This window comes from Clostridium gasigenes (assembly GCF_900104115.1).
Taxonomy (GTDB): domain Bacteria; phylum Bacillota; class Clostridia; order Clostridiales; family Clostridiaceae; genus Clostridium; species Clostridium gasigenes.
The window spans coordinates 1-230,686 of record NZ_FNJM01000005.1 but is presented as its reverse complement, the minus strand read 5'-3'; the positions used below and the strand labels follow the sequence as shown (position 1 = coordinate 230,686).

225 protein-coding genes, 19 tRNA genes, 3 riboswitches and 2 other annotated features (1 of these 249 cut by a window edge) are annotated in these 230,686 nt (G+C 29.9%); of the genes, 24 read left to right on the top strand and 220 right to left on the bottom strand.

The features are described from left to right. From BLS77_RS11110 to rph, 18 genes are all read right to left on the bottom strand, one after another. Window positions 1-24: transfer RNA gene (locus BLS77_RS11110), tRNA-His, on the bottom strand; it reaches 52 nt to the left of the window's first position. A gap of 4 nt (window positions 25-28) precedes the next feature. Then, a tRNA-Lys gene (locus BLS77_RS11105) sits at window positions 29-104 on the bottom strand. A gap of 5 nt (window positions 105-109) precedes the next feature. Continuing rightward, window positions 110-186 (bottom strand) — tRNA-Arg (locus BLS77_RS11100). Window positions 187-215: 29 nt separating this feature from the next. Then, a tRNA-Gly gene (locus tag BLS77_RS11095) sits at window positions 216-289 on the bottom strand. 34 nt (window positions 290-323) lie between these two features. Further along, window positions 324-398, bottom strand: a tRNA-Gly gene (locus tag BLS77_RS11090). A 73-nt stretch (window positions 399-471) separates the two neighbouring features. Then, a tRNA-Leu gene (locus tag BLS77_RS11085) sits at window positions 472-556 on the bottom strand. Between the two features lie 9 nt (window positions 557-565). Continuing rightward, window positions 566-641, bottom strand: a tRNA-Lys gene (locus BLS77_RS11080). Window positions 642-646: 5 nt separating this feature from the next. Then, window positions 647-721 (bottom strand) — tRNA-Gln (locus BLS77_RS11075). Window positions 722-725: 4 nt separating this feature from the next. Beyond that, window positions 726-801: transfer RNA gene (locus tag BLS77_RS11070), tRNA-His, on the bottom strand. Between the two features lie 4 nt (window positions 802-805). Further along, window positions 806-882: transfer RNA gene (locus BLS77_RS11065), tRNA-Arg, on the bottom strand. Window positions 883-919: 37 nt separating this feature from the next. Then, window positions 920-993, bottom strand: a tRNA-Gly gene (locus BLS77_RS11060). A gap of 22 nt (window positions 994-1,015) precedes the next feature. Further along, window positions 1,016-1,091 (bottom strand) — tRNA-Pro (locus BLS77_RS11055). A gap of 3 nt (window positions 1,092-1,094) precedes the next feature. After that, window positions 1,095-1,171, bottom strand: a tRNA-Arg gene (locus tag BLS77_RS11050). A 77-nt stretch (window positions 1,172-1,248) separates the two neighbouring features. Beyond that, a tRNA-Gly gene (locus BLS77_RS11045) sits at window positions 1,249-1,322 on the bottom strand. Window positions 1,323-1,343: 21 nt separating this feature from the next. Next, window positions 1,344-1,419 (bottom strand) — tRNA-Pro (locus tag BLS77_RS11040). Between the two features lie 178 nt (window positions 1,420-1,597). Further along, window positions 1,598-2,077: a YfcE family phosphodiesterase gene (locus tag BLS77_RS11035; protein ID WP_089969531.1), complete on the bottom strand. Its 480-nt coding sequence runs from the start codon at window positions 2,075-2,077 to the stop codon at window positions 1,598-1,600. A gap of 10 nt (window positions 2,078-2,087) precedes the next feature. Further along, a complete protein-coding gene (rdgB, locus tag BLS77_RS11030) occupies window positions 2,088-2,699 on the bottom strand; it encodes an RdgB/HAM1 family non-canonical purine NTP pyrophosphatase (RefSeq protein ID WP_089969528.1) in 612 nt (203 codons plus the stop codon). Next, window positions 2,699-3,451, bottom strand: a complete 753-nt coding sequence (rph, locus tag BLS77_RS11025) for a ribonuclease PH (RefSeq protein ID WP_089969525.1) — start codon at window positions 3,449-3,451, stop codon at window positions 2,699-2,701. The genes rdgB and rph overlap by 1 nt, the downstream gene beginning before the upstream one ends. Window positions 3,452-3,645: 194 nt before the next feature. Between rph and BLS77_RS11020 the strand changes: the two genes are divergently transcribed. Next, window positions 3,646-5,268: a hypothetical protein gene (locus BLS77_RS11020; protein WP_242873971.1), complete on the top strand. Its 1,623-nt coding sequence runs from the start codon at window positions 3,646-3,648 to the stop codon at window positions 5,266-5,268. Between the two features lie 131 nt (window positions 5,269-5,399). Here BLS77_RS11020 and BLS77_RS11015 read toward each other — a convergent pair whose 3' ends face one another. Then, complete coding sequence (locus BLS77_RS11015; RefSeq protein ID WP_089969522.1) at window positions 5,400-6,899, bottom strand: ABC transporter substrate-binding protein; 1,500 nt, start codon at window positions 6,897-6,899, stop codon at window positions 5,400-5,402. Between the two features lie 167 nt (window positions 6,900-7,066). Here BLS77_RS11015 and BLS77_RS11010 point away from each other — a divergent pair, with 167 nt between their 5' ends. Continuing rightward, complete coding sequence (locus BLS77_RS11010; RefSeq protein ID WP_089969520.1) at window positions 7,067-7,369, top strand: hypothetical protein; 303 nt, start codon at window positions 7,067-7,069, stop codon at window positions 7,367-7,369. Window positions 7,370-7,433: 64 nt separating this feature from the next. Here the strand turns inward: BLS77_RS11010 and BLS77_RS11005 are convergent, their stop codons facing one another. From BLS77_RS11005 to BLS77_RS10780, 46 genes are all read right to left on the bottom strand, one after another. Continuing rightward, window positions 7,434-7,721, bottom strand: coding sequence for a hypothetical protein (locus BLS77_RS11005; RefSeq protein ID WP_175490836.1), 288 nt, complete (start codon window positions 7,719-7,721; stop codon window positions 7,434-7,436). A 5-nt stretch (window positions 7,722-7,726) separates the two neighbouring features. Beyond that, a complete protein-coding gene (ligA, locus tag BLS77_RS11000) occupies window positions 7,727-9,718 on the bottom strand; it encodes an NAD-dependent DNA ligase LigA (protein ID WP_089969517.1) in 1,992 nt (663 codons plus the stop codon). A 73-nt stretch (window positions 9,719-9,791) separates the two neighbouring features. Continuing rightward, window positions 9,792-12,056, bottom strand: coding sequence for a DNA helicase PcrA (pcrA, locus tag BLS77_RS10995; RefSeq protein WP_089969515.1), 2,265 nt, complete (start codon window positions 12,054-12,056; stop codon window positions 9,792-9,794). A 592-nt stretch (window positions 12,057-12,648) separates the two neighbouring features. Beyond that, window positions 12,649-13,365, bottom strand: coding sequence for a pseudouridine synthase (locus BLS77_RS10990; RefSeq protein WP_089969513.1), 717 nt, complete (start codon window positions 13,363-13,365; stop codon window positions 12,649-12,651). Window positions 13,366-13,587: 222 nt separating this feature from the next. Then, the gene (locus BLS77_RS10985; protein WP_089969510.1) at window positions 13,588-14,325 is read right to left on the bottom strand and encodes a lytic transglycosylase domain-containing protein; all 738 of its coding nucleotides are present in this window, start codon (window positions 14,323-14,325) and stop codon (window positions 13,588-13,590) included. Between the two features lie 161 nt (window positions 14,326-14,486). Continuing rightward, window positions 14,487-16,514 (bottom strand): triple tyrosine motif-containing protein, encoded by a 2,028-nt coding sequence (locus BLS77_RS10980; RefSeq protein WP_089969507.1) that lies wholly within the window; start codon window positions 16,512-16,514, stop codon window positions 14,487-14,489. Between the two features lie 204 nt (window positions 16,515-16,718). Continuing rightward, entirely contained in the window at window positions 16,719-17,162 is a 444-nt protein-coding gene (locus tag BLS77_RS10975) for a YaiI/YqxD family protein (RefSeq protein ID WP_089969504.1), read from the bottom strand. Next, entirely contained in the window at window positions 17,163-18,515 is a 1,353-nt protein-coding gene (locus tag BLS77_RS10970) for a glucose-6-phosphate isomerase (protein ID WP_089969501.1), read from the bottom strand. A 278-nt stretch (window positions 18,516-18,793) separates the two neighbouring features. After that, window positions 18,794-20,326, bottom strand: coding sequence for a glutamine-hydrolyzing GMP synthase (gene guaA, locus BLS77_RS10965; protein ID WP_089969498.1), 1,533 nt, complete (start codon window positions 20,324-20,326; stop codon window positions 18,794-18,796). 135 nt (window positions 20,327-20,461) lie between these two features. Next, a complete protein-coding gene (gene guaB / locus BLS77_RS10960) occupies window positions 20,462-21,913 on the bottom strand; it encodes an IMP dehydrogenase (RefSeq protein WP_089969496.1) in 1,452 nt (483 codons plus the stop codon). A gap of 175 nt (window positions 21,914-22,088) precedes the next feature. Next, window positions 22,089-22,186, bottom strand: a riboswitch (purine riboswitch). Between the two features lie 155 nt (window positions 22,187-22,341). After that, a complete protein-coding gene (locus BLS77_RS10955; protein ID WP_089969492.1) occupies window positions 22,342-25,761 on the bottom strand; it encodes a vWA domain-containing protein in 3,420 nt (1,139 codons plus the stop codon). Between the two features lie 49 nt (window positions 25,762-25,810). Further along, window positions 25,811-26,401 carry a PilW family protein gene (locus BLS77_RS10950; RefSeq protein ID WP_089969488.1) on the bottom strand — a complete coding sequence of 197 codons (591 nt, stop codon included), beginning with the start codon at window positions 26,399-26,401 and terminating at the stop codon, window positions 25,811-25,813. 13 nt (window positions 26,402-26,414) lie between these two features. Then, window positions 26,415-28,502 (bottom strand): hypothetical protein, encoded by a 2,088-nt coding sequence (locus tag BLS77_RS10945; protein ID WP_089969485.1) that lies wholly within the window; start codon window positions 28,500-28,502, stop codon window positions 26,415-26,417. Window positions 28,503-28,535: 33 nt separating this feature from the next. After that, entirely contained in the window at window positions 28,536-29,399 is an 864-nt protein-coding gene (locus BLS77_RS10940; protein ID WP_089969482.1) for a type IV pilus modification PilV family protein, read from the bottom strand. Between the two features lie 9 nt (window positions 29,400-29,408). Beyond that, on the bottom strand, window positions 29,409-30,662 hold the full coding sequence (locus BLS77_RS10935) for a hypothetical protein (RefSeq protein ID WP_089969479.1): 1,254 nt from the start codon (window positions 30,660-30,662) through the stop codon (window positions 29,409-29,411). Between the two features lies 1 nt (window position 30,663). Beyond that, the gene (locus BLS77_RS10930; protein WP_089969475.1) at window positions 30,664-31,212 is read right to left on the bottom strand and encodes a PilN domain-containing protein; all 549 of its coding nucleotides are present in this window, start codon (window positions 31,210-31,212) and stop codon (window positions 30,664-30,666) included. 12 nt (window positions 31,213-31,224) lie between these two features. Beyond that, window positions 31,225-32,424 carry a type IV pilus assembly protein PilM gene (gene pilM, locus BLS77_RS10925; RefSeq protein ID WP_089969472.1) on the bottom strand — a complete coding sequence of 400 codons (1,200 nt, stop codon included), beginning with the start codon at window positions 32,422-32,424 and terminating at the stop codon, window positions 31,225-31,227. A gap of 88 nt (window positions 32,425-32,512) precedes the next feature. Then, window positions 32,513-32,962, bottom strand: a complete 450-nt coding sequence (locus BLS77_RS20570) for a prepilin-type N-terminal cleavage/methylation domain-containing protein (RefSeq protein WP_089969469.1) — start codon at window positions 32,960-32,962, stop codon at window positions 32,513-32,515. Window positions 32,963-33,013: 51 nt separating this feature from the next. Continuing rightward, window positions 33,014-34,216: a type II secretion system F family protein gene (locus BLS77_RS10915; protein WP_089969466.1), complete on the bottom strand. Its 1,203-nt coding sequence runs from the start codon at window positions 34,214-34,216 to the stop codon at window positions 33,014-33,016. Between the two features lie 14 nt (window positions 34,217-34,230). Beyond that, window positions 34,231-35,922 carry a GspE/PulE family protein gene (locus BLS77_RS10910; RefSeq protein ID WP_089969464.1) on the bottom strand — a complete coding sequence of 564 codons (1,692 nt, stop codon included), beginning with the start codon at window positions 35,920-35,922 and terminating at the stop codon, window positions 34,231-34,233. A gap of 139 nt (window positions 35,923-36,061) precedes the next feature. Then, on the bottom strand, window positions 36,062-36,811 hold the full coding sequence (locus BLS77_RS10905) for a prepilin peptidase (RefSeq protein WP_089969459.1): 750 nt from the start codon (window positions 36,809-36,811) through the stop codon (window positions 36,062-36,064). 125 nt (window positions 36,812-36,936) lie between these two features. Next, a complete protein-coding gene (locus BLS77_RS10900) occupies window positions 36,937-37,332 on the bottom strand; it encodes a type II secretion system protein (RefSeq protein WP_089969455.1) in 396 nt (131 codons plus the stop codon). A gap of 223 nt (window positions 37,333-37,555) precedes the next feature. Then, the gene (groL, locus tag BLS77_RS10895) at window positions 37,556-39,184 is read right to left on the bottom strand and encodes a chaperonin GroEL (RefSeq protein WP_089969452.1); all 1,629 of its coding nucleotides are present in this window, start codon (window positions 39,182-39,184) and stop codon (window positions 37,556-37,558) included. Window positions 39,185-39,199: 15 nt separating this feature from the next. Beyond that, entirely contained in the window at window positions 39,200-39,484 is a 285-nt protein-coding gene (gene groES, locus BLS77_RS10890) for a co-chaperone GroES (protein WP_089969449.1), read from the bottom strand. Between the two features lie 85 nt (window positions 39,485-39,569). Beyond that, on the bottom strand, window positions 39,570-40,250 hold the full coding sequence (locus BLS77_RS10885; RefSeq protein WP_167866941.1) for a TVP38/TMEM64 family protein: 681 nt from the start codon (window positions 40,248-40,250) through the stop codon (window positions 39,570-39,572). Between the two features lie 121 nt (window positions 40,251-40,371). Continuing rightward, the gene (locus BLS77_RS10880) at window positions 40,372-41,865 is read right to left on the bottom strand and encodes a 4Fe-4S dicluster domain-containing protein (protein ID WP_089969443.1); all 1,494 of its coding nucleotides are present in this window, start codon (window positions 41,863-41,865) and stop codon (window positions 40,372-40,374) included. A 162-nt stretch (window positions 41,866-42,027) separates the two neighbouring features. Continuing rightward, window positions 42,028-43,344 carry a class II D-tagatose-bisphosphate aldolase, non-catalytic subunit gene (locus BLS77_RS10875; protein ID WP_175490835.1) on the bottom strand — a complete coding sequence of 439 codons (1,317 nt, stop codon included), beginning with the start codon at window positions 43,342-43,344 and terminating at the stop codon, window positions 42,028-42,030. Between the two features lie 60 nt (window positions 43,345-43,404). Beyond that, a complete protein-coding gene (locus BLS77_RS10870) occupies window positions 43,405-44,262 on the bottom strand; it encodes a tagatose bisphosphate family class II aldolase (RefSeq protein WP_089969440.1) in 858 nt (285 codons plus the stop codon). A 28-nt stretch (window positions 44,263-44,290) separates the two neighbouring features. Then, entirely contained in the window at window positions 44,291-44,719 is a 429-nt protein-coding gene (agaF, locus tag BLS77_RS10865) for a PTS galactosamine/N-acetylgalactosamine transporter subunit IIA (RefSeq protein ID WP_089969437.1), read from the bottom strand. Between the two features lie 37 nt (window positions 44,720-44,756). Beyond that, on the bottom strand, window positions 44,757-45,929 hold the full coding sequence (locus tag BLS77_RS10860) for an SIS domain-containing protein (RefSeq protein ID WP_089969434.1): 1,173 nt from the start codon (window positions 45,927-45,929) through the stop codon (window positions 44,757-44,759). A gap of 86 nt (window positions 45,930-46,015) precedes the next feature. Then, entirely contained in the window at window positions 46,016-46,747 is a 732-nt protein-coding gene (locus BLS77_RS10855; protein ID WP_089969431.1) for a GntR family transcriptional regulator, read from the bottom strand. A 207-nt stretch (window positions 46,748-46,954) separates the two neighbouring features. After that, window positions 46,955-47,794, bottom strand: coding sequence for a PTS system mannose/fructose/sorbose family transporter subunit IID (locus BLS77_RS10850; protein ID WP_089969428.1), 840 nt, complete (start codon window positions 47,792-47,794; stop codon window positions 46,955-46,957). Next, window positions 47,784-48,548 carry a PTS N-acetylgalactosamine transporter subunit IIC gene (gene agaW, locus BLS77_RS10845; RefSeq protein WP_089969425.1) on the bottom strand — a complete coding sequence of 255 codons (765 nt, stop codon included), beginning with the start codon at window positions 48,546-48,548 and terminating at the stop codon, window positions 47,784-47,786. The genes BLS77_RS10850 and agaW overlap by 11 nt, the downstream gene beginning before the upstream one ends. 93 nt (window positions 48,549-48,641) lie before the next feature. Then, the gene (gene agaB, locus BLS77_RS10840) at window positions 48,642-49,118 is read right to left on the bottom strand and encodes a PTS galactosamine transporter subunit IIB (protein WP_089969422.1); all 477 of its coding nucleotides are present in this window, start codon (window positions 49,116-49,118) and stop codon (window positions 48,642-48,644) included. 251 nt (window positions 49,119-49,369) lie between these two features. Beyond that, the gene (locus BLS77_RS10835; protein ID WP_089969420.1) at window positions 49,370-49,930 is read right to left on the bottom strand and encodes a hypothetical protein; all 561 of its coding nucleotides are present in this window, start codon (window positions 49,928-49,930) and stop codon (window positions 49,370-49,372) included. A gap of 112 nt (window positions 49,931-50,042) precedes the next feature. Continuing rightward, window positions 50,043-50,996: a DNA-3-methyladenine glycosylase family protein gene (locus BLS77_RS10830; RefSeq protein WP_089969417.1), complete on the bottom strand. Its 954-nt coding sequence runs from the start codon at window positions 50,994-50,996 to the stop codon at window positions 50,043-50,045. A gap of 168 nt (window positions 50,997-51,164) precedes the next feature. Further along, a complete protein-coding gene (locus BLS77_RS10825; RefSeq protein WP_089969415.1) occupies window positions 51,165-52,013 on the bottom strand; it encodes a 3-hydroxybutyryl-CoA dehydrogenase in 849 nt (282 codons plus the stop codon). Between the two features lie 233 nt (window positions 52,014-52,246). Next, window positions 52,247-53,254 (bottom strand): electron transfer flavoprotein subunit alpha/FixB family protein, encoded by a 1,008-nt coding sequence (locus tag BLS77_RS10820; protein ID WP_089969412.1) that lies wholly within the window; start codon window positions 53,252-53,254, stop codon window positions 52,247-52,249. A gap of 21 nt (window positions 53,255-53,275) precedes the next feature. Continuing rightward, window positions 53,276-54,055: an electron transfer flavoprotein subunit beta/FixA family protein gene (locus tag BLS77_RS10815; RefSeq protein WP_089969410.1), complete on the bottom strand. Its 780-nt coding sequence runs from the start codon at window positions 54,053-54,055 to the stop codon at window positions 53,276-53,278. A 13-nt stretch (window positions 54,056-54,068) separates the two neighbouring features. Continuing rightward, window positions 54,069-55,208, bottom strand: a complete 1,140-nt coding sequence (locus tag BLS77_RS10810; RefSeq protein WP_089969407.1) for an acyl-CoA dehydrogenase — start codon at window positions 55,206-55,208, stop codon at window positions 54,069-54,071. A 121-nt stretch (window positions 55,209-55,329) separates the two neighbouring features. Continuing rightward, the gene (locus BLS77_RS10805; protein ID WP_089969404.1) at window positions 55,330-56,112 is read right to left on the bottom strand and encodes a short-chain-enoyl-CoA hydratase; all 783 of its coding nucleotides are present in this window, start codon (window positions 56,110-56,112) and stop codon (window positions 55,330-55,332) included. 278 nt (window positions 56,113-56,390) lie between these two features. After that, the gene (locus BLS77_RS10800) at window positions 56,391-57,020 is read right to left on the bottom strand and encodes a redox-sensing transcriptional repressor Rex (protein ID WP_089969401.1); all 630 of its coding nucleotides are present in this window, start codon (window positions 57,018-57,020) and stop codon (window positions 56,391-56,393) included. A 433-nt stretch (window positions 57,021-57,453) separates the two neighbouring features. Then, window positions 57,454-59,736 carry a heavy metal translocating P-type ATPase gene (locus tag BLS77_RS10795; protein ID WP_089969398.1) on the bottom strand — a complete coding sequence of 761 codons (2,283 nt, stop codon included), beginning with the start codon at window positions 59,734-59,736 and terminating at the stop codon, window positions 57,454-57,456. Between the two features lie 37 nt (window positions 59,737-59,773). Further along, window positions 59,774-60,136 (bottom strand): ArsR/SmtB family transcription factor, encoded by a 363-nt coding sequence (locus BLS77_RS10790; RefSeq protein WP_089969396.1) that lies wholly within the window; start codon window positions 60,134-60,136, stop codon window positions 59,774-59,776. 229 nt (window positions 60,137-60,365) lie between these two features. Beyond that, a complete protein-coding gene (locus tag BLS77_RS10785; RefSeq protein ID WP_089969393.1) occupies window positions 60,366-60,956 on the bottom strand; it encodes a zinc dependent phospholipase C family protein in 591 nt (196 codons plus the stop codon). 288 nt (window positions 60,957-61,244) lie between these two features. After that, a complete protein-coding gene (locus BLS77_RS10780; protein ID WP_089969390.1) occupies window positions 61,245-62,312 on the bottom strand; it encodes a mannose-1-phosphate guanylyltransferase in 1,068 nt (355 codons plus the stop codon). 422 nt (window positions 62,313-62,734) lie between these two features. Here BLS77_RS10780 and BLS77_RS10775 point away from each other — a divergent pair, with 422 nt between their 5' ends. Continuing rightward, window positions 62,735-65,401: a cation-translocating P-type ATPase gene (locus BLS77_RS10775; RefSeq protein ID WP_089969387.1), complete on the top strand. Its 2,667-nt coding sequence runs from the start codon at window positions 62,735-62,737 to the stop codon at window positions 65,399-65,401. Between the two features lie 56 nt (window positions 65,402-65,457). On the opposite strand, the gene BLS77_RS10770 is transcribed toward BLS77_RS10775, so the two are convergent. The 5 genes from BLS77_RS10770 to BLS77_RS10750 form a co-directional block, all read right to left on the bottom strand. Further along, window positions 65,458-66,834, bottom strand: a complete 1,377-nt coding sequence (locus BLS77_RS10770; protein ID WP_089969384.1) for an aldehyde dehydrogenase — start codon at window positions 66,832-66,834, stop codon at window positions 65,458-65,460. Between the two features lie 40 nt (window positions 66,835-66,874). Further along, a complete protein-coding gene (locus BLS77_RS10765) occupies window positions 66,875-67,600 on the bottom strand; it encodes a DUF3298 and DUF4163 domain-containing protein (protein ID WP_089969381.1) in 726 nt (241 codons plus the stop codon). A 356-nt stretch (window positions 67,601-67,956) separates the two neighbouring features. Beyond that, window positions 67,957-68,799, bottom strand: a complete 843-nt coding sequence (gene rluF / locus BLS77_RS10760; RefSeq protein WP_089969378.1) for a 23S rRNA pseudouridine(2604) synthase RluF — start codon at window positions 68,797-68,799, stop codon at window positions 67,957-67,959. A 22-nt stretch (window positions 68,800-68,821) separates the two neighbouring features. Next, a complete protein-coding gene (locus BLS77_RS10755) occupies window positions 68,822-69,817 on the bottom strand; it encodes an anti-sigma factor domain-containing protein (protein ID WP_089969375.1) in 996 nt (331 codons plus the stop codon). A gap of 21 nt (window positions 69,818-69,838) precedes the next feature. Then, entirely contained in the window at window positions 69,839-70,432 is a 594-nt protein-coding gene (locus BLS77_RS10750; RefSeq protein ID WP_089969372.1) for a class D sortase, read from the bottom strand. 462 nt (window positions 70,433-70,894) lie between these two features. Between BLS77_RS10750 and ispF the strand changes: the two genes are divergently transcribed. Continuing rightward, window positions 70,895-71,368 (top strand): 2-C-methyl-D-erythritol 2,4-cyclodiphosphate synthase, encoded by a 474-nt coding sequence (ispF, locus tag BLS77_RS10745; protein ID WP_089969369.1) that lies wholly within the window; start codon window positions 70,895-70,897, stop codon window positions 71,366-71,368. Window positions 71,369-71,461: 93 nt separating this feature from the next. Here ispF and BLS77_RS10740 read toward each other — a convergent pair whose 3' ends face one another. Further along, window positions 71,462-72,811, bottom strand: coding sequence for a Na+/H+ antiporter NhaC family protein (locus BLS77_RS10740; RefSeq protein ID WP_278336663.1), 1,350 nt, complete (start codon window positions 72,809-72,811; stop codon window positions 71,462-71,464). 340 nt (window positions 72,812-73,151) lie between these two features. Continuing rightward, window positions 73,152-73,748, bottom strand: a complete 597-nt coding sequence (locus BLS77_RS10735; RefSeq protein WP_242873970.1) for a hypothetical protein — start codon at window positions 73,746-73,748, stop codon at window positions 73,152-73,154. A gap of 377 nt (window positions 73,749-74,125) precedes the next feature. Here BLS77_RS10735 and BLS77_RS10730 point away from each other — a divergent pair, with 377 nt between their 5' ends. Beyond that, window positions 74,126-74,494, top strand: a complete 369-nt coding sequence (locus BLS77_RS10730) for an HNH endonuclease (protein WP_089969360.1) — start codon at window positions 74,126-74,128, stop codon at window positions 74,492-74,494. Between the two features lie 306 nt (window positions 74,495-74,800). On the opposite strand, the gene BLS77_RS10725 is transcribed toward BLS77_RS10730, so the two are convergent. Then, window positions 74,801-74,885: transfer RNA gene (locus BLS77_RS10725), tRNA-Leu, on the bottom strand. Window positions 74,886-75,098: 213 nt separating this feature from the next. Next, window positions 75,099-75,371, top strand: a binding site (T-box leader). A 151-nt stretch (window positions 75,372-75,522) separates the two neighbouring features. Here BLS77_RS10725 and thrS point away from each other — a divergent pair. Next, on the top strand, window positions 75,523-77,460 hold the full coding sequence (thrS, locus tag BLS77_RS10720) for a threonine--tRNA ligase (protein WP_089969357.1): 1,938 nt from the start codon (window positions 75,523-75,525) through the stop codon (window positions 77,458-77,460). A 92-nt stretch (window positions 77,461-77,552) separates the two neighbouring features. Here the strand turns inward: thrS and BLS77_RS10715 are convergent, their stop codons facing one another. The 5 genes from BLS77_RS10715 to BLS77_RS10695 all read right to left on the bottom strand — a co-directional run bounded on the left by BLS77_RS10715 (window position 77,553) and on the right by BLS77_RS10695 (window position 82,775). Then, window positions 77,553-78,779, bottom strand: coding sequence for a homoserine dehydrogenase (locus tag BLS77_RS10715; protein WP_089969354.1), 1,227 nt, complete (start codon window positions 78,777-78,779; stop codon window positions 77,553-77,555). A gap of 109 nt (window positions 78,780-78,888) precedes the next feature. Continuing rightward, on the bottom strand, window positions 78,889-80,166 hold the full coding sequence (locus tag BLS77_RS10710) for an O-acetylhomoserine aminocarboxypropyltransferase/cysteine synthase family protein (protein WP_089969352.1): 1,278 nt from the start codon (window positions 80,164-80,166) through the stop codon (window positions 78,889-78,891). A 114-nt stretch (window positions 80,167-80,280) separates the two neighbouring features. Then, window positions 80,281-80,388: riboswitch (SAM riboswitch) on the bottom strand. Window positions 80,389-80,519: 131 nt separating this feature from the next. Then, window positions 80,520-81,086, bottom strand: coding sequence for a 5-formyltetrahydrofolate cyclo-ligase (locus BLS77_RS10705; protein ID WP_089969349.1), 567 nt, complete (start codon window positions 81,084-81,086; stop codon window positions 80,520-80,522). 63 nt (window positions 81,087-81,149) lie between these two features. Further along, complete coding sequence (locus BLS77_RS10700; protein WP_089969346.1) at window positions 81,150-82,166, bottom strand: homoserine dehydrogenase; 1,017 nt, start codon at window positions 82,164-82,166, stop codon at window positions 81,150-81,152. Between the two features lie 195 nt (window positions 82,167-82,361). Continuing rightward, window positions 82,362-82,775, bottom strand: coding sequence for a hypothetical protein (locus BLS77_RS10695; protein WP_089969343.1), 414 nt, complete (start codon window positions 82,773-82,775; stop codon window positions 82,362-82,364). A 242-nt stretch (window positions 82,776-83,017) separates the two neighbouring features. On the opposite strand from BLS77_RS10695, the gene BLS77_RS10690 reads away from it, so the two are divergent. The 3 genes from BLS77_RS10690 to BLS77_RS10680 all read left to right on the top strand — a co-directional run bounded on the left by BLS77_RS10690 (window position 83,018) and on the right by BLS77_RS10680 (window position 88,164). Further along, entirely contained in the window at window positions 83,018-83,665 is a 648-nt protein-coding gene (locus BLS77_RS10690; protein ID WP_423231032.1) for a hypothetical protein, read from the top strand. Between the two features lie 1,668 nt (window positions 83,666-85,333). Continuing rightward, window positions 85,334-86,422 (top strand): HD-GYP domain-containing protein, encoded by a 1,089-nt coding sequence (locus BLS77_RS10685; RefSeq protein WP_175490834.1) that lies wholly within the window; start codon window positions 85,334-85,336, stop codon window positions 86,420-86,422. Window positions 86,423-86,958: 536 nt separating this feature from the next. Then, window positions 86,959-88,164, top strand: a complete 1,206-nt coding sequence (locus BLS77_RS10680; RefSeq protein WP_341423449.1) for an alanyl-tRNA editing protein — start codon at window positions 86,959-86,961, stop codon at window positions 88,162-88,164. A 107-nt stretch (window positions 88,165-88,271) separates the two neighbouring features. On the opposite strand, the gene BLS77_RS10675 is transcribed toward BLS77_RS10680, so the two are convergent. Both BLS77_RS10675 and BLS77_RS10670 read right to left on the bottom strand, forming a co-directional pair. Continuing rightward, complete coding sequence (locus tag BLS77_RS10675) at window positions 88,272-90,125, bottom strand: ABC transporter ATP-binding protein (protein WP_207648689.1); 1,854 nt, start codon at window positions 90,123-90,125, stop codon at window positions 88,272-88,274. Beyond that, window positions 90,118-92,373 (bottom strand): ABC transporter ATP-binding protein, encoded by a 2,256-nt coding sequence (locus tag BLS77_RS10670; protein ID WP_089969331.1) that lies wholly within the window; start codon window positions 92,371-92,373, stop codon window positions 90,118-90,120. Before BLS77_RS10670 ends, BLS77_RS10675 begins: the two co-directional genes overlap by 8 nt. A gap of 229 nt (window positions 92,374-92,602) precedes the next feature. Between BLS77_RS10670 and BLS77_RS10665 the strand changes: the two genes are divergently transcribed. Next, on the top strand, window positions 92,603-93,046 hold the full coding sequence (locus BLS77_RS10665; protein WP_089969328.1) for a MarR family winged helix-turn-helix transcriptional regulator: 444 nt from the start codon (window positions 92,603-92,605) through the stop codon (window positions 93,044-93,046). Window positions 93,047-93,188: 142 nt separating this feature from the next. Here the strand turns inward: BLS77_RS10665 and BLS77_RS19905 are convergent, their stop codons facing one another. From BLS77_RS19905 to BLS77_RS19900, 18 genes are all read right to left on the bottom strand, one after another. After that, window positions 93,189-93,344: a hypothetical protein gene (locus BLS77_RS19905; RefSeq protein WP_089969325.1), complete on the bottom strand. Its 156-nt coding sequence runs from the start codon at window positions 93,342-93,344 to the stop codon at window positions 93,189-93,191. Window positions 93,345-93,527: 183 nt separating this feature from the next. Then, window positions 93,528-93,914: a HEPN domain-containing protein gene (locus tag BLS77_RS10655; RefSeq protein ID WP_089969323.1), complete on the bottom strand. Its 387-nt coding sequence runs from the start codon at window positions 93,912-93,914 to the stop codon at window positions 93,528-93,530. 3 nt (window positions 93,915-93,917) lie between these two features. Then, entirely contained in the window at window positions 93,918-94,274 is a 357-nt protein-coding gene (locus BLS77_RS10650) for a nucleotidyltransferase domain-containing protein (RefSeq protein ID WP_089969320.1), read from the bottom strand. A gap of 271 nt (window positions 94,275-94,545) precedes the next feature. Then, window positions 94,546-94,977, bottom strand: a complete 432-nt coding sequence (locus tag BLS77_RS10645) for an MOSC domain-containing protein (protein ID WP_089969317.1) — start codon at window positions 94,975-94,977, stop codon at window positions 94,546-94,548. Between the two features lie 4 nt (window positions 94,978-94,981). Continuing rightward, on the bottom strand, window positions 94,982-95,953 hold the full coding sequence (gene moaA / locus BLS77_RS10640) for a GTP 3',8-cyclase MoaA (RefSeq protein WP_089969314.1): 972 nt from the start codon (window positions 95,951-95,953) through the stop codon (window positions 94,982-94,984). 83 nt (window positions 95,954-96,036) lie between these two features. After that, entirely contained in the window at window positions 96,037-96,513 is a 477-nt protein-coding gene (moaC, locus tag BLS77_RS10635; protein WP_089969311.1) for a cyclic pyranopterin monophosphate synthase MoaC, read from the bottom strand. Between the two features lie 58 nt (window positions 96,514-96,571). Next, window positions 96,572-97,588 (bottom strand): molybdopterin-binding protein, encoded by a 1,017-nt coding sequence (locus BLS77_RS10630; protein WP_089969308.1) that lies wholly within the window; start codon window positions 97,586-97,588, stop codon window positions 96,572-96,574. Window positions 97,589-97,601: 13 nt separating this feature from the next. After that, window positions 97,602-98,258, bottom strand: a complete 657-nt coding sequence (gene modB, locus BLS77_RS10625; RefSeq protein ID WP_089969306.1) for a molybdate ABC transporter permease subunit — start codon at window positions 98,256-98,258, stop codon at window positions 97,602-97,604. After that, window positions 98,258-99,034: a molybdate ABC transporter substrate-binding protein gene (gene modA, locus BLS77_RS10620; protein ID WP_089969303.1), complete on the bottom strand. Its 777-nt coding sequence runs from the start codon at window positions 99,032-99,034 to the stop codon at window positions 98,258-98,260. Before modA ends, modB begins: the two co-directional genes overlap by 1 nt. Then, on the bottom strand, window positions 99,019-99,510 hold the full coding sequence (locus BLS77_RS10615; RefSeq protein ID WP_089969299.1) for a MogA/MoaB family molybdenum cofactor biosynthesis protein: 492 nt from the start codon (window positions 99,508-99,510) through the stop codon (window positions 99,019-99,021). The genes modA and BLS77_RS10615 overlap by 16 nt, the downstream gene beginning before the upstream one ends. 619 nt (window positions 99,511-100,129) lie before the next feature. Beyond that, a complete protein-coding gene (locus tag BLS77_RS10605; RefSeq protein ID WP_089969293.1) occupies window positions 100,130-102,001 on the bottom strand; it encodes a PTS fructose transporter subunit IIABC in 1,872 nt (623 codons plus the stop codon). An 18-nt stretch (window positions 102,002-102,019) separates the two neighbouring features. Further along, entirely contained in the window at window positions 102,020-102,925 is a 906-nt protein-coding gene (pfkB, locus tag BLS77_RS10600) for a 1-phosphofructokinase (protein ID WP_089969291.1), read from the bottom strand. Beyond that, a complete protein-coding gene (locus tag BLS77_RS10595) occupies window positions 102,922-103,674 on the bottom strand; it encodes a DeoR/GlpR family DNA-binding transcription regulator (RefSeq protein WP_089969288.1) in 753 nt (250 codons plus the stop codon). Before BLS77_RS10595 ends, pfkB begins: the two co-directional genes overlap by 4 nt. A gap of 334 nt (window positions 103,675-104,008) precedes the next feature. Beyond that, on the bottom strand, window positions 104,009-104,860 hold the full coding sequence (locus tag BLS77_RS10590) for a DegV family protein (RefSeq protein ID WP_089969285.1): 852 nt from the start codon (window positions 104,858-104,860) through the stop codon (window positions 104,009-104,011). 209 nt (window positions 104,861-105,069) lie between these two features. Continuing rightward, the gene (locus BLS77_RS10585) at window positions 105,070-105,687 is read right to left on the bottom strand and encodes a DUF3793 family protein (protein ID WP_089969282.1); all 618 of its coding nucleotides are present in this window, start codon (window positions 105,685-105,687) and stop codon (window positions 105,070-105,072) included. Between the two features lie 326 nt (window positions 105,688-106,013). Beyond that, window positions 106,014-106,352: a P-II family nitrogen regulator gene (locus tag BLS77_RS10580; protein ID WP_089969279.1), complete on the bottom strand. Its 339-nt coding sequence runs from the start codon at window positions 106,350-106,352 to the stop codon at window positions 106,014-106,016. 10 nt (window positions 106,353-106,362) lie between these two features. Further along, entirely contained in the window at window positions 106,363-107,610 is a 1,248-nt protein-coding gene (locus BLS77_RS10575) for an ammonium transporter (protein WP_089969276.1), read from the bottom strand. A gap of 302 nt (window positions 107,611-107,912) precedes the next feature. Further along, window positions 107,913-108,065 carry a hypothetical protein gene (locus BLS77_RS19900; protein WP_175490833.1) on the bottom strand — a complete coding sequence of 51 codons (153 nt, stop codon included), beginning with the start codon at window positions 108,063-108,065 and terminating at the stop codon, window positions 107,913-107,915. 145 nt (window positions 108,066-108,210) lie between these two features. Between BLS77_RS19900 and BLS77_RS10570 the strand changes: the two genes are divergently transcribed. After that, window positions 108,211-108,942 carry an NAD-dependent protein deacylase gene (locus BLS77_RS10570; RefSeq protein WP_089969273.1) on the top strand — a complete coding sequence of 244 codons (732 nt, stop codon included), beginning with the start codon at window positions 108,211-108,213 and terminating at the stop codon, window positions 108,940-108,942. A gap of 83 nt (window positions 108,943-109,025) precedes the next feature. Here BLS77_RS10570 and BLS77_RS10565 read toward each other — a convergent pair whose 3' ends face one another. The 8 genes from BLS77_RS10565 to BLS77_RS10535 form a co-directional block, all read right to left on the bottom strand. Then, entirely contained in the window at window positions 109,026-111,440 is a 2,415-nt protein-coding gene (locus BLS77_RS10565; RefSeq protein ID WP_175490832.1) for a PAS domain-containing sensor histidine kinase, read from the bottom strand. Window positions 111,441-111,806: 366 nt separating this feature from the next. Beyond that, window positions 111,807-111,968: a hypothetical protein gene (locus BLS77_RS19895; protein WP_167866903.1), complete on the bottom strand. Its 162-nt coding sequence runs from the start codon at window positions 111,966-111,968 to the stop codon at window positions 111,807-111,809. 125 nt (window positions 111,969-112,093) lie between these two features. Further along, window positions 112,094-113,920, bottom strand: a complete 1,827-nt coding sequence (glmS, locus tag BLS77_RS10560; protein ID WP_089969267.1) for a glutamine--fructose-6-phosphate transaminase (isomerizing) — start codon at window positions 113,918-113,920, stop codon at window positions 112,094-112,096. 513 nt (window positions 113,921-114,433) lie between these two features. Next, on the bottom strand, window positions 114,434-114,799 hold the full coding sequence (locus BLS77_RS10555) for a DUF1540 domain-containing protein (RefSeq protein ID WP_175490831.1): 366 nt from the start codon (window positions 114,797-114,799) through the stop codon (window positions 114,434-114,436). After that, window positions 114,756-115,067, bottom strand: a complete 312-nt coding sequence (locus tag BLS77_RS10550; protein WP_089969262.1) for a DUF1540 domain-containing protein — start codon at window positions 115,065-115,067, stop codon at window positions 114,756-114,758. The genes BLS77_RS10555 and BLS77_RS10550 overlap by 44 nt, the downstream gene beginning before the upstream one ends. A gap of 172 nt (window positions 115,068-115,239) precedes the next feature. After that, the gene (locus tag BLS77_RS10545) at window positions 115,240-116,376 is read right to left on the bottom strand and encodes a trans-sulfuration enzyme family protein (RefSeq protein WP_089969259.1); all 1,137 of its coding nucleotides are present in this window, start codon (window positions 116,374-116,376) and stop codon (window positions 115,240-115,242) included. A 2-nt stretch (window positions 116,377-116,378) separates the two neighbouring features. After that, a complete protein-coding gene (locus BLS77_RS10540; protein WP_089969256.1) occupies window positions 116,379-117,533 on the bottom strand; it encodes a trans-sulfuration enzyme family protein in 1,155 nt (384 codons plus the stop codon). A 104-nt stretch (window positions 117,534-117,637) separates the two neighbouring features. Next, window positions 117,638-117,766: riboswitch (SAM riboswitch) on the bottom strand. 12 nt (window positions 117,767-117,778) lie between these two features. Then, window positions 117,779-118,072: a GIY-YIG nuclease family protein gene (locus BLS77_RS10535; RefSeq protein ID WP_089969253.1), complete on the bottom strand. Its 294-nt coding sequence runs from the start codon at window positions 118,070-118,072 to the stop codon at window positions 117,779-117,781. A gap of 277 nt (window positions 118,073-118,349) precedes the next feature. Between BLS77_RS10535 and BLS77_RS10530 the strand changes: the two genes are divergently transcribed. Then, entirely contained in the window at window positions 118,350-118,973 is a 624-nt protein-coding gene (locus BLS77_RS10530; RefSeq protein ID WP_089969250.1) for a thioester domain-containing protein, read from the top strand. Between the two features lie 189 nt (window positions 118,974-119,162). On the opposite strand, the gene ilvC is transcribed toward BLS77_RS10530, so the two are convergent. The 19 genes from ilvC to cdaA form a co-directional block, all read right to left on the bottom strand. Further along, entirely contained in the window at window positions 119,163-120,167 is a 1,005-nt protein-coding gene (gene ilvC, locus BLS77_RS10525) for a ketol-acid reductoisomerase (protein WP_089969247.1), read from the bottom strand. 16 nt (window positions 120,168-120,183) lie between these two features. After that, entirely contained in the window at window positions 120,184-121,857 is a 1,674-nt protein-coding gene (gene ilvB, locus BLS77_RS10520; RefSeq protein ID WP_089969244.1) for a biosynthetic-type acetolactate synthase large subunit, read from the bottom strand. Window positions 121,858-121,934: 77 nt separating this feature from the next. Next, window positions 121,935-123,593 carry a dihydroxy-acid dehydratase gene (gene ilvD, locus BLS77_RS10515; RefSeq protein WP_089969242.1) on the bottom strand — a complete coding sequence of 553 codons (1,659 nt, stop codon included), beginning with the start codon at window positions 123,591-123,593 and terminating at the stop codon, window positions 121,935-121,937. A gap of 109 nt (window positions 123,594-123,702) precedes the next feature. Further along, a complete protein-coding gene (leuB, locus tag BLS77_RS10510; protein WP_089969239.1) occupies window positions 123,703-124,779 on the bottom strand; it encodes a 3-isopropylmalate dehydrogenase in 1,077 nt (358 codons plus the stop codon). A 53-nt stretch (window positions 124,780-124,832) separates the two neighbouring features. Next, on the bottom strand, window positions 124,833-125,321 hold the full coding sequence (gene leuD, locus BLS77_RS10505) for a 3-isopropylmalate dehydratase small subunit (RefSeq protein WP_089969237.1): 489 nt from the start codon (window positions 125,319-125,321) through the stop codon (window positions 124,833-124,835). Window positions 125,322-125,336: 15 nt separating this feature from the next. Then, a complete protein-coding gene (leuC, locus tag BLS77_RS10500; RefSeq protein WP_089969234.1) occupies window positions 125,337-126,596 on the bottom strand; it encodes a 3-isopropylmalate dehydratase large subunit in 1,260 nt (419 codons plus the stop codon). 13 nt (window positions 126,597-126,609) lie between these two features. Next, on the bottom strand, window positions 126,610-128,205 hold the full coding sequence (cimA, locus tag BLS77_RS10495) for a citramalate synthase (RefSeq protein ID WP_089969231.1): 1,596 nt from the start codon (window positions 128,203-128,205) through the stop codon (window positions 126,610-126,612). A 93-nt stretch (window positions 128,206-128,298) separates the two neighbouring features. After that, window positions 128,299-128,811, bottom strand: coding sequence for an acetolactate synthase small subunit (ilvN, locus tag BLS77_RS10490; RefSeq protein ID WP_089969228.1), 513 nt, complete (start codon window positions 128,809-128,811; stop codon window positions 128,299-128,301). A 782-nt stretch (window positions 128,812-129,593) separates the two neighbouring features. Continuing rightward, a complete protein-coding gene (gene glmM / locus BLS77_RS10485) occupies window positions 129,594-130,937 on the bottom strand; it encodes a phosphoglucosamine mutase (RefSeq protein ID WP_089969225.1) in 1,344 nt (447 codons plus the stop codon). Between the two features lie 150 nt (window positions 130,938-131,087). Further along, the gene (locus tag BLS77_RS10480; protein WP_089969222.1) at window positions 131,088-131,390 is read right to left on the bottom strand and encodes a YerC/YecD family TrpR-related protein; all 303 of its coding nucleotides are present in this window, start codon (window positions 131,388-131,390) and stop codon (window positions 131,088-131,090) included. A gap of 86 nt (window positions 131,391-131,476) precedes the next feature. After that, a complete protein-coding gene (locus BLS77_RS10475; protein ID WP_089969219.1) occupies window positions 131,477-132,310 on the bottom strand; it encodes an AIM24 family protein in 834 nt (277 codons plus the stop codon). Between the two features lie 117 nt (window positions 132,311-132,427). Then, window positions 132,428-133,072: a hypothetical protein gene (locus tag BLS77_RS10470; RefSeq protein WP_175490830.1), complete on the bottom strand. Its 645-nt coding sequence runs from the start codon at window positions 133,070-133,072 to the stop codon at window positions 132,428-132,430. Between the two features lie 220 nt (window positions 133,073-133,292). Then, the gene (locus BLS77_RS10465) at window positions 133,293-134,534 is read right to left on the bottom strand and encodes an ABC transporter permease subunit (RefSeq protein WP_089969217.1); all 1,242 of its coding nucleotides are present in this window, start codon (window positions 134,532-134,534) and stop codon (window positions 133,293-133,295) included. Beyond that, a complete protein-coding gene (locus BLS77_RS10460; RefSeq protein ID WP_089969214.1) occupies window positions 134,535-135,449 on the bottom strand; it encodes an ABC transporter ATP-binding protein in 915 nt (304 codons plus the stop codon). It abuts the gene before it with no gap. Between the two features lie 230 nt (window positions 135,450-135,679). Continuing rightward, window positions 135,680-136,747 (bottom strand): butyrate kinase, encoded by a 1,068-nt coding sequence (gene buk / locus BLS77_RS10455; protein ID WP_089969211.1) that lies wholly within the window; start codon window positions 136,745-136,747, stop codon window positions 135,680-135,682. Window positions 136,748-136,807: 60 nt separating this feature from the next. Then, window positions 136,808-137,713: a phosphate butyryltransferase gene (gene ptb / locus BLS77_RS10450; RefSeq protein WP_089969208.1), complete on the bottom strand. Its 906-nt coding sequence runs from the start codon at window positions 137,711-137,713 to the stop codon at window positions 136,808-136,810. Window positions 137,714-137,899: 186 nt separating this feature from the next. After that, the gene (locus BLS77_RS10445; protein ID WP_089969205.1) at window positions 137,900-139,507 is read right to left on the bottom strand and encodes an NAD(P)/FAD-dependent oxidoreductase; all 1,608 of its coding nucleotides are present in this window, start codon (window positions 139,505-139,507) and stop codon (window positions 137,900-137,902) included. A gap of 256 nt (window positions 139,508-139,763) precedes the next feature. Next, window positions 139,764-141,020: a CdaR family protein gene (locus BLS77_RS10440; RefSeq protein ID WP_089969202.1), complete on the bottom strand. Its 1,257-nt coding sequence runs from the start codon at window positions 141,018-141,020 to the stop codon at window positions 139,764-139,766. Beyond that, window positions 140,990-141,844, bottom strand: a complete 855-nt coding sequence (cdaA, locus tag BLS77_RS10435) for a diadenylate cyclase CdaA (protein ID WP_089969199.1) — start codon at window positions 141,842-141,844, stop codon at window positions 140,990-140,992. Before cdaA ends, BLS77_RS10440 begins: the two co-directional genes overlap by 31 nt. Before the next feature lie 252 nt (window positions 141,845-142,096). Here cdaA and BLS77_RS10430 point away from each other — a divergent pair, with 252 nt between their 5' ends. Both BLS77_RS10430 and BLS77_RS10425 read left to right on the top strand, forming a co-directional pair. After that, window positions 142,097-143,092, top strand: a complete 996-nt coding sequence (locus BLS77_RS10430) for a hypothetical protein (protein WP_089969196.1) — start codon at window positions 142,097-142,099, stop codon at window positions 143,090-143,092. Between the two features lie 32 nt (window positions 143,093-143,124). After that, on the top strand, window positions 143,125-143,736 hold the full coding sequence (locus BLS77_RS10425) for a cell wall hydrolase (protein ID WP_423231031.1): 612 nt from the start codon (window positions 143,125-143,127) through the stop codon (window positions 143,734-143,736). 113 nt (window positions 143,737-143,849) lie between these two features. Here the strand turns inward: BLS77_RS10425 and iadA are convergent, their stop codons facing one another. From iadA to ptsP, 5 genes are all read right to left on the bottom strand, one after another. Next, window positions 143,850-145,022, bottom strand: coding sequence for a beta-aspartyl-peptidase (gene iadA / locus BLS77_RS10420; protein ID WP_089969191.1), 1,173 nt, complete (start codon window positions 145,020-145,022; stop codon window positions 143,850-143,852). 97 nt (window positions 145,023-145,119) lie between these two features. Further along, window positions 145,120-146,244, bottom strand: coding sequence for a tetratricopeptide repeat protein (locus BLS77_RS10415; protein ID WP_089969188.1), 1,125 nt, complete (start codon window positions 146,242-146,244; stop codon window positions 145,120-145,122). A 182-nt stretch (window positions 146,245-146,426) separates the two neighbouring features. Further along, entirely contained in the window at window positions 146,427-146,951 is a 525-nt protein-coding gene (locus BLS77_RS10410) for a chromate transporter (RefSeq protein WP_089969186.1), read from the bottom strand. Continuing rightward, a complete protein-coding gene (locus tag BLS77_RS10405; RefSeq protein WP_089969183.1) occupies window positions 146,952-147,488 on the bottom strand; it encodes a chromate transporter in 537 nt (178 codons plus the stop codon). It lies immediately after the preceding gene. 233 nt (window positions 147,489-147,721) lie between these two features. Next, a complete protein-coding gene (gene ptsP, locus BLS77_RS10400; protein ID WP_089969180.1) occupies window positions 147,722-149,341 on the bottom strand; it encodes a phosphoenolpyruvate--protein phosphotransferase in 1,620 nt (539 codons plus the stop codon). A gap of 280 nt (window positions 149,342-149,621) precedes the next feature. On the opposite strand from ptsP, the gene BLS77_RS10395 reads away from it, so the two are divergent. Continuing rightward, on the top strand, window positions 149,622-149,921 hold the full coding sequence (locus BLS77_RS10395; RefSeq protein ID WP_089969177.1) for a hypothetical protein: 300 nt from the start codon (window positions 149,622-149,624) through the stop codon (window positions 149,919-149,921). Window positions 149,922-150,055: 134 nt separating this feature from the next. Here BLS77_RS10395 and BLS77_RS10390 read toward each other — a convergent pair whose 3' ends face one another. The 5 genes from BLS77_RS10390 to BLS77_RS10370 form a co-directional block, all read right to left on the bottom strand. Beyond that, window positions 150,056-151,090: a ribonucleotide-diphosphate reductase subunit beta gene (locus tag BLS77_RS10390; RefSeq protein WP_089969174.1), complete on the bottom strand. Its 1,035-nt coding sequence runs from the start codon at window positions 151,088-151,090 to the stop codon at window positions 150,056-150,058. Between the two features lie 35 nt (window positions 151,091-151,125). Continuing rightward, complete coding sequence (locus BLS77_RS10385) at window positions 151,126-153,357, bottom strand: ribonucleoside-diphosphate reductase subunit alpha (RefSeq protein WP_089969171.1); 2,232 nt, start codon at window positions 153,355-153,357, stop codon at window positions 151,126-151,128. A gap of 242 nt (window positions 153,358-153,599) precedes the next feature. Next, window positions 153,600-153,956 carry an arsenate reductase family protein gene (locus BLS77_RS10380; RefSeq protein ID WP_089969168.1) on the bottom strand — a complete coding sequence of 119 codons (357 nt, stop codon included), beginning with the start codon at window positions 153,954-153,956 and terminating at the stop codon, window positions 153,600-153,602. 122 nt (window positions 153,957-154,078) lie between these two features. Next, window positions 154,079-155,857: a sensor histidine kinase gene (locus BLS77_RS10375; protein ID WP_242873969.1), complete on the bottom strand. Its 1,779-nt coding sequence runs from the start codon at window positions 155,855-155,857 to the stop codon at window positions 154,079-154,081. Further along, window positions 155,826-156,518, bottom strand: coding sequence for a response regulator transcription factor (locus BLS77_RS10370; protein WP_089969163.1), 693 nt, complete (start codon window positions 156,516-156,518; stop codon window positions 155,826-155,828). The genes BLS77_RS10375 and BLS77_RS10370 overlap by 32 nt, the downstream gene beginning before the upstream one ends. A gap of 200 nt (window positions 156,519-156,718) precedes the next feature. Here BLS77_RS10370 and BLS77_RS10365 point away from each other — a divergent pair, with 200 nt between their 5' ends. Further along, the gene (locus BLS77_RS10365) at window positions 156,719-157,579 is read left to right on the top strand and encodes a YitT family protein (RefSeq protein WP_089969161.1); all 861 of its coding nucleotides are present in this window, start codon (window positions 156,719-156,721) and stop codon (window positions 157,577-157,579) included. 157 nt (window positions 157,580-157,736) lie between these two features. On the opposite strand, the gene BLS77_RS10360 is transcribed toward BLS77_RS10365, so the two are convergent. Then, entirely contained in the window at window positions 157,737-158,294 is a 558-nt protein-coding gene (locus BLS77_RS10360) for a Fe-S-containing hydro-lyase (protein ID WP_089969158.1), read from the bottom strand. A 12-nt stretch (window positions 158,295-158,306) separates the two neighbouring features. Next, window positions 158,307-159,149, bottom strand: coding sequence for a fumarate hydratase (locus tag BLS77_RS10355; RefSeq protein WP_089969155.1), 843 nt, complete (start codon window positions 159,147-159,149; stop codon window positions 158,307-158,309). Between the two features lie 190 nt (window positions 159,150-159,339). Here BLS77_RS10355 and BLS77_RS10350 point away from each other — a divergent pair, with 190 nt between their 5' ends. Beyond that, on the top strand, window positions 159,340-159,531 hold the full coding sequence (locus tag BLS77_RS10350) for a hypothetical protein (RefSeq protein WP_089969150.1): 192 nt from the start codon (window positions 159,340-159,342) through the stop codon (window positions 159,529-159,531). A 396-nt stretch (window positions 159,532-159,927) separates the two neighbouring features. On the opposite strand, the gene cwlD is transcribed toward BLS77_RS10350, so the two are convergent. The 64 genes from cwlD to BLS77_RS10025 form a co-directional block, all read right to left on the bottom strand. Next, window positions 159,928-160,623: an N-acetylmuramoyl-L-alanine amidase CwlD gene (gene cwlD, locus BLS77_RS10345; RefSeq protein ID WP_089969146.1), complete on the bottom strand. Its 696-nt coding sequence runs from the start codon at window positions 160,621-160,623 to the stop codon at window positions 159,928-159,930. 294 nt (window positions 160,624-160,917) lie between these two features. Beyond that, window positions 160,918-162,534 (bottom strand): Na/Pi cotransporter family protein, encoded by a 1,617-nt coding sequence (locus tag BLS77_RS10340; protein WP_089969142.1) that lies wholly within the window; start codon window positions 162,532-162,534, stop codon window positions 160,918-160,920. A 389-nt stretch (window positions 162,535-162,923) separates the two neighbouring features. Further along, window positions 162,924-163,316, bottom strand: a complete 393-nt coding sequence (rpsI, locus tag BLS77_RS10330) for a 30S ribosomal protein S9 (protein WP_089969136.1) — start codon at window positions 163,314-163,316, stop codon at window positions 162,924-162,926. 26 nt (window positions 163,317-163,342) lie between these two features. Continuing rightward, window positions 163,343-163,777: a 50S ribosomal protein L13 gene (gene rplM, locus BLS77_RS10325; protein ID WP_089969132.1), complete on the bottom strand. Its 435-nt coding sequence runs from the start codon at window positions 163,775-163,777 to the stop codon at window positions 163,343-163,345. Window positions 163,778-163,938: 161 nt separating this feature from the next. Then, the gene (gene truA, locus BLS77_RS10320) at window positions 163,939-164,673 is read right to left on the bottom strand and encodes a tRNA pseudouridine(38-40) synthase TruA (protein WP_089969129.1); all 735 of its coding nucleotides are present in this window, start codon (window positions 164,671-164,673) and stop codon (window positions 163,939-163,941) included. A 28-nt stretch (window positions 164,674-164,701) separates the two neighbouring features. Next, window positions 164,702-165,499: an energy-coupling factor transporter transmembrane component T family protein gene (locus BLS77_RS10315; RefSeq protein WP_089969126.1), complete on the bottom strand. Its 798-nt coding sequence runs from the start codon at window positions 165,497-165,499 to the stop codon at window positions 164,702-164,704. 18 nt (window positions 165,500-165,517) lie between these two features. Next, window positions 165,518-166,378, bottom strand: a complete 861-nt coding sequence (locus BLS77_RS10310) for an energy-coupling factor transporter ATPase (protein ID WP_089969123.1) — start codon at window positions 166,376-166,378, stop codon at window positions 165,518-165,520. Then, window positions 166,363-167,208 (bottom strand): energy-coupling factor transporter ATPase, encoded by an 846-nt coding sequence (locus tag BLS77_RS10305; protein WP_089969120.1) that lies wholly within the window; start codon window positions 167,206-167,208, stop codon window positions 166,363-166,365. The genes BLS77_RS10310 and BLS77_RS10305 overlap by 16 nt, the downstream gene beginning before the upstream one ends. A gap of 199 nt (window positions 167,209-167,407) precedes the next feature. Next, a complete protein-coding gene (rplQ, locus tag BLS77_RS10300; RefSeq protein WP_089969117.1) occupies window positions 167,408-167,749 on the bottom strand; it encodes a 50S ribosomal protein L17 in 342 nt (113 codons plus the stop codon). A 14-nt stretch (window positions 167,750-167,763) separates the two neighbouring features. Beyond that, a complete protein-coding gene (locus BLS77_RS10295) occupies window positions 167,764-168,711 on the bottom strand; it encodes a DNA-directed RNA polymerase subunit alpha (RefSeq protein WP_089969114.1) in 948 nt (315 codons plus the stop codon). 102 nt (window positions 168,712-168,813) lie between these two features. Next, window positions 168,814-169,434 (bottom strand): 30S ribosomal protein S4, encoded by a 621-nt coding sequence (gene rpsD / locus BLS77_RS10290; protein WP_089969111.1) that lies wholly within the window; start codon window positions 169,432-169,434, stop codon window positions 168,814-168,816. Between the two features lie 12 nt (window positions 169,435-169,446). Beyond that, complete coding sequence (gene rpsK, locus BLS77_RS10285; protein WP_089969108.1) at window positions 169,447-169,842, bottom strand: 30S ribosomal protein S11; 396 nt, start codon at window positions 169,840-169,842, stop codon at window positions 169,447-169,449. Between the two features lie 15 nt (window positions 169,843-169,857). Then, on the bottom strand, window positions 169,858-170,226 hold the full coding sequence (rpsM, locus tag BLS77_RS10280; protein ID WP_089969105.1) for a 30S ribosomal protein S13: 369 nt from the start codon (window positions 170,224-170,226) through the stop codon (window positions 169,858-169,860). A 223-nt stretch (window positions 170,227-170,449) separates the two neighbouring features. Next, a complete protein-coding gene (rpmJ, locus tag BLS77_RS10275; RefSeq protein ID WP_039312872.1) occupies window positions 170,450-170,563 on the bottom strand; it encodes a 50S ribosomal protein L36 in 114 nt (37 codons plus the stop codon). Window positions 170,564-170,610: 47 nt separating this feature from the next. Continuing rightward, the gene (infA, locus tag BLS77_RS10270) at window positions 170,611-170,829 is read right to left on the bottom strand and encodes a translation initiation factor IF-1 (protein WP_089969102.1); all 219 of its coding nucleotides are present in this window, start codon (window positions 170,827-170,829) and stop codon (window positions 170,611-170,613) included. Window positions 170,830-170,836: 7 nt separating this feature from the next. Next, window positions 170,837-171,118: a KOW domain-containing RNA-binding protein gene (locus BLS77_RS10265; RefSeq protein WP_089969099.1), complete on the bottom strand. Its 282-nt coding sequence runs from the start codon at window positions 171,116-171,118 to the stop codon at window positions 170,837-170,839. A gap of 86 nt (window positions 171,119-171,204) precedes the next feature. Further along, a complete protein-coding gene (gene map / locus BLS77_RS10260; protein WP_089969096.1) occupies window positions 171,205-171,951 on the bottom strand; it encodes a type I methionyl aminopeptidase in 747 nt (248 codons plus the stop codon). Next, window positions 171,951-172,601 carry an adenylate kinase gene (locus BLS77_RS10255; protein WP_089969093.1) on the bottom strand — a complete coding sequence of 217 codons (651 nt, stop codon included), beginning with the start codon at window positions 172,599-172,601 and terminating at the stop codon, window positions 171,951-171,953. The genes map and BLS77_RS10255 overlap by 1 nt, the downstream gene beginning before the upstream one ends. 22 nt (window positions 172,602-172,623) lie before the next feature. After that, window positions 172,624-173,901, bottom strand: a complete 1,278-nt coding sequence (gene secY / locus BLS77_RS10250; RefSeq protein WP_089969091.1) for a preprotein translocase subunit SecY — start codon at window positions 173,899-173,901, stop codon at window positions 172,624-172,626. 1 nt (window position 173,902) lies between these two features. Next, window positions 173,903-174,343, bottom strand: a complete 441-nt coding sequence (gene rplO / locus BLS77_RS10245) for a 50S ribosomal protein L15 (RefSeq protein ID WP_089969090.1) — start codon at window positions 174,341-174,343, stop codon at window positions 173,903-173,905. Window positions 174,344-174,365: 22 nt separating this feature from the next. After that, on the bottom strand, window positions 174,366-174,545 hold the full coding sequence (gene rpmD / locus BLS77_RS10240) for a 50S ribosomal protein L30 (protein WP_089969089.1): 180 nt from the start codon (window positions 174,543-174,545) through the stop codon (window positions 174,366-174,368). A gap of 12 nt (window positions 174,546-174,557) precedes the next feature. Further along, window positions 174,558-175,055: a 30S ribosomal protein S5 gene (gene rpsE / locus BLS77_RS10235; protein ID WP_089969088.1), complete on the bottom strand. Its 498-nt coding sequence runs from the start codon at window positions 175,053-175,055 to the stop codon at window positions 174,558-174,560. A gap of 19 nt (window positions 175,056-175,074) precedes the next feature. Further along, window positions 175,075-175,434 (bottom strand): 50S ribosomal protein L18, encoded by a 360-nt coding sequence (gene rplR, locus BLS77_RS10230; RefSeq protein ID WP_089969086.1) that lies wholly within the window; start codon window positions 175,432-175,434, stop codon window positions 175,075-175,077. Window positions 175,435-175,453: 19 nt separating this feature from the next. Then, window positions 175,454-175,996, bottom strand: coding sequence for a 50S ribosomal protein L6 (gene rplF / locus BLS77_RS10225; RefSeq protein ID WP_089969084.1), 543 nt, complete (start codon window positions 175,994-175,996; stop codon window positions 175,454-175,456). A 64-nt stretch (window positions 175,997-176,060) separates the two neighbouring features. Next, window positions 176,061-176,459, bottom strand: a complete 399-nt coding sequence (gene rpsH / locus BLS77_RS10220; protein ID WP_089969083.1) for a 30S ribosomal protein S8 — start codon at window positions 176,457-176,459, stop codon at window positions 176,061-176,063. Between the two features lie 31 nt (window positions 176,460-176,490). After that, window positions 176,491-176,676, bottom strand: a complete 186-nt coding sequence (locus BLS77_RS10215) for a type Z 30S ribosomal protein S14 (protein WP_089969081.1) — start codon at window positions 176,674-176,676, stop codon at window positions 176,491-176,493. 15 nt (window positions 176,677-176,691) lie between these two features. Next, window positions 176,692-177,234, bottom strand: coding sequence for a 50S ribosomal protein L5 (gene rplE, locus BLS77_RS10210; RefSeq protein WP_089969079.1), 543 nt, complete (start codon window positions 177,232-177,234; stop codon window positions 176,692-176,694). Between the two features lie 22 nt (window positions 177,235-177,256). Next, window positions 177,257-177,571, bottom strand: coding sequence for a 50S ribosomal protein L24 (gene rplX, locus BLS77_RS10205; RefSeq protein ID WP_089969077.1), 315 nt, complete (start codon window positions 177,569-177,571; stop codon window positions 177,257-177,259). A 17-nt stretch (window positions 177,572-177,588) separates the two neighbouring features. Next, window positions 177,589-177,957, bottom strand: coding sequence for a 50S ribosomal protein L14 (gene rplN / locus BLS77_RS10200; RefSeq protein ID WP_089969076.1), 369 nt, complete (start codon window positions 177,955-177,957; stop codon window positions 177,589-177,591). A gap of 28 nt (window positions 177,958-177,985) precedes the next feature. Further along, window positions 177,986-178,240 carry a 30S ribosomal protein S17 gene (gene rpsQ, locus BLS77_RS10195; protein ID WP_089969074.1) on the bottom strand — a complete coding sequence of 85 codons (255 nt, stop codon included), beginning with the start codon at window positions 178,238-178,240 and terminating at the stop codon, window positions 177,986-177,988. 22 nt (window positions 178,241-178,262) lie between these two features. Then, window positions 178,263-178,475 carry a 50S ribosomal protein L29 gene (gene rpmC / locus BLS77_RS10190; RefSeq protein WP_089969073.1) on the bottom strand — a complete coding sequence of 71 codons (213 nt, stop codon included), beginning with the start codon at window positions 178,473-178,475 and terminating at the stop codon, window positions 178,263-178,265. Then, window positions 178,475-178,909 carry a 50S ribosomal protein L16 gene (gene rplP, locus BLS77_RS10185; protein ID WP_089969071.1) on the bottom strand — a complete coding sequence of 145 codons (435 nt, stop codon included), beginning with the start codon at window positions 178,907-178,909 and terminating at the stop codon, window positions 178,475-178,477. Before rplP ends, rpmC begins: the two co-directional genes overlap by 1 nt. Window positions 178,910-178,926: 17 nt before the next feature. Further along, window positions 178,927-179,577, bottom strand: coding sequence for a 30S ribosomal protein S3 (gene rpsC / locus BLS77_RS10180; protein WP_089969070.1), 651 nt, complete (start codon window positions 179,575-179,577; stop codon window positions 178,927-178,929). Between the two features lie 18 nt (window positions 179,578-179,595). After that, window positions 179,596-179,931: a 50S ribosomal protein L22 gene (rplV, locus tag BLS77_RS10175; protein ID WP_089969068.1), complete on the bottom strand. Its 336-nt coding sequence runs from the start codon at window positions 179,929-179,931 to the stop codon at window positions 179,596-179,598. Between the two features lie 21 nt (window positions 179,932-179,952). Continuing rightward, entirely contained in the window at window positions 179,953-180,237 is a 285-nt protein-coding gene (gene rpsS, locus BLS77_RS10170) for a 30S ribosomal protein S19 (protein WP_089969066.1), read from the bottom strand. Window positions 180,238-180,304: 67 nt separating this feature from the next. After that, window positions 180,305-181,138: a 50S ribosomal protein L2 gene (rplB, locus tag BLS77_RS10165; protein WP_089969065.1), complete on the bottom strand. Its 834-nt coding sequence runs from the start codon at window positions 181,136-181,138 to the stop codon at window positions 180,305-180,307. A gap of 61 nt (window positions 181,139-181,199) precedes the next feature. Then, complete coding sequence (gene rplW, locus BLS77_RS10160; protein ID WP_089969063.1) at window positions 181,200-181,496, bottom strand: 50S ribosomal protein L23; 297 nt, start codon at window positions 181,494-181,496, stop codon at window positions 181,200-181,202. Beyond that, window positions 181,496-182,116, bottom strand: coding sequence for a 50S ribosomal protein L4 (gene rplD, locus BLS77_RS10155; RefSeq protein ID WP_089969062.1), 621 nt, complete (start codon window positions 182,114-182,116; stop codon window positions 181,496-181,498). Before rplD ends, rplW begins: the two co-directional genes overlap by 1 nt. Window positions 182,117-182,140: 24 nt before the next feature. Continuing rightward, window positions 182,141-182,770: a 50S ribosomal protein L3 gene (rplC, locus tag BLS77_RS10150; protein WP_089969060.1), complete on the bottom strand. Its 630-nt coding sequence runs from the start codon at window positions 182,768-182,770 to the stop codon at window positions 182,141-182,143. 76 nt (window positions 182,771-182,846) lie between these two features. Further along, a complete protein-coding gene (gene rpsJ, locus BLS77_RS10145; RefSeq protein WP_089969058.1) occupies window positions 182,847-183,155 on the bottom strand; it encodes a 30S ribosomal protein S10 in 309 nt (102 codons plus the stop codon). A gap of 700 nt (window positions 183,156-183,855) precedes the next feature. Continuing rightward, window positions 183,856-185,049 carry an elongation factor Tu gene (gene tuf, locus BLS77_RS10140; protein WP_089969057.1) on the bottom strand — a complete coding sequence of 398 codons (1,194 nt, stop codon included), beginning with the start codon at window positions 185,047-185,049 and terminating at the stop codon, window positions 183,856-183,858. A 194-nt stretch (window positions 185,050-185,243) separates the two neighbouring features. Beyond that, a complete protein-coding gene (fusA, locus tag BLS77_RS10135) occupies window positions 185,244-187,304 on the bottom strand; it encodes an elongation factor G (RefSeq protein ID WP_089969055.1) in 2,061 nt (686 codons plus the stop codon). 75 nt (window positions 187,305-187,379) lie between these two features. Then, a complete protein-coding gene (rpsG, locus tag BLS77_RS10130) occupies window positions 187,380-187,850 on the bottom strand; it encodes a 30S ribosomal protein S7 (RefSeq protein ID WP_089969054.1) in 471 nt (156 codons plus the stop codon). A 147-nt stretch (window positions 187,851-187,997) separates the two neighbouring features. Further along, window positions 187,998-188,375 carry a 30S ribosomal protein S12 gene (rpsL, locus tag BLS77_RS10125; protein ID WP_089969053.1) on the bottom strand — a complete coding sequence of 126 codons (378 nt, stop codon included), beginning with the start codon at window positions 188,373-188,375 and terminating at the stop codon, window positions 187,998-188,000. 54 nt (window positions 188,376-188,429) lie between these two features. Beyond that, the gene (locus BLS77_RS10120) at window positions 188,430-188,669 is read right to left on the bottom strand and encodes a ribosomal L7Ae/L30e/S12e/Gadd45 family protein (protein ID WP_089969052.1); all 240 of its coding nucleotides are present in this window, start codon (window positions 188,667-188,669) and stop codon (window positions 188,430-188,432) included. Window positions 188,670-188,820: 151 nt separating this feature from the next. After that, entirely contained in the window at window positions 188,821-192,354 is a 3,534-nt protein-coding gene (rpoC, locus tag BLS77_RS10115; protein ID WP_089969051.1) for a DNA-directed RNA polymerase subunit beta', read from the bottom strand. 21 nt (window positions 192,355-192,375) lie between these two features. Then, window positions 192,376-196,098, bottom strand: coding sequence for a DNA-directed RNA polymerase subunit beta (gene rpoB, locus BLS77_RS10110; RefSeq protein WP_089969049.1), 3,723 nt, complete (start codon window positions 196,096-196,098; stop codon window positions 192,376-192,378). A 386-nt stretch (window positions 196,099-196,484) separates the two neighbouring features. Continuing rightward, a complete protein-coding gene (gene rplL, locus BLS77_RS10105) occupies window positions 196,485-196,847 on the bottom strand; it encodes a 50S ribosomal protein L7/L12 (protein ID WP_089969048.1) in 363 nt (120 codons plus the stop codon). Between the two features lie 43 nt (window positions 196,848-196,890). Then, entirely contained in the window at window positions 196,891-197,394 is a 504-nt protein-coding gene (rplJ, locus tag BLS77_RS10100) for a 50S ribosomal protein L10 (protein ID WP_089969046.1), read from the bottom strand. A 34-nt stretch (window positions 197,395-197,428) separates the two neighbouring features. Then, window positions 197,429-197,559, bottom strand: a sequence feature (ribosomal protein L10 leader region). Window positions 197,560-197,601: 42 nt separating this feature from the next. After that, entirely contained in the window at window positions 197,602-198,291 is a 690-nt protein-coding gene (rplA, locus tag BLS77_RS10095) for a 50S ribosomal protein L1 (RefSeq protein WP_089969044.1), read from the bottom strand. Window positions 198,292-198,345: 54 nt separating this feature from the next. Further along, on the bottom strand, window positions 198,346-198,771 hold the full coding sequence (rplK, locus tag BLS77_RS10090) for a 50S ribosomal protein L11 (protein ID WP_089969043.1): 426 nt from the start codon (window positions 198,769-198,771) through the stop codon (window positions 198,346-198,348). 76 nt (window positions 198,772-198,847) lie between these two features. Continuing rightward, window positions 198,848-199,369 carry a transcription termination/antitermination protein NusG gene (gene nusG, locus BLS77_RS10085; protein WP_089969041.1) on the bottom strand — a complete coding sequence of 174 codons (522 nt, stop codon included), beginning with the start codon at window positions 199,367-199,369 and terminating at the stop codon, window positions 198,848-198,850. Window positions 199,370-199,385: 16 nt separating this feature from the next. Then, window positions 199,386-199,619, bottom strand: a complete 234-nt coding sequence (gene secE / locus BLS77_RS10080; RefSeq protein ID WP_089969039.1) for a preprotein translocase subunit SecE — start codon at window positions 199,617-199,619, stop codon at window positions 199,386-199,388. Window positions 199,620-199,668: 49 nt separating this feature from the next. Continuing rightward, window positions 199,669-199,818 (bottom strand): 50S ribosomal protein L33, encoded by a 150-nt coding sequence (gene rpmG, locus BLS77_RS10075; protein WP_089969037.1) that lies wholly within the window; start codon window positions 199,816-199,818, stop codon window positions 199,669-199,671. A gap of 173 nt (window positions 199,819-199,991) precedes the next feature. Beyond that, complete coding sequence (gene tuf / locus BLS77_RS10070; protein WP_089969034.1) at window positions 199,992-201,185, bottom strand: elongation factor Tu; 1,194 nt, start codon at window positions 201,183-201,185, stop codon at window positions 199,992-199,994. A gap of 63 nt (window positions 201,186-201,248) precedes the next feature. Next, a tRNA-Thr gene (locus BLS77_RS10065) sits at window positions 201,249-201,324 on the bottom strand. An 82-nt stretch (window positions 201,325-201,406) separates the two neighbouring features. After that, window positions 201,407-202,051 (bottom strand): RNA polymerase sporulation sigma factor SigH, encoded by a 645-nt coding sequence (gene sigH, locus BLS77_RS10060; RefSeq protein ID WP_089969031.1) that lies wholly within the window; start codon window positions 202,049-202,051, stop codon window positions 201,407-201,409. A gap of 67 nt (window positions 202,052-202,118) precedes the next feature. After that, window positions 202,119-202,631, bottom strand: coding sequence for an NYN domain-containing protein (locus BLS77_RS10055; protein WP_089969028.1), 513 nt, complete (start codon window positions 202,629-202,631; stop codon window positions 202,119-202,121). Between the two features lie 26 nt (window positions 202,632-202,657). After that, window positions 202,658-203,635: a 23S rRNA (guanosine(2251)-2'-O)-methyltransferase RlmB gene (rlmB, locus tag BLS77_RS10050; protein WP_089969025.1), complete on the bottom strand. Its 978-nt coding sequence runs from the start codon at window positions 203,633-203,635 to the stop codon at window positions 202,658-202,660. 52 nt (window positions 203,636-203,687) lie between these two features. Beyond that, window positions 203,688-204,104, bottom strand: a complete 417-nt coding sequence (locus tag BLS77_RS10045; protein ID WP_089969023.1) for a Mini-ribonuclease 3 — start codon at window positions 204,102-204,104, stop codon at window positions 203,688-203,690. A gap of 47 nt (window positions 204,105-204,151) precedes the next feature. Beyond that, window positions 204,152-205,552 carry a cysteine--tRNA ligase gene (gene cysS, locus BLS77_RS10040; RefSeq protein WP_089969020.1) on the bottom strand — a complete coding sequence of 467 codons (1,401 nt, stop codon included), beginning with the start codon at window positions 205,550-205,552 and terminating at the stop codon, window positions 204,152-204,154. A gap of 17 nt (window positions 205,553-205,569) precedes the next feature. Continuing rightward, on the bottom strand, window positions 205,570-207,279 hold the full coding sequence (locus BLS77_RS10035; protein WP_089969018.1) for a proline--tRNA ligase: 1,710 nt from the start codon (window positions 207,277-207,279) through the stop codon (window positions 205,570-205,572). Window positions 207,280-207,692: 413 nt separating this feature from the next. Continuing rightward, a complete protein-coding gene (gene ispD, locus BLS77_RS10030) occupies window positions 207,693-208,361 on the bottom strand; it encodes a 2-C-methyl-D-erythritol 4-phosphate cytidylyltransferase (protein WP_089969015.1) in 669 nt (222 codons plus the stop codon). A 15-nt stretch (window positions 208,362-208,376) separates the two neighbouring features. Beyond that, a complete protein-coding gene (locus BLS77_RS10025) occupies window positions 208,377-209,489 on the bottom strand; it encodes a PIN/TRAM domain-containing protein (RefSeq protein WP_089969012.1) in 1,113 nt (370 codons plus the stop codon). Window positions 209,490-209,778: 289 nt separating this feature from the next. On the opposite strand from BLS77_RS10025, the gene BLS77_RS10020 reads away from it, so the two are divergent. Beyond that, window positions 209,779-210,177, top strand: a complete 399-nt coding sequence (locus BLS77_RS10020; RefSeq protein WP_089969009.1) for a nucleoside triphosphate pyrophosphohydrolase family protein — start codon at window positions 209,779-209,781, stop codon at window positions 210,175-210,177. Between the two features lie 60 nt (window positions 210,178-210,237). Here the strand turns inward: BLS77_RS10020 and disA are convergent, their stop codons facing one another. The 4 genes from disA to BLS77_RS10000 form a co-directional block, all read right to left on the bottom strand. Beyond that, the gene (gene disA / locus BLS77_RS10015) at window positions 210,238-211,302 is read right to left on the bottom strand and encodes a DNA integrity scanning diadenylate cyclase DisA (protein WP_089969007.1); all 1,065 of its coding nucleotides are present in this window, start codon (window positions 211,300-211,302) and stop codon (window positions 210,238-210,240) included. A 137-nt stretch (window positions 211,303-211,439) separates the two neighbouring features. Further along, window positions 211,440-212,825, bottom strand: coding sequence for a DNA repair protein RadA (radA, locus tag BLS77_RS10010; protein ID WP_089969004.1), 1,386 nt, complete (start codon window positions 212,823-212,825; stop codon window positions 211,440-211,442). A 216-nt stretch (window positions 212,826-213,041) separates the two neighbouring features. Continuing rightward, window positions 213,042-213,773: a glucosamine-6-phosphate deaminase gene (gene nagB, locus BLS77_RS10005; RefSeq protein ID WP_089969001.1), complete on the bottom strand. Its 732-nt coding sequence runs from the start codon at window positions 213,771-213,773 to the stop codon at window positions 213,042-213,044. Further along, window positions 213,770-214,492: a GntR family transcriptional regulator gene (locus BLS77_RS10000; protein ID WP_089968999.1), complete on the bottom strand. Its 723-nt coding sequence runs from the start codon at window positions 214,490-214,492 to the stop codon at window positions 213,770-213,772. Before BLS77_RS10000 ends, nagB begins: the two co-directional genes overlap by 4 nt. A 459-nt stretch (window positions 214,493-214,951) precedes the next feature. Here BLS77_RS10000 and BLS77_RS09995 point away from each other — a divergent pair, with 459 nt between their 5' ends. Next, on the top strand, window positions 214,952-215,179 hold the full coding sequence (locus BLS77_RS09995) for a glutaredoxin domain-containing protein (protein ID WP_089968996.1): 228 nt from the start codon (window positions 214,952-214,954) through the stop codon (window positions 215,177-215,179). Between the two features lie 133 nt (window positions 215,180-215,312). Here the strand turns inward: BLS77_RS09995 and BLS77_RS09990 are convergent, their stop codons facing one another. The 3 genes from BLS77_RS09990 to BLS77_RS09980 all read right to left on the bottom strand — a co-directional run bounded on the left by BLS77_RS09990 (window position 215,313) and on the right by BLS77_RS09980 (window position 219,089). Beyond that, window positions 215,313-215,540 (bottom strand): glutaredoxin family protein, encoded by a 228-nt coding sequence (locus BLS77_RS09990; protein WP_089968995.1) that lies wholly within the window; start codon window positions 215,538-215,540, stop codon window positions 215,313-215,315. Next, window positions 215,540-216,481, bottom strand: a complete 942-nt coding sequence (gene trxB / locus BLS77_RS09985; protein WP_089968992.1) for a thioredoxin-disulfide reductase — start codon at window positions 216,479-216,481, stop codon at window positions 215,540-215,542. The genes BLS77_RS09990 and trxB overlap by 1 nt, the downstream gene beginning before the upstream one ends. A 166-nt stretch (window positions 216,482-216,647) precedes the next feature. Continuing rightward, window positions 216,648-219,089, bottom strand: coding sequence for an ATP-dependent Clp protease ATP-binding subunit (locus BLS77_RS09980; protein WP_089968990.1), 2,442 nt, complete (start codon window positions 219,087-219,089; stop codon window positions 216,648-216,650). A gap of 360 nt (window positions 219,090-219,449) precedes the next feature. On the opposite strand from BLS77_RS09980, the gene BLS77_RS09975 reads away from it, so the two are divergent. Continuing rightward, window positions 219,450-220,085 carry an MBL fold metallo-hydrolase gene (locus BLS77_RS09975; protein ID WP_089968987.1) on the top strand — a complete coding sequence of 212 codons (636 nt, stop codon included), beginning with the start codon at window positions 219,450-219,452 and terminating at the stop codon, window positions 220,083-220,085. A gap of 251 nt (window positions 220,086-220,336) precedes the next feature. Here the strand turns inward: BLS77_RS09975 and BLS77_RS09970 are convergent, their stop codons facing one another. From BLS77_RS09970 to BLS77_RS09940, 7 genes are all read right to left on the bottom strand, one after another. Next, window positions 220,337-220,507: a DUF362 domain-containing protein gene (locus tag BLS77_RS09970; protein ID WP_089968984.1), complete on the bottom strand. Its 171-nt coding sequence runs from the start codon at window positions 220,505-220,507 to the stop codon at window positions 220,337-220,339. Between the two features lie 112 nt (window positions 220,508-220,619). Continuing rightward, the gene (locus BLS77_RS09965; RefSeq protein WP_089968982.1) at window positions 220,620-220,823 is read right to left on the bottom strand and encodes a heavy-metal-associated domain-containing protein; all 204 of its coding nucleotides are present in this window, start codon (window positions 220,821-220,823) and stop codon (window positions 220,620-220,622) included. Between the two features lie 13 nt (window positions 220,824-220,836). After that, window positions 220,837-221,742, bottom strand: coding sequence for a PSP1 domain-containing protein (locus BLS77_RS09960; RefSeq protein WP_089968979.1), 906 nt, complete (start codon window positions 221,740-221,742; stop codon window positions 220,837-220,839). Window positions 221,743-221,744: 2 nt separating this feature from the next. After that, window positions 221,745-222,677 carry a DNA polymerase III subunit delta' gene (locus tag BLS77_RS09955; RefSeq protein ID WP_089968977.1) on the bottom strand — a complete coding sequence of 311 codons (933 nt, stop codon included), beginning with the start codon at window positions 222,675-222,677 and terminating at the stop codon, window positions 221,745-221,747. Between the two features lie 20 nt (window positions 222,678-222,697). Next, the gene (locus BLS77_RS09950) at window positions 222,698-223,027 is read right to left on the bottom strand and encodes a cyclic-di-AMP receptor (protein WP_089968975.1); all 330 of its coding nucleotides are present in this window, start codon (window positions 223,025-223,027) and stop codon (window positions 222,698-222,700) included. 74 nt (window positions 223,028-223,101) lie between these two features. Next, window positions 223,102-223,782, bottom strand: a complete 681-nt coding sequence (locus BLS77_RS09945) for a dTMP kinase (RefSeq protein WP_089968973.1) — start codon at window positions 223,780-223,782, stop codon at window positions 223,102-223,104. Between the two features lie 15 nt (window positions 223,783-223,797). Then, complete coding sequence (locus BLS77_RS09940) at window positions 223,798-224,007, bottom strand: sigma factor G inhibitor Gin (protein WP_089968971.1); 210 nt, start codon at window positions 224,005-224,007, stop codon at window positions 223,798-223,800. A 144-nt stretch (window positions 224,008-224,151) separates the two neighbouring features. On the opposite strand from BLS77_RS09940, the gene BLS77_RS09935 reads away from it, so the two are divergent. Further along, complete coding sequence (locus BLS77_RS09935) at window positions 224,152-225,303, top strand: zinc-binding metallopeptidase family protein (RefSeq protein WP_089968968.1); 1,152 nt, start codon at window positions 224,152-224,154, stop codon at window positions 225,301-225,303. 35 nt (window positions 225,304-225,338) lie between these two features. Here the strand turns inward: BLS77_RS09935 and BLS77_RS09930 are convergent, their stop codons facing one another. Further along, window positions 225,339-225,836: a hypothetical protein gene (locus BLS77_RS09930; protein WP_089968966.1), complete on the bottom strand. Its 498-nt coding sequence runs from the start codon at window positions 225,834-225,836 to the stop codon at window positions 225,339-225,341. Between the two features lie 293 nt (window positions 225,837-226,129). Here BLS77_RS09930 and BLS77_RS09925 point away from each other — a divergent pair, with 293 nt between their 5' ends. Together BLS77_RS09925 and BLS77_RS09920 are read left to right on the top strand one after the other, a co-directional pair. After that, the gene (locus BLS77_RS09925) at window positions 226,130-227,080 is read left to right on the top strand and encodes a magnesium transporter CorA family protein (RefSeq protein ID WP_089968963.1); all 951 of its coding nucleotides are present in this window, start codon (window positions 226,130-226,132) and stop codon (window positions 227,078-227,080) included. 143 nt (window positions 227,081-227,223) lie between these two features. Then, on the top strand, window positions 227,224-228,144 hold the full coding sequence (locus BLS77_RS09920; protein WP_242873968.1) for a S66 peptidase family protein: 921 nt from the start codon (window positions 227,224-227,226) through the stop codon (window positions 228,142-228,144). Window positions 228,145-228,283: 139 nt separating this feature from the next. Here BLS77_RS09920 and BLS77_RS09915 read toward each other — a convergent pair whose 3' ends face one another. Continuing rightward, complete coding sequence (locus tag BLS77_RS09915; protein WP_089968961.1) at window positions 228,284-228,784, bottom strand: cupin domain-containing protein; 501 nt, start codon at window positions 228,782-228,784, stop codon at window positions 228,284-228,286. Window positions 228,785-228,979: 195 nt separating this feature from the next. Beyond that, window positions 228,980-229,669, bottom strand: a complete 690-nt coding sequence (locus tag BLS77_RS09910; RefSeq protein ID WP_089968958.1) for a SanA/YdcF family protein — start codon at window positions 229,667-229,669, stop codon at window positions 228,980-228,982. Window positions 229,670-230,009: 340 nt separating this feature from the next. Between BLS77_RS09910 and BLS77_RS09905 the strand changes: the two genes are divergently transcribed. Next, entirely contained in the window at window positions 230,010-230,477 is a 468-nt protein-coding gene (locus BLS77_RS09905; protein ID WP_089968955.1) for a VanZ family protein, read from the top strand. 52 nt (window positions 230,478-230,529) lie between these two features. On the opposite strand, the gene BLS77_RS09900 is transcribed toward BLS77_RS09905, so the two are convergent. Both BLS77_RS09900 and BLS77_RS09895 read right to left on the bottom strand, forming a co-directional pair. Beyond that, window positions 230,530-230,603, bottom strand: a tRNA-Cys gene (locus BLS77_RS09900). A gap of 5 nt (window positions 230,604-230,608) precedes the next feature. Beyond that, window positions 230,609-230,684: transfer RNA gene (locus tag BLS77_RS09895), tRNA-Phe, on the bottom strand. Window positions 230,685-230,686 lie beyond the last annotated feature (2 nt).

The window sequence follows — 230,686 nt, the reverse complement described above, 5'->3', positions numbered from 1 at the left end:
CTCTACCAACTGAACTACGTCCACCATATGGTGCATTATCAGGGGATCGAACCCGGGACACCCTGATTAAGAGTCAGGTGCTCTACCAACTGAGCTAATAATGCATATTTGGTGCGGCTTAAGAGATTTGAACTCCTGGCCCATGCCTTAGAAGGGCATTGCTCTATCCAGCTGAGCTAAAGCCGCACGTTATTTTTTAAAACAATATGTTTTAATGGAGCGGATGGCGGGAATCGGACCCGCACTATCAGCTTGGAAGGCTGAAGCACTACCACTATGCAACATCCGCATGTTGCAATTAAAGTATTAACTTTAATTGAGATTGGAGCGAAAGACGAGACTCGAACTCGCAACATTCACCTTGGCAAGGTGACGCTCTACCATTGAGCCACTTCCGCGCAAATAAAATTCTTTTTTCACTTATTAAATTGAATTTACTCATTTATAATGAGTTTCCTTATAATTTATATATGGTGCAGATGAAGGGAGTTGAACCCATACACCCGAAGGCGCTAGATCCTAAGTCTAGTGCGTCTGCCAATTCCGCCACATCTGCATATATAAATGGTGGCTCACCCGGGAATCGAACCCGGGACACCTTGATTAAAAGTCAAGTGCTCTACCAACTGAGCTAGTGAACCAAAATTGGCTGGGATAGCAGGATTTGAACCTACGCATATCGCAGTCAAAGTGCGATGCCTTACCGCTTGGCGATATCCCATTAATGGGGTGAACGATGGGGGTCGAACCCACGACAACCAGAACCACAAACTGGCGCTCTACCAACTGAACTACGTCCACCATATGGTGCGTCTTAAGAGATTTGAACTCCTGGCCCATGCCTTAGAAGGGCATTGCTCTATCCAGCTGAGCTAAAAACGCATATTGTTAAAACAATATATTTGATATTATGTTTTAATGGAGCGGATGGCGGGAATCGGACCCGCACTATCAGCTTGGAAGGCTGAAGCACTACCACTATGCAACATCCGCATATTAAGTGTTTTTTAAAAATTGGTCGGGGTGACAGGGATTGAACCTGCGGCCTCATGGTCCCAAACCACGCACGCTCCCATCTGCGCCACACCCCGAATTGGTGCGTCTTAAGAGATTTGAACTCCTGGCCCATGCCTTAGAAGGGCATTGCTCTATCCAGCTGAGCTAAAAACGCATATTTTTTTCAGAACTTTTATTATTATAATTTATTTATCTCCAATTGTCAACAAATTTTCAAAACTTGTTTTAAAATGGAGCGGATGGCGGGAATCGGACCCGCACTATCAGCTTGGAAGGCTGAAGCACTACCACTATGCAACATCCGCATATTAAGTGTTTTTTAAAATTGGTCGGGGTGACAGGGATTGAACCTGCGGCCTCATGGTCCCAAACCACGCACGCTCCCATCTGCGCCACACCCCGGAGAGTCTTTATGTTTTTTATTAACTAGCTGTTTCTCACAGCGACAAGATTTATTCTACAATATGAAAGCAAATTCGTCAACACCTTTTTTGAATTTTAATATATATCATGTCATAAATCAAAGCTATATTAAGCTAATTTAATTATTTGTCGGTTTTTAATAGGTGTATGTATTTATCTACTTTATTTCCTTTATATAAGATACTACCTCTTTCCCCTCTTCAATTTCTAAATAACCTAAACTTCTACGAATAATACCAGCACCCCTAAATATACTTCCAGGATTCATAAGTAATAATCCATCTTGTTTTTCTATAATACATAAATGAGAATGCCCAAATAAAATTATATCTACGCCCAATTCTTTTCCTCTACACATTATAGTATTCAGTTCCATTTTAACATTATAAATATGTCCATGACACATTAATATCTTTTTATCTAGAACTTTTATTATCTTCTCATTTGGATATCCTTCACAGAAATCACAATTTCCTTTAACCCCATAAACTTCGCCCTTAAAACCCATTGTAATCTCCTTTATATCAGCCGCACCATCTCCTAGATGCAAAACTATATCTACATCACTTATATAAGGTTTTACAGCCTGTATTGCACTATTAACATTATGCGAATCACTTATTACTGCTATTTTCATAATTTTCCTCCTACAAAAACTCTCTAATTAAAATTTTAAATTTTACTAAAGCTCTTCCTCTATGAGATACTAAATTTTTTTCACTTGATTTAGCTTCTCCAAAAGAGGTCTTTAATTCATCACAATAAAATAATGGATCATATCCAAATCCATCACTTCCATTAATCTCTTCCATTATATGACCTTCTACATATCCAGTCACACTTTTATACATTTTCTTGTCATCTACTACTGCTAATTGACATACAAACCTAGCACCTCTGTTTTCCCAACGGACGCCTTTAAGATTTGCTAATAATTTCTCATTGTTCTTATCGTCATCACCATGTTCACCCGCATATCTTGCAGAATAAACACCTGGTGCCCCATTTAAATGATCCACCTCTATACCTGAATCATCTGCCATTACAAGAAAATCTTTATCACCTCTATTTAAAAGGTAATCATAAATTTCCATAGCCTTCTTCTTAGCATTCTCAGCAAATGTTATGCCATCTTCAACTACATCTATATTAATATTCTCATCATTTAATGAAACTACCTCCAAAGGTAATCCAACTAATATTTCTTTAATTTCTTTAATTTTGCCTTTATTATTGCTTGCTATAATTAATTTTTTCATTATTTTTTACTCTCCCCCGTTCCAATCCAAAGTGCATCCATTTTTAGAGAATCTTTTTGCAGTTGTACCATTTGTTTTATTCCCTTTTCGGCTAAATCTAATAATTCATTAAGCTCACTTCTTTTAAAGGGACATTCTTCACCTGTTCCTTGCACTTCTATAAATTCACCCTCATCCGTACCTACAACATTCATATCTACCTTAGCCTTAGAATCTTCTTCATAACATAGATCTATGACCTTTTGGTCTCCAACTATACCAACACTTGTTGCACTTACAAAATTTCTTACAGGATAAACTTTAAATGGTTTTTTCTTATGCAGCTTATTAACAGCATCAATAAGCGCCACAAAAGCTCCTGTAACAGATGCCGTTCTTGTTCCACCATCAGCTTGTATAACATCACAATCTATCCATATAGTTCTTTCCCCTAGTGCTTTTAAATCAATTACAGATCTTAATGATCTTCCTATTAATCTTTGTATTTCCATTGTTCTACCATCTAACTTTAACCTTGATATATCTCTTGGTTTTCTATTTCCAGTTGCCCTTGGCAACATATTGTATTCAGCAGTTATCCACCCTTCTCCTAACCCTTTTAAAAATGGTGGAACTTTATTTTCTATTGATGCAGTACAAATTACCTTTGTATCTCCAACTTCAATCAAAACTGATCCTTCTGCATATTTTGTATAGTTTCTAGTTATTTTAGTACTTCTTACTTGCTCATTTTTTCTTCCATCTATCCTCATTATATTTCCTCCATTTTACTTTAGGCATTAAAATAAATACTGTATATAGTATTAAAATGTATTTATTCTAATTCTTTTATTGAAAATATCTTATTATTAAATTTCATGCACTATTTCATCTATTAAATCATATTATTAATATACGGATTATTTAAGAGGTGAATAAATTGCGATATATTGGACCATTTTTTAGAATGAATAGTTTATCCCAAAAAGAAATTAACGGTCAACTTTTTCATTTATCAAAAGAAGCTGTAAGGACATTGGTCCTTGAATCAAAATGCGGATTAGTTTCTTCAATAAAATCATATAAGAAACTTTCTCCCTCCATTGATGTTACCACAATTGGAAATTTTTCTCCACTATTATGTATGTATAAGAAATCATCACCAAACTATATCCACAACAAAAATTCCAACGGTTTTGATGAAGATACTTTTAGGAAAGAAATATGCCCAACAACTAATGCCATGATGACATTATGTATTTTAGAATTAATTGATTACTATGATAGTTTTAAAGATATAGATTCTAATTTTTATTGTCTATCAGAAGTTTATAGAAAGCTATCTCGCGATCAGCTAAAATTCTATTCTGTTAACTTAAGAAATCCTGAAGGTGTATTTATAGACAAGAAAAACCTTTTAGAAAATAATTATAAAGGTTTTAACCTAGTAGATAAAAGCAAAAAATTCAAATTTTCTGACCAAGCCTTTATGATGGTTTCTTATTACTTATATTCAAAAAAGTTTCCTGATGAGGACATAGCTGAAGAATATAACAAGTTTTCTTTAGAAATTCTTGAAATGTTTTTAAATTTCAAAGAAAAAATTTATGAATGTTCTTTCGAAGAAATTTGTAAAACCTTATTAGCTATTAACCTCTTCTACAAATACTCTAAAGATAGCAAAACTCAAACTCTTATTATTGATTTAACTGATTTCTTAATTAACAAATTTGATGAAAAAGATTATTATGTTGATTCCTTAGATTTTACTTCTTTATTTGTAATCAACTTAGTCTTATCTTATAAACATACTAAAATGATTAGTTTCAATGAAAAATCTAAAGAAATAATAAATAAACTTACTACTCTTTATGATGAAGATACGGAAATATTCATTAAATTATCTGGTAAGAAAGATATAAAATACTCTTGCCTTGATGTAAATTTTTATTTTTTATCATTTATAATATTCGCTAATGAAAATAATTGTTATAACGATTATAAAAATATGATCTCTTCTTTATATAGAAAATATTATATAGGTTCCGGACTTGTTCCTAGTTGGCCAGATGCACCCACACTAGATGACTGTGAACGATATAGAGGCTTAACTCTAAATTCCACTGATATGTTAGATGAGAGCTATTTTAGAATGCCTAATTTCTCTTCACCTATCAGTTCCGGTGTGGCTCCTATATTTAATAAAACCATTACCTATTCAAAAAAGAAGAATTCTTTCGATATAAATAGTTCTTCTTTCGATAGTTATAGAAATATGTTTAGTTTTTATTTATTTATTCTTTTATTTAAAGATGATTTTATTTCAGAAACCTCTTTAAGCATATTAGATAATAGTAGCTTAGACTCTAACCTTCAACCAACTTTCACTAATCCTAGTAATATAGATACCTCAGAACCTGAGTTGCCTTATATTCCATCGGATTGCGAAACAGGTTGCGAGGACACAGTTGAACCACCAACACTAGTTATAAACGCATCTGTTTATGATACTGTTAACTTACCATCAACAGATACAACTGATACAACTGATACAACTGATACAACTGAAATAACTGAAATAAAAATTTAACATTTTTAAGATTCATAATTTAAGTTAAATATTAAAAAGACCGGAGTTTCACTTCCGGTCTTTCACTATAAGCAACATTTTTTTTAATAAGTATAATCATTTTTATATTTTCTAAAAAATATTTGCCTATATTATTTCTCTAGTCTATCAAAATATATATTCCCATTTCCATCCAAAGCTACATTTTTTATCTTTTCACTTATAGCTATGTTTTCATTATAAAATAATAATGGCAATACTGAATATGTATTAAACAGGTTCTCTTCCATACTTGTAAACATAGTATTCTTCTCTTCTTCTTTTTTAACATCTTCTAAATTTTTGCTATAATCCTTTGGTAAAAAGTTTATTACCTTATCATATAATATTTTTTTATTATTTAAGGATGCTTCACATTGTATTAATGCAACATTATAATAATTCTCATTATGCAAATTACCTAGTTCAGACTTATTTATTAACTTATAAGTTAATGAAATTTCAGAGTTATCTATAAACCACTGAGTTAAAAAGTTACATAGCTCCTTGTTCCCAGCACTTTCTTCTGCAATTAACACAATTTCTTCAACTTTTTTCCATTTTGTTTCTGTATTGCTCATTACCTTTCTTGCCTGCAACTTTGCAAGGTCATCTTTATCATCCCTAAAATAACTTCCTTCTGCGAGTTCTAATAAAATGTTATTTTGAAGTTGATATTCTCCTATTGCTTTATTTATCAATGAGTATATTTCCTTTTTCCCCTCCATTGGCAATGAACTTCCGTTAGGGTTAAAGGCTAAATACATTGCTAAATCCGAATTTGTAGTTACTAATCTACCCTCCTCCTCTAACCTTGTCAGCTGGCTTTTAGGAGGCCCTACTACTATATCTCTATTTCCAACCTCAAAAGCAGCCATAGCAAGTTCTTCGCCTTCATCCTCTATTATATGTATAGCCTCTACTATATTTAAATCTGCTTTACTATTTCTTGTTAAAACTATTTCGCTCATGTCCATTGAATTTATACTATACTCCCCTGAATATACAACGTTTTTAAAATTCTCACTAATATCTTCCCACAAAACAAGATCTTTTCTTACTCTGTATTGAGGTTTACTTAATTCATTTAAAAAGTTTGTGTTCTTGCTATTAAGTCTTATAGTAATTCTATCTTCAGCTGTTTGTATCCCTACATCTTTAGTAAATATTCCTTCTCCACTTCTAAAAGTTTTTGCCCCATAAACATCTAATAAAGCTGTGATATTTTCTTCCTTCTCTTCTGCTAATACTTCTCTAAAAAAATTAGCTATATCTTTTGCGGTTATTTTTTCTCCATTGCTCCAATAAATATTATCTCTTATTTTAAAATCATATTCTATTCCATCTTCTTTTACATCAACACTTTCAGCTAATGAAGGTACTATTTTACTATCTTTATCAAGTTCTACTAGCCCTCTACTAGTAGCACATACTATATCTTGTTCTCTCTTATTTAAAGAACCTACTGCTTTCAGTTCTCTAGGAATTGTAGTTATTGAATATGTAAATACTTCTTTGTTTTGGGTTGGAACTTCATTCGCTATATCAACAAAGCCTAATAAGAATATTACTACTAATATACCTGATAACACTGCAATTAATATTTTTTTCATATACTCTCTCCTTTGCTTTTATCCTCTTAATTATATCCATCAAACTTTTTAACTAATCACTTTATTCTTAATTAAGTTTATTAATTTTTCTAAATAGTTTTTACTTTTTATTTATAACAACTATTTATATGATATAATTACCCTATATTTACATTGGAGGTTATATCATGGTATTGGCAGTTCAAGTTTTTCAAATTATATTCTATTCAATAGCAATAATTTTTATGGGAACTCTTATTTTTGTAAGCATATGGGGATTCATAACTTTTAATAAAATGTATAAAAACCAAAGAATACAAAATCTTTTACTTGATAAAATTTATCAAAGTATTTCACAATTAAATTTTAAATATACATCTTCACATAAAAGTACAGAAGATGCATTTGACGTAGATGATCTTATTAACGAAGATGAACTTTTTAATAATCACTCATCTGATGATGAATCAGATGATATTATCTCTTTTTAATTATAAAATGACCAACTAAAAAGGCTCCATGTTTATAACATGGAGCCTTTCTTAGTTAAATATTTTAATTAACTAAATTGATAATAAAAAATATTAATGAAACAGATATTGTAATACAAATAAGAAAGTATATATATCTCTCTTTACCTTTATGATATAAAAGAAACCTGATTCCCCAAAGTATCATAGTTATACATACTCCCATTTGTAACATATAATACGAATTAAATATTTGTCCTACATAAAAAAATTGATATGTAGTCAAAAAAGTACATATTATTATAACGCTAGTTATCATTGCTGCTGTCATACATATGGCTGTCACTATATCTTTTGATTTTAACTCTCCCATAATTTTTATCCCCTTACTATAGTTTCGAACTCCTCTTCTGTTAAAACTCTAACACCAAGATCATTTGCCTTTATCAATTTAGAGCCCGCTTCTTCTCCAGCTACCACATAATCTGTTTTCTTACTTACACTTCCAGATACTTTAGCTCCTAACATCTCAAGCTTACTCTTTATTTCTCCTCTTGAATAGCTCTTAAGAGTACCTGTTACTACTACTGTTTTCCCTTCAAATGGACTTGAAATTATCTTTTTTTCTTCATACTTTGGATTCACTCCTAATGATAATAGCTCATCAATAGTATTAACTACCTTTTCCTCTTTTAAAAATTCAATTACACCTTTTGCAACTATATCTCCAACTTCTGGAACAGCTACCAATTCATCAAATGTAGCATTTTTCAATCCCTCTAGGGATTTAAATGTATTAACTAAATCTTTAGCTGTTTTAACACCTACATTTGGAATACCAAGTGCATAAATAAATCTATACAACTCACATTCTTTACTTTTTTCAACTGCCTCTAAAATATTCTTAGCCTTTTTTTCTTTAAATTTTTCTAATTGCAATAAATCTTCGGTTTGCAACCTATATAAATTTGAAATAGATTTTATATCAAGTTTTTCAAAAAGTTGTTCTGCTGTTTTTTCTGAAAACCCTACTATATTCATAGCTTCTCTTGATGCGAAATGTACTATACTTTTAACCATTTGCGGCTTACAAGATAATGTGTTTTCGCAAAAATAATGAACTCCATCTTGAACAACATGACTTCCACAAGCAGGACAAATTTTAGGGACATTTATTTCAACTGTATCTTCTAAACTATCTTTAACTACTCCCATTATTTCAGGAATAACATCGTTAGATCTACGTATATGAACCTCTGCGCCAATCCTTACTCCCTTTCTTCTAATATCATCAATATTATTCAAAGTTGCACGCCTCACCGTTACTCCTGCAAGCTCAACAGGTTCTAGTATTGCTGTTGGTCCAACTCTACCGCTTCTACCAACATTCCACTCTACGTCTAAAAGCGTAGTTGTAGCTTCTTGAGCTTCAAACTTAAAGGCAATTGCCCATTTAGGGAACTTAACTGTGTATCCTAAAAGTTCTCTTGTTTTAATGTCATCTATAGCTATAACTACTCCATCTATATCATAATTCAAATCAAACCTTATATCATTAATATAGTTTATTTCTTTTTCTACTTCTTCTAAAGTTGTGCAATATTTTATATAGTCATCCATAGGGAATCCCTTTCGTTTAATAAATCCTAGCATTTCTTCATAAGTTTTAAATGCATTACCTTCTTTGTATCCTACATCATAAAAAAATGCTGATAGATTTCTCTTTGCAGTTTCTTTTAAATTAAGATTTCTTAAAGCTCCTGCCGCACCATTTCTTAGATTTTTAAGAGGTGATTCCGATGATTTATTATAATTTTCAAAGGCTTCTGTTGTCATAATAGCTTCACCATGAATCTCAAATAAATCTCCACTTGCTATTTTAAGGGGTATTGCTTTTATGGTTTGTACTTGTGCTGTAACATTTTCTCCAGTTTCACCATTCCCTCTAGTTGCTGCTGTAACTAGAATTCCATTCTCATCATATGTAAGATTTACCGTAAGCCCATCAAATTTTTTAGTTAAAACATATTTCAAAGATGGAAGTTCTTCTCCTCTTAAATTCATTTCATTAACAAATTTGATATTCCTATTATGCCAATCTTCTATTTCCTGTATTGTTTGTGCTTTATCCAAACTCCAAAGCCTAGCTTTATGAGTATATTTATTAAAACCTTCTAAAATCCTATCACCAACTCTTAATGTTGGTGAGTACGGAAGTACATATTCATTTTCTTTTTCTAAAGCTTTAAGTTCATCATATTTTTCATCATATTCTTTATCTGTTACTGTAGGATTATCTAAAGAATAATATTCATATGCATATTTATTTAATTCTTCCACTAGAAGTTCTATCTTCGCTTTCTCATCCACTAAAATCCACCCCTATATAATTAAAGCCCTCCTTTACGGAGGACTCTCATTATTTATATTCTTTTTAAGGTACCTAAATCAATTCTAAGTTTGCTAAAGATAATAACAATATTTTTACCCCTTGTCTATCAAAGGCTATTGTTAATTTTTTATCTCTACTAACATCTTCGATTGATACTATAGTTCCAATACCAAATCTTTCATGGCTAACTTTTCTACCAATAGTGGTTTCTTCTTTAGTTAACATATTTTCATTTTCAGCTACTGCTGCTTCATCTTCTATAACATCTTGAGGATTTGCTGATGCATAAGTTCTGTTATCTCCAAAGTTTTTTCTTAAACTATGTGGATTGTATGCAGGAGCGCTTGGTTTAAACACCTTAGCTCTTGAAGGTGTACCTGCCGCTTTTCCGTTTATATATTCCTTTAAATCAGTTTTTATTTCAGCAATAAAATCAGATTGAGGATATGCTACAGTTCTCCCAAATACTCTTCTTACTTCAGCTGATGTAATATATAAAGTTTCCTTTGCCCTTGTTACTGCAACATAACAAAGCCTTCTTGACTCTTCCATTTCTGATTGTTTTTCAAAAGATGAGTTTCCTGGGAATATACCATTCTCCATTCCAACTAAGAATACTACTGGGAACTCAAGCCCCTTAGCACTATGCACAGTCATTAAGACTATACCATCATCTTCATCACCCATTTTATCAGTATCTTGAACTAATGATATTTTTTCTAAATATGCACTTAAGCTCTTATCTTCACTATTTTTTTCAAAATCCACAGCATCAGACACTAATTCTTTAAGATTTTCTATTCTACTCTTATCTTCAATTTCTTTTGATTTTTCAAGTTCCTCTATATATCCAGTTTCTTTTAATATAGTTTCAATTAATAATGAAGGAGGTACAGTCTCATTTAAAACCATGAAATTATCCATAAGCTCCATGAACTTTCCTATTCCGCCTGAGTTTCTAGCTGTTAAAGTAGGTATGTTACCAGCTTCCGACAGCGCATCCCACAATGCAACTTCATAACCTTGAGCAAAATCTGCTACTTTTTGAATTGTTGCATCACCTATTCCTCTTTTAGGAACATTTATAATTCTCTTTAAACTTATGCTATCTTCTGGATTAACCATAACCTTAAGATATGCTACCATATCCTTAATTTCTTTTCTGTCGTAGAATCTTGTTCCACCAACAATTTTATAAGGAATATCTTTTCTTCTTAAACATTCTTCAAATATACGTGATTGTGCATTTGTTCTATAAAGAATAGCAAAATCTTTATAATCTCTATCTTCTGCTTCTTTTATTTCTTTTATGTTAGTCGCTACAAAGTCACCTTCATCACTATCTGAATATGCTCTGTAAACTTTTATCTTATCTCCTGCTTCTTGCTCTGTTCTAAGTTCTTTACCCTTTCTGTTAGAGTTATTTACTATAAGAACATTAGCCGCTTCAAGTATATTTCCCTTTGAACGATAATTTTGCTCAAGTTTTATAACTTTAGCCTCTGGATAATCTTTTTCAAAGTCTAAAATATTTCTAATATCTGCGCCTCTCCATTGATATATACATTGGTCATCATCTCCAACCACGCATATATTTTTATGCTTAGCTGATAATAATTTTATGAACTCATATTGAACTCCATTAGTATCTTGATATTCATCTACCATAATATATTGGAACTTTCTTTGGTAAAACTCTAATGTTTCTTCATCTTTTTTAAATATCTCAACAGTTTTACCTATTAAATCATCAAAATCTAAAGCATTATTTTCTTTAAGTCTTTTTTGATACATAGCGTAAACATCTGCAATTTTCTTTTCTCTAAAATTATCTTCATGTTCTCTCATAAAGCTTTCTGGGCTTTGCATGCTATCTTTAGCTCTACTTATTTTTCCTATTATCTCTTGTTCTGTTAGATCTTTATCATTTATACCAATAGCCTTCATACATTCTTTTACAAGTACTTTTTGGTCAGAACTATCATATATGCTAAAGCTCTTTTTATAGCCTATTTTCTCTATTTCTCTTCTTAGTATTCTTACACAAGTTGAGTGGAAAGTTGAGATCCACATATCATCAGCTTTCTCGCCTATTATTCTTTTAACTCTTTCCTGCATTTCTTTTGATGCTTTATTAGTAAAAGTAATAGCTAATATTTTATATGGTGCTATACCTAAATCCTCTATCATATGTGCCATTCTATATGTCAGTACTCTTGTTTTACCAGTCCCTGCCCCTGCTAAAATTAGCACTTGGCCTTCTATAGTTGTGGCACCTTCATACTGCTCTTTGTTAAGTAATGTCTTTAAATCCATAAAAACACCCTCCTTTCTACTACTAACTTATATTATACCATACATATCTTTTATATTGTTGCCAAAAAAGTATTAAAATAAAAGAAGTAAACCATTAAATTTACTTCTTTTTAAAAATAAATACAATATTTAATTTCTTAACATTCAATTTTATACTTAAAAGACTTTTTTCCTGCACTATTTTTTTCCTAAGAATATTTTCTTTCATTATTCAGAGTATAATATTTCATTTTTAGTGCCAATGTGACTTTTCTAAAATAACTCTTATTCTATATATATTTTTTTACTTAAATTTGTCACAATAATTATTAAATAAAAATATCTAATTTAAATGCTTTTATTTAAATTAGATATTTTTATTTAAATTAGCCAATGTTAAAGATTACATTTTTACGCAAAAAAACGCAACCCTTGGGGCCAGGTTGCGTTTTAGCAATAAGCAATAAATAAAAAGGGGGCTATTTATATCCTTTTATTTATCCTTGCCCAAATATTATATTTCATACATTTAAAAAATGCAAGATATTTAATTAATTTCATTATAATTTTATGCATAAATGAATGTTTTCAACTCATTTATTTTTAACGTTCGTTAGAAGTTCTTTAAAATAGCTAATTCTTCATCTGTCAGCTCTCTATATTCGCCTTCTACAAGTGTTTCATCTAACTTTATTGTTCCAAATTCTATTCTTTTAAGATATGTAACTTCTTTCCCTACAGCTTGGAACATCCTTTTAACTTGATGAAACTTACCTTCTTGTATTGTAACTAGTATATCTGATTCTTCTTCTGACGCTGATAGTATTTCAAGTTTGGCTTCTTTACATAAATACTCATCATCTAGTGTTATTCCATTTTTGAAAGCTACTATATCGCTTTCTGTAACTTCTTTATTAATTTTAGCACTATATACCTTATCTACATGCCATTTAGGTGCTATTAATCTATGGTTTAATTCACCATCATTAGTTAAGAATAATAATCCTACTGTATCCTTATCTAATCTTCCCACTGGGAATGGATCGAAAATTTGATGGTTCATTTCTAATAAATCAATTACTGTTTCATCTCTATTATCACGAGTAGCCGAAATAACTCCATTTGGCTTGTTCATCATTAAGTATATAAATTTTCTATAAAATATTTGTTCTTCACCAAAAAATATTTCATCACTTTCAGGTTCAACCTTAGCTCCACTATCTTTGATTACTACTCCATTAACTTTAACTAAGCCCTTTCTGCAAATACCTTTAAGCTCTTTTCTTGTTCCATAACCTAAGTTAGATAATACTTTATCTAATCTTTCCATTAAAACACCTCTTCCTTTCCTATCGACATCTATGTTTATTTTTTTCAATTAACATCTATTCTATTATTAAAAGTTTAAAAGCACAATATAAATTTTACTTATTGACTAGGATGTTTGACTTATTAGTTTCTTTCCAATCCCTTTTAGTCTAATTAATCTACTACATAACAAAAGGAACATCCTAATCAGGAAGTTCCTTACGCTTCTTTCTTTTAATATGACTTAAGCACTAATTCCATTTTTATAATAATTCATAACCTTTGGAACATAATTTTGAGTTTCTGAAGGCATTTTATAAAGATCATTTGATGACTTAACACCCCGTCTCTCCATTGTTCCCTGGCCCCCATTATATGCCATAAGAGCCATTTCTACATTACCATTAAACATATTTAAATATTCTTTTATATGTTTAACTCCCCCTTCTACATTTTGTTCAATATTAAGAGGATCTGTTATTCCATACGCTTCACAATTAAAATCCATAAGTTGCATAACACCCATTGCACCTGATCCTGAAACAGCATTCGCATCAAAATTAGATTCTTGTTTTATAATTCCTAAAACTAAGTTTTTATCTATTCCATATTGAGTTGCATATTTATCTACAGCTGTATATATTCTGCTTTTATCACTATCTACTTCATTCACATCTACTTTCAACCCTTTATTAACAGTTGAATTTTGATTTTCTTTACCTTCTGTGCTATTGTATATACCGTCTACTGATTCCGTCCTAACTTTCATAGGCAAATTATCTAATTTTTGCCCTACAGCAGTTGGCAAATAATTAGATTCTTCATCTTTATTTGTATTCACTAAAGCAGTTTCTTTATTCTTTGAATTTTGAATTAAAGCCTCATAAACGATATCAAACTCAGGAGAATCTCCCATAGTCTTTTTCAAAGCATCCTTAGCTATAGTTGTTCCCATAAACTCTTCTATATTTGTAATTTTCATTTTATGCCCTCCATAATTTAAGCCTAGTCCATAGTATATATATCGTTTATTCTTTCTTATTCTTAAGCGAAAAAAGAGAATCCCCTTGAATTTCTCTTTTCCCACCTACCTAAGGAATATTAATTTATTATCATTTAATACGTCTAAGGTCTCTACCTAAGTTAACACACTTTAAAGCTCACTTTATCATAATCTTCATAATTAACCTTTTTATAATAACTTTTACTTAATACTAAAACCCTATATTCTCCAGGTGAGAAAGGTAAAAATGTATAATAATTTTTTCTACTATATTCTTGAGCTCTCACCCATTGACCCTTTTCCATAATATAAAATTCATAACAAACTTCTTTTCCACCTATGCTACTCACTTGGAATGTTACTTCTTCATTAACTTTTATATTATCCTTTAACGCTTCAATTTTTGTAGAATTTATAGGTACTGCTTCGTGAACATAAATACTTATTTCTTTTTTATTATCATATCCATCTTCACATTTTATATTTTTAGCAAATATTTCAAAAGTATATTTTCCTGGACATTTTGGTTTTATTTTTAATTTCCTCGCATTAATATAGCCAGTATCTTCAACTTCATGACCATTAATTTTAGTAACATATTTAAGCTTTACACTTCTTGTATTTTGAACTATAGCTTCAATATCTATTGTATCCAAAACTAAGTAAGTTTCCTTAGACTCCACTAATATATAATCAATTTCTGCTGGTATATACTCCTTAACCTTTAAATATACAAAGCTATGACTATCATATTCCTTTAAAGAATATTTATCTAAAACTCTTACTTCAACTTCATATTCACCCTTTTCTTCTGGGGTGAAGTTTACCCAATTACTAGTTCCATACTCCACCCTCTCCATTTCTTTTCCATCTTTAAATACTATGAATGAATATTTTAATACAGTTCCACCTTCAGCCTTAATCTTAATATTTACAGGTTGTAAAATAACAGAATTTTTATTTTTACTAGTTATTATATCTACTATTTTTACTGGTTTCTCACTTTTTTTATCTATTTCAAAGTCTAAAATTTTTATATCCTCATAATCTTCTTCATAAGATATATCCTTAACTTTAACAATAATTTTATATTCACCTTCAGCTTTGCTAACCCAAAGCAAGGTATTATCTCTTATATAACCTGTATCTTCAGCATTTGGTCCTTCTATTATATATCTATAAAGAAGTTCCCGTCCCCCTTTTGCATCAACTTTGAACATCACTTCTGTTCCACATACTTGTGGAGAATTTAAATTACTAGAAAAATTCTTTATATATACTTCTTCATAAGGTTTAACTTCATAAGTAATTATAGCTCTATCATCAAACTCTTTATTCGAAAACATATCGCGAGTTAAACATAAAAGTCTATATTCTCCCCATTCTTTTTCCTTAAATGAAATAATTGTTCTTGATGAATATTCTTGAATACAAGTTGTTTTTCCATCTTTATCTATTTTTAAAAATTTATATAATAAATTTCTATTACTATCACAATTTGTTATAACTTTAAATATTAACTCTTCATTCACAAGTATACTTTCAGTTAAACACTCAAAATCTATAATTTCTATTTTTTTCCCCTCAACAACTTTAAACCTAATAGTTGTAAATTCGTCTACATTGTTTTCCGATTCTGGCATTTTACTCTCTATTAATATTTCAACAGTGCCAACTTCACTAGCTGTATATACTAATTTATTTTCTCTGCTGTAATCACGGAGTGCTTCCCATCCTTGTTTTCCCTTTATCCAAAATCTATATAGAGCTAATTCGTAATTGCCCTTTACTGCAACACGAATCTTTTCTCCAATATTAAACGATGTCTTATCTAAACTAATATCTTCTATAATTTTAGTTTTCATATTTTTTTCTTCCTCTTCATTTTTTACTATAAATTCAACTTTTCCTAAATGATCAAAAGGTTTACTAGATTTTTCATTTTTAGCTTGTACCATAATTATATGTTTACCTTTTGTCTGCGGTTTCCACAAACAAATATTTTTACTTGAAAAATCTTGTATTGGATTCCATATTCCATCTGTACCTTCAATAAACTTATATTGCAACCCAATTCCCTGATCTTCCCCTACAATTGCCTTTATATTTATTTCCTCTTCTATACACCCTTCATAATTCTTATCAAATGTTATTAAAACCTCGCTCATAAATGCCCACCCCTCTGTACTAAGTCATCCTCAAAAGCAACACTTCATTATACCTATATATTTCTTTTCAGATGCCTAACACAATTACATACTTATTTAACATAATATTGTAATTATATTATACATTTTAAATTTTAAAATATATACTGAATTTTGTCGGCTAAATAAAAAAATAAGAGCAAACTATAGCTTTATTTCTACAGTTTACTCTTTTATATTACATTCTACAACTCTTTTTAAACTCTTCTCAAGCCTTAAATCATCTTCTGCGGTCCTCTTTTTTGCATTTTGAGTTCTTCCACCACCACGTCTAATTTTTTGTGATAAATGTCTCTCTTCTAGCATCTTATCTATGTTGTCATTAGTATACAGATATCCCTTTGGATTAATTACATTTGCTTTTTTACCTAAACATATGGCTGCAACTCCATAGTCTTGGCTTATTACAACATCATTCGACTTGCAAAGATTTACTACATACATATCCACACTTTGAAAACCACTTTCTACAACCTTAACTTCCCCATATTCTAAGTTAATAATATGATGTATATCACAATATACAATTAATTCTAAATTATTTTCTTTTGCTATTCTTTGAATGATGGAGATGCCCGGACAGGCATCTCCATCTACTATAATTTTCACTTACTTAAGTCTTCCTTCAAGTTCTGCTTTTAACTCTTCATATCCTGGTTTTCCAAGTAAAGCAAACATATTCTTTTTGTACATTTCAACTCCTGGTTGATCAAATGGATTAACTCCTAGTAAGTATCCACTCATTGCACATGCTTTTTCAAAGAAGTAAACCATATATCCAAAGTAATATGGGCTTATTTCCGGAACATTTAGTATCATATTAGGTACTCCACCATCATTATGAGCTAATAAAGTTCCTTTGAATGCTTGCTTATTAACAAAATCCATAGTTTTTCCAGCTAAGAAGTTTAATCCATCAGTATCTCCTGGAGTTGTTCCTATAACAACTTCTTTTTTAGCCTTTCCTATGTTTATAACAGTTTCGAATAAGTTTCTTGAACCATCTTGGATAAATTGTCCCATTGAGTGTAAATCAGTTGAAAAGTCCACTGCTGCTGGGAATATTCCCTTTTGATCTTTACCTTCTGATTCTCCGTATAATTGTTTCCACCATTCATTAAAGAAATGAACTGAAGGTTCATAGTTTACTAAAACTTCAATTTTTTTACCTTTATTATATAAAACATTTCTCATTGCAGCATATTTATAACAATCATTTTCTTTTAATGAAGGTTTTGAATATTCTTCTCTTGCATCTGCTGCTCCACTCATCATTTCATCTATGTTAATTCCAGCTACTGCTATTGGTAATAAACCAACCGCTGTTAACACTGAGAATCTTCCACCAACATCATCAGGAATTCCAAAAGTTTCATATCCTGTTTCATTACATAATGATTTTAATGCGCCTCTGCTGTTATCAGTTGTTGCAAATATTCTTGTCTTCGCTCCATCAACACCATATTTCTTTTCCATGTAGTCTTTAAATATTCTAAATGCTATTGCAGGTTCTGTAGTTGTACCTGACTTTGATATAACATTAACACTAATGTCCATGCCTTCTATAGCTTCTAACAAATCAGTAATATATGTTGAACTTATGTTATTTCCTACAAAGAATACCTTTGGAGTTTTTCTGTGCTTACTTCCTAATGAATTATAGAAATTGTTAGTTAACATTTCTATAGCAGCTCTTGCCCCAAGGTAAGATCCACCAATTCCTATAACTATTAACACTTCTGAATTTTTTTTAATTCTTTCAGCAGCATTTTTTATTCTGTCAAATTCATTTTTATCATAATTAACAGGTAGATCAAGCCACCCTAAAAATTCATTTCCTGCTCCAGTTTTATTGTGTAAAACTTCATGAGTAGCATTAACCATCGCTTCCATATAATTTAATTCAGTTTCTTGTGCATAGGGTGCTACCTTAGATAAATCTAATACTAAACCTTTCTTCATAACTATACCTCCGTCTATTATTGAATTTCTTTTACTCAATAATTATTATATCACAATTCTTAGCTTCACCATAATAATCCATTACATATTTTGCTCTTATTTCACCCAGATTATACTATAGTTATTTGTATTTACTACTATTTAATTCATACCTGTATATTTTTTTGTTTAAAAATTATAAAATTAGTAACAAAAATATTAATAAAAAAGAGAGATTAAATATTTTATTAATCTATTTAATCTCTTCTTTTTATTTTAATATGATATTTTATTTATTTTTATTCCCATTCGATAGTTGCTGGTGGTTTAGAAGTTACGTCATAAACAATTCTGTTTACTCCTGGAACTTCATTTACTATACGACGAGATACTATGTCTAATAATTCATAAGGTAATCTTGCCCATTCTGAAGTCATCGCATCACTTGATGTTACTGCTCTTATTGCTACAGTGTGACAATATGTTCTTTCATCTCCCATTACTCCTACTGATTTTATGTTTGGAAGACAAGTGAAGTATTGCCATATGCTTTCATCAAGACCAGCTTTTGCAACTTCATCTCTGAATATTGAATCCGATTCTCTAACTATTTCTAGCTTTTCATCAGTTATTTCACCAAGAACTCTTATTGCAAGTCCAGGTCCTGGGAACGGTTGTCTCCACACTAATTTATGAGGAATTCCAAGTTCTTCTCCAACTGCTCTTACTTCATCTTTAAATAATTCTCTTAAAGGTTCTACAAGAGAGAATTTCATATCCTCTGGAAGCCCCCCAACATTATGATGTGATTTAATAGTTGCTGAAGTTTCAGTTCCACTTTCAACTACATCTGGATAAATTGTTCCTTGAACTAAGTAATCTATCTCTCCAAGCTTATTAGCTTCTTCTTCAAATACTCTTATAAACTCTTCTCCAATTATCTTTCTCTTCTTTTCAGGATCAGATACTCCGTATAATTTTCCAAGGAATCTATCTTGAACATTAACTCTTATAATGTTCATATCAAATTCTTTCTTAAATACTCTTTCAACATCATCACCTTCATTTTTTCTTAAAAGACCATGATCAACAAATATACAAGTTAAGTTATGACCTATAGCTTTATGAACTATCATAGCTGCTACTGATGAATCAACACCACCTGATAATGCGCAAAGCACTTTTTTATCTCCACAAAGTTTCTTTATTTCATCAACTTTTTCTTGTGCAAAGGAAGCCATTGTCCATGATTTTCCAAGGTTACATATATCATGTAAGAAGTTTGAAAGCATTTTTTGACCAAATGGAGTATGTTCAACTTCTGGATGGAATTGAACTCCATATAGATTTTTTTCTTCATTTTCCATTGCTGCCACTGGACATACATCTGTAAATCCTGTTATTTTGAAACCTTCTGGTGCCTTTGAAATATAATCTGTATGACTCATAAAGCAAGTTTCAGCTTTTTCTATTCCAGCAAATAATCTTGAAGAATTATCTAAGTTTACATTAGTTTTTCCATATTCTCTAACTGGAGCTGTCTCAACTTTCCCACCTAACCTATGAGCCATTAATTGATCTCCATAACATATTCCAAGTACAGGAATTCCAAGTGAGAATATTCCATCTGCTACCTTAGGTGTATTTTCGCCATAAACACTATTTGGTCCACCAGTAAATATTATACCCTTAGGATTTTTAGCTTTTATTTTATCTAAAGTCCATTTATAAGGTATTATTTCACAATAAACCCCACATTCTCTTACTCTTCTTGCTATTAATTGATTATATTGTCCACCGAAATCTACTATTAAAACTATTTCTCTTTGCATTCGTATCCTCCAAAAAAGTATTTTTTATTTCATCTTATATATTGTCTACTATTATATATGTAAGTTTTCAACCTTTAACTATGTTTAAAACTAACAATGGACAAAATTTAACCATTGTTATTTTTTATATCTTAATTAATTAACGCTATAATTTGGAGCCTCATTTGTAATATTTATATCATGTGGATGTGATTCTCTAAGTCCTGATGCTGTTTGAACAACAAAAGTAGCTGTTTCGTACAATGTTTCAAAATCCTTTGATCCAAGGTATCCCATACCTGATCTTATTCCACCAACTAGTTGGAATACAGTATCTATTACAGACCCTTTATAAGCTGTCCTTCCTTCAACACCTTCTGGTACAAGCTTTTTGTTTCCATCTTGGAAGTATCTATCTTTTGAACCACATTTCATAGCTCCAAGAGATCCCATTCCTCTATAAACTTTATAGCTTCTTCCTTGATAAATTTCCATAGCTCCTGGAGCTTCATCGCAACCTGCAAGTAATGATCCCATCATTGCAACGCATGCGCCTGCTGCTAATGCCTTAACTATATCTCCTGAATATTTAATTCCACCATCTGCAATTATTGGTGTTCCAGTTTTTCTTCCTTCTTCAACACAATCCATAACTGCTGTTAATTGAGGTACCCCAACTCCTGCAACTACTCTTGTAGTACAAATTGATCCAGGTCCTATTCCAACCTTAACACAATCTGCTCCAGCTTCAATTAAATCTCTAGTAGCTTCTGCTGTAGCTACATTTCCTGCTATAATTTGAATTTCTGGATATACTGATTTAATGCTTTTAACTGCATCTAATACGCCTCTTGAATGTCCATGAGCTGTATCTATAGTTATAACATCTACTTGAGCCTTAACTAAAGCTTCAACTCTTTCAAGCATGTCTCCAGTTACTCCAACCGCTGCCCCACATAAAAGTCTTCCTCTTTCATCCTTAGCTGCATTTGGAAATTCCTTAGTTTTTTCAATATCTTTTATAGTTATTAAACCTTTTAAGTATCCATCTTTATCTACTAAAGGTAATTTTTCAATTTTATGCTTCTTTAATATCTCTTTAGCTTCTTCTACTGAAGTATGCTCATTTCCAGTAATTAAGTTTTCCTTAGTCATAACTTCACTTATCTTTCTTTCAAAATTTGTTTCAAAAGTTACATCTCTATTTGTTAATATTCCAACTAATTTACCATCAACAGTTATCGGAACACCAGATATTCTATATTGTGACATTAAGTTTTCAGCTTCTTGAAGAGTGTTATCAGGTCCTAAGAATATCGGATCAGTTATAACTCCATTTTCTTGTCTCTTAACTCTATCTACTTCTTTAGCTTGAGCTTCTATTGACATATTTTTATGTATAATTCCAATACCGCCCTCACGCGCCATTGATATTGCCATTTTAGATTCTGTTACTGTATCCATTCCTGCACTTATAAGTGGGATGTTTAAAGTAATTTTCTTAGTTAACTTTGTTTTTAAAGTTACATCCTTAGGTAATATCTCTGACTTATTTGGAACTAATAACACGTCATCGAAAGTATAAGCTGTTTTAATAATTTTAGCCATATATGTATTTCCCCCTATTTTAGGCATCTTTAAATTTTAAAATGCCTTATTGAAATTTTTAATTCATTTTTCGATTTTTATGCAAGTTTTAATTCTTGTCTTTCCGTTTTTTGTATATAAAAAAAAGCACATTAAACCTCTAAGTGAAGTTAATATGCCTATTATCCCTATGGGTATAGCAATTAAATTCACTCATAGTCGGAAATTTAAGGTTTCCGGTAGATACGCCCTGCCATATTCAGGGGATATACAAGCAATAAAATGTGCAACTATTATTAATTTAAAATTATTATATAACTAGGGTGTATAGTTGTCAATAAGTTTGCAACTAATATTGCAATTTTTTTCAATTGGTTTTCAAATAATGTTGGAAAAAAATTAAAGGAAGACCTATTTATATAAATCTTCCTTTATTATAATATTATCTTTTAAAATAAATCTGGCAACCTATCTTTCTCATCAGTATCTGTAGTAGTTACCGTTGCATTTTTTAGGGATGATCCTACCTTAATACTGTTTATATATTCTATTTTTTTACTATTAGGTAATTTAGCTGAATATCTTATTAATATTTTAGTGCCAGTCGATATTCCTTTAGGCAATACTATTTTGTATGATTTTTCATTAGTGGTGTCAGTACCTTGTACTATCTCGCTACCTAATTCCACTAATTTACCCTCAACTAATTTATACACTTTAATATTTTTTATATTCTCATAGTTTTTATCAATATCTAGCTTTATTGTTGGAATAGTCGATTTTATTGTAAACTCAGCTCCAAAATTTACATTAGTTCCACCAGCAATAGTTACATTTTCTTCACTAATATATATTTGATTATCTTTAACCCCCTCATACAATCCGTGCTTAATTTCATAAATGCTATCACTAATATTTATTTTATGATTTGGAATCTTTTTAGAAATTTTTTCATTCTTAAAATTCGTGTACTCCATTAAATTTTCATTAGTTTCATTAAATACATAATGTTCTCCTGGCTTATTGGCTTTTATTTTAAATGTTTTTGGTATCTTCTTTGCTTCATACTGCTGATTTTTTTCATTTTTTTCATAAATTATTTCCGGAATTTTTATTGTATGTGCTTTATTATTACCTTCTCCAAAACCATCTACTTCATCAAATGCATCTCCAGTCCTAACTTTCAACTCTAAATTATTAACTCTATAGTATTTTTGTAATGACTCTTTACTATTCATTTTTTCAATTATATTGCCTATAACTTCAGTTCCACTTTTAAAAAATGTTTTGTCTGTTCCTCCCATAGAAGAATGTATCTCTTTCATTTTCTTTTCTTTATCCTTATTACCTAACCCATATCCTATAGTGAACACATTATAACCTTTATCTTTAATTACACTACCCATTTTCATATCATATTCAGTTGGTAGTTCTGACATTAATATCACTGTCTTATTTGCATTTACACTGGACTTCTCAGGATGTGTTAATATATATTCTGCTTTTTTTAACCCTTCTCCTATATTTTCACCTTTTGATGGTTCTATCCCATTAATAAATTTTTCAAACCCACCATCATCTTTATCTATCAATATTTCACTACTATTCGTTTCATATATATTAGCTCCAGAAGAATAAACTACAATTCCGATCTTAACATTATATAAAATCCCTTCTGGATGCCAACCATTCATAAATGTCTTGAGATTCTGTATAAATTTATTAGCATCAACTTTTAATTTATTCACATTTGATCCATCTAAAACTAATACAATCTCTTCGCGCTCAGATTTGCTCAACTTAAATGATTCTGGTACTATTTCATAATCTACATCAATATTTTCTCCAACTGTCGGATTTTCTGGAATAGATCTTTTGTAATTTATATTTATATTTGGATTTACACTTATACTACTAATATCATTTAACACAAATGTATATTTAGCTATATTATTTTCATAATTAACACTAACAATAGCTTCTTTTCCATTTTTAAATTCATATCCCGCTGGAATATTTGTTAATGTCATCTTATAATTACCTGTTGGTATAGTATTAAATTTTACAATACCATTAGTAATCTCATTTGATTCTCTAGTTGAAAAAGTGCTATTTGTTGATGTATCCTGTAGAGATACCTTTATTCCGCTATTAATTTTCTCCCCATTTATATCAACTATTTCAGCTAAAACGGAACCTCTTTTTATATTAATAGCAGCATCTTTACTGCCTGATATCTCAGCTGTACTACCATCTTGTTTAACTATATACGAATATTTGCCATTTATTATATGGCTAGTTGTTTCATTTGTACTTTCTGTTATATTATCTTTAATATTAAAACTATATTGTTGTGTAGGGACTCCGTCATTTATTGTCCCAAAATCTAAACCTGGCTTTCCTTCTTTTAGTTCAATAGCTATAGGTATTCCATTAGTTATATCAAATTTAGCATTATTAAAATTAAATTCATCGCCCTCTGGTTTAGTAAAACCAGCAACTACCTTTGCTGAATCACCCATTAAATATCCACTTTTTTCAGGATAAAAATCAACCTGCAATTTTTTTGAATCCTCAATAGCAAACTTTTTTATTACTATTGAATCATCTGTAATTGGTATAGATATTTTTTTCCCATCTACAGCTGTATATTCAAGTTTACTATTAGAATCAAATATATGATACTTCCCCGCTTCATTAGCTTTAATTTTAAATGTTATTATTATAGGTTTAGCAGTGTACCAATCTTCTCCGTTAATTTTAGTTAACTCATAAACTATTGGCGGTACACTTATTACATCTTTATTATTACCATTAACTTCAAACCCGTCTACAGCAGTAAGCCCGCTCCCTAAATACCCATTTACCTTAACATCGTTAATACTATACGACTTCAATAATTTATCTGCAATTTTTCCGAATATACTTTCTATAGCCCCTTCATCACTTGCAAAGAATGTATTATTAATATCACTTGGATCTTTATTAACTACACCACCCATAGAAGTATGTATTTTTTGCATCTTAATATTACTAGAACTATTAGCATAACCTAACCCATATCCAATAGAAAATATATTATGATTTTTTTTCTTAATTATATCGCCTATTGTTGTAGCATATTCTAATCCCGATTTACCTCTATATGCATAATCATCTACCCTAATATCTATCTCGTTAGAATTTTCCAAATAATTGAAACCATCTATTTTTTCATAATATTGACCTGTTTTTTTTATCGAATAACATGTTGGTTCTCCATCTGACATTAATATTAACGTCTTATCTGCATTAGGATCACCTTTTTGTAATAAGAATTCTCCCACTCTTAATCCATCGCCTGTACCCGTTTGACTATAAGGTTTTATATTATTAATAACAGCTTTTAACCTAGGGTCTCTAACATCTAATAAATATTCATTTTCATTAATACTTTTATTTTCAGTCGGATTTATTTTAGCTATATAATTGTAAACTACTATTCCAATCTTTAAATTCTCTACTGGCTTAAGTTTATCAATAAATGCATTAGCTGCAGCCTTTAAATTCCCTATTTTATTATTGTCATTCATACTCCCTGATCCATCTAAAACTAGTACAATCTCTTTTGGTTTTACTATCTTATATTGAAATGGCTGTGGTGTTACTTGATACCTAACTTCAATATCTTGACCGGTCATTGGTTCTTGTGGCTTACTTCCTAAATAGGTTACATCTATTTTTGGCTTTATCTCATCTGCACTAACAGGTTCACTTTTAGGTATAACTATTAAGCCTAAAATAAATATGCACAATAATAAACTACTACTTATCTTTAAAAAACCTTTTTTATTATAATTTTCTTTACTTCCCTTCCACTGAAATCTCATAAGGTCTTATCCCCCTCCCTATTTTTTTAAACTCTTTTTAAATTTCTACCTACTCTTTATTTCTAAACTTAGCTATTGCACGTGCAGTGTATTCAACTTTTGAATAGCCCTTTACTGTTTCTAAATCTACAGTAAACTCTAGCCCTGGCGAATCTTTAAAATTAGCTTTTTCCTTATCTAGCACACTACTACCTACCATATTAATGTCTAATGGTCTAATTTTAAATGCCTTAACATTTTTTGATAATGTTTTTATATCATTTCCATTTTTATCTTGAATTTTAAGTTCCTTATTTACCAATTTTAAATTATATAAAACATCACTACTTGATGCATCATCATATGATTTAATTTGCAAGCTAGTTATATCTAATTTACCTTCAGTATTTAATGCCTTATAATTTATGCTTTCACTTTTACTTGTATTAATTAGTACTATTTCCGTCGCCTGTGTTGAAAGTTCTATTAATTCTTTTTGAATAACTTCTGCTTCTGATTGTAATTCTAAACTCAACTCGGTAGTAGATATTGTTTTATTACTTGAGAAGAAGAATGTATAAATTACCCCTAGGGTTAATATTGTAAGTGCTAATGTTATAATTAGCTCAATTATTGTAAATCCCGTCGATTTCTTTGCCATTCTCCTCACCTCTTTACTTTACTATTTTCCAGTTACTAGTTTTTAGTAATCCTTTCAGATTATATCCGTCTGTTGTTATATCTATATTTACCTTATCTCCTATAGCTATATTAGCTTCCTGACCAATTGATGTCCCAGTCTTTAAAATATCCTTAAGAACATCATAATTAGCTGCTATAACTTTTCTTGTTATATTTGAGTCATATGTTAATTTATTATTATTATTACTAATCTCAATATTCCCCTTTGCTATTATATTGCCAGTAAAATCTACTTCACCCGTAACTATAACATCTCCATTAGTTATTATTACAGCTTTCAAAGCTTTACTACCATCAATTACAATGTATTTACTATTGTCATAAGTTTCTATATCATCTTTTCCTTTGATAACAACAGTTTTACTATAGTCATTATTTAATTTAAGTTTACCATAGGTTTCATTTATACTAGTTGTAGAAAGCGCCCTAGTAAAATCTATCTCACTTTCTACTGTTTTCGAAACTTTTCCAGCCTCATAAAGATATGTTTCATCCTTATTTGTGTTCCCCATTGAAAATACATTTTTAGCAAACTCTTTTCTTTTTTCCGTTACATTAGCAATATTAATAGCCTTATTACCCACACTGCTACTACCATCTTTATTTTTTGTAACGTATGCTCCTGTTGAGTATACATTTTCTTTATTTAAATAAACTCCACCATTTCTAAGCCTATTCTTATTTTCTTCATAATACTTTTTGAAATAACTAGCTTTAGTCTCTCCTCCATCTATAGTTTCAATTAACTGTAGTGGATTATAATATTTTAAAGTTACTTTATCTTCATATCCTGGCAATACATCAGAATATGCTATATAGTTTCCCTTTATAGCTACCGATTCACCAGTTTGATATTTATCTTCTAATGTATTTATATAAGCAACTCCCATTATATAAGTATCATTAGTAACTGTTAATGTTGATGTATCGCTAGTATCATTAACAATAATACTACTTGATTTCATTGCTTTACTTATATTTGTAAGTGAATCATCAGTTTTATCATTTATTCCATAAAAATTATTCATACTAACATTACTATTTATTGCATTTAGAGATAAATCATTATTTACTATAAGATTTCCGCCTATATTATCTTCCTTTTCTATTTGTAATTTATTATCTTTTGAACTTCCTGTTTTATCAGACTTTCCAACATAAGCGTTTAACGCATAAACATCCCCTGTTACAATAGCCTTAGATTCATTCTTTAAATGTAATGTTCTATTTGTAATTATATTTCCTTTTAAACTCAATTCACCATTTTCGACAGATATACCACCCCTATACTTATCAAAAGCATAGGCTGGATTTTCACCTAATTCACTATCTCCTTTTACCCATATATCGCCTTTTACTTCAGCCTTACCTTTTAATGTTAAATTTCCATCAGCCGTTATAACTTTTGCATCAAATACTGGATATATGTCTATTAATACACTGTCACTTGATATAGGTTCTTTATAATCAGGGATACCTACGGTGTACTTAGTTGTAAGAATTTTTTTATTTTTAATTTCTCTATCCATAGTCTCAAAAGTAGATTTAATCTTAATTATTATATTACCTTTATCCTCAGCATACTTATATTCAATTATTTCAATTTCAGATTTTTTATCAATATCCTCTTTCCAAATAAATTCATCCCCAACTGCATTTAACACCTTATACTTTCCATCTATAATTCCTTGAGCAAGTATTGCATCTGAACTATTTGCCCCATTACCCGACGCTTCTTTACCTAGAAAATTAATAAATTCAGCCTTAAAATCTATATTTATCTTTTCATATAAAGCCTTAGTCATTTCTTGACCATCATATTTTTCTTTAATCTTCTTATTAGCATAAATAATAGCTGCTTCAGAGTTTTTAAGTATTACATTCTCAACAATATCAAGACCTGAATCTGCAGCATAAAGATTTTCTAGCTTCTTACTTGCATTTGTTCTCATTTTATAATCACTTGCTGTTAATGTAAGAATTGCTGATCCAGTAGTAAATAAAATAGCCATAATTATAATAACAATAATTAAACTTGATCCTCTTCTCTTCTTCTTCATTACCTAATCACCACCCCATAAATAAATGAAATATTATTTAAAAACTATATTTTTAGTTGTTTTTCCAGTAAATAAAACATCACTATTTTTTTTGACATCAACTTGTATATTATATAAATCGCCCATTTCGCCCCTAGGAATATCTACTATATTTTCATAAACTTTAACTTTACCTTTTGTACCAGTAACATTCAGTTTATCTGTGACATCTTTTGAACTTTTTATATATACTTCTAAAACTTCCTTATTACCAGTTACATTTTTCTTTTCATTTTCTACATCTATATTTATTTCCTTATTACTAAAAGTCTTATCTAAATATATTGAAATTTTATTATTAGATACTTTAGGTTTTTCAACTACAATTTTGTTTGGAGTATTATCATTCAAAGTCATCCTTCCAGACTCATCTATCTTTAGTATTGAATCATTAGGCATTTCCTCAATTTTATTACCACATTTAACTTCAGTTTTACCTGATATAACATTTTTTGATAGCGTTAATATATAATCCATTTTGCTATCATCACTATCTGCATCACTACTAAGTTTATATTCAAAATTACTATCTTTATTCAATGTTACTTCAACATTAAAACCATCTCTAATGATGTTTCCTTTATCCTTGTACAAATTTTTGCTGTCCTCATAAATTTCACCACCATCTAGAAATTTAAATTTCCCATCTTTTATAGTAATTTCATCATAAATATTCATTTCCTCTAATATTCCCTGACCTATATATGATGCTTCTTGCTTTGCTTCTGCCTTTTCACTTGTTTTCATAGCAGTCATAACCAGACCTGATATAGGTATTATTAAAATGCTGAAAAGGGCAACACTAATGATTGCCTCTATTAATGTCATCCCTTTTTTTCTTGTATATTTATTTGTCATTTTTAGCACCTACTTTTTAGTAACATTAACTGTATTTCCTTCGCTCACTACAGAAACTCTCGGATTACTATTGTCGTCACTTTTAATAATTAGATTAACATTTTTCTTTGTGTTATTAATTACCTTTAATTTCACTGTTGAATTATCATTAGTTGAAGTTCTTGCTTCACTTGTTATTTCCATAACTATATCCTTAGAAATAGTTGTAATTTCTTTACCTACACTTGTATTACTTTTAGGATAAAAATCTTTTGTTGTTTTGTATTTATAATATATTTTTTCATTTTCTTCATTAAACTCAATCTCAACATCTTCAATTTTTGCATTATCAGAATATAAATAAGTTTCTCTTGAAGAATCTTTTGCCTTACCAATAGTTAATACAGGTAATTCTGAACTAGTTGGTCTTAACATCATAACAAAATCATTTATATCTACTTTTGTTCCTTGTTCTTCTACTGTTGAATTATAAGCTCCACTTGCAGCCCCTGTACTAAAAAGTATATCTTTTCCATGTACACTTTCCATAGTCCACTTTAAATAAGCTGCATCATCATCACCTAATTTAGGCACTGCATAGAACTCAATATTCATAGTTCCAGTAACTTGAGCTTCAGATTTTGGAGTAATTGCAACATTAGTAATTACAACTTTTCTCTTATATTCTTGAACTGATAAAATAAATTTTTTCAAAGTATCATAACTTCCTGTAAAATTAATAGCTACTTTTAATTGCTCCGCAGTTGCAACACCTGTTTGCGATTCTACTTTTTCACCACTTTTTTCATCTTTACCTGCATTTGGCGTTTCTTGTTTCTTTGCTTCTTCTTCTGATTTATAGCTACCGTTATATTCATCAGCAATTATTTTCATTGAACTTTCAGCCTTTGCCACTTCAGGCGCTACCATTGTTTCTACTGAAGCTACTTCAATTGGACTAAAAGCAATATTTCCATTTAGTCCACTATCAGTTAAAAGCTTATCTATTTCTAATATAATCTTTTCCTGTAATATAGTTGGATAAAAATCAGATGATTTTTCTAATATACTTGAATTTAGAATTTTTAAATTTTCTTTTCTGCTTTCTAATGTTTTTATAGATTGTAAAACCTCATCATGTCTAGTTTCTATTTCAACCTTCTCTTTTTTCTTTACATCAAGCTTCTTAACTTGATTAATATAAATAAATTGATAATATAATATACTAATTAAAACTGTACCTAAAATACCTAATAAATACTTTTCTTTTTTACTCATCTTCATATTATTCAACATCCTTTAAAACACATTTTATATCAAAGGTATATTTTTCTTCCCCTGATATTCCACCAATATAGACATCTTGAACATTATCTAATTGTTTTAAATTATATTCTATTTCACCTATAGCAGTTCTTTTTGTAGATTCTGCTTGTATATTAATATCTGTATTTGTGATATTAACACTATTAAAAGTTACTTCACTTGGAAGCGTTGAACTTATCTTATCTAATATATTTGTTGTTACAATTTCTCTGCTATATAAGCTCTTAGATATTGTAACTAGCTCTTTATCATAATTTTTCAATATAGATAACTTGCTATTTACTTCATCTGACTCTGTTATTTTTTCTTGTATTTCTGGCTCCTCTAGTTTAGCTTGATATTCCTTTATTTTCTTATTTGTTAAAAGTAGACTAGTACTATTCCATAACAATGATCCTATTATAAGTACCCCTAAGAAACCTAGTAAGGAGTATATATAAATATCTTGATTTTTTTTCTCTTTCTTTTTACCTTGATATTGGCTAAAGAAATTTATATCTCTTCTCATATATTTCTCCTCCTATAATCTTATAATAGCTCCTATTGCATTTATAAACTCACCAATCGGTTCTTCTAATAGCTCCTTTGAAGAAAAATCAACATTATTTAATTTTGTTATTTTTTCTACATTAATCTTTAACTTTTCTTCCATATATAAATCTATACCTTCGGTATTAGCTACCCCACCATATATATAAATCTTACTTATTTCTATACCTGATGATTTATTTACATAGAACTGTAGTATTCTTTCAAGTTCTTCTAAACCTTCATCTATAACTTGTCTTATTGTTGTATTTACAATGTCATCTTCTCTTATATCTAATAGGTTTCCCTTTTCAATTTTCGTAGATTCTGTTGATTTTATTGACATATCTAAACTTTGACTTAAGGCATAATTTATATTATCTCCGCCAGTCTTTATTATTCTAGTAAAATCTAATTTACCATTTTTCAATATAGTCACATTAATAGAGGTTGCTCCCATATCAACAAAAGCAACAGCACCACCTAAAATTTCTCCATTATCTTCGTTAAGGTTTGAGTAATTAACAATTTTATTTAAAGAATTATATGCAATATCTAAACTATATGGGTTTAATTCTAATGAATTTAATAAATCATAATATGCATATACCATTGTTTCTGGATAAGAGATAACACTAACTTTTAATTTAGCACCATCATCATCTATAATTTCATCTAAAACTACAAATTGAATTATATAATCGTTTAGATTTATAGGTAGATATTGTTTTATTTCATATCTTATTACAGTTTCCATTTCTTCTTCTTCTACCTTAGGTATTACTATTTCTCTATTTATTACTAAAGATGAATTTGTAGTACATATTACATCCTTAATCTTTATTCTATTTTCTTTTAATGCAAATTGTATCATATCAGCTAAAGCTTGCTTACCTAATATTTTTCCATCACCTACTGTTCCCTCTGGAGTTGGTATGTCTATTAACTTATTTATTGTAAGCTTATTTTTAAAATACTTTCCAGTTACCATTTTTATAGAACTTGAACCAATGTCAAAAGCTAAAATATTCTTTGGTTTTTCCATACTAGCTTTAACCATCTTTTTAAATTTACTATTCGATGTAGCTTTGCTTGAACTACTATTTTTTGAAAATATCTTATTTAAATCTTTTATATCCATTTCCCCTAACTTTTTAAGCTTAGAAAAATCTATTTTCTTCTTTTCTGACATCTTTTCACCTCTTCTATATGTTACTTCTTATTTCAAATTATATGTTAAAGTGTAAAGCTAAATAGCTTTACACTTTAATTTTATATACCTAATCTACTAATGCAGTTGCCTGTTTTGGGAACAATTGATTAGTTACATTTGCAAGATAAACAGTAATGTCTCCTTTCTCACTTATCGCCACTGTATAATCTGTAATTTCAGTTCCTGCTGGTAGCTTTGATTTAGGCGCTGAAACTGATTGAAGGTAGTCTTCTATTAATGGCGCCGCCTTATCACCTGCTGCATTAGCTGTAGGCCCTACTTGCGAAATAATCCCTCCTGTAATTGGAACTATCTTATCATCTGAAATTAATGATGAAACGGAATTAGCTATTGACTTAGCATTAGCTATATCAGCTTTCAAATTAGCATTCTTTTTAACTTCCCCAAATTTAGGAATAGCTATAGCCGCTAATATTGCTATAATAGCAATAACGATGATTAACTCTATAAGAGTAAATCCTTTACTTTTCTTTTTTTTGTTTAAATTTTTAATCATTAATTATTCCCCCTTGAATTTTACTTATTTATTTAAATTTTAAATTTAAATCTACATTCCGCTATACATATCAAACATTGGTAACATTATAGAAATAACTATAAATCCTATAGCTACTCCCATTACTACTATTAGTAGTGGCTCTATAAGTGCTGTAGTTGTTTGTATAGTCTGTTCTACTTCTTCATCATAGAAATCTGCTGTTTTGTTTAATATATCATCTAGAGATCCCGATTCTTCTCCTATACTAACCATCGAGGCTAGCATTTCTGGGAATATATCACATTCTCTTATTGGCTCGCTTAAGCCATCTCCCCTTACTACTCTTTCTGTAATTTTAAAAATCTCACCTTCTGCTATTTTATTTCCTAAAACACCCGCAACTATTGGAAGTGCCTGTACTAAAGAAACTCCTGATGATAATAAAGTAGATAAAGTTCTTGTAAATCTTGAAACTATTATCTTTTTAGTTAAATTACCGATAATAGGAAGTTTTAATTTTATTTTACTTAATCTTATTAGACCATTCTCTGTTTTCTTATAAAAATTAAATGCAATAACTATTAATATTATTGCAATTATAATAAGCATAATATTATTACTTAAAAACCCGCTTATACCCATTAATATCTTTGTTGCTAGTGGTAATTGTATATCTTCTGTTTCAAACATTTCAATAAATGTTGGCATAACAAAGGTCATAATAAACATTACAGCACTTACTGCAACTATACTTAAAATAGTAGGATATGTCATCGCTGCCTTAATTTTATTATTCATTTTAGTTTCTTTTTCAAAATGAACTGACATTCTAAGCATCATTTCATCTAAATTACCACTAACCTCACCTGATTCAATCATGCTAATTAGAAGTTTAGGAAATACAGTGCTATGTTTTCCCATTGATTGTGAAAGCATTTCACCTTTTTTAACTGCTTCTTCAACTTCTGCTAAAGTAGTTTTTAACTTTTTATTTGAAACTTGATTTGAAAGCATATTAAGTGCGTTATTTATAGATACACCGGCATCAAGCATTGTGTACATTTGTCTACAAAAAATAGACATATCCTTAGAGGTTACTTTTTCACGAAATTTAAATTCAATTTTAGCACTTTCAATAACTTCTTCAATTTTCAGTGGATAATATCCATTAGATGTTATCATTGAAATAACATCTTCTTCACAATTGGCTTCATAGTCCCCATCTATTTTCCCACCATCTTTTTTCATAGCTCTATATTTAAACTTCTTCAAGATTTATTCACCTCCTATATATCTGTTAATAATGTTATATTCGCTAGTTCATTAACTGTTGTTACCCCTTGCAGAACTAACTTTTCGCATTCTTTTCCAAGTGTACTCATTCCATTTTTTATTGAAATATCCATAAGTACATTAGGATCTCTAGTTGTGTTTATAGCATCTCTATGTTCCCTTGTTATCTCCATTATTTCATAAACACCACTTCTACCTAAATACCCCGTATTATTGCAGTATCCACATCCATTTCCTTTATAAAGAGTTAAAAGCTTGTCCTTCTCAATTTTAAGTATATTTCTCTCATATTCTGATGCCTCATATGATTCTTTACAATGGTAACATATGTTTTTGACTAATCTTTGAGAAATAACTCCTGCAATAGATGTTGCTACTAAATAAGGTTCTATCCCCATATCTATAAGTCTTGTTACTGATGACGGAGCATCGTTAGTATGTAATGTAGTTAAAACTAAATGCCCTGTAATAGCTGCTTTAGTTGCTATTTTAGCAGTTTCATCATCTCTAACTTCTCCAATCATTACTATATCTGGATCTTGTCTTAATATACTTCTAAGCCCACTTGCAAAACTCATACCAGCTTTTGTATTCACATTTACTTGGTTTATTCCATTTAGGGTATATTCTACTGGATCTTCTATTGTAACAATATTAACTCCATCTGAATTCAATTCACTTAATAGAGTGTATAAAGTTGTCGATTTTCCACTACCTGTAGGCCCTGTAACTAGAACTATTCCATGAGGGCTTACAATTATATTTTCTATTTTTTTAAGATTTTCCTTAGTAAGTCCAAGTCTTTCTTTTCCGACTTTATAACTACTTCTATTTAATATTCTTATAACTACTTTTTCTCCATTTACTACTGGTAAAATTGATACTCTTAAATCTACATCATTATTACCCACTTTAGTAATTATTCTTCCATCTTGTGGCACTCTCTTTTCTGCTATATTTAATCCCGCTAATATTTTTATTCTAGTCACTAATGGAGCTAAACTTTCTTTCCCTAATATATTAACTGTTTGAAGCTCTCCATCTATCCTGTATCTAATTCTTATTTCATGTTCATAAGGCTCTATATGTATATCAGATGCTCTCATTTCTACCGAATTTTTAAATAGATGCTCAATCATTTTAACAACTGGAGCATTCTTAATATCATTCATTTCTTCAATATTTTCTACTATATTTTTAGAATGTATAGTTTCTTTTAGCAATTGTTCTGCTGCTATACTTACTTCCTGACTACTATAGTTAACTTCAATAAACTTTTGTATCTCACACTTTTTAGCAATAAAAGATTCGACAATTAATCCAGTAGATATCGATACATCATCTATTGCAAAAATATTTAATGGATCTGCTAATGCAACTTTTATTTTAGTCCCTTCGAATCCAAAAGGAATTAGCACATATTTGTTACATAAATTTTGTGATACAAGCTTTATAGCTTTTTTATCATATTTAACATTATTTAAATCTATTCTTTTAATTCCTGTTTGACCCTCAATTGCCTGTATTATATCGTCTTCAGATACTATGTTACTTTCAATTAACACCTCTCCAAGTTTTTTCCCTAACATTTTTTGAGTTTTTAAAGCATTTTGTAATTGAAATGGATTAATTTTACCTGCATCTACAAGTATATTACCAAGTCTTTTTTTTTCACTAATTACCATAAAACTCACTCCTTGTCCACATTTCTTTTTCATTATTTTTCCAAGATTACTATTTATTATATAATAACTTTTTTTGAAATTCAATGAATTTTTGGTAAAATATACTATTAAATTTTATTAAATAGTATTAAATTAATTATTAAAAAACTGCTTTGATATATATATCGAAAATTGCAGATCCCCACATCATAGTGATAATTGAGCCAATCGCTAAGCAAGGTCCAAATGCCATTTCGCTTTTTCCAGTTTTATTCTTTAAGCAAAGAATAATTACACCTGTTATTCCGCCTATTAAAACTGATAAAAACAATGTTATACCTATTCCTTTTACGCCTAGAAACAATCCACAAACCGTTGCTATCTCTATATCACCCTCACCCATGCCCCTTGTTAAAATCACGATTAAGAATATAATACCAAAGCCTATAAGCGCACCTATTAAACTATCTACTACACCATTCTTGTGCATAACCCAAGTTATTATTACAAAAACAAATCCAGTAACTAATGCAAATATTGTCGTTGATCTATATACAAACTTAGTATCGTAATCTATCATCCCTATAACTATTAAAATTGATGCTAGAACACAATATTTAATAAATACAATTGTAATTCCGAATTTTAAAAATAACATACAATATATAATTCCATTTACAAGTTCAACTATAGGGTATCTTATGGAAATTTTCTCTTTACACATTCTACATTTACCTTTTATAAATAAATAACTTATTACCGGAACTAAATCTTTCCATTTAAGCTCATACCCACAGCTTGTACAATGCGATGGCGGATATGAAATAGATTCCTCTCTAGCTATCCTATAAATACATACATTTAAAAAACTACCTATAATTAATCCTATTAACAACACAAATAATATCATTTTAACTCCTCCAATTTTCATAATATTCTGTTTAATGTAATTATAAGCAAAGATTCAAAAAAATCTTTGCTTATAATTACATTAAACCTATTTTATTAAAATACTCATTACACTTTGTTCATCTATTATTTAATTGAGTTTATATTAACTACTTCATTACTATCACCTATAGTAAATGTATAGTTTTCAGAATCTATTACGTTATAACAATCTTGAACCGTTTTATTAGATGGATCTAATAAATTTATATCTTCATCTGTTATAAGTCCTCCTAATTTTGTTTTTATTTCATTTATTTTTTTACTTTTTTCAATTAAGTTAGGTGATTTTGTATTAACTGCTTCTACTGATATTACAACCTTCCTTGCTTGTTCAATAACTCTAACTTTTTTTGATTCTTTTATGTACGAGGTTAAATTGGGAGTTACTATAGTTGCTAGTATACCTATAATTGCTAGTACAACTACTATTTCTACCAGCGTAAACCCCTTACTTTTACCGCTTTCACTATTTTTAAACACAGCTTCATCCTCCAATGATTTTCATATAAAAATCTCTTAAAGTAATACTTGCGACCTTTATTATATTTTAATCTTACTAATATTAACTTTCTACATACTTTCCTAACTTTCTTCTTTTATTCACACATTCTATTTTATAATAAATTAATTATAAATTCTACTTTTTTAATTTATTATACGTTAAAAGAGCCTATAAACTAATATAGGCTCTTTTAAATTACTTTTAGTACATTCCATCCATTCCCATTCCTGGTGCTCCACCTGGTATAGCAGATTCTTTTTGTGGAATATCTACTACTGCGGCTTCTGTAGTTAAGAATGTTGATGCTACTGATGCTGCATTTTGAAGTGCTGATCTTGTAACCTTAGTTGGATCAACAATTCCTGCTTTAATCATATTTACATAAGTTCCATTTAATGCATCGTATCCCATTCCTACTTCACTATGCTTTATCTTTTCTATAATAACAGAACCTTCAACGCCTGCATTAGTTGCTATTTGTCTCATTGGTTCTTCTAAGGATCTTACTATTATATTAATTCCTACTTGAATATCTGCAACTTCTGAAGTTAACTTTGAAACTTCATTAATTACATTTACATAAGCTGTTCCACCACCTGGAACTATACCTTCTTCAACTGCTGCCTTAGTTGCATTAAGGGCATCTTCTATTCTTAGCTTTCTTTCCTTAAGCTCAGTTTCTGTAGCTGCTCCAACTTTTATAACAGCAACTCCACCAGCAAGTTTAGCTAACCTTTCTGTTAACTTTTCTTTATCAAATTCTGAAGTTGTTTCTTCTATTTGAGATTTTATTTGGTTAACTCTATCTTTAATTAGGTTCTTATCACCTCTACCATTAACTATAGTAGTACTTTCCTTAGTGATTTTCATACTTTCACATTGCCCAAGCATATTTAAAGTTACTTCTTTAATATCTATTCCAAGCTCTTCTGCAATAACTTGACCGCCAGTTAAAATAGCTATATCTTGTAGCATTTCTTTTCTTCTATCTCCAAAACCTGGTGCCTTAACAGCAACACAAGTAAATGTCCCTCTTAGCTTATTAACCACTAAAGTAGCCATAGCTTCACCTTCAATATCTTCTGCTATAAGCACAAGCTTTCTCCCAGCTTGAACTATTTGTTCTAATATAGGAAGTATTTCTTGTATGTTTGCAATTTTCTTATCAGTTATAAGAATTAATGGATTATCTAAAACAGCTTCCATCTTTTCTGTATCTGTAACCATATATGCGGACACATATCCTCTATCAAATTGCATACCTTCAACAACTTCAAGCTCTGTTCCCATTGATTTAGATTCTTCAATAGTTATAACACCTTCGCTGCCTACTTTCTCCATAGCATTAGCTATTAATTCACCTATTTCTTCATCTGATGCTGAAATAGCTGCAACTCTTGCAATATCATTTTTTCCTGATATAGGTTTAGAAATATTTTTAATTTCTAAAACAGCAGTATCAACAGCCATTTTTATACCATTTCTAATTAACATTGGATTTGCTCCAGCTGTTACATTTTTAAGACCTTCTCTTATAATTGCTTGAGCTAAAAGAGTTGCTGTAGTTGTACCATCCCCTGCAACATCGTTAGTTTTAGTTGCAACTTCCTTTACAAGTTGAGCTCCCATATTTTCATAAGGATCTTCAAGTTCTATTTCTCTTGCTATTGTAACTCCATCATTAGTTATAAGTGGCGAACCAAACTTCTTATCTAAAACTACATTCCTACCTTTTGGTCCAAGAGTTACCTTTACTGTATCCGCTAATTGATCTACACCTCTTTGCATAGCTCTTCTAGCTTCTTCTCCAAACATAATAATTTTAGCCATAAAATTTATCCCCCTCTATTCTACTATCGCTAGTATATCTTCTTGTTTTAATATAGTATATTCTTCTCCAGTTACCTTTACTTCTGATCCTGCATATTTTGAGTATAAAACTTTATCTCCAACTTTAACTTCCATTTCTACTCTTTTCCCATCAACTATAGCTCCAAGCCCTACTGCAACAACTTCTGCTTCTTGTGGTCTTTCTTTTGCAGCTCCAGTTAGAACTATACCGCTTTTTGTTGTCTCCTCTGCTTGTAACTTTTTAATTACTACTCTGTCTCCAAGTGGTTTAATGTTCATAAAAACCCCTCCTTATAATATATATTATTCTTTTCTTACTAATAATATTAGCACTCTTTGCTCAAGAGTGCCAACAATATTATAATTATTTTTTGCCAAAATTAGCTATAAACCGCTTTCCTTTTACCACGCTAAATATAAATATTACTCCACATACTATTCCTATTAGTGCTAACATCACCAAATTATCCTTAGCTATATTACCTCCAAAGAAACAAGATATAAACAATCCTGGTGTTCTCCCTATCATTGATATTATTAAAAAGTCTTTTAGGCTTATATCTGTCACGCCACATATGTATCCTAATATATCTTTTGGGATTCCTGGTATTAAGTACAATATAAACACTAATTTTTTAAATTTCCCTGGATGTTTTTTAATTTCTTCTATTTTTCTAAATATCCATTTATCTTCGCTAAATACTATTTTCTCCACAAATTTTTTCCCAAGTATTCTTGCTAATATAAAACTAAAAGCACTTCCTATTAAAATTCCTACAAATGATAATATATACCCATTAAAAGACCCAAATATATATCCACCAGCTATTTGAACTAATTCTCCTGGAATAAAGAAAATTATAATTTGTGCAATTTGTATAACTATATATGCTAAAAATGAATAGTTACCAAAACTTAAAATTAATGATTTAAGTTCCTCTGGGTTTCTAAAGTAATGAGCATACTCTGTCAAATACTTTCTAAATGCTAATATTAATATTAAAATTATAACTAATCCTACAATTTTATTTTTTTGTTTTTTCATAAAGTTAATTTGTTTTTCCAAGTATACTCACCCATCCTTTTGTAATCTTCAAAGAAATAGCAAGCCAATATGCTAGTGCATTTTTTATCTTGGCTTGTTATTTTTTATATGCCTTATATCTCTATTCTCTCTCTAAATTTATATTCTTATACTCTTCTATCTTTTTATTATCTAAAACAGCCTTTATTGTTGTACCTAAATTTATTTTTGTAAATGGTGCTTTCGCCTTCATTGCTGTTGCTAATGTTCCAGCTCCGTTTATGCATCCGCCTTCACACATCATTCCCTCTATAAAATTTCCTTGAAGCTTTCCTATTTTCCCCATAGTCATTGCTTTCTTAATTTCAGCTCCGCCACTTACCTTTACAGGTTTAAAGTCTATTTCTAATTTTTCACCCTTAACATAGTTTTCTATAGCTGCTGTTAAACCTCCATGGACCCCAAAGCCCCTTCCAAATATAGACGCATCATCAACTATTTCATCAGTACATTCTGCTACCTCAATTTCAAAAGCTGAGAATAGTGCCTGTAACTCTTCAAAAGTTAAAACGTAATCTACTGCATCTTTTATACTTTCTCGTACTGCTTCACTTTTTTTAGCTGTACAAGGCCCTATAAATACAACTTTCGCCTCTGGATCTTGTGATTTTATATATCTTCCTGTTGCTACCATTGGAGATACTGTTCCTGAAACTTTATTAAGCTCTCCTGGAAACATTTTTTCTACATATGTTAAGAAGCCTGGACAGCAGGAGTTTGTCATATATTTATCTCCATTTTCCATTCTTTCTATAAATTCATTACTTTCATGAATAGTTACTGCATCAGCACCGCAAGCAGCTTCTACCATATCTTTAAACCCTAATTTTTTAATTGCATTTTTTATTTGGCCATAAGTTGTTTTCATTCCAAACTGACCTGTAATAGCTGGTGCAACAACTGCATACAGATTTTTACCCTTAGCTAATCCTTTAGCTACTGGCACAATTAAACTTTTATCTGATATAGCTCCAAAAGGACAGGCAGACATACAAGAACCACAGTTTACACAAGTCTCTTCCTTTATCATAGCTTTTCTATCTTCTGGATCTATTTCTAAAGCTCCTGTTGGACAAGAACCCTTGCAAGGTCTCATAACATCCGATATAGCATCATAAGGACAGGCTTTTTTACACATACCACATTCCTTACATAACTCTTGATTTATATACGCTCTTCCATTAATATAGCTTATTGCACCAAAATTACAAGTCTCCTTACATTTATGTGCCAAGCAATTTCTACAAGAATCTGTTACGTTATATCTATTTATTGGACATTTATCACAAGCTGCTTCTATTACATATATTATTTGATCATCTGGACTAATATCTATAAATTCATCATTAACATTATCACCATTAGCTAAGTACCCAGCTGCTAATTTTGATCTTTCTAAAACTATAGCTCGTTCCTTATAAACACAACATCTATATTGAGGCTTGTCCCCTTTAATTATCTCATAAGGAATTTTTTCTATTTCCAAAGGGGTTAATTTATCTTCTTTTGCAAGTTTTGCAACTTCTGTTAACACCTCATGTTTTAATTTTTTAAGTTGATTTTCAAATTGTATCATAATTTCTATTCTCCCCTCTTAAATTTCTATATTTATTATACCATTTTTTTCCCTATATTTTAATTTGTTTTTTTCAATTTAGTCATCTTAAAATATAAATGGTCTAAGTATTTGGTATTTCCAAATACTTAGACCATAGTTTTATTATTTACTAATTATTTTTTAAAGTTCACTTACAGCGTATATATAATCATCTATATATTCGCCTATTCTATCCTTTAATAGATTTATAGCTGTAAGCTCCATTTCTCCATCTCTAATCTTTTTATATTGATTATGCATAAATTGGCTTACTACCGTTATAGGAATTTCTACTGAATTTAAATTCTCTATCATTTTTTCTAATGCATAATTAACTTCTTCTCTTGGCATATAGTATCTACATCTATCTGACAGGCTATATCTTCTCTCTAATTTCACCTTTTCGCTCTTTCCTGAATAATGTTTTTCCCAATCCTTGGGGTATTTAGCCATATTAAAATCTAATATATCTATGAATTTAGATAATTCAACGGATGAATTATATTTTAACAATTCATTTTCTATATTATTAAGGGCAAATGCCCCTTCTCTAAATCCAAAAGTTAACGCTGGACCTACTTTTAATATACTAAATCCATCTTCAACCATTTCCCTTAATGCCTTTGGTGATTGATAATCTGTTGAATGTGCTTCAAAAACTAATTCTGGGTAATCTTCTAAAGCTTCCGTCAATACCTTTGCCTTATCTCTTTTATATCCCCATACATAATCACTGCTAAATTCTACACCTGGTTGAACAACAATCCCAACTATATAATCCCAAGCACTTTCCATTCCAATTTTTTTAAATTCTTTCTTAAAGGTTTCTATTGTAGTTTTAAAATTTTCAACCTTAGTAACAGCTATGCCTTCTTCTTCCTCATCTGAAGCTTGAGCTCCACCTGGAATTGGAACTTCACTTCCTATTATATAAACAGGATGAATTGCAGCAGGTTCTTCCTTTGACAATTTACTATATGCCTCTTCTGATACTTTACACAGGAAAGCTGCTCTTTTAGCTATTAATTCATCATTATATATTCCGTTTTCCTGATCTCCTTTTAGGGGCATACTTGTATCTATGTGTATTTTAGTAAATCCAGCTAAGACATATGCTTTAACTAATTCTTTAGCGTTTTCCATGGCTTCTTGTGGTTCTATGTTTGTCCAAGTTAATGGTCCTAAATGATCTCCACCTAAAATTATACGTTCTCTTGGAAATTCATTATTTTTAGCAAGTTCGTATATATAGCTTACAAAATCTTTTGGTTTCATTCCTGTATAACCACCAAACTGATCAACTTGATTAGCCGTAGATTCTATTAGTAGATATAACTTACTATTTCTTAATCTATCCATGGAGGCCTCAATAACATATTTATTTGAACTACATACCGAAAAAACCCCTTCTTTTTCTCCATTTTTGTATTTACTCACAATTTCTTTAATTGGATGCATCTATATCTCCCCTTTTCTAATATGCCTTTAACATACTAAATATTTTTGTAATTAAATATTTTAAGCTTTTCCATTACTTCCGCATACCATTATTTTATGTTTAACTATTTCTCTCATAGCTTCTTTACCTGGAGTCATATATTTTCTTGGATCATTTGCTTCTGGATTTTCTATAAAGTATTTTTTTACTTCATTTGAAAATGGTATTTTTAAATCTGTAGCTACATTAACTTTACATATTCCTAACGATATAGCTTTCTTAACTAATTCATCTGGAACATCTGAAGCTCCATGTAAAACTAAAGGAACATTTACCTTTGATCTTATTTCTTTTAATCTTTCAAAATCAAGCTTTGCTTTACCTTTATATAATCCATGAGCTGTACCTATAGCAATTGCTAAAGAATCTATACCAGTCTTTTCTACAAATTCTTTTGCTTGATCTGCATTAGTGTACATTGAATCTTTTTCATCTACTATTAAATCATCTTCTTGTCCACCAAGTCTTCCAAGCTCCGCCTCAACTGTCGCATCAAATCTATGTGCATATTCAACAACATCTTGTACCGCTTTGATATTGTTTATAAAATCCTCATGTGAAGCATCTATCATAGTTGATTTAAATCCCAAATCAACATAATGTTTTATTTCTTCAATATTTTCATAATGATCTAAATGTATTGCTATTGGTATATTATATTTTTCAGCTGCTACTTCAGCCATCCCTACAATATACTCCCCACCAGCATATACAATTGTTGACGGTGTTCCTGCTAATATAACTGGTGAATTTAATTCTGCTGCTGTTTCAACAACAACTTGTAGCGTCTCTAAATTGTGAATATTAAATGCGGGCACAGCATATCCACCTTTTTGTGCTTTTAATAACATTTCTCTTGTAGATAATATTTTTTTCATTTAAATCTCCCCCTATTTCATATTTTTTCTATATCCCATCGATTTCTTCTACCGCTTCTTCTCTTTTCTTTATTTTAAATATTTTTATTGCACTTTTTCCTGCATCTACTGCCATTCTCAATAAATCCAAACTGCACATTCCTGTTCTGCATAATGAAACTTCAAGCAGCATTCCTAAATTAGTTCCAGCGATTACTTCTATATTTTTTTCTTTTATTTTTTGACTTAACCCAGCCGCTGCTCTAAAAGGCGAAGCCCCTGCTAAATCTGATAAAACCAACACTTCATCACCTAATTTATTAATAGCTTCTTCTATCATTTTTTCTAATGATTCCGTAGTGTCCTCTTCAAGGAAATCTACTCCTATAACATTTTCTTGTGCCCCTGCAATAAGTTCCATAGAACTTATAAGACCTGTTGCAAACTTACCATGCCCCGTTACTATTATTCCAACCATAATAAAGCCTCCATATCATTATTGTTTCATTTTTTATTTATCTTAATTTTTTATCATATTTGTGTATTGTTACACCTTGTACAACTCTATTAACTGTTCCATCAGGTCTTGGATTATCTGGAGATATTCCAAGTTTCAATGAGCTAAATAACCCAAACATTTGACCAAGTAGCATATAATTAAATACAGTATATATTTCAGGAATATCTTTTCCATCTATATTTATATATTTAGTACACAATCCATTTAATTCTTCATTATTCTTATAACTCATAACACATAACTTATGATTTCCTAAATCATTGTGTATTTCTCTTATTAAATCCATGTCATAAAGATTTGTATGCTCATCTGTAGAATTCATTATAATCACTAATGTATTATCATTTATTATTGATTTAGGTCCATGTCTAAACCCTAATACCGATTCACAAACTGTAATTGTCTTTCCACTAGTTAACTCTAGATTTTTAAGAGCCATTTCTTGACATAATCCTTTTAATGGGCCAGAGCCTAGGTAAACTACTCTTTCGCAGTTGTAATCAACTAATTGTTTTACGTCTTTCCAATTATTATCTAAAATATTGCTTCCTTTAGCAGTTACAATATCAACATACTCTTTATTTTTTTCTAAATTTTTAATATCAAACACTAATAATGACGCAAGTAGCATACAGCTAAATGAGCTTGTCATTGCAAAGCTTTTATCATTTGATTCCTTTGGCATTAACAAACATAAATTATTACTGCTTCCTGCTGCCTTCTTTGCTAGTTGTCCATTTTCATTGCAGGTAATTACCAGTTGTGCTATATCATTAACATTATCTTTAAATATATCATAGGCTCCTACACTTTCAGGACTATTTCCAGATCTTGCATATGATACTAATATAGTAGGTGTTTTGTCTTCTATATATTTTTCTGGATTCGATACTAAATCTGTTGTAGCAATAGCCTCCACTCTTACATTTAGTTGTTTTGCTAAATGAAGTGCTATTGTATCTCCTACATAATCTGATGTACCTGCACCAGTTAATATTATTCTAGTATTTTCAGTTAACTTCTTGCCTATAAATTCTTGAATTTTTTCTTTACTTTCATTTACTATAGAATATACTTTTTTCCACATTTCAGGCTGTTGATTAATTTCTGTTGCTGTATATATAGCACCTGAATCATCCACACTTTTTTTTGACATTCCAAATAACATATTTACTCCTCCATACTGTTAATGTCATCATTACCAGTTGTTATAAATTTTTTTATTTCTTTTTTTCTATATTTTTTTTTAGCATTTTATTTTGTATTACTTAATTGAACTCTATACTTAAATTTGTCCCCTCTTGCTATTCCTACAGTATACTCTATTATTTTACTGCCTTCACAGGTGAACCTCTCTATTTTCAAACTTGGCGAACCCTCTTTAATTCCTAAATAGACACTTTCTAATTTATTTGTAAGAATAGGCTCAAAAACTTCCTCTGCTGATGTTATCCTAGCATTATATTCTGATAAAAATACTTCATACATTGGATTTTTTTCTAATTTTTCTTTTGTTAATTCCTCGAACCTTCCAAAAGGTAAGTATGTTACTTCATACATCATAGGAATTTCATCTGCTTTTCTTATTCTAGTTATTTTATAAACAAGATCATCTTTATTTTGTTTGAATATATTAGCTAGCTTTTCTCCTGATTCTCTTAGCTCAAACCCTATAACCTCTGACTTTGGTTTCCTACCTGCTTTTTTCATTTCTTCTGTAAACGAGTAAAAAGATATTAAATCTTGATTATATCTCTTTGGTGATATAAATGTACCTTTCCCATGAATCTTATATATATAATTTTCCTTTTCTAGCTCATCTAATGCTTGCCTCACTGTTGTTCTGCTTAAATCATAAGTTTCACAAATTTCTCTTTCTGAAGGCAATTGATCATTATCATCCATTGTTTTTTCTATTTTACCTATTAATACTTCCATTAATTGTGAATATAATGGTGTTCTAGAACTCTTATCAATGATTTCCATGTTCTTATCTCCTTATACTTTTTCATATAAACTATATTTATACAAAAATTAAAAACTAATTTATATTAATTGTTTATAATGGTAATTACCACTTGTATTTATTCTAAATCTTTCATTATATATTGTCAATTACTTTTTAAGACATTTTTTAAAAATAGCAAGGACTACGCCTTTTATCCTTGGCATAGTCCAATTTTTTTTAAATTTCTATAATATATTCACTCCAACAAAGAACACTCCGATATACTTAGCTACTACACCTAGTATAACTGTAAAGAATATTAACTTAATTGGTGAATATCCTTTCTTTAATAATTTGTATATTAATAAAGTATATAAAAGAGGTAATAAGTTTGGCATAAGTTTATCAAGAACATCTGCTTGAATTGCAACTACCGCTTTTCCTGCTGTTAAAACTAAAGGAGTTTTTAAGGTAACCATTGAAGCTATAAGTCCACCAACTACTGTTAACCCTAATATTGAAGCTGCATGTGAAATTTTCTTAGTTTGTTCTTTTAATGTTGCAATAGCGCTAACACCAGTGTTGTAACCATACTTCATCAAACCAAATCTTAAAGAAAAATGTATTACATTAAATAATACCAAAAAGACTATAGGTCCTGCTGGGTTACCTTCTTGAGCTAATGATATTCCAATACCAGCACAAATTGGTAGCGCTGTTAACCAGAATAATGCATCTCCGATTCCACCTAAAGGTCCCATTGTCGCAATCTTTATTGCTCTAATTGTATTTCTATCTTCTTTATTTTCTTCCATGGCTACTACAAGTCCCATTATAAATGTAATTAAGAACGGATGAGTGTTAAAGAACTCCATATAATCGGTCATCGCTGACCCTAAATCCTCTTTATTTTTATGAATTTTCTTTAAACCTGGAATCAATGAATATACAAGTCCACAAGCTTGCATTCTTTCAAAGTTAAAAGAAGCTTGTAACAAACATGAACGCCATGCCATTTTATTTAAATCTTTTTTAGTAATTACTTTTGGTGTACTAGTATCCTTGTATTGATAATTAGATTCCATCTTCAAACTCCTCCTTCACTATTTGTGTTCCTCTACTCTCACTTGCATAATAATCATACATGGCTATAGCTAATCCTACTAAAGCAAGTCCTATTATTGATATTTTGAACCATGTAACAAGTACAAACCCACCTATTAAGAAGCAAACATACTCTTTCTTTAACATTATTTTTAATAACATTGCAAACCCAATAGCTGGCATCATTCCACCTGCTACTGATAATCCTTCAATAAAAGGTGTTGGTATCATTCCAACAATTGTAGCTGCTTTATCTGCACCAAAGAATATTGGTAAAAATCCACATATGAAGTAAGATATAAATAATATTGCCATTCCCATGTAATTAATTCTTTCTATTCCCCCTGTATCCGCATCAGCCGCATATTTATCTGCTTTATGCATTACTGGAGAAAATGCTGTAAATAATAAAGTTATACCAGCTTGTGCTGCTACTGCAAAAGGAACTGCAATACCAACCGCTGCTGCCGGTTCTAATTTAGCAAGTATAGCTATACTTGTACCAATTATACCCCCTATAACCACATTTGGTGGTTGTGCACCTGCCAAAGGTACCATACCCATCCATACTAATTCTAATGTAGCTCCTACTATAAGTCCTGTTCTCATGTCTCCTAAAATAAGTCCAATTACTAGCCCAGTTACTAGTGGTCTATGAATGTGAGTTAACCCATCAAACATATCAATACCAGCAATACCAGCCCAGATACCGATTAATAACGCCTGTACAAACATAAAATTTTCCTCCCCTTTTATTAATTGTTTTTTTTAAATATATTAATTTAAAATAAACACAATTTAAACTAGAAATATTTTATTAATGATATTTTAAATATGTTTTAATAAATCTACTTCCACCCTTTCATCTGGAACTCTTCTTTGTTCTATTTTCACTCCTAATTCATGTAATTTTCTTAAAGTCTTCTTATCATCTTCATCTAATGAAACTGTTGATGATATTTGTTCTTTCCCTTCACTAAAATGCATATTACCAATATTGATTTCCGTTATTTTCACGCCACCTTCTACTAGTCTTAACGCATCTTGTGGTGTTTTACATACTAAAAATATTTTTTGTTTAGGTGATGCTTTTTCAATTACGTTAATAGTCTTTTCTATTGAAAAAAATCTTGTTGCTATACAGTCTGGAACTACCATTTCCATTAAACTTTGTTGTATTGTATCTTTTGATACCTCATCATTAGCAACTAATATTAAATTAGCGCCTAAATGATTTACCCAAGTTACTCCAACTTGTCCGTGAATTAATCTATTATCTACTCTTGTCAATAATATATTTGCCATGTTGCACCTCCATAAAATTAAAAGTTAACTTTCAATACCAGTTAGACTTATTCGTTATTGGTAATTACCACTTGTCTCTATTGTAAAAGTTTTCACTTATCTTGTCAATACTTTTTTTCAATTTATAATACACTTTTTCTTTTATTTTAAGGCATAATATTAATTTATGCCTTAAAAACAAATAGAACTACGATTTTCATAAAAAATCGTAGTTCTATTTGTTTTTATTATTACAGTTTATTTTTAAGCAGTTAATTACCAGTAGTTATATTTTTTCTAAATAATACCTTATAAGTAAATAAACTTATCATAGAAATAATAATTAAAAATGTAGCAGTGTAATCAACCGATGTAGCAATCATAACCATAAAGTATATAATCATATTAATACAAAACATTATTACTAAACTATATATATTAAATGTCTTTTGCTTATTTTCTAAGATTATCATCATTTCTTTTTCTGTTAATTCCTTATTTTTATATTTGCTAGCAAAATATTTAGTACTTATTCCAATCATTATTTTTTTAGTTATAAAGTCACATATAAATATACTAACCTCTCCAGCTATTGCAACTATAAATATTGCAAAAGTAGAGGCTTGTAGTTTCATTATAACTGCGATTAACTTAAATATCAGAAATAATATGCCTCCAACTAATGATATTATAGGTAATGTTACAACCATAAATACGGATGAGGCTTTAAAATTATCCTTTAATTTATCATCTTTATTTATTAAAGACATTGTAACTAAAATTGATATAAAAGAAATTACTATTAATAAGACTATAGCTATTAAATATTTCATAATTACCCTACTCCCCCTTTTCTAATTATCCTCTCATACATTTTTTTATAATTAACATTCTACTTTATTAATATGACTTAAATTATAAATTATTAACATTTTTATTTAAACACTAAACCTTAATATTATTTTCTCTTGCATAGTAAAATAAATATTGTTGTGCAAGACCTGAAAGTGATCCAAATTTATTTCTTGCAAATATTCTCATTTTAGGTAAAGTGACATCTGGTGCCACGTAAAAGTGAATCATTGCTCTTTTTATCCAAACATCTACTGGAAATGATGAATGTTTCCCCATTGAGAATAACATTATACAATCTGCAACCTTTGCTCCTACGCCCATAAATTTTTGCAAAGCTATATGACACGAATCATCATTTAAATTCTTTATATATTCTAAATCATAATCTAATATTTCTGGTCTAGTTTCTTCTGTAAAATTATATTTATCTGGATTAAGAACCATATCTTCTTTTAATTCTATAGCTCCATTTACTCTTTCTATTGTGCTTATTATATATTTACTTCTAAACGAAGCACCTGTACCTTGAATTTCTTCTAGGCTAGCTTCTTTAATAGCATTTGGAGTTGGAAATGTATGATATTTTTTTCCTTTATACTCAATTTCATTTCCCCATTGCTCTGACATCTTCTTAATAGTTTTCATAATTGAAGGAATACTATTTCTTGCTGAAACTATAAAACTTATTAACATTTCAAAGGAATCTTGATTTAATATTCTAATTCCATATCCATACTGAACACTTTTCTTAAGAATTTCATCTTTTGCGAGTTCTAATTTTATAGTGCTATAATCTGTTTCTAAATCAAAATACTTAATCCAAATTTTTTTAAAATCCTCCTCATTAGTATTTAGTATTGTAACTTCATCGTCATTTTGCACCACTTCTATTACCTTACTATAGGCAACTATTATGTAATTTGTATCACTTATCTTTTCCCATCTGAAACATTGCCCACACTCTAATATTTGTTTTATGTTAAAATTCTTTACTTCTTTTATTATAACTTTATCTGCTTTAAAAATAACCTCTTTAAAGTCCATAAGTTTCCCTCCTTCTAATTGATATATCTTATCGAAGATTATATCATATAAATTTGAATTTTCTAAATATTTTTTTACTACAATAACTTTATATTATAAATTACCAACTAAAAAGAGCCATATTTCAATAAACTAATTGAAATATGGCTCTTATTTATATTTATGATCTTATTTTGAATAATCGTAGAAACCTCTACCTGATTTTCTACCAAGCCATCCAGCTCTAACATACTTTCTTAAAAGACTAGTAGCTCTATACTTAGTATCTCCTGTTTCACTGTATAAAACATCCATGATTGCTAAGCAAACATCTAATCCTATTAAATCTCCAAGTGCTAAAGGTCCCATTGGGTGATTAGCACCATATTTCATTGCAGTGTCAATATCTTCTACTGAAGCTATTCCTTCTGCTAATATAGCTGTTGCTTCGTTTATCATAGGAATAAGTATTCTGTTAACAACAAACCCTGGAGCTTCTGCAACTTCTACTGGCTCTTTTCCAATAGCTATTGATAAAATTTTAACTGTATCAAAAGTTTCTTGTGATGTAGCCATTCCCTTAATAATTTCAACTAATTTCATAACTGGAGCTGGATTAAAGAAATGCATTCCTATAACCTTATCTGCTCTTTTTGTAGCTGATGCTACTTCAGTTATTGATAAAGATGAAGTATTTGAAGCTAAGATAGTTTCTGGTTTACAGATAAGGTCTAATTCAGCAAATATTTCTCTTTTAATCTTCATATTTTCAACTGCTGCTTCAACAACTAAGTCACAATCTGCAGCTAAATTCAAATCTGTAGTTCCTGATATTCTTGAAAGTATTTCTTCTTTAGCTTCTTCAGTCATCTTGCCCTTAGCAACTTGTCTGCTTAAACCTTTATTTATTCCAGCTATTCCTCTTTCAACGAATTCTTCTTTTATATCTCTAACTATAACTTCATGTCCTTTTTGTGCAAAAGCTTGAACTATTCCAGCTCCCATTGTTCCAGCACCAAGTACAAATATTTTTTCCATAATATATACCCTCCTAAATTTTAAATTTATCTACATCTATCCCTAGTTGAGGAAGTAGTACTTAAGGAACTTCAAAAAATAATTAGTCAGATTTCAGTTTATTTTCTTTCCGCTCCCTTACCCTAAATCCTACTTCCTCATCCTATAATTTAACCATATATACAGAGTATTTCTAATCGAATATCCCTATTAATTCTCATAAATTAATATGTGCAATAATTAACTATAACTGCTTATTCAGCGTCTTTCATAGCCTTTGCTTGAGATATCATCTCTGGTAATACCTTAGCTACATCTCCAACAATTGCATAATCTGCAATTTTCATAATTGGAGCTCCTGCATCTTTGTTTATAGCTATTATCATATCTGCATCTTGCATACCAGCAACATGTTGTATAGCTCCTGATATTCCACACGCTATATAGATGTTTGGTCTTACAGTTTTACCAGTTTGACCAACTTGGTAAGCCTTATCGATCCAACCATTATCTATAGCTGCTCTTGAACCTGCGACAGTTCCACCTAAAACTTCAGCTAACTCATCTAATAGTTCGAAGTTTTCTTTTGTTGAAACACCTCTACCACCTGATACTATTATATTAGCTTCACCAATATCAACTATATCCTTGTTTTCCTTAACTATTTCAATAATCTTAGTTCTTATATCACTATCTACTAAGTTTACTTCAACTATTTCAGTAACAAATTCTGCTTCTGATTTTGGAAGTTTTGTGAAAACTCCTGGTCTTATTGTAGCCATTTGTGGTCTATGATCTGGGCAAGCAATTGTAGCCATTAAGTTACCACCAAAAGCTGGTCTTGTAGCTAAAAGATCCCCATGTTCACCTTCTACATCTAATCCAGTACAGTCAGCCGTTAAACCAGTTGATAATCTAGCTGCGACTCTTGGTCCTAAATCTCTACCAATGAAAGTAGCTCCAATAAATAATATTCCTGGTTTTCTTTCTCTAGCTAAGTCACAGATAACCTTAGTATATCCATCAGTTGTATAATTTTTTAATAATTCACTTTCAACAACTAGTACTTCGTCAGCACCATGTGTTCCAAGATCTTCTATTAAAGCCTTAACATTATCACCAAGTAAAAGAGCAGTTAATTTAACTCCTAATTTATCAGCAATTTTTCTACCTTCGCCAAGTATTTCAAGAGAAACTTTTTGAAGTTCTCCGCCTCTTTGCTCAGCAAATACCCAAACGCCATTATAATCTGCTATATTCATCTTTTTCCCCTCCTATAATTACTAGATATAGTGTCTTTCCTTTAATTTTGCTAAAACATATTTAGCAGCTTCCATAGGTGTTTCTTGAACTAATTCTCCAACACCCTTTAATTCTTTAGTCATTGATTTTTTAACCTTAGTTGGTGATCCCTTAAGACCAAGTTCTGCTTTATCTACTTCTATATCATCTGCTGACCATATAGTAATCTTTTTATCAGCTTTATCAAATATATATTGAACATTCATATATCTTGGCTCATTTAATTCTTTAATTGCAGTTAAAAGTACTGGAGTTTGAACTTTTATTAGTTCATATCCATCTTCTAATGCTCTATTTATTAACAAACCATCTTCTTCAATTTTAACATTTTGAACATAAGTTACTTGAGGAATATCTAAATGTTCAGCTATTTCTGGTCCAACTTGCGCTGTATCTCCATCAATTGCTTGTCTTCCTGCAAATATTATGTCATATTTAACTTTCTTTAAAGCTCCTGCTAGTGCCTTTGAAGTTGCTAATGTATCAGCTCCTGCAAATGCTCTATCAGTTATAAGTATTGCTTCATCAGCACCCATACATAATGCTTCTCTTAAAGCGTTTTGTGCTTGAGGAGGTCCCATACTTATTACTGTAACTGTAGCTCCTGTAGCTTCCTTTATGTTTAAAGCCTCTTCTAATGCATGTTTATCTTCTGGATTTATAATTGAAGGAACACCCTCTCTAATAAGAGTTCCTGTTTTTGGATCAATTTTAACTGCTGCAGTATCTGGAACTTGTTTTAAACAAACTACTATATTCATCTATAATTCCTCCTTATCTTAATGCGCTACCTGCAATAACCATTTTTTGAACTTCTGAAGTACCTTCATAAATTTCAGTTATCTTAGCGTCTCTCATCATTCTTTCTACTGGGTATTCTTTAGTGTAACCATATCCACCAAAGATTTGAACTGCCTTAGTTGTAACTTCCATAGCTACTTCTGATGCTACAAGTTTTGCTCTTGCTGCATCAACTGCATATGGAAGACCTGCATCCTTTAAGAAGGCTGCTTTATAAACTAAAAGTCTAGCTGATTCAACTCTAACATCCATATCCGCTATCATCCATTGTAAACCTTGGAATGCTGATAATGGTTTACCGAATTGTTTTCTTTCCTTCATATATGTGCAAGCTTCTTCTAAAGCTCCTTCTGCAATTCCTAGTGCTTGAGCTGCTATACCAATTCTACCACCATCAAGTGTTTTCATTGCTACTCCAAATCCTCTACCTTCTTGTCCAATTAAGTTTTCCTTTGGAACTATACAGTTTTGCATAACTAATTCTGTAGTTGAAGATGCTCTAATTCCTAGCTTATCTTCATGCTTTCCTATTGAGAAACCTGGGAAGTCTTTTTCAACTATAAATGTTGATATTCCTTTTGTTCCCTTGCTTCTATCTGTCATTGCAAATATTATGAAAGTCTCCGCAACTCCACCATTTGTTATAAATATTTTTGAACCATTTAAGATATAGTTGTCCCCATCTAAAACAGCAGTTGTTTGTTGTCCGGATGCATCTGTACCTGCTCCTGGTTCAGTTAACCCAAAGGCTCCAAGCTTTTCACCTTTTGCAAGTGGAGTTAAATATTTAACTTTTTGATCTGCGTTACCAAATTGGTTTATTAATGATGCACAAAGTGAAGTATGAGCAGATACTATAACACCAGTTGTACCACAAACCTTTGATAATTCTTCTACTGTTAGGATATATGAAAGAGTATCTCCGCCAGCTCCACCATATTCTTTAGAAAATGGAATCCCAAGCATACCTAGCTTAGCCATTTTTTCAACGTTTTCCATTGGAAATCTTTCAGTTTGATCTATTTCAGCAGCAATTGGTTTAACTTCGTTTATAGCGAACTCTCTAACCATTTGTCTTACTAATTCTTGTTCTCTAGTTAATGTAAAATTCATTCAAGTTACCTCCTTATAATTAGGCTTTTTTTAGAAAATAATTAATTACTTTCTAAAAACCTCCTTACACTTTTTATTTGTTTGAATATTTATATTATTTTTTATTTATTTAATATTGCGACTATTTATTTTGGAAGTTTTTGGTTCTTCTTTCTATGAAAGCACCCATTCCCTCTACTTGATCTTCTGTCGCAAAACATTTTCCAAAATCTTCAGCTTCAATTACTATTGCACTATCTATGCCTACTTGCATTCCTCTATTAATTGCATCCTTACATAATTTAACTGCAATTGGAGCGTTAGCAATTATCATGTTTGCCATAGCTTTAGCTTCTTCCATTAGACTTTCTAAAGTAACAACTTTATTTACAAGACCTATTCTTAACGCTTCATCAGCCTTAATTATTGCTCCTGTATAAATTAATTCTTTAGCTTTTCCAATTCCAACAATTCTTGGCAGTCTTTGAGTTCCACCAAAACCTGGAGTTATTCCAAGCCCTGCTTCAGGTTGCCCAAATCTAGCTCTTTCCGATGCTATTCTTATGTCACATGACATTGCAAGTTCACATCCACCACCAAGTGCAAAACCTGATATTGCAGCTATTACTGGCTTTCCTAAGTTTTCTAATCTTCTGAACACTTTGTTTCCAAGAATACCAAATTCTTTTCCTTGCTTCTCATTAAGGTCTTTCATTTCAGCAATGTCAGCTCCTGCAACAAAAGCTTTTTCTCCTGATCCTGTAAGGATTACGCAGTAAATATCATTATCATTTTCTAAATCTGTTATAACAATATCTAGATCTGCTAATGTTTCTGAGTTTAAAGCATTTAAAGCCTTTGGTCTATTGATTGTAACAATAGCTAAATTACCTTCTTTTTCAAGAAGTACATTTTTTAATTCCATGCTTAAAGTCCTCCCCTTTTATATCTGCTTAATTTATTAAATTTATAAACTTAGCATAGTTAAAATTTACCCATTTAAATTTCTCATAAGTTGACTTGCTTTTTATTGAAGCCCATAAAAAAACCAATCGTTTTCACTAATCTTTGTTAATATTCTAACAAGTATAGGTAAAAAATAATCGAAGTTTTTAAACTTCAACTATTATTATAATCGTACTATTTAATTATTTCAATATTTATTTCAATTTTTCGATAATTTTAACAATTTAGTTTTTATTATTAACTCTTATGCAATAAATATATTAGCGTTAGTAAACTCTCTGACAGATGTACATTTTCTACAGTAACATCCTCTGGAACTACTAAATCTACTGGTGCAAAATTCCATATACCTTTTACTCCACCTGCAACTAAGGTATCGCATACTTTTTGAGCATTAATTCTTGGTACACATATCATAGCAATATCTATATCATTAACCTGAAGAAAAGGTTCCATATTATCTATATCTTGAATTTCTGTACCCATCATTCTTAAACCTGTAAGTTTCGGGTTAGCATCAAATATACCTTGCAGAAACAAACCTAATTCTGCAAACCTACTGTAATTTGCAATCGCTTGACCAATATTTCCAGCACCTACTATTACTGTTTTATAATCTTTATTTAATCCAAGTATTAAACTTATTTGCTTATATAAGTCCTTAACATTATAACCATAGCCTTGTTGACCAAAATCACCAAAGCAATTCAAATCTTGACGTATTTGCGAAGCTGTAAATCCGATTTTTTCCCCAAGTTCTTTTGAAGAAATTCTATCAACATCATTTTTCATTAGCTCTTGTAAATATCTATGATATTTAGGTAATCGCTTAATTACAGCCATAGAAATATTCTTTTTCTTTTCCATACTGTACACTTCTCCTTAACATTTTAGTTATTTTAATTTAATATATATAATAATATCATATCCTACTTATTTAATCTATATTTAAACTTTTTCTATTTTTAACTTTTAGCAGTTATCCATTTAACAAAGTTGTAAATTTTATTATTAAGGCATCTTCAAAAAATAACTAGATACATACTAGTCTTTTTTTGAAGATTCCTAATATAAAAATATTTTTTCATACTTTTAAATTTTATTATAATAACATCTGAAAATAATAATTTTTATAAAAAAAAGAGACTTATGTATAACGTAGCAGATGCGTTATACATAAGTCTCACAATTTAATACAGAGCCAAGCTCTGTAACAAGATTCACGATCTTGTATGCTATCCCTACGCCTGAAATTTTTAACCTCACTAATTATATTTAAAATGATGAAATTTGTCAATGGCTATTTTAGGCATCTTGTCGAATTTAGGACTGCAATTATTGTTACACCTACATCTGCAAAAACTGCTGCCCACATACTAGCCATTCCTAAAGCTACAAGTATAAGAACGAATGCTTTAATTCCTAATGAAAATATTATATTTTGCCATAAAATCTTATTAGTTTTTCTAGCTATTTTTATAGCTTCAACTAAAGATTCTGGATTATCCTTCATCAATACAACATCAGCAGCTTCAATTGCTGCATCTGATCCAATTCCCCCCATTGCAATTCCTATATCGGCTCTTGCAAGTACTGGCGCATCATTTATTCCATCTCCTACAAACGCTATTTTACTCTTAGAATTCTTAGCCTTAAGCAATGTTTCTATTTTTTCAACCTTATCTATTGGTAATAATTCTGAGAATACTTTATCTATTCCTATAATTTTTCCAACTCTTTCTGCCACTGATTTTCTATCTCCTGTCAGCATAACAGTTGTATGCACCCCAATTTTCTTTAACTCTTTTATAGCATTTGCTGCATCTTCTTTTATCTCATCTGAAATAATTATATTTCCTTTATATTCTTTATTTATTGCTACATGAATTATTGTTCCTATAGATTCTACTTCATTGTATTTTATATTGAACATATTCATTAATTTATAATTACCAAGAAGTATATCTTCTTCATTAATTTTAACACTAATTCCATGGCCAGATACTTCTTCATAATTTTTAATTTGATCCTTATTAATTTCTTTCCCGTAAGCTTTAACTATTGATTGAGCAATTGGATGATTTGATAGTGACTCACCTAAAGCTGCAATTTCCAATAACTTATCTTTTTCTATATCTACTGCATTTATTTCTGTTACTTTAAATACACCTTTAGTTAATGTTCCTGTCTTATCAAAAACTACAGTATCAATATCTTTTAAAGCTTCAAGGTAATTTCCACCCTTAATTAATATTCCTTTTTTAGAAGCTCCACCAATTCCTGCAAATAATCCTAAAGGAATTGAAACAACTAACGCACAAGGACATGATACAACTAAAAATGATAAAGCTCTATATATCCAAATATTAAATGTTTGCCCTGGTATTAAAAGCGGTGGTAATATAGCTAATGCCAATGCTGAAAATACTACTATTGGAGTATATATCTTTGCAAATTTTGTTATAAATTTCTCTGTTGGAGCTTTTTTATTTGATGCATTTTCAACTAATTCTAATATTCTAGCTACAGTTGATTCACCAAATTCTTTAGTTACCTTAACTTTTAAAACTCCATTTGTATTTATACATCCTGCTAATATTTCATTATCTACTGTTATTTCTCTTGGAACTGATTCCCCTGTTAAAGCACTAGTATCAACAAAACTTTTTCCTTCTATAACTATTCCATCTAAAGGAACTCTTTCTCCTGGTTTAACAATAATTATTTCCTCAACCCCCACCTCTTCAGGTGACACTCTTCTTTCATCATTCCCATTTAATATATTTGCATAATCTGCTCTTATATCCATCAATGATGTTATTGATTTTCTTGAATGGTTAACTGCATAACTTTGGAACAGTTCTCCAACTTCATAAAATAACATAACTGCAACGGCTTCTGGATATTCTCCTATTATAAATGCGCCTAAAGTTGCAACTGTCATTAAGAAGTTTTCATCAAAAATTTCACCTCTTAATATATTTCTAATAGCTGTTAAAACAACTTTTCCACCTATTAACCCGTAACTTATTGCAAATAATATTATTGAAAGCAGTCCATTACCATTAGTTATAATTGCTATAATGTATATTATAGCTCCAATTATTAAAGTTAAATTATCTTTTATTTTAAAACTTTGTCCATCATGTGAATGGTCGTGACCATGTTCTTCTTTATGCTTATCTTCATGGTGCAATTCATGATTACCTTCTACATTGTTAACATTAGTTTTCTTTGTATGATTATGACCTTTATCCAAACATCCTGAATCATCACTTGAGTGTTCATGTTTATGATCACTAATTGAACATTTTGCACTTTCACATTTTTTAATATTTCGATTAGCTACTACCTTTCCAATTTTCTCCGTAACCTTAACACCTGGTTCTAATTTTTTAATTATATTTTTTACTTGATTAATTATATCTTCTTTTTCATAACCATCTTTTATTTCTAAAATTAAAGTAGCAGTTGAAAAATTTACAGTGGCTTCTTTAATGCTTTCTAGCTTATTAATCCTATCTTCTATTTTATTTGCGCAATTAGCACAATCTAATCCATTTAACAAAAACTTTTTTTCCATTATTATTCCCCCTTTAAACTTTAATTTAAGAATTATATTATTCTGTTATATGACTAAGTCCTGCGTCAAAAATATGCTTTATATGATCATCATCTAATGAATAGTATATTACTTTCCCATCTCTTCTGTATTTAACTAATCTATTAGACTTTAAAACTCTTAATTGATGGGAAATAGCTGATTGAGTCATATTTAAAAGATTCGCTATATCACATACACACATTTCTGCTTCAAATAAAGCACATAATATTTTTATTCTAGTTGAATCACCAAAAACCTTAAATAACTCTGCTAAATCATATAGTGTTTCTTCCTTAGGAATAGATAATCTAACTTTTTCTACTACATCTTTATGAATTACGTTACAACTACACTTTTCTATTTTATTATTATCCTCCATAAATTGCTCCTTACAACACATGAATATATGCTCATATGTTTCTCTTAATTCATTATATGCTTTCCCTAGTAAAATTGTCAACTATACTTTTAGTTATATTCACGCAACAAAAATAGAACTTACTATTTATAAATAGTAAGTTCTATTTTAAATTACAATTTGAAAACAAATAATACTCAACCGTCTAAAATAGCTTATTCAACTTGTTATTATCTTTATGCTCCCTAACTTAATGATTAACCTTATATTCTTTTATCTTTTCATTTATAAGTACTTCATCTAAAATCATATTAATAACGCTTTGACATACATAATATGCAAAATCTAAATCATTATTATATTCCATTACTTTTTCATATTCTTGTTGAAGGTCCATAATATAACTTCTAATTTCTTTGGAGTTTATACTTCTTTCTATATCTTTTCTTATTTTGAATTCTTTAGCTACTCTAGATAAATCTCTCTCATACATAACATGTTCTTTCATTACATTTGCACTTTTAAATTCCCATCTCTTATTATGGGGAACACAGAAAAAGTCACATAAAAAATGGCAAACAACACCCAATTCTTGACTAAATCTATTTTCATAATGGTTCTTATATATATCCTCCAAACTTAATGATGATAGAAATTGGATCTTATTCACAACCATATCTAAGCTTTCATCAAGATAATGCTTCTTAAATTTATAGGTAGAAACACAATCCGGTTTTATATTTCCCCAAATGAAATGATTTTCATTAATCAACTCTTTTTTATTACTATCCATATTATATATAAAATCTTTAGCTAACATTGTATGAGTATTCATTAACATCTTTTATTTCACCTACTTTTATAATATATTTTTCAAAATCATCAACATTTAAATTATATTATTTTTATATTATTTTTATATTATTATCATAGTCCTATATGTTTATATAAACAATGAGTTATTAATTACACAAACGGTACTTTTTATCTACTACTATATATATTACCTCTTGTGCTATTAAATATAGATTAAAATAGTTAATCTTTTTTTGAATGCCTATTTTTTTTAAATTAAAATAAAAAAAAGATTTATCCTTAAATTTATTAGGATAAATCTCTTTTTTATTATTCAAACATATTTATCATATTCTTCTTTTTCATTTAACTTACTTAATAGATGCTTTATTTCTTGATCTCTATTTTTATCCATAATCAATATTACGTCCCCTGCATCTACTATCACTAAATCTTTAACACCAAGACCTATAATTAAATTTTTTTCTCCGAATATAGAACAATTAGTACATTCTTCTAAATAAACATTGTTACTAACACTATTAGTGTTAACGGTATTTAAATACCTACTTAACGCTGAAAAACTTCCAATATCATCCCATTCGAAATCACTTTTTATTACAAATGCTCTTCTCGTCTTTTGCATTACTCCAAAGTCAATAGATATTCCATCAATTATTTTATATTGCTCTTTTATTACTTCCTCTTCATTTTCTTCTCCTATCGATCTATAAATTTCCATTAATGATTTATAGAGCCTTGGAAGATATTTTTCTATTTCTCTTAGAATTACATCTGCTCTAAAAATAAAGATACCTGAGTTCCATAAATAAGTTCCTTTTTCCAAAAAATCCTTTGCCACTTCAGTGTTAGGTTTTTCGGTAAATCTTTCAACTTTGTATGATGCTCTTTCGCCTAATATTCTCTCTCCCATTTCGATATATCCATATCCGGTTTCCGGCCTTGTTGGTTCTATTCCTAAGGTTACTACACCTTTTCTTTTATTAGCAATATCTACAGCTTGAGATAATGTTTCTATATAATCCTTCTCCCCTTTTATGTGATGATCAGAAGGTAGAACTACCATTACAGCATCTTTGTCTTTTTTTAATAATTTAACTGCTGATAACCCTATACAAGTTGCCGTTTCTTTGTTCTCTGGCTCTGTAAAAATATTTTCTTTTTGAACGTCTTCTAATTCTTCCCTTATTTTTTCTTCATACTCTTGGTTTGTAACTACATAAATATTATCCTTTTTAATTAAAGGAATTATCCTATCTACAGTATTTGCTAAAAAACTTTTATTGTTTATAACCTTTAAGAATTGCTTTGGCCTTTCTGATCTTGATAAAGGATAAAGCCTAGTTCCTTTTCCTCCAGCTAATATAAGCCCGTATATCACTAATTTTCAACTCCATGTAATGCTATTACAGTATTATATGCTCTATATATTTTTTTGTGAAATTATTAATCCTAATATTTTTTATATTATCTTGTAATATTTTATATTAAAATTGACAAAGAAATTTACGACAAATAATTATATTTATTGACTTTTAAAGTTATTAAGTATAAAATTTTATTATCATATTAATTCTCTGTATTAAAAGGGAGTAGTAATAAATATAACATCAACAATCGCGGCCTTAAAAGCCTGGTGTTATATACCAATTTGGTTACGAGACTTTTAATATAATTCTTATTTTAGGTAAGAATTATATTAAAGGTCTCTTTCTTTTTTATGCATCTTTACTCTATATTAATTTTAGATGTAATGAACAAAAGATTTTAGTACCTATTAAAAACCTTGAAGGAGGCATTTTTATGCAAAATTATTTCTCTAAATCCGCTGAGGAAACTTTAAATGATTTTAAAGTAACTAAGGAAGGATTATCTGATAATCAATTTAAATCTAATTTAGAAACCTATGGACACAATGAATTAAGTGAAAAAAAGAAAGCCACTGTACTGCAAGTATTTTTAAGTCAATTTAAAGATTTACTGGTTTGTATCTTAATTGTTGCAGCCATTATTTCTATGGCCACAGGCAACGTGGAAAGTACTTTGGTTATATTTGCAGTTATTATTCTTAATGCAATACTTGGAACTGTTCAACATTTTAAAGCTGAACAATCCTTAGACAGCCTTAAAGCGCTATCCTCTCCTACCACTAAAGTTTTTAGAAACGGTATAAAGCTTGAAGTAAATTCAAAAGATGTTGTACCTGGCGATATTTTAGTTTTAGAATCTGGCGATCTAGTTGTAGCCGATGGTAGAATTATTGAAAACTATTCACTTCAAGTTAATGAAAGTTCTTTAACTGGAGAATCTGAAAGTGTTAATAAAACTATCGAAACTATTAAAGAGGAAGAAATCGCTTTAGGAGATCAAAAGAATATGGTATTTTCCGGTTCTTTAGTTACCTATGGTAGAGCCTTAGTTATAATTACCGGTACAGGTATGTCTACTGAACTAGGTAAAATAGCCACTTTAATGGATCAAACTCAAGAAAAGAAAACACCTCTGCAAGCTAACTTAGATGATTTTAGTAAAAAGCTTGCTATGGCAATACTTGCTATATGTATTTTAGTATTCATACTTAGTATATATAGAGAAGTACCAATTCTTGATTCACTAATGTTTGCTGTTGCTTTAGCAGTTGCTGCTATTCCAGAAGCATTAAGCTCAATTGTTACTATTGTTTTAGCTGTTGGAACTCAAAAAATGGCTAAAGAACATGCTATTATAAAGAAACTTAAAGCGGTTGAAGGTTTAGGTTCTGTATCTATAATATGTTCTGATAAAACTGGTACTTTAACTCAAAATAAAATGACAGTTAACAAAGTTTATGTTGATAATAAACTTATTGATGGAACTACTCTTAACCTAGAGAACTCCGTTGAGAACTATTTATTAAAAAGTGCTATACTTTGTAATGATTCCACTTCAAAAGATGGAAAAGAAATCGGAGATCCAACTGAAGTTGCATTAGTAAATCTATCTCACAAATTTACTATTGATGAATTATCAGTTAGAAATGATTTTAAACGATTAGCTGAATTGCCTTTTGATTCGGATAGAAAATTAATGAGTACTCTTCATCACTTTGATGATAAATATTTAATATTTACCAAAGGTGCTTTTGATGTTTTATTAGATAGAATTAAGTTCATTAAAACTTCTGAAGGAGTTAGAAAAATTTCTTATGAAGATAAGCAAAATATAATTAATACAAATAAACAATTATCCCAAAACGGACTTAGAGTTTTAGCTTTTGCTTATAAGGAAGTAGCTGAGCCAACTGAATTAACTCTTGAAGATGAACATAACTATACTTTCATTGGATTAATATCAATGATTGATCCTCCAAGAGAAGAATCAGCAATTGCTGTTGCAGATTGTATAACTGCTGGTATAAAACCAATTATGATTACTGGCGATCATAAAATAACTGCTTCTGCTATTGCTAAACAAATTGGTATTTTAAGAGATGGCGACAGAGCTATAGAAGGTCTAGAACTTGATAAAATGTCTGACGAGGAGCTTAATGCAAATATAGAATTTATTTCTGTTTATGCTAGAGTATCTCCTGAACATAAAATTAGAATAGTTAGAACTTGGCAAGAAAAAGGGCAAGTAGTTGCTATGACAGGTGATGGTGTAAATGATGCTCCTGCATTAAAACAAGCCGATATCGGAATTGCAATGGGTATTACAGGAACTGAAGTTTCTAAAGATGCTGCATCAGTTATTTTAACAGATGATAACTTTGCGACTATTGTTAAAGCAGTGGCTAATGGTAGAAATATTTATAACAATATTAAAAATGCCATTAAGTTCTTATTATCAGGTAATGCTTCAGGTATAATCTCAGTATTATACGCTTCATTAATGGCATTACCAATGATTTTTGCTCCAGTTCATTTACTATTTATAAATCTTTTAACAGATAGTCTGCCAGCAATTGCAATTGGTACTGAGCGTTCTCGTAAAGATTTATTAAAAGATAAACCTAGAAACACTAACGCATCAATACTATCGAAAGATTTTATTTTAGAAATAGCTGTTGAAGGTTTCATTATAGCTATCTTTACTATTATAGCATTTACCATTGGTTTAAAATATGATAATGCTATAGGCTCAACAATGGCATTTTCAACATTATGCTTAGCTAGATTATTCCACGGTTTTAACTGTAGAGGAAATAGATCAATATTTAAACTTGGATTATTTACTAACAGATATAGTTGGATGGCTTTTGGAACAGGTGTACTATTCTTAAACTTAGTATTATTTGTGCCATTCCTTAAAAAATTATTTGAAGTAGCTACTTTAAATTCTTATCAAATTGGAATGATATACTTACTAGCATTTATTCCAACTGTTATAATTCAAATAATAAAAATTATACAAGATCTTATTGGAGGCAATAAAGAAACTTCTTCACCTCAAGATATTAAAATAGAAGAAGATAAAAGAAATATAGCTTAAAAAAAATATCTGAGTTAGATATCTAACTCAGATATTTTTTTTATTTTTATACAATATTACTTCATTAATTTCTTTATTATACTTATTTTATCATTGTACGGGGCATATCTTATTGGAATATCTATAAATGTCCCCCTTTTAATTACTGATTTCCTATGAGTAAATGTATCGAAGCTTGCCTCACCATGATACGACCCCATACCGCTACTACCTACTCCTCCAAATGGCAAATAAGCACTTGCTACATGTATAATAGTATCATTTATAGTTACTCCTCCAGCAGTAGTATTATTTAAAACATGTTCTATATTATCCTTGTTTTCAGAGAAGTAATATAGTGCTAATGGCTTATCTTTATCATTAACATATCTAATTACTTCATTTATATCTTCAAATTCTAAAACAGGTAATATTGGTCCAAATATTTCTTCTTCCATTATTTTAGAACTATTCTTTATATTAGTTATTACTGTTGGTTCAAAATACAATTCTTTTTCATCATATCCTCCACCAAAAAATATATCCCCATCATTCATATACGACTTTAATCTATCTAATGTTTTTAAGTTTATTAATCTAGTGAAATCTATACTTTCTTTTATATTTTCTCCAAATTGATTTCTTATTTCCTTTACCACAGCTTTCAAAAATTCTTCTTTTATATCCTTATGAACATATAAATAATCCGGAGCTACACAAGTCTGACCTGCATTTAAAAATTTCCCCCAAACTAATCTTTTCGCACTAAGCTCTAGTTTTGCATCCTTGTCCACAATACAAGGACTTTTACCACCAAGTTCTAAAGTTACAGGTATTAAATTTTCAGCAGCTTTTTTCATAACTATTTTGCCAACACCTACACTACCTGTAAAGAATATATAATCAAATCTTAAATCTAATAAATATGAAACTATCTCTTTTCCACCTAAAGGATTCACCACTTTTACATAGCTTTCATCAAAATTATCATTTATTATCTTTTCTAATAAAATAGATGTGTTTATAGTATTTTCTGAAGGTTTTAATATTACACAATTACCCGCAGCTATAGCTGCAACTAATGGTGCTAATATTAGCTGAATTGGATAATTAAAGGGTCCTATTATTAACGCTACCCCATAAGGTTCCTTATAAATATAACTCTTCGCTGGGAAATGAACTAATGGGCTTCTTTTCTTTTCTCTCTTAGCCCATTTTCTAGTATTTTTAATATGAATATTTAGTTCATCATAAACCAATCCAATCTCTGTTGCATAACTTTCAAAAGGTGATTTTCCAAGGTCCTTTTTAAGAGCTTCAATTATCAACTCTTCATTATTCTTTATTATTTTTCTTAACTTTTTTAAATTACTAATTCTAAAATCTATATTTTTAGTTTTCCCTGTATCATAAAACTCTTTTTGTTTTTCAAAGGTTTCTTTTATTTTAATCATATTTTTCCCCCCACTATTCTACCAATGCATTTTTATCTGTCTAAATATATTTAAATGATTCTCCAAACAATTTAATAGGAATTTTAAATTCCGGTATTCCTGTTACATATGGTGCAATCTCATACAGTCCAAAATACACTACCAAATTATTTCCATCTATAAAATATTGCTGATTTTTATTAATTCCATTAAACCCATCCTTACCAGGAAAATAAATATCAGGATTTTTAGCTATTTGTTTTTTTATTTCGTTATTAATTACTTTTTCATATTCATACTCATCTACAAATAAATCATTTAACAATAGTTCTCGTCCAGTATTAATATCTATGTTATAAGATACTCTATTTGTTATTTCATGAGCACCTCCAGTATATTGATAATAATCAATATAAAAACTTAATATCTTATTTTGGCTTTTCATAGTGTATTTTGCTATTAATTGATATGGGAATATAGGATATACATTATTAGGACCTCCATAATATTCCTGTGCGATTTCTTTAGCATCCTTTATCCACATATTGGTAAAATCTAAAATCTTGTTGTTGATAACTTTTTCTGCCTCTTTATTATTTAATCCATTAATTTGAGGTATTTTTACATCAATAGTCAAATAATCATTTTTTTCTTTTATAATTTTATCCACAACTAACGATGATTCAACAAATTGACTGTTTAAATTTATCAACACCCCTTGTGGACAAGTATTAGTAATAGCAATTAATATGATTAAAATACTTACACACCTATTTAATAGCTTCATTATATAGTTCCTCCTTATATGATAAAATAATATAAAAACCTTATATTTATTCTTATTATTTACATAAACAGAGTAAATTATCAACATAGCTATAAAAAAAATTCAACAAGTTATCCACAGGCTATTGTGGATTATGTGTATAACATACATTAATTGTCTACTATTCCAATAACATTATTATAATATATTTTTTTACATGAATACATTATTAATTCAAATTATATTATATTAATAATTTAATATAAAAATGACCCTTAAATTTTATTCAAGGGTCATTTTAGTCACTTTTTTTAAAATAGATCAATTTGCTAATCTATTTTTTGAAAGCACCTTATCTAATGTATCTTCAAAAACACTTAAAGTGTCTTTGCCGATTCTGATATTAGTTCATTTAATTTTATAAGTTCTCTTGATGTAAGATCTCTCCACTGTCCCATTCTAAGTTTAGATATATTTATATTCATAATTCGTATTCTTTCTAACTTTACTACCTTGTAACCTAAGGCTTCTGTCATCCGTCTAATTTGTCTGTTCATACCTTCTGTTAAATTTATTTTAAACATGAATTTTCCTTGTCTCTCAACCAAACATTCTTTAGTAACTGTTCCAAGAATCTCGACCCCACTACCCATTTTATTTATAAAATCATGAGTCATCATTTTATCAACAGTAACCACATATTCCTTTTCATGATTGTTTCCAGCTCTTAATATTTTATTAACTATATCACCATCATTAGTTAATAAAATTAGTCCTTGTGAATCTTTATCCAACCTTCCAATTGGAAATATTCTTTCTCTATGTTTAACGAAATCAATTATATTACCCTTAACATTTTTTTCAGTTGTACAGGTTATCCCCACTGGTTTATTTAAAACTATATAAACTAAATTTTCAACCTTATTTATAGATTTTCCATCAACTTTAACAACTTGACCTTTTGTAACCTTGATTCCCATTGTCGCTTTAACATCATCAACGGTAACCCTTCCCATTTCTACTAAGTTATCAGCCTGACGTCTTGAGCATATTCCAGTTTCACTTATATATTTATTTAACCTTATTTCTTCATTTCTATCAGTATGAACTATTATTGGTTCTTTATCTACATCACTTTTTTTATTATACTTTTTATTAGTAAAATTTTTATTTCCTGGTTTATTTTTAGATTTATTTTTATCACTATTTTTTTGTTGCATATTATTCACCTATTCACTCTCTCTATTGATTTATGTAATGTTCATTTCCCGAATTATTAAATTTAACCATTATATCATTATCTTCTAAAAACTTTTTTGTTTCTTCTAAGGTTTCGAAATCAATCATTTCTCCACTTACAGTTATTAAAACATCATTAGTTGGAATCATTTCATTTTTTAAGGAGTATTTTAATATTTCATATAAAGATTCATCCATACCTTTATCTTCAATTTGGATTTCCTTTAACATTTCTACACCTTTAGTTGTGGGACTTTGCGTATTTACAACTTTATTAAAGCTGTTAACTTCAATTTTAATTGCAGATGTTGTGTTAATTACTATAGTTTTTGTTATTGTTGTATATCTATTTATCGCAATAGATACCATTATAATAATTAATATTCCTATTATTGATATATGTAATTTATAACTTCTCAAACCCTTACTTTCAGATCCAGTTACTTCTTCGCCAATATCTATATTATCTCTCTTGTCTATTTTCTTGAATTCACCTTTAGATGTTAATATAGTTGCTCTTTTTTTTGATTTAGAAATTACTATTCCTGTAAATACTTCTTTTGATTTATCTAATTTTAAGCCCTTAACTTCTAATCCTACTACACTTTCTTCTATTTTTAAATAGTCCTGAATATATTTATAATTTGGATTTCCTAAAATCACTACATATGCTATTATATAGTCTTGCCATAATTCCAAAAAAGATCTCGCTACTTGTATTTTTCCTTTAATCTTAATTATTGGTAAGGCTCTATCTTTAATTGTTTTTTCATAGCATTCTAAATCAGATACTATGTAATATGCAATATTTAAAATTTGGTTTCTTATATCATCACTTGGACATTGATTAACTAAATCTTTTATTAACACATTATATAGTTCTATTTCATTCCCCATTAAAACTATTTGATTTCCTCTTTGTTTAACAATTGTTGCACCAGCTAAACTAAGTTGGTGCAACGAAGAAAATCTGAATTTGTAATTATCAAAACCACTCATTTTTTCACCTCTTTGAAACTACTATATCACCTTCGTATCTATTAACTTCCCCTTAATAATCACTCTTTGTTTTGCTCCTACTGTACATGTTATTAATGTTATTGTTGCATCTTCTGTTTGGTCTAAAACCTCAACATTTTCAGGATCTACTATGAAATTTTTATCTATTTGATATATAAACTCTTTTCCTCTACTTTTAACACTTACTAAATCTCCAGGTTTTAATTTATATAAATTTATGAACGCTTCTGAGTAATTCGATACTCTATGACCTGCAACAGCAAAATTTCCTTTTTCCCCTGGCTTTACAGAACTTTCAAAGTGTCCTATATAATACTGAAGTATTTCATCCGTTACCCCTTCTACTAATCCTTGTGATAATTCTATGCTTGGTATTTCAATTAATCCGATCGGTGTATATCCTAAATTATCCAACTCTTTATTTTCAGTTGTTTTTTCACTAGTTGAATCTTCTTTTATAACATCTTGAAGAACTTCTTTTAACTCATTTTGCTTTTTATTTGTCTCAATTCTATTATATATTACTGAGCCAATTAAACCTATACCTACAATTACCAAAATTAATCCTACTATCCTTCTAAACTTTTCTATCAAAGCTAATCCTCCAATAACATTTATTACTTTTTTACATATATTATACCATAAACAATGTGTATTTTTTATTATTTCTAATTTAAACCTAGTATTTTACGAGGTGATTTTTATGAAAGGAAATGTTATTTATGTTGACTTTAAATTTACTCACAAAAGAATTGTTTCAAAAAAGCTCTATCTATTCTGCCGAGTTAATTATTTTTTAAAAAAGTTTTTCATTTTTTTTGTAAAAGATACTTCTAAGCCTTCAAAAATCTATGCGTTCAAAAAAATTTTATGAGTCTTATAGCTAACTATCCATATTTACTAATAATATTTTATGATTATAATTGATAGGTTTTAATTTTACCAATTATCTTCTTCATAATATAAAATAGTATAATTGGATAGTTATTTTTCGAAGCTTTTTTATTCATTGTGATATAATAAAATTATTATTTTATTATATAGGAGGATTTCAAATTGAGAATTGGAATGGGATACGATGTACATAGATTAGTCGAAAATAGAGATTTAATTTTAGGTGGGGTTACTATACCTTATAAAAAAGGACTACTAGGGCATTCAGATGCAGATGTATTAGTGCATGCAGTTATTGATTCTTTGCTTGGTGCTACCGCTTTAGGAGATATAGGAACACATTTTCCTGACACCGATCCAAAATATAAAAACATATCTAGCATAGATCTTTTAAAAGAAGTGGGTATACTAATCCATACTAATGGATATTCGATAAGCAATATAGATTCAACCATAATTGCACAGGCTCCCAAAATGTCCCCTCATATTCAAACTATGAGAGAAAACATTTCAAAAGCCCTTAATATTACTCTTGATAAAATAAATATTAAGGCAACTACGGAAGAAGGCCTTGGATTTACTGGTACTGGTGAAGGTATATCCTCTCAAAGCATTTGCTTAGTAACTAATTTATAAACATTAGAAATAGGACGCGAAAAATAACTAGTCAATATTAAATGTATATTGACTAGTTATTTTTTTAAAATTCCTAAATCTATAGCTAAAATACTAGATTTCTATTCTAGTTATTCTATTATCCTCTCTTGTTCTCCAATGTAACCAGATTGCTACAACTGCACTTATTCCCATTAAATATGGATAGAATAAATATTTCATTATTGCAAAGGGTGAAAGTGCTGCAAGTCCTGCTGCCGAAATCAATTGTGCTCCATAAGGTATAATCCCTTGGAATGCACATGAGAACATGTCTATAATTCCTGCTATTCTCTTTGGCTCTAATTCGAATTCATTTGATATATCCTTAGCTATTGGTCCTACCGTAACTATTGCTACTGTATTATTTGCAGTACATATATCTACTAAACTTACTAACGCTGCAATTCCATATTCTGCGCCTCTTTTTGTTTTGAATCCTTTTAATCCTTTATTTAATATAAAATCTATTCCACCATTAACTTTAATTATTTCTATTGTACCTGCTATTAAAATAGATATTATAATTAATTCACTCATTCCTTCAATACCTGTTGATATTGCTCCAAATAACCCTAATAAATTAAAGCTTCCATAAATTAATCCTATACTTCCTGCTACTAATATCCCAGAGAATAAAACTAAAATTACATTTATTCCTGCAAGTGATGATAATATTACAGCTATATATGGAACTATTTTTATAATATTAAATTCTAAAGCTTCTATATTTGTCGCTACATATCCTCTACTTATAAATACAAATATAAGAGCTGTAACAATTGCTGCTGGTAAAACTATTTTAAAGTTCATCTTAAACTTATCTTTCATTTCACAACCTTGAGTTCTTGTTGCTGCAATAGTTGTATCTGAAATTATAGATAAGTTATCCCCAAACATTGCGCCACTTACTACCGCTGCAACCGCTATAGCCGTTAAAATTCCTGTTTTTTCTGCAACTACTACAGCAATTGGTACAAGGGATACTATTGTTCCAACTGATGTTCCAACTGACAATGCTATAAAACATGCTATAATAAAAAGTCCTGCTATTAATACATTACTTGGAAGCAATGATAGACCTAAATTAACAGTAGCATCAACTGCCCCCATAGTTTTAGCTACTTCTGCAAATGCACCTGCTAATATAAATATTATAACCATTAATATAATATTATTATCGCCTGCCCCCTTGCAAAAAATCTCCAACTTACTATCAAAAGTACTTTTTCTATTCATGATTAAAGCTACTAATGCAGCGGCTAAAAATGGTACTACTATCGATACTGAATAAAAATCTTTAGCTACTATTGATGAGCCTAAATATACTAGTATAAATACCCCTAAAGGTAACAACGCCCATCCACTTCCTTGTTTTTTCATCTTCTTTTCTCCTTTGTTTTTATTTTCCCATTGGCAAAAGATATTTTATATACTATATATTAATAATTATTAAGTCAACCTTTAAATTATTTACATATTAAATTTTATATTTAATGTATGTATTTTGAAAATATAGTCAATAATATAAATAGGATTCCCAAGTCCCATTCCCCAATGGCACCTGATCCTAATGGTCAAACAAAAAAGAATTAGCATTTGCTAATTCTTTTTTTATTTCAACATTAATATTTTTTTCCTCATTAATAGTCCCCTACCTAAGGGATCTTTAAATAAATAACAAGTCAGGATTCTAGTTTATTTTCATGTTTCTAAGGTATATTCAAGAAAATAACTAGTTATATTATAGGTTATTTTCATCGACCTAAATAACTTCTGTTAATGATTTTAATAGTATATCTCTAAATTCAGATCCTCTACTTCTATCTATAACTGCATCTCTACAAATTTCTCTCCATTCTTCTACGCTTACTCCAACTCTATTTTCGAATTCTGATTCTGTAGCTGTAATATAATTTGAAGTAACTACAAATTCACCAAGATCCTTTGTTGTTTTAAATACTTTTAAATATAAAAATTCTGTACTATCTCCATACCATGTTCTATTGAAGTCTCTTACAAATCTAGTTATTTCTAAAACTATTTTTTCTCTTGGTAATGACCAACACTTTATGATCATTTGAAGATGTCTTTTCATGTTTTCTGATTCTTCTTTTGAAATTAACTTATTTCTTTCACCGTCAGCGATAATTTTTTCTACACTTACATTTGGTATTTTAGTAACTAATCTATTTTTACCATAAATCCATTTATAAAAGGCTTCTTGTAAAAATGAATATTGTATATATCCTACTAGTGCCCTTTCATCAGGGAAATAACCCCATATATTATTAAGTCCGTTGTTTTTACAATAAACTAAAGTATGAACGTAAAGGCTTTTATTAGTTGGAGCTTTATCCATAAACATGTGTCCTCTGATAGTTTTATTTTCACTAATTAAACCTTCCCAATAGTCAAATGAATTATAATTTTGCCTCACCTTTATCACCTTTCCTTCTTTTATTTTATATATTATACTATAATATATTATATATTATATCATACCATATCCTTCAATTATATAATCATTTTTCATATATCTTTTTATTTTTTAATATATATATTTCATGTAACCACTATATATAGAATAATTTTTTTACTTTTACCTCCGGATTTTTACAGATTCTAAAGGTAAATAAGGGGGTTCAAAGAAAATAATAAGTCAAAGATTATGACTAGTTATTTTTTTAATATCCCTAAGGCACATTAAAATAAGTTCTTATTAGGAGGGGGATTGCATTGTGCCATTGTGAAATTTGCGGTGCAAGTGCCGATATCCATCATATTATCCATAAACATGAGGGTGGCTTTGATTTTGACCTTAACTATAAATATCTTTGCCCTTTGCATCATAGAGGAAAATCTGGTCCTCATCATTGCCTAAACACTGACATTCAATATAAACTTGAATTACAAAGAGAATTATATAATATTTTACCAAATATTTATTATACACCAAAAGAACTTTTAGGTATCTTGAAAATTCGTAGTGGCTCCTTACGAAGATTATTAAAAAATCTTATTCTTCATAAGGAAGGCTATTTAAACAACGATATTATTAAAGCTCTTATGGGAGGGAAAATTTATACTAACGCTACTGTAGTATAACTGAAGTTATACGGCCTCTTCAAAAAATTCTAAGGGAACTGAAAAATAATAATAAGTTAAATCATCTGACTGGTTATTTTTTCGACGCTCCCTAATGTCTTTTTAATAATACTAATATTAACTAAAATATCATTAAATATTCAATAAAGTATTTAATTTCACTTTGTTCTTATTTTATATTCAAAAATTTCTGCGTTTGTTACTTCTAATATAAATATATCTCTTTTTAAGCCTTTTAAAAAATAGCCAAAAATAAAAACTGTCGTGATATTCATATGAATATCACGACAGTTTTTGGAAAATATTTGGTGCAGGTGAAGGGAGTTGAACCCATACACCCAAGGGCGCTAGATCCTAAGTCTAGTGCGTCTGCCAATTCCGCCACACCTGCATGTTCTGTTTACTATTATATATGTTATTTTAAAAAAAATCAATAAGTTTATTACTTTTTTTTCAAATTCTCATATTAATAATACAAATTAATAATTTAGAGAATTTATTTTTTAAATTTCTATTTTTTCAGTCATTTTTTTTAAATAGCAAATAAAGATATTTTGTATGTTGACATTGATATCTAAAATTATTATAATTAAGAACAAATAAAGAAAATACGTTGAAGAGGACAGTAAGCATTAACTTCATTTTCAGAGAGAGAATACACTGGTGTGAGTATTTTTAAATGAACAAAGCTGAAAACCACCTCTGAGTGACTCTAATAAAGTCCGTTATATCACGTTACGATATTTACTTAAGCGGCTTATTTTTTTACTTCCCTACTATTAAAATGTAGGTGTGTAATTTGAAAATCTAATTTTAGATTTTTATTTATAAGCAACTAAGGGTGGAACCGCGGGATTTTTATGCTCCCGTCCCTTTTTCTATATGAAAATTGGACGGGAGCTTTTTTGTTTAGTTTTTTAAGCAATTTATACTTCCCACACTCTCAATAGTATTTTCTAATTTTACATTGCCTTATTAAAATATACTAATTAAAATAAATTAATTAAGAAACGAAAGGAGAAATTAAAATGTTAAAAATAACTTTAAAAGATGGTTCAGTTAAAGAATTCGAATCTGAAATCTCAGTTCTTGATATTACTAAGTCAATTAGTGAAGGATTAGCTAGAAATGCTTGTTGCGGTATAGTAAATGGTGAGGTTGTTGACTTACGTTATGTTGTAACTACTGATTCAGAGCTAAGCATTTGTACTTTTGATTCTAAAGAAGGACGCGATGCTGTTCGCCATAGTATTTCTCATGTTTTAGCTTATGCAGTTAAAAGATTATTCCCTTCTGCTAAATTAGCTATAGGACCTGCAATAGAAAATGGTTTCTATTACGATTTTGATATTGAAAAAGCATTCACAGCAGAAGATTTAGTTAAGATTGAAGATGAAATGAAAAAAATAATAAAAGAAAATCCTTCAATTGAAAGATTTACTCTTCCAAGAGCTGAAGCTATAAAACTTATGGAAGAAGCAAATGAATTATACAAAGTTGAATTAATAACAGACCTTCCTGAAGATGAAATAATTTCATTCTACAAAATGGGTGATTTCGTTGACTTATGTGCAGGTCCTCACCTTATGTCATTAAAAGCTGTTAAGGCACCAAAACTTTTAAGAAGTGCTGGTGCATATTGGAGAGGTGACGAAAAGAATAAAATGCTTTCAAGAATATATGGAACTGCTTTCCTAAAGAAAGCTGATTTAGATGCTCATTTAGAAGCTTTAGAAGAGGCTATAAAAAGAGATCATAATAAATTAGGTAGAGAGCTTCAATTATTCACAACTGATGAAAATGTTGGGCAAGGTCTTCCTCTATTCATGCCTAAAGGTGCTAAAATACTTCAAACTCTACAAAGATGGGTTGAAGATGAAGAAGAAAAAAGAGGTTATTTATTAACTAAAACTCCTAATATGGCTAAAAATAATTTATATAAAGTTTCAGGTCACTGGGATCATTATAAAGATGGTATGTTTATTTTAGGTGATGAAGATAAGGATGAAGAAGTTATTGCATTAAGACCAATGACTTGTCCATTCCAATTCTCTATCTATAATGCAGGTCAACATAGTTACAGAGATTTGCCTATAAGATATGCTGAAACTTCTACTTTATGTAGAAAAGAAGCTTCAGGCGAAATGCATGGTTTAATCCGTATGAGACAATTTACTCTTTCAGATGGTCATATAGTTTGCGCTCCCGATCAATTAGAAGAAGAATTCAGAGGATGTGTTGATTTAATCAACTATATTATGACTACTCTTGGTATTGATGGTGATATAACTTACAGATTCTCTAAGTGGGATCCAAATAATACAGAAAAATATATCGGAAGCCCTGAATCTTGGAATTCAACTCAATCATTAATGAAAGAAATTTTAGATCATCTTAAAATAGATTATGTTGAAGCTGAAGGCGAAGCTGCATTCTATGGTCCAAAACTTGATATTCAATTTAAGAATGTTCATGGTAAGGAAGATACAATAATAACTGTTCAAATTGATTTCGCTTTAGCTGAAAGATTTGGAATGAGCTATATTGATAAAAATGGAGATAAAAAGATTCCATTTGTTATCCATAGATCATCAATTGGTTGTTACGAAAGAACTTTAGCAATGCTTATAGAAAAATATGCTGGTGCTTTCCCAACTTGGCTTGCTCCAAATCAAGTTATAGTTCTACCAATATCAGATAAGTATAATGATTATGCTGAATCAATAGTTAAGGATTTCAAAAACAGTGGTATTAAAGCAACTGCAGATTATAGAGCTGAAAAAATCGGTTATAAAATCAGAGAAGCTAGACTTGAGAGAACACCTTATATCTTAGTTGTTGGTGAAAAAGAATTAGAGAGCAACGAAGCTTCTGTAAGAAGCAGAAAAAATGGAGAAGAAGGTCCACTAGCTGTTAATGTAGTAAAAGCTAGAATATTAGAAGAAATAGCTACTAGATCACTTTAGTATTTATTAATAAAAAATTAGAGAGTATGAAACTTTGTTTCATACTCTCTTTAATCTATTCTATCTCTAACTTTATTTTATATATTTTTCCTTTAATCAATTTTAATAATTTTCTTTATAGATTTCACGTAACTATTTGCCAATAGACCATCTATAAACCTATCAATTTCTATTTCTGAATTTGCTTTTACTAAAACTCCAGTTTCACCTTCTATTTGGGTCTGTAAAACTTGAATAAATGTAAATTCATTAGCACATTTCTTTATAATATCCTGTTCTTTTGAATTTTCAATTCTTAAAACAGCACTACATTCACCTTGTAAATTTTCTATAATTTTAGCCTCTTCTCTTTTAAATGCAGTTATTTTTGTAAATCTCTTATTTACAATATCTAGTACATCCGCATAAACAGCTGAACCCGTTGGCATTTTTCCTGCACCCTTACCAATTAGTATAATTTCTCCTATAGAATCTCCATTAAATATTACTATATTAACCTCATTATTTATTTGTGCTAATACACTTTCATTTTCTACAAGAACAGGTTTTACTGTAGCATAAACACCCTCGTCTGAATTATTGCTAATACAAAGTAATTTCACCTTACAATTAATCTTATCTGCATAATCAAAATCTACACTTTCAACTTCTGTTATTCCTTGTATATTAATATTTTTCCACGATACCTTTTTTCTGAAAGCCAGAGTTGAAAGTAATGATAGCTTTCTTGCTGCATCATAACCCATAACATCTGCTTCTGGGTTAGCTTCTGCAAACCCTAATTCTTGAGCTTCCTTCAATGCTTCTTCATAGCTAAGCTTTTCCTTATCCATTTTAGTTAGAATGAAGTTTGTTGTTCCATTTAAAATTGCCTTAATACTATTAATATTATTTCCTTCTAAGGATTCAATCAATGATTTAATTACTGGAATTCCTCCACCAATAGATGCCTCAAACTTTAATGCTACTCCATTTTCATTTGCTAGTTCAAATAATTCTTCTCCATATTCAGCTAATAAATCCTTATTTGCTGTAACTACATGTTTTTTTAAATTCAGTGCTCTTTTAACATATATTAATGATTTTGTTATTTCACCCATTACCTCAACAACAATATCACTTTCCTTAGAAAAGAACTCTTCTATATCTGTAGTTAACACTTCACTATGATTTTTATTTTTATGTTTTTCTTTATTTCTTACTAAAATACTTGTTATAACTATCTCTTCATTGCATTTCTTCGCTTCTCTATTTTCATCTATTAACTCAACTAATCCACTTCCCACTACTCCATATCCCATTATAGCTATTTTAATCATTAGATAATCCCCCTTTTTATTTACGCATCTTCAAAAAACAACTAGTCTATATCTATTATATTTTGCACCTTAACTGTTATTTTTTAGATACCTTATTTCCCCAAATTGCTTATATAGATTTAAATCCTTCTTCAAAATCTTTAATTATATCTCTAATATCTTCTACTCCTACAGATACTCTAAGTAAATCAGGAGTTACCCCACTAGTTCTTTGTTCTTGTTCTGATAATTGATTATGAGTTGTTGTTGCTGGATGTAATATGGAGCTTCTTGTATCACCTAATGTAACTACAAGCGCTACTAATTTTAAAGCTTTTGTAAAGTTTTTAGCCTCCTCTATTCCACCTTTAATACCAAAAGTTAATAATCCACTTGAACCTTTTTTAAGGTATTTTTGTGATCTATCATATTGTGGATCCCCTTCTAATCCAGGATAATTAACCCAATTAACCTTTGGATGATTGCTTAACCACTTTGCAAGTTGCAAAGCATTTTCACAATGTCTATCCATTCTTAAATGTAATGTTTCAAGACCTAAATTAGTTAGATATGCATTAAATGGGCTTTGACATGCACCTAAGTCTCTTAATAATGTAACTCTTAACTTTGTTATATAAGCCGCATCCTTAAATTCTTCTACATATTTAATTCCATGATAGCTAGGATCTGGTTCTACTAATTCTAAATTTTTTCCATTATCCCAATTAAAGTTTCCACCATCTACTATTATTCCTCCGATAGCCTGTGCATGACCATCTGAATATTTAGTAGTTGAATGTACCGATATATTAACTCCATGTTCAAATACATTGCATAAATATGGTGTTCCAACTGTATTATCTACAATAAAAGGTACATCTAACTTCTTTGCTACAGTACTAAATTTATCAAAATCCAATACATTCAATCCTGGATTTCCGATTGTTTCTCCATATATTAGTTTTGTATTTTCTTTAGCCTTTGAAAGAATTTCTTCTACGCTAGCCTCTGGATCTACAAAATCTACTTCTATTCCCATTTTCTTTAAATTAACAGTAAATAAGTTAATAGTTCCTCCATAAAGTGTTGATGCTGATATTATATGGTCCCCAACACTACATAAATTTAATATTGAATATAGAACCGCAGATTGGCCTGATGCTGTTGCAACTGCTCCAACTCCACCTTCAAGCATTGCAAATTTCTCCTCAAGTGCAGCTACAGTAGGATTTGATATTCTACTATATAAATGTCCTGCTGCCTTTAAATTAAATACTTCTTCTAAATAATCTGGATCATCATATTTATAAGTTGTACTTTGAAATATTGGCAATACCCTAGGCTCCCCAGCCTTTGGTGTATATCCTCCTTGAATACATATAGTTCCCGGGTTCCATTCTTTATTCATTTTAAAAGCCCCCTTTTATTTTTTATATATAATAAAAAAGGTTGTTTCTTAAAAATAAGAAACAACCTTTTAATCACACTAATATAAAAATAACTTTTCAAAGCTATTTTAATTCCTTCATTTTTCAGGACGAACCTGCAGGATTTAGCACAATTCTAATAAATGATTATTAGTTGTTGCTCGGCTTCACAGGGCCAGTCCCTCCACCATTCTTAATAAAATTTCTAAACGTTATATTTATTCCATTATACACCAACAATTGTTTTTTGCAACAATTATTCAAATAATATTTATTTAATTTAGAAATATACATATAACTATAACTGTTATTTTTTTCTATATACCTTGTAGCTCTATTTTATTTCTGTTATTTCTTTTTCTGTAATTATAAAATCTATAGTTACATCGTGTTTTTCAGTTACTAAAGATTCAACTATTTGCAAGTCATAGGCTAATACTACTTTTTTTATTCTAGAGTTTAATCCGCTAAAGTACCTATCATAATATCCGCCACCATATCCAATACGATTTCCATCTTTATCAAATGCAACTCCCGGAACTATAATTAAATCTAAACATTGTTTATCTATTTCACCTTTAAAAGTTTTTGGTTCTAAAATTCCCCAATTATCTGGCTTTAGATTATCTAATGAACTTATTTCTACCGCTTTCATTTCTCTAGTTCCACTAACTGTCTTAGGAATAAAAATCCTTTTCTCATCTTCTAATGCTTTAATAATGAAACTTTTAGTATTTACTTCACTTCCATAATTAATAAAAGTAAATATATTAGTACTTTCTTTGTACATTTTACTTTCCAATAAAGCTTCTAATATTAATTTATCATTAATATTTCTTTCAACTAATCTTAAACTATCTCTATTTTTTATAATTATATTTCTAAATTCTTTTTTCTCCATAAAAATACCTCATTATATTCATTTTTTTAATTTACCCTATTATTGCACCTTTTATTTATGTTATCAAACAAATTTTACACCATTTTTTATATTAATTATGTCTCTTAAAATAGATGCAGCAGAATTTATTGTTCCTGATGCTCCTCCAACTATACTAATATCGCCTAATGTATCTGTTTTATAATATACCCCTTTATTTTTTCCGTCCACAAAATATAACGGATGAGTGCTTTTCAATGATTTAGGCTCAACCTTACACTTTATACAATTGTCTTCTTTATAAACCATTCCTATAAGTTTAATTTTTTCACCTTTTGATATACTTAAATTAACTTCATCTGCTGTTATTTCTGATATTCCTTTAATATAAATATCAGAAATAGATTTCCTATAGCCCATTAAAACATTAGCTAAAATTAATATTTTACTTGCAGTATCAAATCCATCTACATCTAACTTTGGATTTGCTTCTGCTATTCCCATTTTTTGAGCTTCTTCTAAAGCAACACTATATTCTATTTTCTTATCATACATTTCTTTAAGAATATAATTACTAGTTCCATTAAGGACCCCTTCTATAGATAATATTTCTGCTCCTGCAGTATCTAATAGTCCTCCATTTATTGAAGGTAACGCTCCACCAGTTGTGCATCCTATTCCTAATTGAACATTATTGTTATATGCTATATCCTTTAACTCATTATAATATAGTAATATAGGTCCTTTATTTCCAGTAACAACGTTAATTCCATTCTCTAATGCTAATTTAATATGAGTGTACCCAGGTTCACCATCTTCTATATTAGTACCAGTTAATTCAACTAAAGTATCCACATCTCTATTTTTAATTATTGTATTTATAGTTATATCCTTCTCTGTCCACTTACTATATTCACAAATAGATTTGCCACTATTCACAAAATCAATAAGTTCTTCTATGTTAATTCCATTACTATTATAAATACCACCGTTGCTCTTTATTATATATTTAACCTTTATATCTATTTTATCTTTCTTCATAATTAATAATTCTATAAAAGCTTTTCCAACGCCTCCAAATCCTATTACCCCAATATCCATATAAATCTCCTCTTATATTTATTACTGTTGCACTTAATTATCCAATCTAAAATTTAAAATAATATTTATATTTAATATTATCACACTAAGAATAACTTGGTTATATATAACACGATTTTTTTATAAAATCTTTAAAATAAAAAAACAGATGTTATTATCTCAAAATAATAACATCTGTTATATGTAATAAACATATTATTGACGAACTCCAAAACCAGTTATAACTAACACAGCCCAATCTGTTCCATCATTTTCAACCCATTCAAATTCCATAGCTAATTCTTTAAGCCAAGCGTTAAGTCCGTTACTTTGCTTAGTTATGTTAGGTGCTTGTCTTCCGAACTTTTCTTTTATCATATAAAGTAAATCTCTTTGCTCTTCTTCACTTAACTCTTTATTAAGCATATCTGCTATAACATTACAACACTCTTCATAATGTTGGTTATCAGTTAAGTATAGTGCATCTGCTAAAACTTGTCTTTTCTTATTTAAAGTGTCTTTTACTTCGTTAATTTCATCTTTATTTGACAAATACTTTGAAGCAACCTTTAAAGCTAGTATTTCTTTATCTAACTTCTTTATTGATTTCTCTAATTTTTCATTTCTCATTTTATAATCTCACTTTACTTTTTTATTTAGCCATTAGCTAATGGCAATGAATTCATTATATCATTAAGGCACATTAAAATAAATACTAGTACAATATTATAGGTCATTTATTTCTTTTAAAACCAGTGTACAGGCTATATCTAATACTTTTATCTATTTTAATATCTTTTATTATGTTAATTTGTTATAATAACTAAATGATATAAAATTTATTTAAATTTTAAAGAAAGAGGTGTCCAATTATAAATACTAATTATAAAAACGCTAAAAATGAAGTTGAAATTAAAGGTGACATTGCTTTAATAACTATATTAAAGAAAAATGGTGATTCACTTATTGCTAAGATAGACTCTGTTGATTTAGAAAAAGTGCAAAACGTTGGAACTTGGTTTGCAGAATGGCATAGAGATTTTAATAATTACTTAGTTCAAAACATAAGTTTAACTAAGGTTAATAAAAAATCTAAGCCTTTAAAACAAAGTTTACAAACAGTAGTTATGGATATTACTGCAACTACGCCAGTTAAACATATTAATGGAGATCCTCTAGATAACAGAAAATGTAATTTAGAAGTATTCAGAAGAACTGACTTAAATGAAATTGAAGAAATTGATGAAGATACAATTGCTATAATCCTAAGAGATAAATATGGTAATGTTAATTCAAAAGCTTTAATTTCTATTGAAGATTTAAACAACGTTATAACTGATGAATATATTTGGGTTAACTACAAAGTAAATGGAGATACTTGCGTTATAGCTAATACTCCAAATGGTAGAATTCATTTAGACAGAATTCTTATGAATCCTGGTGAAAACAAAACAATTCATCACATAAACCTTAATCCTTTAGATAACAGAAGACATAACTTAGAATTAACTGATATTTAATTATATCTAAACTTAAACAAAAGGTATTATTTCGCTTTAAGCTATGCGAAATAATACCTTTTATTGGTTAATAATTTTAAGTTATTATAAATTGTTTATTTCCGGTTTAATTTTAGATTAATTTGAATATACTATAATTAACTTTAAACTTTAAACTTTAAACTTTAATAATAATATAATTTAATTATACTTTATGAAATCCCTTGCCTGTTTGACTACACAATTGGCAACATTAAATCGAATGGTCTGTCGCAAAATGACTTTTATAAATCACTTTAAGCAACAACCCCTTTATCTATTATGCATACTCAAAATCTTTTTTATAACTATCCAATTCTTTTAATTCCATACTTTCCGGAACCGATTTTTTTTCTTTCTTGTTAAAACTCTTCTTCATTAAAAGGTCCATGTACTATTTCTTTTTCAACCTCTATAATCCAAAACTCATGATCTTTTCAGGAATCGATTCTATATATTTTTTTTGTTTCATCATAATTGGAAAAATTCATCTCCACCGCTTTATACTTAGGTATTGCCCTTGCAATAATGTATTCATCATTAAAATCAAGTTTTATAACTTTTCCTACCACATATCTTTTTATAATTATATCACTTTCTTTGTTTGTTTTGTATATTATGTATTATTTTGGATTATTTTTTCATTGACTCCTTTTAGTTTTTATATAAAGTAAACTACAAATACATAAGTGTTGATGTCTTAGCTTCATATACAACTACCAATATACTTTATATGATATATATTGACTCTAAAATTAATATTAAAAAAAGAAGAACAAAACAATAGATACTGAAATAAAATCTAGTAAAGAAGATCATACTGGTTCTAAAAACTTATATAAAAATCAAAATTAAAAAAATATATATAAAAATGAATTATAAAACAATAAAATTTTATAGCGAATCTAAGATACTTAAATATATTTATAAATATGTATGCAAAACTTTGTTAGCATTACTTTTTAACAAATTGCGCTCGGTACCCCTAACAGGAACGTCTATGGTCACTGGTTATTCTAATTTTTTGTATAAAAAAACCTAGGCTAACACCTAGAGGATAAGTAACTTTTTAGCCAAATTCCATCTTTCGCTTGAAATTTTCCATATTTTGAAGTATACTTTGAGTATACTTTGAGTATAATTTTATATAAATCTTTGGTTGCTTTAGTTCTTAGCTTCTTGCGGGCATTCCACGTTTAAGTTACTTCAAATCGCTTGAGAAACGATTTTAACAACCGAAGTTCGTAAAAGCACTACTTTAAATAGTTGTGCTTTTTTTCATATTTAGTTTTAAATATATCTTTACTTTCGATATATAATTTACAATTTTTGACTCTTGTTTTATATAATTCAAGTTTTTTTATCATACATTTTTTACATTGTTATTATACCTTGTTGTCAATCCCCTAATTAAGCATACACCCAGCACACTTACTTATAGAATCTAAGATCTATAAGTAAATATTGGAAATCAACATATATATAAGTTGCATTATTAAATCTAATTAAATTTCTACACCTTAAAGACTAAGTTGTAATAAAGTGTAGAAATTTAATCAGAACTTATCATAGATAGTATTATGAAATATCTATGTGTTATGTTGAGATCTGTATTTCACAACAAAAATATATTATTAAAGGATGGTAAATATGAGATTGGTCCCGGTAAAGTATTTGAAAAATGATTCAGTTTTAGCAAAGAGTATATATAACTCCGATGGAGAAGTACTCTTTTTAAAACACCTAGTTCTAAATGATACTACAATAGAAAACTTAAGAAAATTAGGAATATTATCAGTATATATTATAGATAAATATTGTGAAACTACTAAAGACATTACTGATGATATATTAGGAGAATATTTAAGAATTGAATCTATTCGATCCCTTAAAAGAATAACGTTAGCATTTACTAGTTTAGATGTTGATAAAAGGTATACTACTGTTGAAATGGGAAGCCTTAGCGAAATTATAAAAATAGCTAATAGTATAGTCGATAAAATCTTAAAAACATATAATTCAGTTATATCTACAACAGATATAAGAGCTCATGAAAATTATCATTATGCACATGCTTTAAATGTAGCAATAATATCAACTCTATTAGGTAAACAGCTTAATTATAGTAAAGACAGATTAGTTAAATTATGCTTAGCTGCACTTATGCATGATATGGGGAAAGCATTCTTAGAAAATGAAATATTACATCAATATGAGTCATCTACAAAATATGAATGTGAAGAACTAAAATCTCACCCAACCCTAGCATATAACTATTTAAAAAATAACTATATGCTAGATCAAGAAATTTTATTAGGAATATTAGACCATCATGAAAGTGTTGATGGAAGTGGATATCCAAATAAAATTAAAGGTATCCAAATAAATGAATTTGCAAAAATAATAAGTATTGTAAACTTTTATGATGGATTATTACATAACGTTACTGACGTCGTATTAACATCAGATTCTATAGAATCAATAATGACATATGTAGATAAAACTTTTGATTATAATGTAACAGTAAAATTTTTTAATATTATAGAACCATTCCCAAAAAACACTTTAGTAAAATTAAATAATGGAGATATAGCTAGAGTGGAAGAAACACTAAGAGGTTTACCACTTAGACCGAAGGTAAAGGTATTAAAAAGTAAAATAAATAGTAATGTTGGCTACAATATAGATTTAAGTAAAGCTTTAACTTTATCAATAGATAAAGTAGTTTATTATGTATAATAGATTTTGTAAGAAACATTGTATTATTTATAACAATAGGGTGAAAAAACTTTATGTATCTAATCTTCTTCCTAGATCTAACAAAGCTTAGCATCTCTATTTGTGATTATATTAAAATTTATTTAAGTATCTAAAAACTCAATAGTAAGATATATGCTAGACCATAAAATTTATTTTGAGGGCTTTATACAGAACTTTGATACAACAATTTTAAGCCCTTTATAAGCTATGAATTTAAAAAATTCATAGCTTATGGTTTATCTCTACTAAACTTTTTTAAAAAAAAGTCTTATTTCGCATATCTCTACAGGAAACAAGCCCCTCTATTTATTTGAATCTTAGGTTTTCAATCTAACAATAAAGAAATTATTCTATTTCTTTATTCTCTAAATTAACAAGAAAAATCTCCATACTTATTTTTAAAATAGATATTATTCTCTTATAATAGTACAATGTAAAGTAATGAATATAAAATTTAATAAATATGTACATATTAATTTTATTATTTGCTAATCTTAACTAATAAGGAGATTATGATGACAGAAAAACTTTATTATGAAAATCAATATGAAAAATCTTTTACTGCTGAAATAATTAACATAGTTGAAAAAGATAATGAATTCCATATAGTTTTAGACAAAACTAACTTTTACCCTGAAGGAGGAGGTCAACCTTCTGATATTGGAACTATAGAATCTATCCCTGTATCATCCGTTTATGAAAATGATGGATTAATATATCACATTACTAATAAGAAACCTATAAAAATTCATAAAGTAAAATGTTCTATTAACTGGGAAAATAGATTTGATTTTATGCAACAACATTTAGGTCAGCATATAATATCTGCCTGTTTATTAGAAAAATTTAATGCATCTACAGTTGCAGCTCATTTAGGTTTAACTTCTTGCACTATAGATGTTGATAAGCTTCTTAATATTACTCAAATAGAAGAAGCTATATCTTATGCAAATGATATAATATTTGAAAATATCCCTGTCGATATTTTATACCCTACTAAATCAGAACTAAAAAAATTATCTATTAAAAAGACATCCATTAAAATAGGTGAACAAATAAGAATAGTGAAAATTTCTGATTTAGACATAAACCCTTGTTGTGGTGTTCATCCTAAATCAACTTTAGAAGTTCAAATTATTAAAGTTGTTAAGTTTGAAAAACATAAAACTGGCACAAGAATAGAATTCTTATGTGGAAAAAGAGGAATACAAAATTCCTTTATTAATGATAAGTTTGCTTCAACCGTTTGCAGTAATCTACATTGCAACCCAGAAGACGCAATACTTCAAATTGAAAAATTAACACAAGATTTCAGTAAGCTATCCGCTGAAAACAGAGCTATAAAATCTGAAATAGCTGATTATGAAATAAAAGAAATCATTGAAAACTGTGATAAGATAGGCGGTATTAGCATAATTAAATTAATTCATTCTGATATGGATTTAAAACATGTTAATCTACTTGCTTCAAAACTTGTAGCTTATGACAATGTTATAGTTTTATTTGGGGTTAAAGCTGATGATAGAGCAACACTTATATTTATGTGTTCAAAAGATTTAAATATCGTAAGCATGAATACTTTATTAAAAGATGCTATAACTCTAATAGATGGAAAAGGTGGCGGAAGTAATTTTTCTGCTCAAGGTGGTGGAAAAAGCACTAATAATATTTCATCAGCCTTAGATTATGCTTATATGAAAGTTCAAAATGCTATAAACTAATTTCAATAAATAATCCCCCAGCTAATAATTTTATTAACTGGGGGATTTAATCTATTTAGACATATTCAAAATATACATCTATTCTGAAGCTATTATTTTTTCATGCCTTATGCTTCCATTTGTTCAAATTGACTATTATATAATGATGCATAGAATCCATTTGCTTCTAATAATTCAACATGGTTTCCTTGTTCTATTATATCCCCATCTTTCATTACTAGTATTAAATCTGCATCTCTTATTGTTGATAATCTATGTGCTATTATAAAACTTGTTCTGTTAGCCATAAGATTTTCCATAGCCTTTTGTATTAAAACTTCTGTACGAGTGTCTACTGAACTTGTAGCTTCATCAAGTATAAGAAGTCTTGGATCTGCTAAAATAGCACGGGCTATTGTTAACAATTGCTTTTGTCCTTGTGATACATTGCTAGCCTCTTCATTTAGAACCATATTATATCCATCTGGAAGTGTTTTAATAAAATGATGAGCATGTGCAGCCTTAGCAGCATTTATAACTTCCTCATCGGTTGCATCTAATCTTCCATATCTTATATTTTCCATAATAGTTCCATTGAATAACCAAGTCTCTTGAAGAACCATTCCAAATAATTCTCTTAAATCATCACGATTAAAATCTTGTATATTGTGACCATCTATTAATATTTCACCAGTGTTTACATCATAAAAACGCATAAGCAGTTTTACCATTGTAGTTTTTCCAGCCCCAGTTGGACCAACTATTGCAACCTTTTTACCTGGTTTAACATTAGCTGAGAAATTATTTATAATTGTTTTTTCTGGATTGTATCCAAAATGAACATTCTTAAATGTAACTTCTCCATTTATACCCTCTATGCTAACTGGGTTTTTAGCAAATTGAACTTCCTCTTCTTCATCTAAGAACTCAAATACTCTTTCTGCTGCTGCGGCTGTTGATTGCATTAAGTTTGCAACTTGAGCTGTTTGAGCTATTGGCTGATTAAAACTTCTTACATATTGTATAAATGAAAGGATATCTCCAACTTCAATAGTTTTCTTAATTGCAAGCCATCCACCAAGAATAGACACCATTACATATCCTAAGTTTCCTACGAATGTCATTATAGGCATCATCATTCCTGATAAGAATTGTGACTTCCAAGAGGATTCGTATAACTTAGTGTTTAATTTATCAAATTCCTCAATTGCATCCTCTTCTCCATTAAATGCTTTTACTATATTGTGTCCACCATATACTTCTTCAACCTGACCATTTACATGACCTAAATATTCTTGTTGGTCTTTAAAGTATTTTTGTGATTTTTTTACAACTAAAGTAATTAATAGTCCTGATATAGGTAATATTAATAATGCTATAATTGTCATCATCCAACTTATTGATAACATCATTATTAGTATACCTATTATAGTTGTAATTGCAGTAATAACTTGGGTCATACTTTGATTTAAATTTTGACTTATACTATCAACATCATTTGTAACTCTAGATAATACTTCCCCATGAGTTTTAGTATCAAAATATTTAAGTGGCATACGATTAATTTTTTCTGAAATTTCTTTTCTCATATTATAAGAAACTTTTTGAGAAACTCCCGACATAACAAATCCTTGTATAAATGAAAATGCTGCACTTATTAAATATAATCCTAGTAATAATATTAAAATCCTACCTATATATTCAAAATCAATACCTGCATCTGCCGTTCCCTGTACCTTTCCAATAAGTCCATTAAAAATTTTCGTAGTTGCTTTCCCTAACATTTTTGGTCCAACTATTGAAAACGCTGCACTTCCTATTGCAAAAATAACTACTAATATTATCGCTATTCTATATGGTTTTAAATATTTAAGTAGTTCTTTCATTGTACCTTTAAAGTTCTTCGCTTTTTCTCCAGCGCCCATGCCGCCCATAGGACCTCCGCCAAAGCCTTTTCCAGTTCCACCTTTTTCTTTACTCATGATCTAGCTCCTCCTTTGAAAGTTGTGATGAAGCTATTTGTTTATATACCTCACAGTTTTCTAGAAGCTCATTATGTGTACCTACACCTACAACCTTACCTTCATCAATTACTATAATTTGTTCTGCATGTAATATAGTACTTATTCTTTGAGCAACTATTAATACAGTACTCTCTGTTGTTTCAGCTTTTAGAGCCTTTCTTAATTGTACATCTGTTTTAAAATCAAGTGCTGAGAAACTATCATCAAAAATATATATATCAGGTTTTTTAGCTATTGCTCTTGCAATTGAAAGTCTTTGTTTTTGACCTCCAGATACATTTGTACCACCTTGAGATATTTCTGAATTAAAGCCTTCTTCCTTTTCATTTATAAACTCCATAGCTTGTGCTATTTGTGCTGCTTTTTCTAATTCTTTTTCACTAGTGTTCTTTCTACCATACTTTAAGTTACTTTCAATAGTTCCTGAGAATAAAACTCCCTTTTGAGGAACATATCCTATTTTATCTCTTAATTCATGTTGTTTTACATTTCTTATATCTACTCCATCAATTAATATCTCACCCTCTGTTACATCATAAAAACGAGGTATTAAATTAATAAGTGTAGATTTACCACCGCCTGTACTTCCTATAAAAGCAGTAATTTTCCCAGGGTTTGCTGTAAATGATATTTTACTTAATACATCTTCTGCAGCATTTGGATATCTAAAAGAAACATTCTTAAACTCTATAATTCCCTTTTTATTTTTATTGAAAGATTTAACTTCCTTTGGGTCTTCTATTATAAATCCTGTTTTTAAAACCTCATCAACACGCCCAGCTGCAACACTTGCACGTGGAAGCATAATTGATACCATTGATATCATTAAGAATGACATTATTATTTGCATTGTATATTGTATAAATGCCATCATATCTCCAACTTGCATTGTTCCAGAATCAACTGCATGTGATCCACTCCAAACTATTAATATAGTAATTGCATTCATTATTAGCATCATAAGTGGCATCATTGTTGCCATTGTACGATTAACAAAAAGATTAGTTTTTGTTAAATCCATATTTGCCTTATCAAATCTTTTCTCTTCATGCTTTTGAGTACTAAACGCACGAATTACAAGCATTCCTGATAATATTTCACGTGTTACAAGATTAACCTTATCTATAAGATTTTGAACCGCTTTAAACTTTGGCATAGCAAGGGCAAATAAAACTATTATTAGTGATAACATAGCAATTAATGCAACTGCTATTATCCATGCCATTGAACTATCAGTTTGAATAACTTTTAATACTCCTCCAAGCCCAAGTATAGGAGCATAAAATACTACTCTTAAAAGCATTACCATAAGTATTTGTATTTGTTGTATATCATTAGTGCTTCTTGTAATAAGTGAAGCTGTAGAGAATTTATCTAATTCTGTATTTGAGAATGATACAACTTTTTTAAACACTTGACCTCTAAGATTTTTTCCAAGATCTGCAGCAACTTTTGCACCTATATAAGCTACAATTACTGTTGCTACCATACTAATAAGAGCTATTAGCACCATTATTCCACCAGAATACAAAATAAAATTACTTTGAAGTTTGCTTGTGTTTACTCCTATAGCTTTATATTCATTTTGAATGTATGGAATTGCGATTTGAGATACCATACTATCTGATAAATCTTTTAATTTTTCGCCCATTTGTTTATTTACTTCTTCAACTATTTCTTTAGGCATATTTTTAAGAAGGGTTATTGTATCCATATTTTCTGGAACAACCATATTATTTGGAATATTACTAATTAATCCTTCTTTAATTTCATTTCCATTTGACCCATCCTTTTCAATTGCTGATAAAATAGCAATTGGCTGTGATATTATATTATTTAATTTTTCTATTAACTTTTTATCCTTAGTGTTAAGTTTATATAATTTTTCATTTTCAAGTTGTGGATATTTCTTAACATATTTACTAAACTCATCTTGGCTAAGATCCTGTTTATCTAATAATATATAGTTATCCATAACCTGAGATTTATTATTATCATCCATAAATACCATAATATTTTCTAGCTGTTCTTTTCTAATTATTTCTGGAACAGCGTTTTTTACTCCACCTTGTTGTATCCCAACATTTACTATATCAGATGTATAGTCTGGCAACGAAAGATCACAGACCGCCTGTACTATAAGTAATCCAATAATAATTATGATTGGCAACGTAGATTTTTTTAAATACTTAATTAATTTAAACACTTTATACATTTCTCCTCTCGTCTACTAGTTCTTTATTTAGGTAGCTTCAAAAATAACTAGTCCTATTCTGCTGTATCTTTTTAGCACCATTACCTTTTAATTTATTTATGATTATATATCAATTATATTTTCATAACTATTATAAGTCAATAACTTTTTATTTGAATTCACAATTATTTTAGTTTATAATTAATTAGACGTTTACTAATATATGCGAAGGAGAATTACTATGGATACTATAAATTTAAATAAAATTTCTGATGATTTAGTTAACATGTTGTTAGAATTACGTAAGAAAACTTTCAATAAAGATCATTTTATTAAAGGGGCTTGTATGCCACCATCACATTTTAAAGTTATCTTTTCCCTTTCACATTCTGGTCCGGTATCACTTTCTCATTTAGCAAATACTATTGGTGTATCTAAACCTAATATGACCCCTATTATAGATAAATTAATCCAAGATGGATTTATTAATAGATATGAAGACCCCAATGATAGAAGAATTCTTAGAGTGGAGTTAACAGAAAAAGCAAATGAATTACTTAATTCTCAAACTCAAAAATTTAAAGATATTCTCTGCGTAAAATTATCAGACCTTGCTGACGATGATTTAAATTCATTAGAAGGTTTGTTAGAGAAGCTTACACCTATCCTATCTAAACTAAATTAATAGTGGTAACTATTAATTTACTTTCATACTAGAACCTTAGAAATGTATTTAATTAAGATATCATTGAAAACTTTTAACCCAAAATAAGCTAAGCTCAACACTTAGCTTATTAATTTTTCATAATTATAAATTTATTTATTTGCTAAAACCCTTTTTTCTTTGCTTCAATTCCACTTTCATTTAAAGCAGGACTTTGAATAGTACTTACAAAACTATTTTTAGACATAGGTTCCTTTGTCCTAACCTCATTTTTAAGATAATTTTCTTTTTTCATTTCTCTTTTATTTTTTGAATCCATCTGTAATATCACTCCTTTTAAAATTATTATTCTAAATTAGTTTCTCTCAAATAATCTTAACTATACTTCTCTAAGCCATATAAGAGAATAAAAAAAATCCATATATCATAATTTGATATACAGATTATATTTTTATAAACTTATTCTTAGTTTCCGATAGAGTCTACTCTTTATTGCGTACAATTACTCTAATTCTTTTCTTATTACTTTAAGAGCCTCTAATAATTCATAAAAATTATGGATATACTCACAATATTCTTCATGTGTTAATAGTTCATAATCATCTGAAGCATATCTTCTGCTAAAATAAAAATCCTTTAAATCTCTACATAATCCTTTGAATTCTTTCAAATATTTATAATCATTTAAATATAAAACTTCTAAAAGCTTAACTAAATTATGCTCCCTGGATATAATGCCGTATTTTTTTTCTGTGATTCCCTTTAAATTTTTTTCTATACACTGTTGACAATGAACTAATACTCCATCTTCTAACCCAACACTATTTTTTGTCCCATCTATAAATTTTTCATCTATATCAGCAAAATAAAACATGTCTCTTTTTACCACAGATCACCAGCTCCTTATATCTATCAAATCATTTTGTATTTCCTGTTCAAAACTAGTATTATTAGCCAAATTAATATATCTATTTCTATTATAAAGTTTAATATCTACGCTACGGGATAACTTTAAGATATCTATCTTATCTTCTAATTTATGCCTTAATAATCTTAATTCCTTAATAGATTTATCATCTGGAATTAAAATTAGTATATCTATATCACTATCTTTTTTATATTTTCCTTTTGCAATTGAACCAAAAAGAAATATTTCTATTTCACTTACTTCACTTTTAACAAAATCTTTTATAATAATTATTTCATTTCTTACATTTTCATCAAGACAATACTCTACATCAGCTTTCATTTTAAACCTACCTTTAGACATCTTTAAAAAATAATAAATAAATATGCTAATATATTTTTTTAAATTCCTTATTACTCTATCTTTATTATATCTAATTATCCTATTTAAAACAACTGTAGAAAGCAGGTGTTTTCCACCTTCGTTAACTCAGATGGACGAAAGTACCGACCAATTTTATTTTTTTACTAAGCACAAGTAAAATAGCAATACAATTCATTTTGCAATGAATTGTATTGCTATCTTTCATAACTTTTGCTCAATCATAAGCGATTTAATCTATAAGTTCGCACCTGTCACCAACTTTTACTTTCCCACCTACTAATACCTTTGTGAATATCCCATTAGTAGGCATTATGCATTTTCCTACCTGATAGAATATTGCACATTTGTCATGACATTTCTTACCTATTTGTGTTAATTCTAAAAGTGTTTCTCCAACTTGTATTTTTTGTCCTATTGGTAATTTATTTAACTCAAATCCTTCTACAACTAAGTTTTCTCCAAATGCGCCAAATTCTACATTTGCACCACTACTTCTAAAGTCTTCTATTTTATCTAATGCTAACAAACTTACTTGCCTATGCCATTTACCTGCATGGGCATCTCCTTCTATTCCAAAATCATATATTAGATTAGCCTCATCTACCATTACCTTAGCTGTGCCCTTTTGCTTGCTTGTACATATTGCTATAACTTTATTCATTGCATTAGCCTCCAATTTCATTCATAAATCTTATTTCTTCATTTTTGTTTTGTTCATTAAATAAATGTTTTTCTGGCTTATTATATATATTATTTTTAATGATATTATTTAGCTCTTCGTTTGAAATACCATTTCTAAGTAATGTTCTTAAATCTACTCCATAATTCCAATGTAAACACTGCTTTAAAAATCCATCTGGTGTAATTCTTATTCTATTGCAATAATCACAAAAACAATTACTTATTGCACTTATAAATCCAACTCTTCCTAATGAATTATTTACTCTAATATATTTAGCTGGTCCTTCTGATATATTTCTATTAATTTCAGCTAGTTCTTTATATTCCGATTTTATTATTTCTAAAATCTTAGTATTTTTAACTGGTTTAAATAATTTACCTTGTCCAATTGGCATAAGTTCTATAAACCTTACATCTATAGCCTTCTGTTTTGTAAGCTCAACAAAATCTAATATTTCATCTTGATTTATGTCTCCTATAATAACAGTATTTAACTTAACTTTTATATTATGTTCTATACATTTATCAATAACTTCTAAAACTTTCTTTAATTCACCTCTTCTAGTTAATGTTTTAAACCTATCTGGCTTTAATGAATCTAGGCTAATATTTACACCTTTAACTCCATTTGCAGCTAAATTTTCAACTTGATCTAATAATAATATTCCGTTAGTAGTTAAATATATTTCCTCTATTCCTTCTATCTTATTAATTCTTCCTATTAGGTTCATAATATCTTTTCTAACTAAAGGCTCTCCGCCAGTGAATCTTATTTTCTTTATTCCAAGCTTTGCACTTTCAAGTACTATTCTATATATTTCATTATCTGTAAGCTTTTTATCAGAAGATAAAAAATCATTATGATTTTCTTTCATACAATAAATGCATCTTAGATTACAATTATCTGTTACTGATATTCTTAGATAATCTATCTTTCTTCCATATTTATCTTCCATATTTTTTTTAATGGATCTACTATTTTTTAATAATAGTAGTGTCTAAATCTAAGTTTTACTAAATAAAATATTTAGATTTTTACTTAAAAATTAAACTCACCACTTTTTCCTCCTGTTTTTTTTAATAAATGTGTATCTTCAATAACCATTCTTTTATCTAAAGCTTTACACATATCATAAATTGTTAATGCAGCAATTGTTACTGCCATTAAAGCTTCCATTTCCACACCTGTTTTTTCAACTAATTTAACTATAGATTTTATGTTAATTTCGCTTTTTTCCTTATCTATTTCAAACTCAATATCACAGCTAGATATCATTATTGGATGACACATAGGTATTAAATTTGAAGTCTGTTTACTTGCCATTATACCCGCTACCCTTGCAACTCCAAGAACATCGCCTTTACCTATTTTACCTTCCTCTATAAGTTTTAAAGTTTCAGGGTTTACTCTTATTTTCGATACTGCTATAGCTACCCTTTTACTTTTATCTTTTTCAGAAACATCAACCATTCTTGCATTTCCACTTTCATCAAAGTGTGTAAGCTTTTTATCCATAGTTTTCTCCTCCTATATATATGTTAACTATTATTATTACTTATAAATATTATTTTCTTTATTTTCCAAATGAACAATGTGGAAAATTACATATATTACAATCTAAACATAACCCACCATGTCCATAAGCTACTATATCATTTAATGTTAGTTTTTCATCTGCAAGTAACCTTGGAAGTACTAGATCTAAAACTGTTCTTTTTGAGTACATAGCGCAACTTGGCACCCCTAGTATTGGCATATCTTCATGATAAGCTAATAAAAACATTGCTCCCGGTAACACAGGTGAACCATACACAACTAATTTTGCTCCACATTCTTTTATTGCATTTGGCGTAACATCATCAGGATCTACAGACATTCCTCCCGTGCAAATAATCATATCTGCGCCTTCTTCTATAGCCTTCTTAATTTCTAAATTTATTCTATCTTTATCATCTGGAAGTATAATTTTATTTAAAACTGAACTTCCATATTCATTAAGTTTCTTTTCTATTATCGGTAAAAATGCATCTTTAATTCTTCCGTAATATAATTCATTTCCAGTTGTTATAACTACAACTTTTTTAGGAGTTATTTCTTTTACGGAAATAATACTATTTTTTATTACCTCCTCAGCTTCTATAATTTTATTTTCATCTATTATTAATGGAATAACTCTAGTTGCTCCAATTTTTTCACCTTTTTTAATAGGGGTATTATTATGCAAAGTTGAAACTATTATTTCCCCTAATGAATTAAGCTTAAACAAGTTCTCTTTATCTATTTTAAGCAACCCATCTCTAGCTGCAAAAAAATCTATTTTCCCCTCCTTAATCTCTTCTGCAGTATCCACACCTTCCCCTACAACTAAATCTGAAATCCTTTTAGCTGCATCATTTTCATGAAGTTCACCTTCCTTAGGTTCCCATACATAAACATTATCTTTTCCAATTGATAATAACTTTTCTATGTCCTCCGCTCTTATTATATGTCCTTTTTTAAAGGCTCTTCCCTTAAATTTACCTGGGATTATCTGTGTTACATCATGAGATAACATTGTTCCTATTGCATCTTCAACTTTTATCATTTTCATTTCAAATCACATCCTAATCTTCTTTATTAATTAGATAACTATATAAACTCATTAAAAAAACTGCTATTATAAACACTATTATTAATATAGTTACAGCTTCTTTATTATTGTTGTTCTCTATTGCGTAATACATTGACATTGGCAATGTTTGTGTTTTTCCTGGTATGTTTCCAGCCACTAATATAGTTGCTCCAAACTCTCCAAATGCTCTTGCAAAACTCAAAAGTATTCCTGTTAATATTCCTCTTCTTGAAAGTGGTAAAATTATTTTAATAAATACTTGAAACTCACTTGCTCCCCCTGCTCTAGCTGCATCCTTAACATCTTTATCTACTGATAAAACTGCCACCTTTATACTTTGATACATTATTGGTAGTGTAACAATAACTGCTGCTATAACTGCTGCTGATAATGTAAATATAATAGAAGTATTGAAATTTTCATTTAATATTTTACCTATAGGCCCATTTTTTCCACAAATTATTAATATTAAATATCCAATAGCAGATGGGGGGATAAACATAGGCAAAATTATGAATGTCTCTATAATTTTTTTAAACTTAGTAGTTTTTCTAGTTAAAATTTTTATCGCCACTATAGATATTCCTAATGTTATTATTAATGAAATTAATACAACTTTTATGGAAGTATAAACTGCATCTATTATCACTACTTGTCCCCCATGTTAAATCCATATTCCTCAAATATTTCTTTTCCTCTATTAGAAGTTATAAATTCAATTATTTTAATATTTTCTTTATGATTTTTACTTGATTTTATAGGTGCTAATACATATATTATCTCTTTATGATTTTTACTTGGAACCTCTAAAACTATTTGCGAGTCTTTTAAATCTTTAGCATCACTTTTATATATAAACCCAAAATCAGCATCACCACTTTCTACATATGTTTTAACAGCTTTAACATCTTTTCCATATACAACATTAGTCTCAATACCTTTCCATAAATTCATATTACTCAGCGCCTCTTTCGCATATTCTCCTGCTGGAACTGTTTCTATTTCTCCAAGTGCTATCTTTTTATTTAATCCTATTAAATCATCAAACTTATTTATTTTTTCACTAACCGCATTATTTTCAACTAATACCAGTGAATTTCTTAATGGAGAGCATACCTCTTCCTTCAAAACTAACTCTTCATTTATTAAATCATTCATAAATTTTTCATTAGCTGAAAAAAATATATCAACATCTGCGCCTTCACTTATTTGTCTTTTTAAAGTTCCAGACCCACCTGTATTAACATTAATTTTCACATTATTAGCACTTTCGTACTCCTCTTTGATTTTATTAATTGGCTCTGTTAAGCTTGCTGCTACACTAATTGTAATCTCATCTTTCTTTCCATTAATTTCTTTATTTGCACATCCACTTATTGACGACAATAAACCAATCATCAATATAATTACTACTTTCTTGCGCATTCAATTGCCTCCCCAAGTAAAATATCTATTCCATGCTTAATATCCTCTAATACAAAATCTAAAGCTTCCTTGCAAGCTTTAGGGCTTCCTGGCAAATTAACAATTAATGTCTTACCCCTAATCCCCGATACTGCTCTTGAGAGCATAGCTCTTTTAGTTATTTGCAAGCTATACCATCTTATAGCTTCACATATTCCTGGTGCATCTCTTTCTATTATCATTTTAGTTGCTTCCGGAGTTATGTCTCTAACTGAAAATCCTGTTCCACCTGTGCTTAGTATAAGGTTTACACCTAGTTCATCGCTCATATATTTAAACTCACTAGCTAGCATTTCCTTGTCATCTGGAAGAACAATATATTTTTTAACTTTAAATCCATTTGCTTCTACAATATCCTTCATAACTTGTCCACTTTTATCTTCTCGTTCTCCTGCATATCCTTTATCACTACTTGTTATAATCCCAACTGTATACATTTACTTAGCCTCCCAATTTTTATAGTCTTCCATCCTATGAACCCTAGAAAACCTTCTATATGTGTCAGTTATTTTTTCTGTAAAACCTGTATTTAGTGTCTTTATATGTCAATATTATACCATATTTTTGTATTAAAAGGTAGTAACTTCATACTTGTTATAAGAATATTCATCCCTTAAATAATTTATTTTTATTTGTTTTTTCTCTATCATATTATAAATGTTGCTATAATTTATAATGAATGGGGGTATATATTATTATGGAACATTTTATTTCTTATCTTTTTATTCTATTAGGAGTTATCTATTTTATATTAGCTATACTAAGTAACCATACCTTAACAAAAAAAACATTACGGACTACATTTATAGATAAAAATAAATATCTTACTTCTATGAATATTTTATTTTTAGTTACAGGAGCTATTTATATTATTTTAGGTTTATTCCCTATTTTCAAACTCCTATCTACACAGCTAGCTACAACATTTTTTTCTTGTATATTAACATCATATCTAATTATTATGTTGAATATACAAAAGAAATATGGCCCCTCAAAAGAAAATTAAAATCAAAAAAATCCGTATAGCATAATTTGCTATACGGATTCTTAATTATATTAATTTATTTTTTTCTTTAATGTTGCAAGTATTATCATTCCAACTAACGAACCTACTACTAATGCTATAAAGTATCCTAATGGATTGGTTATAACTGGTAGTACGAAGATTCCTCCATGAGGTGCTCTAAGTGATGACTCGAAGAACATTGATAATGCTCCTGCAGTTGCTGAACCTGCAACACATGCTGGTATAACTCTTAATGGATCTGCTGCTGCAAATGGAATAGCTCCTTCTGTTATAAATGATAATCCCATTATATAGTTTGTTAATCCTGATTGTCTTTCTCTTTCTGTAAATCTGCTTTTAAAGAATGTTGTGCATAATGCAATTGCAAGTGGTGGTACCATTCCCCCTGCCATAACTGCTGCCATAATATCAAATTGACCTGTTGCAAGTGAAGCTGTACCAAATACGTAAGCTGCCTTATTAAAAGGACCACCCATATCTATTGCCATCATTCCACCTAAAATTGCTCCAAGTAATATTTTACTAGTGCCACTCATACTGTTTAAAACATTATTAATACCGTTATTTAATGCTGAAGCTGGAGGATTAACAACAAATGTAATAATTAATCCAATTAGTAATATTCCTAGAACCGGGTAAATCAATACTGGTTTTATACCTTCAAGGCTAGTTGGTAACTTATCAAATAATTTTTTCAACCCAACTACTACATATCCTGCTATGAAACCTGCAATTAACGCTCCAAGGAATCCAGATCCTCCGGCACTTGCAATTGCTCCACCTACAAACCCTACCGCAAGCCCTGGTCTATCAGCAATACTCATTGCAATATATCCTGCCAATATTGGTAACATAAAGTTAAATGCAGTTCCACCTACTGTTTTAAAGAATGCTGCAAATGGTGTATTACTACCAAAGTTTGCTGGGTTAATAGCATAGTCATCCACTAAGAATGCTATAGCTATTAATATACCTCCACCTATAACAAATGGTAACATATGAGAAACTCCATTCATTAAGTGTTTATATATTGTACGTCCTACACTTTCTTTTTCCTCTGACTCTGATGAGGACTCATTTGAGCCTTCATGTCTATACACTGGTGCATCTCCATTTTGTGCTTTAGTTATTAATTCTTCTGCTTTATGAATTCCATTAGCAACTTTAGTTTGAATTACTTTTTTGCCATTGAATCTTGCCATATCTACTTTTTTATCAGCAGCTACAATTATACAATTAGCATTTTCTATTTCCTTTTTAGTTAAAACATTTTTAGCTCCACCCGATCCATTTGTTTCAACTTTTATTGTAACACCCATTTCTTTTGCTTTATTTTCTAAGCTTTCAGCAGCCATAAATGTATGAGCTATCCCTGTAGGACATGCTGTAACTGCTAATACTGTATATCCATCTTTGCTTTCTTTATTTTTATCCTTATTTAATTTATCATTTTCTTTTTCATCAATTAATCTAAGGAACTCTTCTACTGATTTAGCCTTAATTAATGTATTTTTAAATTCTTCATCCATCAAAATTGTTGAAAGTCTTGCTAAAACATCTAAATGAACATTATTTTCACCTTCTGGTGCTGCTATCATAAAGAATAACTTTGTAGGTTGTCCATCTAACGAATCATAATCAATTCCATCAGTTATAATCATAGCGCTTAAACCAGCATTTTTAACTGCTTTAGTTTTAGCATGAGGAATACCAATTCCATCACCTATTCCAGTTGTGCTTAGTTCTTCTCTAGCTAATACAGCTTTTTTATATTCTTCCTTATTACTAAGTTTTCCTGTAGCATCCATTAAGTTTACTAATTTATCTATAGCCTCTGCTTTATTTTTCACATTAGGATTTATTGCTATACCGTTCTTTTTTAACAAATCTGTTATTCTCATAATTTTCCCCTCCGTTATTTAAATTATTTCTAATAATAATTCTTCTACTTTATCTTTTGTAGCAAGACCATCTGAAAATGCACTTGCACTACCAGTTGCAACTCCCATTTTAAAAGCTTCTTCTAATTTATTATGTTTTAAATAGCCGGCTATAAAACCTCCAACCATGGAGTCTCCTGCACCTACTGAGTTTCTTACTTTTCCTTTAGGCACAGCGCTTTTTAAAACTTCACCCGTTTCCGTAACAAATATTGCGCCATCTCCAGCCATTGAAATAAGAACATTTCTTGCTCCCATTTCTTTTAACTTTTTAGCATAATGAATTATTTCATCTTCATTTTTAATTTCCACATTAAACAATTCTGCTAATTCATGATGATTTGGTTTTATTAAAAATGGTTTATAGTTTAATACGTTTAATAAAAGATCTCCTGTTGCATCAACTACAAATTTTATTTTTCTTCCATCTAATCTTTTCATTATAGATTCATATATATCTTTAGGCAGTGTTGATGGAATACTTCCTGCTAAAACAAGTATGTCGTCTTCTTTTAAAAAATCTAATTTTTTATAAAGTTCTTCTAATGATTCATTATTAACTTGTGGTCCTTGACCATTGATTTCTGACTCTTCACTAGATTTTAGCTTTACATTTATTCTAGACATTCCATTATGTAATTTTATAAAATCTGAATCACATCCAAATTCCTTAACTTTTCTTTCTATTTCATCTCCTGTAAAACCTGCTATATATCCAAGTACTTTACTCTCAACTCCTAAGTTATTTAATACAATAGAAACATTTATTCCTTTTCCACCAGCATAAATTTCTTCGTATGATGTTCTATTTACACTTCCTAGTTTAAAGTCATCTACTCTTACTATATAATCTAAAGCAGGGTTAAAAGTTATTGTATAAATCATTTTTTTGCCACCTCTATTATTTCTATAAACTCTTTATAAGTATTATCTTTAACTGTTGTTGTAATTATCGTTGCATCTTCTAATTGTCCAAATGTTACACAACTTATTTCATCAAATTTTGAATTATCTGCCATAATATAAGCTTCTCTTGTTCTTCTTAAAGCCTCTTGTTTCACTAATGCCTCACTAATATCAGGCGTTGTATATCCTCTGTCTTTTGAAATACCATTAGTTCCAAAGAAACCCTTATTAAAGTTATATCTCTTTAAAGTGTTTATGGCTTCTACTCCTATTATTGCTTCTGTAGACTCCTTAATTTCGCCACCTAATATATAAGTTTTTAGCCCTTTATTTATTAATTTTTTAGCTTGGTTTATACCATTTGTTATATATACTGCTTCTTTTTCATTAATAAATTCAATCATTAAATCTGTAGTCGTACCTGCATCTATATATACAAAATCATTTTCTTTTATAAGATTTGCTGCATATTTTGCTATTTCTAATTTTTCATCTATATTCAAACTTTCTCTAGTAGAAAGCAAATCATCTTTAGTATTTATAAACTTATCTAAAGCTGTTGCCCCACCATGAACTTTTTTTAATTTTCCTTGTTTATGAAGAAAATTTAAATCCCTTCTTATTGTTGATTCTGATGTATCTAGGTCTTTAACTAATTCACTAACATAAACAAGTGACTTTCTATCAATTTCATTCAAAATAATTTGATATCTTTGTTCTGTTAACATTTACATCACTTCCTTATATTCATAATAACTCTTTTGTAAGTAATTTTCAAGCATTTTAAGTCAAAAACATTTAAATTAATTCAAAATCATTCACGATTTATTTATACTTTCTGTTATTGTAGGAATTTTCAATAAAATAGCTAATAAATATATACTTTACCCTGTCTTATTACCTCTTATATCCTTTAAATAATTCTTAGTGATTATAAAATAAAAAAATCCCAATTTGTAATTAAATATAAATTACAAATTAGGATTCATATAGTTATCTCTGTATTACTTAAATATTTTCAAATTCTATGAATATATTTATAGCCTTAATCTATTTCTACTATTATCTTTCTGTATTATAAGCTATCCCAATTGCTCCTGGTCCCACATGAACTCCAATTACAGGTCCTATAGATATAACTTCTACCTTTTCATTTATATGTGCACTTATCTTTTCTGCAAGTTTTTGACCTTCTTTTTTACAATTTATATGATGAATAACTACTTTCCCTAATCCTTTTTCTTTAATATCATTCATAAATACAGATAATATTTTTTCTATAGCCTTATTATTTGTTCTAACTTTTTCAACAACTGACGTTTTTCCATCTTCAACAGTTAATATCGGTACTATTTTAAGTACTTTACCAAACAAAGCTCCTGCTGATCCTATTCTGCCACCCATTTTTAAATAGTCTAAAGTTTGTGGAGCAAATAAGAATTTACTCTTTCGCTTTACACTTTCACAAGCTTCAACTACCTCTTCTAAACTTGCTCCATTTATTGCCTTTTCTGCTGCAGCTAAAACCGCAAGTCCCATTTGCATACAATTAGAGCGTGAATCTATAAGTGTTATTTTCCTATTTGGATATTTTTCTAAAAGCATTTCTTTTATTATATGTGTACTTGAAAAAGTACCACTCATTTCTGAAGAAATAAATATTCCAACAATATCATCACCATTAGATAAGTGTTTTTCAAAAGCATTACTTGTTTCATCTAATGACGGTTGTGATGATTTTGGAAATTCTTTAACTTCATCCATTAATTTGTAAAATTCTTCATTAGTTATATCCACTTCTCTTATACTCTTATTATTTAATGTAACATTTAAAGATACTACTGAAATATCATATTTATTTATCATTTCTCCAGATAGGTATGAAGTACTATCTGTTATTACTTTAACCCCCATAATTATCCTCCTATTTCTCTGATAAAGAACATTATAACATTATTAATTATTAATTTCTATGATTCCTCTTTATTATTAGATATCTTCAAGAAAATAACTAGTTAAAATAATATCTTCTATATCCAAATGAAAAAAAGCACACCGATGTACTAGTGTGCTCTTTCTTATCTATAAATTATAGATTTATATAAAGTTTATGGATGTACTAATTAGGGAATAAAAAAATTTTTCAAGTTGAATGCCAGGTCAATAGAGGTATTGCCCTTTAGCATGTGTTGTACAGTATGCTCTTTTATACAATCATAGTGGTTAAATATGATTTGAGCTTTTTTGTGGTCATTGTAAACTTTCCAATAACCACACATTAAACATTTTTTATTTGTACATTCCATAAAATCTTTAACATCTTTAACTGGTATCCCTAAGAATAAACCTAACTCATGTGGACAATTATATAAATCATATCTAGTCTCCAACATTGTTAAATAATCCCATAGTTCTCCATTTTTTAAGTAACCTAACGCTGCTAAGAACTCTATGTGACTTTCTTTAAATAGATTTTCTTTTAAAGATACCTCACTAAATATCATAACTATTACAGCATCATCACAATCTCTCAATTCTATAAAATCTAAATCAATTTTTCTTATAAAATCTCTTCCATAGGTGATCCACTTATCATATAGATTTTCACCCTTCTTTTTGAAGGTTACTGTAGCTGCTGGCTTTGATCCTGCAATTACAAGTGAAAGACTATAAACTAAAAAGTTTTCTATGTAGTCTTTTCCTTCAAATGAATTTAATTTTTTATAAAAATCTATACACAAAGTTCTCACCCCTTTAATCGTTGTTGAAATTCATTCTCAACTACATCTTATAATAAACTAATCTCTCTGTCAATAGTATAACCATAAAATATATTTAATATTTATCTTTTAATTTTTTATTTCAATAGGTTATAACTACATGCTCTATAGAAAAATATATAATAAGTTCTATTACTATAACTACCCTTTAACCCTTAATTTATAATTATTAACATTCGAATAAAAAAATACTGCAAATTCATTTATGAATAATGCAGTATTAATGTCAATTCTAAATTTAGTTCATAAAGACTAAGTCCTATTACAACTACGTCTGATTTTATTTCCTATAAAGCTTCTTTTCCAGTCTCTCCAGTTCTTATCCTTATAACTTCAGAAATATCACTTATAAATATCTTTCCATCTCCAGCTTCTCCAGTTCTAGTTACATCTATTATAAGTTTTACTACCTCATTTACTTTGTAGTCTTCAACAACAATTTTTATTTCTACCTTAGGAAGGAAATGTATTAAAACCTCATTTCCTCTATAATACTCTGACCAACCTAATTGTTGTCCGCATCCCATTACTTGAGATATAGTTATTCCATTAATTTGACCTTCCTTTAAAGCTTCTTTAAGTTCCTCTAGTTTTGTTGGCCTAATAATAGCTTCAATTTTTTTCATACAATACCCCCTAATCTAGTCCAATATATGCTGGATAAGCAGATTCATCATGTTCTGATAAATCTAGTCCATTAGCTTCATCAAATTTAGATACTCTTACATCCATAAATAGTTTTATAATACTCATAATAATAAAGCTCATACTTGCAGTTATTGCAATTGTGATAACAATACTAATTATTTGAGCAACAAACAATTTCGTATCACCATAAAACAATCCATTTCCTTGCAATGATGGATTTATTGAAGTATTAGCAAATAAACCAGTTGCTATACCTCCCCAAATTCCGCCAATACCATGACAACCAAAAGCATCTAAAGCATCATCATAACCAAATTTCTTTTTTACAGTTGTCATAAAAAAGAAACATATAGGACTAACTAAAGCACCAATTATTAAAGATGCCCAAATTGGAACAAATCCAGCAGCAGGTGTTATCGCTACTAATCCTACTACAGCTCCAGTAGCTGCTCCTAATAATGTTGGTTTACCATTTTTAATTTTTTCTATTAATATCCAGGATAATAGCCCTGCAGCAGCAGAGGTATTAGTTGTTAAAAATGCAGTAATAGCTAAAGTTCCTGACCCTAATGCACTCCCTGAATTAAAACCAAACCATCCAAACCAAAGTAATCCCGCCCCTAGAACTACAAATGGTATATTATGTGGTTTATAACTTACCATTCCATGACCTCTTCTTTTGCCTATCATAATACAAACTACTAATCCTGTTATTCCTGAACTAATATGCACTACATTTCCTCCAGCAAAATCTACTGCACCTAACGCTCTAATTAACCCGCCATCTCCCCATACCATATGTGTAAGTGGGTAATATACTAAGAAAAGCCATGATGTTATAAACATTAGCAATGAAGAAAATTTCATTCTACCCACTAACGCTCCTGTTATGAGTGCAGGTGCAACTATTGAAAACATCATTTGAAAAGTAGCAAATAATGTTTCTGGTATAGTTGATGCATAAATAACATTCGGATCTACGCTTACATTGTTAAAAAACAAGTAATTAAATCCTCCAATTATACCATGAATATCTTTACCAAAAGATAATGAATATCCAATAACAATCCATAGAACCGATGAGATTCCACACATTATAAAAGATGTGAAGATTGTGTTTAATACATTTTTACGTGCGCTCATTCCCCCATAGAAAAAAGCTAAAGCAGGTGTCATTAAAAATACTAGTGCTGCACTTATTAACATAAATGCGCTATCTCCTGAATTAATTCCCATTTACTACGCCCCCTTTTTATAAAAAAAAAGAGATAATGTATATAGCCGTAGGCAAATACATTATCTCCATTGATATTAATATTATCTTATCCGTTTTCACTAAAAAAGTCAATGATAGAATATAATTTTTGACACTAAATTTTTTTTATTAAAAAGCTTCTACTTTTACTATAATTCCTTTTTCAAAAAGATTAATACTCCGTTAAATAAAAAAGAAGTATCTCTTTCTAATAAAGATATTTCTTATTTTTTTAGATTAATCAAAAAGCAGCATAACTATTTGTTATACTGCTTTTATATTATTAAACTCTTCCTACAACATCTAATATTTCTGTATTTTCCCTATTTTTAATAAACCATTTACCAAAATCACTATATTTATAAAACAAAATATTATCATATCCATTCTTATTATTTTTTTCATAGTATTTTACCTTAATTAAAAAATTTATCATTTACTATTCCCCCTATCCTATATATTATATTATCACCACTTTTTCCACTTCTTAATCACGACTTAATTTTTTACATTAAAATCATTGTTTTTCCCATTAATTATGTAATAATAAAAGTAATAAATATAGTTTGGAGTTGTTTATAATGAGTATAGAAAAGTTATCACAAATAATAGATAATAGTAATAACATAGTTTTCTTTGGTGGTGCTGGCGTAAGCACTGAATCTAATATACCCGATTTTAGAAGTGCTACTGGTTTATTTAATGAAAATCTAAATAGAAATTTTACTCCTGAGCAATTAGTTTCTCATAGCTTTTTCTTTAAACATACAGAAGAATTTTTTAAATTTTATAAAGATAAGTTAATTTATAAAAATGCAAAACCAAACAATGCACATATTTCTCTAGCTAAACTTGAGGAAAAAGGTAAATTAAGAGGTGTTATAACTCAAAATATTGATGGCCTTCATCAAATGGCAGGAAGTAAAAATGTATTAGAACTTCATGGATCTATCCACAGGAACAACTGCATTAGCTGTGGACAATTCTATGATCTATGTGGATTACTTTCACTTGAAGGCATTATTCCACATTGCAAGGAATGTGACGGTTTAGTAAAACCTGATGTTGTTCTTTATGAAGAAGGACTAGATGAAGATATAATTAATAAATCTATAGATCTTATCTCTAATGCTGAGGTGTTAATAATAGGTGGAACCTCTCTTATGGTATATCCAGCTGCTGGATTTATTAAATATTTTAAAGGAAAACATTTAATCCTTATAAATAAATCCGAGACCCAATATGATAACATAGCAGAAATAGTAATAAATGAACCAATAGGAAGAGTACTTGAGTATTGTGTTCTGAAATAAAAAAATCACTAAGAGGTTATAGGAATTTTATAAAAGCAAAGTTTCTATAACCTCTTAATGGTTTTTATACTTATAATATTAATTTATAATAAATCATAAATATCTGATAATTCTATAGATATTTTTTCTTCTGTAGGCTTAGAATTATTTCCACTTATATTTTTAACTTCTTCCTGAATGTTCTCACAAATAATATTAGGTAATCTAACTATAAACTCACTACCTTTACCTTCATTATCATTTAAGTAAACCTCTCCATTATGCAGTTCCACTAAAGACTTAACTAATGCCAGTCCAATTCCACTACCTTCCTTTTTTCTGTTTAAAGATTTATCACTTTGTATAAACCGTTCAAATATGTATTCTCTTAACTCCTTTGACACTCCAATTCCAGTATCTTTAACACTAATTTCTACCCAAGTTTCATTAACTGATATATTTACAAATATATTTCCACCGACATCATTAAACTTTATAGCATTTGATATAATATTTAACATAACCCTCTCTATTTCATCTGGATCACACTTTATTTCTAATTCTTCCACTTCTGTATCAAACATTATATTTATTTTTTTAGCTTCTACATAGGGTACTATTGATAAAGTTATATCTTCTACTAAATTTATTATATTATGATTCCCAAATTTCATTTTTATGAATCCTGAATCTATTTTACTAATATCTATTAAATTATTTACGAGCCTTAACATTCTAAAGCAATTTTGTTTAATTGTTCCCTCATATTTATTATAATAGATAGCTAATGATTCAGCTCCGTTTTCCTTCTGAATACTCAATAATTGAAAACAAGAATAAATTATATTTATAGGTGTCCTTATTTCATGAGATAAATTAGCAAAAAATTCATTTCTTATCTTGTCATAAGCTTTCATTTCATTATATTTTAATTTTAAATATTCAAATTCATTTCTATAACTAATATCTCTTGAAACTATAACATGTCCAACTAATTCGTTGTTGTCAGTATAAATTCTACTAACAACCGATTCCATAACAATTATACTCTTATCTTTACACACAACATCGTGCTCCATAAATGCACTATCTTTATAATTGTTTTTCAGGAAATTATATGTACTCTCCTGGATCTCATCTAAAAGAATATTGTATTTTTCGCCTATTAATTCTTCCTTAGAGTATCCGACAACTTGCTCAACCATAGTATTTACATAAGTAATGTTGCCATCTAAATCTAGAGTATATATTATATCTTTAATACTTTCAGTCATAGTTATAAATTTGTTTTCATTTATTTTTATTTCTCTATTCCTTTTATAATCTTCCGTAATATCTCTAAAAGATACTACTCTTCTTGATTTAGTCTTATTAATTTCAACTTGTCTAATATCTAATTTAACTATACTACCACTCTTTAAAAATATTATATCTTTAAAATAAACATTTTTACTATTCTTTTGATTATTTATATTAATCTGATTAATTTCTTTAATATCTATATTATTATTTAATATATTTATATTTTTATATGTATTATTTTTATCATTCCCTTCACTATATCCATTATCTCTCATTAATTTATTGGCATATATAACTTCATTTTTTTCATTATACATAATTACATTATTTATAGGATTCTGATCAGTTAAATTATAAAACACTTGAAGTTCTTCCTTTAGAGCCTCATTTTCCTTAACTCTACTTACTATTTCAATAAATAATCCTATTATTAATATAAAAAAACCACACGCTGTAAATATTTTGCACCAAGAATATAAATTAACATTAACATTGAAATTAAAATTATACACACCCATTATTGAATATATTTTTCTTAGTATGAACATATTTATACTAGCTATTATTATTCCCCATATAAAATCACTTTTCTTGATAATTTTAATAGCTAATATAGTCATAACAATACTGTAATAAACTATTATTCCTAAGTTCAAAATTATAATTACGTTTCTACTACTAATAATTAACTTACTATATTTAAAATGTATTTCTAATAATATTAAAGCAACAGTCACTACTACTGATATTATTACCGATAGTTCTCTTCTTTTATTTAACCATTTAGTTAATTTATTATCTTCTTTTATAATAAGTGTAATTAATATCATTCTAAATATTGAAGTAAATATTAATAGACCTATCATTTTAGATACTTGTTCTGATTTTATCATAAAAATAGTTTCGCATAAATATTCACTAACAATGCTTATATAAAGTAATGTTATTACGAAAAACTCATCTTTCTTATACATGTAGTAATATAACCAACATGTAATTACAGCCATAAATGCAAGAACATAATTTATGCTTATGATACTACTACACATTTCATTTGAAAATATATTCACTTTATCTATATTTATTAAATTGATAATAAATATAGATATTGTAATTATAGATAACAATAATACTATTTTAATTTTTCTATTTATTAACTTTTTATCCTTAGTATTTATTAAACTCATTTCCATTCCTATATCCATTCCCCTCTTCACTCATTAGCAATTTAAACATAATGTTACTATTTCATAATACCATTGTCTCTTTTCATTAGTATACATTTTTTAGCAAAATTTACAAAAAAACTACACTTTTCTTTATTTTTAGCATAGTTTTTTTGTAAATAATATAATTTTTCCTAATAGTATCCTTGTATACAATATAATTATTTATCCATATACTGTCAAGATATTTGTTTTAAACTCAATATTTACTATATTTTTCAATAATATTATACACATTATTTTATTACCTTTTAAAATAAAAAAAGCTACACACTCATACAATAAATGTATGAGTGTGTAGCTATATATATTTGAGTATTTTAATATTGAGGTATCTTCAAAAAATAAATAGTTAGATTAAACTTCCTTAGTTAATTTTTCTAAATCAGCTATTATTACTTTCACTAAATCTAGTTTCCCTTTTGCATAATCTTTTTCTATTAACCAATCCATCCCTAAGCCCAAAGCTTCTTCTGTTTCTTTATATTCATTTAATAATTTTACTAATTCATTTTCCATAATATTTCACCCCATAGATTATAAATTTATGATTACACAACATACTTATAATTATAGTATAACCATATAATGCATTTAGATTCATTTTTTATAAACCTATACTCTTACCTATTAAAATAAATTCTCTATTCTACAGTAACTGATTTTGCTAAGTTACGTGGTTTATCCACGTCACAACCCTTTTCTTTCGCCATATAATAAGCTATTAATTGAAGTGGTACTACTGATAATACTGGTGTTAATATTGGATTTGTATTTGGTATATAAATAACTCCATCAACTACACCTTCTATATCTTTATCGCCTTCATTTGCAATAGCTAAAACCTTAGCTCCTCTTGTTATAACTTCTCTTATATTACTTATCATCTTATCTTTAAGTTTATCTTGAGTTAACAATGCAATAACTACTGTTCCTTTTTCTATTAAAGCTATTGGTCCATGCTTTAATTCTCCACCTGCATAGGCTTCTGAATGAATATATGATATTTCCTTTAATTTTAATGATCCTTCTAATGCTATTGCATAATCAAGACCTCTTCCTAAGAAAAACACATCCTTATCCATATAATTCTTGGCAGCAAATTTTTGTAGCTCTTCTTTCTGAGTTAATATCATTTCTACCTTACTTGGTAAATTAGCTATTTCTTCTTTTATAATACTAGATTCTTCTTTAGATATTGTTTCTTTAACCTCACCTAAATATAATCCTAGTATATACATTGCTATTAATTGTGTTTCATAAGCTTTTGTTGATGCAACTGCAATTTCTGGACCTGCCCATGTATATAAAACATGGTGAGCTTCTCTTGAAACTGAACTTCCAACTACATTTGTTACTGCTAAAACTGTTGCTCCTAGCTTTTTAGAATCTCTTAAAACTGCTAATGTATCTGCTGTTTCTCCAGATTGACTTATTACTATTAATAGTGAATTTTTAGTAATTAACGGTTGTCTATATCTAAACTCTGATGCAATATCTACTTCCACAGGAATCTTAGCTAAATTTTCAATTACTGTTTTCCCAACTAATCCTGCATGATACGCTGTTCCACAAGCTACTATAAACACTCTATCAAACTTATCTAATTCTTCTTTTGTAAACTTTATATTTTCTAATGATACTTTTGCATCACCTGCTATTCTTGATGTTAATGTATCTCTTATAGCTTTAGGTTGTTCGTAAACTTCTTTAAGCATGAAATCTTCAAATCCACCTTTTTCTGCTGCATCTATATCCCAAGTAACATGAAAAATTTCTTTATCTATTACTTCTCCATCTTCTGTTTTAAGTGTTACTCCATCATTTGTAATTATTACAAATTCTTTATCTTCTAGTAAATAAACTTCTCTTGTATATTCAAGTACTGCTGGTATATCTGACGCTATGAAGAATTCGTCTTTTCCAAGTCCAACTATTAATGGGCTGTCTTTTCTAACCGCTATAAGCTTATCTGGTTCATTTTTGCAAATTACACCTATTGCATAGCTTCCTTCCATTTTAGTTATAGCTTTTGTTAACGCTTCAAATAAGTCACCTTTATAATAATAATCTATTAGATTTGGAATTACCTCTGTATCTGTTTCTGAATAAAACTTATATCCTTTACTACCTAACCATTCTCTAAGTTTTATATAATTCTCTATTATTCCATTATGAACAACACTGATTGTTCCTTCAGCATTACTATGAGGATGTGAATTACTATCTGAAGGCTCTCCATGAGTTGCCCATCTAGTATGTCCTATTCCTATAGTCCCTTTTACTGGTTTCTTTTGTAAGTTGTTCTCTAAATTCTTTAAACGACCTTTACATCTTTTAACTGTAAGATCTCCATTTTCTATTATTGCAACTCCTGCTGAATCATATCCTCTGTATTCAAGTTTTGATAATCCTTCAACTAAAATAGGCGATGCCTCTCTATTTCCTACATATCCAACTATTCCGCACATATTATTTCTTCCTTCCTTCTCGTAAGTTTTTAACACCTAGCTAATGTTGTGCTACAAATTACTTCGTAGTTTTATTAACCTTTTACGGTAGTGCATACCGTGGGGCACCCGCCGAAGAATCGATACTCCCCATCCTCGTCAACTAAATTGAAATTCATATTAGTTCTGGCGCTTTTATTTTTAATAATTAATAATTAATTTTTAGCTTTAATTTCACCTCCATTATTCTTTATATAGTTTATTCTATGCAAAACTTTTTTAAACTCTTACTAATTTTAACACTTTTTTTCTTAAAATCAACTGTTTTTTATTAAATTTATTCATTTACCATTATATATAGCAATTATTCTTATATTACTCCTACTTTCTCTTGTTTACTCAACTTAACAACTATACATATAGATGTCTAGACCTTTATACAAAACTTAACTATTAATTTGCTTTGACTTTAGGAGTTCTAAAATAAACTTATAAATAACAATAGGTAGCTTAGTTGAGCTACCTATAAATTTTCTATTTAATAATTGATACCTCAAAACTTCCACACATTGTATCATTGTATTCATTGATATTTTCACTACTTATAATAATATTTTCTGCACTACATTCTCCATCTTTATTATGAATACAGTTTTCAGCTTCACATTCTATATATACACTATTTTTGCCATTTTCATTTAAACTTACTAAAAATTTTGCTTCTTGAAAGCTTGAGCAATACGTGTTACTAGATTGCGATGCTAATTTTCCACCAACACAAATAGAATTATTGCAACATTTGTTTTCTTTATTGAAAGCACAGCTAGTCACACTGCACATTAATCCTGTCATATTATTATTTGCAAGAGAAACTTGAACATTTTGTTTCTCCACATTCATAAGCCCAAGCGCCATTAATATCTACATAATCAGCCTCACAAGTGCAATTAGAATTGTGATTACAATTTGTTGCCTCACAATTAATACTTAAATTTATATTTGGTGTTTGAATATTATTAGTAAAAGCGTCCTCAGATTCTTGAAAATTTTCGCAACAAGTTGCTTCTGAAGCACTTGCTTGTGCTCCAACTACTTTTATTTCATTTATACAACAATAACTATCATAATTATTAGTACAATTTTTAACTGAACAATTTAATTTAGCCATACTAAAATCCTCCTTAAACTTACATATCTTCAAAAACAACTATAAATTATATAGTTGTTTTTCAGACTTTCTTATTTCATTTAGTATTTTGTGTAATATAAATGTTTTTATACAATGTAATTTTATATGTATCTATAACTCACTTTTACTAATATTAATTATTTATATTTTCTTATTTAACTAAGGCATCTTCAAAAGATTTTATTATATCTTCAATATCTTCAATCCCTAACGAAACTCTTATTAAAGTGTCTGTTACTCCTAATTTTTCTCTTTCTTCTTTTGGTATTGACGCATGACTCATTTTTACAGGATAAGAAACTATTGTTTCCACTGCCCCTAGGCTTACTGCCACTGCAACATTTGTTACTTTATTTAAAAATTCTGTTGTTTTTTCTAAATTCTTTAATTTGAAAGATAATACTGCACCACCACCATATGCTTGACTAAAGTGAATATCCTTTCCCTTATGTGAATCTAATCCAGGATAATATACAGCTTCTACTTCTTCTCTATCTTCTAACCAGGAAGCTAACTCTTCTGCATTTTTTTGTGATTCTTTCATTCTCACTTTTAATGTCTTTAGCCCTCTTAGAATTAACCAACAATCTTGTGGCCCAAGTATTGCTCCAAATGTATTTTGGATTTGATATATTCTTTTGCCAATAGCCTCATCCCTTGTAACTGCAAGCCCTGCAATTACATCACTATGCCCCCCAATAAATTTTGTTGCACTATGCACAACTATATCCGCCCCTAATTCCAATGGCCTTTGTAAATATGGTGACATAAAAGTATTATCTACAATAACAACTGCACCACACTCTTTTGCTAACTTAATTGAAGCTTTTAAATCTATAATTTTTAACAATGGATTTGATGGTGTTTCTAAATATATCGCTTTTGTATTTTCCTTTATTGCATTTTTTATATTTAGATTCTCCGATGCATCTACAAAAGTAAATTCTATATTAAATCTTGAAAATAATTGTGTTACAGCTCTATAAGTTCCTCCATAGACATCTCCACAAACTATAATGTGATCTCCTGCTGAAAAAATACTTAAAACTGATGATATTGCAGCCATCCCAGACGAAAATGCATATCCATATTTTCCACCTTCTAATTCTGCTATAGAATTTTCTAAAACCTCTCTAGTTGGGTTTGCAGATCTTGAATAGTCATATTTCCCAAAATTTTCTATATCAAATTGATGATATGTTGATGTTTGGTATATAGGCGTACTTAATGCGCCTGTATTTTTATCTATACTTCCCTCTCCATGTAAAATTTTTGTTCCAAATTTCATAATTATTCCTCCAATACATTTTCTAAATCTTTTATTAAATCATCTATCTTCTCTATTCCAATAGAAAGTCTTAATAGATATTCATCTACCCCTAATTTTTCTTTAATTTCTAGCGGAATTTCTGCATGGGTTTGTGTATAAGGATATGTTACTAATGTCTCAACTCCACCTAAGCTTTCTGCAAAAGAAATAACTCTTACTCCTGATAATATTTTAGGAATTATATTTTTATCTTTTACCCTAAATGAAATCATGGCTCCAAATCCCCTGCTTTGAAGTTGATTTACGTCATATCCTTTATGTTCTTTTAGCCCTACATAAAAAACCTTATCTATATTTTTATTTTCTTTTAACCAGTTAGCTATTTTAATAGCATTCTCTTGGCATCTATCCATTCTAATATGAAGTGTTTTCAATCCTCTTAATACTAGCCAAGAATCAAAAGGTGAAAGAGTAGCTCCCGTGGATTTTTGAATTATTCTAAGCTTACTAATTAACTCCTCGTTATTAGCTACTATAAATCCTGCGAGCACATCATTATGTCCACCTAAATATTTAGTGCCACTATGAACTACTAAATCAATTCCGAGATTTAAAGGTTTTTGGTAATATGGTGTCAAAAATGTATTATCTACTATAGATATAAAGTTATACTTCTTACATATATCTACTATCATATTTATATCTGTTATCCTCATTAATGGATTTGATGGTGTTTCTACAAATATAACTTTTGTATTATTTTTTATAGCCTTTATAATTTCATCTTCTTTTGATGTATCAACAAATGTTGCTTCAATATGATATATTCTGTATATATCATTGAATAATCTAAATGTTCCTCCATATAAATCCTCTGATAAAATCACATGATCTCCAGATTCCAATAGATTTATACAAGCTGTTATAGCTGCTACTCCTGTTGAAAACCCTAATGATTCTTTTCCACATTCTAATAATGCTATAGTTTTTTCTAGTTCTTCTCTTGTCGGATTTTGAAGTCTTGAATAATCATATCCGGTGCTTTCATGTAATCCATTATGCTTAAATGTAGCTGCTTGGTATATTGGAAAACTTATTGCCCCAGTTTTCTCATCTCCACCACTAGCACCCCTAACTGCACTTGTTTCAAAATGGCATGCATTAAAATTGCTCATAAAATTGCCCCCTTTTATTTTTAGATAAAAAAAAGTCACTTCTCATAAAATGAAAAGCGACTTAGAATAATCTAGTCTAATAGTAATACTGAATATTACTTTTCTTCTTATTTTTCAGGATAACCCTGCAGGAATTAGCACCACATTCATTTAAATATCAATTAAAATTGTTATTTAATCAAATAGGTTGCTGGGTTTCAAAGGGCCAGTCCCTCCACCACTCTTAATAAGATCTAATATTAAATTTATAACTCTATTATATTGCTTTCACTTTTTTTGTCAATCTTTTTTTTATATCCATTCTCTATAATTAATTTTTGTTTTTCTTTTCTGGTTAGTTGTTTAACTTCATATTCTCTTTTCATAGCCTCAATTTTATTGTCAAATTCTTCAAAATAAACTAACTCTACAGGTAATCTTCCTTTAGTATATTTTGCTCCCTTTCCTTGTGAATGAACTTTAAATCTCTTATCTAAATCATTAGTCCACCCTGTATATAATGAACTATCTGAACATTTTAATATATACATGTAATTCATTTTTATCTCCTATAATATATCTTTCACTTGTTTTCCATGCTCTTATTATACACTATTCTATACCTCTTATTTGAGCTATTTCCCCCTTTTGTTCAATATATTATCTCGATATTTTTCAAACTATCTATAACCTATTTTATTAAACAGGTTATATTCCGACTTGAAAATCTAATTATTATATTAATATAATTTAAAAAATAATTGTTTATATTTACATATTTTCTTTAATAAATACTAACACTATTACCAACAAAATTAATTAGGAGGAAATATTTATATGAAAATTTCTAATAAACCAAGATTTCTACTTATAACTTTAATATTAAGTTTATTTTTATTTACAAGCTTTGCAACTTTTTCTTCACAGGCTAGTCCTAATGGATTAGTTATTGATACCAGTAATATTATTTTAGGAAAAGTCTATTATGACAATTTTTCTATGGTAGCTAAAAAATTAACCTCTGCTAACGGAATTGGTTATTGTTTGCAAATAAATAAAGATTATCCTCATAGTGAAATTTTTACTAATCAAGGCACTGTGAACTATGATATTGAAAATATTTTAGCTTGTGGTTACCCAAATAGATCACCCAAGGATTTAAACTTGCCCTCTGAAGAGGACGCTTACTTTGCAACCCAAATTGCTATTTGGAGCTATATAGAGGGTTATGACACTTCTAAAATAACTGGAGATAGACCTGAAATAATAACAGCTATAAATACTATATATAATAATTCTTTAACTCTAAAAAATGTTAAATTGAATTATGATACAAACTTATTTTTCACTGCAGATAGCATTCAACATGTGGTTATATTATCAATAAATATATCTGAAAGTCTTCCTATTTCAGATATTTCTCCAATAATTGATGAGTCTAATATTATCCAGGGTAAATAATATTAGACATTGTAAAATAAAAATGCTAGACCTAATATTCTATCTTGAACGTTTAATCTTATGTTTAAAGAAAAAAGAGAGTTCTAATTTAGTATAAAATTTTATAAAAGAGGGTCATTCATAATTATTTTAATAATAATTTATGAATGACCCCCTTTTTTTATAATTAACTTATGTTTTTTTAAATGCCTAATCTAATTTCTTGCTATCTATCCAGCTCATCATTCCTCTTAACTCTTTACCTACAGTTTCGATTTGATGCTCTGATTCCATTCTTCTTGTTGCATTGAAATTTGGTCTTCCTACCATGTTTTCAACTAACCAGTTTTTAGCGAAAGTACCATCTTGAATTTCAGTTAATATTTTCTTCATTTCTTTCTTAGTTTCATCTGTTACTATTCTGTTTCCAACTACATAATCACCATATTCAGCAGTATCTGAAATTGAATATCTCATCATACTCATACCACCTTGATACATTAGATCTACTATTAATTTCATTTCATGTAGACATTCAAAGTACGCATTTTCTGGTGCATATCCAGCTTCTACTAAAGTTTCAAACCCAGCTTTTATAAGAGCTGTACATCCACCACAAAGAACTGCTTGTTCTCCAAATAAATCTGTTTCCGTTTCATCTTTAAAAGTGGTTTCTAATATACCAGCTCTTGCTCCACCTATTCCATTTGCATAAGCTAAAGCATAATCTTTAGCCTTGCCGCTGTAATCTTGATGAACCGCTATTAAACATGGAACTCCTGATCCTTCTGTATATGTTCTTCTTACCATATGTCCTGGCCCCTTTGGTGCAACCATATATACATCTACATTTGCAGGTGGAACTATTTGAGTGTAATGAATATTGAATCCATGTGCAAATACTAAAGCATTACCCTCTTCTAAATAAGGTGCAATTCCAGCTTCATATATAGCTCTTTGCTTTTCATCTGGAACTAATATCATTATTACATCTGCTGCCTTAGAAGCCTCTTCAACTGTTGCAACTTTAAGCCCCGCTTCTTTTGCTCTATTCCACGATTTACTGCCTTCATAAAGACCAACTACTACATCAATTCCACTTTCATGTAAATTTAATGCATGAGCATGACCTTGGCTACCATAACCAATTACTGCTACCTTCTTATTTTTTAATAATTCTAAATTTGTGTCCTTTGCATAATACATCTTTGCCATTTTTTTAGCCCCCTAATTATTTTAAATCTTCTTCCATTATGATCTGATCGATCGGTTCACCTGGTGCAACCATTGGAAATACTTTTTTGTCACTGTGTATTATATAATCAATAACAACTGGTCCATTAGTATTTAAAGCATCTTTTAAAACTTCTTCTAAATTTTCTTTCATTGATACTCTTAACCCTTTCGCCCCAAAAGCCTCTGCTAATTTTACAAAGTCAGTAGATCTATTAAGAGTAGTTTCTGAATATCTTTCTTCATAGAATAAGCTTTGCCATTGCCTTACCATCCCTAACGAATTATTGTTCATAATTATCACTATAATTGGTAGATTATTTTTAACTGCTGTAACTAATTCATTACAATTCATACCAAAGCTACCATCTCCAGCAATGTTAAAGACTCTCTTATCCTTTTTCGCCATTTGAGCACCTATAGATGCTCCAAGTCCAAACCCCATAGTTCCAAGCCCACCAGATGATATAAATGTTCTTGGTGTTTTATAATTAAAATATTGCGCAGCCCACATTTGATGTTGACCAACTTCTGTTGTAATTATAAAATCCCCTTTATCAAATTTATCTAATTTCTCAAATAAAAACTTTGGTGTTAAAGGTCCTTCTTCTGGCATTTCTAACTTTTTAATAGTTTTAAGATTATTTATATTATTAAGCCATTCTTCATTTTTCTTATTGTTAATTAACGGCATTAGACTCTCTAAACTTACTTTTAAATCACCTATTATAAATGCATCAACCTTTACATTTTTATTTACTTCAGCTGGATCAACTTCAAGTTGAACAATCTTTGCATTTTTAATATGATCTGGGCTACTAATTACTCTATCGCTAAATCTAGCTCCAAGTGTTATTAATAAATCACATTTCGTTGCAGCAACGTTTGATGCTTTAGTTCCATGCATTCCTATCATTCCTGTATAAAGTCTATGATTGCAAGGAATAGCCGATGTACTCATTAATGTAGTTGCTAGTGGCGCATTTATTTTTTCTGCAAATCTAATTACTTCCTCGCTAGCTCCTGCTATGTTAACCCCACCACCTGCATATATAAAAGGTCTATTACATTCATTTATAAGCAGTGCTACTTCTTCTAAGGATTTTGCTGTTATGTGTTTTTCTTTCTTTTCTACATTCTTTGGTATTAACTTTTCATATATAGCTTTATTTGCTGTAATATCCTTTGGAATATCTATAAGAACTGGCCCTGGCCTTCCTTCTTGTGCTATATAAAATGCTTCTCTTATTATATTTTGTAATTCATTAACATCTTTAACTATATAATTGTGTTTAGTTATTGGTATTGTAATACCCGTTATATCTACTTCTTGAAAACTATCTTTTCCAAGTAGTGCTTTTGGTACATTTCCAGTTATAGCTACCATAGGAACTGAATCCATATAAGCAGTTGCAATTCCTGTTACTAAGTTTGTTGCTCCCGGCCCTGATGTTGCAAGACAAACTCCTACTCTGCCAGTTGCTCTTGAATATCCATCTGCTGCATGAGCTGCCCCTTGCTCATGACTTGTTAAAATATGATTTATTTCCTTACTATATTTATATAGTTCATCATAAATATTTAAAACAGATCCCCCTGGATATCCAAATATAGTTTTAACACCTTCATCTATCAAAGATTTTATTAGTATTTCTGCCCCAGTTAATAACACATTGCCCCCTCCTTATTTTAGGCACCTTCAAAAAATAATATTCCTATATACAGTTTATTATTTCTTGTATATGCCTCTTACTTATATACAGCCCCCGCACTAGCCGAACTTACAAGTTTAGCATAACGAGCTAAATATCCTTCTTTTATTTTAGGTTCTTGAATTTTTAATTTTTTTCTTCTTTCTTCTAAAACTTCATCAGAAACTAAAAGTTCAAGCTTTCCTTCATTTATATCAATTGAAATTATATCCCCTTCTTCTACTAGTGCAATAACTCCACCTTCTGCAGCTTCTGGTGATACATGTCCTATGGCAGCCCCTTTAGTTGCTCCACTAAATCTACCATCTGTTATTAATGCTACACTTTTATCCAGTCCCATTCCTGCAATTGCTGAAGTTGGTGATAACATTTCTCTCATTCCAGGGCCACCCTTAGGTCCTTCATATCTAATTACTACTACATCTCCTGATACAATCTTCTTAGAACGTATTGCGTCTATTGTTTCTTCTTCAGAATTAAATACTCTTGCTGGCCCCTCATGTTTTAGCATCTCTAAAACCACTGCAGATCTTTTAACTACAGCCCCATCCTTTGCTAAATTACCTCTAAGCACTGCAATTCCACCAGTTTCACTATATGGATTATCTATATTTTTTATTACTGTATTATCTAAGACCTCTACTTTCTCTATGTTTTCAGCATGAGTTTTTGATGTTGCTGTAATACAATCTAAGTTCAATAAATTCTTCTTAGATAATTCTTTAATTACTGCTTGTATTCCACCTGCCCAATATAAATCCTCAATATGAGTTTCGGATGCCGGTGCTAATTTGCAAAGGTTTGGCGTTTTTGATGATACTTCATTTATAATATCTAAATTCATTTCAATCTTAGCTTCATTTGCTATAGCTGTTAAATGAAGTACACTATTAGTTGAACATCCAAGCGCCATATCTACAGTTAATGCATTCCTTATTGCTTTTTCATTTACTATATCTCTTGGCTTAATATCCTTCTCCAATAAATTCATCACTGCCATACCCGCATATTTAGCAAGTCTTATTCTTTCTGAATAAACTGCCGGTATTGTTCCATTTCCTGGTAATGCAAGCCCTAATGCTTCTGCTAAGCAATTCATAGAATTTGCAGTAAACATACCAGAACAAGAGCCACAAGTTGGACATGCTTTATTTTCTAAATCACATAAATCACCTTCTAGCATTGCACCATTTTCAAAAGCACCTACTGCTTCAAACACAGTTGAAAGCGATACTGGTTTATCTTTAAACTTACCTGCAAGCATTGGCCCACCACTTACAACAACTGCTGGAATATTTAATCTAAGTGCTGCCATTATCATCCCTGGTACAATTTTGTCACAGTTTGGAATTAAAACTAATGCATCAAACCCATGAGCCATTGTCATACACTCAATTGTATCTGCTATAAGTTCTCTTGTTGCTAGAGAATATCTCATTCCCACGTGTCCCATCGCAATACCATCACATACTCCTATAGTTGGGAATACTAAAGGTGTTCCTCCGGATAATAAAATCCCTTTTTTAACACCTTCAACAATCTTATCTAAATTTATATGACCTGGAATTATATCATTTTGCGATGTAACTACTCCTATTAAAGGCTTTTTTATTTCTTCATCTGTTAACCCTGTAGCCTTAAATAGAGCTCTATGCGGGGCTCTTGATGGCCCCTTTTTAACTATATCACTTCTCATAATTTCCACCTCTTCCAGCTTAAAATATCTTTGTTTATTAATTTTCTAAGATACTTTAAATATCTTAGAAAAAAAATATATATCGCACCTTACTCGTTATTTTTTCAGGTTACTTAACTATTTTATTTAAAACTAATCTTCCAATTTCTTTAGTTCCAATAAGTTTCATTCCTAAGCTCATTATGTCTCCAGTTCTATAGCCTTCTTCTAATACTTCAATTACTGATTTTTCTATTAACATAGCTTCTTCTTCTAATCCAAAGCTATGTCTAAGCATCATTGCTGCTGAAAGTATTGTAGCTAAAGGATTTGCTATTCCTTTCCCTGCAATATCTGGAGCACTTCCATGAATTGGCTCATATATTCCAAGTTTCCCATCTCCAAGTGATGCTGATGGTAACATTCCTATAGAACCTGTTATCATACTTGCTTCATCAGATAAAATATCTCCAAACATGTTTGAAGTAACTATTACATCAAACTGCTTAGGATCTTTTACAAGTTGCATTGCCGCATTATCAATATAAAGATGATTAACTTTAACTTCAGGGTAATCTTTAGACATTTCATCCACAACTCTTCTCCAAAGCCTTGAGCTTTCTAATATATTAGCTTTATCTACACTTGTAAGGTTCTTATCTCTTTTCATTGCAGTTTCGAAACCTATTTTAGCTATTCTTTTAACTTCATTAACATTATATATTTCTGTATCATAAGCACTTTCAACACCATTTACTTCTTCTTTTCCTCTTTCTCCAAAGTAAATTCCACCTGTTAACTCTCTTACTACAAGAATATCAATTCCATCTCCAATTACGCTTTCCTTTAATGGTGATGCATCCTTCAATGGTTCATATAAAAGAGCTGGTCTTAAGTTGCAATAAAGATTTAATCCACCTCTTAATCCTAAAAGAGCTTGCTCTGGTCTTACTTTTGCATTTGGTATATCCCATTTTGGTCCACCTACTGCTCCAAGTAATATTGAATCACTATTTTTGCAAGCTTCTAAAGTTTCTTGTGGTAGTGGTGTTCCTTTTTCATCTATTGCACATCCACCTGCTAATAAATATTCATACTTAAAACTATGACCAAAATCAACACCTATTTTATCTAATATTTTTACTGTTTCTTCTATCACTTCTGGCCCTATTCCGTCACCAGGTATAACCGCTATTTTATAATTCATTTTAAAACCCCCATTTAAATTGCTTACTGCTTATCGCTTACTTATTTCACTAATTATTTTCCACTTTTTATATATCCAATTAGCCCATTGTTATTTATTATTTTTTGCATGAACTCTGGGAAACCTTCCCCTTTATAAGTCTCATTTTTTGTTAGATTTTTTATAACCCCTGTTGAAAATTCTACTTCTAACTCATCTCCAGCATCTATAGCCTTAACTGCTGCCTCACATTCTATTATTGGTAAACCTATATTAATTGCATTTCTATAGAAAATTCTTGCGAAAGTTGAAGCTATTACACAACTTACTCCACTTTCTTTAATTGCTATTGGAGCATGCTCTCTTGAAGAACCACATCCAAAATTCTTATTTGCAACTATAATATCCCCTTTTTCTACCTTTTTAACAAAATCTGCATCTATATCTTCCATACAATGCGCAGCTAATTCCTTTGGATCTGATGTGTTTAAATATCTTGCAGGCATTATTACATCTGTATCTACATTGTCTCCATATTTGAAAACTTTACCTCTTGCATTCATACTCTTATCCCCCTATTAAACTAATTCTGGATCTGTTATTTTACCTGTAAGTGCTGATGCTGCTGCAACTGCGGGGTTTGAAAGATAAACTTCAGATTCAACATGCCCCATTCTTCCTACAAAATTTCTATTTGTAGTTGATATTGCTCTTTCACCCTTAGCTAAAATACCCATATGTCCACCTAAACACGGTCCACATGTAGGCGTTGAAACTATTGCTCCCGCTTCAACTAAATCTGTTAATATTCCTTCTTTTATAGCCTGAAGATATATTTTTTGAGTTCCTGGGAAAACAATACATCTAATTCCTTTTTTAACTTGCTTACCTTTAAGTATATCTCTTGCAATTCTTAGATCTGAAATTCTTCCATTTGTACATGAACCTATAACAACTTGATCAACCTCTACATCTCCAACTTCATCAATTGTTCTTGTGTTATCAGGTAAATGTGGAAATGCTATTGTTGGTCTTAATGTACTTAAATCTATTTCATAAACTTCATCATACTGGGCATCTGCATCTGCTTCATACACTTTCCATTCTTTAGCTGCATGATCTTTTAAATATCCTATAGTCTCTTTATCTACAGGGAATATTCCATTTTTAGCACCAGCTTCAATAGCCATATTAGCCATTGTAAATCTATCATCTATTAATAAATATTCTAACCCATCACCAACAAATTCCATTGATTTATATAAGGCTCCATCTACACCTATCATTCCAATTATGTGCAGTATTACATCTTTACCACTAACCCATTTAGCTGGCTTGTTTTTCAAAACAAACTTGATTGCTGATGGCACTTTAAACCAACATTTTCCTGTAGCCATTCCAGCTGCCATATCTGTTGAACCTATCCCTGTTGAAAAAGCTCCAAGTGCTCCATATGTGCAAGTATGTGAATCAGCTCCTATAACTACATCGCCAGCTACTGCTAACCCTTTTTCAGGGATTAGACAATGTTCAATTCCCATTTGTCCAACTTCAAAGAAATTAGTTATTTCTTTATCTTTAGCAAATTCTCTTATGAACTTGCACTGCTCTGCTGCTTTTATATCCTTATTTGGTGTAAAGTGATCTGGTACTATTGCAATTTTTTCTTTGTTAAACACCTTATCTACTTTAAATTTTTCAAATTCCTTTATAGCTACTGGTGTAGTAATATCATTTCCTAATACTAAATCTAAGTCTGCCTCAATTAATTGTCCAGCCTTTACAGTTTCAAGCCCCGCGTGAGCTGCTAATATTTTTTGTGTCATTGTCATTCCCATTTTTTTTGCCCCCTTAAAAATACATTTTCATTTTTCTTTCCATATCTTTTATTAACTTATACTCTATAGAATCTACCAATGCTACCCAACTTGCTTGGATAACATCTCTAGATACCCCAACTGTACTCCAATTTTCTTCTCCATCTGTTGATTCAATTAATACTCTAACTTTCGCTCCTGTTGCACTTTCAGAATCTAAAACTCTTACTTTATAGTCAACTAATCTAACATCCTTAAGCTCCGGATAAAACACTTCTAACGCCTTTCTTAAAGCCTTATCTAAAGCATTAACTGGTCCATCACCTTCTGCTGCTGTCATTTCTGTTTTTCCATCTACAGTTATATTAATTAATGCGGTAGAACTAAAATCAGCATTACACGCCGGTTGTTCTCCTATAATTTTAAAATGATTTAATTCAAAGAATGGTTTATATTTACCTATTATCTTTCTAATCACAAGCTCTATAGTACCTTCAGCCCCTTCAAACTTATAACCTTCACACTCTAATTTTTTCAGTCTATTCGTAATATTCTGAATTTCTTTGCTATCTTTAGTTATTAGCGGAAATATCTTTTGCACTTCTCTTAAAATTGTGCTTTTCCCACTAACTTCTGATACTAAAAATCTTCTATTGTTTCCTATTGATTCTGGTTTTATATGTTCATAAGAGTCCGATGATTTACATACCGCATCTACATGCATTCCACCTTTATGTGCAAATGCTGAATTTCCTACATACGGCATTTCATCTGTAAGTGGTATATTAGAAACTTCTGCTATATATCTGGCTTTAGAAGTTAACTCCTCTATTATCTTATCTGAAATAATATCATAATTCATTTTGAACTTTAAAGTTGGAATAATAGTACTTAAATTTGAATTACCACACCGTTCTCCTACACCAATAAATGTTCCTTGTATGTGACAAACTCCTGCTTGTACTGCGCATATAGAATTTGCTACAGCCATTCCAATATCATTGTGACAATGAATCCCTATTTTACCTCCAATTAATTCAACTACATCTTTTGTAATGTCATTAATTTCACTTGGTAACGTGCCTCCATTTGTATCACATAATACAATTACATCTGCTCCAGATTCTTTTGCTGCAATTAATGTCTTTATTGAATATTCCTTATTATTTTTATATCCATCAAAGAAATGTTCTGAATCAAATATAACTTCTTTATTTTTAGATTTTAAAAATTTTATTGAATCCTTTATCATTTTTAAATTTTCTTCTAGTGTAGTTTTTAAAATGTCTGTTACTTGAGTATCCCATGACTTCCCAAAAATTACTGTTACCTCTGTTTCTGCTTCCAATAGACTTTTTAAATTATTATCCTCTTCTACTTTTATATTAGGTTTTCTAGTAGATCCAAATGCTGCTAGCTTTGAATTCTTTAACTTAACATTTTTAATTTTTTTGAAAAACTCCATATCTTTTGGATTTGACCCTGGATTTCCAGCTTCTATATAAGCTACCCCTATTTCATCTAAAACTGTTACTATCTTTAATTTATCTTCTAAAGAAAAGCATATCCCTTGTCCTTGTGCCCCATCTCTTAATGTAGAATCAAGAATATCTATTTTACATTTACTCACAAAATAACGCCCCCTTAATCTTAGTTAGCTTAATGCATATTTAAAAAAATAATAAGCCAATACGCTAGTCTATTTTTTTCAAATGCCTAAATGCTAATTAAAATATTCTCCATAGTTTGTTATGTCAGTGTCTCCCCTTTCTAAACCTGATAGCCCTGTTCTTACTAGTTCTTGAATTCCATATTCTTGCATCAGTTTAATTAATGCATTAATTTTGCTTTCATCCCCTGTTAATTCAATAGTTACTGCATTTACTGATACATCTATAATTTTACTTCTAAATATTTTTACCACTTCATTTATCGCTGCTCTGTTTTCTGCTGTTGCACGAACTTTAATTAGAACTAATTCTCTATAAACTGATTGCTGCGGGTATAATTCTACTACCCTTTGTACATCTTCTAACTTGTTTAATTGCTTTATAACTTGTTCTAATATATCTTCATCCCCCATTAAAGCAATTGTCATTCTAGATATTTTAGCATCTTCTGTTCTACCAACAGTTAAACTGTCAATATTGAATCCCCTTCTTGCAAAAAGACCTGCTACTCTAGTTAATACCCCAGATGAATTTTTAACTAATACTGATAAAACATGCCTATCCATTTTTCGCCCCCCTTAAAAAAGTATGAAAAAAACCCACCTTTAATGATATAGATCAATATTGGTGGGAATAACATTCCGCCTTAATATAAACATCACCAGATTCAAACAAATCCTTGCCTCTAACGGAGCATACCGGTTATGGTTTACTTGCATTTTTTCTCTTTCAACCATACTGCTTAGGAGTGATACTTAATTAGTTAAAGTATTCGCTTGCACCAACCGCGAACTCTCTACAACTTTTTTCCCTAATTAACCTTCTCCATCAACGCATTTTCAAAATTTTAAGGTCCTATTAAATTTTGGTATTGTAAATATATTACTACTTTGTTTTTCCAACGTCAACTATTTATATAAATATTTACCAATATGATTTTTATATTGTTTTCATAATACATTTAATTATCTTTTTATTATTAAAACCCTGTATTTTTTATTAATATAATAACATATTTATCTTTTTGTTATTTATATATTATTATATTAAGGTTTTTATTGCTATATACTTCATTATTCATTTTTAATTATCTTACCAGCAACTATTTTATATTCATAGAAATAGTTTTCAACAGGAAAAGGGAATTTTTTATTCCTTCTGAGTTCATTTTCACACTGCCTTTTACTTTGTATTATATATCTATTACTAACTATTGATAACAAATTTGAAGTAAATCTTTTAAAATTCCAAGTGAATAACTACTATAATATTTTCACCCAATACAAAAAAGAGCATTCATATATAAGTATTAAACAACTTATATATGAACACTCTTCACATCTAATTCTTATATTTTACTTAATATAAGATCAGCTAAATCATGAGCCATTTTATTTATTTCTACTTGATTTTCTCCTTCAAGCATAACTCTTACTAATGGTTCTGTTCCTGAAGGTCTTATTAAAACTCTTCCAACCCCATTTAATTTTTTTTCTATATTCTTAATAGATTCAATTATTTCTGCATCTTCTAAGTATATATTTTTCTTATCATTTGGAACTGTAGCATTAACTAAAACTTGTGGTAATTCTTTCATTATTCCAGCTAATTCACTTAAAGTTTTTCCACTTCTCTTTTTTATTGATGCAACTTGAAGTGCAGTAACAAGACCATCACCAGTTGTGTTGTAATCTAAGAATATTACGTGTCCTGATTGTTCTCCACCAAGTACATAACCATTCTTAACCATCTCTTCTAGAACATATCTGTCCCCAACCTTAGTTTTTATAGTGTTAATGCCCTCTCTTTTACATGCAATATCCATACCTAAGTTACTCATTACAGTAACTACTAAAGTATTATCTTTAAGCTTTCCTAAGTCTTTAAGGTATTTAGCACATAATGTAAGAACAATGTCTCCATTAATAAGGTTTCCTTTTTCATCTACTGCTAAACATCTATCCGCATCTCCATCAAAAGCAAATCCTAAATCACATTTCTTTCTTACAACATAATCCATTAATTCTTCTGGATGAGTTGATCCACAATTTTCATTTATATTTGTACCATCTGGGTTATCATTTATTACATAAACATCTGCGCCAAGTTCTCTAAACGCTTTAACTGCAGCTTCGTAACATGCTCCATTAGCACAATCTAAAGCTACTTTTAAGCCTTTTAAATCTACTGGTATAGTTGATTTTGCAAATTCTATATATTCATCTAAGCCACCAACATCTATTGTTGATTTTCCAATATCATGACCTGTAGGACTTGGAACACCTTCAAAATTTGTTTCTATTATTCTTTGAATTTCATCTTCTAATTCATCCGGTAATTTATATCCTTTGTTATCAAAGAACTTTATACCATTATACTCAACTGGATTATGCGATGCAGATATCATTATTCCAGCATCAGCATTATATTCTCTAGTTAAATGTGGTACTGTAGGTGTTGGTACAACCCCTAGTATAACAGCTTCTGCACCCACTGATAATATACCCGCAACTAATGCAGCTTCTAACATATCACCTGATATTCTTGTATCTTTTGCTACTAATATTTTAGGTTTATGTGTACCCTCTGTTAAAACATAAGCCCCTGCTCTGCCTAAGTTATATGCTGTTATTGATGTTAAATCAGTATTAGCAATCCCTCTAACTCCATCTGTTCCGAACATTCTACCCATTATTTTACCTCACTTTTCCATCGTTTATACTTTTAATTTAGTATAGTAACCTTCTATAAATAAATATTAAATATAATAATTATTTGTAAAAAGGTTTCTTACTCCATATATTATATATTTTTTTGATTTTTTTTACAACTAATATACCTTTTACTTTTTCCCATCTAGTCTATCTAGTATAAGATTATAGCCGCCAGTACCATAGTTTACGCATTTATTTACTCTACTTATAGTAGCCGTACTAGCTCCAGTTTCTTCAACAATTTCTGTATATACTTTCTTTTCTTTTAGCATACCAGCTACGTGTATTCTTTGTGCTAATGCTTTTAATTCGTTTATTGTTGCAACATCTTCAAAAAATTTATAACACTCATCTACACTTTGAAGTTTTAATACTGCTTCAAAAAACAAATCTAATTCTTTGCTTTTAAGCCTGCTATCTACTGTACTCAAAACATCACATCCCCTTAATTTTCATTAACATAATTATAACTATTTCTTCATCAATTTACAACTTTATTATAATAAAGTAGTATTAGCTATATTTGTGTATTACTACTTCCTGAAGGATTTGTTAATGGATTTAATCCTGTATCAGATAATTCATTATAAATAGCTTTAGTTGGAACAATCCAAACTTCTCCAGTCCCTCTGTACACGTTAAGTAACCCTTCTCCATTTAACGTTGTTCCAATTAAGCTTGTTCCAGATTTTTCTACTGTGAAATCTATATTTCCAGTTCGAAGCAATACAAAGTTTCCATCTACCTTTAAAGTATCTTTATACAACTTACATCTTAATATTTCTTTTTCTGGAACTGGTATTTCTAAAAGTACAATTCCACTACCTTTTAACTTTGTTTGATATAGACCCTCATTTCCAAATACCATTGATGATATACTTTTTTGCATAGCTACTCCAACTTCTATTTCTTCCTCACAAGCATAAAACATTCCATCATCAACTACAATTTCTTCATCCTCTAACTCAATAAGTGCATAGTGTCCAAACGTTGGCTCTAAAAATATTTCTCCGGTTCCTTCGAAAACAGGTTTAAACATAGATTCTCCTGTAACCTTACTTGCAAACAATTTTTTACCTAGCCCTAATACCCCACCAGTTTTGTTTTTTATTTTTATATCACCCTTCATATAACTAAGTGCTCCTGCTTCAATTTTAACTGCAGTATCATCAAGTATTATTCTCACTTGCTTTAATTTCACTTGTGATTCTTTCATAAAACTCAATTGCATTAATGTACTTAAATCATTAGCACCTTCTAAATTATCATATTCTAAAACTTGAAATATGGTGTCATTGCGCATTTCTGATACCATTGTAAGCTTATTATTTATATTTAATGAAGTTCTCATCTTCTAACCACTCCCTCTTCATTATTCTACCATATTTAATATATTTTAAACAAAAGTAGCCAATAACACTAAACAATTTATGAACTTAGTGTTATTGGCTCTTTGCAAATAATGATTTTATTTTGATGCTTTCATAACTTTAAATCCATCTTTAAAAGGTACTACCTTTATTTGTAAAATATTAAGTAACTTTGAAAGACTCTTAACTTGATTTGTATATTTAAGTCTATTTTTACTTACTAATAATTCTACCATTTCTACAATATCTTGAGTTTGACTTCTATGGAGTCTGTTACAATCTTGTAAACACCATCCATTAATATATGCAAGTGTAGTCCAAATTTGATCTTCTGTTATTTTACTAGGGTCCATAATTACCCACATATATCCTTTTCTTCTATCATTCCTAGGATACGCTTCTTTAAAGAATTCTATAAAATGATTAATTTCTTTCGGATCTCTATTCTCAACATGTTTACCTAATTGTGCTTTAAGTTGATTTTTTAAATGCATAATTGTATTAGGCTTAATTATAGTATTCATTTTATCAATACTTGTATAAATTAATGTATATGTATCTTGTATCTGGCTTGATTTAACATCATCACTTTTAAGAACTTTTGTAATTTCTATGTATTCTAATATGTTCTTTTTACAGTTTAACTCTTTATTATATAACCCTTGCCAAATTTCATTGGCGTTTAATCCTTCAAAATTTATAACCTTTTTTTCTTCTATGTTGTTATTAGTTTCTATGCTCATATAGTACCTACCTTTTTTATTTTTTAATATTTACTTCGCTCTTTTTATTCAATAGTATATACTACGTTCTTGAGTATATACCCTTTGAGTATAAGTTCTTCTCTACATATTATTTTACCACACTTATATAAGTCTTAAACAAAAAACTGTGATAAAAGTATATTCTATCACAGTTTTATTTTTTATATAATTTACAATCTCATATATATTAATACCTATATTATATTAATATATCCCTTTTAGTAAACACTACATGTGCTATTACATAACTTACTACTGTAGTTATTATCATAACTATTATACCCATTTTAATAGTCATGTTAACATTATTATACATAAATACTGAATCTCCTGTTAATAGTCCAATAGGATTACCATAGTTTACAAATAATAAGTGTGCTATTTTTTTCACTGAACTTAACGCTACGCTTAATATTGTTGCAAATACTAATAATATAACTGATAACCCCATAGTTACCATACTGCTTTTTATTATTGATGAAATTAAGAATATTACTGCACAAGTTGTTATTATGAATAATGCTTGTAATATAAGTGCTTTAATAAACATTTCGTTGTTGGTTACCATATTTCCAGTGCCAATTTTTTCACTTATCTCTGCTAATCCTCCTACGTTAATTTTGCTTTCATATATCTTCCCTATAATAACTGGATATGATCCGCCCTCTATTTTACTTAAAACATTCATTACCCCAAAGCCTGTTAACTCTAATCCTAAAATCATAGCTAATACCATTATTACCACTGATATGAATTTAGAAAGTAAAACAGTTCCTCTTTTTATTGGTTGAACTAATAAGAATTTTAAAGTTGCAGGCGTACATTCTCCTGAAACTATATCGCTCATAAACACTGCAATACCTGCCACTAAAATCCCCATTCCAAGTATGCTCATTAAAGTTTTCATATGTGCATAAGCCTCAAATTCCCATCCGTTTAAAGGTTTAATATTATTATCCTTCAAATTATTATTATATTCTAATTCTTGTTTAATTTTTAAGTACTGACTTTGATTATATTCGTTTATCCCTTTATCTTCTAAATTTTTAATAGTTTCTTTTTGATTATTTATTTGATTATCTAATTCCAACTTCCAAACTTCTTCGTCATTGCCGTTTTTTATCATATCTTCATATGCTTTTATGCTTTCTTCTATCTTAGCTTTTTCAGCTACATATGAATTTAACGTTTCTACATAACCCGCCTTCTTATCCTCAGCCGTATCATTTATTTTATTTATCTCTACTGTATAATATTCTAAATTACTTTTAGCATTTTCTAACTGATATTCTGGCGAACTATTATATCTCATACTTTTATCAACTTTGTATTGCCCAAATATAGTTATCCCTACAAATATGGTAAACAGTATAAATACTATCCAAGTTTTTGGTTTTGCAATTAATTTTCTTAACTCATTTTTTATTAAAACAAATAACATTTATCTTATACCTCCTTCAACTAATTCCATATATCTTTGCTCAAGCCCTTTTCTCTCTTTATATATTTCCTCTATGTTAAAATCCTCTTTAGCTAGATTCTTTACTAATTTCGAGGTGGTATTTGCTTCTAATATTATTTCTATACCCTTTTCTGTAATCTTACAACTTTGAACAAACCCTAGAGTTTTCATTTCTTTTATAACCGCTTCCTTATTACTTGTAGTTACTAAAGTTATAATATCTTTTTCAGTTTTCATTGAGTTATTAACTACACTTTCGACAGCTTTTATAACACCATCATTTATAAATGCTACTGTATCACAAAGGTTTTGAACCTCTGATAATATATGTGAAGATACAAACACTGCCATACCTCTTTTTTTAGCAGCATTTTTAACTACTTCTCTAAAATCTAATATACCTGATGGATCAAGCCCATTAGTTGGTTCATCTAATATTAATAATTTAGGACTTGATAAAAGTGATGCAGCAAGTCCAAGCCTTTGTTTCATCCCTAATGAATATTTTCTTACCTTATCATCTATTCTATTTTCAAGTCCTACTAATTTAATAGTATCTAAAACTTCCTCTTTAGATATTTTTCTTATCCTTGCAATTTGCATTAAATTTTCCATACCAGATAAATATTGATATAATTCAGGATTTTCTACAACAGCACCAACGTTTCTTAATGCCTCTACAGATTCCTTTTGCAAATCATGTCCACAAATTGAAATACTTCCTGATGTAGGTTTTATTAACCCAACTAACATTCTTATAGTAGTAGTTTTTCCCGCACCATTCGGGCCTAAAAATCCAAATATTTCTCCCTCTTCTACTGAAAAACTTACCCCTTTTATTATTTCCTTTTTACCTATTTTTTTGTGTAAATTATTTACTTCTAAAACTTTCACTCTCTATACCTCCTATATTTTTTTCATAAAAATTCTAATACCTATCTATTATTTTTATGTACCTTTTCATCATTCATTACTTATAAATTTACCTATATTTTCTTAATTAAAAGCAATGTATTTTCTTAATATTTCCTTAAAACCCATCTTGTCATTTATAAATTACATATAAAAATCTCCAATTATGGTAATACCCATAATTGGAGCTTTAAATTTATTATTTAGTTTTTTTAATATACCTTAGCTTCTTCTTCACCACTTATCACTCTTATTGCACCTTGAGCTAAAGCTAGTAATTCATCTTCACCTGGATAAACAACTATTTCTGAAATAAATCCTACTCTCTTCTTTATATCAGCTATAACTTTTTCTGAATAAGCTATTCCACCTGTAATTATTATAGCATCTACTTTTCCTTCTAATACAGTAGCCATTTCTCCGATATTCTTAGCTACTTGATAAATAAATGCATTATAAATTACTTCTGCTTCTTTATTTCCTTCACTAACTAGTTTTAATACATCTCTAACATCATTAGTATTAAGGTATGCTACAAAACCACCTTTTCCAACCATTCTGCTACATACTTCTGCTTCTGAGTATTTTCCGCTATAACACAATTTAATAAGATCTCCAACTGGAACTGCTCCTGCTCTTTCTGGTGAAAAAGCACCATCTCCATCTAATGCATTATTAACATCTATTACTTTTCCATTTTTATGAGCTCCAACTGAAACTCCTCCACCTAAGTGAGTTACTATTAAATTAAGGTTTTCATATCCCTTGCCTGATTCTTTTCCATATCTCTTTGCTACTGCTTTTTGATTAAGTGCATGGAACTTACTTTTTCTTGGTATCTCAGGTGTACCTGATAATCTAGCTATAGGTTGCAATTCATCAACTACAACTGGGTCAACTATAAATGCAGGAATTCCAAGCTCTTTTCCTATTTGATTTGATAATATTCCACCTAGATTTGAAGCATGTTGTCCTTGTACTCCAACCTTTAAATCTTCAAGCATTTGTTCATTTACTGCATATGTTCCGCCCTCCATTGGCTTAAGCATTCCACCTCTACCAACTACAGCGTCTAATGTATTCATATCGAAGTTCTTTTCTTTTAATACATTTATAATAACTTCTTTTCTAAATTCAAATTGATCGTAAATTGTTTTATATTTCTCTATTTCTTCTGAAGAGTGTCTTAAAGTCTCCTCTAAAATTTCTTTCTCGCCCTCATAAACACCTATTTTTGTTGATGTAGATCCTGGATTAATAATTAATAATTTCAATATCATTTTCAAAATCCTCCTATTATCATCATTTATTTAGAAATGTCTAATCTATTTTGCGCAATATTATTTTCCTTCAGCAACTAATGCAGCAAGTGCAATAGAGTTAACCTTTGTTTCAAAGCTATCAGCTCTAGATGTTAATATAACAGGGGCAGATGTTCCTACTAAAAGGCCTCCATTTTTTGATTTTGATGTGTATGTTAAGCACTTATACATAACGTTCGCTACATCTATATTTGGAAGTAATATTATATCAGCTTGACCTGCTACTGGGCCTGATATACCCTTATGTTGAGCTGCTTCTAAAGATAATGCATTATCAAGAGCTAAAGGCCCGTCAACTATACAACCCTTTATTTGCCCTCTATCATTCATTTTTGCTAATAGTGCTGCATCTACTGTTGCAGGCATATCTTGGTTAACAATTTCTACAGCACAAACTGGTGCTACCTTTGGCATTTCAATGCCACAAGCATGAGCAACATTTACTGCATTGTTTAATATTTGAACTTTACCCTTTAAATCTGGATAAGTATTAAAAGCTGCATCTGTTAAAAATATTAATCTATCTATTCCTTCTATTTCAAAAACTGCAACATGAGACATTACTTTTCCTGTTCTAAGACCAAACTCTTTGTTTAATACAGTTCTTAAAAAAGTAGCTGTATCTATAAGCCCCTTCATGACCATATCTGCAGTACCACTTGATACTAATTTTATTGCAAGTAAAGTTGCTTTTTTAGGATCAGCTTCATGAATTATTTCAAATCCCGCAAGATTCATATCTATTTTAGCCGCTATTTCTCTTATTTTTTCACTATCTCCAACAAGAATTGCATCTGCTATATTTCTTTCTTTAGCAGCTTTAACTGCTTCTAATACAGGCTCATCTTGAGCTACCGCTACTGCTACTTTTTTCTTTTTACAATTTTCTAATTTCAATAATAAATCCTCAAAATTCTTACTCATTAAAAAAACCCCTCTCATTTTCTCAATTATTATATAAATATAATGATAGCTATAAACTACATATATTACCTATGATAATATTGTAACAAAGTTTTTTGCAAAAACCTAAATTTTCAGAATATTTAATTTTATTTTTACATAAAATAATAAGCATCTTTTTTAAAGATGCTTATCTAGATTTCAATATTAAATACTGGTGATTGGTTTATATTCCTTAATTATTCTCTCTGCTACTTTTAATCCATCTACAGCTGCTGAAATTATTCCTCCAGCAAAACCTGCACCTTCTCCAGCTGGATATAATCCAATTAATGATATACTCTCTAAAGTTTCTGTTCTTGTTAATCTAACTGGTGCTGATGTTCTAGTTTCTATTCCTGTTAACACTGCATCGCTACTAGCGTATCCTTTTATTTTTCTATCAAATTCAACTATAGCTTCTTTTAAAGCTTCTACAACATAACTTGGCAAACATTCTCTTAAATCCTTAAATTCAAAGCCTGGTTTATAGCTTGGATTTACTCCTCCAAGTTTTTCACTTATTCGATTTTCCATAAAATCTCCCACGAGTTGTACTGGAGCCTTACTTCCTCCACCACCTAGGCTGTAAGCTAATCCTTCGTATTTTCTTTGAAATTCCATTCCTCTAAGTGGTGAATCCCCTTCAAAATCATCTGGCCCAACTGTTACAACTAAAGCAGAATTTGCATTATCTAAGTCTCTTGCATGATAACTCATTCCATTAGAAACTAATCTATTTTCCTCCGACGCAGCTGCAACTACAACCCCACCTGGACACATACAGAATGAATATACTGCTCGCTCTAGCTTTTTACTTTGATAAGTTAATCTATATTCTGCAGCCTTTAACCTTGAATGCTTGTAAGTCTCCCCATACTGACTCTTATTTATTATATCTTGTGGATGTTCTATTCTTACTCCTATTGCAAAAGCTTTAGGTTCCATAAACACTCCAATTTCATTTAACATTTCATAAGTATCTCTTGAACTATGACCAATTCCTAAAATAACATTTTCGCAAGGAATTTCTTCTCCATTAACAACTATACTAGTTATTTTTCCATCTTCTGACTTTATATTTTCAAGTTTTGAAGAAAACCTAATTTCTCCACCTAAACTTTTTATTTTTTCTCTTATATTTTTAACAACATTTTTTAATATGTCAGTTCCAACATGTGGTTTTCCTACATAAGTTATTTCTTCTGGTGCTCCAGCTTTAACAAGTTCTCTTAAAATATAATCACATCTTGTATCTTTAATTCTAGTTGTGAGCTTTCCATCTGAGAAAGCTCCAGCTCCACCCTCACCAAATTGAACATTTGATTCTAAGTTTAATTTGCCATCTTTCCAGAACTTATCCACAGTGGCAGTTCTTTTATCCACATCTTCGCCTCTTTCTATCACCAACGGTTTATAACCTTTTTCTGCTAATAACAAAGCTGTAAAAATACCAGCTGGTCCAAACCCAACCACTACAGGTCTATTCTTTAATTCCTTAGTTCCAAATTCAATCTCTGCATCATAACTATCTTCTTCTAAATTAACATCTCTATCTTTTAATCTTTCTACTAATTTCTTTTCATTAGCATGTTCAATTTCAATACAATATGTAAATCTAATATCATTTTTCTTTCTTGCATCTAAGCTTTCTTTTATTATTTTAAAGTTTTTAATTTCTAAAATATCTATTTTTAGCTTTTTAGCAATTTTACTTTTTAATATACTCTTATCTTCATCTATTTTTAAAATTATATTATTTATTTTAATAGCCATATTATCACCCTTTTTCAATATTATATTTATACTTTATAATCACACTTAAAATAATCAATTTTAAGCATCTACATATATTCTTTCTTTCAGATTCTTAATTATTCTAACATATTTCTTTTTTAATTAATAGTAATTATTCGTTAATTAAATTTCATATTAGTGATCTTTTAAAAATACTAAAGGCTAGAAAATTCACTAAATTTTCTAGCCTAAATATTTTATAATGTGTATTAATTCTATTTTTTACTATGCCTTATTACGCTTGTGGCGGTACCTTAACTGGAGGAACAGCTACTTTTACAACTTTAAAACTTATCTTTTCCGTAGTTGTTACTGATACTGTACTATTTAAACCAACTAAATCTATTATAGGCGTTCCTTCAAATGTTCCCTCTTCTTTAAATTTTTCTACATTTAATTCGGCTTTAATCTTATCTGCTGTAATAGCCTCTATTTCATCTTCAAAAGCTTTTACTTTTACAATTATAGTAGGTTTTTCAGGCGTTACTGTTAATCCTTCAGCAACTCCCTTTAATGAAAATTTAACTTCAAGATCTTTACTTACGAGCTTAACAACATTTACTTTTACAGTTATAAATTCTTCTCCTTGTAATAATGTTGCACCCTCTGGCACAATAATGCCAACAGTTACCTCTCCATTATCCTTTACTTGTGATAAATCAACTTTTTCCGTTTGAAGTTCTACTACTTGATCAACCAAAGCCTTAGCCCCTACAATTTCTGAAGTTTTCCGTGAACCTTCAATAGATTTCAACTTTAAGTCTTCCGGTAATTTGCCTACTGTATTTATTTTTATAGGAATACTTCTTCCTTTACTTACTTTACTTACTTTTATAACCACATCTGCATATTTACTTTTTAGTTCTACACCTTCAACTTTTTTTCCTAAACTATCAATTGGAATTATATCATATGAACCTATTATATCCTCTACGGCGTCCTTTACGTCTCCTCTAATAACTACAGCTTCAACTTTATCTACTAGTGATGCTGCTCCTGTTATTTTAACATCTTTATTATCAATTTCTATTGGCGCAATAGAATAACCTTCTCTTGGAGTTACTGATATTTCCGATTTTATTTCTATTGTTTTCTCAGATATTTCTTCTAAGTTAACAACTATATTTAAATTGTTTGTATTTTTTATAGTTAAGTCTGCAGGTGATTCTATAATATTCACTGCCATTTTATTCCCACCTTTTTTTAACGCATACTCACTTATATCTACCGTTATCTTAAAGTCTTCCTTCTTAATTTTATATATTTCATTACTTCCTTCTAACTTTAAATCAATATAGAATTCTTGATTTGGACTTAATGTTAATTTAGAATCTTTTAATGTTTCAATATTTAATATTTCTACTGGAACCTTAGTCAAACCATACTGTCTTATTGTATTTTCAACATTAGAAACATAAAACCACAGACCAATAGACATGAAAAGACAGATTAGTGGAACTATTATTCTTTCTTTTTTATCCTTTTTATCCATGTTTTCACCTTCTCTCCTGCTGTTTTTACCTTCTTAGTTTCTCTATGTTCCATTATTTTAAGTAGTATTACTTTCAACTTTTCTTTATCATAATTTCTTGTTAATCGTCCATTAATGGCTAATGATATAACTCCTGTTTCCTCTGAAACAACTATAACTAATGCATCCGAATTCTCCGAAAGACCTATAGCTGCCCTATGTCTTGTTCCCAGCTTTTTATTAATAATATCATTGCTTGTTAAAGGCAATACACACCCAGCTGCTACTATTTTATTTTTTCTTATTATCGTTGCTCCATCATGTAACGGAGTGTTAACTACAAATAAATTTTCTAATAAGTTTGCAGTTATATTTGCATCTAAAATTGTTCCTGAAGAAATTATTTCTCCAATTCCAGTACCTTGCTCTATAGCTATTAAAGCACCTATTTTTTCTTCTGCTAAATTAGAAACTGCTATTACAATTTCATTTACTGAGTTATTCCTTTGCTCTTTATCTTGAGTGTTGTATATTTCTTCAAATGCAGTTCTACCAAGATGTTCAAGCGCTCTTCTTATTTCTGGCTGAAATATAATAATAATAGCTAAAACTCCTATTGTTAAAGTTTTATTTAAAATATAATAAAGCATTTCTAATCTCAACAAATAACTTATTGGAATTAATACAATTATTAAAACTATCCCTTTTAACAATTGCTCTGCTCTAGTTTCTTTTATTAACATATATCCCTTATAAAAAATATATGCTACTACTAAAATATCTACGACTGACCATATCGATATATTTCTTAATGTATTAACTATTAACCTTATAAAATTTTCCATGGGATCACCCCTTATTTACTCTATCATATGAATTATACACTAATAATATTATTCTTAACATATTTTCTGTAAAATCTTAAGAATAATATTATAATTTTATAATAATTGTAACTTAACTATAATATAAATTTATGTAAGGGAACAGAAATAAAATATACCTGAATGTGATTAGTTATTTTTTAAGTTCCCTAAAACATCTTTTAAAATAACATTGAAGATGTTCAAAAAATAGTGTTAGGGGGGAATCCTTATATGCAAGATAAGTTAAAAGCTATAATTAAAGAAAATCAAAAATTTATTCTAGCTATAATAACAACCATTATGTTTAGTCTTATTATTGTATTTTTAATCTCATCAAATACTGGTGCTAATAAGGAAATGAAGCAGCTTAAATCTATTGGCACGAAAATTAGTAAGATCAATCACTCACTAAGCAAAGGTATTAAAGATTTGTCAATAGATAGAAATAAATCTATTGAAGTTCTTTCTATTGGGGCTACAGACTTAAAAGATATTCCTATAGAGCTTTCATCAATTAAAACTAACTATGAAAGCACTTCAAATATTAAAGAGGAGTTGGCATCTGCTCTCTCTACTACTATTACACTTTATGATTATTCTATTTATTTGATAAATGATCCAGAAAAAGCTGTTATAGATGAAAATATTTTTGAACTAACCTCTTACAAGGATGATTGTTTAAATACCTATAAACTTTTAACCAATCAAGGTATTGATATTTCTTTTTCAGATGATACTATTACATTCTTCGATAATATAAAAAATTATCTTAATGCTTTAATTAAAGTAAATAAAGCACAAAATATTATAAATTCTCAAAAACAAGATTTTATAATTTCGCTAAAGAGTTTAATTCCTTATTTAAATACTTTAACCGAAGATTTAGAACCTGCTTTAAATAAAATAAAAGAAGACAAGAGAGATCTTCAAGTATTAATTGATGATATTGAAGCTAAAGAAAAAATTTATAAAGATGTACAAATCAAGTTATTATCATCTTCTATTCCAGATGGATATGGTGATTATTATACAACTTTAGATGAATTTTCAAAGCTATATACTCCTTATATTGAATCTTTTAAAACCGCTCTTATCTTTGATAATTCATGCGTAGATCCTATAAAAAACAAGAAAGAAATTAATAATAATTATAAGAATATTTTTTCTAAATACCAAGATGTTTTAGCCTCTTATTCTAAATTTAAAGAATTATTAAATAATTTATAGTATTATTTCTTATTTTTTGGATAATACTAATATTGGATTATATCCGAAGGAGGTTATTTATGAAATATTTAAATTTTCTATTTATTTTTTTATTAACCCTTTCTTTTTCAGGAGAAATCATTGAAGTTTCTGCATTAGAATTACAAGGTACTACTACAGCATGCCTTGTATCTACTCAAGATTCTGATAATGCAAAAAAAGATTATAATACTACATTTATAGATATTACTGACGGTAGCACTGTTGAAGTGTTTAACCACAACGACAAAATGATTTATTTAACTGAAGAAGATGTATATTTAATATCTCAAATTGTTTTTGCAGAAAGTAAAGGTGAACCTTATGAAGGTAAGGTTGCCGTTGCATCTGTAATTTTAAACCGGGTTTTAGATCCTGCCTTTCCAAGTACAGTAAAAGATGTAGTTTTTCAAACTAATGCTTTTTCATGTGTTTTAGATGGCAAAATAACAGTTACTCCAAATCAGGAGTGCTTTAATGCTGTTTATGAAGCTATAAAAGGTAATGACCCAACAAACGAAGCTCTATTCTTCTATAACCCGACTATCGCAACTTGCTCATGGATGCATGATATTAAAAAAACCGATAGTCGCTCGATAGGGCAACATTTATTTTTCAAAGTTTAATTTTAAAAAGCCAATCTAATTAGAGCTCTAAAAAAAGATAATAGACTATTAAATTAGTCTATTATCTTTTTAAAGCTCCTTAGATCGGCTTTTTTTATGACCTTTAATTCTCATTATTCAAAGGTTGCCTTAACTATGGCTTCACCCTTATCAACAACTAATTTGCCCATAGCTATTACTTTATCTATCTCTAAAGTATCTGCATTAACTAAAACAAAATCTGCATCTCTACCTCTTTCTATTGATCCCTTATTTCTAAGTTTTAAAACACTTGCAACATTTGATGTAATCACCTTTAATGCTTCCTCAATATCTACATTATATTTCTTTATACTTTCTTTAACTTCTTCATAAAGACTTTTAACAGAGCATATTCCAAGTCCAACTAAATGTCCATTATTATCAAATACTGGCATGCTACCATTCCCATCTGATGAAAAAGTTATATGGCTTATTTCTACTCCACTGTCTAATAATTTCTTAAGCCCTTCGCTTGCTCTTATCTCTTCTGGTTCTAAATATTTAGGATCTGAACTAGTTGTTAAATCTATAAACCCACCCTTTTTAGCATAATCTATGCCAACACTAAATAGCTTTTTACTTCTATTTATATGAGTTGGTAGTAATTGTGCTCCTGGTATTTCAGTTTCCTCAATTGTAGAAAATAGATATTCAAGCCTTCTTGCTCCATCTCCTAAGTGCACATTAACTATCCCAGCTTTTCCCGATAGTAGGCCACCAACCCTTGCTTGTGCTACAACGTTTATAAATTCATTAAGGGTAGCTTGTGAACTTCTATGATCAGATAAAGCTATTTCTCCAACGCCTATTATCTTATCAACCATCATTAAATCACCCTTAATGCTATCTGTTATAGTTTTTACAGGTATTTCATAAGAACCAGTATAGCAATAAGTAGTTATTCCCTCTTCTTCTAAAGCATTTGCTTTAGCTATTAAGCTCCTCATATCTCTACAAACACCATCAGTCCCTATACAACCTACAACAGTTGTTATTCCTGCTTTTGTTAATTCGGAAAATTTTATTTCAGGTGTTCTTGTCTTAAACCCACCTTCACCTCCACCTCCATTTATGTGAACATGAGAGTCTATAAACCCTGGAAACAGCAATCGGCCTTTACCTTCTATAATATTTATAGGAATAAATGTATTAGAAACATCAACATTTTCATATAGTCCTTCTATTTTATCAGAAACTATCACTACATCCTTAATACCTTCATACTTTGGTGAATACACCTTAACACCTTTAATAACAGTTATCATTAAAAATCACATCCTATTTAAGGCATCTAAAAAAAATAACAAGCCAATATGCTAGTTTATTTTGCATCTTGACTTGTAATTTTTTCAAATACCTAGACTAATTTACCAAGATAGAATCTATATTATTATTGTTATAAATAGATTCTGGATAATTATCTCTTAGCTTATTTGCATATTGTTTACTTTTTTCTATGTTTATACTTTTATATTGCAATGCTAATTTATAATATACCTCTTGTATATAATTCCCCTTTTCATATAAACTTATATACTCTTCAAAATATTTTATAGAATTATTTATATCTTCTAATTTTTCATATGTAGATGCAAGCAAAAATAATATATCATCATTTAAATAATTGCCAACTGATTGCTTAATAACTTTATCTAAATTATTCCTAGCTTCTGCATAATTACCGTCTGCAAAATATGTACTTGCTCTAATATAATATTCTTCAATTTCCTCTGAACTAAAAGATTTTACTTCTTCTATATTTTCCTCAGTAGCCTTTGATTCATCTTTTTCTTGAACTTCACTTATATCAGCCTCTACCTTATCTACAGCCTTTTGTTCTACCTCTTTATCATTAATTATATTATTGTTAGAATTAGATATTTTGTCATCTTTTCCTTTTAAATTAACCATTATTATCACTGAAAAAATAATAATACAAATTAATAATATTGGTATAACTATTTTTTTAACATTTTTAGTTTCTGTAAATTCATCTAACTGTTTTTTTATAGCAAGAGTATTTATGTCACCTTTATTTATTCCTAAAGCTTTGTTTATATAACCCCTACTTTTATCATATTCACCTTTTTTAAATTCACATAAAGCTAATGCATTATTTACCTGAATTGAATTAAAATCGCTCTCTCTACATATATTTAAGCTTTCAATAGCCTCTTTAATGTGTAGATCCTTAATTAAAATTCTAGCTTTTTCAAATTCTTTTTGTCTCTCACTATCATTTTCTGCATCTCTTATGTAAGTTTTAGACATTTCATCCTCATTAAAATCTTTATTAATTTTCCAAACTGTAATTGCTCCTTCTAAATCTCCCTTTAAATAAAGTATTAACCCTTTTAGGTTTAATACTGAATTATTTTTAAGATTTTTAGAAATCCCTTGTTCACAACATTCTAATGATTTTTTTAATTCACCTTTATGATATAACTTTAAAGCCTTTTCGTAATCACTTTTCATATCTTTACTCATATCTATTATTCAGTCCTTTTCATCTAAAGTTTAGTAATTTAGAAAATTTTAATAGTCTACCCTATTCACCAGTAATTTTTTAAAGAAACTTCAAATAAGACATATTAAAATATTTTCCTAATGTTAATGTTAATTTTAACATTATTTCGCTAGTTTTTCTTTTATTTTATAATTATAACAAACTAAATATAGAATATAACACCTAGTATTGCTGCTATTACAATTACTAAAATAGGATGTACCTTTTTAGTTAATAACAATCCACCTATTATAATTGTTATTACTATACTTTTAAAATCTAAATAAGATTCTTTTGCAAGCCCTAAGAATGCAGATAATATTAATGCTATTAATACAGGTCGCATTCCAAGTAATGCAGATTTAACTACAACGGAATTTTTAAATTTTGCTAATACTTTACTTATTATAGATACTAATATAAACGAAGTTGTAATAACTCCTAAAGTTGCTGCTAAACTTCCACATACGCCCTGTATTTTATAGCCTACAAAAGTAGCTGAGTTAATTGCTATTGGTCCTGGCGTCATTTGTGATATTCCTATAATATCCATAAACTCAGGCATAGAAATCCAATTATTAGTTGTTACTATTTCTCTTTGTATAAAAGGTAACATAGCATATCCACCACCAAAACTAAATGCCCCTATTTTTAAAAATGAAAAAAACAGCTTAAATATTATATCCAATTATCCCACCTTCTTTTTTAAAAATATTATTCCATATATTGCTGATATTATTATAACTAAAATAGGATGTATATGGAAAATAACTAATGCAATAAAAGCTAATATTATAGTTATTGCTGTTCTCATATTCTTTTCGAGACCTTTTCCTAAACTAATCGCTCCTATTAGAACAAGCATAGGTACTGCTGCTGTTATTCCTTTAAATGCTGCATTTACATAATAATTATCTCTAAATTGCATAAAGAATGCAGCTATAACTATTATTATTAAAAATGAAGGTATTATTACTGCAAGCAGTGCTATAATCGCACCTAAAAATCCTGCAATTTTATATCCTAAAAAAACAGAACAATTTATAGCTAAAGCCCCCGGCAAGCTTTGGGATACAACTAATATATCCATAAACTCTTGCTTTTCAATCCACTTTTTATTAATTACAACCTCTTCCTCAATTAAAGGTATCATTGCATACCCTCCACCAAAGGTAAAAGCTCCTATTTTAAAAAACACTCTAAACATCTCTATTAATTTACTCATAATACTCCTCCTCTCTTATATAAGTCATCTTCAAACATAAAAATCTCACCTTGATTAGTTTCTTTAATGCCTAAACTTATTAGGTTTTATTATTTTAATAATAACACAACAATTATATTCTAATCTCATATAAAGAATCTTTTACTGTTATTTCCTTTCATTTTTCTAAAAGATCTTCAAAAAAATAAATGCCTAGATTTAGTAATACTAAATCTAGGCATTTTATATTTAAATTATTTTTGTTCTATTATTATTTTCTTAGCTGTTAAGATTGATGTAGCACTCATTGAGAACTCATCTAAACCATATTCAACTAATGTTGCGATAGCTGCTTCATCTCCAGCCATTTCTCCGCACATTCCTACCCATTTACCATGTTTGTGAGCTCCATCAATAGTCATCTTGATTAATCTTAATACTGCTGGATGCATTGGGTTATAAAGGTATGCTACCTTTTCACTCATTCTGTCTGCAGCTAATGTGTATTGGATTAAATCATTAGTTCCTATTGAGAAAAAGTCAACATGCTTAGCTAATTCATCAGCACAAACTGCTGCTGCTGGAATTTCAACCATGATACCCCATTGTATAGTATCTGAATAAGCTATTCCTTCAGCTTTTAATTCAACCTTACATTCTTCAACAAATTCTTTTGCAGCCTGGAATTCTTCAAGGCCTGAAATCATTGGGAACATTACCGCTAAGTTTCCATGAATAGACGCTCTTAATAATGCTCTAATTTGAACTCTGAATATATCTTTTCTATCTAAACATAATCTTATAGCTCTATATCCTAAGAACGGATTCATTTCTTCTGGTAATGGTAAATATGGAAGAGTCTTATCTCCACCAATATCAAGTGTTCTTATAACAACTTGTTTACCTTCTGTTTTTTCTAATACATATTTGTATGAGTTATATTGCTCTTCTTCTGTTGGAGCACTTTCTCTATCCATGTATAAGAATTCTGTTCTAAATAGCCCAACACCGTCTCCACCGTAAGCTAATACATTATCAACATCTTCTGGTTGACCTATGTTACCACAGACTTCTATTCTCTTACCTGACTTAGTCTTAGTCTTAACACCTATAAGTTTCTTTAATTCTTCTTCTTTTGCAATAAAAATTTCTTTTTTCGCCATATATTCATCAATTACTGATTGATCTGGGTTTATTATGCATATACCTTCAATACCATCAACTATTATTGAATCTCCTGTTTTTACTGAAGTTGTTATATCTTTTAATCCAACGATTGCAGGAATTTCTAATGTTCTAGCCATTATAGCTGAATGTGAAGTTCTTCCTCCGATATTTGTTAAAAAGGCAACAACCTTAGTTCTATCTAATTGTGCAGTATCTGATGGAGTTAAATCTTCAGCAACAACTATAGTATTTTCTTCAGTTATTCCTAAATCTTCTCCGCCTTTTCCTGCTAAGTTCGCTATTATTCTTTTAGAAACGTCTTTTATATCAGCCGCTCTTTCTCTCATGTATGTATTTTCCATTGCTTCAAATATCATAACAAATGTATTTGTTATATTATCAACAGCTTTTAATGAATTTATGCTATTTGATTCTATTTCTAACATCATTCCACCAGTGAATTCTGGATCGTCTAATAATGTAATATGTGCTTCAAAAACTTCAGCTTTTTCTTGTCCCATTGATTCAACTGCTTTAGCTTTTATTTTTTGTAATTGCTCTTTTGATGCATCTAGTGCATTTTGTAGAACAGCTTTTTCAGCCTCTACATCTTTTATCTTTGAATCTGTTATAATAATTTCCTCATGTTTTTGTAATAATACTTTACCAATTGCATATCCTTTGGATGCAGCTATACCTTTTTTCATTTATAAGATTCCTCCTTAATAATGACCATAAAAGCTTTATTCTAAAATAGTTTAAAGCTTAATAGAAATACTAAACTACTTAATTTATTTTATTTTAACTACAATGTATTATAACATATTTTTTATATATGTTAATATAAATAATGTTTTTTTGAACTATTCTTTATTTTTTTAATTTTTCGTCATAACTCACAATATATTTTTTACCATTTATGTGGTATGGTAAAATCATATTAAGTAATTAAAATATTTTTTATTACGTTATTTTAGGAGGTTTACTATGTTAGTAAAATGTATAAATGATACTCGTTGTTCTAGTCTTTGTATTGGAACTGAATATCCAGTAATTGAAGAGGGAGCTAACTATTTTGTTGTTATCGATGATCACCTTAATGAAATTACAACTAAAAAAGAAAGATTTGTTATTGTAGAAGATAATGATATTTCAAAAAAAGCTAAGGCTACCATTAACGAATTAACTCACCAATTAGAAAATGATTTTCCAGACATCAAAGATTTTAAAACAAGAAAAAATTCTAAAGGTGAAATAAAAGAAATTGTAATTAAATTTAATTATTAAATTATAATTAAAAATTCAAAAAGGCATTTAAACATAAGTTTACTTCATGTTTAAATGCCTTTTTCTATTTAATCATATTCAAAAAATAACAATCCCCTCTAAATCCACCTTGGCTTGCTATTTTTTCAGATTCCTTATAAGTCATCTATCAACGCGCCAGATTTGGCATAAGCTGTTGACTTTGCTTCAAAGAAATCTGTTTTAACTGAGTTTGCATCTGCAAGAGCATCAACCCACGCTGCCGGATTTTCCTCATAATCATCATATAATGGTTCTATCCCAATCGCTTTTAATCTTAAATTTCCTAAATACTTAATATAATCTTCTATTAATTTCTTATTTATTCCTTGTATACTATCACCTATAACATAATGTCCCCAGGCTATTTCATTTTCAACACCTGTTTTCATCATATCTCTAAGCTCTGCTAATACTTCTTCTGTAAAGAGCTCTGGTTCTTCTTGTCTTAATTCTTTTAATATATTTCTAAATAACCAAAGATGAGTATTTTCATCTCTATTTATATATCTAATTTCCTGAGCCGATCCTGGCATCTTCCCATTTCTCTCTAAATTGTAGAAGAACATAAACCCTGAATAAAAGTATATCCCTTCTAAAATATAGTTTGCCATTATAGTTTTAAGAAGATTATTTCCTGTTGGTTTTTCTAAAAATTCATTGTATAAATCTCCAATAAATTTATTTCTTTCTAAAAGTACTTTATCATTTTTCCATTGATACAATATTTCATTTCTTTTTTCTGGTGAACAAATTGTATCTAGCATATAACTATAACTTTGTGAATGAACAGCTTCTTGAAATGATTGAATTGTTAAACATAAATTAACTTCACTTGCTGTTATATAATTATTTATATTAACTAAATTTGCAGTTTGAATAGAATCTAAAAATATTAAAAATGATAGTATCTTATCATAAGCAGTTCTTTCTTCTTTACTAAGCTTTTGATAATCTTTTAAATCTTGTGATAAATTTATTTCTTCTGGTATCCAAAAGTTATTCATGGACTGTCTGTACCAATCTGAAACCCAATTATATTTCATATTATTAAAATCATTAAGATTAGTAGTATTTCCATTTATAATTTTCTTTTTAGAAACTTCTGTATCTCCGAATTCATTAAAAAGTGGTTTTTTAGTTATTGACATATATATTCACTCCTCTTCTATCTTATTTCCTGTTCCTAAGCTGAGCAGCTTTCGCATTCACTTATTTCTAAAGATTTTGAACGTACATAATATATTGATTTAACCCCGCACTTACATGCTTCTATATATAAATTCATAATTTGTCTCATTGTATAATCTGTTGTTATATATAAATTAAATGATTGTCCTTGATCTATATGTCTTTGTCTTATTCCATTAATTTTTACACACCAATTTTGGTCTATATTATAAGCTGAATTATAATACCAATAATTATCCTCATTTAAATTCGGAGCTGTTTTAGGTATTATACTTCCCTTCTTTTCTTCAAGCCAAAATCTTGCCATTACTGGATCTACACCTTCTGAAGTTCCTGCTATTGTCGCTGTTGATCCATTTGGAGCGACTGCCATAAGGTATCCGTTTCTCATACCATAAGTATTAATTTGTTCTCTTAACTCATTCCACTCATCTGAATCATATCCTCTTAAAGTGAAATACTCACCAGTGTTCCAATCTGATCCTTCAAAACATTTATAAGATTCTTTTTCTTTGGCTATCTTCATACTAGCTTTTATTGCATGATAATTTATTCTTTCATAAATCTTATCAGCAAACTCTAAATGTTCCTCTGCTGTCCAGTGAATGAAATTATTTGCAAGCATGTGATGATATCCACTAGTTCCAAGCCCTATTGCTCTGTATTTTTTATTAGTCACTTCTGCAAATGGTACTGAGTAGTAATTTAAATCTATTACATTATCCATAGCTCTAACTTGAGTTTCAACAACATATGCAAGTTCTTCATCATTTTTAACATCAACATTACCAAGAACTACTGATGAAAGATTACAAACTACAAAATCTCCAGCTTTAGTCTTTTCAACTATAATTGTATCGCCGTTCTCATCTACTATTTCTGATTTTTGAATATCCATAGGGCTCATATTTTGCATAATTTCCGTACATAAGTTAGATGAATAAATCATTCCCTTATGTTTATTAGGATTCATTTTATTTACTGTATCTCTATAAAAGGCAAATGGTGTTCCCGTTTCTGCTGCACTTTTTATAATTAATCTTACTAAATCCTTAACACACATAGATCTTTTTTCAATTCTATCATCTTCTACACATTCATAATATTTATTTTCCCACTCTTCTCCATAAAAATCTTCTAATGAATATCCCTTAGCCAGTCTAATTTCATGTGGACACATCATATACCAGTTAGCATCAATATCATTTTCAGCTAACTTCCAAAATAGGTCTGGGTAACATAACCCTGGGAAAACATCATGAGCTTTCTTTCTATCGTCTCCATTATTAGTTCTAAGCTGTAAAAATTCTGGCAAATCCTTATGCCATGCATCTATCCATATAGCAACAGATCCATTCCTAACTCCTAATTGATCAACAGCTACTGCTGTATCATTAAACAACTTAACCCATGGAATCACTCCACCTGATGCTCCTTCAAACCCTCTTATAGCAGAATGTAGAGCTCTTATTTTACCAATATAAATGCCCATTCCGCCACCAAATTTTGATACTTCCGCAAAGTTATCAAGTGATTTATATATTCCTTTTAAACTATCATCTACAGTATCTATAAAGCATGAACTTAATTGATAAAATGGTTTTCTAGCATTAGACATTGTTGGTGTTGCCATTGTGGCTTTTAATGAACTTAAAACATCATAAAATCTCTTAACCCAATTTAATCTATTTTCCTTTTTCTCTGGTATTGCTAAATGCATAGCTATTCCCATAAACATTTGTTGAGGAAGCTCTAATGGATTTCTAGTGAAATCTTGTATTAAATATCTTTTCGCCAAAAGATTTATTCCACTGTATGTAAATAAGAAATCTCTTTCTGGCTTGATTTCTTTTTGTAATTCTAAAATTTCTTCTTTTGTGTAGTTCTCCAATATGTACTTACCATATAAACCTTTTTCCGTTAGTTCAACAATAAATTCATATAAATTATCATAAGGATTTTCTTGATTTTCTGATTTTCTATCTCTCATTACCTCATCATATAACTTATAAACATATAATCTTGAAGCTGCATATTGCCATGATGGTTCCATATCTGAAGTTAGTTCTAATGATACCTGAATTAAGCAATCTCTTATTTCAGACTCTGTCATATTAGGTCTAATAATGTGGTCCATAGCTTTTATAAGCTTCTCTTCTTGATAAGTTCCATCTTCATCTCTTATATCTTTAATTGCCAAAGTACAAATTGCTTTTAAATAAGTCATGTTAACCCCTTCTCACTATATGTAGTATATTTTTTTATTTTTTATATTTATTTACACAATATATAGCCTATTATAATTTTTATTTTTTTATTTGTAAAATATAAAAAACCAATAGAACCAAAGAAAAAAGGAGGTATATGCAATTATACGTCCTTTTTCTATGGTTATTAATAATTTTTATCCGTTGACTTTTATATTCTTTTAATATTTATTGTTTTACTTTCATATTTAAAAAATACATATTATTTTAATTTTTCAACCCATTGTTCTTCCTTGAAACCAACTAAAACTATTTCATCAGTTACTATAATAGGTCTCTTAACTAACATTCCATCTGTAGATAATATTTCTAAAAGTTCTTCTTGATCTAAGACCTTAACTTTATCTTTTAATTCCATTTCTCTATATAGCTTTCCGGATGTATTAAAAAACTTATTTATATTTAAGCCACTCTTAATTAACCATTCTCTTAACTCATCTTTAGTAGGTTTATTTTCTACTATGTGTCTATCTGTAAACTCTAATTCATTATATTCTAAAAATTTCTTTGCTTTTATGCAAGTTGTACACTTAGGGTATTCTATAAAAACTATACTCATAATACCTTCCTTTCTTTTATAATGACACTAAAAAAATATTAACCCTAATAGTTATTAGTTAAGAATTATTATAACATATCTATTCCCTTTTTCAATATTTAAACCTATTATTTATTTTACAATTACTTAGGAATTTTTATATATAGTTTAAACATATCACCTTCTACATCTATTTTAATATTTCCATTATGAAGTTCAACTATACTTCTAGCTATTGCAAGCCCTATACCAGATCCTTCAACAGCTGAATTTCTTGATTGATCCGCTCTTTCAAATCTTTCAAAAATCTCTTCTTCATTAAAATTCATCTCATAATTTGATATATTTTTAAAATCAATTTCAAGCTCATTATCCTTATTTGTAATATTTATATAAACTCTTGTATTATCTAAAGAATATTTAAGCGCATTTATTATTATATTTTCAAACACTCTAGACATCAGCTTTCCATCTAAGTTAATAACTAATTCATCCTCTTTAGATGACACCTTAAATTCAATATTTTTTTCTTCATATAGGCTGCTATATTCCCCAACACCCTGATGCACTAATGCTATTATGTCCACATCACTTTTATTTAATATCATTTTCCCACTATTTAATTTTGATACTTCAAATAAATCTTCTATTAATCCCTTAAGTTTCAAAGATTTCTTTTCAAGTATATCTAAATAATCTAATCTTTCATCTTCAGTAATGTTAGGATCCTTAAGTATATTTACATAGTTTATTATTGAAGTTAAAGGAGTTTTTAAATCATGTGATACATTTGATATTAATTCAGTTTTTAATTTTTCATTCTTAACTTTCTCATTAACTGCTATTTTATAGCCATCTTTAATCTGATTTATATTATCTACTAATTCCTTTACTTCCTTTTGTCCTATATCATCTATATCATAATCTAAATTTCCATCATTTAGCTTTTTGAGACCTTCATTTATCATAGCTATATCTAAAGTTTTTTTAACAGTATAAACAATGCATAATAAAGGTATTAGAACTATAAATAATGTTCCTTTAAAGGGGTATCTAGTTAGAAGTGTTAATAATAAATTTTGATTCCTAATAGATGCTACTAAATATAAGTAGGATACTATAACTATAAAAGCTGCAACAATAGCTGTTACAAGTTTATTTCTAGTATATTTATACTTAAATCCATATCTTAGTACATAGAAAAGTCTATGTACTGTATTTATTTTCAAATTAACTTCTTTTCCATTTGTAACAATATTAATTAACAATTTAAAAAATAATAATATACTTATTATTGTTGTTACTATCATTAATTTTGCAGTAATAGCCTTTTCTCTAATTAACTCTTTATAGCCTTCTGGATATGTGTAATAAAACTCTTCATAATTAGACAACCCTTCTTTTTCGACATACTTAATATCACTATTTATATAGGAATTAAAAGTGTCTACATTATCAATCATGATATTTGCGAATCCTCTATTTTTTAAATATCTTAATACATCTTCTGAATCTATTAAGCCATAATTAGGTCCATAAAATTCTTCAAGTCCATAATCGCTTGTTATTATATTGCCTGTAGTTTTATTTAATATTGCATATTTATATGTATTTTTTAAACTTTCTCCATACACTTTAGCTTCAATTTTTTTATCTACATCATAATCTTCTATATATTTAAGATTATTTGATAAATAATAAATCATGTTTGCAATTTCTTCAGTTTCACTATAAATAGTATCTTTTATAAATTTTTGTTCATTAAATAAAGAATCAAAAACCCCTGGTGTATTCTGCCTATTAAACTCTTTAACATAACTAATAGTTAAAAAACCTATTAAAATAACTAAGACTAATATTTCAATTCCCCATATTCCTCTTAGATATCTTTTAATTATCTCTTTCAATTTTATAACCAACACCCCATACCACCTTTATATATTCAGGTTCTTTTGTGTTAATTTCAATTTTTTCTCTTATTCTTCTTATATGAACTGTAACTGTATTTTCACTTCTATAAAAAGGTTCATCCCAAACTTTTTCATATAGCTCTTTAATTGAAAATACTTTACCTAAGTTTGAAGCTAATAAATGAAGTATTTTAAATTCTGTTGCCGTTGTTTTAACCTCTTCACCTCTAAGTATTATTACTCTTTCTTTACTATTAATTATTAAATCTTTAACTTGTATAATATCCTCATCAGTTTCTATATCTAAAGGCTTATCATATCTTCTAAGTTGTGACTTTACTCTTGCTACAAGTTCTAAATGGTTAAACGGCTTAGATAAATAATCATCTGCACCAACATTAAGCCCTAATATTTTATCACCATCATCAGTTTTAGCTGACAGCATTATTATTGGCATATTTCTTTTTTCTCTTATTTTCAAGCATGTCTTTATCCCATCTAATCTTGGCATCATTATATCTAAAACAACTAAATGTATCTTCTCCATATCTAATATCTCTAAAGCCTCTATTCCATCCTTGGCTTTATAAACTTTCATTCCCTCTCCACGTAAATATATTTCAATAGCATCTCTTATTTCTCTTTCATCATCAACTACAAGTACATTAAACATATTTTCACCTCATATTTATGTTTTTAAATTGTTCATTTTCTTATAATATTTTCTCTATATTTATCATAACTTATAATTATAAATTTTTCTAATTTATAAAAATTACAATTTTATTAAGTTAATTTTTTTATTAACTTTTTATTCGTTTTAATATATAATCATTGTGTACTATATAAAAGATTAATTCAAGGAGTAAATTTATGATACTAAAGATTAGACAAAATAAAACAGTTCTCTTAGATTTTATAATTATTTTCCTAGGCTGCTTAATTGCATCTCTTGGGGTAAATCTCTTTTTAACTAATGCTAAATTACTAAGCGGAGGTGCTACAGGCGTTGCACTAATTTTACAATATACTGCTAATATTTCTTCTGGTATTACAGTATTTGTAATTAATTTACCATTATTCCTTATAAGCTATAAAAGGTTAAATAAAAGGTTCACTTTATATTCTGCTATTGGAATGATATCTCTATCACTTTCATTAATTATTACTAAACCATTATCGCAGCTTATAAAAATAGATGATATACTAGTTTACTGTATATACGGTGGTGTTTTATGTGGACTTGGATATGGGTTAGTATTTTTAAGAAATGGTTCTACAGGCGGTGTAGATATTATTACAATGGTAATCAGAAAAAAGTATCCTAACTTTGAAATAGGTAAGGTTAGCTTTGGAATAAACTGTATAATAGTTCTTATAGGAGCTATAATCTTTGGACTTCCTAAAGCACTATATACATTTATATCTATATTTCTTCAGAGTGTTGTAGTTGATAGGGTCCTTAATGGATTTAATAGCAAAAAGCTTTTGCTAATTTTAACTGAAAAAGAACAAGACATGATTAATTATATTATTAAAGATATGCACCGAGGGGTTACTTCTTTAATCGCCGAAGGAGAATATACACATAATAGAAAAAAAATGCTTTATTGTGCTGTTACTTCTTCTCAAATGATTCATGTAAAACTTAAACTTTTAAAAATTGATCCTAAAGCCTTTATTACTATAATAGATGTATCAGAGGTAAACGGAAAAGGCTTCCGCCATATTTAAAAAATAACAAATCAATAATTAAAAACTTATATTCTTTAATTAAAGTAAAAAAAGGTTTTATCATCTTTATTAGAGGGCTTCAAAAAATAACTAGTCAGATTCTAGTCTATTTTTTGGCCCTCTTAATGATAAAACCTTTTTTATTATCTTAATTTACTTACTTAACCGTATTAAGATAAGCTTCTTGACCTATTTTATAAAGATTATTTCCTTTTGAATCTATAACTACAATTAAAGGTAAATCTTTAACCTCCATCTTTCTTATTGCTTCTGATCCTAAATCTTCATAAGCTATTATTTCAGACTTAACTATACTTTTTGCAATAAGCGCAGCAGCTCCTCCTATTGCTCCAAAGTAAATACTTTTATTTATTTTTATAGCTTCTATAACTTCTTCACTTCTAGCACCCTTTCCAATCATTCCTTTTAACCCTAAATCTAAAAGAGCTTTAGTATATGGATCAATTCTATAGCTTGTAGTTGGACCCGCAGATCCAATTACTTCACCTGGCTTTGCAGGGCTTGGTCCAACATAATAAATAATCTCTCCCTCTATATTAAAAGGCAATTCCTTTCCTTCATTAATCAAATCTATTAATCTCTTATGAGCTGCATCTCTAGCTGAATATATTGTACCTGAAAGCAAAATATTATCCCCAGCCTTTAGCCCCAAAACCTTCTCCTCCGTTAATGGTGTATTTATTCTTTTTTCCATATTAAAGCCCCCCTATAGTACTATCTCTTTATGCCTTGTAGCATGACAACTTATATTAACAGCTACAGGCAACCCCGCAATATGGGTTGGATAAGTTTCTATATTTAATCCAATCGCTGTTGTTTTACCCCCAAATCCTTGAGGTCCTATTCCTAATTTGTTTATAGTATCTAAAAGTTCAATTTCTAATTTTTTATAAAAATTAATCGTACTCCCTTCATCAATAGGTCTAATTAGAGCCTTCTTAGACAAATATGCAGCCTTATCAAATGTTCCCCCTATTCCTACTCCTATAACCATAGGTGGACAAGGGTTAGGTCCAGCTTCCTTAACCGTCTCTATAATAAATTGTTTTACCCCTTCTATTCCATCTGCAGGTTTTAACATTTTTATTTTACTCATATTTTCTGATCCGAATCCTTTAGGTGCAACTGTTATCTTAATATTATTACCAGCAACAATATCATAATATATAACAGCAGGAGTATTATCTTTAGTATTAACCCTATCTATAGGATCTTTAACTACAGATTTTCTTAATAATCCATCCTCATATCCTCTTCTTACGCCTTCATTTATAGCATCCTCTAATAATCCACCAACTATATGTACCTCTTGTCCAACTTCTATGAATACACAAGCCATACCCGTATCCTGGCACATAGGCATTTGTTCTCTTTTGGCTATATCCGAATTAATTATAATTTTATCTAATATATCCTTTGCTAAATCCCAGGTTTCTTCTTCTTTTGATTTTAGTAATGCACTTTTTATATCATTTGATAAAAAGTAGTTTGAGTTTATACATAAATTCTTTACAGCATCTGTTATTACTTCAACATTAATTTCTCTCATATCAATCACTCCTAATATTAGGCACTTCCCAAAAAATAATAGGTCAATTTACAGTCTATTATTTTTAAAAGCACTTTAATAAGTTAATTTTATTATTCTTTCACACTATTTACAATGCTTTGTAAATAAATAATCATATTATTAGATTTTACTTATTATAATTTAATAAGATATAATTAGGAGGTCACCTATGAATAATAAAAAACTTTATACCCTAGCTAATTTTATAATTTACTCTTTAATAACAGTACTAATAATTCTAATTACCTATAATGCATTAATCTTATATAAAAGATATAAAATACCTAAAATACCACAAAACAGTATTAATGTTTCTCCAAACTATAATGATGGTATTTCCGATATATTAGTAAATGATTAATATTTCGCCTATTATGTATAACTATCCTAATAATCTCTTTAAAATATTAAAAGTTGAAATTACACTCATTAAGGAAGCTTCAAAAGATAACTTATCAGATTCCGATTTATTTTGCGCTACGATATATCACAACCTTTACATAAACTGGTTATGAGCATGTTATTGTTCTTCTCCTAGCCTAAAATATCATCTTAATCTTTGACGTGTTATTTTCTTTAAGCTTCCTAATTCATATTCAAATAAATGACTGTAACTTTAATGATCTTCAAAAGTTAACAATTTCCTATTAAATAGACATATTATTATATTAATCTACATTGATTCTATTTTTATTCTATAGAGTTTCTAATAATGCTCCTTCCATTTCTAACCTTTCAACAAATTTCCTAGGAAATATTACTGATTAGTATTTATATTGTCTAATCCCTGAAAATACCTATCTATGCCTAAAGATAATCCTTCTACTAATCTATTCTGATGATCTTCGGTCTTTAACTTCGCTTCTTCTTCAGGATTTGATAAAAACCCACATTCAACTAACACTGATGCACCTTCATACTTATCTCTTAATATAAGATAAGCATCACCCGCTGATTTTGCAACTCTTTTATTATTATCCTCTACTTTTTCTTTTAGAGAATCTTGTATATTTTTAGCTAGTATAGAGCTTTTTTCATTTGATGCATGCCAAACTTGAGCTCCGTAACATTTACTTTGGGCAAACATATTTTGATGAATAGAAATAAATATATCACAATTAGTTTCCTTTTTCATTTCACATCTTTTCTTTAGATCCTCTCTCTTCTTTTCTCTAATTGTTGTTCCTTTGCTATATAATCCATCATCTGCCTCTCTCGTCATCACAACCTTATAACCCTTACTTTCTAAATTAACTTTTAGTTTTTTACTAATTTCTAAATTTATTCCTTTTTCAATAGTTCCTTGTTTAGATTTAGCTCCACCATCAAATCCACCATGGCCTGGGTCAATCAATATTACCTTTTGTTCACTTTCGTTTATAGTAGCCTTCACTGGCACCGTACATACTATAAAAAATATCATTAATATAGAAATTACTCTTAGTTTTCTCATATTTTACCCTCCATAAATTATTCTTATCTTATTTATTATGTTTCTTTATACTTTTATTATTCCGAATTAACTCTTATTTATATATATTAGACGCTATTTTTTATCTAGCGATGTTATTTTTTTTAAATTCTATGAAATTAAAATAAGGATATTAACATTTAATTAAATGTTAATATCCTTATTTCCTAATTCTACAAAGTAATTTAAATATACTTTAGACATTTCAAGAAATAACAAACCACTGATACATATATTGACTTGTTATTTTTTAAAAATTCCTTATGCTTCTATATTCTAATTATTTTCAATAACGCTTTCCGCTATATTAGTTGAATGATCTCCAATTCTTTCAAAATTGCTTATTACATCTAAGAATATAGCACCTGCATATGCATTACATGTTCCATCATAAAGTCTTTTAATGTGGAGTTCTCTATATTTTTTTTGAAGTCTATCAATATTAGATTCAACTTCTTGAATGCTTTTCGCCATTTCTAAATCTCTATTAATATAACTTTCTATAGCTATGTCTATGGCTTTAATAGTACTATCATACATTGTATGTAATTGTTGAATCGCTTCATCACTATATTCTAAATTCTTAGCAATTTTTTGAGATGCTAATCCAGCAATATTATCTGCATGATCTCCTATTCTTTCAATATCAATAACTGTATGGAATGTAGATGATACTATTCCTTGTTCTTTATCGGACAACTCGCATTTTGATAATTTTACCAAATAAGTAGTTATAGATTCATCTAAATCATTTATTATTTTTTCATTTTCATAAACCTTTTCTATTAACTTTATATCATTATTATCAAAGGCTTTCATTGCAAGTTTCAAACCTTTTTTAGCTTTATTAGCCATTCTAATTGTCTCTTTTACAACTTGTCCAGCTGCAATAACCGGTGTTTCCAATAACCTATCATCAATATATTTTACTCCACGGTCTTCTTCTTCATCTTGCCCTGGAATTATCTTATTAACAATTTTGATTAAAACTCCTGTTAATGGCAACATTACTGCAGTATTAACTAAATTAAATACTGTATGTGCATTTGCTATTTGTCTACTTACATCATCAGGACTAATTTTGGAAACTATCTCTCCTAAAATACCACTCATTAAAACTGGTATAAATAGTATTGTACCACCTAAATTAAAAATCAAATGTAACATAGCCGCTTTATGTGCTGTTTTATTTGTTCCAATTGTTGCAATCATAGCCGTAATACACGTTCCTATATTGCATCCAAATACTATTGGCAGCGCCTGTGTTATATTCAATACTCCTGTTGTTGCTAACGCAAGTAGTATCCCCGTAGTTGCTGATGAACTTTGAAGAACTGCTGTTAATATAGCTCCAGCAAGAATTCCTAAAAACATGTTATCGCCTACAGTTGCTAGTAATCCCTTGAATGCCTCTGTTTCTGCTAATGGTTTCATAGCGGCACTCATCATTCCCATTCCTGTAAATAATATACCAAACCCTAAAATTATATTTCCGATATCCTTTCTTTTCTTTACCTTAGCGAACATTACTATAAATGCTCCAAAGAAAACGAAAAGGGGTGCTATTGTATCCAATTTAAATGCTACTAATTGAGCTGTTACAGTGGTTCCTATGTTAGCCCCCATAATTATCCCAGCCGCTTGTGTTAAGTTCATTACTCCTGCATTTACAAAGCCTACCACCATTACAGTTGTAGCGCTACTGCTTTGAATAATAGCTGTTACTATTGATCCAACTAAAACTGCAATTAAAGGATTCTTTGTTACTTTTTCAAGTATATTTTTTAGACCCTCTCCTGCTGCATTCTCTAATCCATCACCCATGAGTTTCATTCCATATATAAATAAACCTAATCCGCCCATTAACTTAATAATAACCATTAATGATTCCAAAGTTACTCTCCTTTGTTTGTCGTTTTTACAAACTTAGTTTACATCATTTATTAACATTTGTTAAGTAATTTATCTGATTTTTAACCTATTCTTAATATAACTCTACAAAATATGGACTTTTTCTTCATATTCTACGTAATAATTATTAAAATTTTTCATATTTTTCATTATATTCCATTTACATATTAAAAAAAATAACAAATCAACAGCCGATATATATTTTATGTCCATACGAAGATAAAACCCTCTAGTAATTATTACTATATGTGTTCTCATTATACTACGTGTAACGCAAAATAGACTAGCATATTGCCTTGTTATTTCTTGAATATGTTTTATATAAAAAAAATGGGAAAGAGGTATTCCCTCTTTCCCATATATAAGCAATACTATCTCTTTGAGAATTGTGATGCTTTTCTAGCCTTTTTAAGACCATATTTCTTTCTTTCTTTCATTCTTGGGTCTCTTGTTACGAAACCAGCTTTCTTTAATTCACCTTTAAGAGTTTCATCTGATTTGATTAAAGCTCTTGTTATTCCGTGTCTTATAGCTCCAGCTTGACCTGTAAATCCACCACCGTGAACATTAACTAAAACGTCGAATTTATCTTTAGTTGCAGTTAACATTAATGGTTGATTAACGATCATTATTAAAGTTTCTAAACCGAAAAACTTTTCAATTTCTCTGTCATTTATAGTAACTTTACCGTTTCCAGGTACAAGTCTTACTCTTGCAACTGATTGTTTTCTTCTTCCAGTTCCTAAATATTGAACTTTTGCCATTTTTTATTCCTCCTCGTGAGCGTATATTAGTACTTTAATTCAAGTACTTCTGGGTTTTGAGCAGCGTGACCATGATCAGCGCCTCTATATACTTTTAACTTAGTAAGCATTTTTCTTCCTAAAACACCTGTTGGAAGCATTCTTCTAACGGCTTCTTCAAAAGCGAATTCAGGTTTCCTAATTAATACTTCTCTGTAAGGAGTTTCTTTTAATCCACCTGGATAAAAACTATGCTTTCTCATTAATTTTTGATCTAACTTCTTACCAGTTAAAACAACCTTTTCTGAGTTAATGATTATAACAAAATCTCCGCAATCAACATTTGTTGTAAATGTTGGCTTATTCTTACCTCTTAAAATTGAAGCAACTTGGCTAGCAACTCTACCTAGTGGTTTACCAGCAGCATCAACTACATACCATTTTCTTTGAACTTCACTTGCTTTTGCAATATATGATTTCATATTTCTTCCTCCTTGAACTTACATTAAGCTTTACTTTTTTTCAAGTACTTCTTTTATATCAAGATCCTAGCTGATGGATCTTATATACATAACTAATCTAACATAGCTTATTATAATACACGCTTACGGGCGTGTCAACTTTTTTTTACTTTTATTTTGAATTAATAAAAAACCTCTTCAAGCACAAGCCCTAAAGCTGGCACGCACATTCCTGCACCTTTTCTATCTTGGTTGTCTATTATCGTTTTTATATCTATTGGTAATTTCGTTCCTCTTCCAACCTGTAATAATGTTCCTACTATTATCCTTACCATATTGTATAAGAAACCATCCCCTGTTATAAAAAACTTTATTTTATTCTTATTTATTTCTATATGTAAGTCACTTATAGTTCTTATTGTGGTCTTTACAGAGCTCCCATCACTCTTAAATGCTTTAAAATCATGTGTTCCTATAAAATATTTACAGGTTTCCGTCATTTTTTCTATATTTATCTTACCTCTAACATGATATGAGTAGCTTCGCCCAATAGCACTAGGTATTTCACTATTTAGTACAGTATAAGTATAAGTTTTTCCTTTAGAATTATATCTAGCATGGAATTCTTCCATCACCTCTAAAGAATTTAATATTACTATATCATCAGGGAGTTTTGTATTAATAGCTTCTTTAAAGCGATTCCCAGGAATACTACTATTAGTCTTAAAGTTAGCAACATAACCTCTAGCATGGACCCCTGAGTCAGTTCTTGAGCTACCTATAAGTTTGACATCTTCCCCTGTGACTTTCTTAATAGCAATTTCTATAGTGCCTTGTACCGTTGTTCCTAGTTTTTGCTTTTGCCACCCAAAGTAATTCGTACCATCATATTCTATTAGTAATTTAATATTCCTCATAATTTTCACCTTAGCCCTGTACTATTTTCTATATAAATACTCTTATTGATATACTTCCTATTAATAAAATTAAAAAAATAACAAATGCGACTATATCTTTTGATGAAAACATTAATTGTTTCATTCTAGTTCTTCCAGCTCCGCCTCTATACCCTCTAGCTTCCATAGCCATAGCAAGCTCATCAGCTCTTCTAAATGAACTTATAAATAGAGGAACTAATAATGGGATTAAACTTTTTGCTTTTTTTATAATTCCACCACTCTCAAAGTCAGCACCTCTTGCCTTTTGTGCCATCATTATCTTATCAGTCTCATCAATAAGTGTAGGTATAAATCTTAACGCTATAGTCATCATCATAGCTAATTCATGAGCTAACTCTTTACCTATAGGTTTTAATAGCTTTTCTATTCCATCTGTTAATTCAATTGGTGAAGTAGTAAGTGTTAATACTGAAGTGCCCATAATTAAGAATATTAATCTTAAAGCCATAAATACAGCTATCCTTACCCCTTCTTCATATATGTTTATAAATCCATAGCTAAACAATAACTCCCCACCCTTAATCATAAAGATATTTAAAGTTGCTGTTAGTGCTATTAGAAAAAATACTGGTTTTAATCCCTTATACAGGTATCTTAGTGGTATTTTAGATGTATAAATAGTTAATGATAAAAAAGCTACAATTAATGAATATCCCACAAATTTATCAATAATAAATAAACAAGCTATAAATAATATAGATAACACTATTTTTGTTCTTGGATCTAATTTATGCACGAAGGTCTCGCCAGGTATATATTGTCCAATAGTTATATCCTTTATCATTGCTTCTACACCCCCTTCCTACTTTCTATTTTCTTTCAGTACTCGTAATAATTCTAATCTTCCTTGATCAACTGTAAATATATCTTCCGAAACATCAAAGCCCTTTTGTTTTAATGATCTCATTAAATATGTTACTTGTGGAACTCCCAGCCCTATGCTTTCCAACTTATCTATTTCCTTAAATACTTTAGCAGGAACACCTTCTAGCACTACCCCACCTTTACTCATAACAATAATTCTTTCCGCCACTTTACCTACATCTTCCATGCTATGACTTACTAAAACTATAGTCATTTTGTATTTTATATGTAATGTCTTAATTTGAGCTAAAATGTCATCTCTACCTTTTGGATCTAGTCCAGCTGTAGGTTCATCTAATATTAATATCTTAGGCTCCATAGCAACCACACCCGCTATGGCAACCCTACGTTTTTCTCCACCACTTAAATCAAAAGGCGACTTATCCTTATATGTTTCATAATCTAAACCTACCATTTCCATTGATTTCTTAACTCTCTTAGTTATTTCCTCTTGTTCTAATCCAAGATTTCTTGGTCCAAACTCTATATCTTTTTCAATACTTTCCTCAAATAATTGATATTCAGGATATTGAAATACTAATCCAACCTTTTTTCTTATGTCCGAAAGTTTAACTTCTCCTCCTGTTATATCTACATCATCTATGATTATTCTTCCACTACTTGGTTTTAATAATCCATTCATATGTTGTATTAATGTTGATTTACCTGAGCCAGTATGTCCTATTAAAGCTATAAACTCTCCATTATTAATTTCTAAATTAACATTATCTAAAGCTACCTTTTCAAAAGGTGATTTAGGCATATATATGTATTTTAAATTTTCTATTTTAATTGACATAAAGCATTCACCATCTCATCCACATTTAAAATTTTTGTCGTAATATCAATACCAGCTTTCTGTAATTCATAGCATAGTTCTGTAACCTGTGGTACATCTAATCCAATTTTTTTCATAGTTTCAACTTTTGAAAATACTTCCCTTGGTATTCCTTCAAGTATTATTTCACCCTTATCCATAACAATAACTCTATCAGCTTTAGCTGCTTCATCCATATAATGGGTAATTAATACAATTGTAATACCATACTTTTCATTTATCTCTTTTATATTATTTAAAACTTCTTTTCTACCCGATGGATCTAACATGGCTGTTGGTTCGTCAAAAATAATACAATCTGGTTTCATAGCAAGTATCCCTGCTATGGCAATCCTCTGCTTTTGTCCACCTGATAAAAGATGTGGAGCGTGTCTTTTATACTCACTCATACCAACTTTTTCCAAACTTTCATCTACTCTCTTTCTTATTTCACTTGGTTCTACGCCTAAGTTCTCTGGTCCAAATGCTACATCTTCTTCTACAATAGTCGCAACTATTTGATTATCAGGATTTTGAAAAACCATACCAGCTTTAGATCTTATACTCCATAGATTATTAGCATCTGAGGTATCTAATCCATCTACTATAACAGTTCCACTACTAGGAACTAAAAGTGCATTCATATGCTTTGCAATTGTTGATTTTCCCGATCCATTATGACCTAATATCACTAAAAACTCACCTTTTTTTACATTAAGGCTTACTTCTTTTACTGCATATAATTCTTCTTCGCCTTCATTAACCGTATACTTGAATGATAAATTTTCACATTTAATCATTGAATTTTCCATATAGGACCTCCATATATTATCATTATTTATAACTACTAAACGCTATATAAAATTTCAGTTGTGTATATACACATAAAAATATTATATTATATAATGAAACTATTTACTATTATTAATTTAAGTAAAAATTTATACACTGTTTAATATTTATTTATATAAGAAAACAGGGATTAAGTTAAAAACTTAATCCCCTAAAATATTATACTAATTCAAGTATAACCATTTCAGCTCCGTCCCCTCTTCTAGGGCCCGTTTTGTACATTCTAGTGTATCCACCATTTCTTTCTGCGTACTTTGGAGCTATATTATCAAATAAATTTTGAACTACTGCTTCTTCTTGAACAAAAGCTAAAACTTGTCTTCTAGCGTGAAGATCTCCTCTTTTTGCTAAAGTGATCATCTTTTCTGCTATTTTTCTAGTTTCTTTCGCTCTTGTATCAGTTGTTTGCATTTTACCATGCTTTAAAAAGCTTGTAACAAGGCTTCTTAGCATAGCTCTTCTTTGGTCAGTAGCACGACCTAACTTACGATAACCTGCCATATGGATTTACCTCCTTACTCATCGTTTAGTCTTAATCCTAAGCTTAATTCCTTAAGCTTTCTTTCGACTTCCTCTAAAGACTTCTTTCCTAGATTCCTTACCTTCATCATATCATCCATAGACTTTCCAGCAAGTTCTTGAACTGTATTTATTCCAGCTCTCTTTAAACAGTTATATGATCTAACTGATAAATCAAGTTCCTCAACAGTCATTTCTAGTACTTTTTCTTTTTTGTCTTCTTCTTTTTCTATCATTATCTCTACATCATTAGTACTGTCGCCTAATGACATAAATAATTTAAAATGCTCTATAAGAATTTTTGATGATAAGCTTATAGCTTCATCAATTTTAATAGTTCCATTAGTCCAGATTTCTAAAGTTAACTTATCATAATCAGTAATTTGACCTACTCTAGTATTTTCTACTGTAAAGTTAACTCTTTTAACTGGTGTATATATTGAATCTACAGCTATTGATGATATTGAAAGTTCGTCACTCTTATTTTTGTTCTGAGTAACATATCCTCTACCTTTATTAACTGTTAATTCCATATATAACTTTGCATTATCGTCTAATGTTGCAATATGTAGGTCTTTACTTACAACTTCAACGTCTCCATCAGTTTTTATATCTGCACCTGTAACTTCTCCTGGTCCTTGAGCATCTATATATATAGTCTTAGGACCATCACCATTCATTATTAACGCTAAAGATTTAATGTTTAAGATTAACTCAGTAACATCTTCCTTAACGCCTTGTACAGTTGAGAATTCATGAAGTACTGTATCTATTTTTACAGATGTTGTTGCCGCACCTGGAAGTGATGATAGTAATATTCTTCTTAGAGCATTTCCAAGAGTTATACCGTATCCTCTTTCTAGTGGTTCAACCACATATTTACCATAAGTACCGTATTCATTCGCTTCTATACATTCTATCATTGGCTTTTCTATTTCTAACATGTACAAACCCTCCTTATATTTAAAATGGCAACCTTATTCTGAGGGCAACTGATTCTATATTTGGGACTAAGAACAAGTCTTAAAATCCCAAATAATAGTTTATTACTTGCTATATAACTCAACAATAAGAGTTTCGTTAACTGGAACGTCAATGTCTTCTCTTGTTGGCTCAGCAACTACTTTACCTTCATAGTTTTCAACGTTAGCTTCTAACCATTTTGGTAGAGTTTTTGGATTTTCAACAAAAGTCTTGAACTTTTCAGTTCCTCTGCTCTTTTCACAAACTGAAATCACATCATTAACAGAAACTCTGTATGATGGAATATCAACTTTTTTACCATTTACTAAGAAATGACCATGATTAACTAATTGTCTAGCTTCATTTCTTGAAGCACCATATCCTAGTCTGTAAACAACGTTATCTAATCTCATTTCTAATAATTTAAGTAAGTTTTCACCAGTGATACCCCTCATATGGTCAGCCTTTTCGTAATAAGTTCTGAATTGGCCTTCTAATACTCCGTATATTCTTCTAGCTTTTTGCTTTTCTCTTAATTGAACTCCATAGTTAGAAACCTTTTTCTTAGCCGCTCCATGTTGTCCTGGCGCATAGCTTCTTCTAACAAAAGCACATTTATCTGTAAAACATCTATCTCCCTTAAGGAACAGTTTCATACCTTCTCTTCTACATAATCTGCATGTAGCTCCAGTATATCTTGCCATTAATTACACCTCCTAGACTCTTCTTCTTTTTGGTGGTCTACATCCGTTGTGAGGAATTGGAGTAACATCTTTAATTAGAGTTACTTCTAATCCTGCTGCTTGTAGAGATCTTATTGCTGCTTCTCTACCTGAGCCCGGTCCCTTAACGTAAACTTCTATACTCTTTAAACCGTGTTCCATAGCACCTTCTGCTGCTTTTTCTGCTGCCATTTGTGCTGCAAATGGAGTACTTTTTCTTGATCCTCTGAATCCTAAAGATCCTGCACTTGACCATGATAAAGCATTTCCTGACGCATCAGTTAAAGTAACTATTGAGTTATTGAAAGTTGACTTGATGTGTGCAGCACCATGCTCAACATTCTTTCTCTCTTTTTTTCTTCTAGTCTTTTTGACTTTTTGAGCTGCCATCGAATTCCCTCCTCACTACTTCTTCTTATTTGCCATAGTTTTCTTTGGACCTTTTCTAGTTCTTGCGTTAGTTTTAGTCTTTTGACCTCTAACTGGAAGACCTTTTCTATGTCTGATTCCTCTATAACATCCTATTTCTACTAATCTCTTAATGTTTAAAGAAACATCTCTTCTTAAGTCACCTTCAACCATTATACTCTTAGTTATGAAATTTCTGATTTCATTTACTTCTTCTTCGCTAAGATCTTTAACTCTAGTATCTGGATTAACTCCAGTAGCTGCTAAAATCTTATGTGAAGTAGAAAGTCCTATTCCATATATATATGTTAGACCTATCTCAACTCTTTTTTCTTTTGGTAGATCTACTCCTGATATTCTTGCCATTAAAACTTACACCTCCTGATAATTGAAATGCATAAAAGTTAATTATTTTTGTGCTTTATATAATAAAATTTTAGGTCGATAGATTTTTATTCATCTATCGGTCAGCCGCCCTAAAATTTACTTATTTAATTAAAATGCCTATATAATCATATGTGACTTTAAAGTAAATGTCAATAATTATTATATAGTAATATAATACTTTTTTGCCTAATACTTAATTATATTAGCCTTGCTTTTGCTTGTGCTTAGGATTTTCACAGATAACCATTACTCTTCCTTTTCTTCTTATAACTTTGCACTTTTCGCAAATAGGCTTAACTGATGGTCTTACTTTCATCGCTAACCCTCCTTGTAATTGTTCTGGTAAGTAATTTAATACTCCCCTTATTTAGCTCTCCAAGTAATTCTTGCTCTACTTAAATCGTATGGAGATATTTCAAGTGTTACTTTATCTCCTGGTAGAATTCTTATGAAATTCATTCTTAGTTTGCCTGATATATGTGCTAAAATCGTTTGGCCACTTTCTAGTTCAACTTGGAACATAGCATTTGGTAAAGATTCTAATACAGTACCTTGCATTTCTATAACATCATCTTTTGACATAAGGTAATCAACCCTCCTTAACAATGCTTTTAAGTTTTAGAAATCTCTTGATTTTTAAATCAGCACCTCTATTTTTTGATGATATTAAAACTTTAATATCATCACTTATATCATCTAAAACAAGTAAATGTTTTAGTTTCTTTTTCTTCGGCATCTGAATTGTTTTTGTGTTTCCATTGCTTAAAAGCATATAGTCATTATCTATGCAATCTACAATCACATATAAACAACTTTTATCCCTTCCAGCAACAGAAGAAACTACTTTCCCAATCAAGTCATTGTTTTGCAAATTTTTTCACCTCGATGATTACCTTAGCCATAAATCTACAAGTCACCTTGTGGTATCATGCGAATTTATAACTAAGCAACACTATTTTAAATTAGTGTTAATATTTCGGGTCCATCTGGTAAAATTACAACAGTATTTTCGTAGTGCGCAGATAGACTTCCGTCACTAGTTACTACGGTCCAATCATCGTTTAATGTTTTAACTTTATAGGTTCCAACATTAATCATTGGTTCAATAGCTAAAGTCATTCCAGCTATTAATTTTGGACCTCTCCCCGCTTTACCAAAATTAGGTACTTCGGGATCTTCGTGTACAACTCTACCTATACCGTGTCCTACGAAATCTCTCACTACAGAGAAACCTGAAGCTTCTACGTAGTTTTGTATCTCATGTGATATATCAGTTAGTCTATTACCTACTTTTGCATATTCAATTCCCTTAAAGAAACTTTGTTCAGTAACTCTAATTAAATCTTTAGCTTTATCAGATACATTTCCAACAGCAAATGTTCTAGCTGCATCTCCATGAAAACCATTTATACAGGCTCCACAGTCTACACTAATTATATCACCATCTTTTAATACATAACTTCCTGGTATCCCATGAACTACATGCTCGTTAACAGATATACATAGTGAAGCAGGAAACCCATATAGCCCTTTAAATGAAGGCTTTGCTCCATGCTTAGTTATAAATTCTTCTGCTATTTTATCTAATCCAGCAGTAGTTATACCTGGTTTAACATTTTCTCCAACAAGTAATAATGTCTCAGCGACTATTTTTCCAGCAATTCGCATTAAATCAATTTCTTTTTCGCTCTTAATAATTATCATTATTTTTTGCTCCCTAAAATTGTGCAAATACTTTCAAAAACTTCATTAATAGCTTCTGTTCCATCTACTGTTGAAAGTAAGTTTCTTTCCTTGTAAAAATCAATCAGTGGTTGCGTTTGTCTTTCATACACATCAAGTCGCTCTCTTACAGTCTCTTCTACATCATCTTTTCTTTGGACTATATCACTACCACATACATCACATTTACCTTCAACCTTTGTAGGATTGAATTTAATATGATAACTAGCTCCACAAGATTGACAACCTCTTCTTCCTATCATTCTTTCCAAAATAAATTCCATAGGTACTTCTATTAATAAAGAAGTATCTAGTTTTTCATTTCTTTCAGTTAAAAAGTTCTGAAGTGATTCTGCTTGAAAAACTGTTCTTGGGAATCCATCTAAAAGATATCCACCCATGCAGTCCTCTTGAGCAAGTCTATCTTTTACCATATTAATGGTAACTTCATCTGGAACTAAATGTCCCTTATCCATGTGTTCCTTAGCTTCTATTCCTAAAGGAGTATTTTGAGAAATATTCATTCTGAAAATATCTCCTGTTGAAATATGTGGTATAGAGTATCTATTACTAATTGATTTTGCCTGTGTTCCTTTTCCTGCTCCAGGAGGACCTAATAAAATAATCTTCACGGGCATCATCTCCATTATTAATCTATTTTAAGAATCCTTTATAGTGACGCATTACTAATTGTGAGTCAAGTTGTCTTGAGAAATCCATGGCAACTCCAACTATTATTAATAAAGACGTTCCTCCAAAACTGATTCCTTTTAAAGCTGTATAATTTTCAATTAATATTGGCGTTATTGCAAGGAATGCTGCAAATAATCCTCCGATTAGAGATACTCTTGTAAGTACTCTTTCAAAAAACTTTTCTGTTGCTTCCCCTGGTCTTATTCCTGGGATAAAACCTGCTGATTTATGCAGATTCTCTGCCATCTCATCTGGTTTGAATGTTATTTGGGTATAGAACCAAGTAAAGAATACAGTAAATATAGAATAACAAACTGGATACATCCAGGAATTCTTATTAAATATACTATATTTGCTCCCGGTTATCGCCATTGCCCATTCTTTATCCGGAAAGATTGTAGCTATTGTCTGTGGAAACATCATAACTGACATAGCAAATATTATCGCTATTACTGCTGATCCAATTATGCTTAATGGTATATGAGTAGTTTGCGCTCTCGCAACCTTATTTCCTACAGCTTTTCCTGCATATTGTACTGGTATTCTTCTTTCTGCTAAAGAGAAAAATACAGCTATAAACAGCAATGCTGCTACAAATATTAAGAATAACGCAATTTCTATTATTCCAATTTCACCAGACTGTTTTCCAACCGCTAAGGTTTTCGCAGTTTTGGGTAATTGGGATATTATATTTACAAAAATTAATATGGATATTCCATTACCAAATCCCTTTACAGTGATTTGATCACCAAGCCACATACAGAATGTAGAGCCAACAACAAGTGTTACTATAAGTACTAAAACTTGAATTGCAGTGAATCCAGCTGTAGCACCTGTGCCTCTTATCATTGAGTATGTTCCAAATGCAAGAATACAACCAATTGCTATAGAAAGAATTCTAGTTATACTTTGAATCTTCTTTTTACCATCTTCTCCTTCTTTAGAAAGTTGCTCTAATGAAGGAATGGCAATAGTAAGCAATTGCATAATAATCGATGCATTTATATATGGTGTAACACTTAACGCGAATATACTAAAATTACTGAAAGCTCCACCGGAAATTAAGTTGTAAAATCCAAGCAAACTATCTGATTCTATTAATCCAGATAAGTATTCTGTTCCAATCCCAGGAACAGGAAGATGTATTCCTATCCTAAAGATTGCAACTAAGAATATAGTCCATAAAAATCTTTTCTTTAATTCGGGAACCTTCCAGGCATTACGTAGGGTTAATAGCATACTAAATCACCTCAGCTTTTCCTCCAGCTGCTTCTATCTTTTCAACAGCTGACTTTGAGAATTTACATCCTTTAACAGTTAAGCTTTTTTCTAATGTCCCGTTACCTAAAATTTTAACTCCATCTAATCTTTTGCTTATTACTCTTCTTTCAAGTAATAATTCTGGAGTTATTTCAGTTCCATTTTCAAATATATTTAATCTATCAACGTTTATACTAACGATTTTCTTAGCAAATATATTTGTGAATCCTCTCTTAGGAAGTCTTCTAAATAGTGGCATTTGACCACCTTCGAATCCTGGTCTTGTTCCTCCACCTGATCTAGAGTTTTGGCCTTTTTCACCTTTTCCGGCATTTCTACCAGTACCTGAACCAGTACCTCTACCAAGTCTCTTAGGAGCTTTTCTACTTCCTTCTGGTGATTTTAATTCATGAAGTTTCATTACACAATGCACCTCCTCGTTCTTAAACTTCTTCTATTTTTAGTAGATAATCTACTTTTTTAATCATACCTTTGATTTGAGGAGAATCCTCATGTTCTATTGTTTTACCAATTTTTTTTAGTCCAAGGGCATTTGCAGTAGCGATATGGTTTTTCTTTCTACCTATTAAGCTCTTTACTAAAGTAATCTTAATCTTAGCCATTGCTTATACCTCCTATCCTAATATCTCTTCAACAGTTTTGCCTCTTAATTTAGCTATATCTTCAGCTGTTCTTAAGTTTGCTAACCCGTTAATAGTAGCACTAACCATGTTTTTTGGATTATTAGAACCTAATGATTTAGCTCTAACATCCTTTACTCCTGCTAATTCAAGTACTGATCTTGCTGGACCTCCAGCAATAACTCCTGTACCTGTTTTAGCTGGCATAATAAGAACCTTACTAGTTCCAAATTTACCATATATTTGATGAGGAACAGTTGTGCCTACCATAGCAACTGTAATCATTTGCTTCTTAGCATCTTCTATTCCTTTTTTTATTGCTTCAGGGATTTCTATTGACTTACCCATACCAACGCCTACGTGTCCGTTTTCATCACCTACAACTACTAATGCGCTGAATCTGAAGTTTCTACCACCTTTAACAACCTTAGTTACTCTGTTTATAAAAACAACCTTTTCTTTAAGGTCAAGTGTGCTAGGATCGATTCTCATGTATTTCCCTCCTCGTTTTTTAGAATTTCAAGCCTGCTTCTCTAGCGCTCTCGGCTAATTCTTGAATTCTTCCATGATATATGTATCCACCTCTGTCGAATACTACATCAAGAATTCCTTTTTCAATTGCTCTTTTTGCAACTAAAGCTCCTATAAGCTTAGATGCTTCTTTATTTCCGCCTGCTGCTGTAAAATCTTTTTCCACACTTGAAGCGCATACTAAAGTAACAGCATTAACATCATCTATAATTTGAGCATATATATTTTTTTCACTTCTATATACTGAAAGTCTTGGTCTCTCAGGAGTACCTGAAACTTTTTTACGTACTCTAAGGTGACGTCTCTCTCTAGAAGCTTTTCTGTCTACCTTCTTGAACATAAGGTTCACTCCTCTCTAATTATTTCTTACCAGTTTTACCTTCTTTACGTCTGATCACTTCGTTTTCGTACTTAACTCCCTTACCCTTATATGGTTCAGGAACTCTCCATGATCTTATCTCCGCAGCATCGGCTCCAACTTTTTCTTTATCGATACCCTTAACTATAATTTTAGTTACAGATGGAGTTTCGAAAGTTATACCTTCTCTTGGAGTTATTTCAACTGGATGTGAATATCCTAAATTCATTACAAGTTTAGTTCCTTGTAATTGAGCTTTATAACCAACACCAACTAATTCTAGAGTTTTTTCGTATCCTTTTTCTACTCCAATAGTCATGTTATTGATTAGAGCTCTAGTTAACCCGTGAAGGGCTCTATGATCTTTTTGATCACTAGGTCTTGTAACAACAACTTGGTTGTCTTCAATTGCTATATTCATGTCTTTGTGCATAGTCTTAACAAGCTCGCCCTTTGGACCCTTAACTATAACAACATTATCTGCTGCAATAGTTACAGTTACGCCGGCAGGTATAGCTATCGGTAATCTACCTACTCTTGACATAATTTCACCTCCTGTATTACTTGTTCATGTATATATGTTATTTAGTTACTTTTAAATTATAAAATTACCAAACGTAGCAAAGAACTTCTCCGCCTAAGCCCATTTTTCTAGCTTCTCTATCAACAACTAAACCTTTTGAAGTTGATATAACCGCTATTCCTAAGCCATTAAGAACCTTTGGAATTTCATCTCTTTTACAGTAAACTCTTAATCCTGGTTTAGATATTCTCTTTATACCAGTTATAACTTTTTCTTTATTTGAACCATACTTAAGAGATACTCTTAACATCGGAACAACACCATCGTTGTATTCCTCTATTGCTTTTATATATCCCTCTTGTAATAATATATCTGTAACAGCCTTCTTCACAGTTGATGAAGGAATTTCTACTACTTCATGTTTAACAGCATTTGCATTTCTTATACGAGTTAGCAAATCTGCGATAGGATCTGTCATAACCATTTAATGTGCCTCCTTTCACTACATCCGTTTATTACCAACTTGCTTTTCTACATCCAGGAATTTCTCCCTTATAAGCAAGTTCTCTAAAGCATATACGGCATATACCAAATTTTCTTAGTACTGAATGTGGTCTACCACATAATCTACATCTTGTATAGGCTCTTGTTTTAAACTTCGGTTCTAGTTTCCACTTTTCAATAATTGCCTTACGTGCCATGGTTTTCCCTCCTTATTATTGAGCGAACGGCATGCCAAGGAATCTTAATAATTCTCTAGCTTCTTCGTCAGTATTAGCTGATGTTACGAAGATAATATCCATTCCTCTAACCTTATCAATCTTATCATATTCTATTTCTGGGAATATTAGTTGTTCTTTGATTCCTACAGAGTAGTTACCTCTTCCATCAAATGACTTACTTGATACTCCTTGGAAATCTCTAACTCTTGGAAGTGCTATTGACATTAACTTATCAGCAAATTCATACATGTTTGCCTTTCTTAATGTAACTTTACATCCTAATGCCATATTCTCTCTGATCTTAAAGTTAGCAATTGATTTCTTTGATCTTGTTAATATAGGTTTTTGACCTGCAATTATAGTTAAATCACTAACTGCTGATTCTAAAACTTTTTGATTATCCTTAGCTTCTCCAACTCCCATATTAATGACAATTTTTTCAAGCTTTGGAACTTGCATAATATTTTTATATCCAAACTTTTCTATCATAGCTTGCACTACTTCTTTTTCATACTTCTCTTGAAGTCTTGGTGTCATATTGAGTACCTCCTTTCAGATTCTAGAATGTTTCTCCACACTTTTTGCAAACTCTAACCTTAGTACCATCTTCTAAGATTTTACTGCTAATTCTTGTAGCATTTTTGCATTTTGTGCAATATAACATTACTTTTGAGCTGTATATAGCTCCTTCTTTTTCTATTATACCACCTTGAGCATTAGCTCTATTTGGTTTTTGATGCTTCTTAACTATGTTAACTCCTTGAACTGTAACTTTACCATTCTTTGGAGCTACTTTTAAAACTTCTCCAGTCTTCCCTCTATCCTTACCAGATATAACTACTACTGTATCGTTCTTTTTAACGTGTACCTTCAAATTAGCCACCTCCTCTATTATAGAACTTCAGGTGCTAGTGATAATATTTTATTAAATTCTTTATCTCTTAGCTCCCTAGCAACTGGTCCGAAGATACGAGTTCCTCTTGGTTGCTTGTCGTCTTTTATAATAACAGCTGCATTCTCATCAAATTTGATGTATGAACCATCTGTTCTTCTTAGTCCGTAAACTGTTCTTACTATAACAGCTTTAACAACGTCACCTTTTTTAACAACTCCGCCTGGTGTTGCACTTTTAACGCTGGCTACTATAATATCTCCAATGTTACCGAACTTTCTTTTTGATCCACCTAAAACTCTGATACACATGATTTCCTTAGCACCTGAGTTATCAGCTACTTTAAGTCTACTTTGTTGTTGTATCATTGAATTATCCTCCTTTCGGTCTTAAATTCTATTTCGCTTTTTCTATTATCTCAACAAGTCTCCATCTTTTATCTTTTGATAATGGTCTTGTTTCCATGATTAATACTCTATCGTTAATGTTTGCTTCATTATTTTCATCATGAGCTTTGAACTTTGTAGTTCTTTTTAGTATTTTACCGTATAGTGGATGTCTAACTTTAGTTTCAACGGCAACTACAACAGTTTTTTCCATTTTATCTGAAACAATTTTACCTATTTTTTTCTTTCTTAATCCTCTTTCCATGAGGCGTTACCTCCTTTCAGTCTTACTGTGCGAATGCTCTAATCTCTTCTTCTCTAATGATGGTTTTGATTTGAGCTATAGACTTCTTGACTTCTCTTATTCTGATTGGATTTTCTAATTGACCTGTAGCTAATTGGAATCTTAAGTTGAATAATTCAGCCTTAAGTTCATTTAGCTTAAGCTTTAAATCTTGAGGATCATTTGCTCTTAATTCTTGTAATTCTCTAGCCTTCATTATTCTTCACCACCCATTTCCTCAAAATCTTTTCTGCTAACGAATTTACTTCTTACAGGTAGCTTATGTGACGCTAGTCTCATAGCTTCTCTTGCAGTTTCTTCGGTAACACCTGATAATTCGAATAATACTCTACCTGGTTTAACTACTGCTACCCAATATTCTGGTGAACCTTTACCTGAACCCATTCTAGTTTCAGCTGGTTTTTCAGTTACTGGTTTATCTGGGAAAATCTTTATCCAAAGTTTTCCACCTCTTCTGATATGTCTGTTTATAGCAATTCTGGCAGATTCAATTTGATTACTTGTAACCCAGCCACAAGTTGTCGCTTGGATACCATAATCTCCGTATGCAAGGAAATTCCCTCTAGTAGCTTTTCCTTTCATCCTACCACGTTGTACCTTACGATGCTTAACTCTTTTAGGCATTAACATGATCAATTCCTCCTTTCTTACGCGTTAACTTTTTTAGTTGGAAGAATCTCTCCATTATAAACCCAAACCTTAACACCGATCTTTCCATAAGTTGTATCAGCTTCAGCAAACCCATAATCTATGTCTGCTCTTAAAGTTTGTAGTGGAATTCTTCCTTCATGATATTGCTCTGTTCTTGCTATTTCAGCTCCACCTAATCTACCTGCACAAGCAGTTTTAACACCCTTTGCGCCTTGTCTCATAGATCTTTGGATTGTTTGCTTCATAGCTCTTCTGAATGATACTCTCTTTTCTAATTGAGCAGCGATATTTTCTGCCATTAACTGAGCATCAGTTTCAGTATTTCTAACTTCAACTATATTGATTAAGATGTTTTTTCCATCAATTATCTTAGCTAATTTAACTTTTAAAGCTTCGATTCCTGATCCACCTTTTCCAATTATAACACCTGGTTTAGCAGTGTGTATATTTAGTTTTATTCTCTTAGCTGCTCTTTCAATTTGAATTTTTGAAATTCCAGCTACAAAAAGTTCTTTCTTAACGAATACTCTTATTTTATTGTCTTCTATAAGGTTATCAGCAAAGTTCTTCTTTGAAGCATACCACTTAGCGTCCCAACCTTTTATAACTCCTACTCTAAGTCCGTGAGGATGTACTTTTTGACCCAATTGTTTTCCCTCCTTCTACTAAGATCTTTCTTTAACTATCACAGTTATATGACTACTTCTTTTAAGAATTTTGAACGCTCTACCTTGTGCACGCGGTCTAAATCTCTTTAAAGTTGGTCCTGCACCTACAAATGTCTCTGCAACATATAACTTATCTAGATCTAATTCGTGATTATTCTCTGCATTTGCAACAGCTGATTTTAACACTTTATTAATAACTACTGCCGCATCTCTTTGAGTATATTGTAATATTGCGAAGGCTTCGTCAACATTTTTTCCTCTAATTAATCCAAGAACTACTCCGACTTTCATTGGAGTCATTCTCACATATTTAGCTATAGCTCTAGCTTCCATTTATGTTCCTCCTTTCCGGAATTACTTTCTTTTCCTTGATGATTTCTCATCGTAATCGTGTCCTCTATAAGTTCTTGTTAAAGCAAACTCTCCAAGTTTATGTCCTATCATATCTTCAGTTACATATACTGGAACATGCTTTCTACCATCATGAACAGCGATTGTATGCCCAATCATTTGTGGAAAAATAGTTGAACTTCTTGACCAAGTCTTAATAACTTTCTTTTCACTATTAGCATTCATTTCTTCGATTTTCTTTAAAAGCCCTTCCTTTATAAAAGGTCCTTTTTTAGTTGATCTACTCACTATATTTTGCCTCCCTTCATAATCTCTATGATGACAAGCTGCGAAGAGAAATTATATTCTCCCCAGACTACTTATCGTTTCTTCTCTTTATTATGAATCTATCAGAATATTTTTTATTCTTTCTAGTCTTGTATCCAAGTGCTGGTTTTCCCCAAGGAGTAACTGGACTTGGTCTACCGATTGGTGATTTACCTTCACCACCACCATGAGGGTGATCGCAAGGATTCATTACAGACCCTCTAACTGTTGGTCTGAAGCCCATGTGTCTTTTTCTACCAGCTTTACCAATATTGATAATATTACTAGTAGCATTTGATACAGTACCGATTGTAGCTCTACATTCGATTCTTACGTATCTCATTTCACCTGAAGGTAATCTTAATGTTGCATAGTTCCCTTCTTTAGCCATTAATTGAGCATTTGTACCAGCTGATCTAACTAGTTGTGCTCCTTTTCCAGCTTGTAATTCAATGTTATGAACTACTGTACCAACTGGAATATTTCCTAATGGAAGAGTATTACCTGGTTTGATATCTGAATCTGCTCCAGATACTATTACATCTCCAACTTTTAATCCATTTGGTGAGATAATGTATCTCTTGTCTCCATCAGCATATACTACTAAAGCAATGTATGCAGTTCTGTTTGGATCGTATTCTATAGTAGCAACTTTTGCTGGAATACCATCCTTATTTCTCTTAAAATCTATTATTCTATATTTTCTCTTAGCTCCACCACCACGGTGTCTAACAGTTATTTTACCTTGAGAATTTCTACCTCCACTTTTCTTTAAAGAAACAAGAAGTGATTTCTCTGGTGTATCCGTAGTTATTTCTTGGAATGTAGCCATTGTCATCTCTCTTCTTGATGGTGTGGTTGGTCTAAACTTTTTAACTGCCATGTAAATTCCCTCCTTACTTTAAGCTTATCTGGCGAATTACACCAATACTCCGCTTATTATACTATTGCATTCCTTCAAAGAATTCAATAGTTTTACTTTCTTGTGATAATGTAATGATTGCTTTCTTAACGTCAGCTCTCTTACCTACATGTACGCCCATTCTTTTAGTTTTTCCCATAGTTCTCATTGTTTGAACATTTTCAACTGTAACACCGAAAACTTCTTCAATCGCTCTCTTTATTTGAACTTTATTAGCGTTTATTTGAACTATGAAAGTGTACTTTTTCTCTGCCATAGCAGCCATACTCTTTTCAGTTATAACAGGCTTTCTTATTATATCATGGCTATTTAAACTCATTATGCGTACACCTCCTCGATCTTTGATACAGCATCTTTAGTTATCATTACTTTGTTATACTTTAGTAAATCATAAACATTGATGTTGTTTGCTGGAATTATTGCTATTCCAGGTATATTTCTTGCTGATTTGTAAACTGCTTCATTAGATTCAGCAGTTATTATCAATGTTTTCTTAGCTTCAAAAGCTTTTAACATTTCAATAACTAACTTAGTCTTTGGAGTTTCAAATTCTAAGCTTTCTAATACTATCATTTCACCAGCTTGAACTTTACATGTTAAAGCAGATTTCATAGCTACTCTTCTCATGCTTTTTGGTGTTGCCATTCTATAATCTCTTGGCTTTGGTGCGAATACTATACCACCTTTGATCCATTGAGGTGCTCTAATAGAACCTTGTCTCGCTCTACCAGTTCCCTTTTGTCTCCAAGGCTTAATTCCGCCCCCTCTAACTTCAGCTCTTGTTTTAGCTGATTGAGTTCCCTGTCTTTTGTTAGCTAATAAAGCTATAACAACTTGATGCATTGCATTCTCGTTAACTTCAACTCCGAACACGCTATCATTTAATTGGATATCTCCAACTTGTTTACCTTCTTGGTTAAATAATCCTACTGTAGACATTTTGTTTCCTCCTTTCTACAGAAATTAAGCTTTAACTGCATTTCTTATTACTACTGTACCTTTGTTAGGTCCTGGGATACCACCCTTGATTAGTATTAAGTTTTTCTCAGCTATAATCTTAACTACCTCTAAATTTTGTACTGTTTTATTAACAGCTCCCATATGACCTGGCATATGTTTGTTCTTGAATGTTTTTGAAGGATCTGATGAAGCTCCCATTGAACCTACTGCTCTATGGAACTTAGAACCATGAGTCATAGGACCTCTATTAGCATTCCATCTCTTGATAACCCCTTGGAATCCCTTACCTTTAGAAACTCCTGATACATCAATCTTTTCTCCCACTACAAATACATCAACTTTAATTTCTTGCCCTACTTCATAAGTTGAACAATCTTCAAGTCTAAATTCTCTTAATCTTCTCTTTAAAGATACACCAGCCTTAGCATAATGTCCCTTCTTTGGCTTGTTAACAAGCTTTTCTCTTATTTCTCCAAAACCTACTTGTATTGCGTCATAACCATCCTTTTGAATAGTTTTCTTTTGAACAACAACACATGGAGTAGCTTCTACTACTGTTACCGGTATAACTCTACCATTTTCATCGAAAATTTGAGTCATTCCTATTTTCTTTCCTAATATAGCTTTTTTCATGTATTTACACCTCCTAAACATATTAGTGGATTGCATCGCAATCATAATAGTTCAAACTGTTTATTTAATATTGCTATTACAGCTTAATTTCGATATCGACACCAGCTGGTAGATTTAATCTCATTAATGCATCAACAGTTTTTGGTGATGGATTAACTATATCGATTAATCTCTTGTGTGTTCTAATTTCGAATTGTTCTCTTGAATCTTTATATTTATGAACAGCTCTTAATATTGTTATAACATCTTTTTCAGTAGGTAGAGGCACAGGTCCTACAACCTTAGCTCCTGTTGTCTTTGCTGTTTCAATGATTTTTTCAGCTGATTGATCTAATATTGTATGATCAAAAGCCTTTAATCTGATTCTAATTTTTTGTTTTGACATCTTGGTTTCCCTCCTTTTCATGTACGCTTTACTTCTAACGCACAACAGTGGTTGTTCTATAAACTGTTCCTGGTGTTTCATACTTTTACCCAAACAAATTATAAAATCCCTGTCGTCGGATTCTAGATCCTGACATACTCATTAAGAATTACCCGGAAGTCCGGCAACCTCTCAACTCATCGCTGTATGCTATACAACTATTTTATTATACTATCTTTACATATCTTTGACAAGACTTTTTTTAGCCTTTTTTTTTACTTTTTTATATCTATATATTTGTGATTTTCTAATTTAATTTTGTTTGCAAATCTATTCTATTCTGATTTTAGATTTAAATCAACATTTTTTTCATTGTATTTTTCACATAAAGATTTTTATTATTAATATTATACCCATTATACAAGATGTTAAACATTTTCATAGTCCAAATAATAATTTATCAAATAATTTAGAATTTCAAATAACATCTTATATTTTCTACTTATTAAGATTAATTTTTTAGTTATTATCTATAAAATATATTTTTATTAATTATAAATTGAATATATTTTATAATTCTCATAATTTTTACTTTATGTATTATATTTTTGACAATAAAAAAAGAGTAAAGGCGTCCCTTTACTCTTTTATTTTGTGATCACATTATAAGCGCCTTTTATTTTAAAAATTATAAAGTAATTATCAGCTTAAACGAATATTATTATTCTTTTACGCTAGTAACAACTCCTGAACCTACAGTTCTTCCACCTTCTCTGATTGCAAATCTTAAACCTTCATCCATAGCTACTTTGTTGATTAATTCAACATTCATATCTATATGATCTCCAGGCATAACCATTTCCATTCCGTCTGGTAACTTGATTGATCCAGTTACATCTGTTGTTCTAAAGTAGAATTGTGGTCTATATCCATCAAAGAATGGTGTATGTCTTCCACCCTCTTCTTTTTTAAGTACATATACTTGACCTACAAATTTAGTATGAGGTTTGATTCCGCCAACTTTTGATAATACTTGACCTCTTTCAATATCTGCTCTTTGAACCCCTCTTAAAAGAACTCCTACATTATCTCCTGCTCTTGCATCGTCTAGTAATTTTCTAAACATTTCTATTCCTGTTACTATAACTTTTCTGCTTTCTTCTGCTAATCCAACGATTTCAACTTCGTCTGATACCTTAAGAATTCCTCTTTCTACTCTTCCTGTTGCAACTGTCCCTCTACCAGTGATTGTAAATACATCTTCTATTGGCATTAAGAAAGGCTTTTCTGTTGCTCTTTCTGGAGTTGGTATGTAGCTATCTACTGCATCCATTAATTCCATAATTGGCGCAATTGCCTTTTCATCTGTTGGATTTTCTAACGCTACTAAAGCTGAACCCTTGATTACCGGAATATCATCTCCTGGGAAGTTGTATTCTGATAACAATTCTCTTACTTCCATTTCAACTAATTCTAATAATTCTTCATCATCTACCATATCTGCTTTATTTAAGAAAACAACGATATAGTCAACTCCAACTCTTGATGCTAATAGTATATGTTCTCTAGTTTGTGGCATTGGGCCATCTGCTGCTGAACATACTAATATTGCTCCATCCATTTGTGCTGCTCCTGTAATCATGTTCTTTACATAATCGGCATGTCCTGGACAATCAACGTGTGCATAATGTCTTTGTTCTGTTTCATATTCTACGTGAGTTGTATTAATTGTAATACCTCTCTCTTTTTCTTCGGGTGCTTTATCTATATCTGCATAGTTGAAAGCCTCCGCGAATCCTTTTGTTGCTAATACTGTTGTTATAGCAGCTGTTAATGTTGTCTTACCGTGATCTACGTGACCAATTGTTCCAATATTTACATGTGGTTTACTTCTTTCGAATTTTTGCTTTGCCATTGTAAATTCCTCCTTGTATTAAAATTAATTATATGAACCTTCATATTTATTATATCTATTTTAACATAATTTTTCTATACTATTATTGACTTTTAACTGTTATTTTATTCTATAACAACACTCATATAGTCATTATTGTATCATTGTTTATATTAACATATAAGCAATGATACAATATATTAAACTAGGCTATATTACTTTTCACCTTTAATAGCTTCTTGTACGCTCTTTGGAACTTCTTCAAAGTGATCAAATGTCATTGCATAAGTACCTCTACCTTGAGTTCTTGATCTTAGCGTAGTTGAATAACCAAACATCTCTGAAAGAGGAACAAACGCTCTGATGATTTGAGCTCCACTTAGAGCTTCCATACCTTCAATTTTTCCTCTTCTTGAGCTTAGGTCTCCAATTACATCTCCCATATATTCTTCTGGAACTGTAACTTCAACTTTCATCATAGGTTCTAGTAATACTGGATCTGCTTTAGCCATAGCATTCTTAAATGCCATTGAACCTGCAATTTTAAACGCCATTTCTGATGAATCGACGTCATGGTATGATCCATGAACAACTTTTACTTTAAAGTTTATAGTTTCATATCCTGCTATAATCCCGTTTTTAGCGGCTTCTCTAATACCATTATCAATAGCTGGAATATACTCTCTTGGAATAGCTCCACCAACTACTGCATTTTCAAATACGTATTCGCCTTCAGTAGGTTCCATCTCGATCACACAATGACCGTATTGACCCTTACCACCAGATTGCTTAGCATATTTAGCTTCAGCCTTAACAGCTTTTCTAATAGTTTCTTTGTAAGCAACTTGAGGAGCTCCTACATTACATTCAACCTTGAATTCTCTAGTTAATCTATCAACGATGATTTCTAAATGAAGTTCACCCATACCAGCGATGATTGTTTGACCAGTTTCTTGGTTAGTGTAAGTTTTGAAAGTAGGATCTTCTTCAGCTAATTTAGCTAAAGCCATTCCCATTCTTTCTTGACTTGCTTTAGTCTTTGGCTCTATAGCTACAGATATAACTGGTTCTGGGAAATCCATTGCTTCAAGTATAATTGGATTACTTTCAACACATAAAGTATCACCAGTAGTAGTGTTCTTTAATCCGATTATAGCTCCTAATTCACCTGCTTCTAAAGCTTCTACTTCTTCTCTTGAATTAGCGTGCATCTTAACAAGTCTTCCTACTCTTTCTTTCTTTCCTTTAGTTGAGTTTAAAACATATGAACCACTCTCAAGGATTCCTGAGTAAACTCTTGCGAAAGCTAACTTACCTACAAATGGATCAGTAGCAATTTTAAATGCTAATGCAGCCATAGGTGCATCATCTGAAGATTCTCTTACAGCTGGTTCTCCATCTAATGTAACTCCTGTTATAGCTTTAACATCTAATGGTGATGGTAAGAAATGAACAACACCATCAATCATTTGTTGAACACCCTTGTTCTTATATGACGAACCACATATACATGGTACTATTTCATTATTTATTGTAGCTTTTCTTAAAGCTACCATCATCTCTTCAACTGTTAACTCTTCACCGTCTAGGTATTTTTCCATTAACGTTTCATCAGTTTCAGCTATTGCTTCTACAAGAGCCATTCTGTATTCTTTAGCTTGATCAACTAAATCAGCAGGAATGTCTTCTATTCTAACATCTGTACCTAAATCATCATAGAACATAATAGCTTTATTTTCTATTAAATCTATCATTCCTTTAAATTTATCTTCTGAACCAACTGGTATTTGTATTGGAACAGCATTAGCTTTTAATCTATCTCTTACAGTGTTTATACATCTAAAGAAATCTGCACCAGTTGCATCCATCTTATTAACATATATCATTCTTGGAACACCATATTTATCTGCCTGTCTCCATACTGTTTCAGTTTGAGGTTCAACTCCACTCTTAGCATCAAGAACAGTAACAGCTCCATCAAGAACTCTTAATGATCTTTCAACTTCAACTGTAAAATCTACGTGACCTGGAGTATCTATTATGTTTAATTCATGACCATTCCACGTACATGTAGTTGCAGCAGAAGTAATTGTGATACCTCTCTCTTGTTCTTGAACCATCCAATCCATAGTAGCTGCACCTTCGTGAACTTCTCCTATTTTGTGGCTTTTTCCTGTGTAGAATAATATACGCTCAGTAGTTGTCGTCTTACCAGCATCTATATGTGCCATTATTCCAAAGTTACGGAATTTGTCTAATGGAAATTTTCTAGCCATTTGTATTGCCTCCTCTAAGCGAGTATTTTTGAATTCGACAAAACTGTTTTGGCAAAAGCCAAAACAGTTTGTTTTTTAGAACTTGTAATGAGCAAATGCTTTATTTGCTTCAGCCATTTTATGAGTATCTTCTCTCTTCTTAACAGCTGCACCAGTGTTGTTAGCTGCATCTAATAATTCTCCAGCTAATCTTTGAGACATTAATTTTTCGCCTCTTTTTCTTGAAACTGCAAGCATCCATCGGATACCTAAAGTTTGTCTTCTCTCAGTTCTAACTTCAATCGGAACTTGATAGTTTGCACCACCTATTCTTCTTGATTTAACTTCTAATAAAGGCATTATATTAGCTAGTGCTTCTTCAAACACTTCTAATGCATCTTTACCAGTTTTTTCAGCCATAGTTTCAAACGCGTCGTAGCATATTTTTTGAGCTACACCTCTTTTACCGTCTTCCATTATGCTGTTTATTAACTTAGTAACAACCTTAGATTTATATATTGGATCTGGTAATACATCTCTTTTTGCGATATGTCCTTTTCTTGGCACTTTTCTTCCCTCCTTAACAATTTAAATTTAAGTTCATCGGTACTCGGCATTATTGCATGCCGCAAAGTGCATTGTCTCTTATATCTATATAAACTTTTTTATAAATCTATGTAGTTTGGAAAGACAAGCACTGCCATAGTAAAAATACTATTTTTGCTTAGGTCTCTTTGCACCGTACTTTGATCTTCCTTGCATTCTGTTAGCTACTCCAGCACAATCTAATGCACCTCTTACAATATGGTATCTAACACCAGGAAGGTCCTTAACTCTACCACCTCTTATAAGAACAACACTATGTTCTTGTAGATTATGGCCTACACCACCTATATAAGCAGTAACTTCGAATCCGTTTGTAAGTCTTACTCTAGCTACTTTTCTTAACGCTGAGTTAGGTTTTTTTGGAGTTATAGTTTTAACAACTGTACATACTCCTCTTCTTTGCGGACACTCATTTAGTGCTGGTGCTGTTGATTTGTTAGCAATTGATTTTCTGCCTTTTCTTACTAATTGGCTAATAGTTGGCATATTTTCACCTCCTGAAATTTAATTTATCTATCTTTTAAGATAAAAGCTAATTAATTATTCAAGTATCAATGTTGCGGAAGATTGAACATCTATGCCGCACATCTTACCTAAATTTCTCATGGTATCAATTTCGATAACCTTGATATTATTACTACAAGCTAATTCTAATAACGGAATTATTAATTTTCTTTCTGCATCTTCAGCTACATATAATGCAGTACCTTTTCCATTGTTAATAGCTTTACTTGCTTGTTTAATTCCTATGACTTTTTTTCCTACTAGTACGTCTATCATGAACACACTCCTTTTACAAAGTTCATAAAAGTAAAGTTAAACTTTATCCATATGAATCATGTAGATAATTATACTGTAGTGTAGCTTTTCAAAATCACACAATTTGTATTTTATCATTTAAGCATACACATGTCAATAAAATTGCATTGTATTATTCTATTATATCTAAATCATCATCTTCTATGATATCTTCTTCAACATCAAGCTTTACAGCTCTATATCGCATCATACCAGTTCCAGCCGGAATTAACTTACCAATAATTACATTTTCCTTCAAGCCTACTAATGGATCTACTTTACCCTTTATAGCAGCTTCAGTAAGCACTCTAGTTGTTTCTTGGAATGATGCCGCCGATAAGAAACTATCCGTTGCTAAGGCTGCTTTAGTTATACCTAGTAATACTTTGTCGCCCTTAGCTTCTTCTCCACCAATTTCTCTTATTTTTTCATTGGCTTCATCAAAGTTGAACATATCTATCATAGTACCTGGTAATAAATCTGTATCCCCAGATTCCGTTACCTTAACTTTTCTTGTCATTTGTCTAACAACTACTTCGATATGTTTATCATTAGTATCAACACCTTGTAGTCTATAAACTTTTTGAACCTCTGCAAGTAAATATCTTCTGGCTCCATCTATACCCTTTATAGCAGCTATATCATGAGGGTTTACTGAACCTTCAGTGATTTCGTCACCAGCTTCAACGAAGTCGTCATCTTTTACTTTTAATCTTGAACCAAAAGGTATGTCATAACTGAATTCTTCGCCTTCTGCAGACATAACAAATACTGTTCTCTTCTTTTTAGTGTCTTCAATTCTTACAGCCCCATTAATTTCACTTACTATTGCTAACCCCTTAGGTTTTCTTGCTTCGAATAATTCTTCAACTCTTGGAAGCCCTTGAGTGATATCTGATCCGGCAACTCCACCTGTATGGAATGTTCTCATTGTAAGCTGTGTTCCTGGTTCTCCAATTGACTGTGCCGCTATTATACCAACAGCTTCACCTATATTGATTTTCTGTCCAGTTGCCATGTTCATACCATAACATCTTGCACATACACCAACTCTACACTTACATGCAAATACTGATCTAATTTTAACTTGTTTAACTCCTGCAGCAGCAATTTTATCAGCCATATAAGATTCTATAAATTCTTCTTTACCAATTATAGTTTCTCCTGTTGTTGGATTAATTACATCCTCTGCTGTATATCTACCATGTAATCTTTCATTTATACCTTCTATTACTTCATTACCTACACTGATTTCAGATATTACAATACCTTCTTCAGTTCCACAATCTTGTTCTCTTACGATAACATCTTGTGATACGTCAACAAGTCTTCTTGTTAAATAACCTGAATCGGCTGTTTTAAGTGCAGTATCGGCATTACCTTTTCTAGCACCATGTGTTGAAATAAAGTACTCTAATACATCTAGACCTTCTCTAAAAGAAGCTCTGATTGGTAATTCAAGTATTTTACCTGACGGACTTGCCATAAGTCCTCTCATACCAGCTAATTGCTTGATTTGAGACTTAGACCCTCTGGCTCCTGAATCTGCCATCATGAATATTGGATTAAACCTATCCAAACTATCCATTAATGCGTTTGCAACATCTTCAGTTGTTTTAGTCCATTTTTCTATAACTCTTTGATATCTTTCTTCATCTGAAATAAAGCCTCTTTTATACATCTTTTCAATCTTATCAACAGTTTCATCAGCCTCTTTAAGTAAACCATACTTCGCTTCTGGCACTACCATATCTGAAGCAGATACAGTAATAGCTCCTATAGAGGAATAATGATATCCTAATGATTTAATATTATCTAACATTACAGATGTATTTGTAGGTCCATGAACTATATAACACTTTTCAATTATAAGTCCAAGTGATTTTTTAGTTACTAAAAAATCAACCTCTAAATTGAATTTCTCTTCTTCATTTTCTCTATTAACGAATCCTAAGTCTTGTGGTATTGACTCATTAAATATAAGTTTACCTACTGTAGTTTTAATTCTACCAGACTGTAGTACTCCATCTATTTCTTTAAATAATCTAACAGTTATTGCTGCGTGAATTGCTATTTTCTCTAATTCATAAGCCATTATAGCCTCATCTTTAGATGAAAAACATGATCCTTCGCCCTTACAGTCTTCTTTGTCTATTGTTAGATAATAAGTTCCTAAAACCATATCTTGAGTTGGTATACAAACTGGCTTTCCATCTGAAGGTTTCATAATATTACCAGCTGCTAGCATTAAGAATCTTGCTTCTGCTTGCGCCTCAACTGATAAATGTACGTGAACCGCCATTTGATCACCATCAAAATCGGCATTGTATGCAGTACATACCAATGGATGTAACTTTATAGCTCTACCTTCAACAAGAACAGGTTGGAATGCTTGAATTCCAAGTCTGTGTAGCGTAGGTGCACGGTTAAGTAAAACTGGATGATCTGAGATTACTTCTTCAAGTATATCCCAAACTTGATTATTAACTCTTTCAACCATTCTCTTAGCACTCTTTATATTGTGTGCAACACCATCTTCTACTAACTTCTTCATTACAAATGGTTTAAATAATTCTAAAGCCATTTCTTTTGGAAGTCCACATTGATACATTTTCAATTCAGGTCCTACTACGATAACTGATCTACCGGAGTAATCTACTCTCTTACCAAGTAAATTTTGTCTGAATCTACCTTGCTTACCTTTTAGCATATCTGAAAGTGATTTAAGTGGTCTGTTACCAGGACCAGTTACAGCTCTTCCTCTTCTACCATTATCGATAAGTGCATCAACTGCTTCTTGAAGCATTCTTTTTTCATTTCTAACAATTATATCAGGAGCTCCTAAATCTAAAAGCTTCTTTAATCTGTTATTTCTATTTATAACTCTTCTGTATAAATCATTTAAATCTGAAGTAGCAAATCTTCCACCATCTAATTGGACCATAGGTCTTAAATCTGGAGGTATTACAGGAATTACATTTATAATCATCCACTTTGGATCATTTCCTGATTTTCTAAATGACTCAACAACTTCTAATCTTCTAATGATTCTTATTTTCTTTTGTCCACTACTTTGTTTTAATTCTTCTTTAAGATCTCTTCCACCATTTACTACGTCTATTTGACCTAATAAATCCTGAACGGCTTCAGCACCCATTCCAGCAATAAAACTTTCATCTCCATATTTATCTACAGCTTCTCTAAATTCTTTTTCATTTAAAAGCTGTTTCTTTAGTAAAGGTGTTTCCTTTGGATCTATAACTATGTACGATGCAAAGTATAATACCTTTTCTAAAGATCTTGGTGACATATCTAAAAGTAAACCCATTCTTGATGGAATACCTTTGAAGTACCAAATGTGAGAAACAGGGGCTGCAAGTTCTATATGCCCCATTCTTTCTCTTCTCACTTTTGCTTTTGTTACTTCAACTCCACATCTGTCACAAACTATTCCCTTATATCTAACTCTTTTGTACTTACCACAATGACATTCCCAGTCTTTTATAGGTCCAAATATTCTTTCGCAGAATAACCCATCTCTTTCTGGTTTTAAAGTTCTATAGTTTATTGTTTCTGGTTTTTTGACTTCCCCTCTAGACCATTCTCTTACTTGGCTAGGTGAAGCTAATCCTATTTGTATAGCATCAAAATTATTCGTTTCAAACAAGGGTATATCCTCCCTTCAAATTTAGTGTTCATCACTTACAAAATCATCAAGTTCTAATTCTTCGCTGATTCCATCTAATGGAAAACTTTCGAATTCCATTTCTTCTTCAAGTTCTGATTCATCTTCTTCTGGTATAAAACCTTCTTCAGGCATTTTTTGTTTCGCTACGAAACCTTCTTCACCTTCTATGTTAACTTCTAAGTTTACTTCTGGATAATCCATTTCTTCTTCAACGATTTCCTTTAGATTCACTTCTTCTTTATCATAGTTTAATACTCTAACATCTAAACATAAAGCTTGAAGTTCTTTTATAAGAACCTTAAATGATTCTGGAACTCCTGGTTCAGGAATATTTTCACCCTTAACGATAGCCTCATATGTTTTAACCCTACCTACAACATCATCTGACTTAACAGTTAATATTTCTTGTAGTGTATGTGCTGCTCCATATGCTTCTAGTGCCCAAACTTCCATTTCTCCGAATCTTTGACCACCGAATTGTGCTTTACCTCCAAGAGGTTGTTGAGTAACTAATGAATATGGTCCAGTTGATCTAGCATGAATCTTATCATCAACTAAATGAGCAAGTTTCAAGATATACATTATTCCAACTGTTACAGTGTTATCAAAAGGTATTCCTGTTCTTCCATCGTATAATACAGTCTTTCCGTTAACATTATATCCTGCTTTTTGTAAGCATTCTTCAATGTTACCTTCAGTTGCTCCATCAAATACTGGAGTTGCAATATGCCAACCTAATTTGCTAGCTGCCCAACCTAAATGAACTTCAAGTACTTGCCCAATATTCATACGGGATGGTACCCCTAGTGGATTTAAACATATTTGCAGTGGTCTACCATCTGGTAAAAACGGCATATCTTCTTCTGGTAATATTCTAGATATAACCCCTTTATTACCATGACGTCCAGCCATTTTATCCCCTACAGATATCTTTCTCTTTTGAGCTATATAACATCTTACAAGCTCATTAACTCCTGGGTTTAACTCATCACCATTTTCTCTAGTAAACACTTTAACATCTACTATTATACCGGCTTCTCCATGAGGAACTTTTAGAGATGTATCTCTTACTTCTCTAGCTTTTTCTCCGAATATAGCTCTAAGTAATCTTTCTTCTGCAGTTAATTCAGTTTCACCCTTAGGTGTTACCTTTCCTACAAGAACATCACCAGATCTTATTTCTGCACCTATTCTAATTATTCCTCTTTCGTCTATATCTTTTAGAGCATCTTCACTTACGTTTGGAATATCTCTTGTTATTTCTTCTGGTCCTAGCTTAGTGTCTCTAGCTTCACATTCATATTCTTCAATATGAATTGAAGTAAATACATCTTCTCTAACTAATTCTTCTGATATAAGCATAGCATCTTCATAATTATATCCTTCCCATGTGATAAATCCCATTCGGATATTCTTTCCTAATGCTATTTCACCTAAGTCAGTTGATGGTCCATCAGCTAATACTTGATTTTTAAATACCATTTCACCTTTATCTACTAAAGGTCTATGATTTATACAAGTACCTTGATTACTTCTTTTAAACTTAAGAAGTTTATAAGAATCCATTCCACCGTCTACTTCTCTCTTAACTCTAATTTCATTAGAACTTACATATACAACTGTACCAGCATTCTTAGCTTTTGGTAAAACTCCTGAATCTGCTGCAGCCTTATATTCTATTCCTGTTCCTACTATTGGCGCTTCTGACTTTAATAGAGGAACTGCTTGACGTTGCATATTAGATCCCATAAGAGCTCTTGATGCATCATCATTTTCTAAGAAAGGTATCATAGACGTTGCTACTGATACAATTTGTCTTGGTGAAACGTCAATTAAATCTACTTCTTCAGCACTAACTATTAGTATCTCTTCCATATTTCTAACTGTAATTTTTTTATCAACAAATTTATAGTCAGCTCCAACGGGTTCCTTAGCTTGAGCTACTAGATATTGATCTTCTTCATCTGCTGTGAAATATCTGATTTCATCAGTTACAAGTCCAGCTTCTTTATCTACAACTCTATATGGTGTTTCCATAAATCCATATTCATTAACCCTTGCGTATGTTGCAAGCGAGTTAATAAGCCCTATATTTGGTCCTTCTGGTGTTTCTATAGGACACATTCTACCGTAGTGAGAATGATGAACGTCTCTAACTTCAAAACCAGCTCTTTCTCTTGAAAGACCTCCAGGTCCTAGTGCAGATAATCTTCTCTTATGAGTTAATTCTGATAGTGGATTTGTTTGATCCATGAATTGTGATAATTGTGAGCTACCAAAGAATTCTTTTATAGCTGCAGCAACTGGTCTAATATTAATTAACATTTGTGGCGTTATGGATTCCTGATCTTGAATAGTCATTCTTTCCTTAACTACTCTTTCCATTCTTGACAAACCAATTCTGAATTGATTTTGTAACAATTCGCCAACTGATCTTAATCTTCTGTTTCCTAAATGATCTATATCATCTACATTACCTACTAAATAAGGTAATCCCATTTCATAACTAATTGTAGCGAATATATCATCTCTAATTATGTGTTTAGGAACCAATCTGTTTAAGTTCTTTTTAATTTCCTCTTTTATGATTTCTTCATCATCATAATTATCTAATATTTCTTTTAATGTAGGGTAATGAACAAGTTCTCTAATGTTTAAATCTTCGATATTAAACGAAACATGCTTTGAAATATCTACAAAGTTATTTCCTATAACTCTTAGAACTCTATCCTCAACTAAAATATCAACTGAGTTTATACCTACATTTTGAATTTCTTCTGCTAAAGACCTACTTATTTTAGTGCCTTGCTCAACTATAACTTCTCCAGTGTTTGGATTAACTACATCTAAAGCTGCAACATGATTAATAAGTCTTAAGTTTATAGCTAATTTCTTATTAAACTTGTATCTACCAACTCTTGATAAATCATATCTCTTTGCATCAAAGAATAATGAATCTATAAGAGATACCGCACTATCAACTGTTGGTGGTTCTCCTGGTCTTAACCTCTTATACATTTCTAATAAGGCTTCTTCTTTAGTTTTCGTGTTATCTTTTTCTATTGTTGCTTTAAATCTTTCTTCTTCACCAAAATAATCTAAAAGCTCTTGATCACTACCAATTCCCATAGCTCTAGCTAATATTGATATTGGAAGTTTTCTAGTTTTATCTATTCTTACATAGATAATATCGTTAGAATCTGTTTCATATTCTAACCATGCTCCTCTATTTGGTATTACAGTCGCTGAATATAATTTTTTACCACTCTTATCTACACTGTAATTGTAGTAAACACCTGGTGATCTTACTAATTGGCTGACAATAACTCTTTCAGCACCATTGATTATGAAAGTTCCTTGTTCAGTCATTAATGGGAAATCACCCATAAACACTTCTTGTTCTTTGATTTCGCCTGTTTCATTATTTTGTAATCTTACTGAAACTTTTAGTGGTGCAGCATAAGTACAATCTCTTTCCTTACACGCTTCCACTGAATACTTAATATTATCAATATCAAGTTTATAGTCGACAAATTCAAGTACAAGGTTTCCCGTGAAGTTTGTTATTGGATTAACATCATAAAATACTTCATGAAGCCCTTCCTTTAAAAACCACTCATAAGAATCTAATTGTACTTCAATAAGATTTGGCATGTCAGTTACATCTTTAACCTTACCAAAACTCATTCTAGTTCTTTTTCCTACTTGGACAGGATGTACCATGAATTTTCACCCCTCGTATAAAACTAAAATAACCAAAAGCATACTTTCCCTAAGGACTTACGCTTTCGGACAGCATCACTTTTTAGTATAACCATATTTTTAACTGATTATACTTTATTTTTACATAAATATATAATTATCCATACTGAATAGTACATTTATTGATAGTACCATAATGACCTTACATTGTCAATATTTTTATTGTTCATCTTAATATATAGTTTTTAATAATCTACCTACTTATTATTCTAAAAAAGTATAGAAAAACATTCAATAAAAAATTATAAAACTATATAAAGTATCCCAGAACTTTGATATTTTATATAGTTTCATTTTGACAAATAAAAAGGTGCCATAACAGCACCTTTTAATTTTTAGAAGTAAAACTACTTAACTTCTACTTCAGCTCCAACTTCAATTAACTTAGCTTTCATTTCTTCAGCCATTTCTTTAGTTACAGCTTCTTTAATTGTCTTAGGAGCTCCGTCAACTATTTCTTTAGCTTCTTTTAATCCTAATCCAGTTATTTCTCTTACTACTTTAATAACTTTGATCTTTTGTGATCCAGTACTTACTAATACCACGTCGAACTCAGTTTTTTCTTCTACAGCAGCACCTGCAACAGCACCTGCAGCAGCAGTTGGAGCAGCAGCGCTAACACCAAACTCTTCTTCGCAAGCTGTTACTAATTCGTTTAATTCTAAAACAGTCATTTCTTTTATTGCTTGAATTATATCTTCTCTTGTCATTATAATGGCACCTCCAAAATTTCTTGTAAATTATTTTTTTAGCTTATTCAGCTGATTCTGTTTCTTTCTTTTCTTTAATTGCATTTAATACACATGCAATTTTTGATAATGGAGCCTTGAAACTTCCAAGAAGTTTCGCAATAAGAACTTCCTTTGATGGTATTGTAGCAAGTTTTTCAACTTGTTCCTTGTTGTAGATAACACTATCAACTATACCAGCCTTTAGTTCTAATTTCTTATGGCTTTTTGCAAAATCAAATAATACTCTTGCTGGAGCAGTAGCATCTTCATAACCTAAAGCTATTGAAACTGGTCCTTGTAAGTATTCTTCAATACTGTCCATACCTAATTCCTTAGCAGCTAATATTACTAAGCTGTTTTTATAAACCTTATACTCAACGCCTGCTTCTCTTAAAGATTTTCTTAAAATTGTGTCTTCTTCAACTGTTAATCCTTGATAGCTAGCTAATACAACAGATTGAGCTTTTTCAAGCTTTTCTTTTATTTCAGCTACCTTTAATTCTTTAAGTTGTCTGTTTTTGTTCATTATTGTAGTCCACCTCCTTACAGTTTAACCTGTAATTTATAATAAGAAAGGTCTTCCCAGTAGACATAGGAAGACCAAAATAATCAATTATTTTGTCATCCTAGGTAGGCGATACACTTTAAACCTTTCGGCACCTACTGTCTACGGAAACAGTATTCTATTTAATAACAAAATTTATTATATAACATAATAAAATTCTTGTCAATATTATTCTAATATTTTTCCTGGATTAACTTTCGCTCCAGGTCCCATAGTGCTTGAAACAGATACCGATTTAACGTATTGTCCTTTAGCAGCTGCAGGTTTAGCTTTTACTAAAGCTTCCATTAAAGCATGGAAATTTTGTTGTAGCTTTTCAGCACCGAATGATTTCTTACCGATTGGGCAATGAACGATAGAAGTTTTATCAACTCTATATTCTACCTTACCAGCTTTGATTTCAGCGATTGCTTTAGCAACATCAAATGTAACTGTTCCTGATTTTGGATTTGGCATTAAACCCTTAGGTCCAAGTACTCTTCCTAATCTACCAACTACACCCATCATATCTGGAGTAGCTACAACTACATCATAGTCGAACCAATTTTCTCCTTGGATTTTACCAACTAATTCGTCAGCTCCAACGAAGTCTGCTCCAGCTTCTAAAGCTTCTTTAGCTTTTTCGCCTTTAGCAAATACTAATACTTTAACAGTTTTACCTGTTCCGTTAGGAAGAATTACTGCTCCTCTAACTTGTTGATCAGCATGTCTTGGGTCTACCCCTAATCTTACATGTAATTCTACAGTTTCATCAAAACTAGCCTTCGCAGTTTTAACTGCTAATTCTAAAGCTTCTGATGGAGTGTATAAAACATTCTTATCTATCATTTTTGCACTTTCAATATACTTCTTACCCATAATTGGCCTCCTTTGTGGTATTAACGGCTTTTACCTCCCACTTTTTTTTGCGAATTAAGCTTCTATAGTTACGCCCATACTCTTAGCAGTTCCTTCGATCATGCTCATTGCAGTTTCGATTGTAGCCGCGTTTAAATCTGGCATTTTTATTTCAGCAATTTTTCTTACTTGTTCTTTAGTTAAGTTTCCAACTTTAGTTTTATTAGGAACGCCTGAACCGCTTTCTAGTCCTAGCTCTTTCTTAATTAAAATAGCTGCTGGAGGAGTCTTTAAGATAAAACTAAAAGATCTATCTTGGTAAACTGTTATTACAACTGGTATTATATACCCAGCTTGTGCTGCAGTTTTTGCATTGAATTCCTTACAGAATCCCATAATGTTAACACCGTGTTGTCCTAAAGCTGGCCCAACTGGTGGTGCTGGTGTTGCCTTTCCTGCTGGAAGTTGTAATTTGATCATTCCTGTTACTTTCTTAGCCATGTATATTCCTCCTATACTGTGGTAATGCGGGCCTTAGCCCTCCCACTTTATTAAAAGATTAGTTTATAATAAATTATTAAACCAACTTCTCAACTTGTGTAAAATCTAGTTCAGCTAGAGTTTCTCTACCGAACATATCGATTAATGCCTTAATTTTACGTTTCTCTAAGTTTATTTCTTGAATAGTCGCCACAAATCCTCTAATAGGACCAGCGATAATTGTTATACTTTCTCCTACTTCTAAATCTATATCAATTGGACTTTCTTGAACTCCCATTGATTCTACTTCTTCATCAGTAAGAGGTACTGGTTTAGATCCTGGACCTACGAAGCCAGTCACTCCTCTTGTATTTCTAACAACATACCATGACTCATCTGTCATGAACATTTTAACTAATACATATCCAGGAAATTTCTTCTTAAGAGAAACTTTCTGTTTTCCATCTTTTTCTTCAATAACTTCTTCCATAGGCACTTGTATGTCTTGAAGTAAGTGTTCAAGATTTCGATTTTCAACAGTTTTTTCAAGATTAACTTTAACCTTGTTTTCGTAGCCTGAGTACGTGTGTACTACATACCATCTTGCTCTTTCGCTCATATTTTCTTAAACCTCCTTATTTTAGTTTAAAGATAAATTCAAAGAGGTTTTGAGAAACATAATCTAATCCGCCAACTAATATAATATATACTAGTCCTACTACTCCAACTGCAATTAATGCCTTCTTAGTGTCATTTTTAGACGGCCAGCTTATTCTTTTAACTTCTGACTTAACCTCTCTAAAAAATTTAACGATTCCACCATTTTGTGATGAAGCCATATTTAATTTCGCATTTTCTTTAATAGCCATTACTTCACATCCTTAATCTTCGTGAGTATGTCATTACTTTAATTGCGTTCTACTTAGTTTCTCTATGAAGTGTATGTTTCTTACAGAACTTGCAATATTTTTGCATATCCATTCTGTCTGGGTTGTTTTTCTTATTTTTCATTGTGTTGTAATTTCTTTGCTTACACTCTGTGCACGCTAAAGTTATTTTTACTCTCACAGTCTGCACCTCCAATTTATCGTAAATAATATAAAAGATAAACTTTCTATTATTCTAATTAGTTCTAATTACTTAAACACATTATCATATATCAAGTATTATGTCAATATGTCAACCTTTGTAAAAGACTAAATAATGTAACTTTATCTTCTATATAATTTCTCAGAATATTATTATTCCTTTATGCTAGTAACAACTCCTGAACCTACTGTTCTTCCACCTTCTCTGATTGCAAATCTTAAGCCTTCATCCATAGCTACTTTGTTGATTAATTCAACGCTCATATCTATATGATCTCCTGGCATAACCATTTCCATTCCTTCTGGTAATTTTATTGCTCCTGTTACATCTGTTGTTCTAAAGTAGAATTGTGGTCTGTATCCATCGAAGAATGGAGTATGTCTTCCGCCTTCTTCTTTTTTAAGTACATATACTTGACCTACAAATTTAGTATGTGGTTTAATTGTTCCAGCTTTTGCTAAAACTTGACCTCTTTCAATATCTGCTCTTTGAATTCCTCTTAAAAGAACTCCTACGTTATCTCCAGCTTGTGCATCGTCTAGTAACTTTCTGAACATTTCTATTCCTGTTACTACAACTTTTCTGCTTTCTTCTGCTAATCCAACGATTTCAACTTCATCAGCTACTCTAAGAACTCCTCTTTCGATTCTTCCTGTTGCAACTGTTCCTCTACCAGTAATTGTGAATACATCTTCTACTGGCATTAAGAATGGTCTATCCGTTGCTCTTTCTGGTGTTGGTATATAAGTATCTACAGCTTTCATTAATTCCATGATTGGCGCAATTGCCTTTTCATCTGTTGGATTTTCTAATGCTACTAAAGCTGAACCCTTTATTACTGGAATATCGTCTCCTGGGAAGTCATATTCTGATAATAATTCTCTTACTTCCATTTCAACTAATTCTAATAATTCTTCATCATCTACCATATCTGCTTTGTTTAAGAAAACAACTATATAATCAACACCAACTCTTGATGCTAATAGTATATGTTCTCTAGTTTGTGGCATTGGGCCATCTGCTGCTGAACATACTAATATAGCTCCATCCATTTGTGCCGCTCCTGTAATCATGTTCTTTACATAATCGGCATGTCCTGGACAATCAACGTGTGCATAATGTCTTGCTTCTGTTTCATATTCTACGTGAGCTGTATTAATTGTAATACCTCTCGCTTTTTCTTCTGGTGCTTTATCTATATCTGCATAGTTAAAAGCCTCCGCGAATCCTTGTGTTGCTAATACTGTTGTTATAGCAGCTGTTAATGTTGTCTTACCGTGATCTACGTGACCAATTGTTCCAATATTTACATGTGGTTTACTTCTTTCGAATTTTTGCTTTGCCATTGTAAATTCCTCCTTTATTGTTTAAATAAACTTTGCCTAGCGTTTTGCTTTTTTTAAATATATTGGAGCTCACGATCGGGATTGAACCGACGACCTCCGCCTTACCAAGGCGACACTCTACCGACTGAGCTACGTGAGCATTCCTACTTCTTTAATCTTTGATATACCAATTATAAAGTTTACTATCATTCAAAAATTTTGTCAATATAATTTTAATGACTTTATTTTTTATCTGATAGACATTTTTCTAGCTTTCTTTTAACTCTTTGTAATGCATTATCAATAGATTTTGCATGTCTATCTAAATCACATGCAATTTCTTGATATGATTTACCATCTAAATAAGAATGAAGTACCTCTAATTCTAGTTCTGATAATACTTTTGTCATTTCTCCTTGAATTAGTTCAATTTGCTCTTGACCTATAACTAATTCTTCAGGATTTGTTATTCTAATACCAGCTATAACATCTAATAAAGTTCTATCAGACTCTTCTTCATAAATGGGTTTATTCAAGGATATATAAGTGTTTAAAGGGATATGTTTTTGTCTTGTAGCTGTTTTTATAGCTGTTATAATTTGCCTAGTTACACAAATCTCAGCGAAGGCTCTAAATGATGTTAATCTATCAACTTTAAAGTCTCTTATAGCTTTATATAAACCAATCATTCCTTCTTGATAAATATCTTCTTTATCTGCACCTATAAGAAAATATGATTTAGCCTTAGATTTAACAAAATTTTCATATTTAGATATTAAATATTCTTGAGCTCTCTTATTGCCTTCTTTTGCTTCTACTACAATTTCTTCATCAGCTTTATCTTTCCACTCTACAAAATCTTCTTTAACACTTCCTTTGTTTATCACTAATTTCACCCCTTGACCCAATACTTCATGCTAATTATAGCTTAAGGCTCTATACAAGTCAATTAAGCTAATTACTTCGTCTCATGGCTTCTAATCTAGCTAGAACATCTTTATCTACATTATCACCTAAATGATTTTTATTAGTGGCTTTATTTCCGATTGCTTTATTCTTAATAATATTTTCCGAGGTATTAACTTCGCTATAAAATTCTAAACTTGAAACTCTTACAGCTCCTCTTTGAAATATTGTTTGTTGTTCTAAATAATCAGAAGTTACAACATATATTTCGACTCTTCTACCTAAGCTATGCACTTTTCTTTCGATATAACCATCAGCAGTTTCTCCATCTTTTGTAAACACTACGGTAATGTTTTTATTTATTTGCTCCTTATTTTCTAGACTTCTATGTACTTTATAAGCATCAAAAACTATTATAACTTTGCAATCATTAAAAACACTGTAGTTATGAAGTATATTTATTAATTTATTTCTAGCCCCTTCAAGACTATGATCTTTTTCAGTTTTAAGATTAGGCCAGCTATTTATGACATTATATCCATCTACAAATACAATTTTCACATCTTATACCTTTTGATTAATAAACACTATTTTACCAATCTACCTTTTAATACTTCATACATCATTATAGCACCTGCAACTGAAGCATTTAAAGAGTTAATTTTACCAACCATAGGAATCTTAACTAACTTATCACATTTCTTAACTGTTAATTTTGATATACCTCTTCCTTCACTACCTACTACAATAGCACAAGGTCCATTAAAATCAACTTGATGACTAAATTCTGTTCCTTCAATATCTGCTCCATAAATCCAAATACCTTTTTCTTTTAATATGTCTATAGTTGCATTTATATTTGTTACTTTTGCAATCTTCATATGTTCTATAGCTCCAACTGCACACTTATAAACTGTTGGTGTTATCCCTACGTTTCTTCTCTTTGGAATTATTATTCCATGAGCACCACTTAGTTCTGCTGTTCTTATTATTGAGCCTAAGTTATGTGGATCTTCTATTTCATCTAATACAATTATGAACGGCTCTTCGCCTTTTTCTTTAGCAAACTCTAACATTTCAGAAATTTGACAATAATTAAATGGTGTTACAATAGCTACGACACCTTGATGATTTCCTTCTCCACACATTGAATCTAATTTCTTTCTGTCTACTTCCTTAATAACTATTTTCTTTTCTCTTGCTAAACTAATTATTACCTTAACTGATCCTTCTGTATCTCCACTAGCTAAATAAAGACACTCTATAGTTCTATCACTCTTTAAAGCTTCTATTACTGAATTTCTACCCATTATTAAATCTTCTCTTATTGGTGCTTCTTGAGGCTTTTCATCTTCTCTCTTAGAGCTTTTGTTTCTATTAAATCCATTTTCTCTTGTGCTTACTGGTTGTTTTTCAAATTTTGCATCTTTGGAATATCTTGATTTTCTTTCATAATCCTTTGAGTACGAAACCTCTCTGCCAACTCTAACTTCCTTAGTACCTGATTCTTCTGTTTTTCTTTTCTCTCTTATTTCTTTTCTAACTACTCTTGTTCCTTTTGTCATTAAAATCACTCCTTAAATTCTATTAAATTACCTTTGAAAATATTTTTTCATCTTAATTTAATTCTACAGTCACGCTCTTACTTAGTATATATGCTAATCTCACTTTGTCACCTATTAAATATAAATATCCAATTAAAGCCTCAAAACCAGTAGCCGCTCTGTAATCTCTTACATCAGCATTTTTAGGTACTGTAGCTGATTTTGTATTTCTTCCTCTTTTAAATATATATAACTCTTCCTCAGTTAAATCACATTCTAGGTTATGTATTATTGTTGATTGGCTTTTAGCTTTTACATATCCAATAGCCTTAACGTGAATTTTATGAGCTGATAAATCTATATCTTTACTAAGAACATAATTTCTAATAAATATTTCATAAACTCCATCACCAATTAACGCTAGTTGTAATGCATTCAAATTTCTAGCCTTATCTTTACTAAATTCTCTTATTCTTAAATCGTCTAACATACATCCACCCCTCTGAAGTAAAGGCTGCTAAATGCAGCCCATCCTATCTAATCAGCTTTTTTCCATCTCACACCTTGTGGTGTATCCTCTAATATTATACCTCTTTCTTTAAGATCATCTCTTATTTTATCTGACAATGCAAAATCTTTATCTTTTCTCGCCTGTTGCCTTTGATCTATTAACCCTTCTATCTCATCTTCTAAACTTACTTTAGTAGATTTTTGAAGAATACCTAATGGCATCCCTAATTCTCTTATTAACTCTAGAGCTTTATTGCACAGTTCTTTAGATGAACCAATGGTAATGTTACTATTTGTATTTTTCACCAAATCAAATAAAGTTGATATAGCATCAGCTGTATTAAAATCATCATCCATTTTTTCTATATACTTTTCTCTATAGCTATCTAATGATAAAAGATATTCTTTTTCGTCTGCATCCATATTTTCTTTTATAACTTCTTCTAAAAGACTTTCTAAGTTCCCTATAGCATTATACAATCTTTCAATTGATGCTTTAGCTGAATCTAATAAATCTTTACTATAATTTAATTGAATTCTATAATGTGCTGATAACATTAAAAATCTTACTACATCTGCATCATATTCTTCTAAAACATCTCTTACTGTAAAGAAGTTATTTAGCGACTTAGACATTTTTTTATTATCTACATTAACAAAAGCTCCATGTATCCAATACTTTGCAAAAGTTTTTCCTGTTAAAGCTTCACTTTGTGCTATTTCATTTTCATGATGCGGGAATGCTAAATCCATTCCACCTGCATGTATGTCTATAGTGTCGCCTAACAGCTTTCTAACCATACAAGAACACTCTATATGCCAACCCGGTCTTCCAGCCCCCCATGGACTCTCCCAAGCTGGTTCCCCAGGCTTTTGAGCCTTCCATATTGCAAAATCCATTGCATCTTCTTTTCTTTCATCTACATTAATCCTTGCTCCAGCTTGTAAATCATCAAGATTTTGTCCTACTAATTTACCATAGCCTTCAAATCTTTTAGTTCTAAAGTAAACATCTCCGCTTACTTCATAAGCATAGCCCTTTTCTATTAATTCTTTTACAAATTCAACTATATCACAAACAAATTCTGTTGCCCTTGGATTTGAAGTTGCTCTTTCTATATTTAACCCATCAGCATCTTTGTAATATTCATCTATATATTTATCACCAATTGCTTTTACTGTAGTTCCTTCTTCATTAGCCTTATTTATCATTTTATCATCTATATCTGTAAAATTTTGAACAAACTTCACATTATACCCAGAGTATTCAAGATACCTTCTTATAGTATCAAAAATTATAAACGTTCTACCATTTCCAATATGAAAGTAATTGTAAACTGTTGGTCCACAGACATACATTTTAACCTCATCTGGATTTAATGGTATGAATTCTTCTTTTTTTCTAGTTAGGGTATTAAAAATTTTCATTTTACGCCCTCCTTATTTTATAATTTAAAATTATTTTTTTTAAATTCTTCTTTTACTTTATTAATAACATCTTCTACTCTTATAACTTCTACTTCTTTAGTTCTTAACTTAAATTCAATTTCTCCATCACCAATCTTCTTACCAACTGTTATTCTCATTGGAATACCTATTAGTTCTGAATCCTTAAACTTAACTCCAGCTCGTTCATTTCTATTATCTAATAATGCATCTACCCCTAAGGCTCTAAGTTCATTATATAACTTTTCTGCTATTTCCATTTGCTCTTCATCTTTTATATTTACAGGTATTACTGAAACATGATATGGCGCTAATGCCAAAGGCCAAGTTATCCCATACTCATCATGATGTTGTTCTATTACTGATGCCATTGTTCTTGTAACTCCAATCCCATAGCAACCCATAACAAACGGTTTGTCCTTACCATTTTCATCCATAAATGTGGCTTTCATAGTTTCTGAATACTTTGTTCCAAGCTTAAATATATGACCTACTTCTGTTCCTCTTGCTATTGTTATTTCTGATCCGCAAGCTGGACATTTTTCGCCTATAGTTATATTTCTATAATCTCCAACCTTACCTTCAAAATCTCTTCCATAATTGGCATTTTCTAAATGGAATCCTGTTTCATTTGCACCTACAATAAAGTTATACATATTTGCTACTTCTTCATCAACTAAAAGTTCATCAATTTTTATTCCTATTGGTCCCGCAAATCCTATGGCCGCATTAGTAGCTTTAAATACATCTTCCGCAGATGCCATTTCTAGTTGAGCTATTCCACCTAAATCATTAGAAACTTTAGTCTCATTTACTTCTCTATCGCCTCTAACCATAACTGCTACTATTTTACCATCAGCATTAAATATTAATGTTTTTGCAAACTTCTTAGCTGAAGTATTAAAAAATGAAGTTAATTCTTCAATGGTTCTTATATTCGGTGTTTCTGTTTTAACTAATTCCTTAGCCTCTTCTTTTTCTGCCTTATCCACTGTTGAAGGTGCCTTTTCCATATTAGCTGCATAATCACAAGCATTACAGAATACTACATCATCTTCTCCAACTTCAGATTTAACCATAAATTCAGCAGAGTTTGATCCACCAATAGCACCTGAATCTGCTTCTACACATTTAGCATTTATTCCACATCTATTAAATATTTTCACATAAGCTTCATTCATTTTATCAAATGATACATCTAGACCTTCTTGATCTTTATCAAAACTATATGCATCTTTCATAATGAACTCTCTTGATCTCATTATCCCAAATCTTGGTCTTCTTTCATCTCTATACTTAGTTTGAATTTGATATAAATTAACTGGTAACTGCTTATAAGACTTTATTTCATTTCTTGCCATATCCGTAAATACTTCTTCATGTGTTGGTCCAAGACAGAATTCTCTATTGTTTCTATCTTTTAATCTAAACATTTCTTCTCCGTAAACATCCCATCTTCCTGATTCTTGCCATAATTCTGCTGGTAAAATCGCTGAGGCTAAAAATTCTTGTGCTCCTGCATCATTCATTTCTTGTCTAACTATTTCTTCTATGTTTTTTAATACTTTTAATCCTAAAGGCATGTAATTATATATTCCTGAAGCCATCTTTCTTATCATACCTGCTCTTAGCATTAACTTATGACTATCTATTTCAGCCTCTGCTGGAACCTCTCGTAATGTTGATACAAGCATATTTGCCATTTTCATAATTATTTCCTCCCCTTATTTCTAGACTAGTTAAATGCACTATAAATTAATTTTTACAAAGTCTACACGTCACTACATCATTAGACATATCTAAAAAATAACTATTCACTACATAACCTGTCTTAAACTCTTATATATTTAGATAATAAAAAAAGTCCACCCTAATAATTAATTAGGGCGAACTTATATCGCGGTACCACCTAAATTTGTTCTCTAAAATGATAACGGTATTAAACCGATAGTTTTTACCTACAACTCAAAATTTGGTTCAAAATCTATTGAAAATTTTACAGCCTATGAATTTTCTCTCTGAATACCGATTTCTACTATTCTTCTTCACTGCTTTACTATTATTAAGTTTTAACTGAATTTATTATATCTTTTGGCTAAAACTATGTCAACATACCACGTAATTAAACAAGTCTTTCTGCTAATATTAAATCCTCCGGTGTTGTAACTTTAATATTAGTATAATCACCATCATATAAATACACTTTATTACCATATAACTCTACTACCATAGTATCATCTGTAACAACCACATTATCTTTTTTTATTTTCTTATGACATTCTAATATTGTATTAAAATCAAACACCTGAGGTGTTTGAATTGCAACTAAATTTTCTCTATTAGGTGTGTCTACAGAAAAACTTTCTTTGTTTTTTATTTTTATAGTATCCTTTGGAGTAACTCCGGGAGCTGCTGCTCCATATAGTTTTGCAAATTTTATTCCCTGTTCAATAATTTTATTAGAAACAAATGGCCTTGCGCCATCATGGATTAATACAATATTTGTATTAATCATACTTTCCAACCCATTACAAACAGAGTCTTGCCTTTCTTTACCCCCAGCAACTATATTATCTATATTTAACGAATATCTTACTAAAATTTCACGTCTGCAATACTCTATTTCATCTTCTGGTAAAACTAAAGTAATACTATCTATAGATTTACAATCAATGAATTTCTTTAAAGTATAATAAAGAATAGGCTTGCCTTTAATTTCTATATATTGCTTACTGATTTCAGAACCCATCCTTTTTCCTCTACCACCAGCTAAAATAATAGCACTTACCATATTTCCACCTACTACTTATTCTTTAAGTTTAGCAAAAATCATTCTTCCTGCTGCTGTTTGAAGCACTGATGTAACTATTACATCTAAAGGCGATCCCATGAATTTTCTTCCACCTTCTACAACTATCATAGTTCCATCATCTAAATATGCTACTCCTTGAGTAGGTTCTTTACCATCCTTAACTACTAAAACTTTCATTTCTTCTCCTGGAAGAACTACTGGTTTAATTGCATTTGCTAACTCATTAATGTTAAGTACTGGAACTCCTTGGAATTCCGCTACTTTATTTAAATTAAAGTCATTAGTTACTACCTTTCCTTTTAAAACTTGAGCTAATTTTAAAAGTTTACTATCAACTTCAGCTATCTCTGGGAAATCACCTTCCCAAATTTGAGTTTCTATATCTAATTCTTTTTGAATTTTATTTAATATATCTAACCCTCGTCTCCCTCTATTCCTTTTAAGTGAATCTGACGAATCTGATATATGTCTTAATTCATCTAGTATAAAATTAGGAATAACCAGAGGACCTTCTACAAATCCTGTTTTACATATATCGAAAATTCTTCCATCTATTATAACCGATGTATCTAAAATCTTAGCTATAGTTTTAACTACAGGTTTATGTTTCTTTTCTTTCCCTGTCCCTTTTTTTAGACCACTTAATAACATTGAAATACTATCTTTCTTTTTTATAAATACATCTGCCCCTATAATAGCTGCAACTAAATTCAATAACAAAATAATTATCAAACCTAAAGCCGCACCTAAATCCGAATCTAAAAGTTGGCTTATCTTTCTTATTGGATACCCTATTAACGATGTTATTCCTACGGCTATTATTATGCCTATTGCTGAATATAATATTTCTGTTGCGCTTAGCTTTTGAATATTTTTTTCTGCATACTCTATTAGATTTGATATTGAATTATATATGCGTGGAGAAATTAAAAATAATATAACGCCAAAAATTAACATTATAAAAATAGTAGATGATACCGTTCCCACTGCTGTTGATAGGAAATTAACTTCTTTTACTGTTGGATTATTTAATACAGCATAACCCACAATATAACCAATTACTAAGCCTATAATAGTAAAAATACCTCTTAATACTTTCTTTAACATAAAATTCACCTCCTTATTTGATTATTGACATAAATATCTAATATAATTCTCTTTTATTTATTTTTTATAATAAGAATTATATTAATTATAACATACTGAAATATTTTCTAAAATAAATAATCCTTCGAATTAATTTTTATTTAATTTTTTGTACCCCCTATAATTTTTTTTGCAAATTAGCTATTATAGTACTAACATTAATATCTGTGCTGGAGATATTAACAAGACTCTTCCAAGCCCTTTGTAATTATTACACGCCAATCCCAATAATAGTAAGGAGTTGATACAAATGAAAGATATAATTTTTGATAACTTTCAAAATAACGTAAGTGAATCACTACTAAGACATAAAAGCATATTAGATATAATGACTAAATATAGTGAATCCAGTGCTAGAGTTAATAGAGCCATAGCCAAAGCAGTAACAAACTGTGGCTGTGTTGAAATAAATGCTAAGAAACAAAATCTACACGAAGAAAATGAAATACTTAATGAATTTGATTACACTCTTGAAAGTCACCTAAATGGAACTTTATGTGATAACTGTCGTGATATTATAGAAAGCGAAATTGGTAATGAATTATTTTATTTAACTTCATTGTGTAATAGCATAGATATAAACCTTTATGACGTTTTGCTTAAGGAACAAAATAAAATAGACACCCTTGGCAAATTCACATTTAGATAAGAAGAGCAGGTTGAAATTCAATCTGCTCTTCTTTTTCCCATTCAAATATAATATTGCTTGCTAAATCTCATTTTTTAAATATATTTGTTCTTTTATTCTTCTTAATCCATTTCTTATAGCTCTAGCTCTAGCTTCCCCAATACCTTCTACTTTATCAAGTTCTTCAGTGCTAGCTTCTATTATATATTTTAATTCTTTAAAATGTTTAACTAAATTTTCAATTACTGTTGTTGGTATTCTTGGCACCTTAAATACTATTCTATATCCTTGTGGCGATATTAATGTATCAACTAACGATATTCCACCATAACCTAGGTACTTTACTATTAAATCTAAATCAAGTAATTCCTCTGAATTTAACCTTTGAATATCATTATATATTTCATTGTAATCTAGCCCTTCCTTGCAATAATCTCTTATCAGTAATATACCATCTCTTTCAATATATCTTACCAATTCATTTAATTGCATTGATATAAGTCTACCTTCATTTCCAAGTTCAACTATATATTTCTTTATTTCTTCCACTATTCTCATAACCATTTCTGTTCTTTGAATAGCTGTAACAACATCAAATAGTGTTGTCAAATCCTGAAATTCTAATAAATTAAGATTATTTATTACTCGTTCTAAAACATTAACGTATTTTTCAAGCGTTTGAACCGCTTGGTTAGCTCTTGCGAGTATTATGCTACTTTCTTGAAGCACATACTTAATTTCACCTTTATAAATAGTTATAATATTTCTTCTTTGAGATATGGCAACTACTATATTACCAGTTTGCTTTGCCACTCTATGAGCAGTCCTATGTCTAGTTCCAGTTTCAAAAGTAGTCAATGTCGATTGAGGTAATAGCTGTGTATTTGCACATATTATTCTTTTAATATCACTGCTTATAACAATTGCCCCATCCATTTTAGCTAATTCGTAAACATACGCCGGATTATATTCAGCATTTATATGAAACCCGCCATCTACAAGTTCCATTATTTCTTCTCCATCCCCAATTACTATTAGCCCGCCAGTTTTAGCTCTTAGTATATTTTCAAGACCCTCTCTAAGTTGCGTTCCTGGACTCATTAATTGCAAAATATTTTTTATTTCTTTATCGTCTTTTATTCTCATACACTCACCCAATCCATTAGATTCTCTCTTTACGTCTTTTCTTAAGTTCTATTTATTAATAATTTTTAATTTATACTATTTACTTCCTAAAGATTATAATACTATATTTCAAATAATCTAACAATTATATTTATATATTATTTATATACATTATATATAACTTCATTTAAAGTCTTTAATGCAATAACTTCTATATTATCAAATTTAATGCCTGTTGCAAACGAATCCTTAGCAACATATACTTTTTTGAATCCCATTCTTCCAAGTTCTTTAACTCTACCCTCTAAAGAAGGAACCTTTTTAAGTTCCCCTGTAAGTCCTACATCTGCTATGAATGCAATATTTGACTCTATACCTTTATCTCTTATAGACGATACTATACTCATAATTACCGCCAGATTAATTCCTTGCTCCTTAATTTTCATACCACCAGTTGTTTTTATTATTACATTTTTCTCATAAAGGTTTATTCCACCTCTTTGTTCAAGTATAGATATTAATGTATTTAGCTTATCTTTACCTAATGTTTCTCCTATTCTTGTAGGATATGGAGTAAATGCTTTTGAAACCAAACTCTCAACTTCCATAATTATAGGTCTTGAACCTTCTTTGATTACAGTTAATGTACTTCCTGAAACTATTTCACCATCATCTCTTTTTGTCATAAAGAACTCCGAAGGATTATCAATAGATATCATACCCTTTTCACTCATTTGAAAGAACCCCATTTCTCCTGTACTTCCAAACCTATTTTTAGATGCGAGTAACCCCCGTAATTCTTCATCTGTATCTGCTTCTATTATTAAAACAGCATCAACTAAATGCTCTAATGCCCTAAGTCCTGCTAATTCATCAGCCTTTGTCATTTGTCCAACTATTATAATCGCTCTTTGCCTCTTATCACCTTTAGCGATTCTAAGTAATTCATTAGCACACTCCATTGTTTGAGTAGGGGAACCAGCTCTTGCCGGTAGTGACGCTTCCATTGTGAATGTTTGAATACTATCTATAATTACTACATCTGGATCTATTTCATTTATAGCATCTACTACATTATCCATACTAGTTTCTTGAACTACCCATATATTTTCATTTATATCATTAAGTATTCTATCTGCTCTATTCTTTATCTGACTATCACTTTCTTCACCAGATGCATATATAACCTTACATCCTTTTCTCGCTATACTATCTGCAACTTGTAGTAACAATGTAGATTTACCAGCTCCTGGCCTTGCTGTAATTATAGTAATAGAATCCTTTACTATTCCACCTCCCATTACTCTATCAAACTCATTTATCCCAGTAACTATTCTATCGCTCTTACTTGATATTACATCTGCTAATTTTGTAATTGGTTTTTTATTAATAGATCTAGCAGTAGAACTACTGCTTTTACCTTGAACTTCTTTTACTTCTTCAATTAATGTATTCCATTTACTACAATCTGGGCATTTCCCTAACCATTTCGGTGTCTCATATCCACATTCTTGACAAATAAATACAGTTTTAATCTTTGCCATTCCTTAACCTTCCGATCTTAGGTATATTCCATTAAATAACTAGTCCATATACACCTTTGACTATTATTTCTTTCAGATACCTTATTATTACTTTACTATATAATAATATATCATAATAATTTTACAAAAAACAATTACTTATTATTATAAAAAAAATTGATACTATTTATTATAGTACCAATTCTTATAAATATATTCTTAAAAAGTATAAATTCATTATTTATTTAACAACTCAGCTGCCGCTTCATCTATTATAACAATTACATCTCTGTGCATTTGTAACATTGATGCTGGCATGTCAGTGCTAATTTTTCCGTTTAACATAGCTTTAACAGCTTCTGCTTTTCCTTCTCCACTTGCTATAACTATTATTCTCTTAGATTTCATTATTTCGCCTAACCCCATAGTTAAAGCGGTCGTAGGAACCTCTGCTTTTGAATCAAAGAATCTTGCATTGGATTCTATTGTGTTTTCTGTTAAGCTTGTTAAATGGGTTCCGGCTACTAAGTTTGCATCGGGTTCATTAAATGCAATATGTCCATTGTTTCCAACACCTAATAATTGAACATCAGTTCCACCAAGGTCTTGTATCTTAGCATCATACCGTCTGCATTCTTCTTCTATATTTTCAGCTAACCCATTTGGAACGAAAGTTTTATTTTTATTTATATTAATATGATTGAAAAGATTTGCATTCATAAAGTATCTATAACTTTGATCATGATCTCCTGATAATCCTACATATTCATCTAAGTTTACTGTAGTAATATCTGAGAAATCAATCTTTCCTTCTTTATTCATTTTTATTAACTCTTTATACATCCCTATTGGTGAACCACCAGTTGCAAGTCCTAATACTGCATTTGGCTTTTCTTTTACTATTGAAGCCAATTCATTTGCAGCTACTTTGCTTAATTCTTCATAGTTTTTTGTGATTATTAATCTCATTTTATTTTCCCCTCTCTCATTGAAATATTAACTTGTAATACAAACTTGTCTGATCTATAAATTGACTCTTCTAAGAAGATCATTTTGCCTTTTTGAGTATATGTTTTACTTGTCATTTTTAATAATGGAACCGCTTCACTTACTTTAAATAAATCCTTTAATTCACTATTCATAATTACTGCTGCTATAGATGATTGAGAATGATCCACCATATATCCAAATTCTTCAAGAATTTTAAATAAAGAACCTTCAAGCATTTTCTCATCAATATATCCACAATAATCAACAGGTATATAGACTTTTTCTACAGCTATACACTCATTATCTACAATCCGTTTTCTGTTTATTATATAAACTTTATCTAAGGAAATTATCTCAGTTAAGTGTTCAGGTGTATTTATTTTATTAAACTCGATAACCTCAGTTTTAAGATTCCTACCTGTTTGTTTCATCATATCAGTAAAACTCATCATATCTTCTTGTTTAACTGTTGGTTCACATACAAATGTACCTTTACCTTTTATTTTAAAAAGCACATCTTCTTGAACTAATTCACCTAAAGCCTGCCTTATGGTCATTCTACTTACCCCATAAATTTCACACAGTTCTCTTTCACTAGCTATACATTCTCCCGGTTTCCATATACCTTGTGATATCTTTATTATTAAATCATTTTTTAATTGATAATATACAGGAATAGGACTACTTTTATCTATCATTCTTACTCCTCCTTATTATTATATATATAATAGTTATAGATGTCTAGACCAGTTGTATGAATTTTTTATAAATTGTATAAAAAAATTTTTTTTGGAAAATATAAATTTATCAAGTTTAAAGGAGTTGATATTTTGATCTATAACAATTATTTTTCTAATGTTGCCTCTAAAAATATACTTAAAGACACTGCAGAAAAAAATTTATCCGCTAATATATCAAATGTCTCTATCCCAACTTCTCTTGATAACATGGTACTAAACTCAAATTTAGATAACGGAAATGTTATCAAATAACTTTTAACATGCCTCATTCCTATAATATCATAGTCTAAAATAGAATATAATATTTAAAATAAACTTTATTAAAAATATTAATAATGTATTGAAAAAATTATTAATATATTGTAATATTAATATTAAATAATAATAGTTATCTATTATTTAAGGAGTGTGATTATTATGGTTAAAGTATACACAACAAATTCTTGTCCATGGTGTGTTAAAGTTAAAAATTATTTAAAAGGAAAAGAGGTTTTATTTGAAGAGCTAAATGTTCAAGATAATATGGATGCTCGAGAAGAGATGGTAAGCAAATCAAAACAAATGGGTGTACCAGTTTTAGATATTAATGGTGCTATTATAATTGGTTTTGATAAAAAAGCTATTGAAACTGCCCTTGAAAAATAATTTTTCAAAATTAAATACATAAAAAAGAAACTCAAATTAATGAGTTTCTTTTTTATGTATTTAGGAATTTTAAAAAATAGCAAAGGTATGCTATTTTTTAATATTACTTAATCTTATAGTGAATACTAAAAAATTATTTCCCAACTGCTGCTTCTATTTCTTTTCTATTGAATCCAACAATAATTTCTTCAGAAATTTGTATAACCGGTACAGTTCTTTGTCCTGAAATTTTAAATACTTCTTCTCTATCTTCATGCTTATCAGCTACATTTATTTCATTATATTCCCAACCCTTCATTTCGAAGAATCTTTTTGCCTTAACACAAGCTGGACACCATGATGTTGAATAAATTTTAATCATTATATTTCTCTCCTTTGTTCTACTATATATTTTTCTGCACTTAATGCTGCAATTGTACCATCTGCCACAGCAGTAGTAATTTGTCTAAATTGCTTTTCTCTAACATCTCCAGCTGCATACACACCATCAACATTTGTTTGCATATTTTCATTAGTAATAATATATCCACTTGATGTTATATTTAAATACTCTTTAAACATATCTGTCATTGGAACTGTTCCTACAAATCCAAATACAGCATCAACTTCAATTTCTTTTTCTTCATTAGTCTTACTATTTTTAATTATAGCTTTTTCTACAAAAGCAGCACCTTTAACATCAACTATGTCTTCATTAAACATAACTTCAATTTTAGGATTATTCATAACTTCATCAATATTAGCCTTTTCTCCATTAAAATAATTATGTCTTCTTATCATAATTACTTTACTTGCAAATTTAGTAAGGAAAATAGCCTCTTCTAAAGCAGAGTTTCCGCCCCCAACTACAGCTATCACTTTTCCTTCATACATTGCTCCATCACAGACAGCACAATAATGAATTCCCTTACCGGCAAATTCATTTTCACTTGGAATTGGTAATTTCTTAGGACTTGCTCCTGTTGCAACTATTACAGCTTTAGCCTTATAAATATACTCTTCAGTTTCTATTACTTTCTCATTAGCAGAAAAATCAACTGTTTCAATAGAATCGAATTCATCTATTGTCGCCCCTAATTCCTCTGCTTGTTGTTGCATTAAATCTGCTAATTCTGGTCCAGTTATCTTTTTAAATCCTGGATAGTTTTCAATTGTATAACTATTTCTTACTTGACCCCCTAGAATTTGATTTTCTAACAACATCATTTCTAGTTTAGCTCTTGATGCATATATAGCTGAGGTTAATCCAGCAGGACCACCGCCAATTATCATTAATTCAATATTCTTAATTTCTTTACTCATAAAGGTTCCTCCTTACCCCCTAGGGGTATAACTTAATACTATTATATATATCATATATACTTTTTGCAATAGATTCTTAAGTAATATTTTTTTAAAATACACCTTAGGGAGCTTTTTAAAATAACTAGTAAGATTTGCTAGTCTATTATTTCTCCAATTGTGTGATCTATACTATATGCTTAAAACATAAGCTTTTCCCATCATAATAAACATCCAACTTATCCCCTGTTTTTATATCACCTCTTAACATTTCTTCACTTAACCTATCTTCCAATTCCCTAGTTATAATCCTTCTTAGCGGTCGTGCTCCATAAGTTGTATCAGCACCTTTATTTACCAAGAATTTTTTACTATCATCATCTAATTTTAAAAATATCTTTTTTTCTTTTAATCTTTTAATAGTATTCTCTAACATTATATTTACTATTTGTAATACATCATTTTCTTTTAATTTATGGAAAACTATTATATCATCTATTCTATTTAAGAATTCCGGCTTAAACTCTGATTTAATTTCTTCCAATATATTTTCCTTCATTTTTTCATATTCTGTATTTTCACCAGTAGCCTCCCTTGCAAATCCCATTGTTTTTTGCTTGTTTAATGAGTGTGCCCCTATATTAGAGGTCATAATAATTATAGTATTTTTAAAATTTATTACTTTACCTTTACTATCTGTCAACCTTCCATCTTCCATTATTTGAAGCAATATATTAAATACATCTGGATGAGCTTTCTCTATCTCATCCAATAGTATTACAGAATAAGGATTTCTTCTTACAGCCTCTGTTAATTGTCCGCCTTCATCATATCCAACATATCCTGGTGGTGATCCTATTAATCTTGATACAGAGTGTTTCTCCATATATTCTGACATATCTAATCTTACTAAACTTTTATCATCACCAAATATAGCCTCAGCTAAAGCATTTGATAATTCCGTTTTACCTACGCCTGTAGGACCACAAAATATAAAGCTACCAATTGGTCTGTTTGGATCTTTAAGGCCTACTCTAGCCCTTTTTACTGCTTTAGATACAGCTTTTACAGCTTCCACTTGGCCAATAACTCTTTTATGCAAAATTTCCTCTAATTTTAATAATCTTTCTGATTCTTTTTCAGTTAATTTTTCTAAAGGAATTTTGGTCCATATAGAAACTACCTTTGCAATATTTTCTTCGTCAACTATATGTCTTATAGTAATACTTTCCTTACTCCATGCATCTTTAATTTTTTTAAACTCTACTTTTAATTTTTTCTCATCATCTCTTAATGTAGCCGCTTTTTCAAAATCCTGACCCCGTATAGCCTCATCCTTAGCTCTTATTAATGTATCTATTTCTTCTTCTATAACTTTAAGGCTTGGGGGGGTTACTAATTTTTCTATTCTTACTTTCGCAGCAGCTTCATCCATTAAATCTATAGCCTTATCTGGCATAAATCTATCTGTTATATATCTATCTGAATATTCTACAGCTGCATTTAAGGCTTTATCAGTTATTTTAACCATATGATGTGATTCATATTTATCTCTTAACCCCATTAATATCTGTAATGTTTGTGCTTTTGATGGTTCTCCTACATTAACAGGCTGAAACCTTCTCTCAAGCGCTGCATCCTTTTCTATATGCCTTCTATATTCATCAATTGTAGTTGCTCCAATACATTTTATTTGCCCCCTTGCTAAAGCTGGTTTTAATATATTAGCTGCGTCTATAGCCCCCTCTGCCCCTCCAGCTCCTACTATTGTATGAATTTCATCTATAAATATAATAATATCATCTCTATTACTAATCTCATCAATTACCTTTTTTAATCGTTCCTCAAACTCACCTCTATACTTTGCACCAGCAATCATAGATGTTAAATCTAATGTTATAATCTTTTTATCTCTAAGCATTTCAGGAATATCCCCATTTACTATTCTTTGGGCTAACCCCTCTATTACTGCTGTTTTACCAACACCTGGTTCACCTATAAGACAAGGATTATTTTTTACTCTTCTACATAAAATTTCAAGGACTCTTTGATTTTCCTTCTCTCGCCCTATTACAGGATCTAATCTCCCTTCCCTTGCCATAGCTGTTAAATCTCTCCCATATTGATTTAACATTGGTGTTTTATTACTCTTTTTATTAGTCTTATTTTCTAATTTTATATCCTCGAAATCTTTTCCGGCTAAAAATTTTGTTAAATCTTCTCTTATATCATTAAAGTTAGCCTTACATCTTGTTAATATTGTATATGCTACACCTTCGCCATCATCTATTAATGCTAACAACACATGTTCTGGGCTTATATAACTATGATCAAAAACCCTAGCCTTAACTAAACTATCATCAAACAACCTTTTAGTTCTAGGTGTTAAAAGCATTTCTCCTATAGATATTTCCCCATCTCCGAATCCTAGATATTCTTCAAGTACTTTTTTTGCTTTTTCTAAAGTTATACCTTTTGTTTTTAAAACCTGAGACGCATATCCCCCTTCATTTAAAATACCTAATAAAATATGCTCTGTTCCTATATATCCATGTTTAAAATATTCAGATTCTTTTTGAGCTTCTCCTATTATAATATGAGCTCTTTCTGTAAACCTGCCAAAAATCATTTCTCTACCTCCATACCCTATTGCTATAGTTTAATAAAACCATTTTTAATGAATTTGAAAATATACCATACTATATACTATGATATATTACTAACCTTCATACAATTACTATAATTCTTCTTTTACATCTTCAAAAAAATATCTAATTAATCCCCTAATCTATTTTGATTACTTTATATAATTATATTTATAAGTGATTTGTTTTTTCTGAAACCTTCTTATTTGAAATTATTGCCATTTAAATAACATCTTAACCATAGTTATTTTTAACTATAAATATATATTTTCTTTCTTCATGAATTATATTATAAATTTTTCCTAAAAATACATATATGTAAATATGATTAAAAGGAGATTTTTATGGAAATTAAATGGTTTGGCAACACTACCTTCTTAATTAAGAATTCTACTGGCAAAAGAATATTAATTAATCCAATAGATTTAAACTCTTCTATAATAAAATACGATTTTAAACCTGACTTAATCACTTTAAGCAATTCTCTTAATATAGATAATACTAATGATTATCTAACAAAAGATTGTAAAATAATTAATTCTTGTGCAAAATATAGCAATGATTATATATCTATAGAAGGTTATACTACTTACTCTGATAATATTAAAGGATTAAAACGAGGAAATAACATTATTTATATTTTTGAAATAGATAACTTAAAGTTTTGTCATTTAGGTACTCTTGGACATAAGCTAAGTTCTGAACTTATATCTAAATTAAAAGATTTAGATTTTTTACTTATTCCTATAGGTGGTCATTTTTCTTTAGATGGATCAGAAGCTGCAACTTTATCAATTAATGTTAGCCCTAAATATATACTACCCATGCTTTATAAAACCTCTCTAGAGCACTCTTATTTAGATGGGCCTTATAAATTTATTTCCCGTATGAAAAATATTACTAAAGTTAATAACTCTACTATTCAAACTTCTGAATTATCTTTTACCAATAGTAATTCCGTTATAATTCTTACACCTTAGAAATCGGAAAGCAAATAACAGGTTATTTAGAAGCTCATCTCCAATACTTATTAATAAATGTTCAAAAAAATTCCGTAGTTATTTATATAACTACGGATTTTAATAATATATATTAAGATAAATAATATATCACACTATTTTTTGTTAATATTTTACTATTATGTATTAAATAAATAACAAATCAATATTTTATTCTACTTTTTTAAATAAAAAAATAAAAACCGTCATATTAATGACGGTTTTTATGTTTATTAAGCTTGGACAGGAGCTCCAACTGGACAAACATTTGCACAGCTTCCGCAATCGATACAAGTATCTGCGTCTATAACAAATTGTGTATCACCTTGGCTTATAGCGTTAACTGGACATTCCGCAGCGCATGCACCGCAGTTTACACATGAATCTTCTATTAAAAATGCCATTAAAAAACACCTCCTATATTTATATCTTTTTTATTTTATCATAGTGTTTTATATTTTTAAAGACTTTAGTATAATTTATATAATTATACTTCTTAAAATATATTTCCCACCATTAAACTACACTATATCCTTTTTCTTCAATAGAATTGATAATATCATCTAAACTTAGGCCTCTATCATCATAAACTACACTAACTTCTTTCTTACTAATATTAACCTCGCAAGCAATAACACCCTCATTACTTGCCACAGCTTCTCTAACATTATTAATATCTTCATTAGTATTAAGGTTATAAACCTTTATTAAAGATTTCACCCTGTCTGCCCCCTTAATTATCTTTTATTATATTCTTCATCAGCCTTTTATCTTCTAATGATTCAATTTCCAATTTAATATCTGATTCGTCTATATAATCTTCATATCGTCCAGTGACAAGAGTAATATTTTCGATTTTAAACTCTTCAATTATTTCTTCATCACCTCTTTTAACTTTAACCTTAACACTTTCTTTTACAGTATTATTATTTATTACTTCTCCAATGCCTTCTTCTGTTTCTACTATTGACCCTATCTTTGGCATTCTCTTTCTTATATCTTCATAAGTACTTTGCTCATAATTTAAGCAACACATTAATCTCCCACAAATACCTGATATTTTAGTAGGATTTAATGAAAGATTCTGTTCTTTTGCCATTTTTATAGATACAGATGTAAAATCTCCAAGAAAAGTTGAACAACACATAGGTCTTCCACAAGGTCCAAGCCCACCTAACATTTTAGCCTCATCTCTAACACCAATTTGTCTAAGTTCTATTCTTGTTTTGAAAATTGTTGCTAGATCCTTAACTAATTCTCTAAAATCAACTCTTCCATCTGCTGTGAAATAAAATATAACTTTATTATTGTCAAAAGTATACTCTACATCTATTAATTTCATATTTAATTTATGGTCTTCTATTTTACTTAAACATATAGATAAAGCATCTTTTTCCCTTACTTTGTTTTCTTTATGTTTATCTATATCTTCCCTTTGTGCAACTCTTATAACACTCTTTAATGGAGCTACTATATCATCTTCTGATATTTCCTTTATTCCTATAACGCATTCTCCAAACTCTATTCCTCTAGCTGTTTCTACTACTACAAAATCCTCTTTTTCTATATGTAATTCTTTTGGGTCAAAATAGTAGATTTTACCTGCTTTCTTAAACCTTACTCCTACAACTTTTATCATTATTAACCCTCCATAAATCCAATTAGCATAACCCTTATAGTTATGGCAAAATTAGAATTGCTTAATAAATTTATTCTTGCTTCTCTTATTTTATCCAGTATTTTATTTAGTTTTTTATACGACATACCTATTGCAAGTTTTTTTAAACTATCTATTTTATCTGCATTTATTACTAAATTAGTGTCATTAAGTTCCTTATACACCATTATATCTCTTATAAACGAAGTTAATATATTAAGTATTTCATCTTTATTATCTTTATAAGATAATAATAAATTTTCATGTCTTAGCAAAACATCTGCGGCTCCATTATTCGCTTCACTTAGCACGTCCAATAATAATTGTCTTAAGTTCTTAAGATTACTATCTATTAAAAATCTCTCTGCTTTTCCAGGAATACCCTCACTATAAGCTATCGAAGCTAATATTTCACCTTCTGTAGCATTATTCTTAATAGTTCTTATATATTCAGTCGTTTCATTTTTTGATAAAGGTGTTAATTTATATATTTGACATCTTGACTTTATTGTATCTAAAATTAACTCTAAACTCTCACAAAGTATAATTATAAATACACCACTTGGCGGTTCCTCTATTGTTTTTAATAAAGCATTTTGAGCTTGAATTGTTAATTTATTACCTTCATGAACTACTATAACTTTCTTATTTCCTTCAAAAGGTTTTTTATTAACTTCCGTTATTAATTCTCTTACTTCATCTACTCCAAAGGATGCTTTTGTTGGGCGATAATTCATTATATCTACATATTGTCTTGTATAATCCCCCCCTAATATTTGTACTGCAAATATTTGGGCAAGTTTACTTTTTCCAATACCATCGACCCCTACTATAAGGTGTGCATGAGAAAGGCTTTTGTTTGCAACTCTTTTTTTAAAGCTATTAATTATATCACTATGTCCTATAAAACTTCTCATTGCACTATCTCCGTTACTTTTTATATTTTAACAAATTGATCAACATCAATTACGAAAACTGTTGCTCCTCCGACTTCTATTTCTATAGGATAAGACATATACATATCCCCATTGCCTGTTATCGGTGTTGGTGTAGCTATTATTTGTTTTCTCTTTTGGCATACATATTTAACTACATCTATAACACTTTGAACTTTTTCTTTTTCAACACCAATCATTAAAGTAGTGTTTCCAGCTTTTAGAAACCCTCCTGTTGTTGCAAGTTTAGTAACTCTAAATCCTTCCTCAGTTATAGCATCTACTAAATCTATTGCATCATCATCCTGAACTATTACTAATACTAATTTCATAAAAGTTACCTCCATTAATTCTAATACTTTAATAATATTTTAGCATAAATAAATTAGATTTTAAGGAAATTTTATTAAATATATTCTTTTATTAATCCATATACTTCTTCACTAATATCTTCTATAGATCTTAGAATCTCACCCTTATTACACCTAATTCTCTTCCAACCATATTTATTTACTATATCTAGCGAATTATTATAACAATTCACTAAATATTCTTTATCGCTTTCATGAATATCTTTTTCCTGTTCACCGGTAAACTTATTTGCTCTATCTTTCATAAGTTTTTCACTTATATCAGGAGATATATCTAAAAATACCACACAATCTGGGATAGGTAACCCATATTTATTGTACTCTAAATCATATAGCCAATCTAAATATGCTTCTCTTTCATTACTATTGGTCATTTTAACCGCTTGATGAACCATATTAGACGTAACATATCTATCAGATATAATAATGCCTCCATTATTATAAAATTCTCCCCACTCCGTTTTAAACGAAGCGAATCTATCTATTGCATAAAATGTTGATGCTGCGTATGCATTCACGTCTTCAGCCTTTTCTCCAAATTCCCCACTTAGATACATTTTTACAGGTGTACAAGCAGGACTATTATAATTAGGAAAAGTTATTTTTCTAACATTTTTTCCTTGTAATATTAACTTATCATATAATTTTTGTGCTTGAGTAGCTTTTCCGCTACCATCTGTTCCACTTTCTACTATTATCAATTTTCCTTTTTTCATTATGTTACCTCATATCTATATAACTAAATTTAAAAAAGCTTCTTTTATTTTATTTTTATAAAAATCATATTCAATACTTTCAACATCAGTATTTACAATTTTTTTTTCACATTCTTTACAAATTAAGCTTTTCCCTATTATTATACCATTATCCTTTTCATTTCTACATATATAACAAACATTTTCTTCATTAGCTGTTTTAATACCCTTAATTTTTATTTTCATAAAACTCATCCCCTTTTATCTTTATACTTTTAATTCTCACCTTTTGTAATAAATTTTATACTTTTAGTTAAATATATAATTAATAAATATTTTTTTACTTTTAAGGGGAAATTAATAAAGAAAATAATTTAGGGAGGATATACTATGAAACAAGAAATGATTTCTTATTTATCTACTTGTTCTGATGATATTTATGAATTATGTAAATACCTATACAATAATCCTGAAGATAGCTATAAAGAAACTAAAAGTTGTAAATATATTAGTAATTTTTTATCTAAATATGATTTCAATGTAGAAAATAATTTTTTAAATTTAGCAACTTCTTTTCGTGCGACTAAAGGTACCGGTTATCCTAAAGTATGTTTTTTATGTGAATATGATGCAGTTCCTGGAGAGGGACACTTAACAGGTCATAATTTACTTACAGCAACATCAATTTCCGCTGCATTAGCACTTGGAAAAATAATTGATAAAATAGGTGGTTCTTTAATCCTTATTGGTTGTCCTGGAGAGTACCTAGGTGGAACAAAATCTATAATGGTAAAACAAGGTGTTTTCGATGATATAGATGTTGTTTTGCTCGCTCACCCAGATGTAGTTACATCTGAAAGTGGTAGTTCTTCTGCTATTATACCTTTAAGCATAAAATATATAGGTCATAATGGATTAAGCTTCTTAAATAAGGGCATATACACATCCTTAGATGGTATTCTTTTAACATTCAACATATTAAATTCATTGTTAAAAGGCTTTCCTGAAGATGTTGAAATCAACTCAATTTTGTCTAAAGGAGGTTCCACCCCATTATTAATTCCATTAGAATCAGAAGCTAAATTCTATATAAGATCTAAAGAAATGGATGTTGCAAAAATTGCGGAAAGTAAACTTAGGGAAATTGCAATTTATGTTTCTAAGCTTATTAGAGTTCAATATTCTATCTCTCTTTATGAACCTGAAAATGAGGAATTAATAACTAACGTAGTTTTAAACAGATTATTTAGTCATAACTTAAAAGAAAATGGAATTATAAATATAGATGCTCCTAGAGATATATCTGCTGGACTAAGTTTAGGTTTAGTTAGCAAAACAGTGCCTTGCATTCATCCCTACATTTCAATTGTAGGCGATCGCGATATTAAATATGGAACTAAAGAGTTTGCAGAATCCACTATTTCAAAGCACGCTATGGAACAATGTACTAAAGCTGCACTATCTTTAGCTTTTACTGGATATGATATACTTACCCAGGAAACCCTTTTGAGTGAAGTAAAAAATGAATTCTATAAAAAATAGACTTCCTATACAAGGAAGTCTATTTTTTTATAAAGCTATTCATTACATAAACAACTATGTTTAATTATTGTTTGAATAAATTTATCACTTGGCTGAAAAGTAAATTTAAATACTTTCCCACTATTTTTATAAATACAATAATAAGTTTCTTCTCTAATCACATTACATAAATAATTTCTAGTATTTTTTATATTTGAATATTCTTTAGGTATTTGACGTTTTTTGCCAACATAAATTATATCACACATTTTAATACTTTCTAAATTTTCTTCATTTTTAGAGTTTATTTTATTTACCATAAGCTTGTCTGATATAATTGCATATTTATATGATAAACTACACCCTCTAAATTCCTTTAATATAACTATAGAAGCAACTATCAATAATACAGTATTTAATAAATCACCTATAATATGTTCATCTAATCCTATACTTTTAATGCCTTGAAATAAATATAATACTACCGTAATAACTAAAAGCGATATTGCAATCACCGGTACCTTCTTTTTTGCAACAACTTCCCTATGCATCATATTGTAGAGCCCTCCTATATAGAAATTTTTTATTCCATCCGAAAACAATATTGTGATTATACTAATCATTTCATATTTTATCCATAGCTGAAATAAGCTATTAATCTTCAAATAAGCCTTTAGTTTTAAGTTATCCTCTATTTATAAAGGAATCTATTCATTTACTTCATATTACTACTAATCTCACAAATTAATCTAATTCCATCATGTATATTATTAATTTTATTTGTTTCTGTTACAATAAAGATTATAATAGTATAATTGTTATTATAATTATTTTGGAGGTGTATTAAATGATTCAAATTTATAAAAGCATTAATGAAAATGAGCCTTCATTAAAGGTATTAGATACAATAGAAAACGGTTCTTGGATTAATATTGTAGCTCCTTCTGATGAAGAATTAATACTCATTTCTAAGAAAACCGGTGTTCCTTTAGCGTTTTTAAAAGCACCATTAGATGATGAGGAAACTTCTCGTATTGATATAGAAGATAATTGTATATTAGTTGTAGTAGATATACCTTTTACTGAAATGGAGGATAACTCACTTACCTACGATACCTATCCACTAGCTATTATTCATACTGAAACACAAATTATAACAGTATGTTTAAAAAATAGTAAAGTCTTAACTGATTTTATTAATGGTAAAGTAAAATCTTTTTATTCCTTTAAAAAGTCTAGATTTATATTACAAATACTAAATAAAATTTCTACCTACTATCTACTATATTTACGTCAAATTGATAAAAAAAGTTTAATGATTGAAAAAAGACTTCATAAATCAATGAAAAATAGAGAATTAATACAACTTCACTCGCTGGAAAAATCATTAGTTTATTTCTCTACGTCTCTTAAAGCAAATGAAGTTACTTTAGAAAAAATGCTAAAGCTTGAACTAATGCAAAAATTTGAAGAAGATAAAGACCTTTTAGAAGACGTTATTATAGAAAATAAGCAAGCTATCGAAATGACAGATATTTATAGTAATATACTTGCTAGTACAATGGACTTCTTTGCATCAGTTATTTCTAATAATTTAAATATAGTTATGAAAGTTTTAGCTTCTGTTACAATTTTAATGTCTGTATTTACTATTATGAGTGGTATTTTTGGTATGAATACTCCATTGCCTTTTAATTGGGGCAAAGATCCAAATGCATTTTTAATAGTAATTGCAATAACTTTTGTATTATCTGGTTTAACAGCAGTCATATTATATAAAAAAGATATGTTTAGTTAGTCTTATTATTTTTCAAGATTACTTAATTAAATAATGAATTTAATATAAGCTAGTACTTCAGTACTAGCTTATATTTTTTTATAATATATTTAAATATAAAGTATATAAAAAATATTACTAAATACTATAAAGCAGGTGAAATTTTGATAAAACTTAAACATGTAACTCCAGGAGGAACTATAGGTATAATTGCCCCTGCCTCTCCAAGTGATTCTAACTTCATTAATGAAAAGATATTAGCTTTTGAAGACTTAGGATTTAATATAAAGAAAGGAAAGCATATTTATAAATGCAACGGTTATTTAGCTGGTAACGATTCAGAACGAGCTGAAGATTTAACAGATATGTTTTTAGACCCTTTTGTCGATGCTATAGTCTGTTTTAGGGGCGGATATGGTAGTGTTCGATTAATGTCACGTTTAAATACTAAAATCATTACAACTCATCCTAAGCCATTTTGTGGCTATAGTGATATAACTCTATTATTAAACTATATAAGTAACAAATGTGGCTTTACAACTTTTCATAGTCCCATGATTAATTCTAATTTTAAAGATCCTCTAACTAAAGATAGCTTTATAAATATACTAACAGATTCTAATAAAGATTTTTCTTACGATTTGAATAAATTAGGAAATATTAATATTCTTAATAAAAAAGATTTCAAAGGTAGGCTTATGGGTGGTAATTTATCTATGATTTGCTCTGCCATAGGTACGCCTTATGACGTCAACTTTAAAAACTCTATTATATTAATAGAAGAGATAAATGAAAATCCTTATGTTATTGATAGATTACTTTCACAAATGATTTATTCAAACAAATTCAAAGGTTGTAATGGAATAATACTTGGACACTTTACAGATTGCACATTACCTGATTACTCAAAAAGCTTTACTTTAGAAGACATTATTACTCAAAAGCTTCTTCCCTTAAATATTCCTATAATTAAAAATTTCCCTTGTGGACATAGTTATCCAAATCTTACACTTCCTATTGGATGCAACTTATATTATGATTCAAAAAATTCATTACTTACTATCTCTGAAAATATTTTTATATAAGTCACTATAAATAATAGATTAATTTGCTATTCTATTTTGTGACTGTTATTTTGATTTCTAATTTAATATTTCGAAATATATATAAAGGGAACTCTAATTAGAGTTCCCTTTATATATATTTATTACATAATAGCCAACCCTACACTCTTGTAAGTTTCATTATTACATCCTTATGAGTTGGATACCTATTTAAAAGATCACTTCTTTCAAATAATTCAAAGTCTTTGAAGTCAAAGCCTGGTGATACCATACATCCTACTAAAGCATATCCTTCATTATTCATAGCCGATCCGAATATATAGTTTTTAGGTACTAATACCTGTGGAACTTCTCCTTTTTCAATGTCTAATCCCAGCTGAGATGTAGTAAGAATACCATCAGGGCTTATCATATAAATTGTTAGTGCAGAACCTGAATGATAGTACCACATTTCATCAGATTTTAATCTGTGAAAGTTAGATAATTCCCCATCTCTAAGTAGAAAGTAAATACTAGTCCAAAGTATTCTCTCACCTTCAAATTTAGTTGTTAAATCCCTAGAAGATATGTTTTCCGAAGAAGCAAAGCACTCCTTATAATATCCACCTTCAGGATGTGCATTCATTTGTAGTTTTTCAATAAAATAATTAGCTGTAAACATAATATTTCTCCTTCCTTAAGGACATTCAAATAAATATTTCATCAGTATACTAGACTATATTTATTTAAACGTGCTTTAGTTTAAATATGTATTTTTACATTTATTATATAGTTAATATTTCTATATTTCAATAATAATGCTGATTATACACAGTAAAAATGAGGCATTTTTTCAAATGCCTCACCTTAGTATTGTCTACATATCATCATCCGTTTCGCTTCCATCACTAGAACTGACCGGTATTGATTCGCCTAAAAACTTTGGTTCTGGCTTTAGTAGATTTATATAAACAAAATCTTTAAGCTGAGCTAGTTTTTCTCTACTTTTATAAGATTCAATAAACAAATAGTTTCTTATATCAGAAGATATTCCATTTGCATTAATCCCCATCTTTTTAGCTAAATATAAAGCTCTTGGTAAATGATACTCATTTGTTATTATTATTGCATTTTCTACTTCAAATATATCCTTAGCCCTATAAATACTATCATAGGTAGAAAAACCTGCATGATCTAAAAAAACATTTTTTTCTTCTACATCACAATTATTTATTATATATTCTTTCATTACACTTACTTCATTATAACTTTCTCTTCCATGATCTCCACTTAAAATAAATTTACTACATACTCCTGAATTATACACTTCAATTGCAGTCTTTAATCTATCTTCTAAAATATCTGAGGGAGACCCATCATCTTTAACGCCTGCACCTAATACAATTATTGCATCTGCATTTTGATTAAGTGATTCTATGGTCGTAATATTCTTCTGTCCATTTTTTTGAACTATCATTATTGCAGCTATAGCTCCAACTACAGATATAAAAATCAGTATAACAACACTTATAATCATATGCTTTATTACCTTCTTTTTCTTATTCATCTTTATATATTTCCCCCCTTAACTACTCTTTTGTTAATATCATACATCAAAATATTATATTAAATATTACAAAATAATTAAAGGTCTATATAGTAATATACTTTAAATTTAAAAACATCTAAAAACTATGACATCCTAAACACGGTAGTTTTTTAACTCCTATCAATGAAAATAAAGTTACGTACAACAATATATGCTTTAAATAAAAATTATTTACAATAAAATTTACTTAATCTATAATTTTTATCCACTATATAGTAATATTATTATATATGTTTACTGGTAGTTATAAAATTATAATGTCAATCTCATTGAAAATATTACTTTATAGGAGGATTTTATGATACTAAAACAATTTAGAAATTTATTGCATCAAAAAAAAGAACAAATCCTTATAGGTTTATATATTTTTTTCTTCTTGTATTCGTGCTTAATGATTTGGGAGGTATTCATAGGTCCATATCGTAGTTATGAAAGTATACGTAGATATAATCTTTATCCATTTAAGACTATTACTGAATTTCTTTTAAATAATGGTAAATATACTTTTGAAGTAATATTTATAAATCTTATAGGAAATATTATTACCTTTATACCCTTAGGCTTTTTTATATCATTATTATTTAGAAAATCTTGCAAGTTATTAAATACATCATTATTGTGTATATTTATTATAATTTGTATTGAGATTGGTCAATTTATTCTAAATGTTGGTGTATTAGATATTGATGATATTATTTTAAATACATTAGGTTGTATTTTAGGTATTACTATTTATAAATTAATTAGTAAATTATGTTGCGAATAATTTTTTTATATAATAAAAAAACCTACAAGTTAACCTTGTAGGTTTTTTAGTATGGAGGCGCCACCCAGATTTGAACTGGGGATCAAGGTGTTGCAGACCTATGCCTTACCGCTTGGCTATAGCGCCGTAAATGGTGGCTTCACTAGGAATCGAACCTAGGACACGTGGATCTTCAATCCACTGCTCTACCAACTGAGCTATGAAGCCAT

Excerpts from the sequence above, each read along its gene's own strand:
- BLS77_RS11035 (WP_089969531.1), bottom strand. The coding sequence starts at position 2,077 with ATGAAAATAGCAGTAATAAGTGATTCGCATAATGTTAATAGTGCAATA.
- rdgB (WP_089969528.1), bottom strand. The coding sequence starts at position 2,699 with ATGAAAAAATTAATTATAGCAAGCAATAATAAAGGCAAAATTAAAGAA.
- rph (WP_089969525.1), bottom strand. The coding sequence starts at position 3,451 with ATGAGGATAGATGGAAGAAAAAATGAGCAAGTAAGAAGTACTAAAATA.
- BLS77_RS11020 (WP_242873971.1), top strand. The coding sequence starts at position 3,646 with ATGAATAGTTTATCCCAAAAAGAAATTAACGGTCAACTTTTTCATTTA.
- BLS77_RS11015 (WP_089969522.1), bottom strand. The coding sequence starts at position 6,899 with ATGAAAAAAATATTAATTGCAGTGTTATCAGGTATATTAGTAGTAATA.
- BLS77_RS11010 (WP_089969520.1), top strand. The coding sequence starts at position 7,067 with ATGGTATTGGCAGTTCAAGTTTTTCAAATTATATTCTATTCAATAGCA.
- BLS77_RS11005 (WP_175490836.1), bottom strand. The coding sequence starts at position 7,721 with ATGGGAGAGTTAAAATCAAAAGATATAGTGACAGCCATATGTATGACA.
- pcrA (WP_089969515.1), bottom strand. The coding sequence starts at position 12,056 with ATGGATTTAAAGACATTACTTAACAAAGAGCAGTATGAAGGTGCCACA.
- BLS77_RS10990 (WP_089969513.1), bottom strand. The coding sequence starts at position 13,365 with ATGGAAAGATTAGATAAAGTATTATCTAACTTAGGTTATGGAACAAGA.
- BLS77_RS10985 (WP_089969510.1), bottom strand. The coding sequence starts at position 14,325 with ATGAAAATTACAAATATAGAAGAGTTTATGGGAACAACTATAGCTAAG.
- BLS77_RS10980 (WP_089969507.1), bottom strand. The coding sequence starts at position 16,514 with ATGAGCGAGGTTTTAATAACATTTGATAAGAATTATGAAGGGTGTATA.
- BLS77_RS10970 (WP_089969501.1), bottom strand. The coding sequence starts at position 18,515 with ATGAAGAAAGGTTTAGTATTAGATTTATCTAAGGTAGCACCCTATGCA.
- guaA (WP_089969498.1), bottom strand. The coding sequence starts at position 20,326 with ATGCAAAGAGAAATAGTTTTAATAGTAGATTTCGGTGGACAATATAAT.
- guaB (WP_089969496.1), bottom strand. The coding sequence starts at position 21,913 with ATGGCTAAAATTATTAAAACAGCTTATACTTTCGATGACGTGTTATTA.
- BLS77_RS10955 (WP_089969492.1), bottom strand. The coding sequence starts at position 25,761 with ATGAGATTTCAGTGGAAGGGAAGTAAAGAAAATTATAATAAAAAAGGT.
- BLS77_RS10950 (WP_089969488.1), bottom strand. The coding sequence starts at position 26,401 with ATGGCAAAGAAATCGACGGGATTTACAATAATTGAGCTAATTATAACA.
- BLS77_RS10945 (WP_089969485.1), bottom strand. The coding sequence starts at position 28,502 with ATGAAGAAGAAGAGAAGAGGATCAAGTTTAATTATTGTTATTATAATT.
- BLS77_RS10940 (WP_089969482.1), bottom strand. The coding sequence starts at position 29,399 with ATGACAAATAAATATACAAGAAAAAAAGGGATGACATTAATAGAGGCA.
- BLS77_RS10935 (WP_089969479.1), bottom strand. The coding sequence starts at position 30,662 with ATGAAGATGAGTAAAAAAGAAAAGTATTTATTAGGTATTTTAGGTACA.
- BLS77_RS10930 (WP_089969475.1), bottom strand. The coding sequence starts at position 31,212 with ATGAGAAGAGATATAAATTTCTTTAGCCAATATCAAGGTAAAAAGAAA.
- pilM (WP_089969472.1), bottom strand. The coding sequence starts at position 32,424 with ATGTCAGAAAAGAAGAAAATAGATTTTTCTAAGCTTAAAAAGTTAGGG.
- BLS77_RS20570 (WP_089969469.1), bottom strand. The coding sequence starts at position 32,962 with ATGATTAAAAATTTAAACAAAAAAAAGAAAAGTAAAGGATTTACTCTT.
- BLS77_RS10910 (WP_089969464.1), bottom strand. The coding sequence starts at position 35,922 with ATGGTAATTAGTGAAAAAAAAAGACTTGGTAATATACTTGTAGATGCA.
- BLS77_RS10905 (WP_089969459.1), bottom strand. The coding sequence starts at position 36,811 with ATGATATTATTTGTGTTGTTAATAGGATTAATTATAGGTAGTTTTTTA.
- groL (WP_089969452.1), bottom strand. The coding sequence starts at position 39,184 with ATGGCTAAAATTATTATGTTTGGAGAAGAAGCTAGAAGAGCTATGCAA.
- groES (WP_089969449.1), bottom strand. The coding sequence starts at position 39,484 with ATGAACATTAAACCACTTGGAGACAGAGTAGTAATTAAAAAGTTACAA.
- BLS77_RS10885 (WP_167866941.1), bottom strand. The coding sequence starts at position 40,250 with ATGAAAAAACAAAAAAATAAAATTGTAGGATTAGTTATAATTTTAATA.
- BLS77_RS10880 (WP_089969443.1), bottom strand. The coding sequence starts at position 41,865 with ATGATACAATTTGAAAATCAACTTAAAAAATTAAAACATGAGGTGTTA.
- BLS77_RS10875 (WP_175490835.1), bottom strand. The coding sequence starts at position 43,344 with ATGCATCCAATTAAAGAAATTGTGAGTAAATACAAAAATGGAGAAAAA.
- BLS77_RS10870 (WP_089969440.1), bottom strand. The coding sequence starts at position 44,262 with ATGAAAAAAATATTATCTACAAGAGAAATGTTATTAAAAGCACAAAAA.
- agaF (WP_089969437.1), bottom strand. The coding sequence starts at position 44,719 with ATGGTTGGAATAATAGTAACGGGGCATGGTAAGTTTGCAACAGGTCTT.
- BLS77_RS10860 (WP_089969434.1), bottom strand. The coding sequence starts at position 45,929 with ATGTTATTTGGAATGTCAAAAAAAAGTGTGGATGATTCAGGTGCTATA.
- BLS77_RS10855 (WP_089969431.1), bottom strand. The coding sequence starts at position 46,747 with ATGGAAATCATTGATAAGAGTTCTAGAACACCATTATATTCACAATTA.
- BLS77_RS10850 (WP_089969428.1), bottom strand. The coding sequence starts at position 47,794 with ATGGAATCTAATTATCAATACAAGGATACTAGTACACCAAAAGTAATT.
- agaW (WP_089969425.1), bottom strand. The coding sequence starts at position 48,548 with ATGTTTGTACAGGCGTTATTAATCGGTATCTGGGCTGGTATTGCTGGT.
- agaB (WP_089969422.1), bottom strand. The coding sequence starts at position 49,118 with ATGGCAAATATATTATTGACAAGAGTAGATAATAGATTAATTCACGGA.
- BLS77_RS10835 (WP_089969420.1), bottom strand. The coding sequence starts at position 49,930 with ATGAAATATTTAATAGCTATAGTCTTATTAATAGTAATTTCTTTTATA.
- BLS77_RS10830 (WP_089969417.1), bottom strand. The coding sequence starts at position 50,996 with ATGGACTTTAAAGAGGTTATTTTTAAAGCAGATAAAGTTATAATAAAA.
- BLS77_RS10825 (WP_089969415.1), bottom strand. The coding sequence starts at position 52,013 with ATGGAAAAAATATTTGTACTTGGTGCTGGAACAATGGGAGCTGGAATA.
- BLS77_RS10820 (WP_089969412.1), bottom strand. The coding sequence starts at position 53,254 with ATGAATATAGCAGATTATAATGGCGTTTGGGTATTTGCTGAGCAAAGA.
- BLS77_RS10815 (WP_089969410.1), bottom strand. The coding sequence starts at position 54,055 with ATGAATATAGTAGTTTGTTTAAAACAAGTTCCAGATACTGCAGCAGTT.
- BLS77_RS10810 (WP_089969407.1), bottom strand. The coding sequence starts at position 55,208 with ATGAATTTTACATTAACTAGAGAACAAGAATTAGTAAGACAAATGGTT.
- BLS77_RS10805 (WP_089969404.1), bottom strand. The coding sequence starts at position 56,112 with ATGGAATTAAAAAATGTACTTCTTGAAAAAGAAGGTAATTTAGCTATT.
- BLS77_RS10800 (WP_089969401.1), bottom strand. The coding sequence starts at position 57,020 with ATGGAAAAGAAAAAGAATATTTCTATGGCTGTAATTAAGCGATTACCT.
- BLS77_RS10795 (WP_089969398.1), bottom strand. The coding sequence starts at position 59,736 with ATGGAAAAAAAGTTTTTGTTAAATGGATTAGATTGTGCTAATTGCGCA.
- BLS77_RS10790 (WP_089969396.1), bottom strand. The coding sequence starts at position 60,136 with ATGGAGGATAATAATAAAATAGAAAAGTGTAGTTGTAACGTAATTCAT.
- BLS77_RS10785 (WP_089969393.1), bottom strand. The coding sequence starts at position 60,956 with ATGTTAATGAATACTCATACAATGTTAGCTAAAGATTTTATATATAAT.
- BLS77_RS10775 (WP_089969387.1), top strand. The coding sequence starts at position 62,735 with ATGCAAAATTATTTCTCTAAATCCGCTGAGGAAACTTTAAATGATTTT.
- BLS77_RS10770 (WP_089969384.1), bottom strand. The coding sequence starts at position 66,834 with ATGATTAAAATAAAAGAAACCTTTGAAAAACAAAAAGAGTTTTATGAT.
- BLS77_RS10765 (WP_089969381.1), bottom strand. The coding sequence starts at position 67,600 with ATGAAGCTATTAAATAGGTGTGTAAGTATTTTAATCATATTAATTGCT.
- rluF (WP_089969378.1), bottom strand. The coding sequence starts at position 68,799 with ATGCAACAAAAAAATAGTGATAAAAATAAATCTAAAAATAAACCAGGA.
- BLS77_RS10755 (WP_089969375.1), bottom strand. The coding sequence starts at position 69,817 with ATGAGTGGTTTTGATAATTACAAATTCAGATTTTCTTCGTTGCACCAA.
- BLS77_RS10735 (WP_242873970.1), bottom strand. The coding sequence starts at position 73,748 with ATGGATAAAGCTCCAACTAATAAAAGCCTTTACGTTCATACTTTAGTT.
- thrS (WP_089969357.1), top strand. The coding sequence starts at position 75,523 with ATGTTAAAAATAACTTTAAAAGATGGTTCAGTTAAAGAATTCGAATCT.
- BLS77_RS10715 (WP_089969354.1), bottom strand. The coding sequence starts at position 78,779 with ATGATTAAAATAGCTATAATGGGATATGGAGTAGTGGGAAGTGGATTA.
- BLS77_RS10710 (WP_089969352.1), bottom strand. The coding sequence starts at position 80,166 with ATGAATAAAGAATGGAACCCGGGAACTATATGTATTCAAGGAGGATAT.
- BLS77_RS10705 (WP_089969349.1), bottom strand. The coding sequence starts at position 81,086 with ATGGAGAAAAAAGAATTTAGAAATATAATTATAAAAAATAGAGATAGT.
- BLS77_RS10700 (WP_089969346.1), bottom strand. The coding sequence starts at position 82,166 with ATGGATATTGGGGTAATAGGATTTGGAGGCGTTGGAAAAGCTTTTATA.
- BLS77_RS10695 (WP_089969343.1), bottom strand. The coding sequence starts at position 82,775 with ATGAGAAATGAAAAATTAGAGAAATCAATAAAGAAGTTAGATAAAGAA.
- BLS77_RS10685 (WP_175490834.1), top strand. The coding sequence starts at position 85,334 with ATGAGATTGGTCCCGGTAAAGTATTTGAAAAATGATTCAGTTTTAGCA.
- BLS77_RS10680 (WP_341423449.1), top strand. The coding sequence starts at position 86,959 with ATGACAGAAAAACTTTATTATGAAAATCAATATGAAAAATCTTTTACT.
- BLS77_RS10675 (WP_207648689.1), bottom strand. The coding sequence starts at position 90,125 with ATGAGTAAAGAAAAAGGTGGAACTGGAAAAGGCTTTGGCGGAGGTCCT.
- BLS77_RS10665 (WP_089969328.1), top strand. The coding sequence starts at position 92,603 with ATGGATACTATAAATTTAAATAAAATTTCTGATGATTTAGTTAACATG.
- BLS77_RS19905 (WP_089969325.1), bottom strand. The coding sequence starts at position 93,344 with ATGGATTCAAAAAATAAAAGAGAAATGAAAAAAGAAAATTATCTTAAA.
- BLS77_RS10650 (WP_089969320.1), bottom strand. The coding sequence starts at position 94,274 with ATGAAAGCTGATGTAGAGTATTGTCTTGATGAAAATGTAAGAAATGAA.
- BLS77_RS10645 (WP_089969317.1), bottom strand. The coding sequence starts at position 94,977 with ATGAATAAAGTTATAGCAATATGTACAAGCAAGCAAAAGGGCACAGCT.
- moaA (WP_089969314.1), bottom strand. The coding sequence starts at position 95,953 with ATGGAAGATAAATATGGAAGAAAGATAGATTATCTAAGAATATCAGTA.
- moaC (WP_089969311.1), bottom strand. The coding sequence starts at position 96,513 with ATGGATAAAAAGCTTACACACTTTGATGAAAGTGGAAATGCAAGAATG.
- BLS77_RS10630 (WP_089969308.1), bottom strand. The coding sequence starts at position 97,588 with ATGAAAATGATAAAAGTTGAAGATGCAATAGGAACAATGTTATCTCAT.
- modA (WP_089969303.1), bottom strand. The coding sequence starts at position 99,034 with ATGCGCAAGAAAGTAGTAATTATATTGATGATTGGTTTATTGTCGTCA.
- BLS77_RS10615 (WP_089969299.1), bottom strand. The coding sequence starts at position 99,510 with ATGTATACAGTTGGGATTATAACAAGTAGTGATAAAGGATATGCAGGA.
- BLS77_RS10605 (WP_089969293.1), bottom strand. The coding sequence starts at position 102,001 with ATGAGAATAACAGATTTGTTAAAAAAGAACGGTATAGCAATAAATCCT.
- pfkB (WP_089969291.1), bottom strand. The coding sequence starts at position 102,925 with ATGATTTATACAATAACTTTTAACCCTGCTTTAGATTATATAGTAAGA.
- BLS77_RS10595 (WP_089969288.1), bottom strand. The coding sequence starts at position 103,674 with ATGTTAACAGAACAAAGATATCAAATTATTTTGAATGAAATTGATAGA.
- BLS77_RS10590 (WP_089969285.1), bottom strand. The coding sequence starts at position 104,860 with ATGGGGGTTAAAGTAATAACAGATAGTACTTCATACCTATCTGGAGAA.
- BLS77_RS10580 (WP_089969279.1), bottom strand. The coding sequence starts at position 106,352 with ATGAAAAAAATTGAAGCTATTATTAGGCCAACAAAACTAGAGGAACTT.
- BLS77_RS10575 (WP_089969276.1), bottom strand. The coding sequence starts at position 107,610 with ATGGGAATTAATTCAGGAGATAGCGCATTTATGTTAATAAGTGCAGCA.
- BLS77_RS19900 (WP_175490833.1), bottom strand. The coding sequence starts at position 108,065 with ATGATAAATTTTTTAATTAAGGTAAAATACTATGAAAAAAATAATAAG.
- BLS77_RS10570 (WP_089969273.1), top strand. The coding sequence starts at position 108,211 with ATGAGTATAGAAAAGTTATCACAAATAATAGATAATAGTAATAACATA.
- BLS77_RS19895 (WP_167866903.1), bottom strand. The coding sequence starts at position 111,968 with ATGGAAAATGAATTAGTAAAATTATTAAATGAATATAAAGAAACAGAA.
- glmS (WP_089969267.1), bottom strand. The coding sequence starts at position 113,920 with ATGTGCGGAATAGTTGGATATGTAGGAAATAGAGAGGCATCGCCTATT.
- BLS77_RS10555 (WP_175490831.1), bottom strand. The coding sequence starts at position 114,799 with ATGAATGTGGAGAAACAAAATGTTCAAGTTTCTCTTGCAAATAATAAT.
- BLS77_RS10550 (WP_089969262.1), bottom strand. The coding sequence starts at position 115,067 with ATGGCTAAATTAAATTGTTCAGTTAAAAATTGTACTAATAATTATGAT.
- BLS77_RS10545 (WP_089969259.1), bottom strand. The coding sequence starts at position 116,376 with ATGAAATTTGGAACAAAAATTTTACATGGAGAGGGAAGTATAGATAAA.
- BLS77_RS10540 (WP_089969256.1), bottom strand. The coding sequence starts at position 117,533 with ATGAGCAATTTTAATGCATGCCATTTTGAAACAAGTGCAGTTAGGGGT.
- BLS77_RS10535 (WP_089969253.1), bottom strand. The coding sequence starts at position 118,072 with ATGAATTACATGTATATATTAAAATGTTCAGATAGTTCATTATATACA.
- BLS77_RS10530 (WP_089969250.1), top strand. The coding sequence starts at position 118,350 with ATGAAAATTTCTAATAAACCAAGATTTCTACTTATAACTTTAATATTA.
- ilvC (WP_089969247.1), bottom strand. The coding sequence starts at position 120,167 with ATGGCAAAGATGTATTATGCAAAGGACACAAATTTAGAATTATTAAAA.
- ilvD (WP_089969242.1), bottom strand. The coding sequence starts at position 123,593 with ATGAGAAGTGATATAGTTAAAAAGGGGCCATCAAGAGCCCCGCATAGA.
- leuB (WP_089969239.1), bottom strand. The coding sequence starts at position 124,779 with ATGAATTATAAAATAGCGGTTATACCTGGTGACGGAATAGGGCCAGAA.
- leuD (WP_089969237.1), bottom strand. The coding sequence starts at position 125,321 with ATGAATGCAAGAGGTAAAGTTTTCAAATATGGAGACAATGTAGATACA.
- leuC (WP_089969234.1), bottom strand. The coding sequence starts at position 126,596 with ATGGGAATGACAATGACACAAAAAATATTAGCAGCTCACGCGGGGCTT.
- ilvN (WP_089969228.1), bottom strand. The coding sequence starts at position 128,811 with ATGGATAGGCATGTTTTATCAGTATTAGTTAAAAATTCATCTGGGGTA.
- glmM (WP_089969225.1), bottom strand. The coding sequence starts at position 130,937 with ATGGGTAGAATGTTCGGAACAGATGGAGTTAGAGGGATTGCTAATACT.
- BLS77_RS10475 (WP_089969219.1), bottom strand. The coding sequence starts at position 132,310 with ATGAGAACTTCATTAAATATAAATAATAAGCTTACAATGGTATCAGAA.
- BLS77_RS10470 (WP_175490830.1), bottom strand. The coding sequence starts at position 133,072 with ATGAGCATAGAAACTAATAACAACATAGAAGAAAAAAAGGTTATAAAT.
- BLS77_RS10465 (WP_089969217.1), bottom strand. The coding sequence starts at position 134,534 with ATGTTATTTGTTTTAATAAAAAATGAGTTAAGAAAATTAATTGCAAAA.
- buk (WP_089969211.1), bottom strand. The coding sequence starts at position 136,747 with ATGATATTGAAATTATTAATTATTAATCCAGGATCTACATCAACAAAA.
- ptb (WP_089969208.1), bottom strand. The coding sequence starts at position 137,713 with ATGAGTAAGAATTTTGAGGATTTATTATTGAAATTAGAAAATTGTAAA.
- BLS77_RS10445 (WP_089969205.1), bottom strand. The coding sequence starts at position 139,507 with ATGGCTATTAAAATAAATAATATAATTTTAAAAATAGATGAAGATAAG.
- BLS77_RS10440 (WP_089969202.1), bottom strand. The coding sequence starts at position 141,020 with ATGGATAAAAAGGATAAAAAAGAAAGAATAATAGTTCCACTAATCTGT.
- cdaA (WP_089969199.1), bottom strand. The coding sequence starts at position 141,844 with ATGGAAAATTTTATAAGGTTAATAGTTAATACATTAAGAAATATATCG.
- BLS77_RS10430 (WP_089969196.1), top strand. The coding sequence starts at position 142,097 with ATGCAAGATAAGTTAAAAGCTATAATTAAAGAAAATCAAAAATTTATT.
- iadA (WP_089969191.1), bottom strand. The coding sequence starts at position 145,022 with ATGATAACTGTTATTAAAGGTGTTAAGGTGTATTCACCAAAGTATGAA.
- BLS77_RS10415 (WP_089969188.1), bottom strand. The coding sequence starts at position 146,244 with ATGAGTAAAGATATGAAAAGTGATTACGAAAAGGCTTTAAAGTTATAT.
- BLS77_RS10405 (WP_089969183.1), bottom strand. The coding sequence starts at position 147,488 with ATGAGTAAATTAATAGAGATGTTTAGAGTGTTTTTTAAAATAGGAGCT.
- ptsP (WP_089969180.1), bottom strand. The coding sequence starts at position 149,341 with ATGAAAAAAGGTATAGCTGCATCCAAAGGATATGCAATTGGTAAAGTA.
- BLS77_RS10395 (WP_089969177.1), top strand. The coding sequence starts at position 149,622 with ATGTTAGTAAAATGTATAAATGATACTCGTTGTTCTAGTCTTTGTATT.
- BLS77_RS10390 (WP_089969174.1), bottom strand. The coding sequence starts at position 151,090 with ATGTCAATAACTAAAAAACCACTTTTTAATGAATTCGGAGATACAGAA.
- BLS77_RS10385 (WP_089969171.1), bottom strand. The coding sequence starts at position 153,357 with ATGACTTATTTAAAAGCAATTTGTACTTTGGCAATTAAAGATATAAGA.
- BLS77_RS10380 (WP_089969168.1), bottom strand. The coding sequence starts at position 153,956 with ATGAGTATAGTTTTTATAGAATACCCTAAGTGTACAACTTGCATAAAA.
- BLS77_RS10370 (WP_089969163.1), bottom strand. The coding sequence starts at position 156,518 with ATGTTTAATGTACTTGTAGTTGATGATGAAAGAGAAATAAGAGATGCT.
- BLS77_RS10365 (WP_089969161.1), top strand. The coding sequence starts at position 156,719 with ATGATACTAAAGATTAGACAAAATAAAACAGTTCTCTTAGATTTTATA.
- BLS77_RS10360 (WP_089969158.1), bottom strand. The coding sequence starts at position 158,294 with ATGGAAAAAAGAATAAATACACCATTAACGGAGGAGAAGGTTTTGGGG.
- BLS77_RS10355 (WP_089969155.1), bottom strand. The coding sequence starts at position 159,149 with ATGAGAGAAATTAATGTTGAAGTAATAACAGATGCTGTAAAGAATTTA.
- BLS77_RS10350 (WP_089969150.1), top strand. The coding sequence starts at position 159,340 with ATGAATAATAAAAAACTTTATACCCTAGCTAATTTTATAATTTACTCT.
- cwlD (WP_089969146.1), bottom strand. The coding sequence starts at position 160,623 with ATGAGAAAACTAAGAGTAATTTCTATATTAATGATATTTTTTATAGTA.
- rpsI (WP_089969136.1), bottom strand. The coding sequence starts at position 163,316 with ATGGCAAAAGTTCAATATTTAGGAACTGGAAGAAGAAAACAATCAGTT.
- rplM (WP_089969132.1), bottom strand. The coding sequence starts at position 163,777 with ATGAAATCATATATTGCAAAAGCAAGTGAAGTTCAAAGAAAATGGTAT.
- truA (WP_089969129.1), bottom strand. The coding sequence starts at position 164,673 with ATGAGGAATATTAAATTACTAATAGAATATGATGGTACGAATTACTTT.
- BLS77_RS10315 (WP_089969126.1), bottom strand. The coding sequence starts at position 165,499 with ATGATAAAGGATATAACTATTGGACAATATATACCTGGCGAGACCTTC.
- BLS77_RS10310 (WP_089969123.1), bottom strand. The coding sequence starts at position 166,378 with ATGTCAATTAAAATAGAAAATTTAAAATACATATATATGCCTAAATCA.
- BLS77_RS10305 (WP_089969120.1), bottom strand. The coding sequence starts at position 167,208 with ATGGAAAATTCAATGATTAAATGTGAAAATTTATCATTCAAGTATACG.
- rplQ (WP_089969117.1), bottom strand. The coding sequence starts at position 167,749 with ATGGCAGGTTATCGTAAGTTAGGTCGTGCTACTGACCAAAGAAGAGCT.
- BLS77_RS10295 (WP_089969114.1), bottom strand. The coding sequence starts at position 168,711 with ATGTTAGAAATAGAAAAGCCAATGATAGAATGTATAGAAGCGAATGAA.
- rpsD (WP_089969111.1), bottom strand. The coding sequence starts at position 169,434 with ATGGCAAGATATACTGGAGCTACATGCAGATTATGTAGAAGAGAAGGT.
- rpsK (WP_089969108.1), bottom strand. The coding sequence starts at position 169,842 with ATGGCAGCTCAAAAAGTCAAAAAGACTAGAAGAAAAAAAGAGAGAAAG.
- rpsM (WP_089969105.1), bottom strand. The coding sequence starts at position 170,226 with ATGGCAAGAATATCAGGAGTAGATCTACCAAAAGAAAAAAGAGTTGAG.
- rpmJ (WP_039312872.1), bottom strand. The coding sequence starts at position 170,563 with ATGAAAGTAAGACCATCAGTTAAGCCTATTTGCGAAAAGTGCAAAGTT.
- infA (WP_089969102.1), bottom strand. The coding sequence starts at position 170,829 with ATGTCAAAAGATGATGTTATAGAAATGCAAGGTACTGTATTAGAATCT.
- map (WP_089969096.1), bottom strand. The coding sequence starts at position 171,951 with ATGATAATTATTAAGAGCGAAAAAGAAATTGATTTAATGCGAATTGCT.
- secY (WP_089969091.1), bottom strand. The coding sequence starts at position 173,901 with ATGCTATTAACCCTACGTAATGCCTGGAAGGTTCCCGAATTAAAGAAA.
- rplO (WP_089969090.1), bottom strand. The coding sequence starts at position 174,343 with ATGAAACTTCATGAATTAAAATCACCAGAAGGAAGTAGAAAAGCTCCT.
- rpmD (WP_089969089.1), bottom strand. The coding sequence starts at position 174,545 with ATGGCTAAGATTAAGATTACTTTAGTAAAGAGCTTAATAGGTAGAAAG.
- rpsE (WP_089969088.1), bottom strand. The coding sequence starts at position 175,055 with ATGAGAATCGATCCTAGCACACTTGACCTTAAAGAAAAGGTTGTTTTT.
- rplR (WP_089969086.1), bottom strand. The coding sequence starts at position 175,434 with ATGTTCAAGAAGGTAGACAGAAAAGCTTCTAGAGAGAGACGTCACCTT.
- rplF (WP_089969084.1), bottom strand. The coding sequence starts at position 175,996 with ATGTCAAGAGTAGGTAGATTACCGATAGCTATACCTGCCGGCGTAACT.
- rpsH (WP_089969083.1), bottom strand. The coding sequence starts at position 176,459 with ATGGTTATGACAGATCCTATCGCAGATTTGCTAACTCGTATAAGAAAT.
- BLS77_RS10215 (WP_089969081.1), bottom strand. The coding sequence starts at position 176,676 with ATGGCACGTAAGGCAATTATTGAAAAGTGGAAACTAGAACCGAAGTTT.
- rplE (WP_089969079.1), bottom strand. The coding sequence starts at position 177,234 with ATGACACCAAGACTTCAAGAGAAGTATGAAAAAGAAGTAGTGCAAGCT.
- rplN (WP_089969076.1), bottom strand. The coding sequence starts at position 177,957 with ATGATACAACAACAAAGTAGACTTAAAGTAGCTGATAACTCAGGTGCT.
- rpsQ (WP_089969074.1), bottom strand. The coding sequence starts at position 178,240 with ATGGAAAGAGGATTAAGAAAGAAAAAAATAGGTAAAATTGTTTCAGAT.
- rpmC (WP_089969073.1), bottom strand. The coding sequence starts at position 178,475 with ATGAAGGCTAGAGAATTACAAGAATTAAGAGCAAATGATCCTCAAGAT.
- rplP (WP_089969071.1), bottom strand. The coding sequence starts at position 178,909 with ATGTTAATGCCTAAAAGAGTTAAGCATCGTAAGGTACAACGTGGTAGG.
- rplV (WP_089969068.1), bottom strand. The coding sequence starts at position 179,931 with ATGGAAGCTAGAGCTATAGCTAAATATGTGAGAATGACTCCAATGAAA.
- rplB (WP_089969065.1), bottom strand. The coding sequence starts at position 181,138 with ATGGCAGTTAAAAAGTTTAGACCAACCACACCATCAAGAAGAGAGATG.
- rplW (WP_089969063.1), bottom strand. The coding sequence starts at position 181,496 with ATGAGTTTAAATAGCCATGATATAATAAGAAAGCCTGTTATAACTGAA.
- rplD (WP_089969062.1), bottom strand. The coding sequence starts at position 182,116 with ATGTCTACAGTAGGATTATTTAACCAAGAAGGTAAACAAGTTGGAGAT.
- rplC (WP_089969060.1), bottom strand. The coding sequence starts at position 182,770 with ATGAAAAAAGCTATATTAGGAAAGAAAATAGGAATGACTCAAATTTTC.
- rpsJ (WP_089969058.1), bottom strand. The coding sequence starts at position 183,155 with ATGTCAAAACAAAAAATTAGAATCAGATTAAAGGCTTTTGATCATACA.
- tuf (WP_089969057.1), bottom strand. The coding sequence starts at position 185,049 with ATGGCAAAGCAAAAATTCGAAAGAAGTAAACCACATGTAAATATTGGA.
- fusA (WP_089969055.1), bottom strand. The coding sequence starts at position 187,304 with ATGGCTAGAAAATTTCCATTAGACAAATTCCGTAACTTTGGAATAATG.
- rpsL (WP_089969053.1), bottom strand. The coding sequence starts at position 188,375 with ATGCCAACTATTAGCCAATTAGTAAGAAAAGGCAGAAAATCAATTGCT.
- BLS77_RS10120 (WP_089969052.1), bottom strand. The coding sequence starts at position 188,669 with ATGATAGACGTACTAGTAGGAAAAAAAGTCATAGGAATTAAACAAGCA.
- rpoB (WP_089969049.1), bottom strand. The coding sequence starts at position 196,098 with ATGGTACATCCTGTCCAAGTAGGAAAAAGAACTAGAATGAGTTTTGGT.
- rplL (WP_089969048.1), bottom strand. The coding sequence starts at position 196,847 with ATGACAAGAGAAGATATAATTCAAGCAATAAAAGAAATGACTGTTTTA.
- rplJ (WP_089969046.1), bottom strand. The coding sequence starts at position 197,394 with ATGAACAAAAACAGACAACTTAAAGAATTAAAGGTAGCTGAAATAAAA.
- rplA (WP_089969044.1), bottom strand. The coding sequence starts at position 198,291 with ATGGGTAAGAAGTATATTGAAAGTGCAAAAATGATAGATAAGAATGTT.
- rplK (WP_089969043.1), bottom strand. The coding sequence starts at position 198,771 with ATGGCTAAGAAAGTAACAGGAATGATCAAATTACAACTTCCAGCAGGA.
- nusG (WP_089969041.1), bottom strand. The coding sequence starts at position 199,369 with ATGAGCGAAAGAGCAAGATGGTATGTAGTACACACGTACTCAGGCTAC.
- secE (WP_089969039.1), bottom strand. The coding sequence starts at position 199,619 with ATGGCTATTAAAGAAAATGCGAAATTAAATATGGCTTCATCACAAAAT.
- tuf (WP_089969034.1), bottom strand. The coding sequence starts at position 201,185 with ATGGCAAAGCAAAAATTCGAAAGAAGTAAACCACATGTAAATATTGGA.
- rlmB (WP_089969025.1), bottom strand. The coding sequence starts at position 203,635 with ATGACAAAAGGAACAAGAGTAGTTAGAAAAGAAATAAGAGAGAAAAGA.
- BLS77_RS10045 (WP_089969023.1), bottom strand. The coding sequence starts at position 204,104 with ATGTTAGACGATTTAAGAATAAGAGAATTTAGTAAAGATAAGGCTAGA.
- cysS (WP_089969020.1), bottom strand. The coding sequence starts at position 205,552 with ATGAAAATTTTTAATACCCTAACTAGAAAAAAAGAAGAATTCATACCA.
- BLS77_RS10035 (WP_089969018.1), bottom strand. The coding sequence starts at position 207,279 with ATGAAAATGGCAAATATGCTTGTATCAACATTACGAGAGGTTCCAGCA.
- ispD (WP_089969015.1), bottom strand. The coding sequence starts at position 208,361 with ATGGTAAGTGCTATTATTTTAGCTGGTGGTAGAGGAAAAAGGATGGGT.
- BLS77_RS10025 (WP_089969012.1), bottom strand. The coding sequence starts at position 209,489 with ATGTTAAAGAAAGTATTAAGAGGTATTTTTACTATTATAGGCTTAGTA.
- BLS77_RS10020 (WP_089969009.1), top strand. The coding sequence starts at position 209,779 with ATGAAAGATATAATTTTTGATAACTTTCAAAATAACGTAAGTGAATCA.
- disA (WP_089969007.1), bottom strand. The coding sequence starts at position 211,302 with ATGAGAATAAAAGACGATAAAGAAATAAAAAATATTTTGCAATTAATG.
- radA (WP_089969004.1), bottom strand. The coding sequence starts at position 212,825 with ATGGCAAAGATTAAAACTGTATTTATTTGTCAAGAATGTGGATATGAG.
- nagB (WP_089969001.1), bottom strand. The coding sequence starts at position 213,773 with ATGAGATTAATAATCACAAAAAACTATGAAGAATTAAGCAAAGTAGCT.
- BLS77_RS10000 (WP_089968999.1), bottom strand. The coding sequence starts at position 214,492 with ATGATAGATAAAAGTAGTCCTATTCCTGTATATTATCAATTAAAAAAT.
- BLS77_RS09995 (WP_089968996.1), top strand. The coding sequence starts at position 214,952 with ATGGTTAAAGTATACACAACAAATTCTTGTCCATGGTGTGTTAAAGTT.
- BLS77_RS09990 (WP_089968995.1), bottom strand. The coding sequence starts at position 215,540 with ATGATTAAAATTTATTCAACATCATGGTGTCCAGCTTGTGTTAAGGCA.
- trxB (WP_089968992.1), bottom strand. The coding sequence starts at position 216,481 with ATGAGTAAAGAAATTAAGAATATTGAATTAATGATAATTGGCGGTGGT.
- BLS77_RS09980 (WP_089968990.1), bottom strand. The coding sequence starts at position 219,089 with ATGATTTTTGGCAGGTTTACAGAAAGAGCTCATATTATAATAGGAGAA.
- BLS77_RS09975 (WP_089968987.1), top strand. The coding sequence starts at position 219,450 with ATGGAAATTAAATGGTTTGGCAACACTACCTTCTTAATTAAGAATTCT.
- BLS77_RS09970 (WP_089968984.1), bottom strand. The coding sequence starts at position 220,507 with ATGGCATTTTTAATAGAAGATTCATGTGTAAACTGCGGTGCATGCGCT.
- BLS77_RS09960 (WP_089968979.1), bottom strand. The coding sequence starts at position 221,742 with ATGATAAAAGTTGTAGGAGTAAGGTTTAAGAAAGCAGGTAAAATCTAC.
- BLS77_RS09955 (WP_089968977.1), bottom strand. The coding sequence starts at position 222,677 with ATGAGAAGTTTTATAGGACATAGTGATATAATTAATAGCTTTAAAAAA.
- BLS77_RS09950 (WP_089968975.1), bottom strand. The coding sequence starts at position 223,027 with ATGAAATTAGTATTAGTAATAGTTCAGGATGATGATGCAATAGATTTA.
- BLS77_RS09945 (WP_089968973.1), bottom strand. The coding sequence starts at position 223,782 with ATGAAAAAAGGAAAATTGATAATAGTAGAAAGTGGAACAGATGGTAGC.
- BLS77_RS09940 (WP_089968971.1), bottom strand. The coding sequence starts at position 224,007 with ATGAAAATAAAAATTAAGGGTATTAAAACAGCTAATGAAGAAAATGTT.
- BLS77_RS09935 (WP_089968968.1), top strand. The coding sequence starts at position 224,152 with ATGAAACAAGAAATGATTTCTTATTTATCTACTTGTTCTGATGATATT.
- BLS77_RS09930 (WP_089968966.1), bottom strand. The coding sequence starts at position 225,836 with ATGATGCATAGGGAAGTTGTTGCAAAAAAGAAGGTACCGGTGATTGCA.
- BLS77_RS09925 (WP_089968963.1), top strand. The coding sequence starts at position 226,130 with ATGATTCAAATTTATAAAAGCATTAATGAAAATGAGCCTTCATTAAAG.
- BLS77_RS09915 (WP_089968961.1), bottom strand. The coding sequence starts at position 228,784 with ATGTTTACAGCTAATTATTTTATTGAAAAACTACAAATGAATGCACAT.
- BLS77_RS09910 (WP_089968958.1), bottom strand. The coding sequence starts at position 229,669 with ATGAATAAGAAAAAGAAGGTAATAAAGCATATGATTATAAGTGTTGTT.
- BLS77_RS09905 (WP_089968955.1), top strand. The coding sequence starts at position 230,010 with ATGATACTAAAACAATTTAGAAATTTATTGCATCAAAAAAAAGAACAA.